The organism is Lentzea albidocapillata (assembly GCF_000719115.1).
GTDB classification, from domain to species: Bacteria; Actinomycetota; Actinomycetes; order Mycobacteriales; family Pseudonocardiaceae; genus Lentzea; species Lentzea albidocapillata.
The window spans coordinates 1-222,669 of record NZ_JOEA01000011.1; the positions used below are offsets into that span (position 1 = coordinate 1).

The following is a 222,669-nucleotide window of genomic DNA, read 5'->3' on the forward strand; positions in this document are numbered from 1 at the left end:
GCGACCGGGCGGGTGGTCGCCTTGCGGGCGGCGAGCTTGCGGTTGCGTGCTTCCCCTGGGGGCGCTGCCCCCAGACCCCCGGCAATCTGATCAGGGGGTCCACGCCATCAGCGGGTTGATGGCACGCCTGTTGCGTTGGGCGGCTGCCTGTTGCGTAGCTGGGTGCGTTGACCCCACCGCCTGGCCCGCTCGGTAAGGACGGCTCGCCTTCGGCTTGGCGTGCGATCCGGACTCCAGCGGCTGGCTTGACCCTGGGTGTGATGCATCAGCCACTGAATTAGTTGGCCTAGCTAACTATCTCCAGATATAGTTGTATGTCATCAACTAATTACTGGAGGTGTGCCGGTTTGAGTCGGCCCTCGTCGCATCGGGAGATCCTCGAAGCACTGTCCGGGATCTGGGTGGCGTTGCTGGTCGCCATCCTCAGTTCCACCATCGTTTCGAACGCTCTTCCGACGATCCTCGCCGAGCTCAAGGGCACGCAGACGCAGTACACGTGGGTGATCACCGCGATGTTGCTCGCCTCGACGGCCAGTACGCCGTTGTGGGGGAAGCTTGCTGATCTTTTTGACAAGAAGAAGTTGTTGCAGGCGGCGATCGTGTTGTTCGTCGTCGGCTCTGTGCTGTGCGGGTTCAGTCAGAACATGGAGCAGCTCATCTCGTTCCGGGTCGTGCAGGGGCTCGGCATGGGTGGTGTGCAGGCGTTGGGGCAGGTTGTCGTCGGTGCGTTGCTCAGTCCGCGCGAGCGTGGGCGGTACAGCGGGTACACCGGGATGGTGATCTCCGCCGGGACCGTGGGTGGGCCCTTGGTCGGTGGGTTCCTCGTCGACTGGCCTGGGTGGCGGTGGTGTTTCTTCGTCTGCGTGCCGTTGGCGCTGGTGGCGTTGGCCGTGTTGCACAAGACGTTGCATCTGCCGGTCAAGAAGCAGCGGGTGAAGATCGACTACCTCGGTGCCACGCTGATCACCGGTGGGGTGAGCCTGGTGCTGATGTGGGTGTCGTTCGCGGGTAAGGACTTCGCCTGGGTCAGCCGGGAGAGCGCGCTGTTCGTCGGTGGGGCGTTGCTGGCGATCGTGGGGGCCTACTTCGTGGAGCGGCGGGCCAGTTCGCCTGTCATTCCGTTGCACCTGTTCAAGAATCGGACCGTGGTGCTGGCGATGCTCGGCGGCGTCGCGGTGGGTACGGCGATGTTCGGGGCCTCGGTGTTCATGGGGCAGTACTTCCAGATCGCGCGTGGGTTCTCGCCCACCAAGGCCGGGCTGTTGACGGTGCCGTTGGTGCTTGGGCTGAGCATCTCGTCCACGGTCAGCGGGCAGTTGATCGCCAAGAGCGGCAGGTGGAAGAGCTATCTGGTGTGGGGGTCGTTCTCGCTGGTCATCGGGCTGGCGTTGCTCGGGACGATCGACCACCGGACCAACCTCGTGCTGATGGGGGCCTACCTGGCGCTGGTCGGCGTCGGGGTGGGGCTGACCATGCAGAACCTCGTGCTGGCCGTGCAGAACGGGGTCGGGATGGCCGATCTCGGGGCGGCCAGTTCCACTGCCACGTTCCTGCGGTCGCTGGGCGGGACGGCCGGCGTCTCGGTGCTCGGGGCGGTGCTGGCTGCCTCCGTGAGCACCAAGACGCTCGACCCCGGCTCCCTCTCCCCCGTGGTGCGGGACTCCTATGGCGACGCGATGGGTCAGTTGTTCCTGATCGCCGCTGGGCTCGCGGTGTTCACGGTCATCGCTGTCCTGCTGATCAAGGAGCAGCCGTTGCGGGACTCGGTGGACGACGACGAGGTGGTCACTGAAACCGGTTCACCTGTGGATACTGACCAGCGGATTGTGGACAACTCGACGCTCGCTGTGGACAAGCAGTTGGTACTTTCGAGTGACAGCGATCAGGAGGTCGCGGCACGTTCGGCTGTGCTGCGTTCCACGCAGAACTCGTTGCCTTCCGGGTCGCGCATCGTGACCCAGCCGGTGCCGTCCGGCCTGCGCTGATCGTCGAAGATCGTTGCGCCGATGCCGACGAGGCGCTCCACCTCCTCGTCGCGGGTGCCGTCGGTCGGCTGCAGGTCGATGTGCAGGCGGTTCTTGAGTTCCTTGCCCTCGGGGACGTTGATGAAGAGGTAGCGGATTCCGCCGGGCAGGTGGATCAGGCACTCCGGGTCGCCGGGGTTGTCCTCCGGGTCCAGCGGCAGGCCCAGGACCTGGCCCCACCACGAGGCGATCTCGTAGGAGTCGCGGGCGTCGACGGTGACGTTGTGGATGATTGAGGTCATGGCGCTGATCTTCGCCCAACCCGCGCGAACGGCGGCCTGAATTTCGGGACGGACGTGTGATCTGGACCGAGTTCAAGGTTGAGCGGAACACGCTCAACTTTTCTGACGTTGTGCGGGATGATGGTCCATGCTTGAGGCTGACCACGAGGTGGAGGAATGGACGCTTTCAACCCGACGACCAAGACGCAGCAGGCTGTTTCCGCGGCGGTGCAGGCCGCGACGCTGAACGGGAACCCGGACGTGGGTTCCGTGCACCTGCTCAGTGCACTGCTGGCGCAGACGGACGGGTTGACCGCGCCGTTGCTGTCGGCGGTGGGTGCCGACCCGGCGCAGGTGCGCAAGGAGCTGGAGCAGCTCTCCCGCTCGTTGCCCAGCGCGTCCGGTTCCACCGTGTCCGCTCCGCAGTTCTCGCGTGACGCCGTGCGGGTGATCGGCAAGGCGCAGGAGCTCGCCACCGAGATGGGTGACGAGTACGTCTCGACCGAGCACCTGCTCGTCGGGCTGGCGCAGCACGGTGGCCAGGTGGCCGACCTGCTGCGGCGGCACGGTGCGACGCCCGACGCGCTGACCGAGGCCTTCGCGAAGGTGCGCGGGTCGGCGCGGGTGACGTCCGCTGATCCCGAGGGCACCTACAAGGCGCTGGAGAAGTACGGCGTCGACCTGACCGAACGTGCGCGCAAGGGCGAGCTCGACCCCGTGATCGGCCGTGACGCCGAGATCCGCCGGGTCGTGCAGGTGCTGTCGCGGCGCACCAAGAACAACCCAGTGCTGATCGGCGAGCCCGGCGTCGGCAAGACGGCGATCGTCGAGGGCCTGGCGCAGCGCGTCGTGGCCGGTGACGTGCCGGAGTCGTTGCGCGGCAAGAGGGTCGTTGCTCTCGACCTCGGCTCGATGGTCGCAGGCGCCAAGTACCGCGGTGAGTTCGAGGAGCGGCTCAAGGCCGTGCTGAAGGAGATCACCGACTCGGCCGGGCAGGTCATCACGTTCATCGACGAGCTGCACACCATCGTCGGTGCCGGCGCGACCGGTGAGTCGGCGATGGACGCCGGCAACATGATCAAGCCGATGCTCGCCCGCGGTGAGCTGCGCATGGTCGGTGCCACGACCCTGGACGAGTACCGCCAGCACATCGAGAAGGACGCCGCCCTGGAACGCCGCTTCCAGCAGGTGCTGGTCGGCGAACCGTCGGTCGAGGACACGGTCGGCATCCTGCGCGGCCTCAAGGAGCGTTACGAGGTGCACCACGGCGTGCGCATCACGGACGCCGCCCTCGTCGCCGCCTCGACGCTGTCCGACCGCTACATCACCGCGCGTTTCCTGCCGGACAAGGCCATCGACCTCGTCGACGAGGCCGCGTCCCGGCTGCGCATGGAGATCGACTCGCGGCCGGTCGAGATCGACACCGTCGAACGTGCCGTGCGGCGCCTCGAGATCGAGGAGATGGCGCTGGCCAAGGAGTCCGACCCGGCGTCGATCGAACGGCTGCACGCCCTGCGCGCCGAGCTCGCGGAGAAGCGCGAGGCACTGTCGGCGCTCACGGCCAGGTGGCAGAACGAGAAGAATTCCATCGACCGCGTGCGCGGCCTGAAGGAGCAGCTGGAGTCGTTGCGCGGCGAGTCCGAACGGGCCGAGCGCGACGGCGACCTCGGTCGTGCCGCCGAACTCCGCTACGGCCGGATTCCCCAGCTGGAGAAGGAACTCTCCGTCGCTGCGGAGTCCACACAGGACGCCGCGATGCTGAAGGAGGAGGTCGGCCCCGACGACGTCGCGGACGTGGTGGCGGCGTGGACCGGCATCCCGGCCGGCCGCCTGCTGGAGGGCGAGACCGCCAAGCTGCTGCGGATGGAGGACGAACTCGCCCGCCGGGTCGTCGGCCAGGCCGAGGCCGTGCGCGTCGTGTCGGACGCGGTGCGCAGGACGCGTGCCGGTGTTGCCGACCCGGACCGCCCGACCGGCTCGTTCCTGTTCCTCGGCCCCACCGGCGTCGGCAAGACCGAGCTCGCGAAGGCGCTGGCGGCGTTCCTGTTCGACGACGAGCGGGCGATGATCCGCATCGACATGAGCGAGTACTCCGAGAAGCACTCGGTGGCCCGCCTGGTCGGTGCGCCCCCCGGCTACGTCGGCTACGACCAGGGCGGCCAGCTCACCGAGTCGGTCCGCCGCCGCCCGTACTCGGTCGTGCTGCTCGACGAGGTCGAGAAGGCGCACCCGGACGTGTTCGACGTGCTGCTGCAGGTCCTGGACGACGGCCGCCTGACCGACGGTCAGGGCCGCACGGTCGACTTCCGCAACACGATCCTGGTGCTCACCTCGAACCTGGGCTCGCAGACCATCGTGAACCCGTCGCTGACCGAGCTGGAACGCAAGGACGCCGTGATGGCCGTGGTGCAACGGCACTTCAAGCCGGAGTTCCTGAACCGGCTGGACGACGTCGTCGTGTTCCACGCGCTCGCCACCGAGGAACTGACGTCCATTGTGGACATCCAGATCACTCGCCTGGCGGACCGGCTCGCCGCTCGTCGCTTGACGCTGGAGGTCACGGCGTCGGCACGCGACTGGCTGGCCCTGAACGGCTTCGACGCGATCTACGGGGCCCGGCCGCTGCGGCGGCTGGTGCAGTCGGCGATCGGTGACCAGCTCGCGAAGGAGTTGCTGGCCGGCGAGGTGCGGGACGGCGACACGGTGCGGGTCGACGTGCTGGACGACAACTCAGGGCTGATCGTGGGCCGCGAGGTCTGAGCTCGCCTCGTGGGTGGTTTCCGTCGTTATCGGGGCGGAAACCACCCACGACCTGTTTGACCAGGCGTTCGTGTGCTCGCGTGCGTCCAATCGGCACACACAGGTCACGACGCGCGGAAGTGATCTTCGTTCCTCGCCTCCGACCCACTAGGCTCTGGCTGTGGGCATACCGGCGTGGGTCTGGTTCACCGTCGCCGCGGTGGCGGGCGTGGCGGGGTTCGCCCTGCTCGCGACCGACCGGGCGCAACGAACCGCGCGTAATCGTGAACGGCGCCGTTGGGCTGCTCTGAGGGGCTGGCAGTTCGAGGAGACAGACCACGTGCTGCCGACCCGGTGGGAAGCCGGGGCCATCGCGTACTACGGCACGGGTCTCGCCCGTGACGTCGTCGCCGGCTCCACCTTCACCGCGGACGGCCGCAGGCAGGTCTACGTGCTCGATCACGAGACAGGCGGCAAGGTCAACTCGGTGCTGGTCGGCGTGCGCTGCCGCAGAGCGCTGTCGGTGGTGATCGAGCTGTGGCTGTCGACTGTGCCGTTCCAGCGCGACGACGACAAGAAGCCGATGCCCGACATGCTCGGGCCGGTGGGGTCGCGGTACGCGTTCGTCACGGACGTGCCGGCGGCTCGCAAGATCATCACACCGGACCTGATCGACGCCGCCGAGGAGATCGGGGGCGACGTCACGGTCGTCTGGATGGAGAACGACTGGGTGCTGGCCGCCGCGCCGCCGAACTCGTCGCCCGCGCGCCTCGAACGGCTGCTGCGCGACGTCGGTGAGCTCGCGGACGTCATCGACCCGTTCGACCCGGACCCGTCCGAGCGTGAGGAGCCGGTGGCCGAAGAGGACGAGGGTGGCGAGGTCTACCGCCCGTCCTTCGGCCGCAAGCAGCCCTGACGAAACCTCCGCCGAAGCCGCTGCCGAACATTCGGCAGCGGCTTTTTTGTTGCCCTCGTACGCGTGGGTCATGTGACGTTGGGTGATCAACAGGTTTATGTACCGCTTGTCGTGCCGCCTCAACCAGCACTGTTCCGGATCGCATCCAAAGTGATGTGAGCTACATCACACTTCGCTCCGTGTAAAACATCGGCGCGCGATTCAGATACTCCGTGCAGCAAGTCCGTCGTGTCCCCGAACCCCCGGAGGGAAGCACGATGTACGGAGGAAAGATTGTTCCGCCCGTAGCCGTGGCCGGTACGGCGTCCGTCGTGACGCTGGCCAACACGGGTGCGTCTGTTGGGTGGTTGCTGTTCGGCGGGGTGGCGATGGTCGTTTCCGGCCTCGCCCTGCGCCTGTTCGTGCTCCGTCGTCCGGCGAAGCCCGAAGCGTGATCATCGGCGGCCTTCGGCCCCGGCGACTTTCCGACTACCGTTCGGTGGCATGCCAACCGCACTGGTGACCGGATCGACCGTCGGGATCGGGGCCGCCTTCGCCCGCAGGCTCGCGGCTGAGGGATACGACCTCGTGCTGGTCGCGCGTACCGCGTCCGCACTCGAAGAACTCGCGAAGCAGCTGCACGAACGCCACGGCGTGAACGTGGACGTCCTGCCGGCCGACCTCAGCGACCACGACGACCGGCTGAAGGTCGAGCAGCGGCTGGCCGAGCAGCCCGTCGACCTGCTGGTCAACAACGCGGGCTTCGCGAACACCGGCGAGTTCTTCGCCGCGGACGTCGACAAGCTCCAGGCCCAGCTCGACGTCAACGTCGCCACGGTGCTGCGGCTGTCCAGGGCCGCCATCCCGGCGATGATCGCGCGCGGCAAGGGCGACGTGATCAACGTGTCCAGCGTCGCCAGCTTCCTGCCCGGCCGCGGCACCAGCTACAGCGCCGACAAGGCGTGGGTGACGACGTTCTCCGAGGGCATGTCGCTCGCGGCGGAGGGCACCGGCGTGCGGATCATGGCGCTGGCCCCCGGTTTCGTGCGGACCGAGTTCCACCAGCGGGCGAAGATCGACATGTCGAAGACGCCGAGCTGGCTCTACGTCGACGCCGACAAGCTCGTCCACGAGGCGCTGCGCGACCTGCGCCGGGGCAAGCCGCTGTCGATCCCCGGCCTGCAGTACAAGGCGATCGTGACCATCTCGAGGCTGCTGCCGCGGCCCCTCGTGCGCAGGATGGCGTCGCGGTTCGCGGGCGGCCGCGGTCGCACGTGATCGGAACCGTTCGGCCTAACGGTGCGTCGGAGCCGTCGTGAGCGAACAGTTCCATGTCGAGCCGGACGAGCTGCGCGGGTACAGCGAGCTGCTGGACCGCAACGCCCAGCACTTCCTGACCATCAAAGACCACGCCATCTCCAAGGGCGGTGACACCAGCGGGTTCACCGGCCTGCTGACCTTGCTGCATCCCGTCGTGACCGGCGTCGCGCGCCTCTACGGCGAGACGCTGGACTTCGCGAACAAGACGATGCTCAAGGACGCCGACGCGCTGCGGAAGACGGCCGACTCCTACGAGAAGGTCGATCTTCACGGCGTCCAGCTGATGAAGCAGGCCGGGGGTGGCCGATGACCACGGCATATGCGGACGTGCAGGACCCTTCGGCCGCGCTGAACGCCGCTGCGGAGAACCGTCCTGGCCGGCAGACCACCAAGGAGCTGATCGAGGCCGCCGGGTGGAAGCTGCAGGGCGTCAACTGGATCTACGAGAAGGTCACCGGCGAGAACCTGATCGAGTCGCTGATCAGCCCGCTGGTCGGCGACTTCGAGAAGATCGACGCCAACGCCAACGCGTGGGACCAGGTCGCCAAGGCGCTGGACGCCGTCCGGCACAACGTCGGTGACGGCGTCGGTCAGCTCAACCCGCACTGGAACGGCGGCGCCGCGCAGGCGTTCGAACGCCGCATGGACACCATGTGGGTCATCGCGATCGAGGCGGACTCCCAGGTCGCCCGGATCATCGGCAACAAGTTCCAGTCCATGGCGTCCGCGTGCCGGTCGGCCACGAAGATCGCCCTGTTCCTGCTCGACAAGCTCTGCACCATGCTGCTCGAGGCCGCGATGACCGCGGTGATCCCGGTCGTCGGCTGGGGCCGCGCGGTATGGATGGTCTACGACGCGATCCAGATCGTGGACGCGATCCGCAAGATCATCCAGTCGATCATGACGCTGATCGAGGGCGTCCAGGGCATGGTCGACGGCATCGTGGCGATGGGCACGGCGCTGATGAAGCTCAAGGACGTCAGGGACGTGAACGACGCGCTGGACGTCGTCGACGGCGTGCAGGACGGCAAGCAGAAGTACGACAACGGCGTGGCCGCCGCCAAGTCCGGCGCGATCGGCGTCGGCCTCGGTGCGTACGGCCTCGGCAAGGCCGGTTCCGCCGCCTCGGGCCGTTCCGGTTCCGCCCCTGCTCCCGCTCCGGCACCCACCGGCGGTGGTCAGCAGTGACGTTCCCCTACGACCAGGCACGGCTGCAGGCGCTGTTCTCCGAGGTGGACTCGCGGGTCGACGACCTGGGCAAGGTCGCGACGGCCGCCTCCCAGGTGCAGCGCCGGTCGCGCGGACTCTCCGAACAGGACCTCGCCGCGATCGAACGGTTCGCGAAGTCGCCGGGCGCGCCGAAGGAGCTCAAGGACCTCCAGCGGCGCGTCGACGCCGGCGAGATGTCGTGGGCCGACGTCGCCGCGGGCCGCGCGGTGAACGACCCCGGCGTGCAGCAGGCGCTCGCGGTCGGTGTTCCCGACCTCCAGCGCGCCTACCGCGCGATCGAGGAGGGCCAGGACATCGACGACATCATCGCCTCGGGTACTCCTGCTCCTCCGCCGCCGGACGACGAGGACGACGGTCCAAGCCACTTCCGCAAGGACGCCTGGTAGTCAGGCGGGCCAGTCCACACCGCCACTGCTGGTGTGGCGGGTCCCGGTGCCGCGAACGACGTCGAAGGCGACCGCGCAGGCGGTCGCCAGTGACCGCAGCGGCTCGGTGACCTGCGGGTTGATCTGGACGCGGTCCCGGCGGACGCGCTTGCCGTGACGCTTGGCACGCGCACCGGTCTCGATCCGCGCGATGTCGCCGAAGAAGCAGAGCTGCTGACCGTTCGCGTCGTGCAGCGACTGCTGCCACGCGCCGTGCGTCTTGATGGTCCCGATCAACTGGCCCTGAGGTGTGCTGACGTGCACGCCCGGCCGCCGGCCGAACCCCTTGCCGATGTGCATGATCGGCTGGCCGTGTGGCGCGACCACGTCGAGGTCGAACGTCGTCCAGCCGGAGAACCCGGTGTGCCGCAGCGGTCGTTGCAGGCCGGGGCCGGTGCGTTCGCTGACCACCGCGACCGGTGCGTCCTGCTCGTCGAACACCTCCACCCGGTAGTGCGGCCGGAACAACAGGCTCATCGCGGTCCACGGCTGTTCGACGTAGAGGGTGCTCACGGTGATGCAGCGTACGAGGCGTCAAGCGCGCGGGTGTGCGAAGCTTGCGACCCGTGCGAACTGAAGTGGTCTTGGACGCGAACGCTAAGTCAGAACTCGCTCGTCTCGTGAGCGAATTGGCCGTGGTGCACGGCAAGGTGACTCTCTCCAGCGGCAAGGAAGCCGACTACTACGTAGACCTGAGGCGGGCGACGCTGCATCACGCGGCGGCCCCGTTGATCGGCAGGCTGCTGCGGCAGCTCACGTCGGACTGGGACTTCGTCGCGGTCGGCGGCTTGACCCTCGGCGCGGATCCCGTCGCCTACGCGATGATGCATTCCGCTGGCGCCGACGGCGACGTGCTCGACGCGTTCGTCGTGCGCAAGGCGAACAAGGCGCATGGCTTGCAGCGCCAGATCGAGGGCATCGACGTGCGCGGGCAGCGGGTGCTCGCGGTCGAGGACACCTCCACCACAGGTGGTTCGGTGCTCACGGCCGTCAACGCGCTGCGCGAGCACGGTGCCGACGTGATCGGCGTCGCCACGGTCGTCGACCGCGGCACGGGCGCCAAGGAGGCCATCGAGGCCGAGGGCCTGCAGTACCGCTACCTGCTCGACCTGAACGACCTCGGGCTCGCCTGAGGTTTTATCGAGAGCGCTTCGAGCCACCCCGTCCTAGTAGTGCTTTGTTAGGTGGGATGTTCGGGTGGCTGTCGTGTGTGATCTTCTTGCGGGGTGACTCCGGAGGAGATGGCTCGGGTTCGGCCGGTGATCGAGGACTTCGCCGCGTCGATGTTCGGCGGGTTCGCGCGGCGTGATCAGCGGGCGAAGGGCGAGCTGTATCTGCGTGGGTTGATGCTGGATGGCAAGCGCAAGTCGATGCAGCCGATGGCGGCGCGGCTCGGGGTCGATCACCAGCAGTTGCAGCAGTTCGTGTCCACCTCGACGTGGGATCACTTCGAGGTGCGGCGACGCTTGGCGGTCTGGGCCGCCGGGTTCGTCGACCCGGACGCGCTGGTGATCGATGACACCGGGTTTCCCAAGGACGGCAAGGATTCTCCTGGTGTGGCACGCATGTATTGCGGTGCGCTGGGCAAGACCGGGAACTGCCAGGTCGGGGTGAGCGTGCACGCGGTCACCGACTGGGCCTCGGCCGCGATCGACTGGCGGCTGTTCCTGCCGGAATCGTGGGACGACGAGAAAACCGCCGACGAGCAGACCGCCGCGGAGATCCGGACGCGCCGGGCCCGCAGCCAGGTCCCGGACGAGGTGCGGCATCGGGAGAAGTGGCGCCTCGCGCTGGACATGCTCGACGAGGTCACCGGCGAATGGGGCCAGTCCAAGCGGCCGGTGGTGGCCGACGCCGGCTATGGCGATGCCACCGAGTTCCGGCTCGGCCTGACCGAACGCGGCCTGACCTATGTGCTGGCCGTCAGCCCGGCCGCGACCGCCCATCCCGCGCAGGCGGTACCGACGACCGCGGCCTGGGTCGGCAACGGCCGCCCACCCGGACCGCGCTACCAGGACAAACCTGTGGATCTCAAGACTCTGGCCATGAACGCCGGACGGTCAGCGGGCAAGTTCGTGGTCTGGCGCCACGGAACCAAGAAGACGCCAGGCAATCCCGCCGCGAGCATGCGGTCACGGTTCCTCGCCTTGCGGGTCCGGCCCGCCAACCGCAACATCCCCCGCGCCGCGGACGGGAGCCTGCCCGAGTGCTGGTTGCTGGCCGAGTGGCCGCCTGGCGCGGCCGAGCCCACCGACTACTGGCTCTCCACCCTGCCCGCGGACATCCGGCTGCGGGACCTGGTGCGGCTGGCCAAGATCCGCTGGCGCATCGAGCACGACTACCGCGAGCTCAAAGACGGCCTCGGCCTGGACCACTTCGAAGGCCGTTCCTGGCTTGGCTGGCACCGCCACGTCACCCTCGCCGCCGTCGCCCAAGCCATCTGCACCCAGCTCCGCCGCACCCCAAAAGCCCCTGCGCAGGCCTGACGCTCTACGCGGTCCTGCGCGAGCTCCAAGCCTTACTCGCGGTCTGGACAGGCGCCTGCCACACCTGCCGACAACCCGTCCAGACCCCAACACCCGACACAACAACACCCCAGGTCAGCAACACCTAACAAAGCACTACTAGTGGCGCGACCCGGAACGTCGGCGAGGTAATCCACGCTCAGCAGGGCACCTCGCGGCGCCGCCCCCACGCCCCCGTACAACCAGTACGAGAACGTCCGAAGCGGTCATGCTGCTGCACTTCGCCGTGCTGGCGTTCCTACTCGTGGGCGGGTTCCTCGCATGGCGGTGGCGCTGGGTGATCTACCCGCACCTCGCGATGGGGATGTGGGCCGTGCTGAGCCTCTCGACCCCGATCACCTGCCCGATCACCGTGTGGGAGAACCACTTCCGCGGGCTCGCGGGCATGCCGCTGCTCGAGACGGGGTTCATCGACCACTACATCGACGGCGTCTGGTACCCGGAGAGCGCGTCGATGCTGGTCCAGCTGGTGCTGGGGTCGATCGTGATCATCTCGTGGGTCGGCTTCTATGCTGGTCACCGTGCTGCTCGAAGGCTTTCACGCTGTTAAGCACGCGTTGCGCTTCGGCGCCGGCGTGCACCCGTTGATCACGACGGACCTCGCCGCCGCGATCAGCCTCGCCGAGACGCACGCACCTGATCTGCGCGAGCGGTTCGAGGCCGCCACCGAGGTCGACCAGAACCAATTCAAGCTCAGGGTCGGCCGTACGCACCCGACGGGCGTGGCCGGGTTCGCGGAGAAGCCGGACCTGCCGTTCGACCGGGGCGCTCCGGTCGTCCTGCTCGACAACCCGCGCAACCTCGGCAACTTCGGTGCCGCCATCCGGGTGGCCGCCGGCCTCGGCGCGGGCGGCGTGATCTCCATCGGTGACGTCGATCCGTGGCACCCCAACGTGCTGCGCGGATCCGCCGGGCTGCACTTCGCGCTGCCGGTCGCCAAGGTCGAGAGCCTCGACTTCGCCGGTGAGCTGATCGCGTTCGACGCGGACGGTGACCTGCTGAAAGGGCCGATCCCGGACGACGCCGTGCTGGCGTTCGGCTCGGAACGCCACGGGCTCTCGGCAGAGGTCCGGGAGAAGGCCGCGAGGATCGTCCGGCTGCCCATGCGCGAGAAGGTCAGCAGTTACAACCTCACAACTTCTGTGGCCATGGGCCTCTACCACTGGGTGATTCATCGAGCTTCTTGACCGGTCAAGCACGCACGATGACCAGGTGGTGATCGCGAAACTGCTGGCGGCACGCGCGGGTGTCGCGGAGCGCGCGGTGTACTCCAGGCACCTTCGGCGGGTCTGGGGTGTGCCGGGCACGCTTCTCGGGGCGCGGGCGTGGCCCCCGCTCTTCAAGGACAAGATCCACATCAGCTTCAACTACTGGTGGCAGGCGCACCTGCTGGACAACATGATCGACGGCTACCTGCGCTCGCCCAACGAGCTGCGCAAGATGGCGATCGCGAAGGTCGTGCGAGGCATCAGGGTGCGCAACATCCTCGGCTGGACCAACGACTTCTACGACGACATCGCGTGGCTCGGCCTCGCCCTGCAGCGCGCCCAGCACGAGGTCGGCATCGCGAAGCCCAAGGCGCTCGACGCGATCGCCGAACGGCTGCGGGAGGCTTGGACCGACCACGCCGGCGGCGGCATCTGGTGGAAGCGCAACGACGACTTCAAGAACGTTCCCGCGAACGGCCCGGCCGCGATCTTCCTGGCGCGCCAGAACGAACGTGCCGACCTCGCGCGCGCACGGTCCATCGTGGACTGGGTCGAGGAGCACCTCGTCGATCCGGGGAACGGCCTCGCGTGGGACGGCCTGCACGTCCACCCCAACGGCGAGATCCGCGAGTACGAGAAGAACATCTACACGTACTGCCAAGGAGTTCTCATCGGCGCGTGCGTCGAGCTCGCCCAGCACGGCCAGCAGGACAAGTGGCTCGACAAGGCCGCACGCACGATCACTGCCGTGCACGACGACCTCGCCACCAACGGCGTGATCCGGGGCCAGGGCGACGGCGACGGCGGCCTGTTCGCGGGCATCCTCGTCCGCTACCTGGCCCAGGCCGCGCTGATCATTCCCGACCTCGATCCCGACCGGCACGAGACCGCGGACCTGGCCAGGGAACTCGTCGTCCAGTCGGCGGAAGCGGCGTGGAACAACCGGGTGATGGCGGTGAGCGGGCCGTTGTTCGGTCCGGAGTGGACTGTCCCGGCAGTGGAGAAGGAAGGCCGCGACCTGTCCGTCCAGCTCGGTGGCTGGATGTGCCTGGAAGCGGCCGCCCTGCTCGAACGGCGCGGTCTGGACGTCGCTACGGCTTGAGCCAGCCCAGCAACGCCTTGGCGTCCTCGCGGAACTGCTCCGGCGAGTCGTCCAGCACGAACTCCAGCAGCGCGTTGCGCTCGATGCCGTCGCGCGCGAGCTCGGTCAGCACCGGCTTCCACAGGTCACGGCGTTCGGCGAGCGGGAACCGTTCTTTGAAACCACCGGGACCCCACGAGAAGACGTGCGCCGTCACCGGTTCCAGCGTCCGCACCTCGTGCATGGCCGAGAACACGTCCTGCCCGCCGCGCGGCTGCCAGTACGACACCACGCCGTCGACCTCGTCCAGCAACCGCACGGTCGAGTCGAGGGTGTCCGTCAGCGTGTTCCGGTGGTACTCCAGCGCGATCTTCGTACCCATCGCCTCGGCGTGTTCGACGGCGTGTTGCAACGCCTCGATCACCGGCGCCCGGTCAGGACACTCCTCCGAGCCGGACGTACCCGCCCAGACCCGCACGAACGGCGCGTCCAGTTCTGCCGCGGTCTCCAGGATCGGCGCCAGGTCGGCCCGGTCCGAGACGCCCGCGCGGTAGTACGACCCGTACGCGGCCACCTTCAGGCCGGTGTCCAGCGCCCGCCGCGCCGCCGCGAAGTCGCCGGGCGGCACGTGCACGTCGCCGCCCCACTCGACGGCCTGCAGCCCGCACTCCGTCGCCAGCGCGCCGATCTCGGAGACCGTGAGCTGCCGGAACGTCACCGAGACCAGTCCGGGGATCAGCATCCGCAGGACTGCCTGTGCCTGAGGGAGGGCGCGAGCCGGATGGTCTCCGGCGGCCTCTGCGGGTCGGCGATGCGGGAGAGCAACAGTTTCACCGCGGTCCGTCCGATCTCCTCGACCGGCTGGGCCAGCGTGGTGAGAGGCGGTTCGATCAGGGTGGCCCACTCGACCTCGTCGTAGGCGACGACGGCCAGATCGGTGCCGAGTTTCAGGCCGCGGGCCCGTGCCTCGTGCAGCATGCCGACCGTGACGAGGTGGTCCGCCGCGACGACGGCCGTGGCCGGGTCGTCCTGGTCGAGCAGCGGCGCGAGCCAGCCGCTCTGCGAGACCAGCGCCTCGTCCCACTTCAGGCCCGCGCGGCCGAGGCCGAGGCGGTAGCCGAGGATGCGTTCCTCGGTCGTCGCCACGCCCACCTGGCCGCAGACGATGCCGATCCGGCGGTGCCCGAGCTCCGCGAGGTGCTTGACCAGACCAGACGTGGCCTGCACGTTCTCCGGCCCGACCTGGTCGATGTCCTTGGCCACGGTCAGCCGGTCTACCAGCACCGTGGGGATGTTCAGTTTCTTGAGCTCCGGCAGCACGAGGCTTCCCCCGGCGCCGGCCGATGGTGTGAGCAGCAGCCCGTCGACTCTTCGCGAGCGCAGCATTCTGACCGCGGTCTGCTCGGATTCGGGGGTGTCCCTCGTGTCGATCAGCACGAGCGAATAGCCGTTGCGAGTCGCCTCGGACTCGATGGCGGCGATCAGCTCGGCGAAATACGGGTGCGAGACCAGTGACACGGCCAGGCCGAGCGACTTCGTGCCGCCCATGACCAGCGATCGCGCGATGGCGTCGCCCGTGTAGCCGGTCTCGTCGATCGCCTTCTGGACGCGCTCGCGCGTGTCCCCGGCGACCGGCCTCGTCTCGTTGATCACGTGTGACACCGTGGTGATGGAGACCCCCGCGAGAGCCGCGACATCCCGCATGGTGACCATGACCTGGGACCCTACCCGTTTGGAGGAAGCCCAGATGGCAGCCGTGCTGTGTGTCGGGCTCACAACTCTCGACGTGACCCAGCGGGTGGACGAGTTCCCGGATCCCGGGCAGAAGATCCGCTCGCTCGGCGCCGTGCTGTCGCCCGGAGGTCCGGCCGCCAACGCGGCCCGTGCGGTCGCGGCACTGGGCGGGAGGGCCGCGTTGCTCACCTCACTGGGTGCCGACGCATTGGGTGAATTCGTCAGGGCCTCCTTGGACCCGGTCCAAGTGATCGCTGTGCCGGGCACGACGCCCGTGAGCATGGTCGTCGTCAGAGACGCTGATGGGGAGCGCACGGTCGTTTCCCGCAACGCGTCGGTGCCGGTGACAGCGCCGGATTTGACCGATCTTCTCGCCGCCGCGGACGTGGTGCTCTTGGACGGACACCATGAAGGCCTGGCGATTCCCGTCGCGAGGCGGGCGAAAGCCGCGGGATTGCCTGTGGTGCTGGACGCCGGGAGCTGGAAACCTGTCCTCGATCACCTGTTGCCGCTGGTGGACGTGGCCGCCTGCTCTGCCGGGTTCGAGCGGTCCGAGGCCGAGGTGCACTCCTACGGGGTGCCGCTGGTCATTCGCACGCACGGTGCGAAGCCGGTCACCTGGTCGCGGAACGGCTCGGCCGGAGAGCTGCCCGTCCCCGCGGTGGCGGTGAACGACACGAACGGTGCCGGCGACGTCTGGCACGGCGCGTACGCCTACGCGCTGGCGTCAGGCGCGGACCCGGTGGGTGCCATCGGCTTCGCGTCGGAGGCGGCCGCCGTTCGCGTCGGTGCGGTCGGGGACTGGGTTGAGGAGCTGGCGCGGTGGCAGGACAGCAGGTCAGGTTCGACGAGCTGCTAGAACGGGCTCGGGTACTCACCGATCAGGGTGAGCGCAAGATTCTCGGGATCGGCGGCGCACCCGGTTCCGGCAAGTCGACACTCGCGCGGAGGCTCGTCGAGGCGCTCGACGGCCAGGCCGTCCTCGTCGAGATGGACGGCTTCCACCTCGCGCAGAGCGAGCTCGAACGGCTGCGGCTGGTCGAACGCAAGGGCGCGCCCGACACGTTCGACATCCCCGGCTACGTGGACCTGCTCGGCCGGATCAAGGCCTGCGGCCCGGACATGATCTACGCGCCGGAGTTCCGCCGCGAGATCGAGGAACCGATCGCCTGCGCGGTGCCGGTGCACCCGGACGTCCCGCTGGTCGTCACCGAGGGCAACTACCTGCTGCTCAACTACGACAAGTGGAAGCGCGTCCGGATCATCCTGGACGAGGCGTGGTTCCTGTTCATCGACGAGGACGTGCGCGTGCAGCGCCTGATCGACCGCCACCTGCGGTACGGGCGCACCTTGTCGGAGGCGGAGGAACGGGTGCTGCACGGCACGGACCACGTCAACGCGCTGATGGTGAACTCGTCCAAGGGAGCAGCGGACCTGCTGATCACCGAGGTGCTCTAGTCACCCGCGAACTGCCGCGAGCATCTGGTCGTAGAGCGCGTACGGATCAGCGTCGCCGCCGCGGCGAACCCACAGCTCGGACGCGGCGTCCACGCACGCGAAAACCGTGGCGATGACGGCCACGGCGCGCGGATCAGGTTCTTCGGTGGACTCGATGGCCATCCGTCGCTCGATGACGGGCACCAGCGAGCGCTGCCACTTCAAGCGTTTTTCGAGGTAGCGGGCATGAAGCGGGGAACTGGTGAAGATCAGCGTGTTGATCTCCAGCACGCGTCGCGGGGAACAGCCCGCCGAGGCGATGGCGACGAACCCCGCCTTGAGCGCGTCCCAGGACGTCACCTCGGGCGGCTGGGCCTCGACGCTGGCGCGGAGCAGTTCGCCCAGGTTGTCCTGGTCACCGCAGACGATGTCCTCCTTGCTGCCGAAGTAGCGGAAGAGGGACCGCGGGGAGACTCCGGCCCTGGAGGCGATCTCGGCCATCGTCGTGGCCTCGTACCCCTTCTCGGCGAACAGGGCGAGGGCGGTGTCGACGATCTCCGCCACGACCGCCTGACGCGACCTGTCCCACAACGTCGCGGACTTCGGCTCCACTGACCGTCAGCCCGACTGGGGGTGGCTGATGTGCGCCAGGTCGTCGCTCGTCTCGTCGATCGGCTTCGCCATCTCCTGGCGGTAGCGCCAGATGCCCCAGCCGGTGCCGCCGAGGAAGAACCCGATGCTGACGACGATCGCCGCCGTCTCGAGCCACGGCAACTGCTGGAGGATGCCCGCGCCGTAGTAGCCGGCCAGCACCAGCGTCGGCACCCACGCGATGGCACCGATGGTCGTGGCCAGCGTGAACCGCCTGAGGTCCATCCGCGCGGCACCGGCGATCATGGGTGCCAGCGTGCGGATCCACGGGATCCAGCGGGCGAGGACGATGGCCCAGAACCCGCGGCGGTCGAGGAAGTCGCCCGCGCGTTTCAGGTTCTGCCGGTTCAGCACCTTGCCGCCCTTGCGGGCGAGCACGCGCGTGCCGGTACCTCGGCCGATGAAGTACCCGACCTGGTTGCCGACGACGGCGATGATCAGAGCCGCGAGGGACAGCAGCCATGCCGACAACTCACTGTTGTGCGTCGCCAGCACCACACCGGCCGCGAACAGCAGTGAGTCACCGGGCAGGAAGAGCCCGAAGATGAATGCGCACTCGACGAAGATGAAGCTCAGCACGATGATCCAGACGGCCACCGGACCCGCGGTCTCCAGCGAGGCGAAAGCATGCGCCACGGTGAGCCAGCCTACGTCGTGCTGCGCCGGCGGCGCGGCGACATCGGGTCGACGGGTCGGCGAAATCTGGATTGAGCACGCTGGGTCACTGCGTGAACTCCCTTCTCCTGGAATCACCTTCGAGTGAACCAGTCGAATCGGGCTAGCGTGGCGGTTCGGCAGATTGCCCGTGAATTCGCGGTCAGACGGATGTCTCGTGGTGCCGCCCCCGCATCCTCGTACTGGATGTACGGGGGTGCGGGGGCGGTGCCGCGAGGCGTCCTGCTGAGCGTGAATTCACCGCCAATGTGCCGAGCCGCCCCGCTAGCGTGGAGATATGGAGAGCTTGCTCGCTGAACTCCGCGCCGCAGTGGGTGACTCAGGCGTCCTGACCGATGCCGACGTCACCGCGAGCTACCAGCGCGACATGATGCCGCTGGCACCGCACGGCAGTCCGCTGGCGGTGGTGTTCCCGCTGAACACCGAGCAGGTCCAGGCGGTGGTGAGGGCCTGCGCGAGCCACCGGGTCCCGATCGTCCCGCGTGGCGCGGGCAGCGGTCTCTCCGGCGCCGCGAACGCCATCGAGGGCTGCGTCGTCCTGGTCACGACCAAGATGGACGCGATCGTCGAGATCGACGCCGACAACCGCCTCGCCGTCGTCGAGCCGGGCGTGGTCAACCTCGACCTGCGCGGCGCCGTGGAGAAGCACGGCCTGTTCTACCCGCCGGACCCGAGCAGCTACGACTGGTGCACGATCGGCGGCAACCTCTCCACCAACGCCGGCGGCCTGTGCTGCGTGAAGTACGGCGTGACCACCGACTCGGTGCTCGGCCTGGAGGTCGTGCTGGCCGACGGCGAGGTGTTGCGCACGGGCCGCCGCACGGTCAAGGGCGTGGCGGGCTACGACCTCACCAAGCTCTTCATCGGTTCCGAGGGCACGCTCGGCGTGATCACCAAGGCCACCCTGGCGCTGAAGCCCCTCCCGCAGGCCCCTGCCACGCTGGTCGCCGCGTTCAGCAGCACCGCCACGGCGGGTGCCGCGGTCAGCCGGATCGTCCGCGAGGGCCTGGTGCCGTCGCTGATGGAGATCATGGACCGCACCTCGATCGAGGCCGTCGAGCAGTACCTGAAGACCGAACTGGGCGCCGGGCCGGGCTGTGCGGCGTTGCTGATCTGCCAGTCCGACGCGGGCGGCGAGCAGGCGCGTCACGAACTGCGGAAGATCGAGGAGATCTGCCTGGAGGCCGATCTCGTCTACGCGACCCACGACGTCAACGAGGGCCGCGACCTGCTGACCGCGCGCCGGGCCGTGCTGACCGCGCTGGAGATCTACGGCTCGTGGCTGACGGACGACGTGTGCGTGCCCCGCACCCGCATCGCCGAACTCATCCAGGGCTGCGAGGACATCTCGAAGGAGGTGGGCCTCAAGATCGCCGTCGTCGGCCACGCCGGCGACGGCAACATGCACCCGACGATCGTCTACGACCCCACCGACGCCGACCAGTTCGCCCGCGCCCAGAAGGCGTTCGACGACATCCTCGCGGTCGGGCTCGCGCTGGGCGGCACGGTGACCGGCGAACACGGCATCGGCAAGATCAAGCGCGAGTGGCTGGCGAAGGAGATCGGGCCGGTCGGCCTCCGGGTCCACCGCGAGATCAAACGCGCGCTGGACCCGGAGAACCTGTTCAACCCCGGCTCGATGTTCTAGTGCCGGTCACGGCACTAGTCAGCAGCACGTCCGCTGAACAGTGGGAAACGGCTCCTGAGCTGCCTTTTCCACATCGGCGAGCATCTGCCGCCGAACGTCGGGACCGAGCACCCGGCCCCGCGTCAGCACGGTGTGGATCCGCTGCGTGTTGCGGATGTCGGACAGCGGATTGCCGTCCAGCACAACGAGGTTCGCGGCCTCGCCGGGCTTGACCGCGGCGCCGCGCGTGCCCGCCTTCAACGCCGCCTTGGGCGACAGGCCCGCCTCGACCAGCAGCTCCAGTTCGTCGTGCACCGAGAAGCCGGAGAACGAGTACGGGTTGCCCGCGTCCGTGCCGAGTAGGATCTCGACGCCGTGTGCGTGCATCTCGGCGACCTGTTCCTGGCGGCGCCGGAAGAACTCGGCCTGCTGCCGGATCTCCTGCGGTGTCACCGGAACCCACCGCGTCAGGCTGTCGCGCCACAGGTCCCGGTAGAACGCCGGCATGTACTTCATCCGCGGATCGTTCGCGAACCGGTCCGCGGGGCTCGCATACACCCGCATCGCGACCATCGTCGGGCACAACGCGGAGTTGTTGCGCTGCAACCGCTTCGCCAGCTGCAGTGCCTTGCTCCGGCTGTGCGAGAGGGTTGCCTGCCGTTCGAACTCCAGCACCTGCCTGAACCACGCGAACGGGTCCGCCGGGTCGAGCGGCAGGTCCGCGATCGCCTGGCGCAGCTGGGTTTCCCGCGTGCTGGTGGCGAGCGGCAGGCCGTACATGTGCTCGAACGTGCGCTGTCCCAGGTCACTCGCGTCGCCCAGCGGCACGTGGTTCGAGCAGTGCCCGGCGAACGTGATGGCCTGCCGGGAACACTCGTCGGCGATGGCCGCGAGCGTCGGGCGATCCAGGTACGAGTAGACCTTCACGAAGTCCGCACCCTTCGCGTCCCGCACGGCCTGCCGGCCCTCGTCGGGCGTGCTGACGATCACCGCGCCGGGCAGCGCCGAGTGCGGTCCGTCGATGATCATGCTGCCGACGACCAGCCGGGGCCCGAACACCTCGCCGCGCTCGATCCGGTCGCGCAGTTCGTAGATGGGCGGGAAGCCCCACATCTCACGGATGCCCGTCACGCCGTTGACCAGGCACAGCGGCAACGTGATCCGATCCATGAACGCGCCGTGCACGTGCATGTCCCACAGGCCGGGGATGACGAACTTGCCGGCGAGATCGAGCACCGTGGAACCGCGCGGCAACGGCAGGTCGCACGAGCCGACGGCGAGAATCCTGTTGTCCGCCAGCACGATGGTCGCGTCGGGCCGGACGCCGGACGAGTCGATGAGCGTCACGCCGCGCACCGCGGTGACGCCGACCGAAGCTTGAGCCCGGCCCGGCAGCAGGCCCGCACCCGCTGCCGCACCGAGTCCGGCCAGCCATCCCAGCACTTCACGTCGAGTGGTGTCAGTCATGCCGTTCAACCAACACCTTGACGTAGCGTGAGACTCAAATCCTTTCGAGCACCGCGCGTCGGTCTAACGCGACATGGCCTTCAGCAGCGAGTGCTGGGCGTCGTCGTGCCCGAGCTCCCACATGAACGTGCCGAGCAGGCCGCGAGAGCGAGCGAAGTCCGCGCGGATCCCGATCGACCGCGGGTTCTCGTACGACACGAACTTCTTTTCCGCCGCGTTGTACAGCCACGGCGACAGCGCGACCGGGTGCCAGTACTCCTTCCAGCCCGGGGTCGCCTTCAGCTTCAGGGCCTCCTCGTAGCCGTCGACCCAGAACGCGCTGTCGTAGGCCTGGTAGAGGCCGTGCTGCGAGCCTTCCGTCTTCACGTTGAAGCCACGGCCGTAGAACGGGGTGCCCAGCACCATCTTGCGCGGCGAGACGCCGTGCCGTTCGTAGTAGTTGATGGCGCCGACGACGTTGTTCCACTTGCGGTCGGCGGCGGGCATCGGGTCGTTGGCGACTTCACGGAACCCGGCGTTGAACGTGGCCACGGGCGAGAAACCGGTGCCCAGGTCGTAGGTCATGACGTTGATGAAGTCCATGATCCGCGACAGCTCGCGCAGCTCGAACGACTTCGCCGGGTCGTACGGGCCGTCGGTCTGCAGCCGGCCGGCGGGCAGCGCGGCGGTGACGAGCTTCTTCGTGCCCAGCGCCTTGCGGAAGTCGCGCGTCAGCAGCGTCATGTTGCGCTTGTCCTCGGGACGGTCCGTGATCTCGGCCGGGCCGCCGTAGACCGGGAACTCCCAGTCGATGTCGATGCCGTCGAACGTGCCGTCGCGGAAGAACAGGTCCACACAGGACTGGACGAGCGTCCTGCGCGAGCCGGCGGTCAGTGCGGCGTCGGAGAAGCCGCCCGCGCCCCAGCCGCCCAGCGAGATCAGCGCCTTCAGCGACGGCTTGCGCTTCTTCAGGTCGCGGATGTCCGTGAAGTCCTTGGCCGCGGTCTGCGCCGGCATCGTGCACTTGCCGTTCTCGATCACGGAGAACGCGTAGAACAGGTGCGTGATCGGCGTGTTCGAGGGGATGGCCGAGATCGGCTTCGAGCCGCTGTACCAGTTGCCGTAGTAGGCGCCGACGATCTTGTGCGCACGACCGGCCTCGGCAGGGGCGACCACGCCGAGTGAGACGGAAAGTGTGGCGAGGGCGACCGCTAATCCCTTGCGCAACAACGGCATCGTCAGCCTCCACGCTAGTGGTTTAGACCAAATCAACCTAGGGGGTGATGCCCGTTCCGGGCAAGCGAAAGGCCCGCCTGTCGGAACAGGCGGGCCTCGCTGTGTCCGGTTCTCCGGCGTGTCAGCGCTCCGTGCGGGGGATGATCTGCGTCGAGTCGTCCTGCAGATGTGCCTGCATGACCTGGGTGATGTCGTCCGCCTCTTCCTGCACGAGCGACTTCTTCTCCTTGCGCGCCTTGATCACCTCGATGATGATCGGCACGATCGACAGGAAGACGATGGCGAGCAGCGTGATCTCGAGGTTCTCCTTGATGAAGGAGACCTGGCCGAGGAAGTAGCCCAGGATCGTCAGACCCGCGGCCCAAGCCACGCCGCCGATCGCGGAGTACGTGAAGTACTTCTTCGGGTCCATCTTGCCGACGCCGGCCATGGCTGTGATGAACGTGCGGACGATCGGCACGAACCTGGCCATGACGATGGCGCGAGCGCCGTACTTGTCGAAGAACTCCTGCGTCTTGTCGACGTACTCCTTCTTGAAGATCTTCGACTCAGGCTTGCTGAACAGCGCGGGACCGGCCTTCTGGCCGATGTAGTAGCCGACGACGTTGCCGACGAACGCGCACACCGTCAGCAGCACGCAGACGAGCCAGAGCGGGGTGTCGATGGTGCCTGCCGCGACGAAGAGACCCGCCGTGAACAGCAGCGAGTCGCCGGGCAGGAAGAAACCGACGAGGAGCCCGCACTCCGCGAAGATGATGAGGCACAACCCGATGAGCATGTACGGGCCGAGCCCGTTCAGCAGAACGGTGGGGTCCAGCCAGTCAGGGCCCAATGCAATCGTCACGGCGACAACGGTACAGGTCAGCTCAGGGTGATCACTGCGGCCACCGCGCCCGCAGCCAGGCCCAACAACAACGCGAGACCCAGGATCCACCACACCGGCATAGGCGAGGGGGGTTCGTCGGCGATTGGGACATGCGCGACAAATCCGGCATTCGTGCTGGTCGCCTGCGCTCGCAACGCGTCGGTCACCAGTCGTTCCGGATCGTCCGCCATGCACCTATTCCTTGACCCACTCGCCCCTGACCATCACGTCCCTCGGCTTCAATTCTGCATCCAGGACGACGATGTCCGCCGCACAACCCGCCTGAAGTTTGCCGGTGTCGAGGCCGAGGAGTTCGGCGCCACGGGTCGACGTCGCGTAGACGGCCTCCATGAGCGTCAGCCCGCAGGAGTTCACGGCGTTGCGGAACGCCACGTCCATGGTGAGCGTGCTGCCGGCCAGCGCGGCGCCGCCTGCCAACGTTGGCACCCCGTCGACGACGCGCACTTCGAGCCCGCCGACGTCGTACACGCCGTCGCCGACACCGGCGGCCGCGATGGCGTCGGTGATCAGGATCGTGCGATTGCGGCCCGCGTGCCGTGCGGCGAGGCGGACCGCGGTCGGGTGCAGGTGCACCAGGTCGCAGATGAGCTCGACGGTCACGCGGTCGTCGTCCAGTAGCGCGCCGATCGGGCCGGGCTCGCGGTGGTGCAGCGGGCGCATGCCGTTGAACAGGTGCGTCGCCACGGAGGCGCCGGCGTCGACGGCGGGCCTGACCTGCGCCTCGGTCGCGTCGGTGTGGCCGATGGCGGCGAGGACGTTGTTGTCCACGAGCTGGCGCACGGCCTGGACCGCGCCCTCCAGTTCGGGTGCGATGGTGATCATGCGGACGGTGCCCTTGCCCGCGTCGAGCAGCTTCGTCACCGAGGTCTGTTCCGGCGGGCACAGGATCGCCGGGTCGTGCGCGCCGCAGCGTGCGGCGGACAGGAACGGGCCCTCCAGGTGGATGCCCGCGACCACACCCTCCTGGGTCAGCTCGGCCAGCGCGGACACCTGGTCGGCGAGTTCCGGCACCGGACGCGAGACCAACGAGGCCAGCAACGTCGTGGTGCCGTGCCTGCGGTGCGCCGACGCGGCCTTGCGGACCTTCGCCGGATCGCTGTTGGTGAACGCGTCACCGCCACCACCGTGGCAGTGGATGTCCACGAATCCGGGCACGATCGTGCAACCACTGACGTCGGTCACCGGGCCCTCGGGTGCCACACCCTCACCGACCGCGGCGATCCTGCCGTCGCGAACGCTCACCCACCCGTTCTCGAGCACTCCACCAGGCGTGACGACCCGACCCCCGGTCAGAATCACGTCGACCGGTCCACCCCACGTGCTCATCACGCCTCCAGCGTGTCGATGGCCAGCAGCGCCGCGCCGAGGAATCCCGCCTCGTCGCCGAGCGCCGCGAGCCGAAGCTCCGGTCGGCGCTGGAAGGCGATCAGCCCGTCCAGCCTTTCCCGCAAGGGATCCACCAGCAGGTCTCCTGCCAGTGCGAGCCCACCGCCGAGCACAACGGCCTCCGGGCCGAGCAGCGTCGCCAGCACCAGGATCCCCCTGGCGAGCGCATCTACGGCCTCGTGCCACACGGCGACGGCGTCCTGCTCCCCGTCCCTCACCCTGAGTGCGACCTCAGCGGCGCCCTTGACGGGGGTGCCGGTACGTGCGGTGTACCGGCGGGCGATCGCCGCGGAGGACGCCATCGTCTCCACGCAGCCGATCTGGCCACAGGCGCAGGGCACGCCGTGGCCGACGTTCACATGGCCGATCTCACCGGCGAAGCCCTCGCCGCTGTAGATCCTGCCGTCCAGCAGCAGCGCGCCGGCGATCCCGGTGCCGATCGGCATGATCACCGCGTTGCGCAGGTCCTTGGCGGCGCCCATGCGGCATTCGGCCAGGCCCGCCGCGCGCACGTCGTGGCCGAACGCGACGGGGACGCCGAGCCGTTCGGTCATGACCGCGCTGAACGGGAACTGGCTCCACGGCAGGTTCGTCGTGTAGACGCCGACGCCGTTGGCCTCGTCCACGATGCCCGGCGCCACGATCCCCACGGCGTCGATCTCGTGCTCGGAAGCGTTGCTGAGCTCGTCGACGAGTTCGGCGATGACGTCGAGGAGGGGCGCCAGCTCACCGGGAGTCGCCCGGCGCGCGTGCTTCTCTGCCGCCACCGACTCGGAGGTGCCGGAGACGAGCGCCGCCTTGGTTTCGGTGCCACCGATGTCAACGGCGACCACGTGTCTGCGTGCCACGGGAACTGATCCTGCGGCATGGGAGGCCTATTGGTCTATACCAAGTACCGATTTGGGCGCGTGGTCTTACTGACTGAAACCGCCCGCATCGGGCAAAACGGCCTCAGCCGGCTAAACGGTGAAGTTTGTTGCCTGGTCGGCTCAGCCCGCCATGATCTTCTGCAGGGCGTCCAGCGCACGGGAAGCCGTCGACTTCACGGTGCCCTTCGAGATGCCCGTGGCCTCGGCGATCTCCGCCTCGGACAGGTCGCCGTAGTAGCGCAGCACGAGGACCTCGCGCTGGCGCGGCGGAAGCTGCTGCAACGCCTTGACCACGGCCTGGTGCTCCGCGGTGAGCATCGCGAGCGACTCGGCCGACCGTGCGTTCGCCACGTGCGGCGGCGTGTAGTCGCGGGCCGTCTTGCGCCGGCGCAGCACGCTGCGGGAGCCGTTGACCACGGCCGTGCGGAGGTAGCCGACGGCCGCCTGGGAGTCGCGCAGACCCTTCCAGTTGCGGTGCAGGCCGGTGAAGGCCTCCTGGACCACGTCCTCGGCCGTCGACGGCTCGTCGACGAGCAGCAGCGCGAGCCGGACGAGGCGCATGCGGTGCTGCTTGTACAGGTCTTCGAGCGTGAGGGGCCCTGTGGGAGGTCCTGCGACGCCGTCCTTGATTCGCAGGTTGGTCAGGGTGTCCTGCACGGTGCGCGGAGTTTCTTCGCCAACCACAAGGTAGGACGGTACCGGTCAGCTTCACTACGGTGGTGGCATGGCCCGCTTTGCAGTCGAATTGGTGTTCGGTCCCGATCGCGAGAAGCGCCTCGCGGTGCGCCCCGAGCACCGCGAGTACATCGCCTCCCTCGCCGAGAAGGGCGTGATCCTCGCGTCAGGTCCGTATGCGGACGACGCCGGCGCGTTGATCATCTACGAGGCGGCGGACGAAGCCTCGGTGAAGGAGATCATCGCCGCCGACCCCTACACGACCGCGAACGTCGCGCAGTGGACCATCCGCGAGTGGAACCCGCTGATGGGACCCTGGATCACCGGCTAGCGGCCTGCCCGCCCGGCCCGACCAGGCCCGACGTGTCGCTCGCGGCCATCTGCCGGTCGGCGTCGGCCACCTCCTCGACCGCCTGGCGGTCCACGACCACCGGCGTGAACGCGCGGAAGAACTTCAGCACGCCGACCCAGCCGGGGACGTGGACCGCCTTCGCCCGCTTCTCGATGCCCCTGACCACGGCCCTGCCGACGTTGCGGACGGGGTACTTCTTGCCCGCGACGCCCGGCATGCCCTGGCGCAGCTTGCCGAAGACCGGGTGCTCGTCGGCGCTGTTGACCATGTCCGTGGAGATCCACGAGAAGTACGCGGTGCCGACGCCCACGCCCAGGTGCCTGACCTCGGCCCGGAGGCTGTCCGCAAACGCTTCGCAGCCCGCCTTCGCCGCCGAGTAGGCCGCGTTGCCGGGGATGTGGACGATCGCCGCGAGCGACGAGACGACCAGGCAGTAGCCGCGGCTCTTGATCAGGTGTGGCAGCGCCGTGCGGACCGTGCGCCACACACCGAGCAGGTTGACCTCGATGACCCGTTCGAACGCCTTCGGGTCCATCGAGCGCACGAACCCGGTGGCCGCGATGCCCGCGTTCGCCACCACGACGTCGATGCCGCCGAAGTGGGCCGCGACCTCGTTCATGACGCGGTCGAGCACGTCCCAGTCCGTGACATCGGCTTCCCACGCCTTGCCGCCGGTCTCCCGTGCGACCTCTTCGAGCTGGGCTTTCTCCAGTCCGACGAGCGCGAGACGAGCCCCGCGCGAGGCCAGTTGCCTCGCCACCTCGGCGCCGATGCCCCTGGCCGCGCCGGTGATCAGTACCACCTTGCCCGTGACGTCCATGCTCGTCACGGTAACGCAACCTACTCCCGGTAAGCTACTGGCAAGTTAAATTGCGCTGAGGCGGTCCACCTCGGCCTGCGTGAGCTCCAGGGTCAGCAGCGGCAGCAGGTCGCTGAGCTGCTCCAACGTCCGGGCGGACGCGATCGGCGCGGCCACCGTCGGCTGCTGGGCGAGCCACGCCAGAGCGACCGACGCGACCGTGGTCTCGTGCGTCTCGGCCAGTTCGTCGAGCACTTCGAGCACCTGCAGACCGTGCTCGTCCAGGTACTTCGAGGCCGCGCCCGCCCGTGCGCTCTGCACCTCGACGCCCGGCCGGTACTTGCCGGTGAGGAAGCCCCTGGCGAGCGACCAGTACGGCAGGGTCGCCAGGTCGTGCACCGCGGCGGTGTCCTGCAGGTCGCCCTCGAACTTGTCGCGGCTGACCAGGTTGTACTCGGGCTGCAGCGCCACGAACTTCGCGAAGCCCTCGCGTTCCTGGATCTCCAGCGCCAGCGCCAGCCGTTCGGCGGAGAAGTTGGACGCCGCGACGTAGCGGACCTTGCCGTCGCGGACGAGCTGGTCGTAGGCGGCCAGCGTCTCCTCCAGCGGCGTGTTCGGGTCGTCGAGGTGGTTGTAGTAGAGGTCGATGTGGTCGACGCCGAGCCGCTTCAACGAGCGTTCGGCGGCGGTCAGCACGGTGTCGCGCTTCTGGTTGCCGAACCCGGCGAGCATGCCGACCTTCGTGGCCACCACGACCTGGTCGCGGTCGTTCCGCGCCAGCCACCGGCCGATGATCGTCTCCGACTCGCCGCCGGAGTTGCCCTCGGCCCAGGCCGAGTACACGTCGGCGGTGTCGAGGAAGTTCCCGCCCGCCGCGGTGTAGGCGTCGAGCACCGCGAACGACTCGTCCTCGTCCGCGGTCCAGCCGAACACGTTGCCGCCCAGGCAGAGGCGGGACACGTTCAGGTCAGTGGTGCTCAAGATCGGCATACTGCGAAGGTAGTCCGCCACGAAGATTGGGGTTCGGATGCTGGGAACGTTCGGGGTCTGGGGTTCGCACTACGAGTGGGCCGGGAAGATCGGCGAGGTCGCGGAGCTCGAAGCGCTCGGCTACGGGACGTTCTGGCTCGGCGCCTCACCGGACATCGCCCTGGTGGAGCAGGCGCTGAACGCCACGACGTCGATGACCATCGCCACCGGCATCACCAACGTCTGGCAGACCGAGCCGGAGGCGATCTCCGCCGAGTTCCACCGGCTCGCGAGCGACAGGTTCCTGCTCGGCGTCGGCGCGGGCCACCGGCAGCTCGACCAGGCCTACGAGAAGCCCTACGACAAGCTCGTGTCCTACCTCGACCGGCTCGACGTGCCGGCCGACCGGCTGGTGCTCGCCGCCCTGGGCCCGAAGGTGCTGAAGCTCGCCGCCGACCGGACCGCGGGTGCCCATCCGTACCTGGTGCCGGTCGAGCACACCGCCGAGGCGCGCAAGGCGCTCGGCGACAAGCTCCTCGCGCCCGAGGTGACCGTGGTCGTGGAGGAGGACCCGGTGGCCGCCCGGGCCATCGCGCGTGAGCAACTGGCGGTCTACTTCACGCTCACCAACTACGTGAACAACTGGCGCCGGTACGGGTTCACCGAGGAGGACGTCCAGGGGTCGGACCGCCTGCTGGACGCCCTGGTGGCGCACGGCAGCCCGGACCAGGTGGCCGCGAAGCTGCAGGCACACGTCGACGCGGGTGCCGACCACGTGGCCGTCCAGTCGCTGAACGGCCACTACGCGGAACTGGCCGGCGCCCTCGGGCTCAGGCGCTGATCTCGACGCCCTTCCAGAACGCCACGTGGCCCTTGATCTGCTTCGCCGCTTCCATCGGCTCGGGGTAGTACCAGGCCGCGTTGGTGTTCTCGGCGCCGTCGACCTGCAACGAGTAGTAGTTCGCGTCGCCCTTCCACGGGCAGTGCGAGGTGTGGTCGGTCGGCTTCAGCACCGCCGGGTCGACGGACTCCAGCGGGAAGTAGTGGTTGCCTTCGACCACGACGGTGTCGTCGCTCGAAGCGATGATCTTGCCGTTCCACTGAGCGGTTGCCATGTCTTCCAGTGTCCCCTTACCGGCGGGTAGCGCAGACCGGCTGGTCAACTGGTACTTGATCGATCACTCTGTGAGGACGGCCACTGCACCGGCCCCGTGACACACCCTCGTAGGATGCGAGCTGACACCCGTTCAGGGCGCCTGAGGAGGACCACCGATGCCCATCGCAACTCCCGAGGTCTACGCGGAGATGCTGGACCGGGCCAAGGCGAACGAGTTCGCCTACCCCGCCATCAACGTCACGTCGTCGGAGACGCTCAACGCGGCTCTGCGCGGCTTCGCCGAGGCTGAGAGCGACGGCATCATCCAGGTCTCGACCGGCGGTGCCGAGTTCGCCTCGGGCACCAAGGTCAAGGACATGGTGACCGGCGCCGTGGCGCTCGCGGAGTTCGCGCACGTCGTCGCCGCGAAGTACCCGGTCAACATCGCGCTGCACACCGACCACTGCCCGAAGGACAAGCTCGACGGGTACGTGCGTCCGCTGATCGCGATCAGCCAGGAGCGGGTGGACAAGGGCGGCAACCCGCTCTTCCAGTCGCACATGTGGGACGGCTCGGCCGTCGCGCTGGACGAGAACCTCCAGATCGCGAGCGAGCTGCTCGACCTCTCCGCCAAGGCGAAGCTCGTCCTCGAGATCGAGGTCGGCGTCGTCGGTGGCGAGGAGGACGGCGTCGACAACGAGATCAACGACAAGCTCTACACGACGGCCGAGGACTACCTGAAGACCGTCGAGGCGCTCGGCGCCGGTGAGAAGGGTCGCTACCTGCTCGCCGCGACGTTCGGCAACGTGCACGGCGTCTACAAGCCGGGCAACGTGAAGCTGCGCCCGGAGATCCTCAAGCAGGGCCAGGACGTCGTGGCGGAGAAGCTCGGCCTCGCGGCCGGCTCGAAGCCGTTCGACCTGGTCTTCCACGGCGGCTCCGGCTCGCTGCTCGAGGAGATCCACGAGGCCGTGTCGTACGGCGTCATCAAGATGAACATCGACACGGACACGCAGTACGCGTTCACCCGTCCGATCGCGGCGCACATGTTCGCGAACTACGACGGTGTGCTGAAGATCGACGGCGAGGTCGGCAACAAGAAGGCCTACGACCCGCGCAGCTACCTCAAGGCCGCTGAGCAGGCCATGGCCGCCCGCATCGCCTCGGCGTGCGAGCACCTCAAGTCGTCGGGCCGCATGATCGCGGGCTGACACCGGTTGTGAGAAGGGCCCCGGCTCGTGCCGGGGCCCTTTTGCTTTCAGCGGAACGCTTCGACGTTGCGTGCGGCCCAGTCGGCGAACGACCGCGGAGCGCGGCCGAGAACCGCCTGGACGTCCGGGCTCACGCGCAGTTCATGCGGGGTCGGCGAGCTGAGGATGTCCAGGGTGTCGTCGGCGAGCTCGCCGGGCATCAGCTGTTCCATGCCGGCCTTGGCCTCGGCGCGGGTGAGCTCGTGGAACCGCACAGGCTCGCCGAGTGCCCCCGCGATGGCCGCGGTCTGCTCCCGGGGCGTGATCACCTCCGGGCCGGTCAGTTCGTAGACCGCGCCGTTGTGCCGGTCGTCCGTGAGGCAGGCGGCCGCGACCTCCGCGATGTCGGCAGGGTCCAGGATCGGTACCCCGGTGTCGCCGAACGGTGCGGCGACCATCCGGTTCGCGCGGACGGACTCGGCCCACCACAGGGCGTTGGACGCGAAACCGCCCGGCTGCAGGATCGACCAGTCGAGGCCGGAGTTCCGGACCACGTCCTCCAGCTCGCGCATCGCGACCCGTGTCGTGCCGAACGGCCTGGTCACCACACCCAGCGTGGAGAGCAGGACGATTCGGCGGACTCCGTTCGCCTTCGCCTGGACGATGATGTCGGCCGGACTGGCGTCGGCGGCGTGCAGATCGCCGGACAGCAGCAGGAACAACGCCTTCGCGCCGTCCAGCGCGGGTTCGAGGCTTCGGGCGTCGGCCAGGTCGGCTTGGACGTGCCGCACCCCGTCCGGCACCTCGGCGGCGTTCCGCGACACCGCCGTCACCTGCTCACCCGACTCGGCCAGCGCCCGCGTCAACGGCCTGCCGATGTTCCCGGTAGCGCCGGTCACCACGATCATTTTGCAGCTCCTTCGTCGATGTGGGCACGACGCTAGGAACTGGGCTTACGTTTTGTAAGGACGTACCTGTAGGTAAGCTCCGGACATGACGGTCGGAACTCAGTTCACGCGGTCCGGGGCGACGGAGCGGTATGAGGTGTTTCACACCGACTGCCCCGCGCGGGAGATGGTCGGCCACGTCACCAGCAGGTGGGGCATCTGGGTGCTGATCTCCCTGCAGACCAACGACCTCAGGTTCTTCGAGCTGCGCGAGAGCATCCGCGGCGTCAGCGAGAAGATGCTGTCCCAGACCCTGCGCGGGCTCGTCGAGGACGGCCTGATCTGGCGCAGGGTCGAGCCGACGACCCCGCCCCAGGTCACCTACGGGTTGACCGAGTTCGGGCGGGACGTCGGCGAGCCGCTGGCCGACCTCTTCGGCCGGATCACCAGCCGGCTGTCAGCGGAGCTGGCCGATCTTCAGCCTTGACGCGATCAGCTGTGTCTTCGGTCGGTGGACCACCATGTCCCCGACCGTCCACAACACCGCCAGCAGCACGGCCGTGACCGCCGCCGACGAGAACGAGATGGGCGGCCCCCACAGGTACTCCTGCTGGAACCAGATTCCGACGTACCCGACCGTCGTGACGGCCGCCGACCCGAGCACGGCGGCGGCCGGCGTCGGCATCTCCACCGCGTGCGCCGCATCGATGGCGAGCGCGACGAGGATCAGGAACAGCGGCACCGCGGACTTCGGGAAGTCGATGCCCGCGAGCAACGGCCAGATCAGGCACCGGTACGCGACGTACCCGGCCGCGACCGCCGTGGCGGCCCACCGCCGTCCGATCGTCCGGCGGGCGACGACCAGCACGATCGCCGCGGCGACCAGCCCCCACACCGGGTACACCCAGTCCGCGATGGGCAGCGCGAAGTGCACGACCGCCTCCCGCCCGACCGGCACGCCGAGCTGGTCGGCGGCGAACTGCAGGAGGATCGGCTCGGCCTCGGCCTTACCGCTGTCGTAGGCCTGCAACGCGCGCACGCCGTACTCCTGGTGCTGGTTGGGGAACCAGACGTTCTCCAGGAAGAAGAACCACAGCGCCACGAGCCCGAACGTCCGTGCGTTGCCCTCGGGGAAGTACTTCATCCACCCGCGGATCGCGCCGGCGAGCATCACCGCCGTGCCCAGGTAGAGCAGCGCGTGCGACCCGCTCCAACTCGTGATGTCGAGCCCGTTGACGCGGTGGTTGATGATGTCGATCGGCAGGGCCACGAGGAAGATCCCGCACCCGACTTGCATCAACCGGATCGTCAGCTTGTCGCCGCCGTACCCGGTGAACGTGTGGAACAACGTCAGCCCGACCACGATGACCGTGCCGACCGTGTTGATCAGGTGCGGCGGCGCGAGATCGTCGCGCAGCCACTTGAAGTGCCACGAGACGTCCCACGACGACCCGATCAACTTGAGCAGGAGACCGACGAGCCACAGCTGGTAGAGCTGCTTCGTGAGCGCCGCCGGTGTCTGTCTGCCGGGCGCGCCCCGCTCCCAGTACTGGTCACGGAACTGCCTAACCCCCTGAATCATCCGCACATCATGAGCTTTGCTCGGGTGTCCAGGTAGGCGGAACGCCCCTGGTTTTACCCTGATGTTTCCAATTCGTGCGCACGATGGAGTGAACGAAGTTGAACTTCGGTGGGCGGGCTCGGCAAGGTGCACGGCCATGAGCTCTGACGCGACCGATCGTTACAAGGCGACCACGAAGCAGCGGATCATCGCCGGAGTGCTCGTCACCGTGCTGATGCTGGCTGTTGTGGCCACCGTCCTGAGGATGTTCGTCTAGCTGGCACGATGGGCCGCATGGTTGAGAACCTCCTCGGGCCCGAGCCGACTCGTCTTCCCGAACGCTCTGAGGCGCAGGCTGCCGCTGATGGCGGTACTGATCCCGGCAAGATCGTTCGGGCCTATCCGGACTTTTCTGAGGCTTGGGCCTTGTTGGCTGAGCGGGCTTTGCATGCTGGGGACCCTGTTGCTGCTTATGCGTATGCCCGGACTGGGTATCACCGGGGGCTTGATCAGTTGCGGCGGGCTGGGTGGAAGGGGTTTGGGCCTGTGCCTTGGTCGCACCGGCCCAATCAGGGGTTTTTGAGGGCGCTTGCTGCGTTGGCGTTGGCTGCTCGGGAGATTGGGGAGGATGAGGAGTGGGACCGTTGTTCCAAGTTCCTTGCTGACTCGGATCCTGAGGCGCCGGCTGCGCTTGGGCTGGTCTGACGCTCTGTCCGTAGTGTTCCCCGGCTTGCGGGCGGCCTGGTCGCCTTGCGTGCTTCCCCTGGGGGCGCTGCCCCCAGACCCCCGGCAAGTCTGATCAGGGGGTTCACGCCGTGCGTAGGTAGATGGCACGCCTGTTGCGTTGGGCGGCTGCCTGTTGCGTAGCTGGGTGCGTTGGCGGTGGGGTCCCATCACGAGCCGAGCCAAGAGCGGGCCACATGCGTGAAGGGGTGTCAACTCGACGAAAAGCGTGTCGAGTTGACACCCCTTCACGCATGCAGCAAGTGCTATGGCGCGACTCGGCGGGTGGTGAGTGGTGGGCGCGGTTCGGGAAGCGGTTGGGCGTGGGGTTGGGCGGTGGCGTGGGGCCGCGTTGCCGATCGTCCAGTGTGCTCTGTCCGCTGGCCTTGCCTGGATGGTTGCGACGCTGGTCATCGGGCACGCGCATCCGTTTTTTGCGCCGATTGCCGCTGTTGTTTGTCTTGGGGTTTCGCTGGGGCAGCGGTTGCGGCGGGTTGGTGAGCTCGTCGTTGGTGTTTCGGTTGGGGTTGGGGTTGGGGACGCGCTGATCAGCTGGATCGGTAGTGGGCCCTGGCAGATTGCGCTCGTTGTGGCGCTGGCGATGTCTGCCGCCGTGTTGCTGGACGGCGGGTCTGTCATTGCGTTGCAGGCTGGGAGCAGTGCGGTGCTTGTCGCCACGTTGTTGCCGCCCAGTGCTGGTGGTGGGTTCGACCGGATGATCGACGCGTTGACCGGTGGGCTTGTCGGGTTGGCGGTGGCTGCGCTCATTCCGGCCAATCCCGTCACGGTGGCGCAGCGGCAGTTGAAGGTGCTCACGAACACCCTTAGTGGGGCGTTGCGGGACCTTGCTGGTGCGCTTGACGAGAAGGATTCGGTCAAGGCTGCTGGGGTGTTGGCCGAGTTGCGGACCAGTCAGACGACCATTGACGACTACAAAACGGCGTTGCTGACCGGTAGTGAGATCGCGAAGATCGCGCCGATTCGGTGGCGGGCCAAGGACGAGCTCAAGCGGTATCAGACTGCTGCCGGGCCGGTGGACTACGCGATTCGGAACACTCGGGTGCTGGCTCGGCGGAGCATGGCGGCGTTGAAGGCCGACGAGCGGATTCCGGACGGGGTGCCGGACGTGCTCAAGGACTACGCGGACGCCGTGGACTGTCTGAAGGGCGAGTTGGAGAAGAACAAGGAGCCGAAGCTGACTCGGGAGGCCGTGCGGGACGCCGCGCGGGTGCTTACCGCGCGGCGTCTCGGCGGGGACGGGTTCTCGTCCAAGGTCGTGCTGGCGCAGATCCGCAGTGTCGCGGTGGACCTGCTGCAGGCCACGGGGCTGAGCCGGAGTGAGGCGATGGAGGCGTTGCCGCCTCTCAGCCCTCCGGCCGATGCAAAAGCCCGTGCAGAAGAGAGTGCACCTGTTCGTGATCGCGAGGATCCGTCAGAACGCACGCACCGCCCGTGATCGCGTACCACTCTTCCGCGCCTTCGTAACGGACCTGTGCGCGTAGTTTTCCGTCCTCGGAAAGTTCCGTGCACAGTTCCAGGTCGCCTGTCACGACGCCGACCTCATCGGTCATCACGCCGCCGGGGCCCGCTACGAAAAGCGAGGAGAGTGGCGTCATCAGCACCTTCCGAGCATGCCCGTCAGTTCCGTCTTCTCCGCCGAGTTCACGCTGAGGCTCCAGCGGTACTTGGTGTGTACCCACATCTTCGCGTAGGTGCACCAGTACGTCGTCAGCGGCGGCTTCCATGTTGCCGGGGTCTGGTCGCCCTTGGCCTGGTTCACGTTGTCCGTCACCGCTATCAGCTGCGGGCCCGACATGTCGTTGGCGAACGACTGGCGTTTCGCGGTCGTCCACGATGCCGCTCCTGACCTCCAGGCCGCCGCCAGAGGCACGATGTGGTCGATGTCCACGTCGGAGGCCGCGGACCACGTCGCGCCGTCGTAGGGCGAGAACCACCTGCCCGACGTGGCGGCGCAACTGGAGTCGGTCACCACGTTGGTGCCGTCCCGCTTCAGAACGGCCTCACGAGTGTTGCAGGTGCCGGACTGGGTTACCCAGTGAGGGAACTTGTCGCGTGAATAGCCCGTCATCGGGCCGTCCGCGCGAACCGTGAGACCGGCCAATTCGGACTTGGCGGTGGCGGCGGTGGGGATGTTCGGCGGTGTCGCGAGTGCAGGGGAAACAAAACCAAAGGTGAGAGCTGCTGCGGCAACTAAAACACCGATGGTTCGGTTAACTTTTGACATCGTCCCGACCTTCCTAGTTGGAAAGTGATCGGGACCTACCCTCAGTCACATTATGAAATTAGGCAATGCCTTCGAGTGACACTCAAGTGAATGACAGGCGCACGGCTAGAGGCCTCGTACGAGCCTCAGGTCCTCGGTGTGGCGGTACCAGGTCCACTTGTCGACCGGGCGTGGGTGCTTGTGGCCGTCCAGGACCGCCGTCGTGGGGAGGCAGCCGAGCTGGAACGCGCGTGGGCGGCTCACCCGGACCTTGGAGCCGATGAGGCGCTTGTTGACGATCCGGATCTGCAGACCCAGGCCGCCGTCCGGGTCCGGTGTGCACTCGATCCGCGAGGCCTGGCCGCGCAGCACGTTGTCCGCGTCGCTGTAACCAACGCCACGAACGGGTGCCAACACGCCGAGACCCATCAGCACTCCGCCGACGTCGTCGCGGACGAACGGAACGGGATCTACGTCACCGTTGAGGGCGATGTCGAGGGCCCGCGCGGGGTCGGTCGAGAGCCCCCAGAGTGCGGCCACGGACGAATCGGCGAGGGGTACGTAACCCAGTGCCACCGAACCCAGCTTTTCCTTGCGCAGCAACCGCAGTGCCACCGCCGCGAGGTCCGCGTCGGTGCCCGCCACGACCAGCCGGTCGGCGTCCAGATGTGGATCTACGTGGTCCTTGCCGGGCCTCTCCGGGACGGCGTGGACGTCGTCACGTTGAGCGATCATTGGCAACTGCGCGTTTCCGCAGGCCAACACGATTCCGCGCACGGTCATCTCCTGGTCTACCCTCACTTACCGGCATTCGCTCGAACCAGTCCAAGTGCTTGGAGTTTCACATGCCGGCCGTCGTGCTGATCGGTGCCCAGTGGGGCGATGAGGGCAAGGGCAAGGCCACCGACATCCTCGGTGAGCGTGTCCAGTGGATCGTTCGTTACCAGGGCGGCAACAACGCGGGTCACACCGTCGTCCTCCCGGACGGCCAGAAGTTCGCCCTGCACCTCATCCCGTCCGGCATCCTCACGCCCGGCGTGAAGAACGTGATCGGCAACGGTGTCGTGGTCGACCCCGGCGTGCTGCTCACGGAGCTCGCGGGCCTGGAGGAGAAGGGCGTCGACACCAGCGGTCTGCTGATCTCGTCGGACGCGCACTTGATCATGCCGTACCACGTGGCCATCGACAAGGTGACCGAGCGCTACCTGGGCAAGGCGAAGATCGGTACGACCGGGCGCGGCATCGGCCCGGCCTACCAGGACAAGCTGGCCCGCGTCGGCGTCCGCGTGCAGGACCTGCTGGACGAGAAGATCCTCCGGCAGAAGGTCGAGGCCGCCCTGGACTTCAAGAACCAGGTGCTGGTCAAGGTCTACAACCGCAAGGCGCTCGACCCCGAGCAGGTCGTCGACCAGGTGCTGGAGCACGGTCAGCACTTCGTGCACCGCATCGCCGACACCCGCCTGCTGCTCAACCAGGCGCTCGACCGTGACGAGATCGTCGTGCTGGAGGGCTCACAGGGCACCCTGCTCGACGTCGACCACGGCACCTACCCGTTCGTCACGTCGTCGAACCCGACCTCGGGTGGCGCGACCGTCGGTTCCGGTGTCGGCCCGACCCGCATCAGCACCGTGATCGGCATCCTGAAGGCCTACACGACCCGCGTCGGCTCCGGTCCGTTCCCGACCGAGCTCAACGACGACCAGGGCGAGTACCTGCGCAAGCAGGGCGGCGAGTTCGGTGTCACCACCGGACGTTCGCGGCGCACCGGCTGGTTCGACGCCGTGATCGCCCGCTACGCGAGCCGCGTCAACGGCATCACCGACTACTTCCTCACCAAGCTCGACGTGCTGTCCGGCCTCGAGAAGGTGCCGGTCTGCGTCGCGTACGAAGTGGACGGTCGCCGGGTCGACGAGATGCCGATGACGCAGACCGACGTGCACCACGCCGTCCCGGTCTACGAGGAGCTGCCGGGCTGGTTCGAGGACATCTCGCACTGCCGCTCGTTCGACGAGCTGCCGGCGAACGCCAAGTCCTACGTCGAGTACCTGGAGAGCATCATCGGAGCCCGCGTCTCGGCGATCGGTGTCGGCCCCGGCCGCGACCAGACGATCGTGCGCCACGACGTGCTCAGCTGACAGCTCGCTCCCGGGCCTCGGCCAGCGCGGTCTGCGTGACCTCCAGCTGGTCGAGGCCCTTCAGGAACTCCCTCGTCATCGAACCGTCGGCCGCCGCCGCGACTCCCAGGACCGCGATTGCGGCCGCCCAGATCGCCCGTGAGCGGACGCGACCGCACCACCGAGTGCCGCACCAGTGCCGCGGTACCGACCAGCAGCACCAGCACGATCACGTGCCGTCGCGTGGCGATCGGCCACAGCGCCGGGTGGAACAGCAGCGTCAGCGACGCGAATTTGATCGCTGCGACTGCGGCTGTCACTCGGCCGTTGGCAGGAAATATGTCCGTGCGGGGAACATCTCGATGTACGACGCGTTTTCACGATTTGGGCGTCGTTGACTCATCTCCTGGGCTCGCCTGTACTTCCTGCCCATGACCTTGTCCATAGCGGGAGTGGCCGCGCGGCCGAAAACCGCAACGCCTGTGCAGGCGCGGAAATTCACCCTGCCGCTGCGTTGGATCAGCCCTGTCGCGCTGGTCCTGCTGTGGCAACTGGCCAGTTCAACGGGTGTGCTGTCACCCGACAAACTCGCTTCTCCTCTCACGGTCGCCGAATCCGCCGGTGAGCTGATCGCGGACGGCCAATTGGGCGAAGCGTTCGCGGTGTCCATCACGCGCGTTCTGTTCGGGTTTCTCATCGGCGGCTTTGCCGGAGTTGTTCTGGGGCTGGCATCCGGTCTTTCCCGCTGGGGCGAGACATTGCTGGATCCGCCCGTGCAGATGTTGCGGACGTTGCCGCACCTGGGCCTGATCCCGTTGTTCATCCTCTGGTTCGGCATCGGCGAGGAACCCAAACTCGCGCTCGTGGCGGCCGGGGTGGCGTTCCCGCTCTACCTCAACCTGCACGCGGGCATCCGGCAGACCGATCCCGGTCTGGTCGAGGCCGCTCGGGTGCTCGGCTACAGCCGGTTCGAACGGATCGTGCACGTCGTGCTGCCGTCCGCCGTGCCGCAAACCCTGGTGGGGCTGCGGATCGCGTTCGGCACCGCCTGGCTGTCGCTGATCGTCGCCGAGCAGATCAACGCCGACGCCGGCCTCGGCTTCCTGATCAACAACGCCCGTGAGTTCCTCCGCACCGACGTCGTGGTCGTCGGCCTCGTGGTCTACGCGCTGCTCGGCCTGACGACGGACGCCCTGGTGCGGTTGCTGGAAAGGAGGATCCTGCGATGGCAAAAGCGGTAAGCGTTCGTGGTCTGCACAAGGCTTTCGGTGCGCGAACGGTGCTGAACGGCATCGACCTGGAGGTCGAGCCCGGCGAGTTCGTGGCACTGCTCGGCCGCAGCGGGTGCGGCAAGTCGACGTTGCTGCGCATCCTCGCAGGCCTGGACCGTGAGGTCGGCGGCGAAGCGGAAGTCCCCGGCACGGTGTCGATCGCGTTCCAGCAGCCGCGCTTGCTGCCGTGGCGCAGGGTCTGGCGCAACATCTCGCTGGGTCTGCACAAGCCGGACGGCCGCGCGATCGCCCTGAAGGCGCTGGAAGAAGTGCGGCTGACCGATCACGCCGACGCGTGGCCGCTGACGTTGTCCGGCGGTGAGGCGCAACGGGTCTCGCTCGCGCGGGCGTTGGTGCGCGAACCGGACGTGCTGCTGCTCGACGAACCGTTTGGCGCGCTGGACGCGCTGACCAGGCTCGCCATGCACCACCTGGTGGAAGACCTGTGGACCAGGCACAAGCCCGCCGTGCTGCTCGTGACGCACGACGTCGACGAGGCGTTGCTGCTCGCCGACCGGATCCTCGTGCTCGACGAGGGCCGGATCGTCGCGACCCACCACGTCGACCTGCCCCGCCCGCGCCGCCGGGCATCCGTTGTGGAGCAACGCACCCGCGTACTCGCTGACCTGGGAGTGGATGTTGAAGAAGCTGCGTGACAGAAGCCTGTTCGGTCTGCTGGCCGCGATCCTCCTCACCACCGGGTGCTCGACGGGGATGCAGTCCGCGGACACTCCCGCCGCGGACGTCGTCCTCAAGGTCGGTGACCAGAAGGGCGGGGCGAAGGCGCTGCTCACGGCCGCCGGTCTGCTCGACGACTTCCCCTACAAGCTCGAATGGTCGACCTTCACCTCGGGCCCGCCGCTACTCGAAGCCGCGTCCGCCGGAGCCATCGACATCGGGGGTGTGGGCAACACACCCCCGATCTTCGCAGCGGCTGCCAACGCCAGGATCGCCGCGATCGGCGCGTCCAAGGGTCAGGTCGAGGCTGACGCGATCCTCGTGCCGGAGAACTCGCCTCTGCGGAAGGTCACGGACCTGAAGGGCAGGAACATCGCGGTCGCGAAGGGCAGCTCGGCGCACGGCCAGGTGCTGCTCACGTTGCGCGCCAACGGGTTGACGACCAAGGACGTCACCCTGAACTTCCTGCAGCCCTCCGACGCGTACGGAGCTTTCGCGCAGGGCAAGGTCGATGCGTGGGCGGTCTGGGACCCGTACACCGCGCAGGCCCAGCAGGAGGCCAAGGCCCGCGTGCTGACCACCGGTGAAGGCAGGTCGAACGGGTACGGCTTCCAGGTCGCCGGCAAGAAGGCCTTGGACGACAAGGGGAAGAACCCGGCGCTCAAGGAGTACCTGATCCGCTACTACAAGGCCCAGAAGTGGGCCGACACGCACCGCGAGGAGTGGGCGAAGGCCTGGTCGGCCGAGACGGGCCTGAAGTACGAGGTCGCCCTGGCGGCCGTGAACCGCAACGGCGACCTGCCGGTGAAGATCGACGACACCCTGATCAAGTCGCAGCAGGAGCTCACGGACGCGTTCACCGACGAGAAGACCCTGCCCGGCAAGGTCGACTTCGCGAAGTTCGTGGACACGAGGTTCCAGGGAGATCTGGCATGAGCATCACGCTGCACTGGTTCCTGCCGACGTCCGGTGACGGCCGCACGGTCGTGGAGCACTTCCACGCCAACCGCGCGCCCGCTGCCGGGGCACGTCGTGAGCCGGACATCGACTACCTGGCGCAGATCGCGCGCACGGCCGAGCAGGTCGGGTTCACCGGCGTGCTGACGCCGACCGGCACGTGGTGCGAGGACGCCTGGCTGACCACGTCCGCGCTGATCGCGCAGACCACGAAGCTGAAGTTCCTGGTGGCGTTCCGGCCCGGCGTGCTGTCCCCGACGCTCGCCGCCCAGATGGCCTCGACGTACCAGCGGATCTCGCGCGGCCGGTTGCTGCTCAACGTGGTCACCGGCGGCGATTCCGTGGAGCAGCGGCGGTTCGGCGACTGGCTCGACAAGGACCAGCGGTACGCGCGCACCGACGAGTTCCTCCAGGTCGTGCGCGGGATCTGGACCGGCAAGCCGTACACGTTCCAGGGCGAGCACTACCAGGTGCGGGACGCGACGGTGCTGGCCGCGCCGGACCCGGTGCCGCCGATCTACTTCGGCGGCTCGTCCGACGCCGCCCTGCCGGTGGCGGCCGCCCGCGCCGACGTCTACCTGACCTGGGGCGAGCGGCCGGAGGACGTGGCGGCGAAGATCGCGCGGGTGCGGGCGCTGACCGATCGCCCGATCCGGTTCGGCATCCGGCTGCACACGATCAGCAGGGACACGTCGGCGGAGGCATGGGCGTCGGCCGCGAAGCTCCTCGACGCGCTGGACCCGGCTGCGGTCGCGAAGGCGCAGGAGCAGCTGGGAGCGTCGGAATCCGTTGGCCAGCAACGGATGCTGGCACTGCACGGCGGCGACCTCAGTCGAGGCGTACGCGGGCTGGAGATCTACCCGAACCTGTGGGCCGGCGTCGGACTCGTGCGTGGTGGCGCGGGAACGGCGTTGGTGGGCTCGCACTCCGAGGTCGCGGATCTCATCGAGGAGTACCACTCCATCGGGATCGACGAGTTCGTGCTGTCCGGCTACCCGCACCTGGAAGAGGCCTACTGGTTCGGCGAGGGCGTGCGGCCCCTGCTGAAGCAACGAGGGTTGCTCGACGGGGACCGCACGCTCGCACTGGCTACCGCTTGACCTTGGCCTCCACGGCCGTGTCGGGGTTGTCCGCGAACACGCCGTCGATGCCCTGCTTGAAGAACAGGTCGTACTCCTCGAAGGCCCGGCCGTACGCGGCCGGGTCGGTCGAGGACCGGAAGTCCGCCGGCAGGAACGAGTTCTCGTTGCGGAACGTCCAGGAGTGCACGATCAGACCGACCTTGTGGGCGTCCTTCACGACGGTCGTCGGCGCCTTGAGGAAGCCGTTGGCGTCACGCGGGATGATGATGTCCTTGGTGAGGCCGACACCGTCCGCGTAGGAACGGACCTCGCGCAGGCCCGCCGGGGTGACCAGATCGGCGTAGGTGCGCTTGTCACCGGCCACGACGAAGTCGTACGGCGCGCCGGAACCGTTGACCAGCTGCACGATCGGCACGCGCAGCGACCTGTTGAGCTCCTTGAGGTTCGCGACCTCGAACGACTGCACGTAGACCTTGGCGCCGCGGCGGTTCAGGCCGTTGCGGTTGAGGATGTCGACGAGCTTCGGCTCCAGCGCGAGACCGATCGACTGGAAGTACGTCGGGTGCTTGGTCTCCGGGTAGATGCCGATCTCGCGGCGCAGCTCGCGGGACAGGCGCTTGGACAGGTCGATGACCTCCTGCAGCGTCGGCACCTCGAAGCGGCCGTCGTAGAGCGTGTTGCGCGGGCGGATCGCCGGGATGCGTTCCTTGGCGCGCAACGTCTTCAGCTCGGCGAGCGTGAAGTCCTCGGTGAACCAGCCGGTGACGGCGACACCGTCGATGGTCTTGGTCTTCTTGCGGTCGGCGAACTGCGGCTTGGCCGAGACGTCGGTCGTGCCGCCGATCTCGTTCTCGTGCCGGGCGACCAGCTTGCCGTCCTTGGTGGGCACCAGGTCCGGCTCGATGAAGTCGGCACCCATGCGTGCCGCGAGCTCGTAGGCCGCGAGGGTGTGTTCGGGCCGGTACGCCGACGCGCCGCGGTGCCCGATGACGATCGGACCCTTGTCGTCATGTGCCGAGGCGGAGGGCAGGGACGCCACCACCGCACCCGCGAACACGAGGACTACGGCGGCTAGACCTCTCCGATACATCGTTCGACCTCCCGTTGTGTTGAGAGCGCACTCAAGCATCGCAACACGAAAAGCAGGTGAACGGTTACTCACGGGACAGTGCGGCTTCCTCCAGGTCCAGTTCGCGCAGCACCCGGAAGAGCACCTCGTCGTCGATCTCGCCCTTGTCCCTGGCCCTGACGAACTCGTCACGTTCGGCGCTCAGCATCACCCGGCGCAGCCTTCGGTACGCGGCCGCCGGGCTTTCCTCCTCCTGCCGCCCGAGGCGTTCCCACGCGGCGTTGCCCCGGTGCTCGGCGAGTGATCGGAGCTGGTCGCGGACGTGGTCAGGGACGCCCTCGATCTCCTGGTCGAGCCTCGTCACCGCGGCCTGCGCGGCCCGGTGCTGCACCTGCGCCTCGGCCAGCGCGTCGGTGCGGGCGTCGTCGCCCTCGAAGCCGATCTTGTTGATCAGCCACGGCAACGTCGTGCCCTGCAGCAGCAGCGTCGCGACCGTGACCGTGAACGCGCAGAACAGGATGACGTCACGTCCCGGAACATCGGTCGGGATCGCGGCCGCCGCCGCCAGCGTCACCACGCCCCGCATGCCGGCCCACGCGATCACCGTCACCTGGCCCAGGTGCGGCACGCCCTCACGTTCCCTGATGCGTTTGTTCAAGAACACCGGCAGGTAGGAGGCCGGGTACATCCACACGAACCGGGCAAGGATCGTGGCCAGCAGCACCGCACCCGCGCCGAGCAGCAGGCCCGCGCCGAGTTCGACGTTTCTGATGATCGACGACACCTGCAGCCCGATGAGCGCGAACACGAACGACTCCATCAGCGCGTCCACCGAACGCCACACCGCCCCGTCCTGCAGGCGGGTCCGGTAGCTGCCGCGCGGGGCGTTGTGCCCGATGTAGAGGCCGGCGACGACGACCGCGAGCACGCCGGAGACGTGGAAGCCCTCTTCCGCGAGCAGGTAGGCACCGAACGGCACGAGCAGGCCGAGCGCGCTCTCCAGCACACCCTCGCAGAGCCGTTTGCGCAGGAAGCGGACGACGACGCCGACGACCAGGCCGATCGCGATGCCGCCGATCGTCACCTTCACGAACATCCACACCCCGTCGAGCGGGTGCATCGCCGCGCCCGCCGTGGCCGCCACCGCGACCTTGAACGCCGTCAGCGCCGTCGCGTCGTTGATCAGGCTCTCGCCGACCAGCAACGTCATCGCGCGGCGCTGCAACCCGAGCTTGCGGCCGATCGCGACGGCCGCCACGGCGTCCGGCGGCGCCACGACCGCGCCCAGCACGAGCGCGGCGGCGAACGGCAGGTCCGGGAAGACCAGCTTCGCCGTCACGCCCACCACGAACGTCGTGAACAGGACGAGCCCCACCGCGAGGAACCCGATCGGCCGCAGGTTCGCGCGGATGTTGAGGTACGAGCTGTCCAGCGCCGCGCTGTAGAGCAGCGGCGGCAGCACCACCAGCAGGATCAGGTGCGGATCGAGCTCGAACTCCGGCACGCCGGGGATGAACGAGACGATCAGGCCGACGGCCACGAGGACCAGCGGCGCCGACCAGTTCAACCGGCGTGCGACGGCCGTGACGATCAACGCCCCGAGGAGCAGCAGCAGAAGCTCAGGCCCGAACATGCCGCTCATTCTGCGTAATGATGGGAGCCATGACCTGTTCGCACGTAGGAGCGCTGCCCCGGTCGGTGGCGCCGGAGTCGGCCGAGGGCTGTGTCGACTGCCTCGCTCTGGGTGAGCACAACTGGGCCCACCTGCGGATGTGCCTGTCCTGCGGACACGTGGCGTGCTGCGACTCGAGTCCCCACAGGCACGCGACCGCGCACTTCGGAGCGTCCCAGCATCCGGTCATGCGCTCGTTCGAGCCGGGCGAGGACTGGCGCTGGTGCTATGTGGACAGTGCCATCGTCTGAAGTCTTTGCACTCCCTTTGGATTGATCGTCTGCCGCTGTGATCGCCCCCACAGTACGGTCGGTCCGTGGCCAACCCGGACCTCGCCCGCATCGTCGCGGAGCACGACGAGGAGATGCCGTCGCGTTCGCTCTCACCCAGGTGGGAGCAGGCGCTGTGGATCGCCGGCCTGCTGATCGCCCTCCTGGTGCTCAAGCAGGTCTTCTTCCCGTTCGCCAAGGGAAGTCAGTACTACCTGATCATGTTCCTGGCGGTGACGCTGCCGCTGGTGTTCCTCGCGTACGGCCGCGGGCACACGCCGCCCTGGTGGGACTGGGTGCTGGCCGCGCTGGCGTTCGTGGTCGGCGCCTATCCGCTGTTCGGGGGCTTCGACGAGTTCCTGAACAGGCAGGGCCAGCTCTCGACGCTCGACGTCATCGCGGGCGCGGTGCTGCTGGTGCTGATCCTGGAGGCGTGCCGGCGCACGACCGGCTGGGTGCTTCCGGTGGTGTGCCTCGCGTTCATCGCCTACGCCTACTACGGCGGGTTCCTGCCGCCGGCGTGGGCGATCTCGCACTCCGGCGTCGACTTCCCGCAGATCATCAACGGCTTCTTCAACGACGCCAGCGGGTTCTACGGCACGCCGCTGGACGTCGCGGCGACCTACATCGTGCTGTTCACGATCTACGGCGCCGTGCTGAACGCTTCCGGCGCGGGCAAGTTCTTCGTGGACATCAGCTTCGCCGCTTTCCGCAAGTCGCGGACCGCTCCCGGACGCACGGCGGCGACCGCGGGCTTCCTGCTGGGCACCGTGTCAGGTTCCGGTACGGCGACCACGGTGTCGTTGGGTGCCGTGACGTGGCCGATGCTGCAGAAGGCCGGCTACCCCAAGGAGAACGCGGGCGGGCTGCTCGCGGCGTCCGGAATCGGCGCGATCCTGTCGCCGCCCACGCTGGGCGCGGCGGCGTTCATCATCGCCGAGTACCTGCAGGTCTCGTACCTGGAGGTACTGATCTGGGCGATCATCCCGACGCTGCTCTACTACCTGGGCATCGCGCTGGCCGTCGAGGCCGACGCGCGGCGGTTCGGTGCCCGGCCGGTCGACGTGGACGCGCCCCGCTTCTGGGACGTGCTCAAGCTCGGCTGGTACCACTTCCTGTCGCTCGGGATCATCATCGTGTTCCTCGCGCTGGACATCCCGGTCTACAAGGCCGTCGTGTACGCGACGGGAGTGGCCGCGCTGTTCGCGTTGATCAACCACCGGCGTGACTGGTTGCGGTTGATCGCGGACGCGTTGTCCATCGGCGTGCGCTCGGCGTTCCCGGTGATCGCGGTGTGTGCAGCGGCCGGTGTCGTGACCTCGACGATCACCAAGACCGGGCTGGGGCAAGCGCTTGCGGGGTCGTTGGTGGACCTCGCTTCGCTGTTGACCTCCGAGCCCGTCGTGGTGCTGATGCTCACGGCGGTGCTCGCGGCCGTGGCGGTGTCGGTGCTCGGACTGGCCGTGCCGGTGACGGCGTCGTTCATCATCTCGTGGGTCGTCATCGGACCGGCGTTGATCACCCTGGGCGTCGAGCCGGCCGAGACCGCGATGTTCATCTTCTACTACGCGGTGCTGTCCGAAGTGACACCGCCGACCGCGCTCGCTGCCGTGGCTGCCGCGGCGCTGACCGGCGGCGACGTGATGAAGACGATGTGGCAGACGTGGAAGTACACGCTGCCCGCGTTCCTCGTGCCGCTGGCGTTCGTGCTGACCGACGCCGGCGCCGCTCTGCTGCTGCGCGGGCCGTTGCTGGACTCGGTGTGGGCGTTCGGAGCGTCCGCGCTGGGGGTGGCCGCACTCGCCGTGCTGACGGGCGGCTGGCTGTTCGGTCCCGCGCGCTGGCCGGAACGGATTCTGTGCGTGCCGGCCGCGTTGTTCCTGCTCTATCTGCAGCCGTTGACGATCGCCATCGGGGCCGGATTCCTCGTGGTGGCCGTGGCGGTACACCTGGTGACCCGTGGGAGGGTTCGTGATGCTGCGTAAGTACGCGATCGGTGCGATCGCTTTGGCGCTCGTGGTTTCCGGGTGTGGCGGCAAACGCACACCCACCACGCCGGATGCTTCGGGTGGCGGTGCGTCCTGCGAGGCGTCCGACGGCCGGATCACGATCGCGACCGGCAACTCCGGTGGCGTGTACTTCGTGGTCGGCGGCGGTCTCGCGAAGCTGATCTCCGACAACTCGAAGCTCAAGGCGTCGTCCGCCGAGACCGGCGCGTCGGTGCAGAACATCCAGCAGCTCGTCGCCGGCACCTACGACATCGCGTTCTCGCTGGCCGACACCGCCGCGGACGCCGTCAACGGCACCGGGGCGTTCAACGGCAAGAAGGAGAAGATCGCGGCGCTGACGCGGATCTACCCGAACTACACGCAGGTGCTCGTCCGGGCCGATTCCGGGATCAACTCGATCGCGGACATGAAGGGCAAGCGGATCTCGACCGGCTCGCCGAAGTCCGGCACCGAGGTGATCGCCGGACGGCTGCTGAAGTCCGCGGGTCTCAACATCGACTCGGACGTCCAGGCGCAGCGGCTCGACCTGACCAAGACCGCGGACGGCATGAAGGACGGCAGCATCGACGGCCTGATCTGGTCGGGCGGGTTGCCGACGCCGCAGATCACGGACATCACGACGTCCCTCAGGGACAAGGTGAAGTTCATCGATCTCGCCCCGCTGCTGCCGGAGATGAAGAAGATCAGCCCGGTGTACGACACCGCGCCGATCCCGGCGGCGACCTACGGGGTGGCCGAGGTTTCCACGATCGTGGTGCCGAACCTGCTGCTCGTCCGTGAGGACTTCGCGGCCAACAACGCGTGCGCCGTCACCAAGCTGATCTTCGACAAGAAGGCTGACCTGGAGAAGGTGCATCCGGCCGTGAAGGACATCTCGAAGGACAAGGCCGCGGCCTCCGACCCCGTCCCGCTGCACCCTGGGGCGAAGCAGGCGCTCGGCTGAACTACGCTGGGCCCTCGTGCGCGTCCTGGTCATCGGGTCTGGAGCCCGTGAGCATGCCCTTGTCCTCGCGTTGTCGCGCGACCCGCAGCTGACTGCTTTGGCGTGCGCGCCGGGCAACGCAGGCATAGGCGGGCACGCCGAGATCTACGGCGTCGACGTCGCCGATGCCTCGGCCGTCGCCGGCCTCGCGAAGGAGTGGAAGGCCGATCTAGTCGTCATCGGCCCCGAACAACCTCTTGTGGTCGGGGCCGCTGACGCGGTCCGCGCTCTCGGAATCCCGTGCTTCGGTCCTTCGAAGGCCGCCGCCCGGATCGAGGGTTCGAAGGCGTTCGCGAAGGACGTCATGAACGCGGCGGGGGTCCCGACCGCGCACAGCGAGGTCGTGGACAACCCGGCCCGGCTGGACGCCGCTCTCGGGCGTTTCGGGCCGACGTGGGTCGTGAAGGACGACGGTCTCGCCGCCGGCAAGGGCGTCGTCGTCACCGCAGACCTGGCCGCGGCCCGTGCGCACGCCATGACGTTGCTCGACGGCGGCCACCCGGTGCTGCTGGAGTCGTTCCTGGACGGTCCGGAGGTGTCGCTGTTCTGCGTCACCGACGGCGAGACCGTGGTGCCGCTGATCCCGGCGCAGGACTTCAAGCGCGTGGGCGACGGCGACGCCGGCCCGAACACCGGCGGCATGGGTGCCTACGCGCCCCTGCCGTGGGCGCCGGAGGGCCTGGTGTCCGAGATCGTGTCGCGGTGCGTACAGCCCGTGGTCGACGAGCTGCGCGCTCGGGAGACGCCGTTCGTCGGCCTGCTCTACGCGGGCCTGGCGCTGACGTCGTCCGGCGTGCAGGTGATCGAGTTCAACTGCCGCTTCGGCGACCCGGAGACGCAGTCGGTGCTCGCGCTGCTGAAGTCGCCGATCTCGGCCCTGTTCCTGGCGGCGGCCGAAGGTTCGCTGGCTTCGTTGCCCGCTCTGGAGTGGGAGAACGGCTACGCCGTGACCGTCGTGGTTGCGGCCGAGGGCTACCCGAACCGCCCGCGCACCGGCGACGTGATCACCGGCTCCGAGGCCGACGGCGTCCTGCACGCCGGCACGCGCCGCCGTGAGGACGGCGCCGTGGTCTCCGCAGGCGGCCGCGTCCTGTCCGTGGTGGGCACCGGCAAGTCGCTGGCGAAGGCCCGCGAGCGCGCCTACAAGCGCATCGCGGACATCCACCTCACCGGCTCGCACCACCGTTCCGACATCGCGTCGAAGGCCATCGACGGGAAGATCACCCTGCCGTGAGCCTTCTCGGCTGTGTGCTGGGCGGGGCCGTGGGAGATGGCCTGGGCGCGCCGATCGAGTTCTCGTCGATCGACACGATCCGCCACCTCCACGGCCCGTCGGGTGTCGTCGACCTGCCGTCGCTGGAGATCACCGACGACACCCAGATGGTGCTCTTCACCCTCGAAGGCCTCCTGCTGGCCCGGCAACACGGCGTCGACCCGAGGCTGACCGTGCGGGCCGCCTACGGGCGCTGGCTGCACACGCAGGGCGGCCCACCGGTCGCCTCCGACGGCTGGCTGATGGCGGACCAGCGCCTGCACTCAAGGCGGGCGCCGGGCCACACGTGCATCACCGCGTTGAAGCACAACGAGAAGAACAACTCGAAGGGCTGCGGCGGAGTGATGCGCGCCGCCCCCGTCGCAGTCTGGTCACCAGACGTCCGCGAGGTCTTCTCGCTGGCCGCGGACACCGCCCGCATGACCCACCACCACCCGAGCGGCTACCTGTCCGCAGGCGCTTTGGCAGTGATCGTCCAAGCCCTGCTGGCAGGATCGGACCTGGTCTCGGCGGTAGCCGTGGCACGCGCCGAACTAGTCCGCTGGGAAGGCCACGAGGAACAGACCTCGTTGCTGGACAAGGTGATGAGCCTGGGCCCGTTGACCCCGGAGGAGATCGAGTCCGAACTCGGCGGCGGCTGGGTAGGCGAAGAAGCCCTGGCCATAGGCCTGCACGCCGCCCTCGTCGGTACGGACTTCGCCGACGCCGTCCGAATCGCCGTGAACCACTCGGGCGACAGCGACTCGACGGGCTCGATCTGCGGCAACATCCTCGGCGCCCGCGACGGCGTAGACGTGATCCCCGACGCGTGGCTCGCCGTTCTGGAACTACGAGACGAGATGGAACGCCTCGTCCTCAGCTGGTGACAGGAATCCACAACTCGGCCGTGGCCTGATCACCGTTGATCTGCGTGCGCAACATCGACGGCCCCTCAACACTCTCGTAGCTGTTGGACGGGAACCACTGCGTGTAGACGTCCCGCCACATGTACTGAATCGTCTCGGGATACGGCCCACTAGCCGTGAACACCGCCCACGTGTTCTTCGGCACCTCAAGGGTTTCCATGTCCTCCGGCGCCTCCTGGCTCGTCATCACCCCCTGGAAGTAGTCGAGCATGTCGCCTTCCTCGACCCCTTCCTGGTTGAAGGTGAGCGCCAACATCCCAGCGGGTTCCCCGTCACTGAGCTGTTTCATCCGGTCGAGCGTCGGCATCCCGATACCCTTCACGAACTCGACGATCGCGGGGTTCATCCCCAAGTGCACCAACGGCACCCGCGTCCCCCGTCCGACGACCCGGAACGCGTCCTTCTCGACAACCCGGTACTCCATGCTCGTACTCCCCTCCACAACCAGCCTGAACGTGAGAATCTGCTGCGACTGCAACGCTTTCTTGCTGGCCCGAGCCTCCTGAGGCCCGATCTTGTGCATGGCCTTGAAGGCCCGCGCAAAGGCCTCGTTGGACCCATAGCCCCACTTGACGGCGATGTCGAGCAACGACGTCTGTCCACTGAGGACCTCGTTCGCCGCCTTGGTGAGCCGCCTGCGTCGGACGTACTCGCTGAGCGGAATCCCCGCCAGCGCACTGAACATCCGGCGCAGGTGGTACTCACTGGTACCTGCGATGCGTGCGAGCACCTTGACGTCGACCTCGCCTTCGAGGTCGTCCTCGATGCGGGCCATGGCCTCGTTGAGTCGTTCCAGCACGTGTACAACGCTATTGGTCGTCCCGGGTTCTCACCCGACTAGCTGTGCCCTATTCGATCGCTTCGAGCGGGTGGCGGAAGGTGCCGCTCTTCGTTCGCCTGTTGATCTTGAAACGGATCGTGGCTGCGGAACAGTTGGCTCAGTTCGGACTGACTGAGGGCGAGCGCGGCGTATCCCCGGTAGACCCGTGGAACGGTGTTCCCGATTGCCGGTACCTGCTCGTGAACACCTACGTGTCGAAGCTGATCCAGGTCTCCGAGTTCCCGGCCGTGCGGTACTACGAGAAGCGCGGAAGTGGCGAGGGCTGTTGCGTCGCTCCGGCGCATGCGCGAGCAGGCCAGGATCGGCCGCGAGGAGGCAGGCCTGAACGACAGCACGGAGCACTTTGGCGGGGCCACCAGGAGCTCAGAGTGGACTACCCATGAGGAGTGGGCGGTGTTCGTCGCCGGCGCCAAGGACGGTGACTATGACCTCTGAACGCCCAGGGGAACCATCTCCGGGTGGTCTTCGTCCAATCACAGGTGCGTCTTACGTGGGCGTTGGTAGCCTGCGAAGTGGGACCGAACCGTTACCGAACGTACGGGGGTAGGACGTCGTGACACAGGAGAACGCGGGGGCGGATGCCGTTCTCGGTGCCGCTGCGGGGTTGGCCGGCGGCGTGATGGCCGGTGCGGTCAGCGCCTTCAAGGCTGCATCGTCGGTGATGGACAGAATCTCGGAGAGCGTGGCGGGTGGAGGGACCCAGAAGTTCCACGTCGAGAAGGACACCGTCATGCAGGCGGGCAAGGTCGTCCATGATCAGATGCTGATCCTCAACGAGGCGTATGCCCGCACCGCGTACAAGCTGCGCATCGTCACGACAGACGGAAAAGTCACGTCCGATGTCGTCACCGCTTGGAACGATCGGCTGGTGTTCAGCGACGACTCGTACGCCAACCGGATTCAGGCCTACATGAAGGTTCTCGAAGGCCTTTCCGACCAGCTGAAGGCCTCGGCTCAGCAGTACGGCTTCACTGACGAAGAGATCAAGACGACGTTCAGGCCGATAGCGTGAAGATGCGTACTTCCAAGCTGGCTGCCATGGTGGCATTCGTGGCGGCTCTGTCGGCCTGCACCAGTTCCGGCGAAAAGGGAAATCCCACCCCCGCGCCGTCGACGAGCGGTTCGTCCGGGAATGACTCTGCGAGCAAGCTGCCTGAGCGTCCGGAGAGCCTCCCGGTGAGCGCAGTGGACCCCTGCAAGCTGTTGACTGCTGACCAGATGAAACAGATCGACACGCTCGCAAGCAGGCCGGAAAGTCTTGAACTGGTTGACGGTGCGAACTCGCCCAGCTGTCATTACTCCCCAGGTGGTCGTTTCACCTACACGGTTGGCGTGGTGACGCACAAGGGTGTTGATTACTGGCTCCTGGGTGGGGGAAATATCACGACCACTGTGACCAAGGTCGCTGATTTCGGTGCGGTGAAGATCGAACTGTCAGGTGGTAGCGGCTTTGACTGTTCCATTGCGGTCGACGTCGCAGACGGCCAGCAGTTGATGATCAGCTACATCCCGACAACGACGGGTGAGAAGGACCAGTCCGTGCTCTGCGGAAAGGCCGAGAAGGCTGCTGGTCTCGCGCTTGCGACGCTCAAGACATTGAAGTGAGGGGGAGCCATGTCGGGTTATCGGCAGCTCACTGACTGGAACTTCGACGGTTGGTCCAACCAAGATCTCGCGGACGAGGTCCAGAAGCTCTCGGGCACCACGGTCGCTTCGAAGTTCGGCGAAGCCTCCGCAGCGCTGCGCGAGTTGGCCAACACCCTGGAGTCGGTGGACAAGACGATCCGGGACCAGCTCAAGACACTCAAGATCGAGTGGGGCGGCGCGGCTGGCGAGAAGAGCCACGAGAAGACGGATGTTGTCGCCGCTGGGCTCGACGACAGCACCCAGGCGTCGAGCGAGAGCTCTCACGCGATGACGCAGCAGGGTGAGAGCACCAGTCAGGCTCGTCACAGCACGCCCCCGTCGCAGGACCTGCGCGGGGACACCGAGAAGAACTTCGGTGACAAGGTCGGAGGCTTCTTCGGCGTCGAAACCGACCACGCGAAAGAGGTCGAGGCGACCAACAAGGCTCGCCAGCAGGCCATCGACAGCCTGAACGGCTACGTCTCCGGCAGCCAGAACTCCCTCGACGGCTTCCGCGCGCCCAACACGCCGCCGGACATCGTCGTGGCCAGTGGTGCTGTCGCCACGCCCGTCGGACCGCAGGTCGGCGTGCCCACGGGCGGCCCTCCCGGCGTCACCGGTGGCCCCGCCTTCACCGGCTCGCCCGGCAGCCCCGGCACGCCCGGCGTTCCAGGCGCCCCCATCCCGAGCACGCCCGGCAACGTCACCGGCGTCATGCCCGGCACCGGCACGCCCAACCCGCTCGCCGCAGGCCCCGGCCTGCCCAAGCCGTTCGGCACTCCCTCGATCGGCATCGCCGCCGCGACAGCCGCGGCCGCCGGTCTCGCCGGCGGCACGGCCAACGCGCGTGGAGCGCAGGTCGTCGGTGGCGGACGCGGTCCGAGCCAGGCTCCCAAGACGCCGATCGCGCCCACCGGACCGAAGGGTGCGCCCAGCACGATCGGCGGCACCAAGGCCGGTGGTGGCGGGGCTGGAGCCGGCGCCGGTGGTGCTGGTGCCGGCGGAACCGGCGCGGCCGGCAAGGGGCCCGGTGGCGCCATGACGCCCGGTGGTGCCAGTGGCGTCGGGCCCGAGGCCGGACGCGGAGGTGCTGCGGCCGCCGGTAAGGGTGGTGTGGCCGGTAAGGGTGCCGGTTCGCTCATGTCGCCTGCTGCCAGTGCTGCCAGGGGTGAGGGCGAGGAGGACGGCGAGCACGTGCGCAAGTACGGCGTCGACTCCGACGAGATGTTCGGTGATGACCGCATGGTGGTTCAGTCCGTCATCGGCGAAGACCCGAAGGACAAGTAGATCCCTTGAGCTCACCAGGTTCTGTGGTTCTGTCCACAGTGGAGTTCGCCGTGGTCTGGGAGGCGCAACGCCTCCCGGCCGCGCACGTCGCGCTCGACACGCGGATTCCCTCCATCACTCACACCGAGAAGTCCGAGGTGGTGAAGCGGGCCTGGGAGTCGCTGGAGGCGCGCGGTCTCGCCCGCAACGGGCGGGTCGTGCCCGAGCTCGCCGACGGGTTCGCGTTGCTGGCGAACCACCAGGTGTCGATCGACCTGTGGATCTGGGCCGACCGGCAGATCAGTGGACTCGCGGCGGCGATCGGGGACGAGGCGATCCTGGCGGTGCAGGATCGCGACGAGATGTGGTTGATCGAGGCCCGCGGTACGGCGCTCGCCGAGGCCGCGGTGTCGGTCGCCGGGGAGATGCCTGCCGGCTTCGGGCGGTCGACCAGCATGCCCTACGACGAGCTGGTGGCCGCCGCCAAGAACGTCGGGCTCGACGCGCAGGCGATGATCACCTCGCTGGAGCGGCGGGGAATGCGGCTCGGTGACGCGCAGGAGCTCGCCGGCATGCTCGACGGCATGTCCACGCGCGGGCAGTTCGGTGTGCAGCGCAACGGACGGCGTGCGGACCGTGTCGTTTCGTTCCACGACACGCACAACGGTCGGTATCTGCGTCAGCTCAAGCCGAGCAGTGACGGCCGCAAGTGGTGCACCATCACGCCGGTCGACAATCATCGGCTCGCCGGGGTGATCTGGGAGCTTTTGCAGGAAGTCTGATCACGGAACCCTCGTACGTGCCCGCCCGTCGAACTCGACGGGCGGGCATCGTCGTCTCGAAAGAGCGAATCGGCGCACTGGCCGGCGCGATTCGTTCTAAAGTCGGTGAGCAGACGTTGAGGGGGTAGGGCGCGCATGGCTGCGACGAAGTTCAACACTGAAGCCATGGAACAGTGCCGAACGACCGTGAGCAGTCAGGCCGGACAATTCGGCGCGATCGGTGACGGCCTTTCCGGTCAGTACGGCAATCCGGACATTTTCGGAAAACTCGGCTCGTCCGGTGCGATCTCCGCTGCGGTGTCCGCAATGGACCAGGTAGGCACTCAGGAGTTCGAGGCGGCCGAAAAGGTGCTGCGCAAGGCCGAGGGTGCGCTGGACGCGATCCAGACCAGCGTCGCGGACGTCGAGGAAGCCAACAAGAACTCCTTGAAGGCGGTCTGACATGAGCGCGATGGACGAGGTCGCGGCGCTGCCCGGCGGCGCGGAACTGGCCGCACTCGCGGACAAGATCGAGACCGCGCAACCCCAGGCCGTGCGCGACATCGCGAACCGCTGGAAGCAGGCCGCGGGCAAGTGCGGCGACCATACGAACGTCCTGCAGCGGTCCGTCACGCAGCTCGACGGCGCCTGGGAAGGCAAGTCCGCCGACGGTTTCGTCGCCTACATGGTCAACGTCACGAAGTGCGGCACCTCGATGGCCGAAGCGCTGAACAACGCCGCGACCGACCTGGAGGTGGCCGCGAACGCGCTGGAAACCGCGAAGACCTCGATGAGCCGCATCTGCGAGAACCTCCTGAGCCGCGCCCGCCAAACGCGCCGGCAACTCCACAACCATTCGCAAGAGGACGTCGACAGCGTGATCCGCGGCTACTGCGCCGAGGCCGCCGGCGACGCCCGGCCGGTTGTCTCCCAAGCAGAAACCGCGGTGAACGCCGCCGCCGGCACCCTGAAGTCCCGCCCCGGCGCACTGACCCCGAAGTTCTCGTCGCTGGAGGACCCGAACACCCAGTCCTTCACCCCGGCCCCCGGCAAGCCCGTCGACTGGGCCCCGACCCCACCGCCGGACGACTCGACCAAGGCTTCGTCCACATCGGACCCGAAACCCGCGCCCGCGACGCCGTCGAACAACGGTGGCGGCGGTGGAGGTGGCGGAGGTGGCGGCGCCTCCGGTGGTGGAGGAGGCGGCGGAGGTGAGGGCGGCCTCGGCTCCAGCGGCGGCCCGCCCTCCGGCAGCCCGCCTCCCGGCAACGTCGAGGAGTGGATCCGCGAGGCCATCAAGATCCTCCAGGCCAACGGCATTCCGGTCACCGAAGAGAACATCGACGAGATCTGGAAGATCATCGAGAAGGAGTCGAGCGGCAACCCGCACGCGATCAACCTCTGGGATTCCAACGCCCAGGCGGGAACGCCCTCCAAGGGCCTGATGCAGTGCATCGACTCGACGTTCAACGCGCACAAGCTGCCCGGCCACGGCGACATCTGGAATCCGGTGGACAACATCATCGCCGGCGTTCGCTACACGTTCTCGCGCTACGGCGGCTTCGAAGGCCACCCAGGCCTGAAGGCGATGTCGCAGGGCGGCGGTTACCAAGGGTATTAGCCCGCTCGATCGAGTGAGCTTTGTCCGGAATCCGGCACTTCTTCGTCAGGTATCTCGTGACGCAGATATGCCGGATTTCAGTTATCCACACCCACACGGGTAGTCAATGTCCTGAAACACTGTTATCTGCGCCCGCATATTGCGGAAGCGCGGGGGTTGCGACCGAAGGTGCTGCGCCGAGGGGCGTTGAAACCGGAGGTGAGTCGCGAACCAGCCAGGGGTGAGCGAACGGACAGAGGTGAGGTGCAGAACGGACAGGGGTGAGGCGAGGTAGTGGGCAGTTAGCCTGACGGCATGCTGACCGTGGCTGCCCGCGCCGACGTCCCACCCTTCCACGTCATGGACGTGCTGTCCGCCGCCGCGCGGAGGCAACGGACGCACGGTGACGTGATCTCCCTGGCCGCCGGCCAGCCGTCGAGCCCCGCGCCGCGCCAGGTGCGGGAGGCCGCCGCGCGGGCTCTGGACGAGCACGCGCTGGGCTACACCGAGCAGCTCGGGATTCCGGAGCTGCGCAAGGCCATCGCCGGGCACTACAAGCGGCAGTACGACCTCGACGTGTCGGCGGACGACGTGGTGGTGACCACGGGGTCGTCCGGGGCCTTCACGCTCGCGTTCCTGGCGGCCTTCGACGCGGGCGACCGGGTGGCCCTGGCACGGCCGGGTTACCCGGCTTACCGCAACATCCTCAAGGCGTTGGGGTGCGAGGTCGTCGAGTTGCCGTGCGGGCCGGAGACGCGGTTCCAGCCGACGGTCGAGATGCTCGATCCCGGGCTCAAGGGCGTGATCGTGGCCAGCCCGGCCAACCCGACCGGGACCGTGGCCGACGTCGAGCCGATTGCGGCGTGGTGCGCGGCCAACGGGGTTCAGCTGATCAGCGACGAGATCTATCACGGGATCAGCTATGGCGAGCCTTTGAAGTGTGCCTGGGAAACCAGCAGGGACGCGATCGTCGTCAACTCGTTCTCCAAGGCGTTCGCGATGACCGGGTGGCGGCTCGGGTGGATGTTGCTGCCGGAGCGGTTGCGCCGGGCCGTGGACTGCCTGACGGGCAACTTCACGTTGTGCCCGCCCGCGCTCGCGCAGTACGCGGCGGTCGAGGCCTTCCACGAGGACTCGTACGCGGAGACGGCCGAGCACCTCAAGCGGTACAGGGTGAACCGCGACCTGCTGGTCGAAGGGCTCACGGACCTCGGCATCGACAAGCTCGCGCCGGCCGACGGGGCGTTCTACGTGTACGCGGACGTGCGGCATCTGACGGACGACTCGATGGGGTTCTGCAAGAAGCTGCTCGACGAGACCGGGGTCGCGATCGTGCCCGGGATCGACTTCGACCCCGTGGACGGGCATCACTTCGTGCGGATGTCGTTCGCGGGCGCCACGCAGGACATCGAGGAAGCCCTGCGCCGGTTGAAGGCCTGGCTCTGATCCAGGAAAATCATGAGCTGACCCGACGAGCCCGAACCAAGAGCAACAAATCCGGGCGGCCGGACGTTCACAGGAGGAGGAACGGGAGGTCCTATGTGGGCGATCATCGGGTGGCTGGTGGCGATCTGGATCGTGCTGGCCGTCGTCGGGGCCGTGGTGAAAGGCCTTTTCTGGCTCGCTGTGATTGGGGGACTACTCCTCGCAGGCACGGCGGCTTACGGTGCGATCAAATCCAGGCGATGACACTGGATTAATGCGAACGGACCACTCACCATGAGGCGGTGTTGTTAGCCAACGAGGCGCGCCTCGAGCGGTGGGAACGAAAGGTCGAGTGGCCGTTGACGGCACTCGCCGTGGTGTTCCTGGCCGCCTACGCGTGGCAGGTTTTCGATGATCACGGGGCGATGCACTTCGTCCTGGAGATCGTGTTGTGGCTGGTCTGGGCTGTGTTCGCGGCCGATTTCGCCACCAGGATGACGCTGGCGCAGAACAAGTTGAAGTTCCTGAGAACACATATTTTTGATCTTGCGGCAGTGGTCCTGCCGATGGTTCGGCAGCTCAGGGTGCTCCGGCTCATCACGGTCATCACGTTGTTGAACAAGAAGTTCGAGCACAAGATCAGGCAACGCGTCAGCATTTACGTCGCGGGCGTGACGGTGATCGTCGTGTTCTGTGCGAGCCTCGCGGTGCTGGACGCGGAAAGGCACGCGGAGAACGCCAGCATCACCACGTTCGGCGACGCGCTGTGGTGGACGATGACCACCATGTCGACGGTCGGGTACGGCGACCGCTACCCCGTCACGGGTGAGGGGCGGCTCGTCGCCGGGTTGTTGATGGTGGGTGGCATCGCGTTGCTCGGTGTCATCACCGGCACGATCGCCAGCTGGCTCGTGGAGAAACTGCGCGGCGTCGAGGAAGCCGAGCTCGAGACCGCGCAGGAACTCCGGAACCTACGGGCGGAGATCGCCGAGCTCCGCAAGGAGCTCGGCACGCGCAGCGGAGGCTGACGTCCACAGTCGCGCGTCCCAGCCCGCGGCCAGTGCACCCTCCACATTGGACGCGCGGTCGTCGAAGAAGATCACGTCCGATGAACCGATCACGGACGACGTGTGCTTCCAGATCGCCGCGTCCGGCTTCGCACAGCCGAGGTCACCCGAGAAGATCAGGTGCCGGAAGTGCTTGGCCCACGGCACCTTCTCGGCCAGCCGTCCGAACGTCGAGGGCGCGTTCGACAGCAACGCCAGCGGCACGCCGAGAGACGCCAGGTCCTCGATCAGCACGACGGTCTCCACCACCGGGTCGTCGAGCCAGCCCGCGTTGTCCATGGCGGTCAGTTCGCGGACCAGAGCGTCGTCGAGGCTCAGTCCGAGCGAGGAAGCGATCCGCGCCCAGTAGTCGGCGTCCGATCCGCCGCGGTCGTAGGCGTCACGGTCCCAGTATGCGGTCTCGAAAACCTCCAGCGTCACCCCGAGCTTCGCCGCCATGGCGGGCCGCGCCGGGTTCCGCTGGCTGATGACCTCGCCGAAGTCGAACACGATCCAGCGCATCTCAGATGTCCTCTCGCAGGCGGCGAAGCACCTCGGCGATGTCGGACGAGTCCACGTCGCCGTGCGTCACGAACCGAACCTTGCCCGACATGGGACTGGCGAAGACCCCGACGTCACGCAAGGACAACAGCGTCTTCTCCAGGTCGGGCACCGACGCCAGCACGATGTTCGTGGCGGGCTCGTCCACCTCCCAGCCCAGCGCCCTCAACCCGGAAGCCAATCCATTGGCATTGGAATGATCGGCTTCCAGGTGGTCGATCCGGTCGAGAGCCACTAGACCCGCGGCCGCGAGCACTCCGCCCTGCCGCACTCCGCCACCCAGCATCTTCCGGACGCGACGAGCCTCCACGACGAACGACGCGGAGCCGGCCACCACCGATCCGACCGGCGCGCCGAGCCCCTTCGACAGGCACACCTGAACGGTGTCGGCCCCGGCCGTCAGCGAGGTCAGCGGCACCCCGAGAGCGACGGACGCGTTCCACAGCCGCGCGCCGTCGAGGTGCACCGCCAGCCCGATCGAGCGAGCGGCGGCGACCAGAGCAGCGTGCTCGTCGACGGAAGTCACCGTGCCGCCAGCAGCGTTGTGCGTGTTCTCCAGACACAACAACGTGGTGCGCAGCCCGTAGTACGGAGACTCACCACCACCGGCGGCAACCACCGTCTCGGGAGTCAGCGAAGCAAGCGCGTGCGGCATCCCACCGGCCAGCCATGCGGCGGTGCCGAGTTCGGCGTCCAGCACGTGCGCGCCCAGCGGAGCCAGGAACCGGTCACCGCGCCGCAGATGCAGGAACAGGGCGATGAGGTTGCCCATGGAACCGGAGGGAACCCAGAGCGCGGCCTCGACACCGAGCAACCCGGCGACCCGCTCCTCCAGAGCGGCCATGGTCGGGTCGTGGTCCAGCACGTCGTCGCCGACTTCGGCTGCCGCCATCGCGCGGCGCATGGCCTCGTCGGGCTGGGTGACGGTGTCCGAGCGCAGGTCAATGGGGGTCACAGCCTCGATCAGATCACATCAGGTGAACGACCGAGGGGGTGATGTAGCTCTCGCCGGTGGTTCGTGCAACCGTTGGTGCCTCAGTTTCCGTCCAGTCAGTGCAACTCGAGGAACGAGCGGAGAGCAGTCCGCGTGGATCAGCGCGACGAGCAGGAGTTCGCGGAGTACTTCGTGGCTCGCCGTGAGGCTGTGCGCCGAACGGCATACCTGCTGTGCGGCGACTGGCACCGCGCTGACGACTTTGCGCAGACGGCCTTCGTGGCGGTGCACAGGAGGTGGCGGAAGATCCGGGACAAGCAGGCCCTCGACGCCTACGTCCGACGTACCGTCGTGCGCGCGGTGATCGACGAGTCACGCCGTCCGTGGCGGCGCGAGAAGTTCACCGACGAGATGCCGGAGTCGCCGACGACGGACAACGAGATCGGTGAAACCGTCGCGACGCGCGAAGCGTTGCTCAAGGGTCTGCGCAGAGTTCCGCCCAGGCAACGGGCGGTGCTCGTGCTGAGGTTCCTCGAGGGCCTCGACGTCACGGCCACGGCCGAGGCGCTGAAGTGCTCGGAAGGAACTGTGAAGAGTCAGACCGCCCGGGGCCTCACCGCACTGCGGGAAGCTCTGGGTGACGCCATCGACGACCTGCGACCGGCGTCGTGACCAGCGAGAGGAGGACGTAGATGGACGAGAAGAAGCTCGCGGACCTGTTCCGCGACGCCGCACACGACGCACCACCGGCGTCCTTCGACGCGGGCGACGTCCGTCAGGCCTCGCGCCGCGCCACGCTGCGCCGGCGCAACTCGATCGCCGCCGGCACCACCCTGGTCGTCGTGCTCGGGTTCGGTGGGGTTTTCGCCGCCAACGGCTGGGTAGGCCAGGACACGAGTAATTCGAACACCGCGGGTTCTGGGCAGAAGCAGGACAACGCGGCAGAATCCCCGATGACTCTTCAAGAGGCGCAACCGCCCACGAACTTCTCCGGTGAAGGCAAGTCCACGCAGGGGGACGGGTCGCTGCCGGGAAGCACTGGTCTTTCGGCCAGTGAAAGCGCAGTGCAGGGCTGTGCAGGTGTGGACCGAGAGCTCGCCGACGCCCTCGCCGTCGAGCTTTCGGTTCCACCGGACGGCGCGCTGCCGCCGGCGCAGACCTGCTCGCCCGACTCCCGCTCGGCCGCGTTCAAGATCGACGGGCTGACGATCACCGCGATCGTCACGCCGCAGTCGTTCGAGGCGCCCGCCGGGGCGGAGAAGGCGAAGACCGCCAAGGGGCAGGACCTCTACGTGTTCACCCAGGGCGACGGCGAGCTGAAAGGGCAGGCCAAGCGTTTCGCGGACGCACTGGCCCCGAAGTTCTGATCGTTCGCCCAGTACCCTGGCTCGACTATGACGGCAGCAACTCCCAAGGGTGAGCGCAGGCGGCAGGCGCTCGTGGAGGCCGCGTCCGGCCTGTTCTCGGAGGGCGGCTTCGACGCGGTCAGGCACCGCGCGGTCGCCGAACGCGCAGGTCTGCCGCTCGCGTCGACCACGTACTACTTCGACTCGCTGGACGAGCTGATCACCGCGGCCGTCGAGTTCCACGGCCGCAGCGAGCTCGCGAGCTTCCGGCAACGGCTCTCGTCGATCCCGGAACAGATGACCGACGACATGCTCGTCGAGTTCATGCTCGACCTGCTCGTCGGCGAGGACGCGACCGACATGGAGGCCGTGCTGCTGCGCTACGAACGCCTCGTCGCGACCGGCCGCCGCCCGTACCTGCGGCCGTTGATGCGCGTGCTGTCGACCGAACTGCGCGGGCTCGTCGCCGACGTCGTCGCCCGCTCGGGCCGCGAGGTCGGCGGCGACCGGGTCGAGGAGCTGATCGCCCTGGTCGACGGTTCGGTGGTCAACTCGTTCATCGAGCTCAAGTCGGATCCGCGTGGCGTGGCGGCCAGGATGCTCCGTTCGGCTCTTTCGCGTCACGCGTGATGCAACCCCGCGTTCCTCCGATGCGTTCCCCTGGTTGAGGACGCGAGAGGGGAACGCATGCGCAAGGCCGACGAACAGGGCTTTCGCGAATTCGCGGCAGCCAATGCCGCGTCTTTGCGACGTACTGCGTACCTCTTCTGTGGCGACTGGCACACAGCGGAAGACCTGATGCAGTCGAGCCTCATGAAGATGTACCTGGCGTGGAAGCGCATCAAGGACCTGGACAACCTGATCGCCTACGCCCGCAAGGTGCTGCTGCGCACCTGGCTGGACGAGAAGCGCAGGCCGTGGCGCCGAGCCGAGCAGCGCGACGGGGAACTGCCCGACGCCGCGGACGCCACCGTGGACCCGGACACGACCAGCGCCAAGCTGTGGGCACGTGAGCTGGTGCACACCGCGCTGCTGCAGGTGCCGCCGCGTCAACGGGCGGTGCTCGTGCTGCGTTATTTCGAAGACCTGCCGGTCGCCGAGGTGGCCGTGGCCATGGGGTGCACCGAGGGAACGGTCAAGAGCCAGACGGCGCGTGGTCTCGCGACGCTGCGCACCATCGTGGAGAAGCTCGACAGCAGTTCGGGGAGGGTCGCGTCGTGAGTGAGCAGGAGATCCGCGAGGGAATGCTGCTGGCCGTCTGGGACGAGCCGCCGCTCGACTTCGACCCCGACACCCTGATCAGGCGGGTCGAGCAGAAAAAAAGTCGTCGACGAGCGCTGGTCGCTGTGGGCGTGGCTACGGCGGTGATCGCCGTGGCGTCGTTCTCGCTGCCCGGCCTGCTGCCGCGCGACCGGGACACCCAGCTCGGCGCCGACACCCGGACGAGCTCGGCGCCGCAGGTGCCGGCCGAGTCGTCCGAGAAGAGGGCCCAGCGCGTCGGTGACAAGCTGGTGGAGCGACTCGGGGTCCAGATGACGAACTTCAAGGAGCTCTACGCGTCGTTCAACCCCGGCCGGACCCCTGCCTACCCGCCGTACCAGACGGCGGCGCCGCGGTGGCGGGACGGCGAACGGGACTATTCCGGCTACCTGTACCTGAGCGATCAGATCGGACCGACCGCGCTGCGCGTGACGGTCTACACCGGCTCGTTCTCCAAGGACAACTTCTGCTCCGGTGCGACCCTGTGCCAGGACGTCAAGGCGCCGGACGGGTCCGTCGTCCACGCGACCGAGTTCCTCCACGGGACCACGCAGGTCCAGCAGGCGGGCGTCGCGCGCAAGTTCGACAGCGGGCTCGTGGTGGAGATCACCGCCTACGCGTTCAACCCGTCGAACGGCAACGGGCAGCGGGAGACGGTACCGGTGGGCGTGGGAGTGCTCACACAGCTGGTCACGGACCCGGGCGTCGCCTGGGAGTGAGTCCCGTGTGCACTAATCTGAGGGCGTGACGAAGCCCCGCATCGCCAACGTCCTCGCAGGTCGGTACGCCTCCACGTCGCTAGCGACGCTCTGGTCGGCCGAGCACAAGATCGTGCTGGAGCGCCAGTTGTGGCTCGCGGTCCTGCGGGCCCAGGCCGCTGCGGGCATCGACGTGCCGGCCACGGCGGTCGCGGACTACGAGCGCGTGCTGGAGCAGGTCGACCTGGAGTCGATCGCGGCGCGCGAGCGCGTCACCCGGCACGACGTGAAGGCGCGCATCGAGGAGTTCAACGCGCTCGCGGGCCACGAGCAGGTCCACAAGGGGATGACCTCGCGCGACCTGACCGAGAACGTCGAGCAGCTGCAGGTGCTGCGGTCGCTGGAGCTGATCCGGTCCAAGGTCGCCGCCGTCCTCGGCCGGCTCGCGCGCCTCGCGGCCGAGCACTCCGACCTCGTGATGGCAGGCCGTTCGCACAACGTGGCCGCGCAGGCCACGACGCTGGGCAAGCGCTTCGCGACGGGTGCGGACGAGCTGCTGGTGGCGTTCTCCCGCCTCGACGAACTGATCGCGCGCTACCCGTTGCGCGGCATCAAGGGCCCGGTCGGCACGGCCCAGGACATGCTCGACCTGCTCGGCACGCCCGAGAAGCTGCAGGAGCTGGAGCAGACGGTCGCGGGCCACCTCGGCTTCGAGCGCGTGCTCACGAGCGTCGGCCAGGTCTACCCGCGCTCCCTCGACTTCGACGTCGTCTCGACGCTCGTGCAGCTCGCCGCGGCACCGTCGTCGGTGGCGAAGACGATCAGGCTCATGGCGGGCCACGAGCTGGTCACCGAGGGCTTCAAGCCCGGCCAGGTCGGGTCCAGCGCCATGCCGCACAAGATGAACACCCGCTCGTGCGAGCGCGTGAACGGCTTCGCGGTGATCCTGCGCGGCTACCTGTCGATGGTCGGCGAGCTCGCGGGCGACCAGTGGAACGAGGGCGACGTGTCGTGCTCGGTGGTCCGCCGGGTCGCGCTGCCGGACGCGTTCTTCGCGTTCGACGGGCTGCTGGAGACGTTCCTGACGGTGCTCGACGAGTTCGGCGCCTACCCGGCCGTCGTCGCCCGTGAACTGGACCGCTACCTGCCGTTCCTCGGCACCACGAAGGTGCTGATGGCGGCCGTGCGCGCGGGTGTCGGTCGCGAGACCGCGCACGAGGCCATCAAGGAGAACGCGGTGGCCGTCGCGCTGGCGATGCGCGAGCAGGGCCTGGCGCAGAACGACCTGCTGGACCGGCTCGCCGCGGACTCCCGGTTGCCGCTCGACCGCGCCGCTCTGGACGCGCTGCTGGCCGACCGCCTGTCGTTCACCGGGGTGGCGTCGGCGCAGGTCGCGTCCATCGTGGAGCAGGTCGCGGCGGTCGTCGACAAGTACCCGGTCTACGAGCCGGAGCCGATCCTGTGATCGTGTCCGATCTGGTCGTCTACCCCGTCAAGGGATGCGGCGGGTACTCCGTCGCGTCCTCGGCTGTGGAGCCGACGGGGTTGCGCGGCGACCGGATGATGATGCTGGTCGACGACGACGGCGTGTTCCTGTCGCAGCGCAAGGTGCCGGAGATGGCCGCGCTGCGTCCGTCCCTCGTGGACTCGGCGTTGTCGATCGGCGGCGAATCCTTCCCGGTCGTCGTCGACGGGCCGCGGGTACCGGTGGTCGTGCACGTCTGGCACGGCACCGGAATCGACCAAGGCGACGCGGCCGCCGCGTACTTCTCCGACGCGCTCGGGAAGTCGGTGCGGCTCGTGCGGACGCCGCCGGACATCCACCGGGAGACGACGGGCGAGACCACCGGCGTCATCGGATACGCCGACGGCAACGCGTTGCTGGTGCTTTCGCTGTCCTCATTGGACGGCCTGAACGAGCGCGTCCTGGAACGCGGCGGGGAGCCGGTGCCGATGAACCGCTTCCGCCCCAACGTGGTCGTGTCCGGCTGGCCGGAACCGCACACGGAGGACCGGGTGCGGCGAGCGGCGATCGGCGACGTGGAACTGGCCTACGCCAAGGACTGCGTGCGTTGTGCGGTACCGATGGTGGACCAGGAGACCGGGGTGAAGAACGGCCCCGAGCCGATTCGTTCGCTGGCGACCTACCGTCGCAGTCCCGACGGTGGCGTCACGTTCGGGATGAAGGCACAGGTCGTCCGCACCGGCGTGATCAACGTGGGCGACAAGGTCGACGTGCTGGAGTGGCGGGACTAGGCCTTCTGCCAGCGCAGCCGGTCGCCGCGCTGGGGATCCTTGCGGCAGACCAGCTTCTCGCCGAGCAGGCCGATGCCGTTCGCGCCTTCGGGATCGCATCGCGCGCCCTCGTTGACCAGGAGTCCCTGCTGCGGGGGCTCGGTGGTCGTCGGCTGCTGCGTGGGCGGAGGCTGCTGGGCCGGTGGCGGCTTCGGCTGCGTGGTCCTCGTGGTGGTGGTGGTGGTGGTCGTCGCCTCGGAGGACGACCCCTTCACCGTGATGTCGGCGACGTCCGGAGTCGGCACGATGGTCACCGACTGGGGTGTGCTCGCGTTGAGCGAACCTCCTGAGGCAGGAGACGAAATGGGGCTGGAGTCGAAGCTCCACCCGGCCACGCCCAGCACGATGAGCAGCGCCAAGCTTGCCAAAGCCGGGATCCACAGGGCCTTTCTAGGGAGCACGGGTGCACCTTAAGCGTCTTTGGCCTTGATCTGTAGTGGTGACGGGGTGTACGTCGGTTTCAGGACAGGGCCACGTAGGCTGACCAGCGTGCCTACGCTCGCTGACTACCAGCACGTCGCCCGCGGCAAGGTTCGCGATCTGTACGACGTGGACGACGAGCTGCTGCTGTTCGTCGCGTCGGACCGCATCTCGGCGTACGACCACATCCTGAGCTCGGAGATCCCCGACAAGGGGCGCGTGCTCACCGCGATGAGCGTCTTCTGGTTCGAGCGGCTCACCCCGAACCACCTGGTCGCGTACGACGACCCACGCATCCCCGCTGAGGTCCGCGGCCGTGCGTTGCTGGTGCGCAAGCTGCAGATGGTCGACGTCGAGTGCGTGGCGCGCGGGTACCTGACGGGCTCCGGCATGGCCGACTACACCGCGACCGGTGCGGTGTGCGGGATCGAACTGCCGGCCGGGCTGGTCGAGGCGTCCGAGCTGGAGCCGCCGATCTTCACGCCCGCGTCGAAGGCCGAGATCGGTGCGCACGACGAGAACGTGTCGTTCGACGTCATCGCCGAGAAGCACGGCATCGAGCTGGCGACGAAGCTGCGCGACCGCACGATCGAGCTGTACAGCGAGGCGCGCGCGTACGCGTTGACGCGTGGACTGATCCTGGCGGACACGAAGTTCGAGTTCGGGCTGGACGCCTCGGGTGAGCTGATCCTCGCGGACGAGGTGTTCACGCCGGACTCGTCGCGCTACTGGCCGGCCGAGGGCTACGAGCCCGGCCGCGTGCAGCCGTCGTTCGACAAGCAGTTCGTGCGTGACTGGCTGACGTCCTCCGCGTCCGGCTGGGACCGCAAGAGCGATGTTCCGCCGCCCGCGCTGCCTGCCGACGTCGTCGAGGCGACCCGTCAGCGGTACGTCGAGGCGTACGAGCGGCTCACTGGCCGGTCCTTCGCTGACTGGCTTGCGTGAGTTAGCGCCGCTTTCACGCGGATGTCACCACGGCATGGGGCACTCATACCGTGCACTCACAGCTCGTGGTCTCCCTGTCCGGCATCGGTCCGCAGACACTCGACCGATGCGCTGATCTCGCCGCGGCCCTTGATCCGCGGCAGGTGCCGTTGTCGCTGCTCGTAGCACCACGCGAGCTCGGCAAGGCGCAGGAATGGGTGCGGCACCGCACCTCACTCGGCGATGCCGTCGTGCTGCACGGTCTCGGTCAACGGCGGCTACCGGCCTATGAAGCCGGGTTGTTGTTGATGGGCGCGCGTCTGCAGATGGACGCCATCGGGCTCAACGTCGACACATTCGCGCCACGGCGTTGCGTGGCGTCGCCCGGCACGTTGATCGCGCTGGCCAAGCACAGGTTCCACCGCTGCGCCGACGCACACGCCGTGCGCGAGGTCGGCAGCGGGCTCGCGACCCTGGGCCGCCTGCACGCGCTGACCGAACGCACCAGCTTCGGTGAGCTGCGGTCGTTGGCGCTGGTCTACGCGGCGGCCAGGTCGGCGCGCCGCGGCGGGCTGACCCGGATCACCGTCGACGCCCGTGACCTGCACCGTCCGGGTGCGCGGCAGGCCGTGCTCGACGCCGTGGACATCGCACTCGCCCACGACGCCGCGCCGACCACCTACGTCAGACTGCCGTCTCCTCGCCTGGCACCAGCAGCCTGACCTCGGTGCCCTCCGGCTTCAGCATCTCGAAGAACCGGACGGCCATCTGCGGGCTCGCGAGCGTCTTCTCGTGGATCGGCACGGCGACCCGCGGCTTCACGGCGCGCATGAAGTCGACGGCCTCACCGGTTCGCAGCCACGGTGCACCCGCGGGCAGTCCGAGCACGTCGATGTCCTCGTCCGGTACGAACAGCGAGTCGCCGGGGTGGTAGAACGCGCCGTCGCCGACCACGTAGGCGGCGTTCGGCACGATCGGGATGTCCTCGTGGATCACCGCGTGCTGCCCGCCGACGACCCGGACGGTCGTGTCGCCGATCTTGAAGGTGTCTCCCGGCCGGGCGACGGTCGCGTTCTCGACGCTGGGCGCCGTGCCCTCGTCGACGATGAGCTGCGCCCGCGGGTTGGCCTTGAGCAGCGCGGGCAGCCTCTCCGCGTCGATGTGGTCGAAGTGCTGGTGCGTGACCAGCACCGCGTCCAGGTCCTCCAGGTCCTCGAACCCCGAGGAGAACGTGCCGGGATCGATCAGGATTCGCGTCGACCCCGACTCCAGCAGCACGCAGGCATGACTGAAATGGACAAGTTTCACGGAATCCTCCATTACCGACGATTGGCGGGCTGACACGGTCAGGTGACGTCGGAAGTATCAAAAGGCATGAGGAAAACCCTGCAACTCCTCACGGCACTGGCTCTCGCCCTGCCGATGACGACCATCGTCCCTGCTACCACCACCTCTACACCCGCCGAGGCTTCGTCGCCGCAGACGCAGCAGATCGGAACCGAGGAATCGGTCTCGGTCCGCGTGGGTGGCGCGAATCGTTCGACGGTGATCGAACGACCGGGGTCCGGCTACGTGAAGCTGCATTTCACGGACCTGCGGATCCTCCCCGGTGACGTGCTCACGGTGTCGAGCCCTGACGGCACCGAGAAGTACACGCACACGAGAGACCTGAAGGCCTCGCTGACCGCCACGCTCGACGCGTCGGGCTTCTGGGCCATGTCGATCACGGGCGACCGTGCTGTGGTTTCGGTGACGAACCCGCTGTCGCGCGTCCGGATCGACAAGCTCACGCGTGGCTACACCGAGGCCGAGATGTCCTCGCAGCCGTCCGTGCAGAGCATCTGCGGCACGAACGACTACCGGGACGCGGTCTGCTACCAGTCCAGCAACCCGACCGAGTGGGGCAAGACCAAGTCCGTGGCGAAGCTGCTGCGCAACGGCAGTTCGCTGTGCACGGCGTGGCGGGTCGGCCCCAACAACCGCATGCTGACCAACGAACACTGCTTCACCAGCACCAGTGGCATCGAGGTGTGGTTCAACTACCAGTGCCCGACCTGCGGTGGCACCGCTTCGGCCGCCGTCACCAAGGTGCTGGCGGCCCAGGTCCTGAAGTACAGCGCCGCGCTCGACTACACCCTCTTCACCGTGAACAACTTCGCGGCCATCAGCTCGTTCGGTTACCTCGAACTGGACGCGCGCGTTCCGGCCGTGGGTGAGGAGATGTACATCGTCGGCCACCCGGCCGGGAAGCTGAAGAAGTTGTCGTTGCGCGACAACAACAACGGCGGCGGCTACTGCGTCGTGCGCGCGGTACGGGTGAACGGCAGCTCGTCGCAGTCCGACATCAGCTACATGTGCGACACCGAAGGCGGCTCGTCCGGCTCACCCGTGCTGTCGAGGCGCACGCACAAGGTGATCGGGCTCCACCACTTCGGCGGCTGCCCGAACCAGGGCGTGCGCATCGACCTCGTCGCCGCGCAGATCAACTCACTGCTGTAAGGATTTCCTGCTCTTCCTGAGCTGAGAGCCCGGCCTTGCGGGGCCGGTCCAACCCGAGGCCGCGCTCGTACTCCAGCGAGTCGAGCGCGGTCTCGGCCAGCGGCCTGACGCGCAGCCCGTTCGCCAGCGCGTTGCTGACGTCGCGGCCGACCATCTTGGCCCACTCCTGCGGCAGCCACAGCGGAAGCGACCGCGGCCCGCCCCACGGGTTGATCCCCAGTTCCTTGAGCACGCTCTCCTTGACGGGCACGAGCTGCGTCCCAGGCGGCGCCGTCGCCCCGGCGATCTCACCGATGGCCATCTGGAACGGCATGACCGGCCCCGTCGAGTCGTACGTGCCCGTCACCCGCTCCTCGGCCGCGAACACGATCCACTGCGCCAGGTCCCGCGCGTCGATGTGCTGGAACCCCAGGTCAGGGCTGTCCGGCACGACCACGCGCCCGCCCTGCGCCATCCGCGCGGGCCAGTACCCGAACCTGTCGCTCGGGTCGTCCGGCCCGGTGATGAGCCCGGCCCTGACGATGAACTCGCGGCTCGCCACGGCCTCGCGGACCGCGTTCTCACTGGCCACCTTGACGCTGCCGTACCGCTCGGCCGTGAACTCCTCGGCCGGATCGTCCTCCAGCGGCGGCAGCAGTTCGTCGCTGCCCGTCGAGTGGTCCGCGTAGACCGAGATGCTGGACACGAACGTCCAGTGCGGCGTCGTCGCCCCGAACGCCTCCAGCGCGTCCCGCACCCAGTTCACCGAGTACTTCGACACGTCGATCACCGCGTCGAACTGCTCGCCGGCCAGCGTGTCGAACGCGCCGGGTTTGTTCCTGTCGACCGGGATCAGGCGCGCGCCTTCCGGCACACCACCCGAGGCGCCGCGGGCCGCGCACACCACTTCGTGGCCCCGCCGGACCGCCTCCGCCGTGATGGCCTTGCTGAGGAACACGGTTCCGCCGAGCACGAGGATCTTCATGATCTCCAGCATCCGTCCGATCGGGCCGCGGTGCCACCGGTCTCGCTTTCGGCGAAATAGCTTGTTGGAATAGGTCCAATAACTGATCGTTCGGACCCGATCGGTTGGAGTTGCTGAACTGTTGTTCGCAACTTGCCGATGGACGTTCCGTGAGTGTGCACGCCTTCGTCGACGAGTCTCGGCGCAACGACACGTACCTGCTGGCGGTGGCTCTGGTGTCGCCAGGCCAGCTGACCAAACTGCGCAAGATGTTGATGAGGCTGCGCATGCCGAACCAACGCGAGTTGCACTTCAAGAAGGAGACCCCTGCTCGACGCAAACAGATCCTGTCCACTTTGGCGCCTGCCGTGGTTCACGTGGACATCTACCTCGCCTGCTGCCGCAAGGGAGAAGAGCGGGCAAGGCAGACCTGCGTTGCCCGGCTGACTGACGATGTCCTGAAAGTCGGCGTCACGCGGTTGGTGTTCGACAGCCGCGAGGTTCGCGACGACCACGATCTGTTGACCATCCGAACGACTCTCGGCAAGTCCTCGTGGGGCACGGGCTTGTTCTACGAGCACCTGCCCAGCGAGAACGATCCGTTGTTGTGGATCCCTGACATCGTCGCCTGGTGCTACGGCGCTGGCGGCGACTGGTTGCGCCGGGTCCAGCCGTTGATGGGCAACGTCATCGACACGAGGTTGCCCTAGAAAGCGCGAAGCACGGCGGCCGACCGTCCGGACGGGCACCGTGCTCACTTCTCCGGCTTACGGGCCGAAGCTGACACCAGATTACCAAACGGTCCCGCCGAAGCAAGCGCGTTCACCCGAAGGTGGACCGGTGACGATGTGCCCCCGAACACGTGTCGGGAGGATGAACGCACAGGTCAGATAGGCTCTCGGGGTACCGCCAGCCCCTCAAAACACGGGAGCAGTCTGTCGTGGCCCGAGTCGTCGTCGACGTCATGCCGAAGCCCGAAATTCTCGACCCCCAAGGCCAGGCGGTGGCGAACGCGCTGCCCCGTCTCGGCTTCGACGGCGTCACCGCCGTCCGTCAGGGCAAGCACTTCGAGCTGGAGGTCGCCGACGACGTCGACGACGCCACGCTCGCCAAGATCGCCGAGACCTTCCTCGCGAACCCCGTGATCGAGGACTGGACCGTGCGCAGGGTCGAGGCATGAGGGTCGGGGTCATCACCTTCCCCGGCACCCTCGATGACGTCGACGCGCAGCGGGCGGTGAAATACGCCGATGGGGAAGCTGTGCCGTTGTGGCACGGGGATCACGACCTCAAGGGCGTTGACGCGGTCATCGTGCCCGGCGGGTTCTCGTACGGCGACTATCTGCGGTGCGGCGCCATTGCGCGGTTCGCGCCCGTCATGCAGGAAGTGATCGAGGCCGCGAACAACGGGATGCCGGTTCTCGGCATCTGCAACGGCTTCCAGATCCTCGCCGAGGCGCATCTGCTGCCCGGCGCGCTCACCCGGAACCACAAGCTGCACTTCGTGTGCCGCGACCAGTGGCTGAAGGTCGAGAACACCAGCACCGCCTGGACGACCCGTTACGACGAGAACGCCGAGATCCTCGTGCCGTTGAAGTCGGGCGAGGGCGGCTACCAGGCCGACGAGGACACCCTCAAGGAACTGGAAGACAACGGCAGGGTCGTCTTCCGGTACGTCGGCGACAACCCCAACGGCAGCCGCAACAACATCGCGGGCATCACCAACGCCAGGGGCAACGTCGTCGGCCTCATGCCGCACCCCGAGCACGCCATCGACGCGCTCACCGGCCCCACGGACGACGGACTGGGCATGTTCCTGTCCCTGCTCGACACGGTGGTGAAGGCATGATCGACACCGTCAAGAACGCCGAGGCGACGCCTGATCAGGAGCAGCCCTACCGGGAACTGGGCCTCAAGGACGACGAGTACGCGCGCATCAAGGAGATCCTCCAGCGCAGGCCAACCGACGCCGAGCTGGCGATGTACTCGGTCATGTGGAGCGAGCACTGCTCCTACAAGTCGTCCAAGGTGCACCTGAAGTACTTCGGCGACACCACGACCGACGAGATGCGCAGCAAGATGCTCGCGGGCATCGGCGAGAACGCCGGCGTCGTCGACGTCGGTGACGGCTGGGCCGTGACGTTCAAGGTCGAGAGCCACAACCACCCGTCGTACGTCGAGCCCTACCAGGGCGCCGCGACGGGCGTCGGCGGCATCGTGCGCGACATCCTCGCGATGGGCGCGCGGCCGCTCGCCGTCATGGACCCGCTGCGGTTCGGCAGGCCCGACGCCGAGGACACGAAGCGCGTCCTGCCCGGCATCGTCGCGGGCGTCGGCGGCTACGGGAACTGCCTCGGCCTGCCGAACATCGGCGGCGAGGTCGTGTTCGACGAGTCCTACCAGGGCAACCCGCTGGTCAACGCCCTGTGCGTCGGCGCGATGCGGGTCGAGGACCTGCACCTCGCGCACGCGAGCGGCACCGGCAACAAGGTCATCCTCTACGGCGCGCGCACCGGCCTCGACGGCATCGGCGGCGTGAGCGTCCTGGCGAGCGAGACGTTCGACGACACCGCCGGCAAGCGCAAGAAGCTGCCGAGCGTGCAGGTCGGCGACCCGTTCACCGAGAAGGTGCTGATCGAGTGCTCGCTCGAGCTCTTCGAGAAGGGCATCGTCGCCGGCATCCAGGACCTCGGCGGCGCGGGCCTGTCCTGCGCGACGTCCGAGCTGGCGTCCGCGGGCGACGGCGGCATGCATGTCCGGCTCGACCGCGTGCCGTTGCGGGCCACCGGCATGACCCCGGCCGAGATCCTCTCCAGCGAGTCCCAGGAACGCATGTGCGCGGTGGTCGAACCGGCCAACGTCGCGGCGTTCATGGAGGTCTGCGCGAAGTGGGACGTCATCGCCACCGAGATCGGTGAGGTGACGGAAGGCGACCGCCTGGTCATCACCTACCACGACGAGGTCGTCGTCGACGTGCCTCCGCGCACGGTCGCGCACGAGGGCCCGGTCTACCACCGGCCGATCCAGCGCCCCGCAGACCAGGACGCACTGCAGGCGAACACGCCGGACAGCCTTCCGCGGCCGGCCGGGGACGAGCTGCTCGCGTTGGTCAAGACGATGGCGGCCAGCCCCAACCTGGCCTCCAAGAAGTGGGTCACGCAGCAGTACGACCGCTACGTCCGCGGCGGCACGGTCCTCGCGCAGCCGAGCGACAGCGGCATGATCCGCATCGACGAGGAGACGGGCCGCGGCGTGGCCCTCTCCACGGACTGCAACGGCCGCTACACGAAACTTGACCCGTACGAGGGCGCGAAGCTGGCGCTGGCCGAGGCCTACCGCAACGTCGCGGCCACGGGCGCCACCCCGGTCGCCGTCACGAACTGCCTCAACTTCGGCTCGCCGGAGGACCCGGCGGTCATGTGGCAGTTCGAGCAGGCCGTGAAGGGCCTCGCGGACGGCTGCGCCGAGCTCGGCATCCCGGTGACCGGCGGCAACGTCAGCTTCTACAACCAGACCGGCTCCACGGCGATCCTGCCGACGCCGGTCGTGGGCGTGCTGGGCGTCATCGACGACGTGCGGCGCCGCATCCCGACCGGGATCGGGGCCGAGGCCGGCGAGACGCTGCTGCTGCTCGGCGAGACGCACGACGAGTTCGGCGGGTCGGAGTGGGCGCACCACGTCCACGGCCACCTGGGCGGACTGCCGCCGAAGGCCGACCTCAAGCGGGAGAAGCTGCTCGGCGAGATCCTCGTCGCCGGCTCGCGTGACGGCATGGTCTCCGCCGCGCACGACCTCTCCGAGGGTGGCCTGGCGCAGGCCCTGGTCGAGACGTGCCTGATCGGCGAGGTGGGCGCGCGGGTCTTCCTCGAGGGCGACCTGTTCACCGCGCTGTTCAGCGAGTCCGCCGGCCGCGTGCTGGTCGCCGTGCCGCGCACCGAGGAACAGCGTTTCGTCGACATGTGCACCGCCCGCCGCCTGCCGTGGCGCAAGGTCGGCGTCGTCGACCCGGAGTCGAACGCCCTGGAGGTCCAGGGCCTCGGCGAACTCCCGCTGGACGAACTCCGTGAAGCCTGGGAGGGCACCCTCCCGGCGTTGTTCGGCTGAGCATGAAGGGCCCCGTCGCCGACGGGGCCCTTCTCAGCTCGCCGCGATCCGCTGCAGCTGCTCGAACCTGCCGTTGAACAGGTTCTGGTCACCGGGGAAGAGCCCGGCCGCCTGCCACTGCCAGATCGTGTGGAAGTCGAACCCGGCCGGCAACGCGCCGAGCCTCGAGCTGTAGTGCGCGATCCACAGCGGGTTGTTGTCGCCGAACTTCACCGAGCCGCCGACGCACTTGTTCCACCAGTTCGTGGACGTGTAGATCGCCGGATAACGCTTGGTGCGCGCGTAGACCGTGTCGCTGAACTCCTTGACCCACGCCGTCATCGCGGTCTGGTTCATGTTGTAGCAAGTGTCGCCGTACGGGTTGTACTCCATGTCGAGCGCGGGCGGCAGCGTCTTGCCGTCGGGCGACCATCCGCCGCCGTTCTCGACGAAGAAGTTCGCCTGCTGCACGCCGTTGGCGCGGTCCGGCAGTGCGAAGTGGTACGCCCCGCGGATCATGCCGATGTTCAGGGAACCGTTGTACTGCTGGGTGAACTTCGGGTTCCGGTAGTGGACGCCCTCGGTCGCCTTGACGTAGGTGAACCGGGCACCTTTGTCCCAGGCGGACTTCCAGTCGACATCGCCCTGGTGGCTGCTCACGTCCATGCCGGGAACCTTGCCCTCGGTGGGCGGTGACTCCGAATCCGCACGAAGGTCGCCCGTGCCTTCGTGTTTGAGGATCTGGGAACCCGCGGTGTGGTCCGCGGAGCCCTCGGGCAAGGGCGCCGCGGACGCGGGTGCCGGCGTCATGCCGGCGACGATCGCCACGATGCTGATCAAGGTCCGCATGGACTAGATCGTGCGACCATTTGTCCCAATTTGCTACCTGGGTCACCCGTCCAGGCGGGACAGTTCCTCGGCGGACAACTCCAGGTGGGTGGCGGAGGCCGAATCACGGATGCTCGCCGGTCGAGAAGCACCCGGAATGGGGACTACCACTTCGGACTTCGCGAGCATCCACGCGAGACAGACCTGGTGGGCACTCACACCGTGGGCGTCGCCGACCTCCTTGAACGGACCGCTCAGCGCGCCCGCCTTGCCGATCCCGCCGAACGGGCTCCACGGCAGGAACGCGATGCCGAGCTTCGCGCACAGCTCCAGCTCGGGTTCGCTCGACCGGAACACCGGCGAGAACTGGTTCTGCACGGCCGCGAGCCGTCCGCCGAGGATGTCGTTGGCGAGCACGATCTCATCCGGGTCGAAGTTCGAGACACCGGCGTAGCGGATCTTGCCGCTGTCCAGCAGCTCCTTCAGCGCGCCGACCGACTCCGCGATCGGCGTCTTCGGGTCCGGCCGGTGGAACTGGTACAGGAAGATCTGGTCCACGCCGAGCCGTTGCAACGACCCGTCGACCGCGCGACGCAGGTACTCCGGCCGTCCGTCGAGCTCCCAGCCGCCGCCCGGCACGCGCGTGTGCCCGCCCTTGGTCGCCACGAACACCTCTTCGGAACGGCCGCGCAGCCCTTCGGCGATGAGCGACTCGTTGTGCCCGAAGTCGGTGTCGTCGAGCGAGTAGGCGTCGGCGGTGTCGATGAACGTCACGCCCGCGTCCAGTGCGGCGTGGATGGTCTCGATCGCCTGCGCGCGCTCCGGCCTCCCCTGCACGGAGATGGGCATGCCGCCCAGGCCGATGGCGCTGACTTCCACTTCTCCGATACGACGCTTCTGCATGCACTCCACTCTGGACCCTGGCGATTAAGCTGTCCAACGCAGAGAACTGATCTCATTGAGCACTGCGGGTGATGAATCGTGGAACTCAGACAGCTCGAACACTTCCTCGCGGTCGCCGAGGAGTGCCACTTCACGCGGGCCGCGCACCGGCTGCACATCGCCCAGTCGGGTCTCTCGGCATCGATCCGCGCGCTGGAGGTCGAGCTGGGCGCGCCGTTGTTCCTGCGCACCACCCGCCAGGTCGAGCTGACCCAGGCCGGACGGGCGCTGCTGCCCGAGGCGCGCAGGGCGTTGAGCAGCATCTCCTCCGCCAGGGACGCGGTCGCCGCCGTCCAGGGGCTGCTGCGCGGCACGTTGTCCGTCGGCAGCCTGCAGTGCCTGCACGTCGTGCACCTGCCCGCGGTGCTGGCGCGGTTCCACGAGCTGCACCCCGGCGTGGAGATCAGGATGCGCCAGTCCGGCAACGCCGAACTGGTCGAGGAGGTGCGCGCGGGCAGGCTCGACCTCGCGTTCGTCACCCGTCAGCACAAGATGGCGGACGACCTACGGGTGTCCACTTTGTCCAGTGAACCGCTCGTGCTCGCCTGCGCGCCGGAAAGTCCGTTCGCCACCAGGGACTCCGTCGAACTCGCCGAGCTGGCGGGTCAGTCGTTCGTCGACTTCAACGCCGACTGGGGCACGCGCGACGAGGTCGACCGCACGCTGGCCGCCGCCGGGGTCGAGCGGCACGTCGCCGTCGAGGTCAACGACGTGCACTCACTTCTTGACTTCGTCGGGTTCGGTCTCGGGGTTGCGCTCGTTCCCCAGTCCTTCGCGGGAAAATCGGACCTTGTCCAGTTCCTCGGGCTTCGCGGCGACGTAGACGTCCCCTTCGCGGAAACGGTCGTCGTCACCGGGCACACCGTCGGCGCGGCCGCCGGGGAGTTGCTGGACATGGTCTTCGAGGCGCGGGCGGGCCGGCTCCGGGTCGCCGGATAGCGCCCAGCCCGCGTGCGTGGTCCGCATCGCCGTGCCGGGCAGCACCTCCAGCTTGCCCGTCTGCTTCGGCGGCGGTGGGTCGGTGAGCGCGAGGAACGTGCCGACCGTCGTGGTGCGGAAGTCGACCTCGCCCTTGAACGTGGCCTCGGTGAACGCGAGGCCGCCGCCGAACTTCGTCTCCGTGATGGTCAGCCGCCCGTGGAAGGTGGCACCGGAGAAGAGGGTGGGCTTGCGGATGTCCATGCGTGGCAACGTGGTGATGCCGTAGAACTGGGCCCGGCGCGCGGTGAACCTGTTGACCCGCCTGCCGTCCAGCTGGAAGTACTCCAGGGCGGCACCGGTCAGGTCGAGGTCGTAGTGGATCTTCTTCTTGTCACCCCACGAGAGCAGGTCGCGGATCAGCCGCTGCGCGGTGCGCCGGACCTGCTGCTCCCGCTGGTCCTCTGGCTGCGCTTTGACGAAGACCGTGTCCGGGTCGGCGCCGTTCTCGTCCCAGGACAGGTGGTGGAACGGCCGGCGCAGGTACGCGCACAGGACGTCGAGGACGGTCTGCGTGTAGCGCGGCGTGGAGTTCGCCAGCCACACCAGCGAATGCATCGCGCCCACCCGCACCTGGTCGGCCTCGTTGCCGAGCATCTCGACCGAGCGCGCGAACCGTTCGTCGGCGACCTTCTCGCTCTCCAGGGTGTGCTTGCGGTCGTTGAGCCACAACGCGTACAGCGCGACGACCGCACCGCCCGCGACACCGGCGGTCTTCACGATCTCGACCGCCGGCGCCTTGAACACCGCGAGGAGGACAGCCGTCGCCGCGGTGACCATGGCGGCCGAGATGACTGCGAAAAGCCACTGCACGTCAGTTCCTCCACGCTTCGGGAAGATCGGCTTCCGCTGCGAACGTACAGCCGTCCGCCTTCACGTCGGCCCACTCGGAGTTCGCGAACTTGGTCTCGCCGCCGAACTTCGTCTCCGTGAAGACGGCTAGCCCACGCGCCTTGACCCTGCTGAACCACGCCTTGCGGCGGAAGTCGTTGTGGTGCATGTACAACCGGCCGGTCACGTCGGCGTCGGTGAGATAGACGTCGCCGTGGACCACCATGTGGTGGAAGGCGTTGGACTCGTTGAGGTGCGCGACCCGCATGATCAGGTCGCCGACCTGCCGGTACGACAGGTCCATGTACTCGAGGTGGGCCTTGGTGAGGTTGAGGTCGTAGAGGACCGGGTCCTTCTCCTCCAGGCGCGGCAGGAGGTCCTCGATCAGCCGCTGCGAGGTGAGCCGGACCTCCAGCTCGATCTCCTCGGGATCGTTCTTCGTCTTCCGGTACGGCTGGCGCAGGTACGCGCAGAGGATGTCGAGCACGGTCTGCGCGTACTCGGTCCTGGACTTCGCGAGGCCGGCCAGCGCGTGCATCGCGCCCACCCGCACCTGTGCGGTCTCGTGACCCAGCAGCTCGACGGCGCGCGCGAACCGTTCGTCGGCCACGCGGGACCTGTCGTGGTCGATGCGCTGGCTCTCGAGCTCCTGGCGCGCCTCCTCCACCTTGCGGCGCCGGTCGTTCAGCCACAACGCGTAGAGGGCGATGATCGCACCGCCCGCGAGACCGCCGGTCTTGATCGCCTCGTGCTTGGGCGCGCGGGGGTCCACGAGCAGCAACGTGCCGCCGACCAGCAGAAACACGCCGATGGACGCGAGAATGGTCGACAGCAGCAAACTTTTCCTCACGAGGTCGGCATTCTGCCAAGGACCGAGGGCATGATGGGCTGGAACGGTCCGAACGCGGGTGGGGTGAGCGAGTGGAGCGGCCGAACTGGGCGCCGGGGGACATCGACCTGGAGCGGCCCAGCGTCGCGAGGGTGTACGACTACTGGCTCGGCGGCGCGCACAACTTCGCCGCGGACAGGGCCGTCGCCCAGAAGACCCTGGAGACCATGCCCGAGTTACGCGGAGTGGTCCTCAACCACCGCGCGTTCCTGCGCAGGGCCGTCCGCTACCTGCTCAGCCACGGCGTCCGGCAGTTCCTCGACCTCGGCTCCGGCATCCCGACCGTCGGCAACGTGCACGAGATCGCGCAGGCCGCCGACCCCGAGGCACGCGTCGTGTACGTGGACATCGACCCGGTCGCCGTCGCGCACAGCCGGTCGTTGCTGGGTGGCAACGGTCACGTGAGCGTGCTGCACGCCGACATCCGCGACTGGGAGGGTGTGCTGGCCTCCGACGAGGTGGACAAGCAGCTCGACTTCGACGAGCCGGTCGCCGTGCTGATGATCGCGCTGTTGCACTTCGTGCCGGACGAGGAAGACCCGTGGGGCGTCGTCGGCGGCTATCGCGACCGCCTGTCGTCCGGCAGTTTCCTCGCCATCTCGCACGCCGGCTACGAGGCGGACGAGGAGACGGAGGCGTCCCGGCAGGCCCGCAAGATCTACGACCGCGACGTCACGCGGATGAGGTTTCGCGACCCGACCGAGATCAGCCGCTTCTTCGGCGGGTTCGCGCTGGTCGAGCCGGGTGTCGTCCGGGTGCCCGCCTGGCGTCCCGAGTCGCCGTCCGACGTGGAGGAGTCCGGGAAGCGTTTTCCCGGGTTCGGTGCGATAGGCCGGAAGGCGTAGAGATGACTCCGGACGGCGACCAGCCGTATGCTGCGCGTTCGTGGCGTTAGGGCCGAGAAGATGACCGATCGGGTTGACCAGCGGGTGCGTGAGGATCGCTCTCCTTTGAGCCCGGCCGTACTGGCCGGTGCGGAGGCGTTCGCGCGTAGCTGGGCCACGGCCGTCATCGGGTCGAGTTACGTGCCGATGACCAGGGCCGAGGTCGCCCAGCACCTCCAGGACCTCACCGAGACGCTGGTCGAGGCGCTGTTCGCGAGCCCGTTCCGCACGGCACCCGGCTACGAGATCGGCTCACGGCTGGTCGACGCGCACTTCACCGGCACCGACACGCTCGGCCGCACGATCCAGCTGCTCGGCGACGACCTGCCGGCCGAGCTCGGCTTCTCCGGCGACGCCAGGCTGACGTCCCGCCTGTCGGCCCTGCAGGGCGCGCTGGCCGCCGGGTACGCCCGCGCGCTGCGCGAACGCACGCTCGCCGAGCAGGAGGCGATCAGGGCGGCCGTGCTGGACGCCCGCGACCAGGCCGAGTCCATGCTGCGGGCCTCGGAGGCCCGGTTCCGCGCCATGTTCACCGAGGCCGCGATCGGCATCGGCATCGCGGCCATCGACGGCCGGATCCTCGACGTCAACCAGGCCCTGCAGGACATGCTCGGGTTCAGCGTCGAGGAGATGCGCCAGTACAACGTGCGCGACCTCATGCACCCCGAGGACGCGGGCAGCGTGTGGCGGCTCTACGACCAGCTCATCGCGGGCGAGTGCGACCACTACCGGGCCGAGAAGCGGTTCCATCGGGCCGACGGCGAGCAGGTGTGGACGCACCTGACGCTGTCGCTGGTCCGCGACGACCACGGCGAGCCGCAGTACCAGGTCGCGATGATCGAGGACGTCACCGACCGGCACCTGCTGCAGAACCGGCTGCGCTACCAGGCGTTGCACGACCCGCTCACCGGGCTGCCGAACCGCGCGCTGTTCCTCGAACGCCTCGGGCGCGTGTTCAACAACCGCGCCAAGCACGTGCGGGCCGGCCTCTGCTACCTGGACCTGGACGGCTTCAAGGTCATCAACGACTCGCTGGGCCACGACATAGGGGATCAGCTGCTGGTCGAGGTCGGCCGCCGGCTCGACCACTCGGTGTCCGGCGAGGGCAAGCTGGTCGCGCGCATGGGCGGCGACGAGTTCGTGATCCTGGTCGAGGGCTCGTCCGGCGAGCAGGACATCGTGGACGTCGCGGACCGGGTGCTGACCGAGCTGGAGGCGCCGATCCGCATCGCGGGCCACGAGCTGTCCGTGTCGGCGTCGATCGGCATCGTCGAACGGCAGCTGTCCGGCACGACGTCCGCGGACCTGATGCGCGACGCGGACATCACGCTGTACTGGGCCAAAGCGGACGGCAAGGCGCGCTGGGCGTTGTACGACCCGGAGCGCAACGCCCGCGAGGTCGCCCGGTTCACGCTGTCCGCGACGATGCCGCGCGCGTTGGAACGCGGCGAGTTCTACGTCGAGTACCAGCCGCTGGTGCGCCTGGAGGACTCGACGGTCACCGGCGTCGAGGCGCTGGTGCGCTGGCAGCACCCGGAGTTCGGGCGGCTCGCGCCGGACCGGTTCATCGAACTGGCCGAGGAGACCGGCCTGATCGTCCCCTTGGGACGGTGGGTGCTGCGCAAGGCTTGTGAGGAAGCACGGCGCTGGCTGGTGGAGTTCGGTGACGCGGCGCCGTTCGTGTCGGTGAACCTGGCCGTACGGCAGTCCCGCGACCCCGAGTTGGTGCGTGACGTCAAGCAGATCCTGGACGAGTGCGCGCTGCCGCCGCACCACCTGCAGCTGGAGCTCACCGAGTCGGCGATCATGGGTACCGCCGACGAGCCGCTGGAAGCGCTGCGGGCGTTGTGCGACATGGGTGTGCGCATCGCGATCGACGACTTCGGCACCGGCTACTCGAACCTGGCCTACCTCAAGCACCTGCCCGTGCACGAGCTGAAGATCGCCGGCTCGTTCATGGAGGGGCTGCGGGCCGAGAACGAGGAAGACCCGGTCGACGCGCAGATCGTCGCGACTTTGGTGCAACTCGCGCACGCGTTGTCGTTGGGTGTCACGGCGGAGGGTGTGGAGACGCCTGCTCAGGCCGCCCGGTTGCTGCGGCTGGGCTGTGACACGGGGCAGGGGTGGTTCTTTGCGCGGCCGGGTCCGCCGGAGAACATCGACAGCCTGTTGCGTGGTGATCTCTAGCGCTCGCTGCGGGCCGTCCCGTGGAACGACCCGCGTCGTCGCGAACCGCTACAACAGCTAGCGCCTGCTCACGTTGTGCCCGGAAAGCTGGACGACCGGTTGAGCGCCGCCCAGGTCGGACGTCCGGTACTCACCCCGGATCGTCTGGCTCTCACCGGGGAACAGCGTGATGTAGTTGTCGCTCCAGTCGACCGGCAGCACCTCGGCGCCGCCCTGCCCCTTGCGCAGCGACGCCCGCATGAAGAACGCCACGGAAGTCCCGGTGTTCTTCACGGTCACGCTCGTGGACTGCCTGCCGTTAGTGCCCGGCGCCGTCGTGGAGGTCACCGACACCTGACCTGCCCTCAACGAGCTCAACGACTTCAGGTCCGTGTACTGGGCCTGCGGCGTGTACCACCAGTCACCGGCGTTGTAGTTCAGCGTGTCCGCCTTGGTGGACAACCAGTAGACGTTGCGGTCGATCTCCTTGCCCGTGGAGTCCTTCAGCAGCAGCCGCACGAAGTACGCCGGCGAGAGGCCCGACGGCTGCGGCAGGGTGCCGACCCGCACGGAACCGTTGGCCCTGGCCGGAACCGGACGCGTCTCGTTCGCCTTCTGCGTGCCGTCGGAGTTGAAGACCGTCACCTGCAGGCTCATGCCCTGCTTGGCTTCCAGGCCCATGTTCACCACGGCGAGCGACTTGTCGTCGTAGGAGTACTGCGCGTGCAACGCCTTGTTGGCCGTCTTGGCACCGAAGTACGAGCCGGCTGTCGCGAGGTTGTAGTTGTAGAGGTGCCAGTAGAGCTTGGGCCACGGGTCGTTCTGCATCCAGTAGATGAGGCCCTGCGCCTGGTTCGCGCCGGCGTCGGAGAAGTCGCGGCCGAACGCCTCGAACTGCGCGCGGTTCGTCTCGTACTGCTGTAGCTGTGCCTTCCTGACGAAGTCGTCCACGGTGGACGGCTTGCCGTAGCGGTTGTCGAGCGCGGTGCCCCAGAAGCCGATCTTGCTGAAGTTGGCCGACGGCGACAGGTGGTACTGCGGCGCGTTGTAGTTCGTCAGCTTGTTGATCTCGGCCTGGCTCATGAACTTCCTGAGCTCGTCCATCTCCGGGATCGCGAGGCCGGGACCGATCTCCGACGCGAAGCCCGCGCTGCCGCCCTTCTGGTTGTTGTACCAATAGACCGGAGGCTCCCACCAGTACGGGCCGTCCATCTTCATGCCCGAGTCACCGAGCTGCGGAGAGCTGCGGCGCGCGGCCGCGGTGACGATCGGCGTCTGCCAGTCGGCACGCTTCAGGGCGTCCAGGTAGATCTTCTCCACGTCGGCGACCGGGGCCTCGTCCGAGCCGATCAGGAACGTGAACACGCTGGGGTGGTTGCGGATCCGCTTGGCCTCGCCCTCGGCGGACGCGCCGGCGACCCTCTTGTCCTCCGCGGTGAACCCGCCGGTGTTCTGCCACTTCGAGCAGCACTCCCAGCCGGTCATCAGCAGGATGCCCATGCGGTCGGCCATGTCGTAGATCTCGTCGTTCTCGGGCTTGCCCTCGAGGCGAATCGTGTTGAGGCCCATGGACTTCGTCAGCATCATCTCGTCGGCGATCTTCCGCACGTCGGTGCGCAGGAAGAGGTCCGACGCCCAGCCGCCACCGCGGATCAGGATCGGCTTGCCGTTGATCTGGTACTGGAGGTTGCCGCTGATCATCTTCGAGGTGACCTCGCGGATGCCGAACGTCGTCTTCTGCTCGTCCGACCTGGCGCCGCCCACGGTCGCCGTGGCCGTCGCGTCGTACAGCGGTTGCGCGCCCATCTGGTACGGCCACCAGACCTGCGGGTCGGTGACGTTGAGCGTGAACGTGACGGTCCTGGTCTCGTTCGCGGCCAGGCTGACGATCTGGCTGTAGTTCTGGCCCGCGGCGCTGCCGGCGACGGTCGTGGTGACCGCGCTGCCGGTGTTGTTGCGCGCGTCGACCTTCACCGTGACCGTGGCGGTGTTCAGGTTCGGCAACGGCAGGTCGGACAGGACGTGCAGGCCGCGCACCGAGACCGCGCCGCTCTGCGCGATGTCGACGTCGCGGAACAGGCCCTGGTTGCGATCGGGCGGAAGCTGCGCCCAGTCGATGAAGTGGATCACCAGGTCCTTGGCGGGGTCGGACGGCGACGCCTTGATGGCGAGCGCGTTGTCGCCCTTGCGCAGCAGGCTGGTGACGTTGAACTCGAACGTCGGGTAGGCGCCGATGACGGTGTCCGTGCCGGCGACCTTCGTGCCGTTCAGCCACACCTCACCGCGGGAGATCACGCCGCCGTTGAGCTTGAGGAACGTGTTCACGCCCGGCTGTGGGTCGGCCTGGAAGACCTTGCGGTACCACCACGGCACCTTGAAGTCGGCGGGGTTGGCCCTCTTCAGGTTGTCCGAGTAGTTGACGTCCCCGTACCTGCCGTTCGCGATCAGGCCGGCCATCACCGTCGACCGCGCGGGCACGGTCAGCCACCCGGCGTCCGAGTAGCCGGTCCCGGAGATGACGCTGCCGGCCTGCGTGGCGGTGGCACTGGTCTGCATGCGCCAGTCGGGGATGGTGGAGGTCTGTCCGGGGGCGGCGGCCACGGTGAGCGCCGTTCCCGTGCCGGGCACGGGGCCCGCGTTGGCTGAGGTGCCTGGCACGAGCAAGGCCAGACCCACCGCCGCCACGACCAGGGCCGGTAGTGGTCGGTTGCGCAGCATGTCGCTCCTCGACGCATCGGGGCGGCGGCGCTTCGGGGTATCGTAAAGAAGGTTTCCTTTTGGTTGGGGTGACCGGCAATGCGCCCAACGGGTGACGCGGGACACCTCGTTCGCCACCCTGCGTGCCCGGTGATCCGATACGTTGGCCGCCATGCGTCGACTTGCCATCCCGTTCTTGCTGGCAGTGGTCCTGGCCGGGTGTTCAACGACCGAGCCGGGCAAGCCCTCCGCGAGTGATCAGACGGGCTCCGCTCCGACGACCGGAACTTCTACCGGTACCGCCCCCGTGAACAGGCCCAAGGCCGTCGACCTCAAGACGCTCGACCCGTGCACGCTGGTCACGCCCGAGGTGAAGACGGCCCTCGGCGTCCGTCTCGCGACGCCGGGCACCCCGGACCCCGAGTACGGCGCGGGCAGCAAGGCCTGCGGCAACAACTACGAGGACCGCACCTACTCCTCCGCCATCCACACGCTGCTCAACGGCGGAGTGGATCGGCTCAAGAGGACCGTTGGTGAGGCGGAGCTCACTCCGTTGCAGGTAGCCGGCTACCCGGCCTATCTGGATCAGCGCGAGACGAAGAACATCGGGCCCGCCTGCGACATCTACATCGATGCGCATGACGGACAGTTGTTGCTGGTCAGCGCCTTCGCTTTCGCGGAGCCCAAGGCCACGGCGGACGGAGCGTGCGCTCAGGCGACGAAGCTCGCGAACGCCGTCGGGCCTGTTCTGGCCACCAAGTGACAGTTGAGTAGAACTACTGGCCTTATACCGGGAACCGCTCACCCGCGTAATGCATCAGAGCTAAAGTCGTCCCAAATGCACACATGGCCCTGACTCTTCGGGGGCCGTACTGAGGAGGGTGTGCCGTGTTTCTCGCGGATGGTGGAGGTGGCGTTTCGTCGCCCCCCGAGTTCGGTCAGCGCAAGCTGAAGGTGGACCCGTCGGCCATTCCCCAGGCGAGGGCGGCGTTCGAGAAGGCGCTCGACGAGTTCGACGCCAGGATCAAGCCCCAGGTACACAGCCTGCCCACGAAGCCTTGGGCGGCCGACCCGGTCAGCAGCGAGACGTCGAAGGCGTTCAACGAACAGACGGCCGACAAGGCGCTGACCGCGCTGACCGTCTACCGCGCGCAGCTGTCCGGCGTGATCGACCAGCTCAAGATGATCGAAGAGCAGTACCGCATGACCGAGGGCGACAACGTCGCCATGTGGGGCAAGAACCTGCGAGACCAGGGCTGAGAGGGGGACTGACCGATGACTGACCACCGCTACCAGGGGTACGCGCACCCCGAGCTGTACAACATGATCAACTCCGGTCCCGGCGTCTCCGCCTCCATCCCGGTCGAACAGGGCTGGAAGCAGATCGCCGCGACGCTCGCCCAGATCGACGCCGACCTGCACACCGGTCTGACCAAGATGGGTGCGGACTGGGAGTCCGACGCCGCCGACGCCGCCCAGGGCGCGCTGTCGCCGCTGGCCCAGTGGGCCGGTTTCGCCGAGTCCGGCGCGACGACCATGGAGAGCTCCGCCCGCCTGCAGGGCGAGTACATCGCCGAGGCGCGCAAGAAGATGCCCGAGGTCGTCCCGGTCACGACCGAGAAGCCCGGCTTCCTCGACTACGCCGGTGGCGCGCTGACCGGTCCGCTCGGCATGGCGCACGTCATCGGCCAGCAGCAGGACCACGAACGGCAGGAAGCCGCGGCGGACAACGCCGCCGCCCAGGCCGTCAAGGTCATGGAGGACTACCAGTCGGACAGCCGCTGGAACTCCTCGACGCTCGGTGAGTTCCCGACGCCGCCGCAGGTCGTGATCGACACGCCGCCTCCCGGCGACACGGGTACCGGCAGCACGCGCGTCGGCTACACGTCGACCGGCTCTGGCGCGCCGACCGGCCACAACACGACCACCCCGTCGTGGACCGCCACGCCGACGCCGACCCCGCAGCCGCAGGTCTCGACCGGCTGGACGCCGCCGCCCACCGACACCACGCACACGTCGTGGACGCAGCCTCCGACGACGCCGCCTCCCACCTACACCCCGCCTCCCACGAGCCTGCCGCAGCCGACGCCGACCCCCACGCCGACGCCGGTCGTCCCCGGTGGCCCGGTGTTCACCCGGCCCGGCACGGGCGGTCCCGGCGGCCCCGGCACCCCCGGTGGCGGTCGCGGTGGTCAGCCCGGTTCCGGTTCCGGATCCGGCAAGCCGTTCGGGCCGATGTCCGGCTCGCTCGGCTCGTCCGGCCAGCAGAGCGGCGCGATGAAGCCCGGCGGGATGCCCGGTGGCATGTCCGGCATGGGCTCCGGTCCCGACGCGCTGCGTGGCGGTGCCGCGGGCACTGGCGCCGGTGCGGGCAAGGCCGGTGCGGCCGGTGCCGCTGCCGGTGGCGGCGCGCCCGGCCAGCGGGGCGAGGGCGAGGACGACATCGAGCACAAGGCGGCCGACTACCTGGTCGAGACCGACGATGTGTTCGGTGACGACCGCATGGTTGCGCCACCGGTCATCGGTGGCCTGCCAGAGTGAGTCTGTTCGGCGCTCCGGCGGAGAGGGAACCGATCACTCTCTCCGCCGAGGAGTTCGACGTGCTGTGGGAACGCATGAACGTCGGCCCCATGCCGCTCATTCTGAAAGTTCCCACGCCAGGTAAGACACGCGACGAGCGCATCCAGCTCGAGAACCGCGTCTACCAGCAGTTGGACCACCGGCGCCTGGGCAACTCGCGCGGGCTCTCGTCCGAACTGGACGGGCTCCTGCGCATGTTCGTGAAGCCCGAGCGGGAGGCGGACGGCCGCCTCTGGCTCGGGCACAGCCTGCGCGTCCTCGCCGTGGCGAACGGCGACTGGGGCGCGGTGGCGACGTTGCGGGACGACCAGCTGACGTTCCAGCCGTGGGCGGGCTCCGGGCTCGCCTCGGCGGTGCTGTCGGTGCTGCCCGCGCACCCCGCCGGTACGGGTCTCTCGGTGACGCTGCCGAGCGAGGACATCGAGAAGGCGATCGGGCGGACGGACGGTTCGCCGAAGTCGATGGAGGCCGAGTTCCGCGGCATCGGGCTGCGCGAGGCCGACGCGAAGGCGCTGGTGAAGATGTTCACCGGGCTCGTGCACACCGGAAACTTCGGCGCAGCCGCCCGCGACAAGTACGGCAAGCGCTGGCGTCCCGAGCGCGTGGTGGCGTTCTTCGACACCGAAGAGGGCCGCTACCTGCAGCAACGCCGTGCGTCGAACGGCCAGCCGCCGTGGAGCACGTTCACGCCGACCGACGCGCGCCGGATGATGCACCAGGTCGACGAGCTGATCTCCGAGGCGGTCCGTTCCGCGGGAGTCTGATCTCTGGTTTGATCTGACCACCGCCGCCGTGGCCAAGACCCCTTGGAGACGGCGAAATGAGCATCGACAGAAGGCTGTTCCTGCTGGCTACAGGGGCTGCACTGGTCGGGACGTCGACGATGACGGGGACTGCCACCGCGCAGTCCTCCGCCTCGTTGTGGCAAGAGTTCGTTGCCAACCCGTACAACCACCCGCAGATCCCCAACATCGCCTACGCCGGCTACCGCACGGGCGAGAAGCCCGCCCGCCGTCCCGTGCTCGCGAACGTTCTCTTCTTCGGCGCCAGGCGTGATGGCTCGGCCGACGCTTCCGCCGCCATCAACAAGGCCATCGAGTTCGTCGGCAGGCTGGGTGGCGGCACCGTGTACGTGCCGCCGGGCCGCTACTGGATCGACGACATCATCCGCATCGGCTACGACAACGTGGTGCTGCGCGGGGCGGGCAGCGAGAAGACGACCTTCTACGCGGCTCGGTCGCTGGAGGAGATCGTCGGCATCAACCGCAGCCGCTACGGCTCGGAGAACTCGGCGTGGAGCTGGTCCGGCGGCCTGGTGTGGGTCTGCCACCGCGACCGCTACCAGCCCCTGGTGGACGCGATCAAGGCTCGCAACTGGCCGTTCGAGGGCTGGACCGGCAACGAGCTGGAAGCCGGTGAGACGCTCACCACCGTCACCGGTGCCGCGGCGCGCGGCTCGTTCGTGGTGACCGTCGAGAATGGACGAAAGCTGCGGGCCGGCCAACGCGTGTTGCTGAGGCTGGACGACTCCGAGTACTCGCTGCCCAAGCACATGTGCGGTGACGTTCCCGGCACGGCCACCTACCGGTGGGACGACAAGAGCAAGCTCCTGTCGTACTTCCCGTTCCTGTGGCCGGTGCGGGTGGAGTGGGTGCGCGGCAACAGGGTGAAGCTCGCGCAGCCGTTGCCGTTGGAGATCCGCCCGGAGTGGAAGGCCCGCCTGACCACGATGGCGCCGGTCGTCACCGGCGCGGGCGTCGAGGGCATCAAGATCGAGATGTTCAAGGTGCCGACGCCGAAGCACCTGCAGGACAAGGGTTACAACGGTCTCGCGTTCCAGTGCGCGTGGGACTGCTGGGCCGACGACGTGCACGTCCAGGACGTCGACAACGGCTTCCTCCTGGTGTCCTCCAAGGGAATCTCGCTGCTGAACACGCGCGTGTCCGGCCGCGGGCACCATCACGCGTACGCGGTGCGCGAGCAGTCCCACGACAATCTGACCGACGGCTTCGTGATCGAGGCGCCGTCCGAACCTTCGCAGGCGGGCGCGGGCAACCACGGCCTGAACGTCGAAGGCCTGTCCTGCGGCAACGTCTGGACCCGCGGCCGCATGGACCACGACGTCTTCGACACCCACCGCGGCCTGCCGTTCGCCAACGTCCGTACCGAGATCACCATCAACAACGTCGGCGCGCACGGCGGCAGCGCGAACGCGGGCCCGTTGTACGGCGCCCGTTTCGCGCACTGGAACGTCACCGTCACCAACCAGCGCGCCGGCAACGTCCGCATCGACCAGGTGGCGCCCTGCAGCGCCACCGTGGCGATCTCCGAGGTCCGCGACTTCGGCCAGATCGACAAGCCGGACTTCACCGGCGGGCTGAACTCCCGCCTGGAGCTCTACGGCACGACCGACGTGACCCCGCGCAACCTGTATGACGCGCAACGGAAGTTGCGTCGTTCATGAGCTAGCCATCTGGATCGGCAACGACCACGCCACGTCGTTGAGGTCGGTGGGGAGCACGAGACTCTCCACCGACCTCCCGATCCGCCGCGTCCAGCCCTGTTCGGTGAGTTCCAGCCGGTACGACGAGTGCTCGCTCGGCGTCGTGTCGGAAAGCAACAGGTGCTGACCATAGGTGCGCCCCGCCGTCGCCAAGGTCTGCAGGAGCTCGCTGAACTCCGGCCGTTCCTCCAGGAGCCCGTGCACACCGTCGATGCAGATCAGGAGCTCGGGTAGCGCAAGTCCTGCCGCGCGGTAGTCCCAGATGGTGCGGTGACGGCTTTCCGCCAGCGTTCTGGTGCGCAGTTCGTGGTCTTCGAGCAGGTCCACGATGCCGTGCCGTACGTGCGGTGCGCCGTCCAGACCAGCGAACACACCGTTGCCGTGGAAGTCGATGAGGACGACCTGGAGTTCGTCCGGTGAGTGCCGCAGCATCTGGCCGAGGACCAGAGCACGGATGCCTTCCGCTCGTCGTCCCTCCGGCGCGACCACGTCGCCGTGCGGTCCCATCCCGTCCTGCAGGTGCTTGGACTTCAGGTCGATCTCGACCGGCTGCCCGTACTCGTCCACGCCGACCGCGACCCGGTACTGCAGCTTGACCGGCCGTGGCTTCCACACGTGCTTGTTCGGCATCTCGTGCAGGCTGAAGAAGTCCGGCACCGGCTCTTCCCGGAGCATCAAGCGTGGCAACGACTTCGCCACCTCGTCGAGGTTCGCGGGTGCCTCGCAGTCGTCGATCCGCAGGTCCGCCACCTCGTGCGGGCTGTCGAGCAACAGCTGCACGCCCGACTTCCCGACGTCCTGCGCGATGGTCAGCAGCGCCGCACCGAGCTCGGTCGCTTCGAGTTCGGCGAAACCGTTGACGCAGACGAGGAGTTGCGGCAGCACCTGGTCGAAGCCGCGGTGGTCGAAGACCGTCCAGGTGTTGCCGACGACCTCGAGCCGGCGTTCCGACTCGGCCAGGAGTTCCTCCGCGATCCGCGCGGGATCCCTTGCCGCGTCACGGTGATGCGCCAGCACGTGCGGAGCCTGATCGAGCCCGGCGAACACGTCCGTGTCGTGCGCGTCGATGAAGACCGCCTGGAACAGCTTGGGTGAGTGCGTGGTCAGCAAGCCCAGCACCAGACTCCGGAACGCCTCCGGTGCGGTGATACTCAGGTGGGATCCCGTCCGCCACTTCCCGTCGGCGAAGTGCGTGAGTTCCGCGACCACCGGCCTGCCGCTCTCGCTGACACCGACCGGGACCTTCCACCACCGCCCCTTCCACGCGAGCGCCTTGGTGAACCGACCCAACCCGTGCAGCGAGAGGAAGTCCAGCACCTCGACCCGCAACGGCAGCCGCTCCGGCAACTCGTCCACGGCCCGCGCGGTGATGATCACCCGCACGTTCCACGCCGCCGCCGCGATCCACCGGACGGAGTCGGCGAGCCCCGGATCGCTGTCACTGCAGTACTTCCAGTCGTCGACCAGCAGCGTCGCACCGGGCTCGGCGCCTCGCTCGAACCACGCCAGCAGGTTCTGCCGCCGCCGTTCGTCACCGGGCTCGAAACTCCGCGCGACCCCGGCTGCCTCGCCGCGTCCGATGCGGTAGATCCCTTGTATGGCGGCGATTCGGCGCGTGACGAGGTCGGGCGGCCCGATGAGGGCGAGGTGGTTCACGGGAGCGCGATCTGTGCGTGGAGGCGGTGGGGCAGGGAGAGGCCGAAGCCGGGCCGGTCCGGCACGCGGGCGGCCTCGACGGGGTCGACGAGCGAGGTCGCCGGGTCGTCCAGGCGGAACTCGACGGCGAACGCCAGGCTGTTCCTGATGAACGGCGGCACCTGGTCCCAGGCACGCGCGGTCACCACGATGTGGCGTTGCGGATCGAGCGGCTCGCCGGGGCCGTCGAGGAGTTGGTAGCGGCCCGGATCACCGAGCACACCGGCGAGGGTGCGCAGCGTCGTGCTCTTGCCGGTGCCCGGTTTCCCGACGATGGCGCCGTGGCGGAGTTCCTCGGTGAACGTCGGAACCAGCACGTCACGCCGTTGTTCGAACGGCTTGTCCACCAGGCCGATGGCGCCGGGCGGGAGCATTCCCAGCGTGAGGTCCGCGTGGCTCCTGTGCAGTGGCGGCAGCGTGAGGGCATGGGCGGGCGGCGCGGAGCCGATCAGCATGGGCGGCAGCAGTTCCGCCCACTCCTCCAGGTCGTGCGGCGGCACCGCGGAGGGCCATTCGGGGATCTGGAACGGCAACGAGGCCGGGAACGCGTCACCGGAGTAGAGCAGATGGACGCCCACACCGCGGCCTGCTCGGGTGAGCGACTCCAGGACGTCCTGGAAGCCGGGGTACCGCTCGATCAGCACCTCGGCGCTGTCGATGCAGATCAGCAGTGCCGGCAACGGTTCGTGGCCCATGAGCTGCAGCCGCCGGTCGAACTCGCCGGCGAGCCCCGTCTGGAACCGCTCGAACAACTCGTCGTCGCTTTCGCCGCTGAGCGCGAACGACACATGGGGCGCCGTGTCCAGACCGTCGAAGACGCCGATGTTCTTCATGTCGAACAAGCCGAGGTTCAGGTCCTTCGACGAGTGCGTGACCATGAGGCCCAGCAACGCGGCGAGGAGCCTCTGCTCGCGAACAGCCGCAGGGCCGAGGTAGGTGCCGTTCGGCCCGTCGACGCCGATGTCCAGGTACACCGGCCATCCGCGGGCGTCCCCGCCGACGGCGGCCTTGAGGTCGTGGCGCTGGTGCTTGTTGCTCAGGTCGGCCTCGATCTCGTGCAGGCCGAGGAAGTCCGTGGCCTCACCGTGCAGGTGCCGCCGCAGCCGGTCCGGCACGTCCGCCCAGTTCCGCGCCGTCAGGACGACCTGCACTCCCCGGGCAGGTCCGAAGGCGGCGATCCACTCGACGCTGCCGACCAGTTCCGGGTCGTACCCGGCGCACAGCGACCAGTCGTCCACCAGCAGCACCGCACCGGACGGCGCGCCGCGCTCGAACCAGTCCAGCAGGCTCCGGCAGCCCGGCTGGTCGGAGGGGTCGAAGGTGGCCGAGACGGGCAACGGGTCCGCGCCCCGCCCGATCCGGTAGGTCGAGATGTTCGGTGCCGCCGCCAGCGCCGCCGTCAGCCGCTCCCTGGTCGCCTGCCCGGGACCGACGACGGCGAAGTTCCTGATCACAGCCCCCAGGTATACCAACAGCCCGGGGAGCGCCGCTGCCCCTTCGCTAATGTGGGCGACGTGCCAGCCAAAGCCGTCGACCCAGCCGAGATGCGAGCCGCCGTGCAGGCCGTGCTCCCGTGGCTGCGAGGTGAGGCTGACCAGCCAGAACGTCCCGCGCTCGCCGCCGCCGTCCGGCTGAGCCTGCGCACCCTCGAACAGATCGCGCCCGGCCGCAGCGTCGAGGTGCGCGTTCCCCCGTTCGCGGCCGTGCAGTGCGTCGAAGGGCCGCGCCACACCCGCGGCACGCCCCCGAACGTCGTCGAGACCGACCCGCGCACGTGGCTGGAACTGGCCACCGGCACGCTCGCCTGGACCGACGCGCTGGACGGCGCCCGAGTCACCGCGTCGGGGACCCGGGCCGACCTCTCATCCCTGCTGCCGGTCGTGAAGTTCTAGAACCACGACCCGATCGTCTTCACCGCGCCACCGACACCGTCGACGACGTCGCGCCCGAGCTCCACCGCGTTGCCCACCGTGTCGACCACGACGTCGCCGGCATCGCTCGCGACCTCGCCGACGGTGTCCACCGCGTGCCCGGCCGCGTCACCCCAACGGCCGTTCGAGATGTCGTCCACGACCTGACCACCACCGCGCCAGACGTCCTCGCCCATGTCGACGACCTCCTTGCCGGTGTTGACCCCCCAGTCGATGACCGGCCCGACACCGGGAAGGTCCGAACCGGGCACCTCACGTGGCGTGGGCGCGTCCTGCCAGCGCTGCTCGGTGACGCTCCCGCCGTCGCCGTTGGCGATCTTGGCGAGATTGTTGAGCGATTCGGAGTCCTTGTCGTAGTAGGACGAGTGGGCGTGCCCGATCCACGACTCGCCAGACGTGCCGAACGTCTTCGCGCCGAAGGAGGAGTCATAAGGACCGGTCGACGACCCGTCCTTGGTGAACCAGTCGCCACTCGTGGCCTGGATGACCGGATCGTGTTCGGTCCCACCGACGTAGACGTGCCCGCCACCGGCCGACAGCTGGTCCGCGTTGGACGCGCCAACGCCTGGCGAGCCAACGAACACGATGTCGTCCGCTTTCAGTCCGTTGTCCATCGCGGAATAGCCGACAACCGTGCTGCCGTAGCTGTGGCCGATCACCGTGACGTGGGCGTTCGGGTTGGCGGTGCGGTAGCCCTCGACGTCCTTCGCGAGGATCTGACCACCCTCGATCGCCTGCGCGGGGTCGTTCACCTGACCGGGCAGGAACTCCGGCGCGTCGTAGCCGAGCCACTGGATCGCGGCACCGTCCGGACCCATCTTCGCGCTGAGGTTCGAGGCCTGGTCCAAGCCGAAGCTGCTGAGCGTGGACGTGGTCCCCGGCACGCACACCGCGACGTTCTTCGCGGTGTCCGGGTTGCCGAACGCGACAGCGATCGCGCCCTCCTTGGCACCGGCGCCGTCCGGGCTCCACGCGAGGATGTACGCCTGCTTGCCGGTCTCCGCGCTCATCCTTTCGGCTTTGTCCAACGCGCCGACCGCATCGTCCGCGTTCTTCGCACGGCGCGCTGCCTCGTCGTACTGCGACATCAGCTGCGAGCCCTGGGCGTCGTTGCGCAGCGCGCGCTGGCCCTCGGACGAGTTCGGGTCGACGCCGAGCTCGCGGGCACGGTCGGCGAGCTGCTGCTTGAGCTGGTCCTTCTCCGCGTTGAACCGCGCCGCGTCCTCCGGGATCCGCTTGCGGTTCGCGTAGTCCAGCACGTCGGCGGGAAGCCCGCGGAGTTGGCCGAGTTCCTGGTACTTGGTGTTCTTGAGCGCTTCCTGCTGGTCCTTGCTCAGCGACTTCCACCAGTCCGCGACGGCCTTCGGGTCGCTGCCGGGTGGCGGCACCGGCGGCAGCGCACCACCCGCACCTCCGCGTTGGGCGGCGCGGTCCCAGCCGCAGTCTGTGCGCGCGGACTCCTCGAAGCCCGGTGGGATCTTGGTCAGCGCGCTCGCGTAGGAGCGCAGAACGTTGTTGTAGCCCGACTTCACCTTGTCCAGGTGCTCGTTGACCTGGTTGGCGAGCTGGCGGGTCTGTTCCGCGTCCATGCTCGGCGGACGGCCACGCCACACGCCGATCGCCTGGTCTGCGGCGCTGCGCATCTGGCCGTAGGCGCGCGAAGCGGCCTGCACGATGTCAACGCCCGCGCCGAGTCGTTCGGCAGCAGCCTTGGCGGCGGTGGCGGACAGCTGGGCGCGGGCGGTGAACTTCGTGGCGGCGTCGCCGGTCCAGCTGCTGATGGCGGTCTTGCCGCCGTTCGCGACGGACTCCCCTGCACGACCGACCGCGCTGACCGCACCGGTGATCGGGTCGGCGGCCGCAGCGATCCGGCCGGCATCGCCTGACGCGAGCCTGCCGTACAGGCTCTCGGGATCCGTGTAGCTCACTTGCCGCCCCCAAAACCCTGGAGAATCTTCTGCAAGGCCGACGTGTGATCGTCTTCAGTGCGCTGATAGGCATCAGCGTTCGACACGAGGCCCTCTGCCGCGTCGGTGATCCAGGCCGAGCCGCGCTGGAGGTCCTGAGAGTGCGTGCCGACGAACTTCGACAGCGCGTCCGCGAACTCCGCGGCGGCGTCGACCTCCCCGAACGCGCCCGCGTCGAGCTGGAGCATCGAGATCATCTCCGCTGCCTCGCGTACCGCGTCGGAGCCGTTGCCGAACTCCTTGGACGCGTTGCGCAGCACCTCTGGCTCAACGCCGAACATCGCCACCCCCTGTTGGTCACCGATCAATGCGACGCACGTACATGATGGCCGGTTCCCCACTCGCCGGTGGACGGTTTCGGCCATGATGTCGTTCATGGTGCAGACAGGGTGGACGGCCCAGCGATGGACCGCTGTGTTCATCGAGCAGGCCGAGATGTTCCGCAAGGCAGTGGCAGACGCGGACCCGGCCGCCGAGGTGCCGACGCGCCCCGGCTGGACCGTCCAGGACCTGGTGATCCACCTCGCGCGCTTCCTGGAGACCTCCACCGAGTACCTGCGAACCGGCAGCCGCACCGCGATGCGGCCGTCGCCCCCGCCGGCCGGGCTGTCGCCGCTGCAGTACCTCGACCTGCAGCTGTCTGCAGCCGCGGAGATCCTGACGGCCGTGCCGGGAAACCGCCCCGTGTGGACGTTCTCGCCGGCCGCGCCCGACCTGGCCTGGGTGTGGCACCGCCGGATCGCGCACGAGACGGTGTTGCGCCGGTTCGACGCGCAGACAGTCGTCCGCCAGGTCGTGGCCACGGACGCAGACCTCTGCGCCGACGGCATCGACGAGGTGCTGAGCACGATCGTCGCGGCCAATCTCGACGGCGACGTGCCGAGCACCGTGACCGGCACCGCATTGGTGCGTCCCACAGACGTGCCGGAATCGTGGCTGATCTCCCTGACAGCGGGTGAGGTGCCCGAACTCCGGGCCGCGGCCCCAGGTGAAGAGGGCGACGCGCAGGTGACTGGTGAGGCCGAGGTCGTCTACTTCTGGCTCTGGAACCGCATGAACTTCAAGGAGATGACCGGCGACCAGGGCGTGCTGGACGTCCTCCAGGTCGGACGGGGGCACTGATGCGCAAGCTCGCTGCGGTGGTGCTCGGTTGCCTGTTGCTCGCCGGATGTGCGGCGTCCTGGCAACAGGAACTTCGATACAAGATCGTCTCATCGCACAACACCAGCTCGTCCGAGTTCTTCGATCTCGAACTGGTGGGAGAGGTGCCCAAGGGTTCACTGAAACCCGAGGAGCTGAAGAGCACGCCACTGCTCACGACCCAGGCCGAAGGCGCTCAAGTCGGCGACGAGGTGCTTTGCTCCGTTGAACAGGAGAAAGGCAACGCGTTCGGGAACTCGAACGTCGTGACGCACATCAGGAAGTGCAGGAAAGCTTGATGCGCAAGGTCATCGCGGTGTTTTCCGGTTGTCTCGCGTTGACGGCTTGTGGCGACGGTAGGTTCGAGGGCGACGTCAGGTTCAAGGTCACCGAGGCCGACTCCTTGAGCTATGAACTCGTCCTGGCGCAGGAGCAGCCCGTTGACATGGTCAGCGACTGGTACTCGGGACGTGTCAACGTCGATGACTTCGTCGAGCCCGTCTCGGTCGGCGACGAGGTGATCTGCCACATCGTGCAGCAACGGGTCCAGGAGAAGGGCATCGCGACCCGCATGACGGCCTCAAACTGCCGGAAGGCCTGATGCGCAAGATCATCGCGGTGCTCGCGGCCTGCCTGGTGCTGGCCGGCTGCGGCCTCGGCCGCTGGGAAGGCGAGATCCGCTTCAAGGTCACCAGCATCAACACCTGCTACGACGGCTACAGCGACGTCATCTGCGCCACCCGCATCTACCTCGACCTGGTGGGCGACCTGCCCGGCGGAGCACCCGGCAAGAGTTCCTTCAAGGGTGCCTTCGCGGAGCCGGACGACTTCGCGGACGAGTCGAAGGTGCGCGACGAGGTGGCGGTGGGCGACGAGATCATCTGCGTGGGCCAGGAACAGTCCGAGGGCTTCGAGTACCTCAACGGCATCCCGCTGCAGCTCTCGAAGTGCCGGATGGCATGAGTTTCATCACCTCACCAGGGGTCTGGAGGGGGTAGTTGGCCCCCTGCTCCACATACACTCGGGTTGCAGCCAGCCCCATTCGTGAGGGAGCCAATTCGGTGGTCGACGACCATTCCCAGTCCGAACAGGACCCCCGTGAGGAGTGCGGCGTCTTCGGCGTCTGGGCTCCGGGTGAAGACGTCTCCAAGATGACCTACTACGGGCTCTACGCCCTGCAGCACCGCGGCCAGGAGGCCGCGGGCATCTCGGTCGGAGACGGGGCGCAGGTCGTCGTCTTCAAGGACCTCGGGCTCGTCAGCCAGGTGTTCGACGAGCAGGTCCTGCAGAGCCTCAAGGGCCACGTGGCCGTCGGGCACTGCCGTTACTCCACCACCGGGTCCACGACCTGGGAGAACGCGCAGCCCACGTTCCGCACCACCGCCGCCGGTTCGGGGCTGAGCCTCGGTCACAACGGCAACCTGGTGAACACCGCCGAGCTGCTGGAGAAGGCCAAGAGCCTCGGCATCGTCGAGCGCAACGGCGCCACCACCGACTCGGACATCCTCTGCGGCCTGCTCGCCCACGCGGCGGCCGACAAGGGGATCGAGCAGGCCGCGCTGGAGCTGCTGCCGACGGTCAAGGGTGCGTACTGCCTCACGTTCTCCGACGAGTCCACCCTCTACGCCGCGCGTGACCCGCACGGTGTCCGCCCGCTGGTCCTGGGCCGGTTGGAACGCGGCTGGGTCGTGGCGAGCGAGACCGCGGCGCTCGACATCGTCGGCGCGAGCTTCGTGCGCGAGGTCGAGCCCGGTGAGCTGATCGCGATCGACGGCGACGGGCTGCGGTCCACCCGCTTCGCGACCCCCGAGCCCAAGGGCTGCATCTTCGAGTACGTCTACCTGGCGCGGCCGGACACGACGATCTCCGGGCGCGGCGTCCACGCGACGCGCGTCGAGATCGGCCGCCGCCTCGCCAAGGAGCACCCGGTCGAGGCCGACCTGGTGATCCCGGTGCCGGAGTCCGGCACGCCCGCCGCCATCGGCTACGCGCAGGCCAGCGGCATCCCGTACGGGTCGGGCCTGGTCAAGAACGCCTACGTCGGCCGGACGTTCATCCAGCCGTCGCAGACCATCCGCCAACTCGGCATCCGGCTGAAGCTGAACCCGCTGCGCGACGTCATCCGCGGCAAGCGCCTGGTCGTCGTGGACGACTCGATCGTGCGCGGCAACACCCAGCGCGCGCTCGTGCGCATGCTGCGTGAGGCCGGTGCACTCGAAGTGCACGTGCGGATCGCGTCGCCGCCCGTGAAGTGGCCGTGCTTCTACGGCATCGACTTCGCCTCGCGGGCGGAGCTCGTCGCGAACGGCCTGGACAACGACGGCATCCGCCGCTCGGTCGGCGCCGACTCGCTCGGCTACGTGTCGCTGGATCAGCTCGTCGCGGCCACGGAACAGCCCAAGTCGCGGCTGTGCTCGGCGTGCTTCGACGGCGAGTACCCGATCGAACTGCCGCAGGACGCGCTCATCGGCAAGCACCTGCTCGAGGGGCTCAAGGGCGTGTCGGGCTCAGCCGCTCCCGTTCTGGCGAGCGGCTATGGTGCCGAAGACGCCTTGCGTCGTCCCTGAGCTCCCAGATCCAAGTGGAAGAAGTTGACGTGACCGACAGCGCCAAGGCCACCTACGCCGCCGCCGGAGTCAGTATCGCCGCAGGTGACGAGGCGGTGGAGAAGCTGAAGCCGTGGGCGGCCAAGGCGCACCGGCCCGAGGTGCTCGGTGGCATCGGTGGCTTCGCAGGCCTGTTCCAGCTGAAGCTCGACCGCTGGAAGGAGCCGATCCTCGCGTCCTCCACGGACGGCGTCGGCACCAAGATCGCGATCGCGCAGGCGCTCGACAAGCACGACACCATCGGCATCGACCTGGTCGCCATGATCGTGGACGACCTGGTCGTGTGCGGCGCCGAACCGTTGTTCGTGCAGGACTACATCGCGGTCGGCAAGGTCGTCCCGGACAGGATCGCGTCGCTGGTCAAGGGCATCGCCGAAGGCTGTGTCCAGGCCGGTTGCGCGCTGCTCGGCGGCGAGACCGCGGAGCACCCCGGCCTGATGGGCGACGACGACTACGACATCTCCGGCACCGGCGTCGGCGTGGTCGAGCACTCCAAGCTGCTCGGCCCCGACCGCGTCCGCGACGGCGACGTCGTGATCGCGATGGGCTCGTCCGGCCTGCACTCCAACGGCTACTCGCTCGCCCGGCACGTGCTGCTGGAGATCGCGCGGATGCCGCTGGAGGGTCATGTCGAGGAGTTCGGCCGCACCCTCGGCGAGGAGATGCTGGAGCCGACCAAGATCTACGCCAAGGACTGCCTGGCGCTGATCGCCGAGACCGAGGTCCGCGGCTTCTCGCACGTCACCGGTGGTGGCCTGGCCGCGAACCTGGCCCGGGTGCTGCCGGAAGGCCTGCACGCGACGCTCGACCGAGGCACCTGGACGCCCGCGCCGGTGTTCCAGCTCATCGCCCAGCGCGGCCGCGTGGAGCGCGAGGAGATGGAGAAGGCGTTCAACATGGGCGTCGGCATGGTCGCCGTCGTCGCACCCGAGGACGTCGACCGCGCGCTGGCCGTGCTCACCGCCCGCCACGTGCCGGCGTGGGTGCTCGGCGAGATCACCAAGGCCGAGCAGGGCGGCGCCGTCCTCGTCGGCGACCACCCGCGGTTCTGAGGCAACCTCCTGAGCCGGTCGCCGCGTACTAAGCGGCGACCGAGGAGGGGGCACTTGGACCGCGACCGCGAGTTCGGGGAGTTCGTCGACGCCCGTGCCCTGGTCATGCGCCGCACGGCCTATCTGCTGTGCGGCGACTGGCACCGCGCGGAGGACATCGTCCAGACCGCGCTGATCAAGATGTACGTGGCCTGGTCGCGCGTGCGCAAGGACAGCGTCGACGCCTACGCCCGCAAGGTGCTCGTGCGCACCGCCATCGACGAGACCCGGCGCGGGTTCTTCCAGCGCGAACGCATCGTCGACGCCGTGCCGGAGAGCGCCGTCACGGACGCGGCCTCCGACCTCGACCTGCGCAGGGCGCTCGGCGCGTTGCCACCGGGGCAGCGCGCCGTCGTCGTGCTGCGGTACTGGGAGGACCTGAGCATCACCGAGACCGCCCGCATCCTCGGCAGGACGGAGGGCACGGTGAAGAGTCAGGCCGCCAAGGGCCTCGCCGCGTTGCGCGACCTGCTGGAGAACGAGCCGGTGTCGCGGATCTACGCCTCGGAGGTGATCCGCAAGGGCAGGACCCAGCTGGTGCGCAGGCGCACGGCGATCGCGGGGGCCATGGCGATCGTGGTGCTGGCGGGGTTCGGCACGACCGCCTACCTGGCGTCGCCGCAGAAGGCCACCGGCAATCAGGTGAGCGAGGCGGCCCCCGTTCTGGACCAGAACATCCGGCTCACCCAGATCTTGCGCAACGCGAACGTCCTCCCGGAGGGCGTGACCGCCGAGGACGTTGGCGAGGCCAAAGCGCTGACCTTCTACTCGAAGGACGGCACCCGGTACGCCGTGGCGAGGCTGACCGACGCGCTCGGCTCGGGCGGGCTCACGATCACCCTCTCCCGTGCGGCCGGCCAGGAGCACTCCTGCGACCAGGTGCACGGCAACGACTGCCGGGTCGAGTACGTGAACGGCATCAGGGTGCTGACCTACTTCGACCGCAGCGAGAGCGACGGTGCCACGGCCTGGGTGGCGTCGGCGACCCGGCCCGACGGCACGGCCGTTCTCATCCAGAGCGACCCGTTCGGTGTCTTCCGCGGCGACCCCTACCGGCCCGACACCAGCGCACCGGTCAATCGGCCGGCGCCGGTCCTCGGGCGGGACGCCCTGATAAAGATCGCGACATTGCCGGGCCTGACCTTCTAACCTGGAGGCATGAACGACGTGACCGTGACGAGGACGCTGGTGCTGCCGGCGTCCGAGCTGCGCGAACGTTTTTCCAGGTCAGGTGGGCCGGGCGGGCAGGGAGTGAACACGGCGGACAGCCGCGTGGAGCTCTCGTTCGACCTGGCTTCCTCGCCGTCGATCCCCGATCACCTCAAGCGCCGGATGCTCGACCGGCTGGAGGGCAGGCTGGTCGACGGCGTGCTCACGATCGCCGCGTCCGAGCACCGCGCGCAGCTGCAGAACCGGGCCGCCGCCCGCGAACGTCTCGCGGCGATCCTGCGTGCGGCCGCCGCGCCACCGCCTCCGGTGCGCAGGGCGACCAAGCCCACCAGGGGATCGCAGGAACGCCGCATCGCCTCGAAGAAGCGTCGCGCGGACACGAAGCGCGGCCGCGGCCGGTCAGGCTCCTGGGACTAGCGCGTAGATCCGTTCGGGACGGCCGGTTCCGCCGTACCGCAACCGGACCTCGGCTCGTCCCATCGACACGAAGTGCTCCAGGTACCGGCGCGCGCTGACCCTCGCGACTCCGGTGGACAAAGCGCACTCCGACGCCGACAGCCCTTCCGGGTGCGAGCGCAGCGCGTTCTCCACGAGCCGCGCGGTCTCCGGTGTCAACCCCTTGGGCAGCAACGGTTTCGAGGTGGGCCGTGCCCCGAACACCTGGTCCACGTCCGCCTGCCCGGCCGAGTCCAGCCGGTGCAGCTTGTCCCGCAACGACGCGAAGTGCGCGAGCTGGTCGCGCAGGGCCGAGTAGTCGAACGGCTTGATCAGGTAATGCAGCACCCCACCGCGCATCGCACTGCGTACGGTCTCGACGTCGGTCGCCGCCGTGATCACGATGACGTCTACATCTTCATTGGCGCGCAACGACTTCAGCACCTCCAGACCGTTCACGTCCGGCAGATAGATGTCGAGCAGCACGAGGTCGGGCTTCAACTCCCGCACCAACCTCAGCGCGTCCCCGCCGGTGTGCGCGACCCCGACGACCTCGAACCCGCCGGTGCGCGCGACGTAGCCGCTGTGCACCTTGGCCACCATGAAGTCGTCGTCGACGACCAGCACCCGGATCACCAGGGCAGCCTTGCCGTGAAGACCGAACCGGACACGCTCACCGAACCGCCGCGCCGCAGGCACGCCCGCCTGATCAGCGCGAGCCCGATGCCGCGTTCGCCGTGCGATGCCGCCTTCGTCGTGAACCCGTGCCGGAACACCTCGTCCGCGAGTTCCGGCGCCACGCCGGGACCGGAGTCGCGCACCACGACCTGGACCTCTTCGTCCAACTGCGTCACACCTACCTCGATCCACTTTCCCGCGCCGTTCGTATCCAGCGAACTCAGCGCGTCCAACGCGTTGTCGACGAGATTTCCCAGCACCATCACCAGATCCGCTGACAGCGCCTCGTCGACCCTGCCCAGCACGCTGTCCGGGCCCATCCGCAGCGCCGTGCCGCGTTCGGCCGCGAGCGACGCCTTCGCGATCAGCAGCGCGGCCACGGCAGGGTCGCCGATCGACGAGCCGACCTCGGCCCGCCACTGGTCCTGCGCCGAGCTGATCTGGTGAATGTAGTTGGTGACCTCGTCGTACTCCTTCAAGGCGATCAGCCCGGCGATGGTGTGCAGGCGGTTCGCGAACTCGTGTGCCTGCGCCCGCAGCGTGTCCGTCGCGTGCTGTGAAGCGTCGAGTTCGTGTTGCAGCGCAAGGAGTTCCGTGCGATCTCGCAACGTCACGACGGCTCCGTTGCCGCCCTCGATCGGCATGCGGTTCAACGTCAGCACGACACCCTGGCGCAGCACCAGCTGGTCGACGCCGGTCGCCCGGCCGGTCAGCACGTCGCGCAGCCGGTCGTTGAGCTGCAGCTCCTCGACCGAACGCCCGACCGCGTCCTCCGGCAACACCAGCAGGTCGCTCGCGTGGTCGTTGACCAGCGTGATCCGGTGCTGCCCGTCGAGGCCGACGACGCCCTCGCGGATGCCGTGCAGCAACGCCTCGCGGTTCTCGACCAGCGCGGTGATCTCGTGCGGCTCCAGCCCGAGCGTCTGGTTCTTCACCCGGCGGGCCAGCAGCAACGACCCGGTGACGCCGATGATCAGCGCGATCGCGAGGTAGCGCAGCACGTCGACGGGCTGTTCCAGCGCACCGGCGAAGATGCCGGGATCCTCCGCGCCGGCGATCACCATGCCGTTGACCTGGCGGCTCGTCGGGTCGAACACCGGTACGTGCGCCTCGATGGAGTCGCTGGCCGTTCCGGTCCAGGACCTGCCCTCCAGTGCGGTGGTGCGGGTGTCCAAAGTGGTCCCGATCTGGGCCGGGTCCGGCGACGCGATCACGAGCCGCTTCTCGTTGAGGATCAGCACGTAGGAGGCGCCGGACAGGCTGCGCGCGGTCTCGGCGGGCGCGGACAGCAGGCGCCAGTTGCCCATCTGCTCCTGGACCAGTGAGTTCGCGGCGACCGTCTCGGCGACGGACAGCATCCGGCGTTCCTCGTTGGAGCGAAAGTTGCTGCCCGTCTGGACGACTGTCAGCGCGCCCACCGCGCCCAGTAGCAACGTGACGACTACGAGTTGCCATGCGAGGAGCTGACTGGCCAGGGAACGGCGGCGACGCATGAGACCTCCCATGACCAGAAAGACCGAAAGAAACCTTAGAAGCGCAAGAGCGACATCAAGGTTTACACCAGAGCAACATGTCCAACCACGCGGACGAGAGGCGGGGATCACAGTGTCGGTGAAGGTGTGGGTGGCGGTGGCGACGGCGTTGCTCGCCGTCCTGCTCGTGCCACCGCTGCTGACGCCGGGTGCGGACAGCGGCGATGGCAGTCAGGTGCGGGCACTGCGGGTGCTGGTGCCGAACGCGCCGGGCGGCGGTTACGACATCACGGCGCGCACGGCGGCGAAGGCCATGGAGGACGCTGACCTGCTGCGCAACGCCGAGGTGTTCAACCTCCCCGGCGCCGGCGGCACGGTCGGACTCGGCCGCACGGTCGGTGAGCGCGGCAACGGCAAGCTGATCATGTCGATGGGCCTGGGCGTCGTGGGCGCGGTGTACACGAACAAGTCACCGAACTCGCTGCTCGACACCACCCCGATCGCGAAGCTGATCGAGGAGCCGGACATCGTCGTGGTCGCGAAGGACTCGCCGTACACGTCGATGCAACAACTCATCGACGCCTGGAAGGCCAACCCCGGCACCGTGACCGTCGGCGGCGGCTCTGCTCCCGGCGGTCCCGACCACCTGGCGCCGATGCTGATCGCCAAGGCCGTGGGCCTGCCTCCCAAGACCGTCAACTACATCCCGTTCGACGGCGGTGGCGAGCTGCTCGCGTCGGTGCTCGGCGGCAAGGTCGCGTTCGGCGTCTCCGGCGTCGGCGAGTACCGCGACCAGATCCAGGCCGGCACGCTGCGGGTGCTCGCGGTGACGAGCAAGGACCGCATCGAGGGCATCGACGCGCCGACGTTGCAGCAGTCCGGTGTGGACGTCGAGTTCACCAACTGGCGCGGCATCGTCGCACCTCCCGGCATCTCGCCGACCGACAGGGCGAAGCTGGTCGAGGTGTTCCAGAACCTCCAGAAGACGCCGCAGTGGAAGGAAGCGCTGCAGCGCAACGGCTGGACGGACGCCTTCGCGCCGGGAGACGAGTTCAGGACCTTCCTGGAAAACGAGAACAAGCGGGTGGCAACGGTGCTCAAGGACTTGGGGCTGGCATGACGACCGTGACGAAACCGGAGCGCAGGAGCTGGCTCCGCGACCACTCCGAGCTGGGCATCTGCGCCCTGCTGGTCGTGCTCGGCGTGCTGGTGCTCACCGACGCGCTGCGCATCCCCACCGACTTCGCCCAGCGCGGCCCGGTCGGTCCCAAGGCCGTGCCGATCCTGGTCGGCTCGCTGCTGCTGCTCGTCGCCGCGCTGCTGGCCCGCGACGTGCTGCGCGGCGGCAAGGGCGAGGCGGAGGCCGGCGAGGACGTCGACCTGTCCGCACCTGCCGACTGGCGCACGGTTCTGCTGCTGTGCGGGGCTTTCCTCGCGAACGCCGTGCTGATCGGCGTGGTCGGGTTCCCGATCTCCGGCGCGATCCTGTTCTGGGGCGCGGCCTACGCCCTGGGCAGCCGCAACCTGGTGCGCGACCCGTTGCTCGCGGCCGGTCTGTCGATCTTCACCTTCGTGGTGTTCAACAACCTGCTCGGCGTCCCCCTGCCCGGTGGCCCGTTGATGGAGGTGTTCTAGGTGGAACAACTGCTCGACGGCTTCGCGACCGCGCTGACGCCGACACACCTGCTGCTCGCCGCGATCGGCGTGCTCCTGGGCACCGCGATCGGTGTCCTGCCGGGCATCGGCCCGGCCATGGCGGTGGCCCTGCTGCTGCCCGTGACCTACGGCATGGAGCCGACCGGCGCGTTCATCATGTTCGCGGGCATCTACTACGGCGGCATGTTCGGCGGTTCGACCACGTCGATCCTGCTGAACACACCGGGTGAGAGCGCCGCGGTCGTGGCCGCCTTCGAAGGCAATCCCATGGCCCGCAGGGGACGTGGTGCGCAAGCGCTTGCCGCCGCTGCCATCGGCCACTTCACCGGCGGCATCATCGGCACGATCCTGATCGTCCTGCTGGCACCGTTCGTCGCCAAGCACGCCGTCGACATCGGCGCGCCCGACCTGTTCGCCGTGATGGTGCTGGCGTTCATCGCCGTCACCTCGGTGCTCGGCGCGTCCCGCATCCGCGGGTTCGCCTCGTTGCTCATCGGCCTGACGCTCGGCCTGGTCGGCCTCGACGAGATGACCGGCCAGCAGCGCCTCACGTTCGGCTCGCTGCACCTCGCCGACGGCATCGACATCGTCGTGGTCGCGGTGGCGCTGTTCGCGGTCGGCGAGGCCCTGTGGGTCGCCGCCCACCTGCGCCGCAAGCCGTTCGAGCCGATCCCGGTCGGCCGTCCGTGGCTGTCGAAGGCGGATCTCAAGCGCACCTGGAAGCCGTGGCTGCGCGGCCCGCTGATCGGGTTCCCGTTCGGCGCGATCCCGGCCGGTGGTGCGGAGATCCCGACGTTCCTGTCGTACGTGACGGAGAAGCGGCTCTCCAAGCACAAGGACGAGTTCGGCAAGGGCGCCATCGAGGGCGTGGCGGGCCCGGAGTCCACGGCCTCCGCCTCCGCGGCAGGCACCCTGGTCACGATGCTGACGCTGGGCCTGCCGACCACGGCGGTCGCGGCCGTCATGCTCGCGGCGTTCCAGCAGTACGGCATCCAGCCCGGCCCGTTGCTGTTCCAGCGCGAGTCCGGCCTGGTGTGGGCGCTGATCGCGTCGCTGTTCATCGGCCTGACGCTGCTGCTGGTGCTGAACCTGCCGCTGGCGCCGCTGTGGGCGAAGCTGCTGCGCATCCCGCGGCCGTACCTCTACGCGGGCATCCTGTTCTTCGCCTCGGTCGGTGCCTACGCGGTCAACGCGGACATCTTCGACCTGCTGCTGATGTTCGTGATCGGCCTGCTGGGCTTCGGGATGCGCCGCTACGGCCTGCCGGTGCTGCCCGCGATCATCGGCGTGATCCTCGGTCCGGCCGCGGAACAGCAGATGCGCCGCTCGTTGCAGCTCTCGGACGGCTCGCTGACCGGTCTGGTCAACAGCCCGATGGCGATCATCGTCTACGTGGTCATCGTCCTGATCCTGTTCTTCCCGCTGCTCAAGCGTTTCCTGCCGAAGCCGCCCGCCGCGGCGGAACCGGAACGCGAGAAGGTCGACGCCTGATCGCACGCGAAAGCCCCCGCTCTCCCGGCGGGGGCTTTCGCGTTTCCCGGCTCAGCCGTGCGTCGGGAAGCCCAGATTCACGCCGTGCTGCTGCGGCCACCGGGCCGTGACGGCCTTGGCCCGCGTGTAGAACTTCACGCCCTCGGCGCCGTGCACGTGCGTGTCACCGAACAGCGAGTCCTTCCAGCCGCCGAACGAGTAGTAGGCCATCGGCACGGGGATCGGCACGTTGATGCCGACCATGCCGACGTGCACGCGCCGCTGGTACTCGCGGGCGGCGAGGCCGTCACCCGTGTAGATCGCCGTGCCGTTGCCGTACGGGTTGGCGTTCACCAGCTCCAGGGCGTCCTCGAACGTGTCGGCGCGCACGACCGTCAGCACCGGTCCGAAGATCTCGTCGGTGTAGATGGTCATGTCGCGGGTGACGTGGTCGAACAGCGTCGGGGCCAGCCAGAAGCCGTTCTCCGCACCCTCCGGCGCGTACCCGCGGCCGTCCACGACCAGCGACGCACCGGCGGACTCGCCGGCGTCCACATAGGACCTGACACGGTCCCGGTGCACACCGGTGACCAGCGGCCCCATCTGGGCTGAAGGATCAGTGCCCGGCAGCACGGACGGGTGCAGGTCACGGGTCCGCGAGGCGATCTTCTCGACGAGCGCGTCGCCCGTCTCACCCACGGCCACCACCACAGAGATGGCCATGCAGCGCTCGCCGGCGGAGCCGTAACCGGCGGAGACGGCGGCGTCGGCGGCCACGTCGAGGTCGGCGTCGGGCAGCACGACCATGTGGTTCTTGGCGCCGCCCAGGGCCTGCACGCGCTTGCCGGCCGCCGTGCCGCGCGAGTAGACGTGCCGCGCGATCGGGGTCGAGCCGACGAACGACGCGGCGGAGACGTCCGGGTGGTCCAGCAGCGCGTTGACCGCGAAGGCGTCGCCCTGCAGCACGTTCAGAACGCCGTCGGGCAACCCGGCCTGTCCGAACAGCTCGGCCAGCCTGATGGACGCCGACGGGTCGCGTTCGGAAGGCTTGAGCACGAAGGTGTTGCCGGTCGCGATGGCGATGGGGAACATCCACATCGGCACCATCACGGGGAAGTTGAACGGCGTGATGCCCGCGACGACGCCGAGGGGCTGCCGCAACGAGTACGCGTCGACACCGCGCGAGACCTGCTCGGAGTGCTCGCCCTTCAGCAGTTGCGGGATGCCGCACGCGAACTCGACGACCTCAATGCCGCGCTGCACCTCGCCGGCCGCGTCCGAGAGCACCTTGCCGTGCTCGGACGTGATGATCGCGGCGAGCTCGTCGCGGTGGGTGTGCAGCAGGTGGCGGTACTCGAAGAGGATCCGCGACCGCGTCGACAGCGACGACTCGGACCAGGACTGCGCCGCCTTCAGCGAGGACGAGACCGCGAGGTCGACATCGGCCTGCTCGGCCAGCACGACCTGCGCCGCGACCTCACCGGTGGCGGGATTGAAGACGTCGGACGTGCGGGACGACACCCCGGTGGTGCGGGCGCCGTCGATCCAGTGCGGGATGGTGCTCAACGCAAGCCTCCGTATTTATCGGTCGCTGGTGGGGCGGTCGTGTTCCGAACGACAAGAGAGGGATTGAGGAGATGGCGCACGGGTTCGGTGCGCTCTTCCCGAACGCGCTGCAGAAGCGCGTCGGCGGCCAACCGGCCGAACTCGGCACGGGGCTGGTCGATCGTGGTCAACGAGACGTGGCGCAAAGCCGCCAGCGAAGTGTTGTCGTACCCCACGACCGAAACGTCCTGAGGCACACGCAGTCCCGCGTCCTCCAACGCCGAGATCGCGCCGACGGCGTTGAAGTCGTTGCAGGACAGGATCGCCGTAGGCAGTGCATCGTCAGTGAGCAGCCGGCGAATCGCCCGCGCACCGGCCGCGTCCGTGTACTCGGACGACACGACCTGCGGCACGAGACAGTGGGCTTCCATCGCGGCGACGTACCCACGCCGCCGAGGCCCGGCCTGAGTGCCTTCGCCGCCGTCCAAATGCGCAATGCGCTTGTGCCCCAACGAAACCAGGTGGTCGACCGCAAGTCGTGCCCCCGTCTCCCCGTCGTCGTTCACGGTATCCACAGTGGACACCCGCGACGACCGGGCCACGAGCACGACCGGAAGTTGTTCGGCGGCTTTGCCGATCGCGGTCGCCGGCACGACGGGCGACAACAGGATCAGTCCGGCGGGGCGGAAGGACAGCAGCGATTCCAGGGCCCGGCGCTCACGGGCGGGAGAGCGGCCGCCGGTGTTGATGATGATGTCGAACCCCTGGTCGCGCGCCACCTCGTCGATGCCGTCCACGACCTCCGCGAAGAACGCGTTGTGCAGGTCGGACACCATCACGCCGAGAACGGTCGACGTGCGTGAGGCCAGCGATCGCGCCATGGCGTGCGGTGAGTACCCCAACTCCTCCGCGGCTTTCAACACTGCGCTGCGTCGCATCTCGCTCACCTTGGGTGAACCGCGCATCACCAGGGACACCAGCGCACGGGACACACCCGCACGCAGAGCGACGTCCTCCATCGTCGGCCTGACCACTTCGCAACCACCTCCCCTCTTGACACCTTGTGGCCGAAGTTACAGGGTTAGAGCGCTCCAACCAATAGAGCGCTCTAACACATCTCGGCCAAGAACAGGGGAAACCTGCGATGCGGATCGGAGTAGCGGGTGTCGGCAGGATCGGCACCATGCATGCGACCAACCTCGCCGCACTGGATCGAGTCGACGAGGTGCTCCTCTTCGACCCGGTGCCTGGCAGGGCATCGCAGGCGTCGGCGGAACTCGCCGGGACCAAGGCGGTCGACGACCTCGGCACGCTGCTGGACAACGTCGACGGCGTGCTGCTGGCCACCCCGACGAACACACATCCCGAGATGCTCCGCGCGGCCATCGCGAAGGGCGTCCCCACGTTGTGCGAGAAGCCGATCGCGAGCGACGTCGCCGAGATGGCCGCGCTGATCGCGGACGTCGAGAAGTCCGGCGTCGAGGTGCTCGTGGGCTTCCAGCGCCGGTTCGACCCGGCCATCTACGAGCTCAACCGCCGCATCCGCGCGGGCGAGGTCGGCGACGTCTACCTGGTCAGGGCGGTCGGCAACGACGCGAACCCGCCGGACTTCTCCTACCTGCCCGCCTCCGGTGGCATCTTCCGCGACCTGCTGATCCACGACCTCGACTGCGTGCCGTGGCTGGTCGGTCAGCCGGTCGTCGAGGTCTACGCGAGCGGTTCCGTGCTGGTGCACCAGGCGTTCGCGGACGCCGACGACGTGGACAACGCCGTCGTGATGCTGAAGTTCGAGGGCGGCGCGCACGCCACGCTGGCCGGCGGACGGCACGACCCGGTCGGCTACGACCACCGCATCGAGGTGCTCGGCAGCAAGGACTCCCTGGTCGCGGGCGTCGACCCGCGCACCCCGCTGAACTCGCTGGAGCCCGGCGGCCACGTCGCCGGACCGGACGCCTACCCCGGCTTCCCCGAGCGCTTCCACCGCGCGTACGTCAACGAGATGAACCTGTTCACGCAGGTCATCAAGGGCGAGGTCGCGAACCCGTCGCCGGCGCGAGAGAGTTTGATCAGTCTCCGTCTGGCTGAAGCATGTGAGCAGTCGCGTCGCAGTGGCGCACCGGTGCGGATCGAGGGGAACTAGGCATGGCGAAGATCGCTGGGGCACCGATCTCCTGGGGCGTGTGCGAGGTTCCGGGCTGGGGCAACGTCCTGCCCTCGGACACGGTTCTCGCCGAAATGCACTCCCTGGGCCTCGCCGCCACGGAACTCGGCCCGCCCGACTACCTCCCGGCCGACCCTGAACAGCTCAAGACCCTGCTCGCCGGCCACGAACTGACGCTGGTCGGCGGCTTCCTCGCGGTCACCCTGCACACCGACGTCAAGTCCACTCTGGACGAAGCGGACCGCGTCGCCGCGATCCTGAAGGCAGGGGGCGCCGAGGTTCTGGTGCTCGCCGCCGCGACCGGACTCGACGGCTACGACGAGACACCGAAGCTCACCGACGACGAGTGGAACACCCTCGTCGCCACCTGCGCGAAGATCCGTGAGATCGCCGCCGGGCACGGCCTCGAAACCGTGCTGCACCCGCACGTGGGCACCCACGTCGAGCGGGAGGCGGAGGTCGACAGGTTCCTCGCGGACTCCGATCTCCAGCTCTGCCTGGACACCGGCCACCTCCTCATCGGTGGCACGGACCCGGTCGAGCTGGCGCGCCGCTACCCGGACCGGATCGGTCACGTGCACCTCAAGGACGTGCGTGACGAGATCGCGGCGAAGGTGCGCAGCGGCGAGCTCAGTTACACCGATGCCGTGGAACAGGGCATCTACGTGCCGCTCGGGGACGGCGACGTGGACGTGGAAGCGCTGGTGAAGCTCGTTCAAGAGGCGGGCTACACCGGTTGGTTCGTGCTTGAGCAGGACACCCGGCTCAAGGACGGAAGTCCAGTGGACACGCCACTAAGGGACACCGCGCGCAGCCTTGCGCACCTCAGCAAGATCCTCTGAAGGGACTGGAGACGATGAAGTCTCGTCTGGTCATCCGTGCGGGCGTTGCCCTCGCCGGTGTTGCTCTACTCGCCGCCTGTAGCGGTCCCACGGGAACCAACACCCAGAACACGCAGAACAACAGCGCACCGGCCACCGGAGACCTGAAGGTCGCCGTCATCACGCACGGCACCGCGGGCGACGCGTTCTGGAGCGTCGTGAAGGTCGGCGCCGAGGACGCGGGCAAGCAGCTCGGCGTCGGCGTCACCTACAACTCCGACGGCGACCCCGGCGGCCAGGCCAAGCTGATCGACAACGCCGTGTCGCAGAAGGTCGGCGGCATCGTGGTGTCGATGGCGAACCCGGACGCGCTCAAGACGTCCATCGACAACGCCGTGAAGGCCGGCATCCCGGTCATCACGATCAACTCCGGCAGCGCGAAGAGCGCGGAGTTCGGTGCCATGGCCCACGTCGGCCAGGAGGAGTCGATCGCCGGTGAGGAAGCCGGCAAGAAGCTCAAGGCCGCCGGCAAGACCAAGCTCCTCTGCGTGATCCACGAGGCCGGCAACACGGGCCTCAACCAGCGCTGCGACGGTGCCCGCACCGGCTTCGGCGGCGCGGTGGAGAACCTGCAGGTCGACATCTCCAACCCGACCGACATCGAGGCCCGCATCAAGGCCAAGCTGCAGTCCGACACGGCCGTAGACGGCGTGCTGGCGCTGAACCCGCAGGTCGCCGTGAACGCGGCCTCCGCGATCAAGGGCGCGGGCTCGAAGGCACAGGTCGCGACGTTCGACCTGAACGCCGACGTGGTCAGCTCGATCAAGGCGGGCGAGGTGCTGTTCGCCGTCGACCAGCAGCAGTACCAGCAGGGCTACCTGCCGATCGTGATGCTGAAGCTCTTCAAGGACAACGCCAACACCCTCGGTGGCGGCAAGCCCGTCCTCACCGGTCCCGGCTTCGTCGACAAGTCCAATGTGGACAAGGTCGCGGAGTACGCCAAGAACGGCAAGAGGTAAGGAGGAGGCGGGGAGATGACCGTGACGGCCACAGCTCCATCGGCTGCCGACGAACGGCTGGGCAAGCCCAGGGCGATGGATCAGCTGATCAAACGCCCGGAGATCGGCGCCATGCTCGGCGCACTGCTGGTGTTCCTGTTCTTCTCCGTGGTCACCGAGCAGTTCCTGAGCGTGGGTGGTGCTGCCACCTGGCTGGACGACGCCTCCATGCTCGGCATCATGGCGGTCGCGGTGGCGATGCTCATGATCGGTGGCGAGTTCGACCTGTCCGCCGGTGTCATGACCGCGTCCACCGCGCTCGTCACGGCTCTCCTCGCCACCCAGCTGGGACTCAACGTCTGGCTGGCGTTGCTGGTGTCGCTCGCCTTCGCACTGGCGGTGGGCGCGCTGAACGGCTGGCTCGTGATGCGCACGGGCCTGCCGAGCTTCATCGTGACGCTGGGCAGCTTCCTCGCGTTGCAGGGCCTCAACCTCGGCGTCACGCGCCTGGTGACGGGCAGTGTGCAGGTGTCGGGCATGCGCGAGGCCGCCGGGTACGAGTCGGCGGGGTTCCTGTTCGCCTCGACGTTCCAGATCGGCGGCGTCAGCTTCTACGTGTCGATCATCTGGTGGGTCCTGTTCACCGTCGTCGCGTCGACCCTGTTGATGCGCACCAAGTTCGGCAACTGGATCTTCGCGATCGGTGGTGCCGCGCAGAGTTCGCGCGCGGTCGGTGTGCCGGTCGTGCGGTCGAAGATCCTGCTGTTCATGACGACGGCGTTCGCCGCGTGGCTCGTGGGCTCGATCAACATCCTGCGGTACGCGAGCGTGCAGGCGAACCAGGGCATCGGCCTCGAGTTCCAGTACATCATCGCGGCGGTGATCGGTGGCTGTCTGCTCACCGGTGGCTTCGGTTCCGCGGTGGGTGCGGCGATCGGCGCGCTGATCTTCGGCATGGCCCGGCAGGGCATCGTCTACGCGGGCTGGAACAGCGACTGGTTCCAGCTGTTCCTCGGCGTGATGCTGCTGGCCGCCGTGCTGGTGAACAACATGCTGCGCCGCCGAGCGGAAAGGGTCCGGCGATGACGTCACTCATCGAGACCGAGAACATCGGCAAGACCTACGGCAGCGTCATCGCGCTCAGCGATGTGTCCACTGTGGTCAACGCGGGTGAGGTCACCTGCGTGCTCGGCGACAACGGCGCCGGCAAGTCGACCCTGATCAAGATCCTGGCCGGTGTCCATCAGCACGACCAGGGCTCGTTCAAGGTCGAAGGCGAGGAGATCCGCTTCTCGTCGCCCCGCGAGGCCCTGGACCACGGCATCGCGACCGTGTACCAGGACCTCGCGGTGGTGCCGCTGATGTCGGTGTGGCGCAACTTCTTCCTCGGCTCGGAGCCGACGACGAAGTTTGGCTTCCTGGACCGCAGGAAGGGCAAGGAGATCACCAGGAAGGCGTTGTCCGACATGGGCATCGACCTGCGGGACGTGGAGCAGCCGGTCGGCACGCTGTCCGGTGGCGAACGGCAGTGCGTCGCCATCGCCCGCGCGGTGCACTTCGGCGCCAAGGTGCTGATCCTGGACGAGCCGACGGCCGCGCTGGGCGTGAAGCAGGCCGGAGTGGTGCTGAAGTACGTGGCCCAGGCGCGTGATCGCGGCCTCGGCGTCGTGCTGATCACCCACAACCCGCACCACGCCTACCCGGTCGGCAACCGGTTCCTGCTGCTCAAGCGCGGCCGTGCGCTGGGCAGCTACGAGAAGTCCGAGATCGACATCGGTGAGCTGACCCGGCAGATGGCCGGCGGCGCCGAACTGGAGGCGCTGGAGCACGAGCTGCGGGGTGTCGAGGCGTGACGTCGCTGGAAGTGCTGACCGTCGGCCGGGTCGGGGTCGACCTCTACCCGGAGCAGTCCGGGGTGCCGCTGGCCCAGGTCAGCACCTTCGCCAAGTCGCTCGGCGGGACCGCGACCAACGTCGCGGTCGCCGCCGCGCGGCTCGGCCGTCGCACCGGCGTGCTGACGAAGGTCGGCCCGGACGGGTTCGGCACCTACGTTCGTGAGGCGCTGGAAGGCTTCGGGGTGTCGTCGAAGTACGTCGGCACCTCGCCCGACCTCCTGACCCCGGTGGTGTTCTGCGAGCTCAACCCGCCCGCGGACCCGCCGCTGCTGTTCTACCGGCTGCCGATCGCGCCGGATCTGACGCTGGGCGAGGACGACGTGCCGTGGCCGCTCGTGCGCGAGGTCCCGCTGTTGTGGGTGACGGGCACGGGCGTTTCCGCCGAGCCTGCCCGCGGTTCGCAGCGGATGATGCTGGCGAACCGGGCCCGCAGCGGGCACACCGTGCTGGACCTGGACTACCGGCCGATGTTCTGGCCGGACGTCGAGACCGCGCGCGCCGAGATCAGCTGGATGCTCGACCACGTGACGGTCGCCGTGGGCAACCGGACCGAGTGCGAGATCGCGGTCGGCACGTCCGACCCGGACGAGGCCGCTGATCGGCTGCTGGCGCGCGGAATCTCGTTGGCACTGGTCAAAAAGGGCGCCGAGGGGGTTCTCGTGGCCACGCCCGAAGGTCGTTGGACGGTCGAGCCGAACCCGGTCGAGGTGGTGTGCGGGCTCGGCGCCGGTGACGCGTTCGGTGGGTCCCTGGTGCACGGCCTGCTGTCCGGCTGGGACCCGGTGAAGATCGCCCGCTACGCCAACGCGGCGGGCGCGATCGTGGCGTCCCGGCTGGCGTGCGCCGACGCGATGCCCGACCAGAAAGAGATCGAGGAACTGTTGTGATCACCGACGGCCAGTGGCGCGAACTGTTGTGGCGGCGGGCCGAGGATCCTGGCGCGATCCGACGGGCCTACCAGTCGCGCAAGCGACGGAACTCGTTGCTGAACGGCAAGTCCACGTTGTTCCTCGTCGCGGCGGACCACCCTGCGCGTGGTGCGCTCGGCGTCGGCGGCGATCCGATGGCGATGGCGGACCGGCGCTCGCTGCTGGCCCGATTGCTGACAGCGTTGGCGAATCCCGACGTCGACGGTGTGCTCGGCACGCCGGACGTGATCGAGGACCTCCTTCTGCTGGACGGCCTGAACGAGCGCGTGGTCATCGGCTCGATGAACCGTGGTGGCCTCGCCGGCGCGGACTGGGAGATCGACGACAGGTTCACCGCCTACGACGCGTCGTCCATCGCGAAGTTCGGGCTCGACGGCGGCAAGATGCTGCTGCGCCTGGTCGACTCGGACCCCGGCACGATCCCGACGCTGGAAGGCTGCGCGCGAGCCGTCACGGAACTCGCCGAGCACGGCCTGATGGCGATGGTCGAACCGTTGCCGTACAAGCGCGATCACAACGACAAACTGGTGCTGCAGAAGGATTCCGCCGCTCTCTCCCGCGCCTCGGCCGTGGCTGCCGGCCTGGGGTCGACCTCCGCGTACACCTGGCTGAAGCTGCCCGCGCCGGACCAACCGGAGATCGTGCTGGACACCACCGCGTTGCCCGCCCTGGTGCTCGGCGGTATGCCGTCCGCGAACCCCCAGGACGACCTCGCGTCATGGGGCCGATCACTGGGCCACCCGACCGTGCGCGGCCTGGTCATCGGCCGGGCGTTGCTCTACCCGCCGGACGGCGATGTCGCCGCCGCCGTCGCCGCTGCCGCCGAAATCCTCCGTACCGCGAAGGGGGCCACGGAATGACCTGGCACCGTCCACACGGGACTCTCTCGACCGACTCCGACGTCATCGCGCTGACCCCGGAGGACGCGGGCTGGGCTTACACCGGCCTGCGCGTGCTGCGGATCGAGGCCGGCGGGTCGCGGACCGTCGAGACCGGCGAGTTCGAGGCGTTCGTGCTGCCACTGGCCGGATCCCTGTCGGTAGAGGTGGGCGACTCCAGGTTCGAACTGCAGGGCCGCGATTCCGTCTTCACCCGCGTCACGGACTTCGCCTACGTCCCGCGAGACGAGACGGTCCGTCTCGTCTCGGTGGAGGGCTGTGAGGTCGCACTGCCGACGGCGCGTTGCGAGAAGAAGCTGGCGCCCAAGTACGGCCCGGCGGACGGCGTTCCCGTCGAGGTGCGCGGCTCCGGCAACGCGACCCGCCAGGTCACGAACTTCGGCGTGCCGGGCGTGTGGGACCACGCGGACAAGCTCAACGCGTGCGAGCTGATCACCCCGGACGGCAACTGGTCCTCGTACCCGCCGCACAAGCACGACGAGTCCGAGCCGTGCGAAGTGAACAACGAGGAGATCTACTACTTCCGCATCGCCGACCGCGACGGCGTGACACCGTCTCGCACCGGCTTCGGTTTCCACCGCACGTACACCGACGACGGCACGGTCGACGAGGACGTGACCGTGCGGGACGGCGACGTCTTCCTGATCCCGCGCGGCTACCACGGCCCGTGCGTCGCGGCGCCGGGATATCCCATGTACTACCTGAACATCCTGGCCGGTCCGGGTTCCGAGCGCTCGATGGCGTTCTGCGACGACCCGGCCCACACCTGGATCCGCGACAGCTGGGCGACGCAGGAACTCGATCCCCGTTGCCCGGTCACGACTGCTGAGGGGCGCGTCAAGTGAAGCTCACGACCGCGCAGGCGCTGGTCCGCTGGATGCTGGCCCAGCGGACCGAACTCTTCGACGGCACCGTCGCGCCGCTGTTCCCCGGCGTGTTCGCGATCTTCGGCCACGGCAACGTCCTCGGTCTCGGCAACGCCCTGGAGGAGGTCCGCGACCGCATCCCGGTGTGGCGCGGCCACAACGAGCAGGGCATGGCACTGGCCGCCGTCGGCATCGGCAAGGCCACCCACCGCCGCCAGGTGGGCGTCGCCACGTCGTCGATCGGTCCCGGCGCCCTGAACATGGTCACCGCGGCCGGCGTGGCCCACGCCAACCGCCTGCCCCTGCTGCTCCTGCCGGGCGACACCTTCACCGGCCGCGCCCCGGACCCCGTTCTCCAGCAGGTCGAGCACTTCCACGACCCGACCGCGACGGTCAACGACGCGTTCCGCGCGGTCAGCCGCTACTTCGACCGGATCACCCGCCCCGAACAGCTGCTCTCCACGTTGCCGCAGGTGGCACGCGTCCTGACCGACCCAGCCGACTGCGGCCCGGTGACGCTGGCGCTGCCGCAGGACGTCCAGGCCGAGTCGTACGACTTCCCCGACGCGCTGTTCGCCCCCGTGGTCCACCGCCCGCTGCGCCAGCGCCCGGACCTGTTCGCCCTGGCCGAAGCCGCGTCCGCAATCCGCGGCGCTTCCCGTCCCCTGCTCGTCGTGGGCGGCGGCGTCCGCTACTCGGGCGCGGCAGGCCGGGCCCTGCGCTTCGCCGAACAGCACAACATCCCGGTCGTCGAAACGACGGCGGGCCGAACGCTGATCCCGCACGACCACCCGCTGCACGCCGGCCCGCTGGGCATCACCGGCTCGACGTCGGCCAACGTCCTGGCCGGCGAGGCGGACCTGGTCATCGCCGTGGGCACCCGCCTGCAGGACTTCACCACCGCGTCCTGGACCGTCTTCTCCCCGGACGCCCGCCTGCTCTCCCTGAACGCGGCCCGCTTCGACGCCGTGAAGCACGGCTCGTTCGCCCTGGTCGCCGACGCCGACGAGGGCCTGCGCGAACTGACCGACGTCCTGGCCTCCTGGCAGGCCCCGGCGGACTGGGCCGGTCGTGCCCAGACCGAACGCGCGAAGTGGGACGCCCACATCACCTCGCTGCGCACGCCGTCGACCGCTCTTCCGACGTACGCCCAGGTGGTCGGCGTCGTGAACGACGTCAGCGAGCCCACCGACTACGTCATGACGGCGTCCGGCGGCCTCCCCGGCGAGCTGATCGGCGGCTGGCGAGCCACCGGTGAGTCCACAATGGACGTCGAGTACGGCTTCTCCTGCATGGGCTACGAACTGGCCGGCGCCTGGGGAGCCGCGATCGCGCACACCCAGGGCGTCGTCACCACGCTGCTCGGCGACGGCTCGTACCTGATGCTGAACTCCGAACTCTTCTCGGCGGCCTTCGCCGGCCACGGCTTCGTGGCCGTCGTCTGCGACAACGACGGCTACGCCGTGATCCACCGCCTGCAGACGGGTCAGGGTGGCGCGGGCTTCAACAACCTCTACGCCGACTGCACGACCGGCCACCCCGAACCCCCGCGCACCGACTTCGCCGCCCACGCCTCGGCGATGGGCTGCGCGGTCTTCCCCGTCGACTCGCTGGCCGGCCTCGAAGGCGCCTACCGCAAGGCCCGGGAGGTCGCGGTTGCCGAGAAACGCCCGGCCGTCGTCGTGATCCGCACGCACCCGTCGTCGTGGACCGAGGCCGGGGCCTGGTGGGAGGTCGGTGTGCCGGAGGTCTCACACCGGTCCGAAATCGCCCAGGCCCGCGAGGAAGTGCTGGAAGGCAAGGCCAAGCAGGTCCGTTATCTGAGCTGAACTCCAACAGCGGATACCGCCGGACAGCCGCTATCACGAGGATGACTCTCCGTGAGCAAGCGGATGTTCAGGCTCGGCGCGGTCGCCCTGGTAGTGCTCGGTGTCGCCCTGCTGGTGCCGCAGACCGCTCCACGATCGACGTCACTGCTGCTGTTGGGCGGGGTGCTGGTCCTCGCGGGCGGTGCGCTGGGCTGGCATCAGGTCAGGGATGGCCAGGTCATCGACCGGTACCGCCGCGCCGTGGAACACCTCGGCAGCGACCAGGCCGAAGTCAGGCTCGGCGGGCTGCACGCGCTGGCACAGATCGCGAAGGACTCGGCGCGGAGCCGGCAGCTCGTGGACGACACCATCGGGGACTTCCTGCGCGAGCGATCTCCCTGGACGGACGCGCCGGACCCGGTCGTCAGGAGCCCGGTGCCGGACGTCGAGACAGCTCTGGCGATCCTCATCCGGCGGCCTGGTGCGGCGATCGACCTGTCCCACGTCGATCTGTGCGGCGCCGACCTGGGGAAGCAGGAGCTCGCGGGAGCGGTGATCCGCCGGGCCAACCTCGCCGGCGCACGGCTGCTCGGAACCTGCCTGGACGACTGCGTCCTCGATGGCACGGACCTCCGCGACGCGGACCTGCGGGGAGCCTCCCTGCGCAAGGCCTCCCTGCGGGTCGCCTGCCTCGAAGGCGCCGACCTCCGTGCCGCCGACCTCACGGACGCGGACCTGCGTGGCGCCGACATGCGCGCCGTCAACCTGGACAAGGCCGTCCTGACCGGGGCTCGCGTCAACCGCGGGACGCTGTGGCCTCCGGACTTCACCCCAGCCCGTGTCTCTGCGTCGCTGTTCAGTGACTGAGATGCCTCACATCCGGGAACAACACGCCGACCCGCGCCCCTTGAACGATTCGTAGCCCAACGAACGTTCGAGGGAGCTTTTCGTGAGCCTGTTGTTCTCCCCGCTGACCCTGCGCTCGGTCACGCTGCCCAACCGCATCGCGGTCAGCCCGATGTGCCAGTACTCGGTGACGAAGGAAGACGGCGTGCCGACCGATTGGCACCTCGTCCACCTCGGCTCCCGCGCTGTCGGTGGCGCCGGCCTCGTCATGGCCGAGGCGACGGCGGTCGAGCCGCGCGGCCGGATCTCGCCGCAGGACACCGGCATCTGGAACGACGAGCAGGTCGAGGCCTGGAAGCCCATCACGAGGTTCATCAAGGACCACGGCTCGGTGCCGGCCATCCAGCTCGCGCACGCCGGGCGCAAGGCGATCGGTGACTGGGTGCCGGTGGCGCCCACGACCGAGCCGTTCCCCGGCGGCAACCAGCCGGAGAAGCTGACGAACACCACGCAGATCGTCAAGGCGTTCGTCGACGGGGCGCTGCGGGCGATCGAGGCCGGTTTCGAGGTCCTGGAGGTCCACGCGGCCCACGGCTACCTGCTGCACGAGTTCTACTCGCCGCTCACGAACGAGGGCAGCATCGAAGAACGCATCGCCCTGCCCGTCGAGGTCACCGCCGCCGTGAGGGCAGCGGTCGGCCCGGAGGTGCCCGTGATCGTGAGGATCAGCGGCACCGACTGGGTCGACAACGGCTGGACTGCCGACGACAGCGTTGTGCTGGCACAGGCGCTCAAGGCCGCGGGTGCGGACCTGATCGACGTGTCCAGCGGTGGCAACACCGCGCAGGCGGACATCCCGATCGGGCCCGGCTACCAGGTGCCGCTCGCCGAAGCTGTGCGACGCAAGGCAGACGTGCCCACGGGTGCAGTCGGCCTGATCACCGAGGCGACTCAGGCCGAACAGATCCTGACGGACGGTTCCGCCGACCTGGTCCTGCTCGCGCGTGAACTGCTCCGCGACCCGTACTGGCCGCTGCATGCGGCACAGCAGCTGGGTGTGGAGATCCACGCGCCGAAGCAGTACGCCAGGGCGTTCTGAAAGAGCCCTCAGAGTTCAAGGGCTGGGCGCCGGGGTGACCGGCCGCCCAACCCTTGAACTCCGAAGGCTGAATTCAGCGACGGTAATCGTCGTAATCGTCGTACGGGTCGTCGTGTGGCTCATCGCCACCACTACTCCCGTTCGGCGACCTTTCATCAGTCGACAGCTCGCGCTGCAACGCAGCGAAGTCGGTCTCATGAGAGCTGTATTTGAGCTCCCTGGCGACCTTCGTCTGCTTGGCCTTAGCTCGGCCGCGCCCCATGGCTCGACCCCCTCGCACAGGGACGGGGGCGGCCGGGGGAACGGCGGCCCCACTCGTCTCGACAACTGATTCCTGGTAACTACCGTACCGTGCCGATGGGGTTCCTCGCGACGCGGTAGGCGTGACACGTACCGCCAAATCTCGCGGCCCCCCTCGCGTGGAAGGATGCACACGTGCCAAGACCGTTCGTCGCCTACCTAAGGGTGTACGAACCGTTATCGGTGTTGGACGCAAAGCTAGCTTCCAAGGTCGCAAAAGCCCTGGAAGCGGGCCCTGTCCCCCGGTCGGAGGTAGGAGACCGGGAACGAGAGCTGTGGTTGCGATCACAGTTGGGACAAAAGCTCCTCCCGGGCGAGTCGTCCGACGTGATGACGATCAGTCCGGCCGAGGTTCCGACCTCCGAAGCCGCCCGTGTCGGCCCGGGCCCACTCGTCTGTCCGCTCGACCTCAGGGCCCGTTCCGCCGCCGCTCTGGTGGGCTTCCTGGCCTCCGCGCCGCCGATCCTGCAGGACGAGGCCCTCAGCCTCTCGTCGGAAACGGTCCGGTCGCGCGCGTCCGCTGTGATGGCCGAACTCTCCGCAGGCGCGGTCCACGTGATTTCCACGACCTGGACGATCCCGCTGCCGTGGTTCGTCCTCGTCGACCCCGCCCAGCGCCGCGTGGTGCTGGCCAGCGCCCAGGACGACCCGGAGCGCCAGGTGTCGTGGCGCGTGGCCATGGCCGACGCCAGGCGGCGGATCGCGCGGGCGCTCAAGGTCGTGAAGCGTTCGCTGGGCGACGACGGGCCGGCCAAGGTCCTCGCCGATACGGGCCGCTGGCTCGAGCACTTCCACCCGCACTCGGCCGTCGAGCTCGACTACGGCGGCCTCGTTCAGCTGCTGGGTGACAAAGACCTGCTCGAAGACACCTCGGCGGCCGACGTGAACGCCATCGTGGACGCCCTCGAAGCGGACGACGCCGAGGAGGTCGCGCTGCGCTACGAGACGCTGCGTGAGTTCTGGGGCGAACTGGCCCGCAGGGAACGCCACGGCTGAAGCAGCACCCGCGCGGCCACGGCGGCCACCGCCGCCAGCAGCATCGCCGCAGGCCACGCCACGTGCACCGCGACGAAGCTCGCGACGAACGGGGTCACCGCCGCGCTCAGGTAGTTCGCCGAGTTCTGCATGGCGATCGCGGTGGCGCTGCGGCCCTCCGGCGCGAGCTCACCGGCCTCGGTGACCGCCAGCCCGTTCCAGCACAGCGCGCACAGCGAGGTCGGCACCAGTACCGCGATCAGCAACGGCAATGGCGCCTGGTCCAGTGCCGCGACCAGCACGAATCCGCTCGCGGTGAGCACGGAGACGATCTTCAGCGGCCCGATCCGGCTGCGCGCCCGGTCCGACCAGACGCCGACCGCCAGCCGTCCGGCCCCGCCGAGCAACTGCGCCACGGCGAAGACGGCCGCTGCCGCCGTCACGCTCATGCCGCGGTGCCCGTGCAGGAGCGGCACCAGCAGGGCCGTGGCGGTGAACTGGGGCACCACGAGCAGCCCACTGGCGAGCGAGAGCCGCAGCAACCGGGGGTCCCTGAGCACCAGGCCGTGATCAGTGCCCGCCCGGATCGCGCCGGGCGGTTCCCGGACCAGCAGGGCCACCGCCAGCGCCACGAACGCCGTCACACCGGCGAGCACGACGAACGCCGTGGGGATCCCGGCCGAGATCGCGATCCCGGGCAGGACGGCTGCGGTGAGGGCCGCGCCGAGCGGGGTCGCCGTCTGCCGGACGCCCATGGCGAGGCCGCGCGACTCCCGGCTGAACCACGACATCACCGCACGGCCGCTGGCCGCGTTGACGCTCGCCCCGAACAGTCCGGTGCCGAGCAAGGCGAGACCGGCGATCCAGGCGTTGCCCAGCGCCACGGCGAGAAGGCAGCTTGCGGCACCTACGCCGCCGATGGTCATCACGAGCCGTTCGCCGCGTCGGTCCGCGACGACTCCCCATGGCACGAGAGCGATCATCGTGCCGAGGTTGACCGCACCGAGAAGCAGCCCGACCTGGGGCAACGTGAGGGAGAAGTGCTGCTGGAGCTGCGGGCTGATCGCGGGCAGGCCGAGGAAGACGGCCGCGTTCGTGCCCTGCGCCAAAGCCCCGACAGACAGCACGACCCAGCGATACCCCATGAGGGCACGCTAGGTCTGCTGCTCAGAAAGTGGAACGTTCGTCTTATCTCTTGGGACGGTGGTGGTGTCCGCGCTCGGCAGCCAGCAGCTCGTCCACCGACGCACTCCCGCGCTGGTAGCGCGAAGCGATCTCGGCGTTGAGCATGTCCACGACCACCTGCACCTCGCGCCGCCGCACCGACACGGACGCCTCTTCCGAGATGAGCGTCTCCAGCACGTCGCCGAGGCGATCGTCGGTCAACGAACTCACGTCGGAGAGGTCCACGTCGGAGATGAGCGCCTCGACGTGCCGATGGTGTGCATCAGCACGTGACGGCTCATGGGTCTGATACCGGCCGAGACCGGTCGCGGGACCCACGGCGTTCGTGGAGAGGATGGTGGCAAGCTGCTCGACCACGGCCGAGCCGCCCGAGCTGCGGCGCTCTTGTTCCGCACGCACGATGTCGATCCGCGCGTGCAACAACCGCCGCAGGTAGGACAGATCTGTCTCTTCCTGCGCAGCCTCGTCGCGGAGTTCGCGCACCTCGACGAGCGGGCGCTGCTCGACGCCCTCCGTGTAGTCGGGGGCGAGCACCCTGTCGATTCGGCGGCGCCCGCCAGGACGCACCTCGATCACGTGTCCATCCTGCGGTAGATCCTCCTCACCCGCCAACACATCCCATGCACCAAACTTGTCTCAAATGTGCACACCCAGCAGCTTTCGCGCCTCATCCGGGGTCAAAGCGGGTCGCTGGGCGATCTTGGAGAGACCTGCGGCACGTGCCACGAGCTGTGCGTTGTCCCGCACCGGCACCCCCCGCGAGTAGCTGATGGTGTCTTCCATACCCACTCGGAGATGGCCACCCGCACCCAAAGCGGTGAACATCACGGGCAGGGTCGTCCGGCCGATGCCGGTGGCGGAGAACGTCGCTCCGTCCGGCAGAGCGTTGACGGCCGCGACCAGCGTCGCCGCGTCGCCGGGCATCCCGCCGGGCACGCCCATCACGAAGTCGACGTGCACATGCCCGCCCGCGGGCAGACCGTGCTGGTCCAGCAGGCGCTTCAACGACGCGAGCTGCCCGATGTCGAAGATCTCGTACTCCGGGACGATCGAGCGCTCCTGCATGCCCTTGTGCAGGGAGACGATGAACTCCCAGCGGTTCATGAACACGTCGTCACCGAAGTTGACCGTGCCCATCGTGCAGGACGCCGAGTCCGGCATCGCCTCGAGCACGCGCAGCCGGTCCGACTCGGGGTCGCGCACCGACCCGCCCGTCGAGAGCTGCACGACGAGGCTGGTCTCGGAGCGCAGCGCTTCGACGGTGGCCTTCAACCGGCCGAGGTCCAGCGACGGCTTCGCGTCCTCGCCACGGATGTGGACGTGGATCATCGCCGCGCCGACCTGCTCGCAGCTCTGCGCCGTCTTGACCAGCTCTTCCAGGGTGACCGGAAGCTGCGGGACGTCGGCTTTCGCGTGCTCCGCTCCGGTAGGAGCGACAGTGATCAGCGTGCCCAGGGACATGTACCGGGACTTTAGGGGCTCATCCCCTCAAGTTGCGAACAGCTTCCCGGCCCAGACCGGGCGTGTCCGCAGGCACCGAGTCCGGGTCGATCCGTGCCGGAACCTCCCGTTCGGGAGCGCCTGCGATGAGCTCGGCCTCGACCGGCACAGACCGCTTGACCAGCGCCAACGCGATCGCGCCGAGTTCGTGGTGCAGGGCCACGGTGCCCACCCGGCCGACCACTCGCCCGTCCAGCGTCACCGGGTCACCGGTCTCCGGCTGGGCGTCGGCAGAACCATCCAGGTGGAGTAGGAGCATCCGCCTGGGCGGGCGTCCCACGTTGTGGACCTTCGCGACCGTCTCCTGGCCCCGGTAGCACCCCTTGTTCAGGTGCACGGCCGGGTCGATCAGGCCGACCTCGTGCGGGATCGTGCGTTCGTCGGTGTCGATGCCCTGCCGGGCGCGCAGCGACTCGACCCGCAGCGCCTCGAACGCGTAGCTGCCCGCCGGGCGCGCCCCCGCGTCGGTGATCCGCTGCCACCAGCCGGCGAGCTCGGCGCGCGGGACCAGCAGGTCGACCGCGTCCCGGCCCGGCCACGACGCCCTGCGCACGAAGCCCTCGCCGAGCGCGGCGACGTCCGACGGCATCGGGATGCCGAGCTTCTCCAGCAGCGTGGGGGTCTCCGGCCCGGTGATCGTCAGCAGCGCGAACTCCGCCGTGGCGTCGCGCGGCTCCACCTTGGACCAGAAGACCATCCTCTTCAGGTACGTCAGCAGGTCGTCGACCTTCTCGACGTCGAGGAACACCGTGCCGCCGACGTTCGCGACGACCATGTGGTGCTCCAGGCGGCCCTGGGCGTCGAGGATCAGCGCCTCGGTCGCCGTGCCCTCACCGAGCTGCTCGAAGTGCTGGCTCGTGAGCTGGTGCAGCCACTTGAGCCTGTCCTCGCCAGGGATCGCGATGACACCGCGGTTCGAACGGTCGACCACGACCACCGAACGGGCGGCGGAGCGCTGTTCGGCGAACGGGTCGCCGTAGTGCCAGGCGACGCCGGCATCCGTCGAATCGTCGGGCGGCGGGACGGCTCCTGGGAGGGTCACTCGATCTCCTGCTCCTGCTTCAAACAGTCGCGGCATGTGCCGGACAGGGCGAGATGGCTTGCATCAAGTTCGAACCCGTCGCGCTCCCGCAATGTTCCGACCAACGGGTCGAGAAGCTCACACGGGATTTCCTGGATCGAACCGCACACGTGGCACACGAGGTGTACGTGCTGGTGATCTTCGACCGAGTAGCTCGGCGCACCGTGGCCAAGGTGCGTGTGCCGAACCAGTCCGAGCCGGTCGAGAAGATCGAGCGTGCGGTAGATGGTGGTGATGTTGACCGTCGGCGCCGTCTCCTGGACGCGCTGACAGATCTGCTCGGGTGTCGCGTGTTCCAGCGACCTGACCGCGTCCAGCACGAGCTGACGCTGCGGCGTCATCCTCATACCGCGGTCGTGCAGCGTTTTGCGCAGGCCTCTTGCGGTCTCCACACCACCGATGTTAGTAGGCTCGCTCCATGCGCGTGCTGGCACTGCTCGACGGAACCCTCGCTGACCCCGACTCGCCGCAGATCCGCGTCGAGGACCTCGGACTCATGCGCGGCGATGGCGTGTTCGAAACGATCCTCGTGGTCGACGGGAAGCCCCGCGAACTCACGCCCCACCTCGACCGGCTCGACCGGTCCGCGGCCATGCTCGACATGCAGCCTCCTCCGCGTGCGGAGTTCGAGCGCGCGGTCGATCTCGTCATCGGCAACTGGACCGGCGGCCAGGAGTTCGCCCTCAAGCTCGTCTACACCCGCGGCGTCGAGGGCGGCGACGGCACGCCCACCGGGTTCGCGCTCGGCATGGAGATCGGCGCGAAGGTGCTCAAGCAGCGCGTCGAGGGCCTGTCGGCGGTGACCCTGGACCGCGGCATCGACGCGAACCTCGCCGACCGCGCGCCGTGGCTGCTGCTGGGCGCGAAGTCGCTGTCGTACGCGATCAACATGGCCGCGCTGCGCGAGGCCGAGCGCCGCGGTGCCGCCGAGGTCGTCTTCACGACGTCCGACGGTTCGGTGCTCGAAGGCCCGACCTCGACGCTGATCCTCGTGCGCGGCAAGACCCTGGTCACGCCGCCGTCGAAGCTCGGCATTCTGCCCGGCACCACGCAGTACGCGTTGTTCCGCGCCGCCGAGCGCGCCGGCTGGACCGTGCTCGTGGAGCCGATCCAGACCGGCGAGCTCTACGACGCCGAGGGCGTGTTCCTCGCGTCCAGCGTCCGCAAGATCACGCGGGTGACCGTGCTGGACGGCAAGCAGCTGCCCGACTCGTCGGCCCTGCTGACCGAGCTGCAGGGCCTGTACGAGTCGGAATACTGATTTTCTAGCGGAGTCCGGCGTCGACCGCGGCCATCAACGGGCCGCGGTCACCCGACATCTCCCAGAACATCGCGCCCAGCAGGTTCTTCGACTTCAGCCACGCGGTCTTCTTCTGGATCGACCACACGTCGTCGAAGGTCCACCACTGATTGCCGGTGTAGCAGGACGTCGCCACGGCGACCTCGTCGTGGAAGACGGTGCAGTTCGGCACGGACGCGACGAGGTTGGCGTACCCGCGCGTGCCCGACTCCTCCGGGAACTGGCCGGGAGCCGCACCTCCCGCGGTCTGCCACTCGCCGTTCTTGCCGCCGTTGACCACGTTCTGCCAGCCGCGGCCGTAGAACGCGAGTCCGAGCGTGATCTTGCGTGACGGCACTCCCGCGTCGAGGTAGGCCTGGACGGTGCTCTCGACGCTGAACTTGGTCGTGTACGGGTCGTCCGGGTCCGGGTAGAGGTTGCCCTGGTGGCCGGTCCGGTTGGGCTCCCACGAGTTGTCGCTGCCGGAGCCGTGGAAGTCGTAGCCCTGGACGTTGAAGATGTCCATCGACTGCGCGACCCGCCCGAGCTCCCAGCCCGCCTCGATCTTGGCGGGGTCGGCCGGGGTGAACGCGGTGAGCTGGTAGCGCTTGCCCGTGGTGGTGCTGTACGCGTCCATCTGCCGGCGGAACTCCTCGATCAACAGCGTGTTGTTGACCTTGTCCTGCGGGCCGAAGTGGTTGCCCGCGTGGCCTTCCGCGCCCGGCCACTCCCAGTCGAGGTCGAAGCCGTCGAAGATGTTCGCTGCGGTGCCGGGGCCGCCGGCGCCGTTGTACACGGGCAGGTTGCCCTTGAGGTAGACGTCGATGCACGACGCCACGAACTTCTTGCGCGCCGCGTCCGTCGCCGCGACGTCCGAGAAGTACTTGGAGTACGTCCAGCCGCCGAGCGAGATCAGCACCTTGAGGTTCGGGTGCTTCGCCTTGAGCTTCTTGAGCTGGTTGTAGTTGCCGCGCAACGGTTCCCAGCCGCTGTCCGCGACACCGTCGACGGACTGGGCGGCGCTCATCGGCCTGCTGTAGTCGGCTTCCGCGTCACCCGCGCCGTCGCCCTGGTTCGGGTCCTGCGGGTTCGGGCTCGTGCCCTTCGTGACGCCGTGCAGGCACGTCAGGTTGACGGGATCGATGTTGCCGAACGCGTAGTTGACGTGGGTCATCTTCGCGGCGTCCATGTCCTTCACGAAGTACTGGCGTCCGTAGATGCCCCACTGCACGAAGTACCCGACACGGGCGTATCCGCCGACGATGTCACCAGTGCGCTCGTTCAGCGCGTTGCTCGCGGCGGAGACGTTGTCGTAGAGGTCTCGTGCTTTGACGGTGAAGGTGTAGTTCGTGGACGGCGACAGGCCGCTGACGACCGCTGTGGTGCCGGAGACCGTCGTCTTCACGGTCGTGCCCACGTAGACGTCGTAGTTCGCGGCCCCGCTGTTGTCCGTGGAGGCGTTCCACGCCAGCGTGACGCTGCCGGCGTCCTTCGCCGTCGACCGCAGGTTGCCCGGCGCGGTCGGGGGCGTGGTGTCGTTGGCGGGGTTGTTGGTGGTGACGCTCAGCGCGGTGCTTTGGGCGCTTTGAGTTCCCTTGGTGTCCTTGGCCCGCACCGTGAAGGAGTACGCGGTGTTCGGGCTCAGGCCGGTGATGATCGTCGACGTGGTGGTGGAGCTACCGGCGAGGCTTGAACCGTTGTAGACGTCGTAGCCGGCGATCGGCAGCGAGCCGGGCGTGGAGGCGTTCCACTGCAGGCTCACCGTCCGCGTGGTCTTCGTCGGTGACGCGAGACCTGTTGGCGTGCTTGGCGGAGTGTCCGCGCTGCCGTCGCAGTTGGCGTTGTTGATCCGGCACGTCACCGGGTCGACGTTCTGGCTGATCGAGAACGCCGGACTGTACGGCTCGGTGGATCCCCCGGCCGCCACCGTCTTGTTGTAGTGCGCAGGGGTGACGGTGACCTGGTTGCCGTTCTGGGAGATCGTGCCGTTCTGGCCGTTGCTCACCGTCACACCGCTGGGCAGCGTGAAGGAGATCGACCAGTCGGAGACGGCCGCGGCGGAGTGGTTGCGAACGACGAACTTCGCCGCGCCACCGGCCACCGAGTACTCGGCGGTCAGCCCGGTCGGCGCCGGCGGCGGGGTGCCGGTGCCGTCACACGCCATGTTGTTGATCGTGCAGGCGGTCGGGTCGGCCGCAGCGCTCAGCGTGAACACGGGGCTGTACGGCTCGGTGTTGCGCCCCGGCGGGAGGTTGTTGATGTAGAAGGCAGGAGTGAGCGTCACTCTCGTGCCGTTCTGGGTGATCGTCGCGTTCTGCGGGGCGCTGGCCGTGACACCGGCCGGCAGGTCGAACTTGACCGACCACCCGTTGAGCGCGGTCGTGCTCGCGTTGGCGACGACGAACTTGGCACTCGTGCCGGTGCGGGAGAAGGTCGCGGTGATGTCAGTGGCGGCCTGTGCAGGGACCGCCAAAGCTAATACCGCGAGGAGAACTGCTAGCAGGGCAGGGATCCGGCGCATGCGGAACTCCAGATTGGTAGAGATTCCGCGGCGGCTGCCAGTTACGGTATTTGGTCTGGACCACTCCGTCAACGGCGTGGCCGCTCAGTCGATCGGGCGGAACCTGACCTCGGTACCCGGCCGCGCCTGCCCGAGAAAACGCAGGTAATCGTTGTCCACCACGCCGATAACAGGGTAACCACCCGTCGTCGGATGATCATTCAGGAAGACCACGGGCTGCCCGTCCGGCGGCACCTGCACCGCGCCGGTGATCATCCCCTCGCTGGGAATCTCCCCGTCACGACGATTCAGCTTGGTTCCGTTGAGCCGCGCACCCACTCGGTTGCTGCGGTCCGACACCGTCCAGGATCCCTGCCGCAGCTGGGTTTCCGCGTCGTCGAACCAGTCGTCCCGCGGCCCGAGCCGAATCGGGATGACCAACGTTTGCAGCGCATGGTGTGGCGGCACCACATCGGCACCTTCGGGAGGGTTCGGCGTCCCAAGATGCAGGACGTCGTTGGCCCGCAACGGTTCTGGACCGATTCCGGAGAGCAGGTCGGTCGAGCGGCTGCCGAGTTCCTCGTCGACCTCGATGCCGCCGGACAGCGCGAGGTAGTTGCGCAGACCGGTCTGCGGCGTACCGATCTCCAGGACCTCGTCCTGCTTCAGGTGGACCGGGTGGTGCGAGTCGGTGAGCCTGCCGTCGATTCGGACCTCGGTGGGCGGCCCGGTGACGGCGACCGTGCAGCTCGCGTTGGCCTTGAGCGCGAGACCGCCGAGCAGGAGCTCCAGTCCGGCCGTGTTTTCGGGGTTGCCGACGAGGCGGTTGGCGAGCTTGAGCGAGTCCTGGTCCAGCGCACCCGACGGAGGCACGCCCAGGTGCGCGTTGCCGGGCCTGCCGAGGTCCTCGACCAACGCCTGCGGACCGGTCCTGATGATCGTGACGCTGCGCTTCATGCGACCACGAACCTGACCTGGTCACCCGGCTGCAGCAGCGCGGGGGTCTCGGCCTTGGCGTCGAACAGCGTTGTCTCGGTGCGGCCGATCAGCCGCCAGCCGCCCGGTGTCGGCCTGGGGTAGGCGGCGGTGAACTCGCCCGCGATGCCGACCGAGCCTTGCGGGACCTTGGTCCGCGGCGAGTCGAGCCTGGGTTGCTGGAGTGCTTCCGGGAGGCCGGTCAGGTAGCCGAAGCCTGGGGCGAAGCCGCAGAACGCGACTTCGTAGGTGGCGGTTGTGTGGAGTCGCACTACCTCGTCCGGGGTGGTGCCGGCTGTTTCGGCGACGAGGGCGAGGTCCGGGCCGTCGTAGATGACGGGGATGGTGATCTCGCGTGAGTGTTTTGCGGGAGTCTTGGTCAGGTCGATGGTTTTCAGCGTTTCCCTGACCTGGGTCAGCGCGCCCTTGACCAGGACTGTTCGTGCGGCTGGGACCAGCTCCTCGATGCCGTCGAGGTTTTCGAGGGCTGCTCGGACGGCCGTTACCTCGCTCAGTGAGTCGACCTCGATGAGGAGCGCGTCGGTTCCGCAGCGCCGCAGCAGCATGGATCCATGTTACGGGGAATCGTGGGATTGTTGAACAATCCGACACGCGAATTGTTCAACAATCCAGCGGTCCGATCCGGGCCTGCGGTCCGGTGGGCCACGATCCCGCAGGCGCCGCGGTCCGGCGATCCGCTCCGGCAGGCCCGCGATCCGGCAAGGCTTCGGCCGGTATCCGGCAGGCGCGATCAGGGCGGGGCGCGATCCGCAGGCCGCGATCCGGCGGCCCAGGTGCCAGGGAATGTCCAGTGCTGTTGTTGGATCGTTGAACGATCCGACAAGGCGCTCGCTGGATTGTTCAACGATCCTGCGATGCTCACGTGGGATTGTTCAACGATCCAACGTCCAACGATCCGGGCTAAGCCGACGATCCGAGCTAAGCCGACGACCTGAGCTAGCCGACGACGCGCTTCAGGTGCGCCGACGCGTGCGGCTGCATGTCCTGGCCCATCATGGCGCGCTCCTCGACATACGCGAGGTCGCCGTTCACCACGCCGTACAGGCGCTGCGAAGCCTTGACGTCCTTGGCCGTGGCGGAGCGGATGACCGCGTCCGTCTCGAACTCCCAGGAAGTCTGCGTGCGCACCTTGCCGTAGTACAGCTCGACGATGCCCGTGTTGTGCGTCAGCAGGAACTCGATCGTGTCGTCTTCCTGCGGGCGCCAGAAGCCCTGTTCTCTCGCCGCCGGGCGGATGACCTCGCCCGCCTCGTTCAACAGCCACGACCTCGCCTCGTAGACGAGGAACGGCCGGCCGTCGTGGGCGAACGTGATCTGCTGGCCGAAGCGGAACGGGCCGTCGATCGTCGGGTAGACGATCTCGCCCTCGCCTCGCCACACGCCCACCAGCGGGAGGACGCTCAGGAGAGCGTCGTTCAGGTTCGCGCCCTCGCGCAGGTTCGCCGTGTCGCCCGGGACGGGCATGTCGTCGAACTGGGGAAGGTTGCGCGCCCTCGTGGCGGCTGCTCGTTCCTCGGCCAGGCGGATGGCCTCGTCGCCGCTGGTCATCGCTGGTCGGAGTAGAGGCGGTAGACGACGTAGCCGGCGAACCACATTACGGCGATCGTCACTAGCACCAGGAGTCCGGTGAAGATGTGTTCCACGGTGGAGAGGATATCTCGCTGGTGGTGACGTGCTGGGTTGTGGTGGTGGAGGACACCGGGGGCTGCGCCCTTGCCCCGCCTTTGGGCGTGCGCGTCGGTTGGGTGGGTCGTCCCCCGGTTTCGTTGGCGGGCGGCGGTTTCGTGTTCGTGGGTGGTCACCGTGCTGGGGGATGTTCCGGCTGATTCCTGGGGCTCCGCCCCAGACCCCGCCAATCTGATCCAAAGCCGGGGGTCCACGCCGTGCGCGGGTTGATGGCACGCCTGTTGCGTTGGGCGGAGGCGCGTTGCGTAGATGGTTGCGTTGGTGGGGTGGCTTCGTCACGAGCCGAGCCAAGAGCGGGCCATGCAGCAAGAGCTATGGCACGACTCGTGACGAAGCCACCCCACCCAGAACGCACGGTAAGGACTGCTCGCCTGCGGCATCGCGGGTGAGATGCGTGCTCATGAGCGTGCGCTCGGACTGCTTGCCTGCGGCTTCGCGGGAGGGCGCCCCGAGGCGCGTGGACGTGCCGGGATGCCGAAGGCCCGGCGGTGTGACACCGCCGGGCCTTCGGTTGTACCAACCGGGTCTGGTGACCTGTGGGTCTAGGCGACCGCGATCTGCACCGCGTGCACGCCGGGGCCCGAGGCCGACACGTCGGCCTGGCCGTTGCCGGTGCGGTGCAGGGCGCGGACGGTCCAGCTGCCCGGTGCCGCGAAGAAGCGGAAGTCGCCCTCCGGGGAGGTGACCACCTCTGCCGTGAACTCGCCTGTCGAGTCGAGCAGGCGGACGAAGGCGCCGCCTACCGGGGTGCCCTCTGAGACGACCTTGCCTTCGAGCACGGTTTCGGTGGTGCCCGCTTCGATCGTGCCGCCCTGAGTGGGGGCGCCGCAGCCGTTGGACATGATGATCAGGCCTCCTTGCCGGAACCGAGTTCGATCGGCACGCCGATGAGCGAGCCGTACTCCGTCCAAGAACCGTCGTAGTTCTTGACGTCTTCGTGGCCGAGCAGCTCGCGCAGGGCGAACCAGGTGTGCGAGGAGCGCTCGCCGATGCGGCAGTACGCGATGGTCTTGCGGCTGCCGTCGAAGCCCGCCTCGGCGTAGAGCTCGCGGAGGTCGTCGTCGGACTTGAAGGTGCCGTCCTCGTTGGCCGCCTTGGACCACGGGACGTTCACGGCGGACGGGATGTGGCCGCCGCGCTGGGCCTGCTCCTGCGGGAGGTGGGCCGGGGCGAGGAGCTTGCCGGAGAACTCGTCGGGGGAGCGCACGTCGACGAGGTTCTTGTTGCCGATGGAGTCGACGACCTCGTCGCGGAAGGCGCGGATCGACAGGTCCTGCTCCTGGGCCTGGTAGGAGGTCGCCTCGCGGGTGACCTCGTCCTTGTCCAGGGGGCGGCCGTCGAGTTCCCACTTCTTGCGGCCGCCGTCGAGGAGCTTGACGTTGGTGTGGCCGTAGAGCTTGAAGTACCAGTACGCGTAGGCCGCGAACCAGTTGTTGTTGCCGCCGTAGAGGACGACGGTGTCGTCGTTGGAGATGCCCTTGGCCGAGAGCAGCTTCTCGAAGCCCTCGCGGTCGACGAAGTCGCGGCGGACCGGGTCCTGGAGGTCGTTCTTCCAGTCGATCTTCACGGCTCCGGGGATGTGTCCGCCGTCGTACGCGGTGGTGTCCTCGTCGACCTCCGCGAACACGACGCCGGGCGCCTGGAGGTTCTCTTCGGACCAGGCGGCCGAGACCAGCACGTTCTCACGGCTCATGGGAAGTTGCTCCTGTAGTAGTGCGTGTCGTTATTGCGGTCGAGCGAGGGCGGGTACGTACCTGCGCAGCACGAGGTACATCTCGCACCCGAGGCACAGGCCCAGCGCCGCGTTGAGCAGTGCTGCCACCAGTGCGAGACCGGTTGCCACCATGCCGAGCGTGGTGAAGCCGGTGGCGTAACCGAGGGTGCCGATCAGTGCGAAGACGAAGCCGACACCTTGCGCGAACCGCAGCGGGGCGGCTTCCTCGCGTTCGGTGGTCGGGGTCAGGCGTGGCTGGATCGCGTAGCGGTAGACGTGACCCCACGGGTTCAGCTTCAGCGAGATGAACGCGCACATCGCGAAGAGCACCGTCTGGGCGGCGAGGAGCCGCCACCAGCCGGTGAGCAACACGATCGCGAGGATGACGGTGGTCATCCAGGCGGAGAAGCGCGGTCCGCGCGGGTCTACAGGGGAGTCCTTGGGCACGACGACCTCCGGGCATGCGGACGAGGGGATTCAGTCCGTCAGAGGTAGCTGATGGGCGTCAAGCAGCCCGGTTCAGCTCGTCGTGCGACACAGGCTGCTGCGCGTGCGGCACAGGTCAACCGCGCGTCGCTTCGTGAGCAGCAAGGTCATGCCAGCGAGGGTAGCCCTCAATCCCTCGGGGCGGGAGGTATGTCCATCTGGTGGAACAACGCAGGTTCACCCGACTGGATTAGGGCAAATGCGGTCGCAGCGCCGCCAGCAACGAGTCGCGTTTCGGCACGCCGCCGACTCGCAACACCTCGGTGCCGTCCGACGTCAGGGCGAGCGTCGTGGGGGTGCGCATGACGCCGAGCCTGGTGGTGACGTCCGGGAGGTTCGTGACGTCGAGCTCGGCGTGGGTGAGGCCGTCCGTGCGGTCGGCGAGGTCGCGGAGGACCACCTTCGCGTGCCGGCACGGCGCGCAGAACGTGGTGGAGAGCTGGACCAGCGTCACCCCCGGCGCGAGCAGGTCGCGCACGGGGGCGGGCAGGTCGATCGAGTCCTTAGAACGGGAGATGCGGCCCTCGCGGACCTTGAGCAGCACACCGATCGCGCCGGCCACGGCCAGCGCGCCCAGCAGCGCCCACACACCAGTCATCGTTGGACCAACGGTACATCCGCGACCTCGCCGGACAGCTTGAACGAACCGCTCTCCACCTCGACGGCGGTAGGCGTCGCACCGAACGGCAGCGTGCCCGGGTCGATCTTGATCGCGAGCGCCTGACGCAGCTGCGGGATGATCTGCTTCAGCGAGGCGTCGTCCAGCACGATGTCGTCGATGTTGATCTGGATGGCACCGCTGACCAGTGCGATCTGGCCGTACGCGGTGAGCGTGATGACCTTGCCGGCGACGTTGGTCTGGCCGGAGAGCTTCACCGCGGCGGTCGTCTTGGGCACCAGCGGGTCGGCCGGGGTCTGCGTGGCGACGCGGTTGTCCGGCTCGATCGAGAGCTTGTCGAACGGCGTCACCTGGTTCGCCAGCCGGTTCAGGTCCATCGCCTTGATCCGGACGCTGCCCTTGACGGTGTCGATGGTCGCCTTGGAGACGTTGCCCGCGAGCAGGTCCGCGAGTTCGACGCGGGTGTGCAGCAGGTCCGCCTCGACGTCGAGGTCGCGCAGGTCGACGCCCTGCTGCTCGTTGCGGATCGGCACGCCGTACGCGCGGATCTCGACGTGCCGGTAGTCGCCGCGCAACGCCTGCACGGTGAACGGGAACCCGTTGATGCGCACCGACGGGTCCTCGTTGAGCTGCAGTTTCTCCCGCATCCGCTGGGCGATCTGGTACTCACCGGCCGCGGCCAGCGCGAAGTCGGCGGCGACGAGCAGCACGCCCAGCACGATGACCGTGATGATGAGGAACTTCCCGCGACGGGACTTCTTCTTTCGCGGCCGTGCCGGGGTCTGCGCAGTCATTCCTCGTCCTCGACGTTAACGGCGATCCATGCCGCCATCCGGTCTACCAGGTCTGGAGTCGCGGCCGATTCCGCGTGCCGCATGCCGGGTTCGATCCACAACTCGGCATGTCCGGAGGACGCGCGGTGCAGCGACCTGGCGTGGTCCACGGAGAAATAGTGGTCCAGGTCACCGTGCACGATCAGCAGTGGGGTCGGTGTGATGCGTCCGACCACCTCGAGCGGACTCTCCGGCGCTTGTACCCAGCTGCCGCCGAGCCGAACCCCGAGCGCCCGTGCCGCGAGCTTGCCGTGCGGTTGTTCCAGCAGCCAGTGGACCCGGCGCATGGGAGCGGTCTCGCGTGACCACCACCGGGCGGGCCCGCTCACCGAGACCACCGCGTCCGGCCTGGTCTCCCCCAGCACCGCGTGCCGCAGGACGATCGAGGCACCCATCGAGAACCCGACGGTCGCGATCTTCGAGTACCCGAGTTCGCGCGCCTTGAGGACGGCGGCCTCGATGTCGTGGATCTCCTCCGCGCCCACCGCGGAGCGTCCTTCGGAGCGTCCGTGCCCGCGGAAGTCGAACGCGACGACGCCGGCGTTCCTGGACAGTCGGGCAAGCACACGGGAGACGTACGGCCTGCGCACGTTGTTCGTGAACCCGTGTCCCACAACGAAAGCGACGTCACTTTCACTCTTGTAGTGGACGCCGTGCAGGCGCACTCCGTCGTGTGACACGGATGTAACAGGCGTGACGCTTGTGGAAACAAGTGTGAGCACGGCTTCTTGACCTGGGACTTTCTCGGGGTGCACCGGTATTGTCTCCGTCATCCGCAGGCAACGGGGCCCGGTCACCGTACGCCGCTGGTCTGGTCCAGGTGACCGTCCACGGCCGATTTGGAGGGCGCCGCGATGAGTATCGACGTGCTTCTGCTGACGACAGACCCGGACCCGGAGGCGGTGCTTCCGGCGCTGGCTCTGCTTCCCCACGCCGTGCGCCCCTTGCGCCCCGAGGTCTCCGCGCTTCTCGAGGCCGGTCCTCACGACATCGTGCTGATCGACGCCCGCACCGACCTGGTCGGCGCGCGCTCGCTGTGCCGTCTGCTCGACTCGTCCGGTGTGGACGTGCCCGTGGTGGCCGTCGTCACCGAGGGCGGTCTGGTCGCGGTCAACTCCGACTGGTCCGTCGACGAGATCCTGCTGCCGAACTCCGGCCCCGCCGAGGTCGACGCCCGCCTGCGCCTGGTCCGCTCCCGCCGGGGCACGACCGCGCCCGGTGGCGACGGCGCGATCCAGCTCGGCGACCTCGTGATCGACGAGGCCACCTACACCGCGCGCCTCAAGGGCCGTCCGCTCGACCTCACCTACAAGGAGTTCGAGCTGCTCAAGTACCTCGCGCAGCACGCGGGCCGGGTCTTCACCCGCGCCCAGCTGCTGCAGGAGGTCTGGGGCTACGACTTCTTCGGCGGCACCCGCACGGTCGACGTCCACGTGCGACGGCTGCGCGCCAAGCTCGGCCCCGAGCACGAGGCGCTCATCGGCACGGTCCGCAACGTGGGCTACAAGTTCGTCCGCCCGCCGCGTCCCGGCTCGCCGCGCCGTCCGGCCGAGATGGCCGAGGTGGAGATCGACGACTCCGCTCGTGTCCTGGATGAGCGTTTGATCGCGCGGTAGGTTCGCCTGTGTGGCGCAACTGAGCTGGTTCGAGGAGCTGACGGCCGACCAGGCCGCCGAGGTGACGGGTCTGCTGGAGGCGGCCCAGGGCACCGATGGCGTGGCCCCGGTCGGCGAGGCCGTGCGACTGCGGATGCGCCCCGGCGCGACCGGCAGCAGGCACCTCCTCGCGCATCTGAACGGCGAGCTCGCCGGGTACGCACACGTCGACCTGATCGGTGACTCCGGTGGCAACAAGGTCGCCGAGTTCGCCGTGCACCCGAAGCACCGCCATCAGGGCGTGGGAGAGGCGCTGGTGAAAGCGCTCCCGCAGGAGTCACTGCGGATCTGGGCGCACGGCGGCCACCCGGACGCCGAGAAGCTCGCGGAGAAGCTCGGTTTCCGCAAGGTGCGCGAACTGCTGCGGATGCGGCTGCGCGTCGAGAACGACCTGCCGGAGCCCAAGCTCCCCGAGGGCATCACGATCCGGCCGTTCGTCCCGGGCAAGGACGAGGCCGCGGTCGTCTACGTGAACCACCGCGCGTTCGACTGGCACCCAGAGCAGGGCGCGATGTCCATCGAGGACGTTCGCGCCAAGGAAGACGAACCCTGGTTCGATCCCGAGGGCTTCCTGCTCGCGTTCGACGCCGACGGCAGGCTGGCCGGCTTCCACTGGACGAAGGTGCACACGCCCGAGCTGGGTGAGGTCTACGTCGTGGGCGTCGACCCGGACCGCCAGGGCGGTGGCCTGGGCAGGGCGCTCACCCTCGCCGGGCTGCGTCACCTGCGCGAACAGCGCGTCAAGGAAGTCATGCTCTACGTCGAGTCGGACAACTCCGCGGCGGTCCGCGTGTACACGAAACTCGGCTTCACCCTTTGGGACGCCGATGTCCAGTACGCCCGGTAGTCAACGTAGCGTCACAAAACGCATACGCGCTGGTCACGCCTTCACTCTTTTGGTGGTGTGGCCCGTCACTTCCCGTTCGGTGTTCACCTCCCGTTCACCCTGACTAGGCGGGTTGTCCATTCTGGCTACCTACCTTCCGTAGCGAGCGGCGGCGTCCGTCGCGAACCGCTAATGCTTTCCGCAAGGTGGAGGACCAAGGTGAAGATCCAGCGGCACGGTGCCGTTCTCGGCCTCGTCGCGGCCAGCGCGCTGCTGCTCAGTGCGTGTGGCAGTGACAACAACGCGCCGACGGGTGGCACGAACACCTCGTCGAACGCTGCGTCTGTCCCGGTCGAGTGCGGTGGCAAGACCAAGCTCAACGCTGAGGGCTCCTCTGCGCAGAAGAACGCGGTCGACGCGTTCGTGCAGGCCTACCAGGCCGCCTGCCCCGGTGTGGACCTCGCGTACAACCCCTCGGGCTCCGGCGCGGGCGTGAAGAACTTCAACGCCGGCCAGGTCGACTTCGGTGGTTCGGACTCCGCGCTGAAGGAAGGCGCCGAGACCACGGCCGCCGCCAAGCGTTGCCAGGAGAACCCGGCCTGGAACCTGCCGCTGGTCTTCGGCCCCGTCGCGGTCGGCTACAAGGTCTCCGGGGTGGACAGCCTCGTGCTGGACCCCAAGACCACCGCCGCGATCTTCTCCGGCACGGTCAAGAAGTGGAACGACCCGGCCATCAAGGCGCTGAACGGCTCCGCGTCCCTGCCGGACAAGGACATCACGGTGATCTACCGCTCGGACGAGTCGGGCACCACGGACAACTTCCAGCAGTACCTGGAGGTCGCCGGCGGCTGGACCAAGGGTGACGGCAAGCAGTTCAAGGGTGGTGTCGGCGAGGGCAAGGAGAAGTCCGCCGGTGTCGCTCAGGCCGTCGGCTCCATCGACGGTGCCATCACCTACGTCGAGTGGTCCTTCGCCCAGGACAACAAGCTCTCGATGGCCAAGATCGACTCCGGTGCCGGCCCTGTCGAGCTGACCGCCGAGTCGGCCGGCAAGGCCATCGACGGTGCGAAGATCAAGGGCGAGGGCAACAACCTGGTGCTCGACCTCGACTCGATCTACGGTTCCAAGGCTGCCGGTTCGTACCCGCTGCTGCTCGCGACCTACGAGATCGTGTGCTCGAAGGGCTACGACGCCGACACCGCGAAGGCCGTCAAGGCGTTCCTCACGGTGGCCGCGACCACGGGTCAGGCTCAGCTCGCCGACGCGGGTTACGTGCCGCTGCCCAAGGCGTTCCAGGAGAAGCTCCTGACCGCCGTGAAGGCGATCGCCTGAGGTTGATGCGAGACTTCGGCCAACGCTGACGCGATGAACGATCCCGTCGTGGCCAAGCGCCCCGCCGGTTCCGGTGCAGCCGGAGCCGAGCGGGGCGCAGCGGCTGCTCCCCACGCCTCGGAGGCTCCGATTCCCCCGACACCGGAAGCTCCAGAAACCACCAAGGCACCCCACGTCCGGCCGGGTGACCGCATCTTCCGCGGCCTGGCGACGGGGTCCGGTGTCTTCATCGTCACGCTCATCGCTGCGATCGGCCTGTTCCTCATCGTGCAGGCGATCCCGTCGCTCGGGCTGGACAACGTCAACTTCCTGACCAGCCGCGAGTGGAACACCTCGGACCCGACGAACCTGCGGTTCGGCATCCTGGACCTGCTGCTGGTCACGATCGTCATCTCGGTCCTGGCGCTGTTGATCGCCATGCCGATCGCGCTGGGCATCGCGCTGTTCCTCACGCAGTACGCGCCGCGCAGGCTCGCCAGGCCGTTCGCCTACGTCATCGACCTGCTCGCCGCCGTGCCGTCGATCGTCTTCGGTCTCTGGGGACTGTTCGTGCTCGGTCCCGTGCTGTTCCCGTTCTCCGAGTGGCTGATCGCGAACCTCGGCTGGATCCCGATCTTCGCCAAGGGCAACGTGAACGTGCAGCTCGGCGGCACCGTCTTCACCGCGGGCATCGTCGTCGCGGTGATGATCCTGCCGATCATCACGGCCGTCAGCCGCGAGGTCTTCGAGCGCACGCCCACGATGCACGTCGAGGGCGCCATCGCGCTCGGCGCGACCAAGTGGGAGGTCGTGCGCACGACCGTCCTGCCGTTCGGCAAGGCCGGTTACGTCAGCGCGTCGATGCTCGGTCTCGGCCGCGCACTCGGCGAGACCATCGCGGTCATGATCATCCTGAGCACGGCGACGTCCGCGTTCGGCTGGTCGCTCTTCGACGGTGGCGCCACCTTCGCCTCGAAGATCGCCCTGGCCGCGCCGGAGTTCAACGACCCGCGCTCGGCCGGTGCCTACATCGCGGCCGGTCTGGTGCTGTTCGTGCTGACCTTCGTCGTGAACGCCATCGCGCGCTCGATCGTCGCCGGCCACAAGGAGTACGAGTGAGCACGAACCTCGCTGACCCGACGCGCCTCGCGACGCCGCCGACGTTCCAGGCGGTCAGCGTGTCCCGCCGGATCAAGAACGGCTTCGCCACCGCACTCGTGTGGGGCGCGTTCCTGATCGCCGTCATCCCGCTGGTGTGGGTGCTCTACACCGTCATCCAGCGCGGCTTCCCGGTCATCCTCGACGGGGACTGGTGGCAGAAGTCGCTGTCCGGCCTGCTCGCCCGCCAGGAGGGCGGCGGCGCGTACCACGCGATCTACGGCACCCTGATCCAGGGCCTGTTGTGCGCCGTCATCTCCGTGCCCATCGGCATCATGATCGCGATCTACCTCGTCGAGTACGGCGGCCGGTCGAAGCTGTCGAAGGCCACGACCTTCATGGTCGACATCCTCACCGGTGTCCCCTCGATCGTCGCGGCGCTGTTCGTCTACACGGTGTGGATCACCTACGCGGGCTTCGGCCGCAGCGCGTTCGCCGTGTCGCTCGCCCTGGTGCTGCTGATGGTCCCGGTCGTCGTGCGCACGACCGAGGAGATGCTCAAGATCGTTCCGGACGAGCTGCGCGAGGCCTCCTACGCGCTGGGCATCCCGAAGTGGAAGACGATCGTCAAGATCGTCATCCCCACGGCGCTGTCCGGCATCCTGACCGGCATCATGCTGGCCCTCGCCCGCGTCATGGGCGAGACCGCGCCGGTGCTGGTGCTCGCGGCGTACGCCCCGTTCATCAACTACAACCTCTTCGACGGTCCGATGGCCTCGCTGCCGTTGATGATGGTGAACGAGCGCAACAACCCGACGCAGGCGGGCTTCGAGCGCCTGTGGGGCGCGGCGATCACGCTCGTGCTGATCATCACCCTGTTCAACCTGCTGGCGACCGTGATTTCGCGGACGCTGGCGCCGAAGACGAAGTGAGCGGGCGGACATGGCCAAGCGACTCGACATCAAGGACCTGAACCTCTTCTACGGCAAGTTCCACGCCGTGGAGAACGTCTCGCTCGCGGTGCCGCCGAAGAACGTCACCGCGTTCATCGGCCCCTCCGGTTGCGGCAAGTCGACCGTGCTGCGGTCGCTCAACCGCATGCACGAGGTCGCCCCCGGCGCTCGTGTCGAAGGCAAGGTGCTGCTCGACGGCGAGGACATCTACACGTCCACAGTGGACCCGGTCGAGGTGCGCCGCACCATCGGCATGGTGTTCCAGCGCCCCAACCCGTTCCCCACGATGTCCATCCGCGACAACGTGGTGGCCGGGCTGCGGCTCGCGGGCATGAAGGACAGGAAGAAGCTCGACGAGGTCGCCGAGCGCTCGCTGCGCGGCGCCAACCTCTGGAACGAGGTCAAGGACCGGCTCGACAAGCCGGGCGGCGGCCTCTCCGGTGGTCAGCAGCAGCGTCTGTGCATCGCGCGTGCCATCGCGGTGCAGCCCGACGTGCTGCTCATGGACGAGCCCTGCTCGGCCCTGGACCCGATCTCCACGCTGGCGATCGAGGACCTGATCACCGAGCTGAAGAAGGAGTACACGATCGTCATCGTGACTCACAACATGCAGCAGGCGGCGCGCGTGTCCGACCAGACCGCGTTCTTCAACCTGCTGGGTGTCGGTCAGCCCGGACAGCTGATCGAGGTGGACGACACGGAGAAGATCTTCTCCAACCCCAGCCAGAAGGCGACCGAGGACTACATCTCCGGCCGGTTCGGCTAAATTCGCGGGTTGCACTAAGTTGCTGCGGGTGAGCCCGCAGAGCAAGAGCCGCAAGAAGAAGCAAGGCAAGGCGCCCGGCCGCAGGCCCGAGCAGCAGTCCCCGTACGGGGCGCTGCTCGAGTCGGCGGCCGCGGTGCGTTCCGAGTCCTGGTTGCTCGCGGACGCCTGGGCGAGCGAGCTCTACGCGACGCTCTGGCTCGCCGGATCCGGCACCGCGCCGTTGATCGAGGCGCTGCAGGCGATGGACGACCCCGCGGCGCTCACCGCGTTGCGCGCGCTGGCCGGCGTGGGCTCGGAGGAGAACCGGGCCGCCTCGTACGCCGCGGCGGAAACCGTTGCGGCACGCGGCATCGCCGAGCCGGACTGGTATGTCGCCGGCACCGTCCCCGACTTCCGGGACGCCTTCCTCGTCACGAACCTGCTGGGCGACGTCGAGGTCATCGCGATCACCCAGGAACGCGCCGGCGTCGGCGAGACGGTGCTGTTCATGCGCCAGCCGGTGCTCGGCGCCACCGCGATCGAGCTGTTCTCGACGCCGGACGAGGGCACCGTCGCGTTGCTGGAGGACATGATCGCCTCCACGCCCGACGCGTTCCGTGACGAGATCACCCCCTTGAGCGCCACCGGCGTCTACGACCGCGTGTGGCCGGACATCGAGCAGTTCTGGGAGGACGGCCCGGACGAGGAGGCCGAGGAGGGCCTCATGGGCGAGGAGGACGTGCGGCACCCGGTGCAGCTCATCGCTCTCGCCGACGCCCGCGTGAGTGCGTTGGTGCCCAAGGAGTACGAGATCCCCGCCGTCGGTCCGGAAAGGACGGAGGAGGTCGTCGGAGCGTTCCTGGCTTCGGAGCACGGGATCGCCGACGTCGAGGCCGCGCGGGCGTTCGCGCGGATCGTCGTTTCCGCGGCGGTGGAACAGAACCGGGATCCCGTCGTCTACGGGCCGGCGTCACTGACCGCCGTGCTGATCCTCAACGTGGCCGCGAAGCTGCACGTGTCCGACGCGGACCTGGCGCTGCTGCCCGAGATCGTGCGTGCTTGGGCGTACTTCACCGTGGACGCACGGGATCTGCCGCGCGACGAGGCGCGGGCGGTGTGGGACGAAGAACTGCCCACCGTGCTCGCCGAGTTCTCGGAGGCCTACGCCGATCCGGAGCTGGTGGCAGAGCGCGATGGGCAGTTTCGCTGATTTCTGAAGGGGAAGCGCGGCGCTTAGAGGTTGTCGTCGCCACCGTAGCCGGGCATCCGGCCGGTGACGACGAAGACCGTGCGCTTGGCGACCGACACCGCGTGGTCGCCGAAGCGCTCGTAGAAGCGGCCGAGCAGCGTCACGTCGACCGCGGCGGGGACGCCGTGCTGCCACTCCTTGTCCATGATCACGGTGAACAGGTGGCGGTGGATGTCGTCCATCGCGTCGTCCTCGTCCTCGAGGCTGCGCGCACGGTCGACGTCCTTCTCCCGGATGATCGACGCGGCCTCGTTCGCGAGCTTGACCGCGATCCGGCCCATCTCGGTGAAGTACGGCTGCACGTCCTCCGGCAGCGCCGACGCCGGGTGCCGGCGACGCGCGGCCTTGGCCACGTGCAACGCCAGGTCGCCCATGCGCTCGACGCTCTCGGCGGCGTGGATCACCGCGAGAACGGTACGCAGGTCGGTCGCGACCGGTGCCTGCAGTGCGAGCAGCGCGTACGACTGCTCCTCGATGCTGGAGCGGACGTCGTCGACCTTCTGGTCACCGCTGATGACCTGCTCCGCCAGGCCGAGATCTGCCTGCAGCAGGGCTGCGGTCGCGTTCTGCATCGCCTCGGCGACCATGCCGGTCATGTCGGCCAGTTGGTCGGCGAGCTGTTCGAGCTGGTCATGGTAGGCCTCGCGCATGGCGCTCAGCCTACGTCCCGACCGTCGCGGCAGCGACATGCCAGGATGAACCCGAGGTGAACCCCAGGCGAATCACTTCGCCGCGCAGGGGTCCTGTGCGGCGTTCACAATGGACAGATCGGTGCCGGGCTGACCTTGCGTTTGTCCCTGCGGAGTGCCTTGCGGGCTCCCCGCCTTCGGTGCCTGGACCTTGTCGTCGAAGCCCTTGCCGATCACCAACTGGATCGCTCCACCCATCTCGGGCGATTCGACCAACTCCGCGCCGGGCACCGCGGCCTTGAGCGTCGCGGCCTTGTTCTCGTTGCCCTTGGCGAACTTGATGATCGTCTTCGGTGCCTGCTCCGGCGCGTTGTCCCGCTTGACGACCTTGAAACCCTCTCGCACCAACGCGTTTGCCGTCCTGGCGACGGCGCCGTCGTTCGCCGAGTCGCCGTTGAGCACCTGGATGCTGACCTCCTTGGGGTCCACCAGGGTGCCGGGCTGCTGGGCGGGAGCGTTGGCGTCGCCGGGCTTGGGGTCGGCCACCTTCTCCTGCGGCAACGGCGTTCCGTCGATGATCGTCTGGAACAGCGCCTTGACGTCGTCGTCCTTGAGCCGCTCGATGTTGTCGTCCGGGTTGTTGATCAGCTTGTTGTCGTCGGTCCAGTGCGGCATCGTCACGAACGACACGCGGCCGGCGTCGAGGCTCTGCAGGGAGTTCGCGAGTTCCAGCAGCGAGGCGACGTCGATGTTGTCGCCGACCGTGGACTTCGTGAGCGCGTTGATGAAGTTGTTGAGCTTGCTCGGGCTCAGCAGCACCTCGTTCGACAACGCGCCGCGCAGCATCGACGAGAGGAACTGCTGCTGCCGCTTGATGCGGTCGAAGTCCGTGCCGCCGTCGCCGGCGACCGTGCGGGCGCGCACGTACTGCAGTGCCTGGTCGCCCTGCAGGGTGTGCTTGCCCGGCTTGTCGATGATGACGCCGAGCTTCTCGTCGACGATCTTCGTGGGCGTGCAGATCTCCACGCCACCGATGGCCGTCGACATCTCGCGGAAGCCGACGAAGTCGATGCTGATGAAGTGGTTGATGTTGAGGCCGGTCAGCTGGGTCATCAGGTTCGCGACGCACTCGGGTCCACCGTCGTTGTAGACGGAGTTCGCCATGACGCCCTTCTCCGGCGCCAGCGGGCCCGCGTACTGCGCGTTGTCCGGGTTGTAACTGCGGCAGGCGGGACGGTCGACCCGCACGTCACGCGGCAGCGACACGATGACCATGCGCTTACGGTCCTTGGGGATGTGCGCGAGCATGATCACGTCCGACCGCGCGCCACCCTCCTGCGCCTGCGAGCCGACGTTGTCGCCAGGCTTGGCGCCCGCCCTGGTGTCCGAGCCGACCAGCAGGAAGTTCTCGTCACCGAGCTGCTTCTCCGCCTGTTGCACGGCCTGCGAGTTGCCGCCCAGCGCATCGATCTTCGGGATCCTGGAGTCGGCCCACTGCATCGCGGCCCAGCCGATGCCCGTCGACGCGAACACCACGGCCGCGGCGGCGATCGCCCCGATCCTGGCGGTGCGCATCAACTTGCGCTGCTGCGGCGTGCGGCCGGTGGGACGCTTCTCGCCGTCCTCGTCCTCGGGGACGACGGGTTCGGCGAACTGGGTCGCCTCGTCGACGAGGTCTCCCTCTTCGCCGTCCTTGACCCACGGCATGAGCTTGGCGCGCCGCTCCTTGCGCTGGCGCTCCTGCTCGAGCAGTTCGTCGTGCACCGCGGAGAACCGCGCGAGAGTGTGGTCGACCTCGCGACGTTTCTTCACGTCGTCGCCGATGGCCTCCATCTCGGTGGTGAGGCACAACGGGTCCATCTCTTCGCGCTTCTCGACCTTGGCCACACCCGCCGCGGGGGCGATCTGGGTGGCCTCGGGACCCGGCGCGTCGGCAACGGGTTCGCCGAGCCGGTTGGCGAGGCTGCCGGGAACCGGGCGCGGACCACTCGACTCTGCCCGTGGGGGCATCGGCCGGGGACCGCTCGACTCCGCGCGCGACGGCATCGGCTGCCTGCCCGTCATGTCCCCGTTCGGGGGCATGGGGCGGCGGCCGGTGCTGTCCGGCCCCTCACCCGGGGCGGGAGGACGCGGAACGCCGGTGGAAGGCGGTGCGTCGCCCGGCAGGAAGCGGCGAGGTGCGCCGGCCGCGGGGCCTTCCGGCGTCCCTCCCGGAGCGGGAGGACGCTGGAGGCCGTTGGGCTGCGGGATCTCACCGGGAGCCGGCGGACGCGGGAGGCCGTTGGACGACGGCGCGTCACCCGGCAGGAGCCTGCGCGGCGGTGCTCCGCCTGCGTCGGGTGCCGGTCGGCGGACAGCGCCGCCGGCCAGACCCGCCTCAGGCGCACCACCGGGCGCGGGACGCCGCGGGATGCCGTTCGAGGAAGGCGCGTCGCCGGGAGGCATCCGCCGCGGGTCGCCGGGAGCCGGCGGCCTGGGCATGCCGTTCGAGGTGACGTCGGGCGCCGGTGGGCGCGGGATGCCGTTGGACGACGGGGCGTCGCCAGGGGCGAGCCGGCGCGCCGGAGGCATTTCGCCTGGTGCGGGGCGCCGGACGGGACCGCCTGGCTGCTCGCCGGGCACCGGGCGGCGCTGCATGCCCGTCGCGTCGGGCCTCGGTCGCTGCCCGGTCTGGGCTGGACCCTGGGCCGGGTTCTGGGCAGGCCTCGGCCGCTGTCCGGTCTGCTCACCAGGCACGGGACGCGGACGCGCGCCGGGCTGCTGGACACCGTTCGGCTCGGCGGGGACACCGGGCCCGCGCCGCCTGCCGGTCTGGTCGCCGGTGAAGTTCTGCGGGGCGGCCTGCGGGCGCGCGCCCGTCTGCTCACCAGGCCGATGAGCTGCGGGCGGCTGCTGCCGCGGTGCCTGAGGAGGTTGCTGCGGGTGGGCCGGGGGATCAGGCAGTGCACGCCTGCCCGCGGCCGCGGGTGGTTCCGGCAGGGCGCGCCTGCCTGTCGTGGGTTCGTCGGGCGAGCCTGGCGGGACGGGCCGGGGGATGTTCGTCCTGCTGTGCTGCTCGATGAGGTCCGAGACGCTCAGGCCCCCAGAGCCTTCCATCGAGCGACGTCTACGGCCGGTCGGCTGGTCGTGCTGGGGATCCTGATCACCACGGGAAGAGGGGCCGCCACGTCGGGGGTCGTCGGGCACCCAATCTCCCTTCTGGGTCAGAAGCAAAGCGGTTCGTCATTACGAAGTGACGACGACCGGGACACAAGGGTTGCATCACCGGGCGTGTCAGTTGCGCCCGCGATACTACGGATGTACCCGACTTCTGACGACCACTCCGGGTGATACAGCTGCGATCCATACGCGATTACGCGCAGTCCGCTTGCCCTGAACGGGTGAGCCAGCTCACTCAGTAGTAACCGAGAACACGTGTCTCGGTGATCGCACGCCTGCCCGAGGCAGCACCCGCGAGTCGAACCCGTCCGTCGGCACGGTACGCCACCGCGTTGCGTCCGGACTGCTTGGCCGTGTACAGGAGACTGTCGGCCCGCAGCAGTTGCTGCTCGGCGCCGACCGCCGGACGTTCCGGCGCCTCGTCCGCGGCCGGTTCGTAGGCGAGGCCCGCGCTGACGGTCACGCGCAGCCCCGGTGCGACGTCCTGCCACGCGTGACGCTCGACACGTTCGCGGGCCGCCTCGGCGATCTCCACGGCGGTAGCGGCGTCCACGCGGGGCAGCACGAGCACGAACTCCTCGCCGCCGTAGCGGGCGCAGAAAGCGCCCTCCGGCAGGCCCTGCTGCAGCAGTTCGACCACTCGCTGCAGCACCCGGTCACCCAGAAGGTGGCCGAAGGTGTCGTTGACCTGCTTGAACCAGTCCAGGTCGATCAACGCGATGGCAAGCCCGTGCCGGCACGCTCCGTGTTCGGTCAGCAGGTCCATCAGCCGTTGGTCGAGGTAACGGCGGTTGTAGGAGTCGGTGAGGCTGTCGCGCAGGCTCTGCTCGCGCGCCTCGGCGTGCTCCCGGCGCAGCAGTTCGACCTCGCGGCGCAGCTGCTCCGGAACGTGCGGCTCCTCGACCTGATCAGCATGGACGAGGTCGAGCGCGGAACGCAGGTGCCGGTACGCCTGGCGCCACTGACCGCGGGAGGCGAGCAACGTCGCGATGGACTCGTGTAGCGCCACCAGGCCAGGACCCTGCTTGTCGACTGGGGCGTCGGCCTGCTGGGTCTCTGCGGTCTCGGGTCGCAGTGCGGTCATCGCGGTCACCTCCTTACCTGCCAGGTGTCGTCCCCTAAGAGGCGGCGCTTGAGCTAGAAGGACGTGTGGAGGTGGGATTTCCCCCTTCCGGTTGACCGTCAGCTGCTCCGATCCAGTGAGCTTGGAAGATCAACAACCCGTTCAGCCACCGAGGCAGGGCGCGAACCCGTACACCTCGTCGTCCAGGAGCACCACGTGCATCGACCCGATCTGGCTGCCGATCGCCTGATCTTCCTTGCGCAACGTGATCGTCACGGCGACGACGTAGACGTCACCCCGTGGGTGAGCCTTCTCGCCAGGGGGTGCCCAGTCGGCGTCCATGCGAAGCGTCGTCCACGTCGGCTCGACCTTGATCGTCGCGCCGCGCAGGTCGCACGTCTTCTGCCGGAAGTCCGGGTGCTGCGTGTCCTTCAGCAGCTTCGCCTGCTGGGCCGCGCCCTCCTCACCCGCCTTGTTGACGCGGGCGTAGTAGTCCTTGAACTTGGCGCGGCCGTCGTCGCTGAGCTGCACGGGCCGTGCCGTGCCCGCGATCGGTCCACCGCAGCCCGCCAGCAGCGCGAGCGCGACCAAGAGGACCGCGACGCGTTCAGCCACCGGAGTGCATCAGGTCGGCACCGGACGGCACCGTGGCGTCCTCGGGGTCGTCCAGCCAGCCCTCGGGCAGCACGACCTTCGCCGACGACCCCTGCCTGCCGCGCGGCCCCTCGGCGTTCTCGGGGAACGGCACCGCCTTGTCGAGCGTGCCGATGAGGTCGTCCAGCTCCTGCAGGCTCGACACCATCGCGAACGCCCGGCGCGTGTCGCCGCCGACCGGGAAGCCGTGCCAGTACCAGGCCATGTGCTTGCGCAGGTCGCGCAGACCCTTGTGCTCGCCGTCGTGGGCCGCGAGCAGCCGGGCGTGGCGGCTCAGCACCTCGGCGACCTCACCGAGGTTCGGGCCCTCGGGGATCGGCTCGCCGCGGAACGCCGCCTGCAGGTCGCGGAAGAGCCACGGCCGGCCGAGGCAGCCACGCCCGACGACCACGCCGTCGCAGCCGGTCTCAGCGACCATGTCGAGCGCGTCCTGGGCGCTGAAGATGTCGCCGTTGCCCAGCACCGGAATGCTCGTGACGGCCTCTTTGAGCCGTGCGATGGCCGACCAGTCCGCCTTGCCGGAGTACCGCTGCGACGCCGTGCGCGCGTGCAGTGCCACGGCCTGTGCGCCCTCGTCCTGCGCAATGCGACCGGCGTCGAGATACGTCAGGTGGTCGTCGTCGATGCCGATGCGGAACTTGACGGTGACCGGCATGTCCCCGGCGTTGCGGACCGCGGCCCGCACGATCTGCCGGAACAGCTCGCGCTTGTACGGCAGCGCGGCGCCACCGCCCTTGCGCGTCACCTTGGGCACCGGGCAGCCGAAGTTCATGTCCATGTGGTCGGCGAGGTTCTCGTCCACGATCATCTTCGTGGCCTCGCCGACGTTGCGCGGGTCGACGCCGTAGAGCTGCATCGACCGGGGGCTCTCGCCCTCGTCGAACGTGATCATGTGCATGGTCATCGCGTCGCGCTCGACCAGCGCCCGCGCGGTGATCATCTCGCAGACGTAGAGCCCGGCCCCGTACTGACGGCACAGCTGCCGGAACGCCACGTTGGTGATGCCGGCCATGGGGGCCAGCACAACGGGCGGGTCGACGGCGAACGGGCCGATCTTCAGCGTGGAGGGAACGGACACGCCCCTCAGGTTACGGCACTGACCTGCCGCGATCTTCACCGAGAGTGACCGCGAGCCCGCGTCCGCCGCCGCCGAGCACCACTGCGATCGTCCCCATGCTGACCAGCATGGCAGCGGATTCCTTGCGGCATCTGGGGTCTTCACCGACTGCGAACACCCCCGGTGCCCCGATCGGGTGTCAGGGGCTTCTGCAAACATGCAGTCGGAGGTGGCGTACCTGTGGGGGCGGTTGAACTGATCAGGTCCGGGTTCGAGCGGTTCTTCGTCGACGGGCCGGTGGGCAAGTCGACCGGCGGCGGTGAACAGCAGGTCATCAGCGTGCGGCAGGTGGGTGAGCTGGCCCTGCCGACGGGCCGGCTCGTGGCGGCCGACCCGTTCGTCGTGTGGCCGGACGACGCGGAGGCGTTCACCGACGTGGTCGAGCCGGGCAACTACCCGGTGTCGGTCTCGCTGGTGTCGTACATCGATGGCGACGGCCTGCCCGACGAGCGGCAGGGTTACCGCGTCGCGGCCGCCAAAGTGACGGTGAAGGACGAGACCGCGTACTCGTGGCGGCCGGCCGTGACGCCGGGCGAGCACGTGCCCATGCTCCCGGTGATGCCGGAGTTCGGGTACGACGTCAAGTCGAGCACCGGCGCGTTCTTCGACCTCGCCGCGGCTTCGGCGCTGGACCGGCTGGCCAGTGACGACGAGGCGGGCAACTGCGACCTGATCGACGCGCTCGGCGAGGTGGGCGGCGGCCGTGGCCCGGCCAACGTGACCGACGCCAGGTCCGGGTTGAACGTCGTGGCGTTCTCGACGGGCTGGGGTGACGGCGTCTACCCGACGTGGGTCGGCCGGAACACCGCGGGCGACCCGGTCGCGTTCGTGACTGACTTTTTCGTGATTACCCGAGCCTAGTTGCCTGGTGCCAACGGCCTAGCCACGCCATTTCGGCGTTTCAACAGGTCAGAGGTGGGTACGCGGGGAGGGTGAGCGAAGCAGAGGAGTCGGATCAGCGCAGACTCGCCCGCAACCTCAACGAGCTCCTCCAGGAGCTCCGCGTGGCCCAGGCCGGCGTGCAGATCCTGTTCGGCTTCCTGCTCTCCATCGCGTTCACCGAGAAGTACGCCTCCGTCAGCGGCTACATCCGCATCACCCACCTCGTCACCGTGCTGTGCGCCGGCGTGGCCGTCGCCTTCCTCACCGCGCCCGCCGCGTGGCACCGCGTCATGTTCCGCCAGGGCCGCCGCGAGGAGGTGGTCCGCTCGGGCAACGCGTTCGCCCTGACCGGCCTGGCCTTCCTGGCGCTGGCGATGACCGGCACCGTCCTGCTGCTCGCCGAGGTGATCCTGGGCGGCTGGCCGGCGGTGGTGGTCGGCGCGCTGGCGTTCATCGTCTTCGCCGGCCTCTGGTTCGCGCTGCCGCTCGCCTCAGCCCATGGTGCTCAGGACGGCGAGAGCTCCTAGTCCTACCGCCACCAGCAGCGCGATCAGCACGTTCTTCCTCGTGGGTCGAGACTGCTCTCGAAGCGCCTGAATCCCCAACGGCACCAACGCAACGCACAGACCGACCGTGCCGACGATGGACAACACCTCGGTGCCCTTGAGGACCCCGAGCGGCAGCAACCCCATGGTCGCCAGCGCCACCGCCCGGACCCTGCCGAGCACGCCGCCGTGGTACGTCCCGATCGCCAGCACGAACCAGCCGAACATGATCGTGAAGGACAGGAAGCTGAACAGGTGCAGGTCTCCGTACCCGCGCGCCACCAGTTCCGTCGCTCCCTCGACCCCCAGATGCCTCGTGGCGCTGAACGCCGCCTGGTCGACCCCGGCGTGGAACGTCCGCTCGAAGAGCCCGATCGTCACCAGCACCCCGCCCCAGGCAGCCCATCTGGGACTTCGGGCTCCGATCCGGTGCGCCAGGTACGCCACCGCCGCCCACATCACGACGTTGCCCGCCAGAAAAGCGGTGTAGGCCGCCTGCATCAACCCCGGATGCTCGGCCACCGCCCGCAACTGGTCGGGGAAGAAGAAGTTGAACGGCGACCGCAACAGCGTGCCTGCCAGCAACAGCACCGGCCCGACGATCAGCGCCGCGCCACCAACCCACCCGTTCGGAAACCTCATGGTCGTAGACGCTGTCACCGTCGTGACGACTTCTGATCGGCCCACGGTCCGACTTACCTCTCGGCCCGTGGTCCTAGACCCCTAGGTGGCACCCTGCTTTCTCCCTGATTCCCGGAACCGTTTCCCCGCAACGGGTCCTGTGCTCCCTACCGTCAGCACATGAGAGCCGCCGTGCACACGAGCTTCGGCCCGCCGGACGTCGTCCAAGTGGTGGAGAAGCCACTGCCCACCCTGCGTCCCGGCGATGTCCTGATCAAGGTCCACGCCACGACCGTGACCTCGGCCGAGTGCGCGATGCGCCGCGGAGAACCGTTGTGGGGCCGCGTGATCCTCGGCCTGCGCCGACCGCGTGCGGCGCTGCGCACCCTGGGCCTGGAGGTGGCCGGCGTGGTGGATTCGGTGGGTTCCGCGGTGACGGGTTTCCAGGCGGGCGACGAGGTCTTCGGCTTCACCGGCTTCGCGGTGGGCGCTCACGCCGACTACGTCCGCCTCCCCGCCACCGGCTCACTTGTTTTGAAGCCTCCGAGCCTGACCTTCGTCGAAGCCGCCGCTGCGGTGGACGGCGCCACCACGGCCCTGTTCTTCCTGCGCGACAAGGCAAAGGTCCGGCCTGGTGACCGGGTCCTGGTCAACGGAGCGTCCGGCAGCATCGGCACCTACGCCGTCCAACTGGCCAAACACCTGGGCGCCACCGTCACCGCCGTCTGCGGCCCGTCGAACGTCGAGCTGGTGAAGTCGCTGGGCGCCGACGAGGTGATCGACTACACCGCGCACGACTTCACCGCCGATCTGGACAGTTACGACGTCGTCTTCGACACGGTGACCAAGTCGTCGTACCGCGCGTCTCGACGTTCTCTGCGCGCCGGCGGCAAATACCTTCCGACCACCGGCCTCGCGAACAACTTCTGGGCCCTGTGGACGGCACTGCGCGGCGGCAAGCGCGTCGTCGTCGGCATGTCCGTCAACAAGCGCGCGACCTTGCCCGTGATCAGCTCTCTGCTGGACGAAGGCAAGCTGCGCGTGATCGTCGACCGCACCTATCCACTGGCTCGGATAGCCGACGCGCACCGCTACGTCGACGCAGGTCACAAGCGTGGCAACGTCGTGGTCACCGTGGCGGAGTGATCCGGTAGGCCGCTGACCCGTTGTGCAGGAATCGCGCCCGCCCGTGAGCACGGCCACCTGGGCGCCCGGCACGTCGTACTTCGCGATCAGCTCGCCCAACCCCATGCGGAAAAGTTACGGACGACCATGTCGATTTGAGGTCTGGCCGTTCGACGCACAGGCAGATGGACCGGAAAACCCGGATGAGACTGACGCCGCGATGAGAGAGACTCGGACGTACCGATGAGTTCCTTCGACGCTGCAGGTCTTCTCCGGTGTCACGAAGAACCTGATGCCAGCTACCGAGTGAGGGCCTGACATGCCTGCTGTGACCCAAGACCGACCTACCGCACAAGCGGGCAAAACACCGCTGGTGGTGCGTCTGCTGGTGCTGGCGACGTTCGTCGTGATCCTCAACGAAACGCTGATGATCAACGCGATTCCGCGCCTGATGGAGTCGCTGCAAGTGACTGAGCAGGCCGCCCAGTGGGTCTCCACCGCGTTCATGCTCACCATGGCCGCCGTGATTCCCGTCACCGGCTGGTTCCTGCAGCGAGTCACCACCCGCCAGGGCTACGCGATCGCGATGGGCGTCTTCCTGGCCGGCACCGCCCTCTCCGCCGTGGCGCCGACGTTCACCATCCTGCTGTTGGGCCGCATCGTGCAGGCCGCAGGCACGGCCGTGATGATGCCGCTGCTGATGACCACGCTGATGACCGTCGTCCCCGAACAGGACCGAGGCCGCGTCATGGGCAACGTGACCCTGGCGATCTCGGTGGCCCCGGCCCTCGGCCCGGCCATCTCCGGCCTGATCCTGCAACTGGGCTCCTGGCGCCTGCTCTTCGTCGCAGTCCTGCCGATCGCCGGCGCCGTGACCTACTTCGGCCTCCGCCACCTGGACAACATCGGCGAGCCCCAGGTCAGCACCCTCGACTGGGCATCAGCCGCGATGGCCACCCTCGGCTTCGGCGGCCTCGTCTACGGCCTGAGCCTCTTCGGCGAAGGCGAGTCCAACCTCGGCCCGAGCATCGGCATCGTCATCGCAGGTGCGGCCCTCATCGCGTTCTTCGTCCTCCGCCAGCTCAAGCTGCAGCGAACCGGCGCCCCGCTGATGGACCTCCGCACCCTCACCCACCGCACCTTCGCGCTGTCGCTGGCCCTCATGTGCATCGCGTTCCTGACGATGATGGGCTCGATGATCCTGCTGCCGCTCTACCTGCAGAACCTGCGAGGCCTCACCCCGTTGCAGACGGGCCTGCTCCTCATGCCCGGCGGCCTGGCCATGGGCCTCCTCGGCCCGAAGGTGGGACGCATCTACGACCGCCTCGGCAGCCGCCCGCTGGTCATCCCGGGCTCGATCGGCATCGTGCTCTCCCTGGCAGGCTTCACGCAGATCTCGATGACCATGCCGTACTGGCAGGTCCTGGTCCTGCACGCCCTCCTGATGGTGAGCCTGGCAGCAACCTTCACCCCGATCTTCACCCTCGGCATGGGCGCCCTCCCGCCGAACATGTACCCGCACGGCAGCTCGATCCTCGGCACCCTCCAGCAGGTGGCAGCAGCCCTGGGCACCGCCCTGGTCGTCACCGTCATGTCGGCCCGCGCCACCAGCTTGGTCGCCGAGGGAGCCGCCGCGGGGGCGGCGCAGTTGAGCGGCATGAGGCTGGCCTTCGTGATCGCGACGGTTTTGGCTGTGGCGACGATCGTCGTTGCGTTCCTGTTGCCTAGTCGCACGACCACGTCCGGCGACGTCGTCGCTCACTGACTGGACGGTTCCTACGGCCTCGACGCGTTGGAATCGTTCAGTCGAGCCCTGGACTTCGTTCGGTGGCAAGGCCACTGGACAGTGGGACGGCACTCTTGAGATGCGAAACCCCCAGGCTTGTGACCTGGGGGTTTTGTGGGCCGCCAGGGACTCGAACCCTGAACCCGAAGAGTAAGAGCCTTCGCTTGGCGTTGTTCGCGGATCTTCCTCGACAGTGCTCACTACCTGCGCGGATGCAGTCTTGATCTGAGCACTGTGGACAGTCACATCTCGACGTTTGCCGTTGTTTTGTGAGGGTTAAGTGTGGGTTGATCTTGGTCTTTCTGGACCCGCCCACACCCCTCCCATCATCCCGACACGGAGCTTCGAACGCGGGCGGTGGTGCAGGGTCAACGTACTCATTCCAGCCTCGGTGCGGCGTCGCTGGCCGCTGTCATGGTCACTGAGGCGGAGAGATCTTCCGTCCGATACTCGTCAGCGAGACGGAAGAACAGGTCGAGCGGGGCTTCCTTGCCGGCGTTCTCAGTGATGGCATGAGCCCAGCCGCATGCCATCCCCCAGCCGAACCGGGCGTAGAGCCAATCGCTGAAGGGACCACCGGGGTTCAAGAGGAACGACTCGGTGATGCCATGAACTTCGAGCGCTATGCCATAGCCCAGGAGCATGGTTTCCAGCTCGCGAAGCTGGCGTCCGCGGACCCACATGCTCGGCCTCAACCGGACCTGATCGAGGATGCTCCAGGCGTCCGTGCACTCGGCTAGCGGCACGGGTCTCGGGCGGTCGCTTGGTGGCATGGCCGGATTCTACGAAGCGATAGCACCGTTGAGCGGTGGCAAGGCGGCGCAGCCGTCGCGGCAGTCGAGCGCCATGCACCGCCGGCCTGGGCGACCATGCTGGCGCTCGTAGGGAGCCGGGGACGAATCAGGCTCGGATCGGGCGGGCCGTCAGCTGAGTGTCTGAGTTCCGGCGCGTAGCGCCGCCCGGCCGACCGGCGCAGCGAAGCGGATGCCGGGAGTGCCGGGATGGATGCTGGTGCAGCGCCTACCGCACGCGCCGCCAGCGGCGGCGCCTTGATCCCATAGAGCCAGATTCGGCAGCTGTGCGGGCGGCTTAAGTTGTATCGGTGTCAGCGTGCTTCACGAAATCAGTCGAGGTCGACGGCTACTGTTAGCACAGACCTTGGGCCTGCTGGTTCTCGTGAAGGAGGCACGTTGCGAATTACGCGTATGTCAGTCGAGGAAGGCTTCCTCGACGGCCTCGATATCACCTTCTCGCCTGGACTCAACGTCATCATCGGCGCGCGAGGTGTTGGCAAAACGAGTGTCCTCGAACTGATCCGATACGCACTCCGCCTTCCGCACATTGATGAGCGTCGTGCTGCTGACGCACGACGTCATGCCGAATCTGTACTCGGTGGTGGCCGTGTCACCGTGACCTATTCTATAGGTCAAGAGTTCTATTCTTCCTCGCGCTCTATGGCAGACCCTCCAGTCGATCTGGGTGTGGCGATATCTCTAACTCCGATGAGTCTAGGTCAAAACGAGCTGGAGGGAATCGGACTTGATCAACGTAGTCGTTTGAGGCTGTTGGACGGGCAAGCTGGTCTAAGTGACGCGACGTATTCCGAAGAAATAAGGACCCTAAGGTCGAGTGTTGCTTCGATGAGCGAGCAGCTCACAGAGCTGACTAGCCAGCGGGAGAGGCTTAGGCAGCAGGAGCTATCTCGCCACGCGTTGGTAAAACAGCTCGACGAGGCACGTGCTGCTGAGGCGAGGCTGATGAGTGATGGAGGTGCCGAGCTGTCAAAGCTGCGAAAGAGCCTGCTCATCGAACAGGATCGGATTGCTACCGAGCGGCATCGGTTGAATGACCTCACGTTTACCTATGAAGCATTGACAGGAATTGACAACGAAATAGGACGGGTTGTCCGAGCTATTGCGGCAGTGCGAGCTGAGATGAAGGAGCGAGAGGTTCCAGCTACGCACGTCGGCTACCTGGATATACTCGCACGTTTTCAGAATGATGCGACGCGTCAACTGGCCGCTTCAGTTGAAGAGATCAGTGAAAGAATGGTGATGCATCAGCGGGCCATCACCGAGATCAATGATCGTGCGCGACCTCTAAGGCAAGAGTTTGATCGGATCCAGCAAGGCGCGGGCGCCGCGGCACAGCTTACAGCACAATTGCAACAACAGCTGAATACTCTTGATGTAGCACTTGGTCGTCTGCGAAAGCTTGAGCGAAGGATTGAAGACCTTCGTCATGAGCGAGCGGAAACGCTCGGGCGGATTGACTCCCTGCGCGAGAGGATCTGGCTAGAGCGCAGTAAGGCCGCTAGTCGGCTTTCCAAGCTGTTCGCGCCGCGGATTAGAGTGGCCCTCGAACACTATGGAGATCGAAACGAGTACGTGGCACTTCTCGCGGATGCTCTTCGCGAGAGTGGGTTGCAGCATAATAAGACCGCAGATCATCTGTCCGAGCGCCTCAGTCCGCAAGAGCTTATCAATGCGATCGAACGGCGAGACGTAGCGCGCTTGACGTCAGTTGGTCAGCTGACAAGCACTAGGGCCGATAAACTAATTACTCACATGCTAGGAAGCTCGAAGCTTGGGTCCGTCATTACGGCAGAGGTAGACGACACCGTAGACTTCGAGCTGCTTGTCGGCGGTGAATACCGTTCCACTGAACAACTATCCACTGGACAACGTTGCTCGGTTGTTCTGCCTATATTGTTGGCAGATTCCGATCGAACCTTGCTGCTAGATCAGCCGGAAGACCATCTCGATAATGCATACTTGGTGGCCAACACTGTTGAACGCCTACGTTCACGTTCGAAAATCGCGCAGACGATCGTGGTTACGCACAATGCGAACATTCCCGTACTTGGCGATGCGGAGATGGTTATCGCATTGGAAAGCGACGGGCGTAGAGGTTACGTGAAGGAGAGCGGACCTCTGGCAGAGTCGGAAGTGATCGAAGCTATCACAAATCTTATGGAAGGTGGGCGAGATGCTTTTAGTAAGCGAGCCGCCTTCTACGGGAGGCTGTAAGTAATGGACCACTCCGATGCCCTGAGAGCCTTGTCGAGCGATGCACCATCTGAACGGTTGGAAGCAGCTAGGTACCTTCAATTCTGGGCAGTCCCGACTGATATAGCTATTTTGCGCACCCGCCTTCAGGTCGAGCCTGTCGGGTGGGTTCGGCGCGCTATCGAGGATGCCCTCTTGCGGCTGGGCGATACAGCAGCACACAAGGTCGATCTACAGGACTACATCGATGAGAGCGGTGACAATCCGGACGAAGCAGCAAAGGCCCGAGTTCGAATAACTCAGACTGTTGTACACGAACTCTCTCCCATTGTTTCGGCTATCGACTATTTTATTCGTGCCGAATGGCCTCAGTTTGAGGAGAGTAAGACAAAGCGTCATGTTGAGAGGCTGATCAGGTTTATCAGCGCCATTGATACCCTGGGTGGAATATCAAGTTCCGCGACGATGCGTGACACTAATCTTGCGGTTGTTATCTCGAACTGTGTCGAAGCTCAGCAGATTGCTTTCGGTATCCATATTGAGATCGACGGGCCTTCGTCTGTCGATGCGTATACGGATCCGGATTTGGTGGAGCTTATCGTCAGTAACGGGTTGAAAAACGCATGCGAATCCGCATGTCAAATTGCCAACGGAGAACCCGCTGTATCCGTTCTTTACGGTGGGAGCGACCGGGAATTCTGGGTGAACGTTGTAGATAATGGTGCAGGGATCCCCATGGGTAGTAGTGGAAGACTATTTAAGATTGGATCGACAACAAAAGAGGGCCACCTAGGCATGGGGTTGGCCCTGTGTGTCGAAGCCGCTGAAAGCATTACTGCTAAGATTAGGCTTTCAAGCGGTGATCGCGGTACGAAGTTCGAGGTCACCTTACCTATTGGCGGAGGCGAGCGTGCGGGTTCTTCTGGTAGAGGATAGTGCGGCAATAATTGAGGTTCTTCAACACTATTCGAACCGTAGGAACTTTGGACTTGTCTCGGCCACTAGTGTCAAGTCGGCGCTTGAAATTATTGACGATCCTGATCAAGATTTTGACGTCGCTCTGTGTGACTTGAAGATTCCGTCCCAAGACGGAGCGATTGACCTTTCTATTGAGAATGGCCTTGAAGTTGTGAGGCGCATCTCTGAAATTTGTCCCGGCGTCCCTGTTGTCGTACTTTCCGCGTTCGGGACTCTGGACGTCGCTCGAACAATGTTGTTGCAAGCACGTCAGCAAGACATATTTGGGACTGGAGTGGCTTTGCCGATGCTCCAGTATGAACAGAAGTCTTCCGGAACCATTGCTGCGTTGTCGTACCTGGGTGAAACGCAGGTCCAGATCGATGAGATCGGTGAGATTGAGGTAGAGAATGGCGAATCACTCACCGAACGGCAGCGCCGCGCACTGCGCATTTTCGCGCGCCGGCGAGGTGGTCGGATTGTCGAGTATCGTCCGCTATCTGGCGGCTTCTCCGGTGCCCGCACAGGCCTAATTGAGGTGCGAGATTCGACAGGCGCGGAGGTTGCGCGCGTGGTGAGTAAGATTACACGCTTTGATCGAGCGCTAGAGGAAAAGGATCGTTATCGGCAGTGTATCGCGGGCAGGCTGGGTGCAGGCTCTTACGCGGATCTAAATGATGAAGTGCTTGCGGGTTGCGGTCGCGATGCCGGTCTATTTTACAGTCTCGCCGATACCTACAAGATGGACCTTTTTAAGAAGGTCTTGTCAGACGATGAGATAGCGGCAGCGGCCGTTAGGCGGGTCCGAGAAGATTTGTCGTCATGGGTGTCCGGTGTTCCTCAGACGTCGAAAACCTGGCTCGAAATTCGGCGCGAGCTGATCAACGATGCCAAATATGCCGTTGTAGCGGAGAAGCATCCCATTGTAGACGTTCCTGACGGCCGAACGTTGCAGACGGTATGGGCAACGCAACACGGTGATTTGCATGGAGCTAACGTCTTGGTTGACGACAGCGGAAGGCCCGTGCTGATTGATTTCGGACGCGCTGGTCAAGCCCCAAGTGTGCTTGATCCACTCACCCTAGAACTGTCAGTACTGTTTCATGCTGATTCCCCGCTCCGTGCGGATGCGTGGCCAACTATAGAGCAGCTGGATAGCTGGTACGACTTGGATGTCTATCTAGACGGATGTCCGTACCCGAGCTATGTGAGGGCGTGTCGAGAATGGAGCGTGGCCGCGCGTGCTGGCTCCCGTGATTTCTATGCCACTCTCAATGCCTATTGTTTGCGGAATCTTCAATATGATGACGTCAATGTAGAGCGCGCGCTGCAGTTGCAGGCGTTGGCTGCCAACAAGCTTAACAACTCATAGTCAGACTGCAGGGTGGCCTGGTGAACGCGGAACTTGATTACGCTTACAGGTTGGCTGAAGCGACTCTATGCCGAGAAGTTCCGGTGCGTTGGGCCCATTCGGTGAGTGTCATGAAGCGAGCCATGCAAGCTGGCCCAATGTTCGATGCGGCAGAACTTGATCTTCTTTGCTCTGCGTCGATCCTCCACGATATTGGATACGCATCTGCGGCGCGTGTCACGGGTTTTCATGCCTTGGACGGTGCGCGATTTCTTGAGAAGAATTCGACTCCTGTTCGAGTGTGCGCGCTTGTCGCTCATCATTCATGTGCCTATATGGAGGCGGAGCTTCGAGGCCAGTCTGCTCAGCTTGCGAAGTGGGTGGACGAGAAGACTGCACTTCGGGACGCACTGTGGTGGGCTGACATGACTACGACGCCAAATGGTGGCGTAACGAACGTTCGTGGTCGTATCGCGGAGATCCAAGAGCGTTACGGCCCAGAGCACCTTGTGACCTTCTTTATCCGCCAGGCCATGCCTGAACTCGTCGCCGCAGTCGAGCGTACTGAGGAGCGATTGCGTGCCGTAGGGGTCGACTACACAGCGAAGTAGGACCTCGATCGTTCTTCGAACCCATGCTTGATGCGAAGACGGATTGACGGGTGGACGCTCAAGTCATCGAGGTCTTCTCGGCTGATCCAGTGAACCTCACTTGACTCATTGCTAGTCCGCAATTTCCCGCTGATAGGCAGGGCCCGGAAGCAGATGGAGAACTGCTGTCGTACCTCGCCGTCGGTGTAGGCGATGACGTGATCTGGGTCGGAGTACACACCGATGATGTCGGTGGGTTCGATGTCGATCCCGGTCTCTTCCTTGACCTCGCGGATGACGGCACGGCCGATGGTTTCGCCGACGTCCTGCGCTCCTCCAGGGATCGAATAGAGATCATTGTCGGTGCGTCGGATCATCAGCAGCCGGCCGTGCTCGTCCTGTACGAACGCGCTCACGGCCACGACGATGTTGGTCGCCTTCGGAGCGGTCGGGTCGTGGTAATGGTCAGTGCGTGCCACTGTGCGGCTCCTCAGAACGTGGTGCGCTTGGCGGAAGCCCAGACGGTCTCCAGGCTCTCGGAGTAGGTCTCGAACAAGTCCCCGGCGGACAGTCGTCGCAGGTGTAGCGCTGGCGCATGGGCGCCGGGGAACCCGTAGACGTGGGTGTTGACGATCATCTCGTCGTCGAAGCGGAAGACCGAGTTGTAGAGCGTCGTCTTGTGCAGCCGGATCTCAATGTTGGGCACGTCGACCAGCGGCCGGACGAACGCCAGCGCGTTGCGGATGCGCGCGGCCACAGTGCCCTTACCTAGTTGCTCCTCCTCGGACCGCCGGGATGCCTCGCGGCCGGCCGGATCGCCGAACAGAAGCCGGACCTTCGCGCCGTTCTCGGCCTTCGCGCGCAGCTCCTTCGCGAACATCGGCCGCTCCACGAGGAACAGAGCCGCGAGTGACAGGACCTCGATGTGCTCCGTGGCGTCGCTGAGTAGCCGGTCCCACAAGTCCGCGGGGATGTTGTTGCGGTGCGGGTAGACCTTCACGACCTCGGACTCGGCGATCTCGGCCTTGCGGTCCGCGGCTACCGCGTCGGGCCAGAGGTAGTGCTCGGTCTCGCGGACCATCGATGCGATGGCGTTGCGGTGGCGCGGGTACGGAATGCGTCCCCTGGTGATCCAGCGTTCGACGGTCTTGGGGTCGACGCCGGTCGCGCGGGCCACATGGTCGAGGCTCAAGCCGTTGCGTAGCAACGCTTCGCGTAGGCGGTCGTTGGCCATCTGCCCTCCCGAGGGATGACTAGGGACGACTTCAACGTAACAGAGACGTCCTCAGAAATCCCGCTGTGCGGTGCTTGCGTCCTCGTGTTTCGCCGAAAGTCGTAGGTGTCGAGAACGGCTGACAGCAGGTCAGGCGGCACAGACGACAGGAGCAAGACGATGGCGATCACAGGTGGGAGCAGGCTCCCGGCGGGTCATGACTTCGTGTTCCCGAGGGGCGCGCTCGTCATGGGCGTGGAACCGGTGCTGAAGTTCCAGTCCGCCGATGAGCGGGCGAAGGGCCTGCCGGTGGAGCAGGAGAAGGACAAGGAGACCGGTCTCCTTGTGTGGTCGGTCCTGGTGATCGACCAGGCGGCCGAGCGCAAGACGGACGCGGTGGTCACGGTGAAGATCTCCGCGCCTCACCAGCCGGTGCCGCCGGACGCCATCCCCGGTACGGACGTGCGGCCGGTGGTCTTCGAGGGGCTGACGGTCACGCCGTGGATCGATGACAAAGGCTGCCGTGCCACGCACGCCGGTGAGCGTCACCGGTGCCGCGCGAAGCTGGGCTACAGCCTGCGGGCCTCAGGCATGAAGCCGGCTGTCAGCAAGCCTGCCGCCAAGGCCGCGTAATGCCGGACATGGTGCGGGTCCACGTGACCGCCGATCTCCCGATGCGTCCCCTCGCGATGCCGTTCGCTGACCGAGTCGAGCTGCGGTTCGGCAAGGCGTTTCCCGTGGTGCTGGTGGTCGACCGTGATGCGGTGCCTCGGCTGCGGGAGGTCCTGGACGAGGGATGGAAGGCGCTCCAGGCGTCGGCTGCTCGGCAGGAAGGTGGGCAGTGATGGGCTTCAACGCCACCTGTACGCCCGGGCGTGACGCGGCTGCGGCGATGGTTCGAGTGACGCCGCAGGTTCCGGCGCTGGTCATCTACCTGGACCCGGTCAACATCGCGATCCAGCTCCCGCCGTTTCCTGGCGGGTCGGACGTGCTGATGCGGTTCTGTCGGGAGCTGTCGCGTGAGGCGTCCAAGCTGGCCGATCACCTCGGCAGTCACGAAGGGCGGCACGCCCTTGCGGAGGGAGATCCTGATGTCCGCGGTTAAGGCGATGCATTGGGGCTTGGCCGAGCAGGTCAGGACGCTGAGCGAGGCACATGACGTGCTGAGCAAGCTGCTCCCCGATCCGAAGTCCAAGCCCGACGTGCTGAAGGACTATTACCTGCGCTCGGCCGCTATCTACGCGCGCGTCGCGGAGACCGACCGGAGTCACCACCACGAGGCCATGTACTGGGCGACTCGTGAGCGTGAGAAGGGCGAGGCGATCCAGCTCCGCAAGAGCTAAGCAAGTCCTGTTTGGACAGAACACGTGACTCTGCTGGGTCACGTGGCGATGCCGCACGTCTTGTTGCGGCGCAAAGAGAACATGAGACGCAGGAGCGGAACCCGGCTACCAACCTCGCCGCTCCTGCGTTGTCCACCCAATTCGGGAGTGAACAACGATGAGCGTAGAGCCTGAGCGCATTCGTGCGCTAGACGGGGCCACAAAGCAACTGCTGTGGGATCGGATGATCTCCAGCAAGCAGACCGTTTCTAGCTACGTCGTCATGCTCGACGGCGGCTCGTTGGAGACGATGGAACTCACGGCCGCACAGGCTGAGGGCTTCGAGTGTTTGACCTGCAAGGCGCAGCACACCGCCGATGCGGGAGCGTTCCAGCCTGTTGGGCGCATCCCGAGCGTTGGCAGCGTCTTTCAGTGCGTCGCGTGCTCGGGCGGCGCGCGATGAGGGGCAACCGTTGGGTCGATCCCGCGCCGTTTGAGGGTGCCCGTCCGCAGGTTCCTTGGTGGGTATGGCTTCCTGGTTGGGTCAAGCTCGTACTCGCGCCACTCGCGCTGGTGTGGCTGACGGTCCGTCTGGCTGTGAAGCTCACCGTGCTGGCCATCCACTATCCGGTTGTGGTGACGCTTGGCCTCGGCGGCTATGTCGCCTATCGGCAGTTCGGACTGTCACCGCTGGTCTTGGCTCTGTTGTCGCTCGTATGCGCCCTGACCGTTTGGTATGGCCTCGATGGTGCGTCGTTCCTGCGGCACGGCTGGTACCGGCTGCTGACTGAGTGGAGGCGGCTGACTGTCTACGTGCCGCAATGGCGCACCGTGATGCGGCTCGCCGAGCTTGCGAAGGAAGTCCGCGGGAAGGAGTACCTCCCGAAGCTGCGCCGGGTCCGGTCCGAGGGTTGGCGGGACAAGGTTCGCGTGCGGATGATCCCGGCCCAGTCGCCAGAGCAGTGGGAAGCACGTCGGGACAACCTGGCGCACTCGTTCAACGCCCGGTCTTGCCGGGTCAGGGTGCTCAAGCCGCGCGTGCTTGAGCTCGACTTCATCCACGCTGACCCGCTGTCGCGTCCCGTGGTCGTGCCGCAACTCGCCGACGCCGGAGAAGTTGACCTCAAGCGTGTGGTCGTCGGCCGTACCGAGACCGGGAAGCCCTGGCGGCTGAAGCTCCTCGGCTCGCAGGTGCTCGTGGTCGGCGTACCTGGCGCGGGTAAGGGCTCGGTGCTCTGGTCGATCGTCTGGCAGCTCGCCCCGGCCATCAAAGCCGACATGGTCCGACTCGTCGGCATCGACCCGAAGGGCGGCATGGAGCTGGGCCAGTGCCCGGACGCGTTCGAGAAGGTCATCTACGACAACGGGCCAGAAGCTGTTGCCCTGCTTGAAGAAATCGCCGCAGAGGTCAAGGAGCGTGCCTCGCGTTACCGGGGCATTCGGCGGCTCTGGGCTCGCAACACTGGTGAGCCGTTCACGGTCCTGATCGTGGATGAGCTGGCGGATCTGATCGCTTACCAGCCGGACAGGAACCTCCGTGAACGCGCCACCCGTGCTGTTCAAACGATCACCTCGCAGGGGCGTGCGCCTGGGTATGCCGTTGTCGGCCTGGTCCAGGACCCGCGCAAGGAAGTGGTCGCCTTCCGGCACCTGTTCACCACTCGCGTGGCACTGCGCCTCGATGAGCCGATCCAGGTCGACATGGTCCTGGGCGACGGCGTCCGGCAACGCGGCGCGGCTGCCCACGAGATCAGCGAGAACACGCCTGGTGTCGCCTCGCTCAAGGAGGACGGGCAGCGCGAACCCGAGCGGGCCCGGGCCTTCCATGTCACTGATGCGGACCTGGTCGAGCTGGCTGTCTACCTCGCTCCGGCCACGGTTCACGAGTTCCCCGAGCGGTCCGAGGGGAGTGCTGCGGCATGACCGAGTACCTGAATCGCTCAGAGCGGATGAAGCAGCCGGCCGCGCTCGACGTCGCTCGGGCCGTCGCAGAAGAGCACGGCGTGTGCGTCCGTCCGTTGGCCAAGGAACGGATCGATCTCGACACCGGACGCGTGGACATCGTGCCTGTGCCGTGCGGCTCGACGGTCGCGAGTGTCTGCCCGACCTGCGCCGAGAAGAACCGGCGTCTGCGGATGGCGCAGTGCCGCGAGGGATGGCACCTGACCGACGAACCGGACTTCACTCCGAACGCCCCGAGCAATGATCAGCGGGAGCTGACTGAGTACCGGGCTGACCTGGTCAAGGCCTTCCGCTTGGCCCTCGATGAGGGCGATGAGGTCGGCGCGGAGGAAGTGCGGGAGGAGGTCGCGGAGGTCGACGCAGAACTTCGGCAACTCGGAGTCCGCGGCTCCCTCCCTTCTCTGGAAGTCCCGCTCAAGGCTGCGCGGAAGCGGTCGACCAGGCGGCGGCAGGACGCGCCCAACCTGCCTCGGCGGCCCGTCAGTAAGCGCACGGTCGGCAAGGTCTTCGGCGGCAAGTACCAGCCCTCGACGTTCCTCACGCTGACGCTCGACAGCTACGGCAAGGTCCGCAGTGACGGCACGCCTGTTGATCCCTCCCGGTACGACTACCGCCGTGCTGCGCGGGACGCTGTGCACTTCGCGGCGCTGCTGGACCGGTTCGTGCAGAACCTTCGGCGCTGCGTCGGCTGGGAGGTTCAGTACTTCTCCGCCGTCGAACCACAGCGGCGGTTGGCTCCGCACTGGCACGCGGCGGTCCGAGGAAGCATCTCCCGTGCAGAATTGCGGGCGGTCGCTGAGGCCACCTATCACCAGGTTTGGTGGCCTGCCCATGACGAGATCAAGTACAGCGGCGACAACCTGCCGGTGTGGGACGTCCGGGCCAAGGGCTTCGTTGATCCGCATACGCGAAGGGCCCTGCCTATCTGGGAAGAAGCCCTCGATGAGGTCGAGCGACCGGCACACGTCGCGCGGTTCGGGGTTCAGGTGCACTCCAAGGGCATCCTCGGCGGCACCCAAGAAGCCGGCCGTCACATCGGCTACCTGACGAAGTACCTCACCAAGAGCATCAATGAGTGCTTTGAGGCGCAGACAGCCCGACAGGACGACCACGCTGAACGCCTCTGCGCTGAGCTCGCGGTCACGCCCTGCTCGCCGCAATGCGGGCTGTGGCTGCTCTACGGCGTCCAGCCTCGTGGGGCTCGGCTGTCGACGGTGCCGGGCAAGTGCAAGGGGAAGGCGCACAAGCGGACCACGCTCGGGGTCGCTGGTCGTCGCGTTCTGGTGTCGCGGAAGTGGTCCGGGAAGTCCCTCGCGGACCACAAGCACGATCGCAAGGCGTTCGTTCGGCAACTGCTGGCCAATGTCGGGATCAAGCCCGATGACCAGCCTCAACGCCTCGTCTGGAACAACGTCCAGCCCGGTGACCCGAACGTGCCACCACGGGCGCACCTGCTGTTGAGCGCCGTCGCAGAGCGCCGCAGGTGGAAGGCCGAATACACAGCTGCGCTGCTGGCATCTGCCGGACCTCCGGGGAGTTCGGCAACTCCGCAAGCTGCTTGATCTAGGGGGAGAACATCATGGAAGCACACCAGTTTGAACCACTGTGGACAGTAAATGACGTCGCTATCTACCTGAACGTCCCGGTTCACACGCTCTACGGCTGGAGGACCAAGAACTACGGGCCGCCCGCTCGGCGCATCGGCAAGCACCTGCGGTACCTGCCGTCCGAGGTGCGGAGCTGGTTCGAGCACCTGCTTGAGGAGGCGGCCTGATGGGACGTCCGCCTTTGGACATCGGCACGTATGGCGTGATTCGTTGCTATGAAACGGATTCAGGCTGGCGTGCGACCGTGAAGTATCGCGACTACGACGGCAAGACGCGGCCTGTCGAGCGGTGGGGGAAGACCAAGAGCGCCGCAGAGCGGAGCCTCAAGAAGGCACTCGCCGAGCGGAAGGGACCGTCCGGCAGTTCGCTGACGCGCGAGAGCCGGTTCAAGGAGGCCTTGGATCAGTGGTTCGCGAAGTTTCAGGCGCTTGCTGACGCTGGGAAGCGGTCGCCCAGCAGCGTCGACACGTACCGAAGCATCATGGATCGGCACGTGTTGCCTGGCCTTGGTGAGGTGCGGATTCATGAGATGTCGGTGGCGCGGCTCGATGCATTCCTGAGTGCGCTGTGGCGGTCGGTCAGCGTGGACACGGCGAAGACGGCTCGCTCGGTGATCTCGGGGGCTCTGCGGATTGCTGTCCGAGATAAGGCGCTGGACACGAACCCGGTTAGGGAGGTGGAACCGCTGGAGGCTGGGCGTAAGAAGAGTCCGCGGGCGCTCACGCTGGAAGAACGGGTCCTCTGGCTGGAGATGCTCGAGTCCGATCCGAAGGCTGTGAAGCGGGACCTTCCCGATCTGTCGCGCTTCATGATGGCCACGGGCGTCCGCATCGGTGAGGCGTTGGCCGTCTACTGGGAGGACGTCGACTTCGAGGCCGGCACGGTCGCCGTGAACTACACGGTCATCCGGGTCAAGGGCGTTGGACTGATCCGGAAGTCGACCAAGACGGAGGCCGGTGAGCGCACCCTTCTGCTGCCGCAATGGGCGCTCGACATCCTGCGGCGGAGGCACAAGGCCACCAGCTTCCCGAACGGGCCGGTCTTCCCTGACGCCCTCGGCGGGCTCCGTGACCCGTCCAACACCCGGAAGGATCTCCGGGCGGCTCGCGGCGGGGATGAGTTCGCCTGGGTGACCTCGCATGTCTTCCGGAAGACGGCGGCGACCATCCTCGATGAGTCGGGGCTCTCGGCGAGGCAGGTCGCGGACCAGCTCGGCACGCTCGGCCGTCGATGACGCAGGACACCTACATGGCTCGGAAGACGGTCGACCGGCGCGCCGCAGACGCCTTGGAACGAGCGCTCGGAGAACCCAAGAAAGCCTCGCCGGAGGAGCGAGATGTAGGTTGACCAGGAGTTTTGTATGGGCTGAGTGAGGGCGGGCGAAGGTATGGATCAGGTGTTTGCTAGTCGTCGAGCACGTTGACACTGGTTACACCAGGTGACATGCAGTGACCTGACGTACTTTGTCAGACCTGGGCGTTACCGTTGCATCGTGCCGCCAGCCAACGATCGCCGCATCCTTCACTTCACGGACGTCGCCAACGTTCCGAAGATCATTGCTGCGGGCGGCATCTGGCCAGACAACGTGATGACAAACCAGTCCTATGCCTTCAGGGACTGTGCATCCGCCGACATCAAGGAGGCGCGGCGTACGAAACCTGTGCCGATGCCACCATACGGCTGTGTAGGCGACTACGTTCCGTTCTACTACGCGCCGCGGTCTCCGATGATGAGCGCTATCAGCAAGGGTGGCGTGCCCGGCTACAGCGACTCCCGTCAGCTTGTTTATTTCGCTTCAACAGTCGGCGCAGTTTGCGCGGCGGGCCTTGGATGGGTCTGCACCGATGGTAATGCCAGAACAGGACTGACTCGATTCTTTGGGACTCTGGAAGAGTTGGAGTCGAAGATTGATTGGTCGATAATGGAGGAGCGGTACTGGGCTAACACCGCAGACGACGGCGACAGGAAGCGTCGACGAATGGCGGAGTTCCTTGTGCATGGCTTCTTTCCGATCGGTCTTGTTACGGGTATTGCGACCCATAATCAAGGTATTATGGACTCCATCGAAGGTTTCTTACCTCCGCATATCTTCACTGCAGTTAAGCCCGAACTCTACATCTGAAAGGGGGCGACGTGATCGAGGAAGCGCACGGAAATCTTTTGGCGGCTGACGTTGAGGCTCTTGTGAATACGGTGAACACTGTGGGGGTGATGGGCAAGGGTATTGCACTTCAGTTCAAGCGCGCGTTCCCGGATAACTACTCAGAGTACGAGCGGGCCTGTAAGCGAGATGAAGTTGAGCTGGGGAAGATGTTCGTGCACGAAACTGGTGCAATGAACAACCCGAAGTTCATCGTCAACTTTCCTACTAAGAAGCATTGGAAGTCGAGTTCGAAGCTCCGGGATGTCGCTTCTGGACTTACTGCGCTTCGGGATGTGATTCGAGAGTTGAATATCCGCTCGATCGCTATCCCGCCGCTAGGCTGTGGAAACGGCGGGTTGGACTGGCGGGAAGTTTATCCGCTGATACGTGAGATCCTGAAGGATCTTCAGGATGTTCGGATCTTGATCTATCCGCCTGAGGGTGCACCTGCGGCTGCGGACATGCCGGTTCGCACTAAGCGCCCTCAGATGACGAGGACGCGCGCTGCGCTTCTTCTTGCCTTCGAGCGTTATATTCAGCGAAGTGTTTCCACGGGGCTTTCTGACACACGTGAAATGTCTATCGTTGAAGCGCAAAAGGCGGCCTACTTCCTGCAGGTGGCTGGATGGGGAATCAAGTTCGACTTCGTTCCAAGTCATTTCGGACCCTTTGCGCAGACGGTGAACCAGTTTATAAGCCATTCGGAAGGGCACTTCATATACGGTTTTGGTGACGGAAGTTCGGGAAGCAAGGCGACTCTAACGCTGGACGAACGTGCTGTTGCTGAAGCGCATGAACTGCTTGGTGACGACGAGAAGTTCCGGGATGTGCTCAACCGGTTCTCGCAGATAGTCGATGGATTTGAGTTCCCGTACGGCGTTGAGCTGCTCTCGACTGTGCACTTCGTGGTTGAAGGAAGGGCTACCCCTCCGACTATCGAAGAAGTTGTAGCGGAGATTCAAAGTTGGTCAACGCGAAAGGGGCGGATATTCAAGCATGAGCAAGCGTCCTTGGCCTATGAACATCTCGTGAGTGCAAAAGTTGTAGAGCCTGTTTCTGCTGGTTAGCTCGGCGCTTTAGTGTTCGGGTGTTGAGCTGATCCTGAATTTGACCAAGGTGGTTGGTGAGCGCAGGCTGCTCTTGCTCGATGGGTGCTCGACTGCGCGGAGTCGGCTCAAGGCCACCAGCCCTCCAACGAATCGATCTTCCCTGACATGCTTCAACGGGCTACGTGCTCAGTCCGACACTCGTGAGCACCGTTGGAACAGCTCGTGGTGGGCCTGTGGTGGTCTCACGTCTGCTGGAGCACCGATGGCCGCCACATCCTCGTTGAAGCGGGCCTTGTGCCGATGGCCGCAGACCAGTTCGATCACGCGCGGCTGTCCATGGCGCAGCGCATCTACATGGGGCTGTAAGACGGCCAACGGCGTGCTGCTGAAGCCCTGGGATGGCACTCGGCGAGTCCAAGACAGACCTTGCCGGAGCACGGCGAAGTTGAGTGACCAGCAGTTTTGTGTGGGTTAAGTGCGGGGCGACCTGAGCAAAGCGAAACCCCCAGGCCTGTGACCTGGGGGTTTGGTGGGCCGCCAGGGACTCGAACCCTGAACCCGAAGATTAAAAGTCTCCTGCTCTGCCAATTGAGCTAGCAGCCCTCGCCGGGACAGCCTACCGATCTCCACCTCCGCATGTCCTCCGGGTTCCCAACCTCTCAGCGACTCTGAGCGGGCCAAGTTCGTGGGTGGGCTCGGTGAGGACGAGTTCAAGGTCATCGACGTGGCCGCCGGGATTGCTGACGGGCGCGACCGCGACGAGGTCGTCCTCACCGACGAGGAGATCAGGCTCTTGGCGACGTCTCGCGGCCCGTGCTCAACTACCCTGCGCCGCTGCCGCAGAGCGACGTCCGCTACTAGGTAGAGCCTGCTCCACCCCGAGAACGGAAGCGTGCATGACTGCGCGGACACCACCCTGATTGGGAATCTGTCCTCACCACGGCAAGGGGAGGCACAGAGTGAAGAAGACGCTGGTAGGAGTGCTGGCAACGGCCATGCTGTTCACCGGGACGGCGATGGCCGCGCCGGCGAGCGACGTGCAGAAGCAGCTTGACGGGCTCACCAAGCAGCACGAGTTCCCGGCGGCGTTGGCGACGATCACCGACGGCAACGGCAGGGCGAGCGCCTACACCTCGGGCACGTCCGAGCTGAACAAGCGGACGCCTGTGCCCAGGAACGGGCAGGTGCGTGCCGGGTCCAACACCAAGGCTTTCGTCGCGACGGTGGTCATGCAGCTCGTCGGTGAGGGCAAGGTCGAGCTCGACAAGCCGATCAACCACTACCTGCCGGGCGCGATCAAGGACGACCGGATCACGGTGCGGCAGTTGCTCAACCACACCAGCGGGCTCGCGAATTACACGCAGTACCTGGGGGTGGGCAATTTCGAGGAGTTGCGGCACCGCTACTTCGAGCCGCGTGAGTTGCTCGACATTGGCAACGCGCACCCCGTCACCAACCAGCCGGGCGAGAAGTTCAAGTACAGCAACACGAACTACGTGCTGCTCGGCCTGTTGATCCAGAAGGTCACCGGTCGTCCGGTCGCGGAGAACGTCGACCAGCGCATCGTGCGGAAGCTGAACCTGAATGACACCTACTGGCCCGGCGTGGGTGAGCAGGGCATCCGCGGCAAGCACGCGCACGGGTACGCCAAGACCGGCAACGGCATTGAGGACGTCACCGAGATGGACCCCTCCTGGGGCTGGGCGGCAGGCCAGATCATCTCCACCACCAAGGACCTCAACACCTTCTACCGCGGTCTGCTGAAGGGCGACCTGGTGAAGAAGGCTCAGCTGGACGAGATGAAGAAGACCGTCGACACCGCGGGCGAGATGTGGCCGGGCGTGGAGTACGGACTCGGCATCGCCAGTGTGCCGTTGTCCTGTGGTGGCCGGTCGTGGGGTCACGGTGGCGACATCCACGGTTACGAGACGCGGGGCGGGGTCACCGATTCCGGCAGGGCGTTCTCCGTTGCTGTCACGGCATTGCCCGGCACGTTCCAGGACACGCCGGAAGAAGCCGGTAAGGCGCACGAGGCAGTTCTGGCCACTGTGGACGCTGCTCTGTGTGGTGCCAAGTGATCGCGGTTGCTGCGCTTACGGCGCTGACTCTCCTTGTCCCCCAACAGCTCGACCAGATCGTCAAGGACGGCACGCCCGGCGTGGAGGCCCATGTCAACGGGCACAACCACGCTAGGGGCAACGCGCCGGTCAACGGGCAGGTTCGCATCGGCAGCATCACCAAGTCGTTCGTGGCGGTGGCGACGCTCCAACTCGTGGCCGGGAACGGGGTCGAGCTCGACAAGCCCGTCAACCGGTACGTGCCGCACATCAAGGACAGCCGCATCACCGTGCGGCAGGTCCTGCAGCACACCAGCGGGTTGCCGGACTACGTCATGCAGGTCGGCGTTCCGAAGATCGCCGACGTTCGCGACAGGTACTTCGCGCCGCACGACCTGCTGGACGTCGCGCTGAGTCAGACGGTGAGGTTCCAGCCGGGCGAGAGGTACGAGTACAGCAACACGAACTACGTCGTCGCCGGGCTGTTGATCCAGAAGGTCACCGGACGGCCGGTCGGCGAGGCGATCCAGAAGGTCATCACCAAGGCCGGGCTCAGGGACACGTACTGGCCTGACCAGGGCGAGCAACGCATCCGCGGCAGGCACGCCCAGGCCTACGCGCTGAGCGACCTGCTCGACCCGAAGTCGAAAGTGGTCAATGCGACCGAACTCGACACGTCCGCCGCGTGGGCGTCCGGTGCGATGGTGTCCACGCCCGCCGACGTCGCCAAGTTCTACAAGACGCTGCTGCAGGGCGGTCTCCTTGCGAAGCCGCAGCTCGACGAGATGCGCAGGACCGTCGCGGTTGACGAGAAGAGCGCCTACGGGCTCGGCTTGGAGAGCACCAAGCTCAGCTGCGGCGGAGTCTGGTGGGGGCACGGCGGGTCGATCCACGGCTGGGCGTCGCTCGGCGGTGCGACCGACGGCGGCAGGAACGCGGCGATCACGCTCACCGCGCTTCCCGGCACGTTCGGGGACGACCCGGCGAAGAAATTCCAGCAGGTGTTCGACGTGATGGACACCGCGCTCTGCAAGAAGAAGTGACGTCAGCGGGCGTACCGGAGCACCCAGAGCATGTCCTGCTCGGTCACCGGTCCGTCCGCGACGCACGCCATCAGCCAGTCCGTCAGCGCCTCCGGATCGATGCCCGCCCCGATCAGCACCAGCTGCGTCGGGGCGTCGTCGACCGGCGTGAACGAGACGTACGCGCCGACGGTGTGGAGCATGAACGTGCCGAGAGGGAACCGCACGAAACCCTTGGCGCGGAACAACCCGTCCGGCCGCGCGCTCAGGAAGTCCATGAACAGCTTGGGATGCAACGGATCCGCGGACTCGAAGGACACGCTGTCGTACAGGGCGTGCGCGTGCGTGGAGTGGTCGTCCAGGTCGTCGAACGACAGCTGTCGCGGGCCCAGGTCCGGCGGCCGGACCTCGAACAGCAGCGCCGGGTCGATCCGGCCAAAGGAAACTGGAAGCACCGGAGCAGAGGAAGGTAGCGTCGGCAACGTCGAGACCCGGTCGACCTTGTTCAGCACCACCAGATCCGCCAGCGCGAGATCGCGGGAGAGATCCGGCACGGCGTCCAGTTCCACCGCGTCGGCCACGTAGATCAGCCCGCCGTACGAGACCCCCGGCGCCTGCAGCACCATCCGCACCATCGCCGCCGGCTCGGCCAGGCCGGACGCCTCGATCACGATGACGTCCAGGTCCGCCGCGGCCAGGCGGGTCAGCATCCCGTCCAGCTCCGTGCCGTCGACCGCGCAGCACAGGCAGCCGTTCGACAGCGACACCATCGAGTCGACCTGGGCCGAGACGGCGAACGCGTCGATGTTGATCTGCCCGAAGTCGTTCACCACGACGCCGATCCGCGTGCCGCCGGACGTGCGCAGCAGGTGGTTGAGCAGGGTGGTCTTGCCGGAACCGAGGAAGCCGGCGAGCACGACTACGGGGATCACGACGTTCCAGGCTAGCCGGTGAACTCCGCGTTCCTCTCCAGCACCCCGATCGCGGTCATCTCTCCTGCGGGACGTAACCCGCGCCGGTGCCGAGGGTGAACCGGCCGCTTCTGAGCAGGTCCAGCGACGCCACCTGCTCCGCGAGCACCAGCGGGTTGCGCTGGGGCAGGATCACGATTCCGGTGGCGAGTTCCAGCGAGGACGTGACCGCCGCCACATAGCTCAGGTGGGCCAGCGGGTCGTCCGGCCCTGCCGTGTCACCGATGTAGAGCCCCTGCGCACCGATGTCCATGATCGAGAAAACCATCGATTTCCATCGATCATTCTCGAAAGTGCAACGGATCGGGCACTTCGCACATCAGAATGACGAGAAGGGGGGCGATGATGACCGAGTTCCTGGCTGCCGCGCTGGCGTTTCCGACTGTGGTGTTCAGCTTCCTGTTGCTGATAGTGCTGGCTTACTGGCTCACAGTGGCGTTGGTGGGCCTGGACTTCGACGCCCCGGTGATGCCGATCTCCATCTCGATGTTCGTCGTGATCACGTGGTTCACCGCGCTGGTCGGCACGGTGCTGACGCCTGAGGGCTCGCTCCGGTACGCCATCCTCGCCGGTTCGCTGCTCGTCGGCGCACTCGTCACGAAGATCCTTCTCATCCCGGTCAAGAACTGGACGAAACCGGAGAAACCGGCGTCCCGCAACGACTTCGTGGGCCGTACCGCGATCGTCAGGACGTCCAAGGTCACCGAGCGGTACGGGCAGGCCGAGGTGACCGCCGACGACGGCGGCACGGCGGTCGTGCAGGTGCGAGCGGCGCAGAGCACCGAACTGACAGCGGGCCAGACCGCGCTGATCTTCGACTACGACGCAGAAGGCGAGTTCTTCTGGGTCGTGGACATCACCACAGGGAGCTGACATGGGTGCGATCTCTACGGGGCTGATCGTGATGATCGCCGTGATCGCGGTTGTGCTGATCTTGGCGCTGATCACGCTGAGCAGGCTGTTCAAGAAGTGCGAGCAGGGCAAGGCGCTGATCGTCTCGAAGATGCGCAAGGTCGACGTGACGTTCACGGGAACCGTTGTCCTGCCCGTGCTGCACAGGTGCGAGACGATGGACATCTCGGTGAAGACCATCGAGATCCGCAGGGCCGGCAACGAGGGCCTGATCTGCAAGGACAACATCCGCGCGGACATCCGCATCACGTTCTTCGTGCGGGTCAACAAGACCGTCGAGGACGTCATCAAGGTCGCGCAGGCGATCGGCACCGAGCGGGCGAGCCACGAGCAGACGCTGCAGGAGCTGTTCAACGCCAAGTTCTCCGAGGCGCTCAAGACCGTCGGCAAGCAGCTCGACTTCGTCGACCTCTACACCCATCGCGACGAGTTCCGCGACCGGATCGTGCAGGTCATCGGCACCGACCTCAACGGCTACAGCCTCGAGGACGCGGCCATCGACTACCTGGAGCAGACGCCGCTCAAGCAGCTCGACCCGGCGAACATCCTGGACGCGCAGGGCATCCGCAAGATCACCGAGCTGACCGCGATCGAGCACGTCAAGACCAACGAGTTCACCCGCAACGAGGAGAAGGAGATCACGCGCCAGAACGTCAGCGCGCGTGAGGCGATCCTCGAGCTCGAACGGCGCCAGGCCGACGCGGAGATCAAGCAGAAGCGCGCGATCGAGACCGCCCGCGCGCAGCAGGAGGCGGAGACGCAGAAGGTGCAGGCCGAGGAACGCCTCAAGGCCAACACCGCCTTCATCCGCACCGAGGAACAGCTCGGCATCCAGACCGAGAACAAGGCCCGCGAGATCGCCGTCGCCGAGAAGAACCGCGAGCGCGTGATCGCCGTCGAGACCGAGCGCATCGAGAAGGACCGGCTGCTGGAGGTCATCGCCCGCGAACGCGAGACCTCGCTGCGCATGATCGAGAAGGACAAGGAGCTCGAGCACGAGCGCCGCGCGATCGCCGACCTGGTGCGCGAGCGGGTCGCCGTCGAGAAGACGGTGGCCGAGCAGGAGGAGAACATCAAGCGCCTGCGTGCGGTCGAGGAAGCCGAGCGCGACCGCCAGCAGATCATCATCAGGGCCGAGGCCTCGGCCCAGGAATCGCTGGTCAAGGACATCAAGGCCGCCGAGGCCGCGGAACAGTCCGCACAGCACAAGGCCCGCGAGGAGGTCGTGCTCGCCGAGGCGCGCAACAAGGCCGCCGAGCTGGACACCCGTTCCAAGATCCGTCTCGCGGAGGGCACCCAGGCAGAAGCCGCGGCCAAGGGCCTGGCGGACGCACTGGTCAAGGAACGCGACGCCGCCGCGTCCGAGGCGTTCGGCCGCGCCGAGGCCGTGGTCGACCGCGAGAAGGCCCTGGCCGACGCCGAGGGCATCAAGGAACGCCTCAAGGGCGAAGCGGAAGGCCTGTCGCACAAGGCAGAGGCGATGGCCTCGCTCGACACCGCGACCCGCGAGCACGAGGAGTACCGGCTGCGCCTCGAAGCCGAGAAGGAGATCCGCCTCAAGGGCATCGACGTGCAGCGCCAGATCGCCGAGGCCCAGGCCATGGTCCTCGCGGCCGGCCTGGAGAAGGCCGACATCGACATCATCGGTGGCGACACGATGTTCTTCGACAGGATCGCCAGCTCGATCACCGCAGGCAAGCAGGTCGACGGCTTCGTCGGCAACTCGGACGTGGTGCAGGCGCTGGGGTCCAAGTGGATGGACGGGTCGGCGAACTTCCCGGAGGACCTGACCAAGATCCTCAGTTCGTTCACCACCGGTGACGCGCAGAACATCGCCGCGGCGATCGCGCTGACCCAGATGGCCAAGAACAACGGCCAGAACGCATGACACAACTCGACGCGGGCACTTATGAGGTGCTGCGGGCCCGACTGGCCGAACAGGCGGTCGGGCTCGCCCGCAACACCGAGGCGCTGAACGACCGGCGCGTCGAGACGTTCGGCAGCACAGCCCTCGAACTCGTCGCCACCGAACGCATCCGCACCGAGAACAACTGCGTGCCGCGCGACATCGTCGCGCTGGGCGACGTGATGCTGTTCGGCTACAACGTGTTCATGGGTCTCAAGCCCGAGACCAAGGTCGACGACGTCTTCGCGGTGCACGGCAGGGACTTCGCCACGGTCGAGGCGGAGTTCCTGCAGGACCCGAGATTCCGCAACGACTTCGCCGAGCTGTACCGGTACTACCGCGAAACGCGGCTGCTCCAGCTGCGCACGGTCGAGTCACGGCTGCTCGCGGTGTTCCAGACCGGCGCGCGGATCGAAGACCTCCGCGTGCTGCGCTGGGACATCAAGGTCGACGGCACGGTCACGTACGTCGACAACCGCGGCGACCGCGACCACGTCTTCCCGCCCTCGCACGACTTCACGTGGGTCGAGACGACCCGCGAGCAGCACGTGCTGGGCCGGCACCCGCACATCGCGATCGACGACGAGGTCTTCGTCGAGGCGGTCGGCGGCACGCTGACCGTCAAGATCGAGAACAACACCGAGTCCGGCCAGGGCGTCTACGAAGAGCCCGTCGACGAACCGTTGCAGAGCCTCGCGGACGCCGACGTGCACTACGCCCGCGTCGGCCCGCTGATCCTGCTGCGCGTCCTGCCGTACAAGGAAACGGTGTGGCGGCACCTCGTCTTCAACACCCGTACCAAGGTGGTGACGCGGCTCGACGGCATCGGCCAGGCCTGCCAGCGCCTGCCGGAGGACCAGGGGATCATCTTCCCCGGCGGCTACTACCTGGTCACGGGCGCGGACAAGACGTTCGACATCGACACCGACGAGCTGGAGTTCGAGCGGGTCGTCCGGTCGGCGAACGGCGAGGACGTGCTGTTCGTCTTCCACGCCCGCCGCGAGGGCCGCAGCCTCCTGTTGCCCTACAACGTGATCCGCAAGGAGGTCGCGACCCCCATCACGTGCCACGGCTACTCGCTCTTCGCCGACGGCACGCTGGTGGTGTTCCGCGAGACCAGCTCAGAGGCCGTGCGCGTGCACCCGATGCAGGTGTGGCGCACGCCGTTCGTCGTCGACGAGGTGCTGCCCGACCAGGCGGGCCCGCTCGCCCGCATCGGCAACGCCGAACTCGTCCGCGGCATCTCGGACTGCCTGTCCATCACCAGGATGAGCGCCGAGATGACCCCGAGCGTGCCGGTGTTCGAGGGCCTGATCGCCCTGTGCACCAGGGTGATCGACGCCGTTCACTGGCTCGATGAACTAGGGCTCAAGCAGGACGTCCAGGCCGTGCGCGCCACGGCCGAGCAGGTACTGGACGAGTTCGAGGCCGTCCGCACGCTCACCGAGCACGCCGCCCGGCAGCTCCACGAGGCCGCGGAGAAGCTGGCGAGCCTGATCAGGCTCGCGAGGTCGGCCGCGCCGCGCAGCGCCGACGAATGGGTGCGGCTGCTGGCCGACCTGCGCTCCGCCCAGGGCCGGCTGATCACCCTCAAGGACCTGAAGTACGTCGACGTCGAAGAGATCGACCGGCGCGAAGCCGAACTGGTCGAGGAGCTCGGTGCGTCCGCGCGCAGAGCCGTCGCGTTCCTCAGTGGCGAGGGCGCGTTCGCCCAGTACCACGAGGAGATCGACCAGATCGCGGCCGTGGAGCTGAAGACCGCCACCGAGGCGAAGCCGTTGCGCGAACGGCTCGCGCAGCAGCAGGCCGGGCTGGAGGTGCTGACCGAGGTCGTCAGCACCCTCGACGCCGCCGATACCACGACCCGCACGCAGATCCTGGCGAGCATCGGCGAGGTGCTCGCCGCCGTCAACCGCGCCCGCGCCACTGTGGACGGTCGCCGCGCCCAGCTCGCGAACGCCGAGGGCCGCGCCGAGTTCGCCGCGGAGTTCGCGTTGCTCGGCCAGGCCATCACCGGCGCGCTGTCGGTCGCGGACACCCCGCAACGATGTGACGACCAGCTCGGCAGACTGTTGCTACAGCTGGAGAACCTGGAGTCGCGGTTCGGCGAGTTCGACGACTTCCTCGCTCAGGTCGGCGCCAAGCGCACGGACGTCTACGAGGCCTTCTCCGCCCGCAAGCAGACGCTGCTCGACGAACGCGCCCGCAGGGCCGACCGGCTCGTGCAGTCCGCGGAACGGGTGCTCGGCACGATCCGCCGCCGCGTCGGGAAGCTGACCTCGACCGACGAGATCAACACGTACTTCGCCGGCGACCCGATGGTCGCCAAGGTCCGCGCGGTCGGCGAGCAGCTCAGGGAACTCGGCGACGCCAGGGCCGACGAGCTCGACGCGAGTCTGCGCGATGCCCGGCAAGAGGGAGGCCGGGCACTACGCGACCGGGCCGATCTGTACGACGGCGCGTCGATCGTGCTCGGCCGTCATCGCTTCCCGGTGACGACCGAGCCGATGAACCTCACCCTCGTGCCGCGCGACGGCAGGCTGTTCTACGCGGTCACCGGCACGGACTACCGCAGCGAGATCACCGATCCCGCGTTCGAGGCCACCAGGCCGTTCTGGGACCAGCTGCTCGTCTCGGAGACGCAGCACGTCTACCGCTCCGAGCACCTCGCCGGGAGCCTGCTCGCCGAGGGCCGCACCGACGTCACGAACGCCGCCGCGGAACGCTACGACGAGGGCTACGAGAAGGGCGTCCACGACCACGACGCCGAGAAGATCCTCGCTGTCCTGCAACGACTTCACGCCGGCGCCGGACTGCTCAGGTATCCGCCGCGGACCCGCGCCGAGGCACAGGTCTTCTGGTCCGAGCAGCCCGAGGACCAACGCGCGGTGTGGTCGCGCAAGGCCGAGTCGCTGGCCCGCGCTCGCATGATCTTCGGTGGCACGCACGGGATTCCCGAGCTGTGCAAGCAGTTCGGGCTCGAGGACCTCACCGCCGAGTACCTGTTCGAGGAACTCGCCTGCGAGCCCAGGGGATTCGTCACCAGCAAGGCCGCCCGCGCGGTGATCGACAGGTTCCGCGCCGTGGTCACCGAGGAACTCCGCGACCGCGACCTGATCGAGGCGTGGCTCAGTGCGTTCCTGAAGGACGAGGAGTGCCCGGAGTTCCCCGAGGTCGTGGCGATCCTGCTCACCGACCTGCCGCGCTACGACTCCAGCGCGGCGCTGGCCGAGACCGTCACGGGCCTGCTCGGCACGCACCCCCGCGTGCGGGACCAGTCGATGGACCTGCGCCTCGACGAGGCCCTCACCAGGCTCAGGGCTTTCACCACCGAACAGGTACCGGCGTTCCGCGCCTACCAACGCCGGCGCGACGAGCTGCTGGCCGGGGAACGCCGCAGGCTCAGGCTCGACGACTACCAGCCGGCGGTGCTGAACACGTTCGTGCGCAACAGGTTGCTGAACGAGGTCTACCTGCCGTTGATCGGTGACAACCTCAGCAAGCAGCTCAACGACGGCACTGGCCTGCTGATGCTGATCTCCCCGCCCGGCTACGGCAAGACGACGCTGATGGAGTACGTCGCGAACCGCCTGGGCATGGTGTTCGTCAAGGTCAACGGGCCGGCGCTGGGCACCGGCGTCACCTCGCTCGACCCGGAGGAGGCACCGAACGCCACCGCGCGCCAGGAGGTCGAGCGGATCAACTTCGCGTTCGCCCTGGGCAGCAACGTCCTGCTGCACCTCGACGACATCCAGCACACCTCACCGGAGCTGCTGCAGAAGTTCATCTCGCTGTGCGACGCCCAACGCCGCGTCGAGGGCGTCTGGGACGGCGAGCCGCGTACGTTCGACCTGCGGGGCAAGCGCTTCGCCGTGTCGATGGCCGGCAACCCGTACACCGAGACCGGCCGGGCGTTCCGGGTGCCCGACATGCTCGCGAACCGCGCGGACGTGTGGAACCTGGGCGACGTGCTGTCCGGTCGCGATGCCCTGTTCGCGTTGAGCTACCTGGAGAACGCGTCCGGCTCGAACCCGGTCCTGGGCGGTGTCGACGTGGAACCGTTGGTGCGCCTGGCGAACGGCGAGAGCGTCCGGCACGAGTACGAGACCGTCGAACTCGAACGCATGCTGTCCGTCGTCCGGAAGCTGCAACGGATCCAGCAGGTCGTGCTCAAGGTCAACCAGGCGTACATCGCGTCGGCGGCGGACCCGTCCGAACGGCCGTTCCTGTTGCAGGGCAGCTATCGCAACATGAACAGGATGGCCGCGCGGATCGTGCCGGCGATGAACGACGACGAGGTCGAGGCGTTGATCGACGACCACTACCTCGGTGAGGCGCAGCTGCTCGGCGCGCTGGCGGAAGCGAACCTCGCGAAACTCAGGGAGCTCAAGGCCTAGTCGTCGTCACAGCTCAGCTCGAACCGGCCGTCCTCCGGCCCGCGCAGGTCGACCGGTTCGAGCTGGTGCTCCTCCAAGAAGTCGCAGATCTCCTTGGTGTCGAGCGGCCACCGCAGGCAGTGCTTGAAGTCGTCGCCGAAGAGCTTCGAGTCGCACTGCAGCAGGTCGTGCAGGTTGGGCAGTGGTTTGCCCGGAGATGGCGAAGGCGACGGTCTGTGCTTCGGCTGCGGAGGCCGGGCGGCGTCACCGGGCGGGGGCGGCGGTGGTGGTGGAGGCTGCGGCCGCTCGACCCCGACGGCGGAGACGGTGGTGGTGGCGGTCGCGGTGACGACCTCGGGCGGCGGGGGCGACGGTGCGACCAGGCGAATGTCGACGGGCTTGTCCAGGGGTGCCGAGAACAGAGCCGCGATCAGGGCAGCGCCCATCAACGCGACCGCGGCTGCGAAATAGCCGCGGTGTCTGACACCAGTCATCGCTTCCGCTCCCCAGGTTCCGCCTGCCCGGTAGCCGCCGTCCCCGTGGAATCGTTGCGCCCGCTAACGGTGTTACAGGTTCAGCCCGTCTTGTCCGGCCCGGCGGAGCTCAGCGAGATCCGCAGGATCACGCGCTGCTCGCGCTGCATTGCCGCCCGGTAGTCGTTCCAGTCGGAGTGCTCGCCGGAGATCGTGCGGTAGTACTGGACCAGCAGGTCCATGGCCTCGGGCAACGGCACGACCGTCGCGGTTCCGTTGAGCTGGATCCAGCGGCCGAAGAAGCTGTCGGGCAGCACGCACAGCGAGACGTGCGGATCGCGCTCCACCTGCTTCGTCTTGTACGCGGTGGCTCGCGTGGAAACGAGCACATCGCCGTTGTCGTCGAGCGCGACGAGCACCGGCGACATGGCCGGCGTGCCGTCGGACTTCAGTGCGCAGAACACCGCGCGGTGCTGACTGCGGAGCACTTCCCGTGCCTGGTCCAGGTCCATGGTCTTCATCCTGGCGAGGCGGGACGATGTCCGCATGTCTGACCCGAACTCCGTGAGCTGGCAGCTGCACGCGGACCCGACGATGTGGATCGCCGGGATCGCGAGCCTCTACCTGCAGGCACTGCACCCCAAGGCGGTCGCGGGTGTCGTCCAGAACTCGAACTTCCAGGCCGATCCGCTCGGCAGGCTCAAGCGCACGGCGGATTTCGTCGGCCTCGGCGTCTACGGCACCGACGAGGAGATCGCCACCGCCGCGGCACGGGTGCGAGCCACGCACCGGAGCCTGCGCGGTGTCGTCGACGGCAGGACGTTCCGCGTGGACGAGCCCGAGCTGTTGCTCTGGGTTCATTGCTCGGAGGTTTCCTGCTTCGAAACAGTGCTCGACCGTGCGGGGTACGGACTGTCCGACCGGCAGAAGGACCTCTACTACGCCGAGCAGCGATCCGCAGCCGCTTTGGTCGGATTGCACCCGGATGAAGTACCGGGTTCCAGGCGTGAAATGGCTGAGTACTTCGACCGGATGCGTCCCGTTCTGCGCCGAACGACCGATTCTGATGTGATCTACGACTTCTTGCATGGTCCGCCGGTGCAAGGTTTGCTCCGCCACGGACTGCCCGTGTACCGGGTTCTCGTGGGCCACCTGGCCTATTCGGTACTACCCGGCTGGGCTCTCGAACTACACGGCCGTGAGCCGTACGCGCATGCCGACCGATGGCTGCGAATGATGCGCCGAGCTGCGCTTTTGGTGCCCGGCAAGATCAGGAGACTCGCTCCGCCCGGCCATCTGAAGCGAGCGATCGAACGTCACGGCCGACATGTGACACCCAGCAAAGCGAGGCTTCCGTAGTTGTCATACATCACAGTCGATCACCGCCGCAGGTCCGTAGCATTGCGCACGAATCCACAACACCCCCGGAAGGCCTGTCGTGATCCGTCGTGCCGTGCTCCTGACTGCCGTAGCGGTGTTCGCCACCGCCTGTGGGAGCGGTGACACCAGCACAGTCATCGGACGTGCTGACTCCGGGAAGCTGACCATCGGCATCCGTTACGACCAGCCGGGCCTGAGCGAGCGGCGCCTCGACGGCCGGTACGTCGGCTTCGACGTGGACGTCGCCAAGTACGTGGCGAACGAGCTCGGGGTGGAGGAAGGCGGCATCACCTTCAAGGAGGCGCGTGGCGCCGCCCGCGAGTCGATGCTCGAGAACGGCGAGGCCGACCTGATCATCGCCTCGTACTCGATCACCGATGCCCGCAAGGAGAAGGTCGCCTTCGCCGGCCCGTACTTCGAGACGGGCCAGGGGATGCTGGTGCGCTATACCGAGAACTCCATCCAGGGCCCTGAGACCATGAACGGCCGCAAACTGTGCTCGGTCAAGGGTTCGACCTCCGCGCAGAAGGTGAAGTCGGACTTCGCCCAGCAGGTGCAGATCATCGAGTACGGCCAGTACTCCGACTGTGTGATCGCTCTCATGGCGGGCAACGTCGATGCCGTCACGACCGACGAGGTCATCCTCGCCGGGTTCGCCGCGGAGAACCCCGAACTGCTCAAGCTCGTCGGCAAGACCTTCTCCAAGGAGCGTTATGGCATCGGCGTGCCGAAGGGTGACGCCGAGTCGCGCGACGCCGTGAACAAGGCAATCGAGAAGATGATTTCGAGCGGTGAGTGGAAGCGGGCCCTCGAACGCAACGTCGGTCCGTCGGGTTACGAGATCCCGCAGCCACCCCAGATCACCGAAAAGTCCTAGGACGTAGCGGCCGACTTCGACGTCCAGGTGGCCCAGTCGAACGCCCAGTCGTAGTAGTCGCCGTCCGACGCCTGCAACGGCTGGGACGAACCGACGACCTCGACCGGGTCACCCAGCATCGTCAGGTCGTAGAAGATCTTCGCGTTGGCGCCGGACAGGTTCGCGCACCCGTGGGAGACGTTCTCCTTGCCCTGCTTCGGGATCGTGTTGTTGTTCTCGTGCACGAACTCGCCGTTCTGCGAGATCAGCACGGCCCACGTGACCGGGATGTCCTTGTAGCCGAAGACCGCGTTGGTCATCGTCCGCGCGGCCTGCTTCTGCTGCACCACGTGGATGCCGCCGCGGGTCTCGGCGCGCTTGTCGTTCTCCATCCCGTACGACGCCGGGAAGTTGTGCAGCAGCACGCCGTCGCGGTAGATCTCGAACCGCTTGGTCTGGGTGTTCGCCTTGGCGACCAGCGCCCGGTCCGCGATCTTGAACTGCACGTGCAGGTCGGAGGCTCCGTACGCGCCGCCCCCGAACGGCACGCCGTAGACACCGACGTCGACCGAGACCTCGGTGTTCGGCTTCCAATACTCACGCGGCCGCCAGTGCGCTTCTTGGTCCGACAGCCACGCCCAAGCGCCCTCGGTCGGGACGGAAGTCGTGACGGTCATGGACTTCTGCACGGCGGCCTTGTCCGCGACCGGCGCGCTGAAGGTCACCTTGACCGGCTGCGCGATGCCGTATGTCTGGTGGTCGCCGACGTTCAGCTTCGCGCCGGTGAGCCGCTGCGGCTTGATGGTGCGGAACGACCCGGTGACCGGGACGTCGGTCCCGTCCTCACCCTTGGCCGAACCGGACCAGGTGTACGCCTTGTCGTAGCCCAGGTCCTCGGTCGCGACCCAGCGACCGGCGGAGAGCTCCCCCTTCACCACCCGGCCGTCGGCGCCCGTTAGTACGACGGCGGTCAGCGCGCCACCGATCATTCCGACCTCGAATGGTCCGGCCGGGCTGATCCCCTCACCCGATGACGGGGTCACCGTCAGTACTGCCTTCGCCTTCTGCTCCGCGGCCGGTGCAGTGGCTTGCGAACCGGCCTCGGGCGCACCGTCGGGCGCGGCACTGCAGGCGGTCAATCCCAGTAGTAGAGCCAAAACCAGTGGCCGGAACACGGTCCCCCCAAGATCCCCTCGTCCAACGAACATGAGGACGCGCGGCGGTGGAACACGTTGCTCGGCAAATTGCGATCACCCACCCGGACCAGCGGCTTTCCTCCTATTGAGGCACCCAACCGGCCGGTAATGATCTGTAGTGCTATGACCAATCACACGTTAGGCTGACCCGCGCAGGCCGTGGTTTCTGTGTTCGTGCTTCACACGCTCGCGGAACGACACGCGGGCGTGCGGTGCGCTCTCAGCGAGTTTGCCGACCGCCCCCGGGACGGCCGGGGTTGCACGGTGCAGCCCCAAGCTTTCCTGCGATGGAGGCAGGTACATGGCACAGGGCACTGTCAAGTGGTTCAACTCCGAAAAGGGCTTTGGTTTCATCGCCCAGGACAACGGCGGCGCTGACGTCTTCGTCCACTACTCGGAGATCCAGGGTCAGGGTTTCCGCACCCTGGAGGAGAACCAGCGAGTGGAGTTCGAGGTCGGCCAGGGCACCAAGGGTCCGCAGGCCCAGAACGTCCGCGCGGTCTGAGGTTTGTAATACGCCGCAATTGAAGTCGTACGTGAGAAGGACCCTCGACCGGGCTCGGTCGAGGGTCCTTCTTCGTGGTCGTTCTCGACTAGTGGCCGCGCTGGCGCGCTTCCCACTCCAGGCGCTGCATGACCCACTCCGTGGCGAGAGCCTGCGGGGAGGTCTGGCGCTCGGCGGCGAGCTCCTTGAGCTGCTCGTTCGCCATGAGTTGCAGCCTCAGCTGGTACACCTGCGCGCTGCCGAAGCCCGAGGCGGTGGTCTCGTTGTCCGCGTCCGGGGCCAGGGCGGCCAAGTAGGAGGTCAGCTCTTCGTCGTGCGACGTCTCCGGTTGCTGCGGTTCGTCCGCAGGGCGGTGACGGCCGGACTTGGAGCGTCCGAGGGATCCGATAGGCACCGGGACACGATAACGGCTCGGTCACGGAACCCAAACCCCTGTGAGCCGGGTCACCCCAAGGTGTAAATGGGTCTACTCAGAGTGGATCTCCGGCGAGTACCTGCCGAGCGGACCGATGGAGCTGCGGAGGCCCCCGCGCCAGGGGGAGGAACGCGGGGGCCGGAGGGGATCTCCACAGGCGCTGACCGGGGGTGTGTCAGCTTTTGGATTGTTGCACGCGCACGCGCTCGTTGGGGAGTGTTCGCAACCAGATTCTTATGCCGCCGATGAACGGAAACCCCGTAGTCGCAAGCTGTTGGTAACAACGAACACGCTGCTGAAGGCCATTGCGGCGCCCGCGATCATGGGGTTCAGCAGACCGAGGGCCGCGAGTGGAAGTCCAGCGACGTTGTAGGCGAACGCCCAGAAAAGGTTCCCCTTGATCGTGCCCAAAGTCTTGCGGGACAACCGAATCGCGTCCGCCGCCACGCGCAGGTCGCCGCGCACCAGGGTCAGGTCGCTCGCCTCGATCGCCACGTCGGTGCCGGTTCCCATGGCCAGCCCCAGATCCGCGGCCGCGAGGGCCGGCGCGTCGTTCACGCCGTCGCCGACCATGGCCACAACTCGGCCCTGTGCCTGGAGATTCCGGACCGCTTCGACTTTGCCGGAGGGCAGGACGTCGGCGATGACCTCGTCGATACCCACTTCGGCCGCGACTTCGGCGGCCACGGAGGCGTTGTCGCCGGTCAGCAACACCGGCCGCAAACCGAGTTCCTTCAGTTCCTGAATCGCTTGTGCGGACGTGGGTTTGACGACGTCCGACACGACGATGGCGCCGACAACCTTGTCATCAAAGGAAACCGCGACAACAGTCCGAGTTGTGTGGGCAACCAGGGCCTCAGTCAGTTCCTGTGAAAGGACAACGTTCCGCAGTCGGCCGACGACGACGCGTCGACCTTCGACCGTCCCGCTGACGCCCACGCCGTCCGTGGAAACGAAATCCGACACCGGCGGCACGTCGTCGACTTCGCGGACCATCGCCGCGCCGATCGGGTGTTCGGACGCGTTCTCGACGGCCGCCGCGAACCGCAGCACCTCGTCCCGGTCCGCACCTGCCGCGGGGATCACGTCGACCAGCGTCAGGCGCCCGGTCGTCACGGTGCCGGTCTTGTCCAGCACGACGGTGTCCACCCGCCGCGTCGACTCGAGCACCTCGGGACCCTTCACCAGGATGCCGAGCTGCGCGCCGCGGCCGGTGCCCACGAGCAACGCCGTCGGCGTCGCGAGGCCCAGGGCGCAGGGGCACGCGATCACGAGGACCGCCACCGCCGTCGTCACCGCGAACTCCAGCGGCCGCCCGGCGAGCAGCCACGCGCCGAACGACGCCAGCGCGATCAGCACGACGACCGGGACGAAGACGGCGGACACCCGGTCCGCGAGCCGCTGCACCTCGGCCTTGCCGGTCTGAGCCTGCTCGACCAGCCTGGCCATCCGCGCGAGCTGCGTGTCCGCGCCGACGGACGAGGCCTCGACGACCAGCCTGCCACCCGCGTTGACGGTCCCGCCGACGACCGAATCGCCCTCGCCGACCTCGACCGGCACCGATTCGCCGGTGACCATCGAGCGGTCCACAGCCGAACTGCCGTCGACCACTACGCCATCGGTGGCGATGCGCTCACCCGGACGGACCACGAAGCGTTCGCCGACCCGCAGCCGGCCGATCGGCACGCGGGTCTCGACGCCGTCGCGCAGCACCGCCACGTCCTTGGCGCCGAGCGCGAGCAACGACCGCAGGGCCGCACCCGCGCTGCGCTTCGAACGGGCCTCCAGCCAGCGTCCGAGCAGCAGGAACACGGTCACGCCGACCGCGACCTCCAGGTAGATGTCGCCGGAGGTGGTGGGACGCGGCAGCAGGCTGAACTCGTGCCGCATGCCGATGACGCCGGCCTCGCCGAACACCAGCGCGTAGAGCGACCAGAGGTACGAGACCGTGACGCCCATCGACACGAGGGTGTCCATGGTGCTGGCGCCGTGCCGTGCGTTGACGAAGGCCGCACGGTGGAACGGCCAGCCGCACACCCACACGACCACGCTCGCCAGCGCCAGCGACACCCACTGCCAGGTCGGGAACTGCCACGCCGGGACCATCGAGAACGCGATCACCGGCACGCCGAGCACTGCGGCAAGGGTGACCCTCAACCGCAGCTCGCCGGCCTCGTCCACGTCGGGAGCCTCGGGCCGGGGCTCCTCCGCGTCGTAGCCCGCCGCGCGCACGGTCGACACGAGGTCGTCCACCCGCAGGTTGTCCGGGAACTGGACGCTGGCCTTCTCGGTCGCGTAGTTCACGGTGGCGGAGACGCCATCGAGCCTGTTCAGCTTGCGTTCGACGCGGTTCGCACAGGAAGCGCACGTCATGCCGCTGATGCTGAGCTCGACGTGACGAGGCTCGGTCGTGGTCATGCGACCTGGTACCCGGCCTCGGTGACGGCGGCGACGACCTCGGCGCGGTCGAGCTCGCGGTCGCTCGTCACGGTGACCGCGCCGGTCTCCAGGACGACGTCGACACCGGTGACGCCGGAGACCTCGGTCAGCTCCTCGGTGACGGAGCTGACGCAGTGGCCGCAGGTCATGCCGGTGACGGTGTAGGTGGCGCTGACGGACATCGGAGCCCTTTCTCTCTTCGGAGCTCCGAGTTTATACCCCCCTAGGGTAAGGGCTCTACTGAGGACTGTCGGGTTTGGGCTGGTCCAGGTTCTGGATGTCGCTCTCGATCTTGTTGACCAGGTCGTCGAGGCCCTCGAGCATCTTGTCCAGCTCGGCCATCCGCGAGCCGAACGCGGACTCGATGTCGGCGTCGATCGTGTTCAGGTCGATGCCGCTGAGTGCCTTGAAGATCGCCTCCTGGTCGGCCGGGGGCGGGGGCTGGGACGCGTTTTGGCCCTCTGCATCGGGGGAAGGCTCCGGCGTGGGGTCGGTCATCGGTCCATCATCCACTGGCCAGTTCCCCACCGGTACGGACGGCATCAGTACAGAAAGTAACGCTGGGTGCCGACGGAATCACTCTGCGGGGGGCTGCGGCCGTTGTCCCAGGTCGCTTAGCCTCGCGCCAACCTCAAGTCGGGGAGGGTGCTCATGAGCGGGTCACTGGAAGTGCGGAAGTTCCTGTTCACACAGGACGACAGCGTGTCGCGGCAGGGCGGGCCGAACGTGCCGGCCCAGCGCAACGGAGAAGCCTCGCGGATCTCCGACGATCAGGTTCATCGGGCCAGGCTCGCGGTCGCCAGGAGCGCGACGGGTGCCGAGGACTGCCGGATGCTGCTGGACATGCTGGGCCTGTCACCGGGCGAGGACGGCGGGTCGCCCCACGCACAACGGTGAACGTCGTGCGAACGCGAAGGCGGCCCTGACTCCAGGCGCGCACCCCCCGGAGCGCGTCTGCAGAACAGGGCCGCATCCCGAAACATACCCACGGGTCTCTTTAGCGGCAACGGCTAACCTTCACCCATGCCCCAGCAGGACCGGGCGTACGCGACACGCGAGGCGATACTCCACGCCGCGGCGGAGGAGTTCGACCGGCTCGGCTACGAGCGCACGTCGCTGACCGCCGTGCTCGCGCGTGCCGGACTGACCAAGGGCGCGTTCTACTTCCACTTCCCCTCGAAGGAAGCGGTCGCCGATGCCCTGATCGAGCGGCAGAGCGAACTGTGGGCGCAGGTGAGGGAGTCGTGGCGGCTGCGCGGCGTCGACCCCCTGAGTGCCCTGCACGGCATGTTCGCCGAGTCGGCCGACCGGATGGCGTCCGACGTGGTGCTGCGCGCCGGCGTGCGGCTCAACGCCGATCGCGAGGTCGGTTATCCGGGCGTCCCGAGCACGCATGTCATGTGGGAGAAGCTCGTCGCCGCGTACGTGATCGAGGCGGCCGGGCGCGGGGACCTGCGGGCCGGCGTCGATCCGGAGGCCGTCGCGCGGACGTTGTGCGGCGCGGCTCTCGGTTCGCGGTTGATCTCTTCCGCGACGACGGCGTGCACGGACTTCCCCCAGCGGATCCGCGAAGTGCTGGACCACGTGCTGCCCAGCGTCGCGTCTTCCGAGTGGAAGTTGTCTGGATCACAAACCGCTTCTGAACCGCCGTGACGGGCCGGAACGGCCCTGAACAGGCATTTGTTGATCTGGATGAGCCGGCCCGGAACGGGGTTTCAGCAGGTCAGCGCATAAGTGGGACCCCCGTTTTGGAGGTGCGCGGACCTATGGCATATGCTTACGATGCTTCCAGAGACCAGCTAGTCCCCATCATCTAGCGGCCTAGGATCCCGCCCTTTCAAGGCGGTCGCACGGGTTCGAATCCCGTTGGGGGCACGCAGTAAAGTACGGTACGGTAAGACAGTACGAAGCAAGGCCCAGTGGCGCAGTTGGTTAGCGCGTCGCCCTGTCACGGCGAAGGTCGCGGGTTCGAGTCCCGTCTGGGTCGCTTTTCTGTAGTTGATTGCTACAGCTCATGGCCAGGTAGCTCAGTTGGTACGAGCGACCGCCTGAAAAGCGGTAGGTCGGCGGTTCGACCCCGCCCCTGGCCATACCTTCTTCGAAAGAAGCCCCGCAGAGTTTCTGCGGGGCTTCTTTCGTCATGCGCTGAAGCTGATTCGCGCGATCGCCTGGTCGTCGTGCGTTTTGTAGCGGGGCCAACGCCGGTGCTCCGAATCACCGCGTTCGGCTTCGCGGATTCGGTCGAGCACCTCACCGAGTGGCAATTGCTCCAGGTCCTCCCAGGCGAAGAGTCCGTACTCGGACACTCCACAGGAGACACCGTCCGTGAGAGCGATCACACTCCTGGTCTCGTCGCGGCGCCAGGTCGCCGTCAGGGCTTGGCGGCCCGCGACGGGATCGGCCTCCGCCACCCAGTAGCCGCCCGGTTCGTTCTTCCACCTGAGGATGTCCGGATCGGGCCGGAGGTCTTCGAGTCTGGTGTCCTCGAGCACTCGGGTGGACTGTCCGAACGCGACGACCGGGGTGTCGCACAGCACGAGCGCGTCGATCGTGTCGGCGTTCCAGCGGACCATCGACGCGGTCGCGGAGGGCGAGTCGCCGGGGACGAGGTCGTGTTCCGCCACGAGGTTCGTGATGGCTTGGGCGAGCAGGTCGGTCAACGGATCGGTGTCGTTGAGCAGCCGGGCCAGTTCGTCGGCGAGTTTCGAGGCGTACCAACCGCCGTTGCGATCAGGTGGCCTGGTTCGTGAGGTCACGCCGTCGAGCACGAGGACGGCGTTCGGCAGCACCCGGATCCGATCTTCGGTGACTCGGCCCGGAGCTCCCTGCTCGGCGGTCTCGATCTTCACGCCCTCACGGTACTTGTCAACTTCGGTTGACGGATGCCGGTTGTCAACGTACGTTGACATCATGACGGAAGCGACGGATCTCGCCACAGCGGCTGGGGATCGTGACCCGAAGGTCGGGTTGCGGGCCGTCAGCGCGTTGCGGCGACTGCTCGAACATCTGGAGGCCGCCCAGGTCCGCAGTGCGCGGGCGCAGGGCTGGTCGTGGCAGGACATCGCGGCGGAACTCGGGGTGTCCCGCCAGGCGGTCCACAAGAAGCACGGGGGTCGATGATGATCGCGGAACGGTTCACGAAGGAAGCCCGCGAGGCGGTCAAGACCGCGGTACGGGAGGCAGAGCAGAACCACGCCGCCGAGGTCGGCGTGGAACACCTGCTGCTGGCATTGCTCGACGCGCCGGCGCTCGCCGGGTTCGACCTGCCGCGCGACGAGCTGGAGACGGCGTTCCGGGACTACCGGCGCAAGGGCGGGCTGACCAAGGCCGACTCGGAAGCGTTGCGGGGCTTGGGAATCGACGTCGACGCGGTGATCGAGTCGGCGGAGCAGTCACTGGGAACCGGGGTGCTGCGGCCGGGGCCGCGCCGGCGGTGGTTCGGGATGCCGCTGGAACCGGCCTTCAAGAAGGCGCTGGAGAACTCGTTGCGCGAGTCGCGCGACCTCGGCCACAACTACCTCGGTGTGGCACACATCCTGCTGGCGTTGTTGCAGGGCAAGGGAATCGTGGCCGAGGTGCTGACGGAGCGGGGCGTCACGTACGAGGAGCTCCGCAAGCGGGCCGCGAGCGCTCGCGCCAGGTGAGCGCGGGCAGGAACAGCTGCGCGAGCGGGCCGATGCCGAGCGCGTAGAGGACCGTGCCGATGCCGACCGTGCCGCCGAGCAGCCAGCCGGCGCCGAGCACGATCAGTTCGAGCACGGTCCGCGTGAGCCGCAGGGAGATGCCCGTGCGGCGGCAGAACCCGGTGACCAGGCCGTCGCGCGGGCCCGGTCCGAGCCGGGAACCGACGTACGCGGCGAACGCGACGGCGTTCAGGACGATGCCCAGCGTCAGGAACGCGATTCTGGGCAGGAGTCCTTCCGGCGCGGGCAGGAGCCAGAGCGTCACGTCGACGCTGACGGCGATGACCACGACGTTCGCGATCGTGCCGATGCCGGGCTTCTGTCTGAGCGGGATCCACGCCAGCAGGACGAGCACGCCGGTGATCGCGGTGATCAGGCCGAAGCTCAGGCCGGTGATCTTCGTGAGCCCCTCGTGCAGCACGTCCCACGGGTTCAGGCCGAGGGTCGCGCGGATCTGCATCGCCATGCTCGCGCCGTAGAGCCACAGACCTGCGAAGAGCTGCGGGAGGCGACGGGCGGGTGAGATCCGGACGGAGACCTGGTGGAGTGCGGTCATGGAGGCCATGTGGCCATGTTGCGCTTCGATTGGCCTGGTAATCCATAGCCAATTCTGGATAATTGGCTTCATGCTCCCACCAGGTGGACGTATATCCGGTGCCAGGCTCGCCCGACTGCTGGGTGAATGGCGCCGTGGCGGGGCCCGGCAGTCCGTCGTTGATCTCGTCGCGGCACTGAAACTGCTGGTCGCGGACGGACGGCTGCCCGTCGGGACCCGGCTGCCGTCCGAGCGCGAGCTCACCGAGGCGCTGCCCGTGAGCCGCACCACCATCACCGCCGCACTGGACCAGCTGCGGGCCGAGGGGGTCGTGCAGTCGCGGCGCGGCGCCGGGTCGTGGATCAACGGGCCGGTCGGTGCCGGAGGCGGAATCACCGGTGCCGACGACACGCTGATCGACCTGTCCCGCGCCGCGCCGCGCGCGTTGCCGTCGGTGCGGCTGGCCATGGACGTCGCGCTGGGCCAGATGCCGGAGCACCTCGCGTCGCACGGGTACGACGAACGGGGGCTCCCGGTGCTGCGGCAGCGGATCGCCGACCGTTACGCGGCTCGGGGGCTGCCGACGTCGCCCGACCAGATCGTGGTGACGTCCGGAGCGCAGCACGCGTGGGCGTTGGTGCTGCGGCTCTTCGTCGGGCCCGGCGACCGGGTGCTGGTGGAGCAGCCGAGCTACCCCAACTCGCTGGAGGCGGTGCGGGCGTCGTTCGGCATCCCGGTGCCCGTGCCGATGCTGACCGACGGCTGGGACCTGGACGGGTTCGAGGCCGCCCTGCGGCAGGCCGGCCCCCGTTTGGCCTATCTGATTCCGGACTTCCAGAACCCGACCGGACTGCGGATGTCGTCCGAGTCGAGGGAAAAGCTTTCCGCCGTGCTGCGCAAAGCGCGTACTCCCCTGGTCGTCGACGAGACTTTGGTGGAACTTGCGCTGGACTCCGCCGAAGCGCCGTTGCCGATGGCCGCGTTCGGCGGAGATTCGGTGGTCACACTGGGATCCGCGAGCAAGTCGCACTGGGGCGGGCTGCGGATCGGGTGGATCAGGGCGTCCGCGGAGATCGTGCACCGGTTGCTGTCGACGCGGGCGGCGATCGACCTGGGTACCCCGGTGTTCGAGCAGCTCGTGCTGGCCGCGTTACTGGAGTCTCCGGAAAGCGTTCTGAGGCAACGGCGTGAGGAGGCCCTGGAGCAACGGGACGTGGCGGTCGCCGCGTTGCGGGAACATTGTCCACAATGGACGTTCGAGGTGCCGGCCGGCGGGCTGGGGGTGTGGTGCACGCTCGACGGCCCGGTGAGCACGCGCATCGCGGTGGTGGCGCAGAACCACGGCCTGCGGCTCGTCCCAGGTCCCCGGTTCGCGGTGCACGGCGGGTGTGAGCAGATGCTCCGAGTGCCGTACACGCAGTCACCCGAAGTGCTCCGAGAAGCCATAGCCCGTTTGGGTGTGGTGGCTGCATCTCTTGCAGGCACAGGGTTTCGGGCGGATGCCGACCTGTCGCTGCCGGTCGCGTGAAACACGTCGGCCCGGTCTCCCGCAGCGGGGGAGACCGGGCCGACGAACTTGCCAACGAGAGGCCTGCGGCGGGGGACGTCCCAGGGATTGACGTCCCCCGTCCGCAGGTTTCCCGTGCGGTCCGAGACTGCGGGGGCAGCGCGGCTCTCGGACCAGACCCGACCTGCCAGGGCGCGGTTGGCAGGTCAGGAAGACTGGGGGTTCCTTGCGTACAACGGGAAATAAGAGGAGGAGTTACTGGCGCGACGGAACGAGAGGGTCACAAATCGCGCAGAGGGCAGACTGGTCCTGTCGGACTCAGTCGGGTGACGTGCTGGGCAGGCCCGGAATGCTGCCGGGCTCAGTGCCGTCGCGACGCTCCCCGACCGACCACGTGGCGGGCGGGAAGAGCGAGTTGTGCGACGTCAGAACGGCGAGCACGCCGCGCGTGCCGCCGGAGTTGTCGGTGTGGCCGGACGACACGGAGGCCGTCGCGACCACGGGAGCCTGCTGCGGTGCGGGCAGCGGCATGTCCGGTCCGGGAGTCGACCAGGTGTAGTCGCTCGCCGGCGTGGGTTCGGTCTTCACGGGAGCGGGCACCGGAAGGTCAGGCAGGAGCGGCACGGCCTTCTTGGCCACCAGGACGGGCACGGGTGGCGCGGGAGGCGGCGGCGGGAGTGCGGCGGCGAGTCTCGCGGCTACCTTGGCGGCGCGGACCTTGGCCTTGGCCGCGATGACCTCGGGCGGCGCCTCGTTCGAGACCGTGCCCGAGCGCGAGTTGCTGTGCGAACCGCCGGTGAAGTCGAGGACCGGGCCCTCGTCGGGCTCTTCCTGGGCCTCTTCCTGGGGCTCTTCTTCCGGCTTCGTCAGGACCGGCGGCGGGACGAACTTCTCCTGCTGCTGCTGCTCGGCCACCGACGCGGTGAAGGCCTTCGCCCATTCGGCGGGATCCTCGAGCAGCTGCGGGACTTCGGCGGCGGCCTCGGTGGTGATCTCGACGGCCGGGGGTTCCTCGGGACTGGCGGACGCGGACGTGCCGCTCAGCAGCCAGGCGGCGGCGGTGAGCCCGCCGAGGGCAGCGGTCCGCAGCAGCAGTGCACCAACTCCACCAACTGCCACAGGATCACCACCCGTCCACCGTTTCGGGTCACCCTCAACGCACAGCGCGCCGTCGGAGGTCGACGTAGAGCTATGTCTAGCACCGGTGAGTGACTTTGCGAACCCACTCGGCGCGAAACACCCGGAAGGGCGGTCTCGTGCGGCTGTCCGTGTTGCCCTGATCAGGCATGAACACCGTCCGTGTCGTCATCGGATCGAGTGACATTGCGCGTCGGTCCCGTGTGGACCGTGTCGCGGCGGGGGATCGTGTCCGATGTGGACGCGCCCAAGCAGGTCAACAGCCTCTCTGAGCTGGTCGATCACGCCTCCGCCGAACTCGGTCCGGTGGTCGTGCACGATCCAGCCGGTCCAAACGAGTGCTTGCTCCGTTCGGGGGAACTGGTCGTGCTGCCAGTGGACGCACCCACTGTGCGCAAGCGTTTGCGAGGCGTCTACTCGCACGAGGAGATTGCTTCGGGTGCCATTCGCATGTACCTGAAAGCGTCCGAACGAGCGCGCGTCGTCGAGGTGGCCAAAGAGGTCGGTGCCACCCCGAACCACGTCCACTTCGCCTGTCCGATCATGATCGGCACCTCCCGGCCGGTGATCGGCGAGCGCCTCCCGGAACTGCTGGGCGAGGGCACGGTCGCGTTGCTCGACACCCCTCTCGACGCCCCGCACGGCGCGTTGGTCGCCGGTGTCCTCCGCCACCACGGCGCCTCGGTGCGCCCGTTCCCCGTCCTGGGCGCCTCGGGCTTCGGCGACGACCTCACCCTCGCCGCCGCGTTGCGCGCCACCCGCGACCTGCCGGTGGTGCTGGTCGCGTCCGGCACCTACTCGTTCGACGACCTGTGCCCGCCGGTCCTGGCCGGCTGCGGCGGCAACGTGGTGGCCGCGGCGGGCAACGGCGGTTCCGAACGTCCGTGGTGGCCTGCGGCCTTGCCCTCGGTGACGGCGGTGGGTGCTTCGGCCGCCTTCTCGGGTCGTGGGCCCTGGGTGGACGTGGTGGCGTCCGGGGTCGACGTGCCGGCCACGGTCGGCACCTCTCAGCTGCTCTGCACCGGCACGTCGTTCGCCGCCGCCCTGCACGCCGCCACCCTCGTGCCGGTGCCGTAACAGCTGAAGCCCAGGTGGGCGACGGCCCGCGCGGCTTCGGCGGGGTGGCCGATGAGGCGGTGGACCTCGGCCATGGCCGCGCCGACCCGCGCGTCCGGCACCGGCAGCACGCTCGCGATCACCGTCCTGGTGCCGGCGTCGAGGAACGCGCGGGCGAGGCCCGACTCGCATGCCGACAGGACGACCGTCTCGGGCGGGTGCGCGATCCTCGCGATGTCGTAGCCGTAGAGCGGGCCGTCCCGCAGGTCGAGGTGGGAGAACAGCGGGTTGTCCGGATGGACGTGTCCGTGCGCCGCGATGTGCACGATCCCGGCGCCGTCCAGTTGCGCCAAGGCTGATTCCACTGTGGACTCCACGATCGTGCCGCCGTGTTCCTGGTGCAGTGCGGGCACTTCGTCGTGGGACAGGCCGGGACCGGTGACCCAGAGCCGGTGACCGCCGCGGGCGGACGGCCTCCACCGGCTCAACGACGGAATGACGTGAACCCGTCGGCCGAGCGCCGCCCACGGCATCTCGTGGAGCACCCCGTCGGGGATGACGACGACCTCCTCCGCGTCCGGCAGCAGGTCGGTGGTGACGGTGCGCCCGGCTCGCAGTGCGAGCTTCGCGGTGCGGACGAGTTCGGAGGGGTCGGGAACCACGCGCATCCGAGCACGTCCGTCGACGAGCGTGACGGCCTTCATCTGTCCTTCATGGACGATGAAGCTGATCAGCGGCAGGCCCGTCGGCGCCGTGCTCGTGCTCGCGCTTCTCCTGGAGGAGAGGGTCAGCCTCCGGACGTTCCGCTCCAACGCCTCCAGCGGCAGTCCGAACGCCTTCGCCCGGCGTAGGTCGGTGAGGGCCTGGGCGAGCCCGGGATCGTTGGGAGGCAAGGGAACCGAGGTCCGGTGTTGCTCTGACCAGTGCAGCACTTCGCGAGCCGTCGTGGCGAGCCCGAGCGCGTGCCGGGTCAGTTCGCGTCGCGGCCAGTCGCCGTGGTGCTCGTCGAGCACATTCAAGCCCGCCCGGCACGCGGCCAGCGCACCTCGCCGATCGGACCGCCGGGCCTGAGCGAGCCACCCGAGCGCCCGTGTCTGGGCAGGCCCGCGAAACCGATGCGCCGCAACGGCATCGAGCTTCCCGGCCGCCAGCATGAACTCGGCGTCCGTGCCGCCGTGCCGGATCGCCGGAGCAGGATCGCCGTCGCGCAACGCACAGCGCGCGCTCAGCACCGCCAGCTCGGGCACGTGCCGATCGCACCGCCGCAGCAACTCCATCGCGGGCGCCAGCACCCGTCGTGCGTCCGCCGTCAACCCGGCCGCGAGCAGCGCCTCGGCCCTGTCCACGAGCGCCTCCGGCCGGCTCGCCGAGTCGAGACCGGCCTTCGCGGCCTCCTCGTACCTGCGCAGGGCGAGCGGCAGGTCGCCCGCGAGCATCGCGACGAATCCCCTGTTGTGCAGGCACATCGCCGCCCTGCCCGGCTCATCCAGCGCCCGCAGCAGCGTCTGCGCCGCCCTGAAGTCGGCCTCGGCGGACGTCAGCCTGGTCGCGTTGCAGCGGGCGATTCCGCGCCCGATCAGCGCGTTGGCCAGCCATCTCTCGTCGCCGTACCTGCGCAACTCCCGGACGACCGCGGTGAGTTCGGCGATCGCCAGCCGGGGCTCGGCGTCCTGGCAGAGGTGCAGCCCCCGCAGGCACCTGGCCCGAGCCAGCTCCTTGCCGCGCAACCGGGGTGTCGCGAGGTCGAGGTGCTGAAGGCTCCGCTTGCGGCGGCCCCGGTCCAGCTCGATCCACGCGAGCGTGAGGTGGAACCGCGCCTCGCCGCTGAGCCGCAGCCCACGCCGGGCGAACCGGGCGGCGACGTCGAGGTGGCCGAGTTCCACGTGGGCGACGCTGAGGTCGTGCAGGGCGTCGGCGCGCTGTGCCCTGGTGCCGCGGACCTCGGTCGTCGCGATGGTGGCCCGCGGGTCGGCGCTGGCGCTCACGCGACGAACCAGCCGGTCGTGAGACCCAGGCCGGGCACGGTCACGCACACCGGGCCTGGCTTGATGGTCGCGCGGAACCAGCCCTCGGGATCCGGTCGCAGTGCCTGGACGCCGGACGGCGAGTGGATCTCGACGGCGAGGCCGCTGTCGTCCAGCACGCCGGTGAGGTGGCCGGGGTCGAGCTGCAGATGCAGGCGGCCGGTGCCGAGGTGGAACACGAGCTGGCAGGACGGCCCACGGACCGGTTCGTCCACAGGGGCCATCGGTTCGAGGCCGGTCGGGCGCGGCGTGAGGGCGGGCGGCGGGGTGTCCGAGCTGAACAGACCGGCGATCTCGTCGAGCAGCGAGTCCCTCATCGCGCACCTCCTGAGTCGAGCAGGCTGTGGACAACTGGCTGGGGCGGGGCGTCGTTCACCGCAGGTCCCCCACCTTCCGTCGCAGGTCAGCGAGGCAACGGCTGCGCGTGGAACCAACGCTCCCCAGCTTCATCCCCAGGGCGTCGGCAACCTGTGCATAACTCAGTTCGGGGCTGTGGGCAGCGATCCTCAGCAGCCGCTGGCAGCGCTCGTTCAAGGTCATCAGCGCGGACCACAACCGGCGCTGCCGATCATGGGTGATGGCGACCTCGTCGGGGGACGGCAGGACGGACACCGGCTCCCAGAGGTCGTAGGAGACCTCACGGCCGCGCGTGCGCAGGACCGCTATCGACTGGCGCGTGGCGGTACGGACCAGCCAGGTCGCCAGGTGGTCCGGTTCTCTCAGGCGGGTGAGGTGTTCAGCCAGGCAGAGCCAGGTGCACTGGTACACGTCGGCGGCGTCGGTCTGACTCAGGCGGAACGATCTGGGCACCGACCAGACCAGGCGGGAGTAGCGGTCGACGAGGGCGTCCCAGCCGGAGAGACCGGAACGCCACGCGACGAGAACCTCAGTGTTCGAGTCCATGCCATTTGGAGTCGAACTCCGGGTCTGCGGCTCCGCAGCTCACCCGAAAGTGGGTTGTCCACAGTTGTGGAGGAACTCATCCACACCTGTGGACAACTACAGCTTGTGGAGGCGCTCCACGGCTTCGTCGATCACGGCGTCCTGCTTGCAGAACGCGAACCGGATCAGGTGCTTCCACTGGTCGGGCCGGTCCGTGAACACCTGCACCGGCACGGCCGCCACGCCGATCCGGGCGGGCAGGTCGCGGCACAGGGCCAGGCCGTCCGTGTAGCCCAACGGCCGGACGTCGGCGCAGATGAAGTAGGTGCCTTCGGACGAACGCACCTCGAAGCCGGCCGCGCGCAGACCCTCGGCCAGACGTGCGCGCTTGGACGCCAGCGAGTCCCGCAGCCCGGTGACCCAGTCCAGTTCGGCGGTCAGGGCGTGGGCGACGGCGGGCTGGAACGGTGCGCCGCCGACGAAGGTCATGAACTGCTTGGCCGCGCGGACCGCCGAGACCAGTTCGGCGGGGCCGCACACCCAGCCGATCTTCCAGCCAGTGCAGTTGAACGTCTTGCCGGCGCCGGAGATCGACAACGTCCGCGGCGCCATGCCCGGCAGCGAGGCCAGCGGGATGTGGACGAGTCCGTCGAACACCAGGTGCTCGTAGACCTCGTCGGTGATCGCGAGCAGGTCGTGCTCCACGCACAGGGAGGCGATCGCTTGGAGCTCCTCCAAGCGGAACACCGTGCCGGTCGGGTTGTGCGGCGTGTTGACCAGGACGGCCCGAGTCCGCGGCGTCACGGCCGCGCGCAGGGCGTCGACGTCCAGCGCCAGCCGGCCGGAGGCGTCCTCGCGCAGGCCGACGGTCACCCGCGTCGCGCCGGCCAGGGCCACGGAGGCGGCGTACGAGTCGTAGTAGGGCTCGATCAGGATCACCTCGTCGCCGGCCTCGACCAGCGCCAGCAACGAGGCCGCGATCGCCTCGGTGGCGCCGACCGTCACCAGGACCTCGGTGTCCGGGTCGTAGGAGAGCCCGTACCGGGCGCGGTGTGCGGCGACGGCGCGGCGCAGCACCGGCATGCCCGGGCCGGGCGGGTACTGGTTCACCCCCGACGCGATCGCCGACTGGGCGGCCTGCAGCATCGACGACGGACCATCGGTGTCAGGGAAGCCCTGACCGAGGTTGACGGCGTCGTGCCGCACGGCCAGCGCCGTCATCTCCGCGAAGATGGTCGACGTGAACGGCTGTAACCGGGGAACTAGCGCTGGTACCCGCACAACGCAGGATCTTCACGGACAATGGCGTCGTGGAGCAACTGACCGTCGCTGACCAGCAGAAGCGCACCGACCTGCGCAAGATGAAGCTTGTCGCGACGAGCTTCCTGATAGGCGCGACGATCATCTTCTTCGGCACGCACGCCTTCGAGGGCGCCTGGGTGGGCTACGTCCGGGCCGCCGCGGAGGCCGGCATGGTCGGCGCTCTCGCGGACTGGTTCGCCGTCACGGCCCTGTTCCGCAGGCCACTGGGGCTGCCGATCCCGCACACCGCGATCATCCCCGAGCGCAAGAACATGTTCGGCCAGACGCTCGGCGACTTCGTGGGTGTCAACTTCCTGAGCCCCGAGATCGTGCAGGACAAGCTCCGCAGGGCGGGCATCGCGGAACGCGCCGGCGCCTGGATCAAGCAGCCGGAGAACGCCGAGCGCATCACCAACGAGCTCGCGAACGTCATCAAGGGCGCGATCACGGTGCTCAAGGACGAGGAAGTCCAGGCCGTCCTCGAACACGCGATCGTCAAGCGGGTCACGGCACAGCCCTGGGGGCCGCCGCTCGGCAAGCTGCTCCAGCAGGTGCTGACCGACGGCGCGCACCACAAGCTCGTCGACCTCATGTGCGACCGCGCCTACGAGTGGGTGCGCGACAACTACGACAAGGTCAGCCTCATCGTCTCGGACCGCGCGCCCACCTGGTCGCCCAAGTTCGTCGACGCCATGCTCGGCGACAAGGTCTACACCGAGCTCGTCAACTTCGCCTGGGCGGTCAAGACCGACGTCAACCACCCGATGCGCCTCGCCGTCGACCAGTTCCTGATCGAGTTCTCCGGCGACATGCAGACCGACGAGATCACCATGCAGCGCGCCGAGCAGGTCAAGCACCAGGTGATCGGTCATCCGGACGTCCAGAAACTGATCAGCAGCGCTTGGGGCACGGCCAAGAAGATGCTGATCGACGCCGCCGAGGACCCGTCCAGCGAGCTCCGCAAGCGCGTCACGCAGGGCCTGATCACGCTCGGCACCAACCTCACGGACGACCTGGAGCTGCGCGCCAAGGTCGACGGCTGGCTGGAGCAGGCCGCCGGGTACGTCGTCGGCAACTACCGCGCCGAGATCACCACGCTGATCACGGACACGGTCGAGCGCTGGGACGCGGAGGAGACCTCGCGCAAGATCGAACTGCAGGTCGGCAGGGACCTGCAGTTCATCCGGATCAACGGCACCGTGGTCGGCGCGCTCGCCGGCCTGGTGATCTACACCGCGGCCAACGCGCTGTTCTGAGCTCTCGTCCGTTTTCGGAACGTCCGCGCCTTCTCGCGGTTCCCGCACACCTGCATCGAGCACCAGGTGCGCGAGCGGTTGCGCGAACGGTCGAAGAACGCACGCAGGCAATCGTCGGCCGGACAGATCTTGAAGCGTTCCCACGAGCCCAGCACCGCGAGGCGGGCCGAAGCGGCGAGCACGGCGCCGAGCGCGTCCGAGCTCGACAGCACCGGAACGCCGTCGGTGAGCTCGATGTGGACGACGCCCGCTGCCGTCTGAGGCCCTGACGACCCCTCGATGGACGACCGCAGTGCCGCACGAGCGGCACGCGCCTGCGCGATCTCACTGCTCCGCCCGAGGCCGCGCTCGGTCACCCATGCGCGCCAGGAGGCTTCACTGTCCAGTACGTGTCGAGTGTTCAGGAAGTCGAGCAGAAGCTCGACGTCGTGATCCCAGCCGACAGTCAGACCAGTCACCCCACCACTGTAGGCGCCACGGCGGTCGCCCGTCAGGGCATCGAGGAATACACCCGGTGTATACATCGTGTGTATAGTGCTCCTCATGTCGATCGGACACGCACTGTTGGGCCTGCTTGAAGGCGGTCCAAGGCACGGATACGACCTGAAGCGCGCCTATGACGAGCGCTTTGGTCACGACCGGCCGTTGCACTACGGACAGGTGTATTCGACCCTGTCGAGACTGCTGAAGAACGGCCTCGTGAGCGAGGCGGGCGTGGAGGCGGGCGACGGCCCGGAGCGCAAGCGGTACGCGATCACGGACGCCGGAGTCACTGATGTAGAGCGCTGGCTCGGTACGCCGGAGAAGCCCGAGCCGTACCTGCAGAACACGCTCTACGCGAAGGTCGTGCTGGCTCTGCTGTCCGGCCGCAGCGCGACCGAGGTGCTCGACACCCAAAGCTCCGCGCACCTCACCACGATGCGCGAACTGACCAGGCGCAAGGCGGACGGCGACCTCGCCGACCAGCTCATCTGCGACTTCGCCCTGTTCCACCTCGAAGCGGACCTGCGGTGGCTCGAACTGACCGCGGCCCGCCTGGACAAACTCGCCGAGGAGGTGGCCCGATGACGTCCCTGCTCACCGCTGAGGGCCTCTGCAAGTCGTTCGGGAAGACGAATGCGCTGGACGATGCCGGCATCTCGATCCGCGAGGGCGAGGTCGTCGCGATCATGGGCCCGTCCGGGTCCGGCAAGTCCACCCTGCTGCACTGCCTCGCGGGCATCCTGCCGCCGGACTCCGGCACGGTCACCTACCGCGGCCGCGACCTGACCGGGATGAACGACGGCGCCCGCAGCGAGCTGCGCCGCACCGAGTTCGGGTTCGTCTTCCAGTTCGGTCAGCTCGTGCCGGAGCTCACCTGCCTGGAGAACGTCGCGCTGCCGTTGCGCCTGAGCGGCATGAAGCGCAGGGACGCCGAGCGTGCGTCGAAGGAGTGGATGGCCCGGCTGGAGGTCGACACGGTCGCCGACCAGCGGCCCGGTGAGACCTCCGGTGGCCAGGGGCAACGGGTCGCGGTGGCCCGTGCGCTGGTCACGTCGCCGAAGGTGGTCTTCGCCGACGAACCGACCGGTGCCCTCGACTCGCTCAACGGCGAGCGGGTGATGCACCTGCTCACGACCGCGGCTAGGGAGACCGGTGCGGCCGTCGTGCTGGTCACGCACGAGCCGCGGGTGGCCGCGTACTCGGACCGCGAGGTCGTGGTTCGCGACGGCCGTTCACGGGACGTGGAGTTCGTCAGGTGAACCGCGTTCTCAGCGACCTCACCCTGGGCGTCCGGCTGGCTGTCGGGGGCAGCCGGAAGTCCTGGGTGAGGCTCCTGCTGCAAGGTGCCGGCATCGGGATGTGCGTGGCGGTGCTGTTGCTCGCCGCGTCGATCCCGACGGCGTTCGGCAACCGCGACCAGCGCGGAGACGCCCGCAACATCGTGGAGAAAGGCCCCGGGGCCGCGCCGCTGCTGCTGGAGACCGGGTCGGTCGCGTACCGGACCGACTACATCAGGGGCGGGTACGTACGTGCCATGGTGGCGGACGCGCCCAAGCCGCCCGGTATTGAGCGGCTGCCGGGGGACAACGAGATCATCGTGTCGCCGCGGCTCGCGGACCTGCTGGCGAGCCCCGAGGGCGAACTGCTGCGGCCGAGGTTCCCGCAGAAGGTCATCGGCACGTTCGCGCCGGAGGGCATGGACGGGCCGCAGGACCTCAGGTTCCTCGCGGGGGACTCGAAGATCCAGCGCAACGACGGCAACCAGGTCTACGCGTTCGGCCAGGAGTACTCCGGCGGTGGGTTGCCGACGATCCTGCTGATGCTCAGCATCGTCGGCGCGGTCGTGCTGCTGTTCCCCGTGCTGGTGTTCGTGAGCGTCGCGACCAGGCTGGCCGCCGCTCAGCGTGATCGCCGGCTGGCGGCGTTGCGACTGGTCGGGGCCGGCGCGACACGGGTGCGGCTGATCGCCTCCGGCGAGGCCCTGGCCGGTGCGGTGGTGGGGCTCGTCGTCGGGTTCGGGCTGCTGTTCGCGATCAGGCCGCTCGCCGACGACATCCCGTTCCCCGAGGCGGCGGTGTTCCCGAGCGACCTCACGCCGACGTTGCCATTGACGCTCGTCGTGGTGGCCGGCGTGCCGGTCCTGGCAGTGCTGACCTCGGTGTTCGCCATGCGCCGCACGATCGTCGAACCGCTCGGCGTGGTCCGCGAGCAGAAGCCGGTGCGGCGCAGGCTGTGGTGGCGGGTCGTGCCCGCCCTGGCCGGCGTTGCGCTGTTGGGGAGCCAGTTCGGCAAGTTCGGCGGGCAGGGGAAGCCGGAGGAGTGGCCGATCATCGTCGGTGTCGTCCTGCTGATGTTCGCCGTCCCGGCGTTGCTGCCGTGGCTGGTCGAACGGGCCGTTCACCGGATGGGCGGTGCCACGCCCGCGTTGCAGCTGGCCGTGCGCCGGTTGCAGCTCGACGCGGGTACGGCGGCACGGGTCGTCGGCGGGGTGGCGGTCGTGCTCGCGGGCACCGTGACGCTGCAGGTGATCCTCGCGGGCGTCGAGAACGACGTGAAGGCCGAGGACACGCGGTCGGCGAACACGAACTCCCTCAGCATCACGGTGAACGAGACCACCCCGCTTCCGGACCTGCCGGACGTGCTGGCCAGGACACCGGGCGTGGTCGGAGTGCAGAGCCTGCTGCGCACCTACGCGACGACACCCGACAACGACTACACCACCATCGCGGTCGGAACGTGCGCCGCGCTCAAGACGGTGGTGGACCTCGCGGACTGCACGGACGGCAAGGTCTACCTCGTGCCGACCGGCAACGGTCTCGGCGATCCCAAGACCGGTGACGTTCTCCGGTTCGAGGAGACCGGCGGCACCTGGACGGTGCCGGTGTTGGAGCGCAGGACCGGTAGCCGCCTTGGGATCTTCGCCACCCCGGCCGCAGCCGCGAACCTCGACCTGACCCACACCTACGCCGAGATCCAGGCCGAGATGGACCTGACGCGGCCGGACGTCGCGGAGCACGTGCGCAACGCCCTCGCGCCCTACTCGTGGCGGGTGCACACCGTCTTCCTCGGTCAGGACAACACGTCCGAGGTCGAGCTGGTGTTCGGCGTGATCCGCAAGTTTGGTAGGCTTGCCGACGGCACGTGACCCGTGCCACCCCAGCCACACATCGGCTGGAACCGCAAGTACCACGGGTACCGGTGGTCGACCGGGATCCCACTCCGTATGGGGTGAATGCCTGTGGAGGCGATGTAAGACGCCCAGGCATGCCTGGCGCTGTTGCCGATGAAACAGGAACCCTGCGCCGTGAGGCGTGCTCCACAAGGGGTGTCCGGCCGCAAGGACGGACGGGAATCCCGCTCCTTCAGAGGGGCGGGAGTAGTCAATGTTCTGACGTTGCCTTTCGCTGAGACGGCGACCAAAGCACTCGGCCTGCGGACCGAGTAGTCATCTCGTGCTCTGCCAGGCGGTCCTGCACCAGTCCGTGCCGGAACTGGTAGCAGGCTCCCGCCCGGCAGAGCACGCCGAGCTTGCGCGCGTCCTCCAGGAAGACCATCAGCTCCCAGGGCAGCTTTCCGCGCAGTGCCAGCCAGATCCGCGCGACGGTGAACCACCACCAGCGCAGGTGCAGCACGGCCAGTGCGAACCCGAGCATCAGCCCGGACGCGAGCCCCAGCCCGACCATGCCGGTCTGGGCGGGGCCGAACACCAGTGCCGCCGCCGACCCGAACACCACGGCCAGCACGAGAGATCCGGTCCAGACGGCGATCCGGTCGCGCGCCATCGTCCACTGAGGACTGGAAGCCTGCGACAGCTCGGCGGCGCTCGACAACGCGAACCGCAGCGCGATCGCGACGGCGAGCCCGAGCCCGACCACAAGCCCGGCGGAAAGTCCGTACAGGGCACCGAAAACCAGTCCGGCGGCGAGTCCGAGAACGCCCGGCACGAGCAGTAGACTGCGCCAGATCCCCAGGCGGGGCTTGGCTTTGCGTTCGTGTGATGCGGTCAGCGCGGCGGCGCCGACGCCGATGCCCGCGACCAGTCCGGTGATCGGGGCGAGCGACGGCGTGATCGAGTACGCCATCAGCCAGCCGACGCCGAATCCGCCGATCGCGCCCAGCACCAGGGCGCCGAGCACGGCGAGCCACGTGCTGCCGACCGACCGGCGCAGCTCCCACCAGGCCAGTTCGCGGATGCCGCGGTCGCGCATCTCGTGGGCCAGGAACTCGAGCCACTTGCGCGCCCGGTCCCGCGGCCAGACCTGCGTGGCCTTGGCGTGGTGCGCGAACGCCCTGTTGCCGAACGCCCGCGACACCAGTTCGTCGCAGAGGTGGTCGGAGATCGCCCGCGCGTCCGGGAAACGGCCGCGGTCGAGCAGTTCGGTCGGCTCCGCCTCGCTGTCGGCGTAGACCATGCTGGCGAGCCACATCGTGAGCGGCGTCGACAACGCGTCCGCGAGCCTGCCGTCCGGTTCCTCGCGCAGTTGGATGAACACCGGCTCCCAGCGCGCGGCGCCCCAGCTGTCGGCGCTCGCCCGCAGGTAGGCGGCGACCTCGTCCAGGTCGAGCGGGGCCAGTTCGACGACGTCCGCGCCGGGCAGCGGTCCGGCGAGGTCGACGGCCTGCGCGAACTCGTCCGTGCGGCAGGTCAGCACCAGCGGGCGCTTGGCGGGGAACGCCTTGGCGATCCGCTCCAGAGCGTCCGCGCGCTGGTGCGCGGGGATGTCGTCGAGACCGTCGAGCACAGGCAGGACCAGGTGCTGCTCGATCAGCAGGTCACCGGCGTAGCTGCCGTACAGCTCGGTGTTGCGCAACGCCGGATGGTCCTCGTACAGCCTGCGCGTGAGCCACGTGCGGATGTCCTCGACCGCCGGGTTCCACGTCGACAGGGGCAACAGCACCGGCACCATGCCGCCGTCGTAGCGGTCCAGCAGGCCGCACGTCAGCAGCATCGCGACGGTCGACTTGCCGGTGCCGGCCTCGCCGATGATCACCATGCGCCGGTTGATCTGCCGTTCGAGCGCGCCCACCACCGCGTCGCTGCGTCCGGGGGGCGCGTCCGGTTCGTCGCTCACGTCCAGTTCGGGCGCGATCCAGTGCAGGTCGAGCAGGTCGGGATCGGTGAGGCCGCGCGAACGGACCTCCTCGTTCCACTGCGACTGCAGACCCACGGCGAGCGCGCGGCACGCCGCGTCGAGGTGCTCGTCGGTGCTCAGCGCGGCGTTGTGCCTGCGCCGCACCCACGGGTCGAGTAAAGCCAGGAAACCCAGGAACGCCAGCGCGAGCACGATCAGCCACAGGTGCGGGTTGATGCCGTGGTCGGTCACGAACAGCCCGGCCGCGGTGAGGACCGCGGTCAGCACGCAACCGGTCAGCAACGCCTGCTGACGGAATCTGGACATGCGTCGCATCATGACGCACCGCATTCGCTCGGGGTCGATTCAGCGAGCCGTGTCGTGACGTTTGGTTGTTGATCACAGATGCCACCGGAGATCGCCCAGCGTCAGGTGCTGGCCGTCGGGCCCGATGGTGATCCCGAACTGGCTGCGGCGGGGTTTTCCCAGGTCGTGCCAGGTGACGAGCGCGTCCTCCGCGAGGTCCCACAGCCGGCGTGGGCCGCCCTGGTCGACGTGGGAACCGTGGTGGTGCACCCAGGACCCGTCCGAATGGGCCAACCAGCTGGGCCCCGCGACGACCTCCGGCAGTGAGATGCCCGCGAAGAACTCGAACGGACTGGCCGGGTCGAGCACGGTGTTGAACGGCAGCGTGGTGGTGCGCCGCTCGAACGCGCCTGCTCCGGCCGGCGCCGGTCTGCGGGCGTGGGCGCGCAACGGCATGAAGCGTCCGTCCTCGGTGAGCACACGCCCCTCGCCGGTGCCGTCGCCGTGGGAGACGATGCGGACGAGGCCGGCGCCGATCGGGCGGTGCAGCGTCGTGACCACCAGGCCGCCCGGCCTCGTCTGCTCCAGCCAGGCGAGTGGGATCGTCGCGACGGAGCAGGTGGCCAGCACGCGGTCGTACGGTGCGCGGCCCGGGTGACCGACCGCGCCGTCGCCCGTCACGCAGGTGGGGTGGAAACCGTTGCCGTGCAGGCGTTCGCGTGCTCGTCGCGAGATTTCCGGGTCGACGTCGATCGTGGTCACGTTGCCCGAACCCACGGCGTGGCACAGAAGAGCCGCGTTGTAGCCCGTGCCGGTGCCGACCTCGAGCACCGACTGTCCGGTGTGGACGTCCAGCGCCTCCAGCATGATCGCCATGATCGTGGGCATGCTGGACGAGCAGGTCGGTATGCCGCCGGTCGCCGTGTCATCGCCGTCGAACTGGGTAACCCACACCCGGTCGGCGTAGACGAGCTCCAGCCAGCCGGGGTTGCTCGCGGTGAGCGGTTCCCAGTCGCCGTTGTGCAGCTGGCGGTAGAAGCGAGGCAGGAACTCGTGCCGCGGGACGGCCTGGAAAGCCTTGTGCCACTTGGAATCGTGCAGCGCTCCAGTGCCGAGCAGGTGGTTCGCCAGCTCGGTGCGCAAGGCCCCGGCGTCGTCCATGTCACCTCCCACGGTATCCCTGTGGCGGAGCACACGCAGCGATTGCTAGCAGGGTGCTTGCAACTGCTAGCACTCGTCGCTAACGTGGTTGGTGGCACGAGGAACGGGAGCAGGAACAGTGGACAAGTCCATCGACAAGGCAGTCGCGGACCTCGGCCGCAACATCGGTGAGTACATCCGCGAGCAGCGCAACACCGCCAAGATCTCCTTGCGGGAGTTGGCGAAGCAGGCGGGTGTCTCCAACCCATACCTCAGCCAGATCGAGCGAGGACTGCGCAAGCCCAGCGCGGAGATCCTTCAACAGATCGCCAAGGGGCTGCGCATCTCGGCCGAGGTGCTCTACGTCGAGGCCGGGATCCTCCAGCAGCGCGAAGGCGGTGCGTTGGCGGACGCCATCGTCGCCGCGACCGATCTGACCGAGCGGCAGAAGCAGGTGCTGCTCGACGTCTACGAATCTTTCAGGCGGGAGAACACCGCCACCAACAAGGAGGACTGATCTCCATGCCGAAGCTCACCCAGGACGACGTTCGCAAGGCCGCCGAGCAGGGCGCCCACGCCGCACGCCAGGCGCTGCTCGCCGCGCTCGGTGCCGGTGACCTCGCCGCCAAGGCGGTCGTCGAGGCCCTGACCAAGGCCAAGGAGCGCGCCGACGAGGCCCGCACCCAGGCCAAGGACCTCCCGACCGAGCTGAACGACCTGCGCGACAAGCTGCAGCCGGCCGAGCTCAAGAAGCTCGTCGACGCCTACACCGCCTCCGCGGTGAACCTGTACTCCTACCTCGCCGACCAGGGCGAGCAGACGCTGGAGCAGATCAAGGCCCAGCCGCAGGTCAAGCAGGCCGTGGAGCAGGTCGAGCAGGCCGTCGAGGCCGCGCAGAAGCGTGCCGGATCCGCTGCCGCCGACGCCCGCGTGCTCGCGGACGACGTCCTCGGCAAGGTGACCCGCCGTACCCGCTCGGTCGGCGAGAAGGTCGCCCACGAGGTCGAGGACGCCGCCGAGAAGCTGGCGGAGGAGATCGTCGAGGTCGGTGGCGACGCCGCGCACGAGGTGCGCAGCACCACCCGCAAGACCGCGAACCGCACGGCGCCGCGCAAGCCGGCGACGACGACCCGCACCACGGGCACGACCGCGAAGAAGACGACCACGACGAACACCACCAAGTGAGTCGCTGAAAACCACCGGGAGGGGAGCAGTCCGCGAGGGCTGCTCCCCTCCCGGCGTACGTGCACGTAGTCTGGTTCCGTGTTCCAAATCCCGATCTTCAGCATCTGGTACCTCGACACCGTCGTGTACTTCGTGTTCGACCTCGGGTTCAGCATCATGGGGCTGTTCGCGTTCTTCCATGCGCTGACCCAGCGCGTCGACGCGTACACCGCGATCGAACGCATGACCAAGCCCGCCTGGCTCGGCATCACCGGTGGCGGCGCGGCGGCGTTGCTGCTGTTCGGCCCCGGCGGGGTCGGGTCGATCTTCTGGCTGGCCGGCCTCATCGCGGTGCTCGTGTACATGGTGGACGTGCGCCCGAAGCTGATCGAGGTGCAGCGCGGCCCGCGTTGGTGATCACCCACTCGTACGGCTCCGGCTCACCGGTGACCCTGGTCGCCCACGGGCTCGGCGCCACGCCCGGCGAGGCGAGGATCCCCGCCTCCGGGCTGCCCGGCACCCGCGTCGTGGTGACCCTGCCCTCGCACGGCGACGCCCCGGACGCGCCGGAGGGTTACTGGGACTACGGCCGGATCGCGGCCGATCTGGGCACCGTTCCCGCTGATCAGGCCGTTGGCGTGTCGTTGGGTGCTGGTGCGTTGGTGCGGCTGCTGTCCGTCGAACCCGATCGGTTCGCCCGCGTGGCCCTGCTGCTGCCCGCGGTGCTGGACCAGCGCCACGGGTCGTTCACGCTGCAGCAGCTGTCCGACCTGACCGTCGGGCCACCGATCTACGTGGCCGAGCGCCGGGCCGCGCTGGCGAGGCTGGCGGCCGCAGCCGAGCAGTTGCCCGGCCAGGTGGCCGTTCCCGACGCCTCCGTGCTGGCCGCGGTGTCCGCTCCCGTGCTGGTGATCGGCGCTGTCGGCGACCCGCTGCACCCCGAGGACGTGGCCAAGGCGACCGCCGCGGCGTTCCCGAACGGGGAGCTGTGGCTGATCGACTCACCCTCACCGATGATCACCCACCGGACCGAGGTCCGGCATCGATTGGTCTCCTTCTTCGCCGGGTAGCCGAAGTGCATGGCTGAACAGAAGAAGATCGCGTTCCTGGTGGCCGAAGAGGGCATCGAGCAGGTCGAGCTCACCGATCCGTGGGCGCACGTCGAGAAGGCCGGCGGAGTGCCGCGCCTGCTCGCGCCGAAGCTCGGTGAAGTACGTGGCTTCAACCACCTCACGCCCGCCGACGCGTTCCCCGTCGACACGACCTTCGCCGACGCGCTCGCGGACGACTACGACGGTGCCGTGATTCCCGGCGGCGTCGCGAACGCGGACTTCCTGCGCATGGAAAACGACGCGGTGGAGTTGGTCAAAGCCCTCGCCGCCGCCGGCAAGCCGATCGCGTCGATCTGCCACGGACCGTGGCTCCTGGTCGAGGCGGGCGTGGTGCGCGGCAAGATGCTGACCTCGTTCCCGAGCCTGCAGACCGACATCCGCAACGCGGGCGGTGACTGGGCCGACGAAGAGGTCCGGGTGTGCGACATGAACGGGTGGACGCTCGTGACGTCCCGCAACCCAGGCGACCTGCCGGCGTTCAACCGGGAGACGCTGAAGGCATTCGAACTGGGGTGATCACCGGGATCTGCAGCTCCCGGTGATCTTCTAGAGGCGCGTCACGGCGTAGTGCGCCATGGCGTCACGCAGCCACTCGGCCATGTTGTCGCCACCGACCTCGAAGTTGACCCGGAACTCGTCCGAGTCGACGTAGAGGTCGCCGAGACCCTGGTAGGACTCCCGGTTGGGCGTCCAGCTCAGGCAGATCCAGCGGTAGTGGCGGTCGACCAGCTCCTGCGTCTGAGGAGCGTCGATCGCCGTGCCCGCGGTGAACAGCGCACCGAGTTCCTCGGCGATCTCCCGCCACTGGGCCATGAACTGGTCCGCGTCGGAGCGCGTCCAGCCCTGCATCTTCTTGCGGCTCTCGGCGATGTGCTCCCGCGCACCCTCGCCGTAGCGCTCGACGAGCTCGGCCTCGTGCCGTTCCTGCTTCTTGGCGTCGAAGCCGTCGAACAGCTCTTCCATCTTCACTTCGTCCCCTCCTTCCAGTTCTTCGATCGTTCGCGCGACGGTGCTCGCGAGCCGGTCCAGCCGCTGTCGTTCGCCCTGCAGCCACCGGTGGTGGTTGCGCAGGACGGTCAGCTGGTCCGTGCCGTCGAGCATCTCCGCCACCACGTCGAGGCCCAGGCCCAGGTCGCGCAGCAGCAGGATCTGCTGCAGGCGGTGCACCTGTTCCTTCTCGTAGTAGCGGTAACCGTTGTCGCCGATCCAGGCCGGCGGCAGCAGCCCGATCGAGTCGTAGTGCCGCAGCGTCCTGGACGTCACCTTCGACATCCGGGCCACCTGGGCGATCGACCAGGCCATTCGGTTCCCCCTTCGCGCTCTGAAAATGAAGGTAAGGGTTGACGCAGCGTCAAAGTCAAAGGGGAGTTTGGCAGGATGGTCGAGGTGTGGACCATCGCTGGGTCGCTGGAACCCGTACCCGTGTTGTCTCGCCTTGACCTCGTGCCTGCACCGGTCGCGGCCGCCCTGAAGACGCTGGACGGCGCTGACCGTGTCGCTGTGGCGGAGATCGATCCGACTCTCGCCGACACCGCGGAGTTCTGCGCCCACTACGGTTCGCCGCTCGAAGCGTCGGCGAACTGCGTGGTCGTCGCGGGCAAGCGTGGTGACCAGGTCCGTTTTGCGGCCTGCATGGTGCTCGCGACCATGCGTGCGGACGTGAACGGTGTCATCCGTAAGCGGCTCGACGCGCGCAAGGCGTCGTTCGCGCCGATGGACGAGGCCGTGGCGTTGACCGGGATGGAGTACGGCGGCATCACGCCCATCGGCGTGCCCGCGGACTGGCCGATCCTCGTCTCGCCCGAGGTGGCCGCCGCCCCTGAACTGATCGTGGGCAGCGGCATTCGCGGCAGCAAGATCCTCATCCCCGGTGACGTGCTGATGAAGCTCACCGGGGCCGAGGTCCTGCCGGATCTGGCGCGCTAGGACTGGTACTTCGACAGGAGCTCGATCGCCTCGTCCACGTCGTCCGTGACGAGGATCCACTGCTCGGCCTCCCGGCCCTCCGCGAGCTTCATCACCAGCGGCGCGGCCGGGATCTCGTCGGTCCAGAAGGCCTTGCCCAGGAAGATCATGGGCGCGGCCGGGCCGACGCTGCCGTAGTAGTTCTGCGTGAAGTCCTGGAAGACCTCCTGGACCGTGCCCGCCTTACCCGGCGTGTAGACGATGCCGCCGGTCGCGACCGTCAGCAGGCCCTCCTCGCGCACCGAGTTCGCGAAGTACTTCGCGTGCAGCTCGCAGGCCGGGTTCGGCGGTTCGTGGCCGTAGAACCACGTCGGGATGCCGATCGTGCGCGGAGTGTCGAAGCTGCGGACCTCCGGGAACGCCGCGAGCCACCTGCCGATCGACTCGTCGTCGTGGCCGAACGTCGGAGCCTGCGCGATGGTGCGGAGGACGTCGGTGTTGACCTCGCCGAGCCGGACGCCGAGCGGCACGGCCTCCATCGCGCCCGGTCCGCCGCCGGTCAGCACGGTGAAGCCCGCGTTGCCCAGCGCGGCACCCAGCGCGACCGCGTTGCGGTAGCCGTCGGAGCCGCGGGCGAGCGCGTGGCCGCCCATGACCGCGACCGGCGAGCCCGTCAGCGTCTCGTCGAGAGCCTCGGTGATCGAGTGGTCGTGCAGGCGTTCGGCCAGCGCGTGCAACGGGTCCGGGTGGTGGCCCTGCTGCCTGCTGTGCTGGTAGATCACCGCGTCCGGGGTGTCGGCGTACGACTTGGGGTCGGCCGGGTCGAAGCCCGCGAACAGCTCCGCCGGCGTGTACAGCTTCGACCGGTAGACGTCGTAGGGCAGGTCCGGGATGACCGGGAAGACGAGCGCTCCCGCGGCCTCCGCCCTGCGCTGCATCGTCTCGTTGAGGGTGCAGCCGAGCAGCAGCGCCCCGTCGAACGGCACCCGCACGTCCTCGCGAGTGAGGTCCAGTCCGATGATGACGGCTCTGCGCAGGTCAGGGGCTGCCCGCAGCTGGTCGAGGTCGGTGATTTCGATCCGCACGGGAAAAAGCCTATGCCCCGGGCGAACCAACGTGCCGTGGAATCCGAATGAGTTTGTGGGAACCGAGGTCCGCTCGCCGTCCGAGACGAGCGGCCGCGGGCCGCGCTGCCCAGGAAAGGTTCCCCGCCATGGCCACCGAACTGCTGAGCGGATGCGCCGCCAGAGGCGCACGAGTCGTAGATCCCCACCGCGTCGAATACCTGGACTGCGGTGGGTACGGAGTCCCCCTGCTCGGCCACGCCCACCCGGCCGTCGTGCAGGCCGTCGTCGGCCAGGTGCGCCGGCCGTCGCTGCTGGACCGCCTGATGCTCGACCTGGTCACCCCCAACGGGCTCGACCACGTCCACACCTTCGCCTCGGCCTCCGAGGCAGCCCAGTTCGCCGTGGCCCTCGCACAGGCGAACGGCCGTCCCCGTGTGTTGACCACCGGCGACGTCCCGTACGGCGGCATCGACTCGTTGCGCGCCACCCTGGCCTCCGGGCCACCGGCGTGCGTGCTCGTCGAACCGGTCCGCGGCGCCACACTCCCCCCGACGGGCTACCTGAGCTCCGTGGCCGAGGTGTGCCGCGAGTCCGGCGCCCTGCTCGTCGTGGACGAGACGCGCTCCGGCCTGGGCCGCCTCGGCGCATGGTGGGGCGTAGACCTGGACGGCGTGACGCCGGACATCATGCTGGTCGGCGAGGGACTGTCCGGCGGCGTGCTCCCGATCGCCGCCGTGGTCGCCTCGGCCGAGGTCGAGGTGCCGTTGCTGCGCGGCTCCGAAGCCGTGTCACCGCTGGCCTCCGCCGCCGTGAACGCCTGCCTGCGCGTCACGGCCGCCGAGGGCCTGGTCGAACGCGCCAAGCTGCTCGGCGACGAACTGCTGTTCGGACTGCGCGCCGTCGTCGCCGGCAAGGCGCACGCAACCGGCCGAGGCCTGCTGCTCGGCGTCGAGCTGCCGGACCAACGGGCTGCCGACGTCTTCACCGGCGAGCTGCTGCGCTCGCGCGTGCTAGCGGACTTCCGGGGCCGGACGGTCTGCTTCACCCCGCCCGCCGTGATGTCGGCAGCGGACGCGGGATGGCTCATCGAGGCCGTGGGAAAGGCAGCCAACAAGATCTGACAGCAATGCCGGGGCGCCGTAAAGGCGCCCCGGCGCTCGCTTGGGCAACACCCTGCCTGTACTGCTTACTCGTTCAAAACACAGTGCTCGCTTGGGCAACGCCCCGCCTGTACTGCTTACTCGTTCAAAACACAGTTCAAAACACAGCCTTCTCTAAAAGATCACCGTCTGGTTGCCGTGCACCAGCACCCGATCCTCCAGGTGCCACCGCAACCCGCGCGCCAGCACCACCTTCTCGATGTCACGTCCCTTGCGCACCATGTCCGCCACCGAGTCGCCGTGGTCCACGCGCATCACGTCCTGCTCGATGATCGGACCGGCGTCCAGGTCGGCCGTGACGTAGTGGCACGTCGCGCCCACCAGCTTCACGCCGCGGCGGTGCGCCTGGTGGTACGGGCGGGCGCCGATGAACGACGGTAGGAAGCTGTGGTGGATGTTGATCGTGCGGCCGGTCCAGGCGGCGCAGATCTCCGGCGGCAGGATCTGCATGAAGCGGGCCAGCACCACGGCGTGCGGGTCGTGCTTCTCCACCAGCTGACGGAGCTGGGCGAACGCCGCCTGCTTGCCCATGGGGTCGTTGGCCGGGAACGGTATGTGGTGGAACGGGATGCCGTGCGCGCGCGTGATGTCGCCCAGCTCCGGGTGGTTGCCGATGACGGCGGACACCTCGACGTCCAGTTCGCCGGTCGCGACGCGGGCCAGCAGGTCGTACAGGCAGTGGCCTTCCTTCGACACCAGGATGACCACGCGCTTGCGTGCGCCCGTGTCGGTCACCGTCCAGGTCGACTGCGCGCCCAGCGAGGCGGCCACGTCGGCGAACTGGGAGCGCAGCTCGTCCACGCCGAACGGCAGGGAGTCCGCGCGGACCTCCTGGCGCGTGAAGAACCAGCCCGTCTCCGGGTCGGTGTGGTAGGCGGCCTCGACGATCCAGCCGCCGTTCTCCGCGAGGAACGACGAGATCCTCGCGATGATGCCGGTGCGGTCCGGACAGCCGAAGGTGATCACATAGCGACGTTCAGGCGAGGACACGCCGCAGAAGTATTCACGGCCTGGGCAGCGCCGCCAACAGCGACTCGTCTCCGGTCACGATCGCGTGACCCGGCCGGGCGTAGACGGCTCGGTAGATCGCGTCCGCGGTGCCCGCGAGGGTGGCGTCCTCGTCGAAGGCCGAGTCCTGCGGTGCGGTGACGACCAGCGGCTCGCCCTCTGTCAGCCTGACCTCCCAGGTGCGGCCTGCGTCGGCGGCGTGCACCAGGAGTCGGCCGGTGGCGGTGACCGGGTAGCCCAGCTCGATCCGGCGGGCCACCAGGACGGTGAGGTACTCGTCGACGCCGTCCGCGGCGAACTCCGGGTCGAACACCAGAGCCGGCAGTTCGTGCCCGGTCGCGAGCTCGGCATCCAGCCGGTGGATCGACGTCTCGTGCGCCTGCCTGCGCGCCCAGAAACCGGCGAGCTGCGGGCCGTGGAACGTCCACGCGGCACGGTCGGCCGGCACCTCGCGCAGCCGGTCCAGCAGCGTGGAAAGCCCTGCCTCCCACCAGGAGAGCGTCTCGTCGAAGCCCTCCGGCGACTTCGGCCACTTCGGACGGCCCTCTTCCGGTGCGGTCACGACGGCCTGCGCGGCCCACGTGTGCACCTCCGCCTGGTGCCGCACGAGGTCGAGCACCGTCCACTCCGGACACGAGGGCACGGCTGCCGAAGGCCCCGCCTTCACAGCGGCCGAACGCATCAACGAAGCTTGGTTCTCGATCTGCGCGACGAAGTCCACGAACCCACACTAGGGCGCGACGGCCGCCCATTCGAGCGTGATTTCGCCGAGCCGCCACCGGCGCCGGTCGTCCAGCACCGGCCAGCCGCGTTCGCGCAGCAGCCGCGCCGACTCCACCCACCGCGCCCGAGGCCCGAACGGCGCGAACGGCGCCGCGGTGGCCCAGCAGGCGTCCAGGTCGGTCAGCAACGCGTGCACGCGCTCGCCCGGCACGTTCTTGTGGATCAACGCCTTGGGCAGCCGCTCGGCGAGGTCGGACGGCACGTCGATGCCGGACGGCTTGCACGCCAGCGTGAACCGCAAGGGCCCGTCGGCGGACAGCGTCACCCAGGTGCACCGGCGCCCGATCTCGTCGCAGGTGCCCTCGACGATCAACCCGCCGGGAGCCATGCGCGACAGCATCGTGTCCCACGCCTCGAACGACTGCTCCTCGGTGTACTGGCGCAGCACGTTGAACGCGCGCAACAACACCGGTCGCGCCCCGGCCAGTTCGAAGCCGCCGCGCCGGAAGTCCAGCAACGGCGGTGAGGCCACGGCCTTGCCCGCGTCCACCCGGTCCTGGTCGATCTCCAGCCCGAGCACGCGCACGTCGGGACGGACGGTCCGCAGCCGCGCGGCCATCTCGACGGTGGTGATCGGCGTGGCCCCGTACCCGAGGTCGACCACGAGCGGATCGGCCGCGTCCAGCAGGAAGCCGGACAGCGTCCCGGTCATCCACCGGTCGACCCGGCGCAGGCGGTTCGGGTTGGTCGTGCCGCGGGTCGGAACGCCGAGCGCGCGGGCCCGGCCGGCGGCTAGCCGCGGTTTGCGAGCCATTGGGAGGTGAACTCGTTCTCCTTGTCGAGCAGGATCGCGACCTGCTCGGCGATCAGCTTCTCGATCTTGCCGCCGAGGAACGGGATGCTGACCTTGACCTCCCCCGAGAGGGTGAGCTTCGAGCCGGATCCGTTGTCCAGGACGGTGAACGAGCCCTCGAGGCGGCCGGGCACGCCGTTGACCGCCACCTCGACCGTGCCGGCGCCCGCCGCCCAGGCCTCCGTGCGCTGGATCACCAGGTCGCCACCGAGCGCAGCCTTGACCGCCGAGGGCACGTGCTCCGCGGGCACGCCCTGCTTGAGCTGGTACGACGTATTCTCGCCGGTGCTGGAGTACGTCACGAGCTGGGCGTCCTTGCCGCCGATCGCGGCCAGCCGATCCCGCAGATAGGTCTCGTCGACCATCGCGCCGTAGACCTTCTCCGCCGAATGGGGTGACGTGGTGTGGTGCTCGATGCGGCGTGCCATGTCGCGGAGGCTACCGTTGACGTCTGTGACCACCACGCAGTCCGTACCTCTGGCCGAGCGCACCACGCTCCGACTCGGTGGCCCGGCCGCGCGGTTCGTCCACGCCACGACCGCCGCTGAGCTGGTCGAAGCCGTGCGAACAGCCGACGCCGCCGCCGACGAGAAGGTCCTCGTGCTCGGTGGCGGCTCCAACCTCGTGATCTCCGACGGCGGCTTCGACGGCACGGTCGTGCACGTCGCCACCAAGGGTTTCCGGCTCGACCCGCTGGGCGGCGGCATCGTCCAGTTCACCGTCGAGGCGGGCGAGGAGTGGGACGCGGTCGTCGCCGAAGCGGTCGCGCAGGGCCTGGGCGGGCTCGAGTGCCTGTCCGGTATCCCCGGCCTCAACGGCGCCACGCCCGTGCAGAACGTCGGCGCGTACGGCGTCGAGATCTCCCAGGCGTTGCAGTCGGTGGATCTTCTCGACCGCCGCAGCGGCAAGGTGCACCAGGTGCCCGCCGCCAAGCTGGGCCTCGGCTACCGCACCAGCGTGCTCAAGGGCACGGACAACGCGGTCGTGCTGCGCACCAGGTTCTCGCTGACCGCCGGGGGCATGTCCGTGCCGATCCGTTACGGCGAGCTGGCGCGCGTTCTCGGTGTGGCGCAAGGTGATCGCGTACCGGCGGACGAGGCCCGCAAGGCCGTGCTGGAACTGCGGCGCGGCAAGGGCATGGTGCTCGACGCCACCGACCACGACACGTGGAGCGCGGGCTCGTTCTTCACCAACCCGATCATCGACGACTCGACGTTCAACGGCGTGCTGATCCGTATCGCCGAACGCCTGGGCGCGGACGTCGACGTGCCGAGCTACCCGGCGGGCCACGGCCAGAAGAAGCTCTCCGCCGCGTGGCTGATCGAACGCGCGGGGTTCCGCAAGGGCCACCAGGGTCCCGGCGGCCGGGTGTCGTTGTCCGGCAAGCACACGCTGGCGCTGACGAACCGTGGCGGCGCGTCGACCGAGGACCTGCTGGATCTCGCCCGTGAGGTGCGCGACGGCGTGCGGGCCGCGTTCGGTGTCGAGCTGCACCCGGAACCGGTCTTCGTAGGCGTTCAGCTTTAGGCCCGGAGTCCGTCCGGGTGACTCCGTGTGACGAACCGCTACCTGGCGTGTTTCATTGAGGTAGGGGTTGTGGAACGGGGGTTGCCATGAGCTACCTCGACGAGAGCGCGCGTGAGGTCGTCAGGCCGGTCAAGCGCATGGTCGAAGACGAGTTCCTGTCCCGGCCGGGAGTGATCGGCGTCGACATCGGCGAGAAGGTCACCCGCGGCCGTCCGACGGGCAGGGCCGCGATCGTGGTCTACGTGTGTGCCAAGGGACCTGAGCATCCGCAGCAGATCCCGGCGGAGGTCGGCGGCGTGCCGACCGACGTGGTCGCGGAGTCGATCGTGCTGCACCGGGCCAGGATCAGCCGCACCGAGGACGAGCAACCCGTTGCGGCGGAACGGCATCAGGTGCTGCGGGGTGGCATCGGCATCGGCCCGGCCAGATCGTTCAGGGTCGTGCCGCCTGAGGTCGAGCGTGCCGGCGAGTACGTGATCGCGGGCACGCTCGGCGCGTTCGTCGTCACGCGCGACGAGCCGGGGAAGGTGCTGGGGCTCACCACGTTCCACGTCGGCTGCGTCGACGACTCGTGGGCGGTGGGCGACGAGTTCCTGCATCCGTCCAGAGTGGACGGTGGGGTGCCCGGTGCCGACCGGATCGCCGTGCTGGACCGGGCGGCGCTCGCGGGCGCGGTGTCGGCGGCAGGGCTGCGGATGGGCGCCAGGCCGTTCCGTGCGGAGGTGCTCGGCGTCGGCGCGGTCATGGGCAGCGCCAGGGCGAAGATCGGCTCCACCGTGCGCAAACGCGGCCGCACCACCGGACTCACGTACGGCGTGATCGAGTCGACGGACTCGACGCTGCGGCTCGACTTCGGCGACGGGATCGGCGTGCGGACGTTGCGCGACCAGATCCGCGTGCACTCGTCCGAACCCTTCGGCGACCACGGTGACTCCGGCGCCGTGCTGGTCGACGCCGACAACTTCGTCGTGGGCCTGTACGTCGCCGGATCGGGCTCGGCAGGGTTCGCGAACCCCATCGAGCCCGTCCTGCGTCAGCTCGACGTGGACCTGCTCACTCCCGGTGTGCCCGAGTCGCGGAGGCCTGGGCCCGCGGCTTGAGCACGATGGTGTCGAGGTTCACGTGCGAGGGCCGGGTGACGGCGAACGCGACCACGTCCGCCACGTCGTCGGCGACCAGCGGCGTGATGCCCTGGTAGACCTTGGCCGCGCGCTCGGTGTCGCCACCGAACCGGTTCGCCGAGAAGTCCGTCTCGACCATGCCCGGCTGGATCTCGGTGATCCGCACCGGCTGACCGAGCAGCTCGCCGCGCAACGTGCGGTGCAGCGCCGACTGGGCGTGCTTGGCGCTCGTGTAGCCGGATCCGTTGTCGTAGGCCTCGTACGCCGCGATGGACGTCACGGACACGATGTGCCCGTCCCCGGACGCGATCAGCTTCGGGATGAACGCCTTGGTCACCAGCAGGGTGCCGAGGACGTTCGCCTCCCACATCCAGCGCCACTCGTCCGCGACCCCCTCGGCCACGGTCGAGAGCCCACGCGCACCGCCCGCGTTGTTCACGAGCACGTTCACTTCGGGTACCCGGTCCGCGAAGGCGGCGACGGAGGTCTCATCGGTGACGTCCAGCTCGATGGCCGTCCCGTCGATCTCCTTCGCGATAACGTGGAGAAGGTCCAGACGACGTGCGCCGAGCACGACGTGAAAGCCCTCGGCGGCGAGCCGCCGCGCGATGGCCTCGCCGATGCCCGCGCTGGCTCCGGTCACAACTGCGACAGGTCGATTCACGACTTCGATCGTAGGCTGTCGAGCCCGGTGTGACTGACATCACTCACACCGCGACGGGGTGCTGGACGTCCACCATGGTGGGAGGTCGAAACCGTGAAGAGAACACTTGTCGCGCTGGTCGCCGGACTGACGCTGCTGACCGGCTGCTCGAGTGTCGAGACGGGCACGCCGAAGGCGGACAGTTCGCTGCCGTCCGCGAAGGTGACCCTGTCCCCGGTCGACGGAACCAAGGACGTGCAGGTCACGACCCCGGTCCAGGTCACCGTGGTGGACGGCAAGATCGAGTCCGTCGCACTGAAGTCACCCGAGGGCGCCGACGTCAAGG

236 protein-coding genes, 4 tRNA genes and 1 pseudogene (1 of these 241 only partly in view) are annotated in these 222,669 nt (G+C 67.9%); 147 read left to right on the plus strand and 94 right to left on the minus strand.

Features of this window, described 5'->3' with window-relative positions; genetic code table 11:
- The first annotated feature begins 347 nt into the window (after positions 1-347).
- A complete protein-coding gene (locus IG04_RS0117475; protein ID WP_051770107.1) occupies positions 348-1,985 on the plus strand; it encodes an MDR family MFS transporter in 1,638 nt (545 codons plus the stop codon).
- Here IG04_RS0117475 and IG04_RS0117480 read toward each other — a convergent pair.
- Positions 1,883-2,266: a VOC family protein gene (locus IG04_RS0117480; RefSeq protein WP_030477723.1), complete on the minus strand. Its 384-nt coding sequence runs from the start codon at positions 2,264-2,266 to the stop codon at positions 1,883-1,885. The genes IG04_RS0117475 and IG04_RS0117480 overlap by 103 nt on opposite strands.
- A gap of 156 nt (positions 2,267-2,422) precedes the next feature.
- On the opposite strand from IG04_RS0117480, the gene clpB reads away from it, so the two are divergent.
- The 7 genes from clpB to IG04_RS0117515 all read left to right on the plus strand — a co-directional run bounded on the left by clpB (position 2,423) and on the right by IG04_RS0117515 (position 8,815).
- The gene (clpB, locus tag IG04_RS0117485; RefSeq protein WP_030477724.1) at positions 2,423-5,005 is read left to right on the plus strand and encodes an ATP-dependent chaperone ClpB; all 2,583 of its coding nucleotides are present in this window, start codon (positions 2,423-2,425) and stop codon (positions 5,003-5,005) included.
- A 160-nt stretch (positions 5,006-5,165) separates the two neighbouring features.
- Positions 5,166-5,900 (plus strand): type III secretion system chaperone family protein, encoded by a 735-nt coding sequence (locus IG04_RS0117490; protein ID WP_030477725.1) that lies wholly within the window; start codon positions 5,166-5,168, stop codon positions 5,898-5,900.
- 257 nt (positions 5,901-6,157) lie between these two features.
- Positions 6,158-6,334: an LPXTG cell wall anchor domain-containing protein gene (locus IG04_RS46530; protein ID WP_144065411.1), complete on the plus strand. Its 177-nt coding sequence runs from the start codon at positions 6,158-6,160 to the stop codon at positions 6,332-6,334.
- 49 nt (positions 6,335-6,383) lie between these two features.
- Positions 6,384-7,157, plus strand: coding sequence for an SDR family NAD(P)-dependent oxidoreductase (locus IG04_RS0117500; protein ID WP_030477726.1), 774 nt, complete (start codon positions 6,384-6,386; stop codon positions 7,155-7,157).
- A gap of 37 nt (positions 7,158-7,194) precedes the next feature.
- Complete coding sequence (locus IG04_RS0117505) at positions 7,195-7,509, plus strand: hypothetical protein (protein WP_030477727.1); 315 nt, start codon at positions 7,195-7,197, stop codon at positions 7,507-7,509.
- Complete coding sequence (locus tag IG04_RS0117510; RefSeq protein ID WP_030477728.1) at positions 7,506-8,387, plus strand: WXG100 family type VII secretion target; 882 nt, start codon at positions 7,506-7,508, stop codon at positions 8,385-8,387. The genes IG04_RS0117505 and IG04_RS0117510 overlap by 4 nt, the downstream gene beginning before the upstream one ends.
- Complete coding sequence (locus IG04_RS0117515) at positions 8,384-8,815, plus strand: hypothetical protein (protein WP_030477729.1); 432 nt, start codon at positions 8,384-8,386, stop codon at positions 8,813-8,815. Before IG04_RS0117510 ends, IG04_RS0117515 begins: the two co-directional genes overlap by 4 nt.
- Here the strand turns inward: IG04_RS0117515 and IG04_RS0117520 are convergent, their stop codons facing one another.
- Positions 8,816-9,367, minus strand: coding sequence for an LURP-one-related/scramblase family protein (locus IG04_RS0117520; RefSeq protein WP_051770109.1), 552 nt, complete (start codon positions 9,365-9,367; stop codon positions 8,816-8,818). It abuts the gene before it with no gap.
- Positions 9,368-9,432: 65 nt separating this feature from the next.
- Between IG04_RS0117520 and pyrE the strand changes: the two genes are divergently transcribed.
- From pyrE to IG04_RS0117545, 5 genes are all read left to right on the plus strand, one after another.
- A complete protein-coding gene (gene pyrE, locus IG04_RS0117525) occupies positions 9,433-9,987 on the plus strand; it encodes an orotate phosphoribosyltransferase (protein WP_030477731.1) in 555 nt (184 codons plus the stop codon).
- 93 nt (positions 9,988-10,080) lie between these two features.
- The gene (locus tag IG04_RS0117530) at positions 10,081-11,340 is read left to right on the plus strand and encodes an IS701 family transposase (RefSeq protein ID WP_420843973.1); all 1,260 of its coding nucleotides are present in this window, start codon (positions 10,081-10,083) and stop codon (positions 11,338-11,340) included.
- A 247-nt stretch (positions 11,341-11,587) separates the two neighbouring features.
- Positions 11,588-11,929, plus strand: a complete 342-nt coding sequence (locus IG04_RS0117535) for a DUF2784 domain-containing protein (RefSeq protein WP_030477733.1) — start codon at positions 11,588-11,590, stop codon at positions 11,927-11,929.
- Positions 11,889-12,566 carry a TrmH family RNA methyltransferase gene (locus tag IG04_RS0117540; protein ID WP_030477734.1) on the plus strand — a complete coding sequence of 226 codons (678 nt, stop codon included), beginning with the start codon at positions 11,889-11,891 and terminating at the stop codon, positions 12,564-12,566. The genes IG04_RS0117535 and IG04_RS0117540 overlap by 41 nt, the downstream gene beginning before the upstream one ends.
- 25 nt (positions 12,567-12,591) lie before the next feature.
- Entirely contained in the window at positions 12,592-13,689 is a 1,098-nt protein-coding gene (locus tag IG04_RS0117545) for a glycoside hydrolase family 76 protein (RefSeq protein WP_144065410.1), read from the plus strand.
- Here IG04_RS0117545 and IG04_RS0117550 read toward each other — a convergent pair.
- Both IG04_RS0117550 and IG04_RS0117555 read right to left on the minus strand, forming a co-directional pair.
- Positions 13,679-14,410, minus strand: a complete 732-nt coding sequence (locus IG04_RS0117550; protein ID WP_030477736.1) for a sugar phosphate isomerase/epimerase family protein — start codon at positions 14,408-14,410, stop codon at positions 13,679-13,681. The two genes, IG04_RS0117545 and IG04_RS0117550, sit on opposite strands and share 11 nt — an antisense overlap.
- A complete protein-coding gene (locus tag IG04_RS0117555; RefSeq protein ID WP_030477737.1) occupies positions 14,404-15,381 on the minus strand; it encodes a LacI family DNA-binding transcriptional regulator in 978 nt (325 codons plus the stop codon). Before IG04_RS0117555 ends, IG04_RS0117550 begins: the two co-directional genes overlap by 7 nt.
- Positions 15,382-15,415: 34 nt before the next feature.
- Between IG04_RS0117555 and IG04_RS0117560 the strand changes: the two genes are divergently transcribed.
- Both IG04_RS0117560 and IG04_RS0117565 read left to right on the plus strand, forming a co-directional pair.
- Entirely contained in the window at positions 15,416-16,261 is an 846-nt protein-coding gene (locus tag IG04_RS0117560; RefSeq protein WP_030477738.1) for a PfkB family carbohydrate kinase, read from the plus strand.
- A complete protein-coding gene (locus tag IG04_RS0117565) occupies positions 16,225-16,860 on the plus strand; it encodes a nucleoside/nucleotide kinase family protein (protein ID WP_030477739.1) in 636 nt (211 codons plus the stop codon). The genes IG04_RS0117560 and IG04_RS0117565 overlap by 37 nt, the downstream gene beginning before the upstream one ends.
- Here the strand turns inward: IG04_RS0117565 and IG04_RS0117570 are convergent, their stop codons facing one another.
- Positions 16,861-17,451 (minus strand): TetR/AcrR family transcriptional regulator, encoded by a 591-nt coding sequence (locus IG04_RS0117570; RefSeq protein WP_030477740.1) that lies wholly within the window; start codon positions 17,449-17,451, stop codon positions 16,861-16,863.
- A gap of 6 nt (positions 17,452-17,457) precedes the next feature.
- A complete protein-coding gene (locus IG04_RS0117575; RefSeq protein WP_030477741.1) occupies positions 17,458-18,126 on the minus strand; it encodes a DedA family protein in 669 nt (222 codons plus the stop codon).
- Between the two features lie 316 nt (positions 18,127-18,442).
- Between IG04_RS0117575 and IG04_RS0117580 the strand changes: the two genes are divergently transcribed.
- Positions 18,443-19,813: an FAD-binding oxidoreductase gene (locus IG04_RS0117580; protein WP_030477742.1), complete on the plus strand. Its 1,371-nt coding sequence runs from the start codon at positions 18,443-18,445 to the stop codon at positions 19,811-19,813.
- A gap of 18 nt (positions 19,814-19,831) precedes the next feature.
- Here the strand turns inward: IG04_RS0117580 and IG04_RS0117585 are convergent, their stop codons facing one another.
- From IG04_RS0117585 to IG04_RS0117610, 7 genes are all read right to left on the minus strand, one after another.
- Positions 19,832-21,259: an amidohydrolase family protein gene (locus IG04_RS0117585; protein WP_030477743.1), complete on the minus strand. Its 1,428-nt coding sequence runs from the start codon at positions 21,257-21,259 to the stop codon at positions 19,832-19,834.
- A 63-nt stretch (positions 21,260-21,322) separates the two neighbouring features.
- Complete coding sequence (locus tag IG04_RS0117590; protein WP_144065409.1) at positions 21,323-22,474, minus strand: glycoside hydrolase family 18 protein; 1,152 nt, start codon at positions 22,472-22,474, stop codon at positions 21,323-21,325.
- Between the two features lie 121 nt (positions 22,475-22,595).
- Positions 22,596-23,318: a DedA family protein gene (locus IG04_RS0117595; protein ID WP_245816306.1), complete on the minus strand. Its 723-nt coding sequence runs from the start codon at positions 23,316-23,318 to the stop codon at positions 22,596-22,598.
- Between the two features lie 17 nt (positions 23,319-23,335).
- Positions 23,336-23,530 carry a hypothetical protein gene (locus IG04_RS44745; protein WP_063758283.1) on the minus strand — a complete coding sequence of 65 codons (195 nt, stop codon included), beginning with the start codon at positions 23,528-23,530 and terminating at the stop codon, positions 23,336-23,338.
- 4 nt (positions 23,531-23,534) lie between these two features.
- A complete protein-coding gene (gene nagA, locus IG04_RS0117600) occupies positions 23,535-24,686 on the minus strand; it encodes an N-acetylglucosamine-6-phosphate deacetylase (RefSeq protein WP_030477746.1) in 1,152 nt (383 codons plus the stop codon).
- Entirely contained in the window at positions 24,686-25,594 is a 909-nt protein-coding gene (locus tag IG04_RS0117605; RefSeq protein ID WP_051770113.1) for an ROK family protein, read from the minus strand. The genes nagA and IG04_RS0117605 overlap by 1 nt, the downstream gene beginning before the upstream one ends.
- 141 nt (positions 25,595-25,735) lie before the next feature.
- Complete coding sequence (locus tag IG04_RS0117610) at positions 25,736-26,299, minus strand: SigE family RNA polymerase sigma factor (protein WP_030477748.1); 564 nt, start codon at positions 26,297-26,299, stop codon at positions 25,736-25,738.
- A 40-nt stretch (positions 26,300-26,339) separates the two neighbouring features.
- On the opposite strand from IG04_RS0117610, the gene IG04_RS0117615 reads away from it, so the two are divergent.
- Positions 26,340-26,621, plus strand: a complete 282-nt coding sequence (locus IG04_RS0117615) for a YciI family protein (RefSeq protein WP_030477749.1) — start codon at positions 26,340-26,342, stop codon at positions 26,619-26,621.
- On the opposite strand, the gene IG04_RS0117620 is transcribed toward IG04_RS0117615, so the two are convergent.
- Positions 26,611-27,462, minus strand: a complete 852-nt coding sequence (locus IG04_RS0117620; RefSeq protein ID WP_030477750.1) for an SDR family oxidoreductase — start codon at positions 27,460-27,462, stop codon at positions 26,611-26,613. The genes IG04_RS0117615 and IG04_RS0117620 overlap by 11 nt on opposite strands.
- A gap of 45 nt (positions 27,463-27,507) precedes the next feature.
- On the minus strand, positions 27,508-28,431 hold the full coding sequence (locus IG04_RS0117625) for an aldo/keto reductase (protein WP_030477751.1): 924 nt from the start codon (positions 28,429-28,431) through the stop codon (positions 27,508-27,510).
- A gap of 37 nt (positions 28,432-28,468) precedes the next feature.
- On the opposite strand from IG04_RS0117625, the gene IG04_RS0117630 reads away from it, so the two are divergent.
- Positions 28,469-29,251, plus strand: coding sequence for a TIGR03620 family F420-dependent LLM class oxidoreductase (locus IG04_RS0117630; protein WP_030477752.1), 783 nt, complete (start codon positions 28,469-28,471; stop codon positions 29,249-29,251).
- On the opposite strand, the gene IG04_RS0117635 is transcribed toward IG04_RS0117630, so the two are convergent.
- Complete coding sequence (locus tag IG04_RS0117635) at positions 29,241-29,525, minus strand: DUF427 domain-containing protein (RefSeq protein ID WP_030477753.1); 285 nt, start codon at positions 29,523-29,525, stop codon at positions 29,241-29,243. The two genes, IG04_RS0117630 and IG04_RS0117635, sit on opposite strands and share 11 nt — an antisense overlap.
- 157 nt (positions 29,526-29,682) lie before the next feature.
- Between IG04_RS0117635 and fbaA the strand changes: the two genes are divergently transcribed.
- Positions 29,683-30,717, plus strand: coding sequence for a class II fructose-bisphosphate aldolase (fbaA, locus tag IG04_RS0117640; protein ID WP_030477754.1), 1,035 nt, complete (start codon positions 29,683-29,685; stop codon positions 30,715-30,717).
- A 47-nt stretch (positions 30,718-30,764) separates the two neighbouring features.
- Here the strand turns inward: fbaA and IG04_RS0117645 are convergent, their stop codons facing one another.
- Positions 30,765-31,604, minus strand: a complete 840-nt coding sequence (locus tag IG04_RS0117645) for an SDR family oxidoreductase (protein ID WP_030477755.1) — start codon at positions 31,602-31,604, stop codon at positions 30,765-30,767.
- Positions 31,605-31,689: 85 nt separating this feature from the next.
- Between IG04_RS0117645 and IG04_RS0117650 the strand changes: the two genes are divergently transcribed.
- Positions 31,690-32,070: a winged helix-turn-helix transcriptional regulator gene (locus tag IG04_RS0117650; RefSeq protein WP_030477756.1), complete on the plus strand. Its 381-nt coding sequence runs from the start codon at positions 31,690-31,692 to the stop codon at positions 32,068-32,070.
- Here the strand turns inward: IG04_RS0117650 and IG04_RS0117655 are convergent.
- Positions 32,041-33,165, minus strand: coding sequence for a hypothetical protein (locus IG04_RS0117655; RefSeq protein WP_051770115.1), 1,125 nt, complete (start codon positions 33,163-33,165; stop codon positions 32,041-32,043). The two genes, IG04_RS0117650 and IG04_RS0117655, sit on opposite strands and share 30 nt — an antisense overlap.
- Before the next feature lie 273 nt (positions 33,166-33,438).
- On the opposite strand from IG04_RS0117655, the gene IG04_RS45320 reads away from it, so the two are divergent.
- Together IG04_RS45320 and IG04_RS0117665 are read left to right on the plus strand one after the other, a co-directional pair.
- Positions 33,439-33,849: a DUF3151 domain-containing protein gene (locus tag IG04_RS45320; RefSeq protein WP_084401580.1), complete on the plus strand. Its 411-nt coding sequence runs from the start codon at positions 33,439-33,441 to the stop codon at positions 33,847-33,849.
- A 313-nt stretch (positions 33,850-34,162) separates the two neighbouring features.
- Positions 34,163-35,323: an FUSC family protein gene (locus IG04_RS0117665; RefSeq protein ID WP_051770117.1), complete on the plus strand. Its 1,161-nt coding sequence runs from the start codon at positions 34,163-34,165 to the stop codon at positions 35,321-35,323.
- A gap of 159 nt (positions 35,324-35,482) precedes the next feature.
- On the opposite strand, the gene IG04_RS0117670 is transcribed toward IG04_RS0117665, so the two are convergent.
- Both IG04_RS0117670 and IG04_RS0117675 read right to left on the minus strand, forming a co-directional pair.
- Positions 35,483-36,112 (minus strand): HNH endonuclease family protein, encoded by a 630-nt coding sequence (locus IG04_RS0117670; protein ID WP_030477759.1) that lies wholly within the window; start codon positions 36,110-36,112, stop codon positions 35,483-35,485.
- 105 nt (positions 36,113-36,217) lie between these two features.
- A complete protein-coding gene (locus IG04_RS0117675; RefSeq protein WP_144065408.1) occupies positions 36,218-36,826 on the minus strand; it encodes a hypothetical protein in 609 nt (202 codons plus the stop codon).
- A 110-nt stretch (positions 36,827-36,936) separates the two neighbouring features.
- Here IG04_RS0117675 and IG04_RS0117680 point away from each other — a divergent pair, with 110 nt between their 5' ends.
- The 5 genes from IG04_RS0117680 to IG04_RS0117705 all read left to right on the plus strand — a co-directional run bounded on the left by IG04_RS0117680 (position 36,937) and on the right by IG04_RS0117705 (position 42,211).
- Entirely contained in the window at positions 36,937-38,226 is a 1,290-nt protein-coding gene (locus IG04_RS0117680; RefSeq protein WP_030477761.1) for an adenylosuccinate synthase, read from the plus strand.
- Between the two features lie 410 nt (positions 38,227-38,636).
- Positions 38,637-39,446, plus strand: coding sequence for an ABC transporter permease (locus IG04_RS0117690; RefSeq protein ID WP_030477762.1), 810 nt, complete (start codon positions 38,637-38,639; stop codon positions 39,444-39,446).
- Positions 39,431-40,132, plus strand: a complete 702-nt coding sequence (locus IG04_RS0117695) for an ABC transporter ATP-binding protein (protein WP_030477763.1) — start codon at positions 39,431-39,433, stop codon at positions 40,130-40,132. Before IG04_RS0117690 ends, IG04_RS0117695 begins: the two co-directional genes overlap by 16 nt.
- Positions 40,113-41,090 (plus strand): ABC transporter substrate-binding protein, encoded by a 978-nt coding sequence (locus tag IG04_RS0117700; protein WP_051770119.1) that lies wholly within the window; start codon positions 40,113-40,115, stop codon positions 41,088-41,090. The genes IG04_RS0117695 and IG04_RS0117700 overlap by 20 nt, the downstream gene beginning before the upstream one ends.
- Positions 41,087-42,211: an LLM class flavin-dependent oxidoreductase gene (locus IG04_RS0117705; protein WP_030477765.1), complete on the plus strand. Its 1,125-nt coding sequence runs from the start codon at positions 41,087-41,089 to the stop codon at positions 42,209-42,211. Before IG04_RS0117700 ends, IG04_RS0117705 begins: the two co-directional genes overlap by 4 nt.
- Here IG04_RS0117705 and IG04_RS0117710 read toward each other — a convergent pair.
- On the minus strand, positions 42,201-43,283 hold the full coding sequence (locus tag IG04_RS0117710) for a glycerophosphodiester phosphodiesterase (protein ID WP_036014998.1): 1,083 nt from the start codon (positions 43,281-43,283) through the stop codon (positions 42,201-42,203). The two genes, IG04_RS0117705 and IG04_RS0117710, sit on opposite strands and share 11 nt — an antisense overlap.
- A gap of 64 nt (positions 43,284-43,347) precedes the next feature.
- A complete protein-coding gene (locus IG04_RS0117715; protein WP_036015000.1) occupies positions 43,348-44,904 on the minus strand; it encodes a Na+/H+ antiporter in 1,557 nt (518 codons plus the stop codon).
- A 20-nt stretch (positions 44,905-44,924) separates the two neighbouring features.
- Between IG04_RS0117715 and IG04_RS0117720 the strand changes: the two genes are divergently transcribed.
- From IG04_RS0117720 to IG04_RS0117740, 5 genes are all read left to right on the plus strand, one after another.
- The gene (locus tag IG04_RS0117720; RefSeq protein WP_036015002.1) at positions 44,925-45,185 is read left to right on the plus strand and encodes a UBP-type zinc finger domain-containing protein; all 261 of its coding nucleotides are present in this window, start codon (positions 44,925-44,927) and stop codon (positions 45,183-45,185) included.
- A gap of 113 nt (positions 45,186-45,298) precedes the next feature.
- On the plus strand, positions 45,299-47,188 hold the full coding sequence (locus IG04_RS0117725) for a TRAP transporter permease (RefSeq protein ID WP_051770176.1): 1,890 nt from the start codon (positions 45,299-45,301) through the stop codon (positions 47,186-47,188).
- Positions 47,178-48,155: a TAXI family TRAP transporter solute-binding subunit gene (locus IG04_RS0117730; protein ID WP_030477770.1), complete on the plus strand. Its 978-nt coding sequence runs from the start codon at positions 47,178-47,180 to the stop codon at positions 48,153-48,155. The genes IG04_RS0117725 and IG04_RS0117730 overlap by 11 nt, the downstream gene beginning before the upstream one ends.
- Positions 48,156-48,171: 16 nt before the next feature.
- On the plus strand, positions 48,172-49,428 hold the full coding sequence (gene purD, locus IG04_RS0117735) for a phosphoribosylamine--glycine ligase (protein ID WP_030477771.1): 1,257 nt from the start codon (positions 48,172-48,174) through the stop codon (positions 49,426-49,428).
- A complete protein-coding gene (locus IG04_RS0117740; protein ID WP_030477772.1) occupies positions 49,425-50,333 on the plus strand; it encodes an ADP-ribosylglycohydrolase family protein in 909 nt (302 codons plus the stop codon). The genes purD and IG04_RS0117740 overlap by 4 nt, the downstream gene beginning before the upstream one ends.
- Here the strand turns inward: IG04_RS0117740 and IG04_RS0117745 are convergent.
- Entirely contained in the window at positions 50,323-51,171 is an 849-nt protein-coding gene (locus tag IG04_RS0117745) for an AraC family transcriptional regulator (RefSeq protein ID WP_030477773.1), read from the minus strand. The two genes, IG04_RS0117740 and IG04_RS0117745, sit on opposite strands and share 11 nt — an antisense overlap.
- Before the next feature lie 294 nt (positions 51,172-51,465).
- Here IG04_RS0117745 and IG04_RS46535 point away from each other — a divergent pair, with 294 nt between their 5' ends.
- From IG04_RS46535 to IG04_RS0117795, 10 genes are all read left to right on the plus strand, one after another.
- On the plus strand, positions 51,466-51,648 hold the full coding sequence (locus IG04_RS46535; RefSeq protein WP_084401513.1) for a hypothetical protein: 183 nt from the start codon (positions 51,466-51,468) through the stop codon (positions 51,646-51,648).
- A gap of 118 nt (positions 51,649-51,766) precedes the next feature.
- A complete protein-coding gene (locus tag IG04_RS0117755) occupies positions 51,767-52,225 on the plus strand; it encodes a hypothetical protein (protein WP_030477774.1) in 459 nt (152 codons plus the stop codon).
- A gap of 2 nt (positions 52,226-52,227) precedes the next feature.
- On the plus strand, positions 52,228-52,818 hold the full coding sequence (locus IG04_RS0117760; protein ID WP_245816332.1) for a DUF3558 domain-containing protein: 591 nt from the start codon (positions 52,228-52,230) through the stop codon (positions 52,816-52,818).
- 9 nt (positions 52,819-52,827) lie between these two features.
- On the plus strand, positions 52,828-54,126 hold the full coding sequence (locus IG04_RS0117765; RefSeq protein ID WP_030477776.1) for a hypothetical protein: 1,299 nt from the start codon (positions 52,828-52,830) through the stop codon (positions 54,124-54,126).
- A 5-nt stretch (positions 54,127-54,131) separates the two neighbouring features.
- Complete coding sequence (locus tag IG04_RS0117770; protein ID WP_030477777.1) at positions 54,132-54,887, plus strand: ESX secretion-associated protein EspG; 756 nt, start codon at positions 54,132-54,134, stop codon at positions 54,885-54,887.
- A gap of 135 nt (positions 54,888-55,022) precedes the next feature.
- Complete coding sequence (locus IG04_RS0117775; protein ID WP_030477778.1) at positions 55,023-55,328, plus strand: hypothetical protein; 306 nt, start codon at positions 55,023-55,025, stop codon at positions 55,326-55,328.
- Between the two features lies 1 nt (position 55,329).
- Positions 55,330-56,487: a transglycosylase SLT domain-containing protein gene (locus tag IG04_RS0117780; RefSeq protein WP_051770123.1), complete on the plus strand. Its 1,158-nt coding sequence runs from the start codon at positions 55,330-55,332 to the stop codon at positions 56,485-56,487.
- 294 nt (positions 56,488-56,781) lie between these two features.
- Positions 56,782-57,912 (plus strand): pyridoxal phosphate-dependent aminotransferase, encoded by a 1,131-nt coding sequence (locus IG04_RS0117785; protein WP_030477780.1) that lies wholly within the window; start codon positions 56,782-56,784, stop codon positions 57,910-57,912.
- Between the two features lie 93 nt (positions 57,913-58,005).
- The gene (locus IG04_RS47195; protein WP_030465871.1) at positions 58,006-58,155 is read left to right on the plus strand and encodes a hypothetical protein; all 150 of its coding nucleotides are present in this window, start codon (positions 58,006-58,008) and stop codon (positions 58,153-58,155) included.
- A 38-nt stretch (positions 58,156-58,193) separates the two neighbouring features.
- Positions 58,194-58,919, plus strand: a complete 726-nt coding sequence (locus IG04_RS0117795) for a potassium channel family protein (RefSeq protein WP_030477781.1) — start codon at positions 58,194-58,196, stop codon at positions 58,917-58,919.
- Here IG04_RS0117795 and IG04_RS0117800 read toward each other — a convergent pair.
- Positions 58,863-59,459 carry an HAD-IA family hydrolase gene (locus tag IG04_RS0117800; protein WP_030477782.1) on the minus strand — a complete coding sequence of 199 codons (597 nt, stop codon included), beginning with the start codon at positions 59,457-59,459 and terminating at the stop codon, positions 58,863-58,865. The genes IG04_RS0117795 and IG04_RS0117800 overlap by 57 nt on opposite strands.
- Before the next feature lies 1 nt (position 59,460).
- Positions 59,461-60,402, minus strand: a complete 942-nt coding sequence (locus IG04_RS0117805; protein ID WP_051770178.1) for a threonine aldolase family protein — start codon at positions 60,400-60,402, stop codon at positions 59,461-59,463.
- Positions 60,403-60,585: 183 nt separating this feature from the next.
- Here IG04_RS0117805 and IG04_RS0117810 point away from each other — a divergent pair, with 183 nt between their 5' ends.
- Genes IG04_RS0117810 through IG04_RS0117840 form a run of 7 tightly spaced genes read left to right on the plus strand, consistent with a single transcriptional unit; the run spans position 60,586 to position 65,992 of the window.
- Positions 60,586-61,104 (plus strand): SigE family RNA polymerase sigma factor, encoded by a 519-nt coding sequence (locus IG04_RS0117810; protein ID WP_030477784.1) that lies wholly within the window; start codon positions 60,586-60,588, stop codon positions 61,102-61,104.
- Between the two features lie 20 nt (positions 61,105-61,124).
- A complete protein-coding gene (locus tag IG04_RS44045) occupies positions 61,125-61,799 on the plus strand; it encodes a hypothetical protein (protein WP_051770125.1) in 675 nt (224 codons plus the stop codon).
- A gap of 27 nt (positions 61,800-61,826) precedes the next feature.
- A complete protein-coding gene (locus IG04_RS0117820; RefSeq protein ID WP_030477786.1) occupies positions 61,827-62,408 on the plus strand; it encodes a TetR/AcrR family transcriptional regulator in 582 nt (193 codons plus the stop codon).
- 57 nt (positions 62,409-62,465) lie between these two features.
- A complete protein-coding gene (locus IG04_RS0117825) occupies positions 62,466-62,999 on the plus strand; it encodes a SigE family RNA polymerase sigma factor (RefSeq protein WP_030477787.1) in 534 nt (177 codons plus the stop codon).
- Positions 62,996-63,757 (plus strand): hypothetical protein, encoded by a 762-nt coding sequence (locus tag IG04_RS0117830; protein WP_030477788.1) that lies wholly within the window; start codon positions 62,996-62,998, stop codon positions 63,755-63,757. The genes IG04_RS0117825 and IG04_RS0117830 overlap by 4 nt, the downstream gene beginning before the upstream one ends.
- A 25-nt stretch (positions 63,758-63,782) precedes the next feature.
- On the plus strand, positions 63,783-65,201 hold the full coding sequence (purB, locus tag IG04_RS0117835; RefSeq protein ID WP_030477789.1) for an adenylosuccinate lyase: 1,419 nt from the start codon (positions 63,783-63,785) through the stop codon (positions 65,199-65,201).
- A gap of 2 nt (positions 65,202-65,203) precedes the next feature.
- Positions 65,204-65,992, plus strand: coding sequence for an MOSC domain-containing protein (locus tag IG04_RS0117840; RefSeq protein WP_030477790.1), 789 nt, complete (start codon positions 65,204-65,206; stop codon positions 65,990-65,992).
- Here the strand turns inward: IG04_RS0117840 and IG04_RS0117845 are convergent.
- Positions 65,989-66,432: a hypothetical protein gene (locus IG04_RS0117845; protein WP_144065406.1), complete on the minus strand. Its 444-nt coding sequence runs from the start codon at positions 66,430-66,432 to the stop codon at positions 65,989-65,991. The two genes, IG04_RS0117840 and IG04_RS0117845, sit on opposite strands and share 4 nt — an antisense overlap.
- Positions 66,433-66,520: 88 nt before the next feature.
- Between IG04_RS0117845 and IG04_RS0117850 the strand changes: the two genes are divergently transcribed.
- Both IG04_RS0117850 and IG04_RS0117855 read left to right on the plus strand, forming a co-directional pair.
- Positions 66,521-67,396: a phosphoribosylaminoimidazolesuccinocarboxamide synthase gene (locus tag IG04_RS0117850; RefSeq protein WP_030477792.1), complete on the plus strand. Its 876-nt coding sequence runs from the start codon at positions 66,521-66,523 to the stop codon at positions 67,394-67,396.
- A gap of 50 nt (positions 67,397-67,446) precedes the next feature.
- Positions 67,447-68,097, plus strand: coding sequence for a polysaccharide deacetylase family protein (locus IG04_RS0117855; RefSeq protein ID WP_036015010.1), 651 nt, complete (start codon positions 67,447-67,449; stop codon positions 68,095-68,097).
- On the opposite strand, the gene IG04_RS0117860 is transcribed toward IG04_RS0117855, so the two are convergent.
- Positions 68,060-68,683: an MBL fold metallo-hydrolase gene (locus IG04_RS0117860; protein WP_030477794.1), complete on the minus strand. Its 624-nt coding sequence runs from the start codon at positions 68,681-68,683 to the stop codon at positions 68,060-68,062. The genes IG04_RS0117855 and IG04_RS0117860 overlap by 38 nt on opposite strands.
- A gap of 66 nt (positions 68,684-68,749) precedes the next feature.
- On the opposite strand from IG04_RS0117860, the gene IG04_RS0117865 reads away from it, so the two are divergent.
- Positions 68,750-69,874 carry a trypsin-like serine peptidase gene (locus IG04_RS0117865; RefSeq protein WP_030477795.1) on the plus strand — a complete coding sequence of 375 codons (1,125 nt, stop codon included), beginning with the start codon at positions 68,750-68,752 and terminating at the stop codon, positions 69,872-69,874.
- Here IG04_RS0117865 and IG04_RS0117870 read toward each other — a convergent pair.
- Entirely contained in the window at positions 69,858-70,838 is a 981-nt protein-coding gene (locus IG04_RS0117870) for an NAD-dependent epimerase/dehydratase family protein (protein ID WP_030477796.1), read from the minus strand. The genes IG04_RS0117865 and IG04_RS0117870 overlap by 17 nt on opposite strands.
- Positions 70,839-70,987: 149 nt before the next feature.
- Here IG04_RS0117870 and IG04_RS0117875 point away from each other — a divergent pair, with 149 nt between their 5' ends.
- From IG04_RS0117875 to purL, 4 genes are all read left to right on the plus strand, one after another.
- Positions 70,988-71,527 carry a hypothetical protein gene (locus IG04_RS0117875; RefSeq protein WP_030477797.1) on the plus strand — a complete coding sequence of 180 codons (540 nt, stop codon included), beginning with the start codon at positions 70,988-70,990 and terminating at the stop codon, positions 71,525-71,527.
- Between the two features lie 230 nt (positions 71,528-71,757).
- Positions 71,758-71,997: a phosphoribosylformylglycinamidine synthase subunit PurS gene (gene purS / locus IG04_RS0117880; RefSeq protein ID WP_030477798.1), complete on the plus strand. Its 240-nt coding sequence runs from the start codon at positions 71,758-71,760 to the stop codon at positions 71,995-71,997.
- On the plus strand, positions 71,994-72,665 hold the full coding sequence (gene purQ, locus IG04_RS0117885) for a phosphoribosylformylglycinamidine synthase subunit PurQ (protein ID WP_030477799.1): 672 nt from the start codon (positions 71,994-71,996) through the stop codon (positions 72,663-72,665). Before purS ends, purQ begins: the two co-directional genes overlap by 4 nt.
- Positions 72,662-74,920 carry a phosphoribosylformylglycinamidine synthase subunit PurL gene (gene purL / locus IG04_RS0117890; protein ID WP_030477800.1) on the plus strand — a complete coding sequence of 753 codons (2,259 nt, stop codon included), beginning with the start codon at positions 72,662-72,664 and terminating at the stop codon, positions 74,918-74,920. The genes purQ and purL overlap by 4 nt, the downstream gene beginning before the upstream one ends.
- Positions 74,921-74,953: 33 nt before the next feature.
- On the opposite strand, the gene IG04_RS0117895 is transcribed toward purL, so the two are convergent.
- Together IG04_RS0117895 and IG04_RS0117900 are read right to left on the minus strand one after the other, a co-directional pair.
- Complete coding sequence (locus IG04_RS0117895; protein WP_030477801.1) at positions 74,954-75,748, minus strand: lysozyme; 795 nt, start codon at positions 75,746-75,748, stop codon at positions 74,954-74,956.
- Positions 75,749-75,790: 42 nt separating this feature from the next.
- Positions 75,791-76,630 (minus strand): aldo/keto reductase, encoded by an 840-nt coding sequence (locus tag IG04_RS0117900; RefSeq protein ID WP_030477802.1) that lies wholly within the window; start codon positions 76,628-76,630, stop codon positions 75,791-75,793.
- Between the two features lie 78 nt (positions 76,631-76,708).
- Here IG04_RS0117900 and IG04_RS48625 point away from each other — a divergent pair, with 78 nt between their 5' ends.
- Positions 76,709-77,608, plus strand: a complete 900-nt coding sequence (locus IG04_RS48625; RefSeq protein WP_030477803.1) for a LysR family transcriptional regulator — start codon at positions 76,709-76,711, stop codon at positions 77,606-77,608.
- A gap of 117 nt (positions 77,609-77,725) precedes the next feature.
- On the opposite strand, the pseudogene IG04_RS48160 reads toward IG04_RS48625, so the two are convergent.
- Positions 77,726-78,427 (minus strand): annotated as a pseudogene (locus IG04_RS48160) (pentapeptide repeat-containing protein); the annotation flags it as partial.
- Between the two features lie 34 nt (positions 78,428-78,461).
- Entirely contained in the window at positions 78,462-79,328 is an 867-nt protein-coding gene (locus IG04_RS0117915) for a pentapeptide repeat-containing protein (protein ID WP_051770132.1), read from the minus strand.
- A gap of 71 nt (positions 79,329-79,399) precedes the next feature.
- Here IG04_RS0117915 and IG04_RS0117920 point away from each other — a divergent pair, with 71 nt between their 5' ends.
- Entirely contained in the window at positions 79,400-80,212 is an 813-nt protein-coding gene (locus tag IG04_RS0117920) for an SAM-dependent methyltransferase (RefSeq protein WP_030477806.1), read from the plus strand.
- Positions 80,213-80,272: 60 nt separating this feature from the next.
- Positions 80,273-82,438, plus strand: a complete 2,166-nt coding sequence (locus tag IG04_RS0117925; RefSeq protein WP_030477807.1) for a putative bifunctional diguanylate cyclase/phosphodiesterase — start codon at positions 80,273-80,275, stop codon at positions 82,436-82,438.
- Between the two features lie 57 nt (positions 82,439-82,495).
- On the opposite strand, the gene IG04_RS0117930 is transcribed toward IG04_RS0117925, so the two are convergent.
- Positions 82,496-85,135: a glycoside hydrolase family 2 protein gene (locus IG04_RS0117930; RefSeq protein ID WP_036015013.1), complete on the minus strand. Its 2,640-nt coding sequence runs from the start codon at positions 85,133-85,135 to the stop codon at positions 82,496-82,498.
- A 151-nt stretch (positions 85,136-85,286) separates the two neighbouring features.
- Between IG04_RS0117930 and IG04_RS0117935 the strand changes: the two genes are divergently transcribed.
- The 5 genes from IG04_RS0117935 (at position 85,287) to IG04_RS0117955 (ending at position 90,158) form a co-directional block, all read left to right on the plus strand.
- Entirely contained in the window at positions 85,287-85,877 is a 591-nt protein-coding gene (locus tag IG04_RS0117935) for a DUF3558 domain-containing protein (protein WP_084401507.1), read from the plus strand.
- A gap of 125 nt (positions 85,878-86,002) precedes the next feature.
- Positions 86,003-86,374 (plus strand): hypothetical protein, encoded by a 372-nt coding sequence (locus tag IG04_RS42670; protein WP_051770134.1) that lies wholly within the window; start codon positions 86,003-86,005, stop codon positions 86,372-86,374.
- Positions 86,375-86,389: 15 nt separating this feature from the next.
- A complete protein-coding gene (locus tag IG04_RS44065; RefSeq protein WP_051770135.1) occupies positions 86,390-87,655 on the plus strand; it encodes a PPE domain-containing protein in 1,266 nt (421 codons plus the stop codon).
- Positions 87,652-88,458 (plus strand): ESX secretion-associated protein EspG, encoded by an 807-nt coding sequence (locus IG04_RS0117950; RefSeq protein WP_030477812.1) that lies wholly within the window; start codon positions 87,652-87,654, stop codon positions 88,456-88,458. Before IG04_RS44065 ends, IG04_RS0117950 begins: the two co-directional genes overlap by 4 nt.
- A 56-nt stretch (positions 88,459-88,514) precedes the next feature.
- Complete coding sequence (locus tag IG04_RS0117955; protein WP_030477813.1) at positions 88,515-90,158, plus strand: glycosyl hydrolase family 28-related protein; 1,644 nt, start codon at positions 88,515-88,517, stop codon at positions 90,156-90,158.
- Here the strand turns inward: IG04_RS0117955 and IG04_RS0117960 are convergent.
- On the minus strand, positions 90,153-91,853 hold the full coding sequence (locus IG04_RS0117960; RefSeq protein ID WP_030477814.1) for an FtsK/SpoIIIE domain-containing protein: 1,701 nt from the start codon (positions 91,851-91,853) through the stop codon (positions 90,153-90,155). The two genes, IG04_RS0117955 and IG04_RS0117960, sit on opposite strands and share 6 nt — an antisense overlap.
- On the minus strand, positions 91,850-93,346 hold the full coding sequence (locus IG04_RS0117965) for a type VII secretion protein EccC (protein WP_030477815.1): 1,497 nt from the start codon (positions 93,344-93,346) through the stop codon (positions 91,850-91,852). Before IG04_RS0117965 ends, IG04_RS0117960 begins: the two co-directional genes overlap by 4 nt.
- Before the next feature lie 90 nt (positions 93,347-93,436).
- On the opposite strand from IG04_RS0117965, the gene IG04_RS0117970 reads away from it, so the two are divergent.
- The gene (locus IG04_RS0117970) at positions 93,437-93,784 is read left to right on the plus strand and encodes a sterol carrier family protein (protein WP_173849991.1); all 348 of its coding nucleotides are present in this window, start codon (positions 93,437-93,439) and stop codon (positions 93,782-93,784) included.
- Here IG04_RS0117970 and IG04_RS0117975 read toward each other — a convergent pair.
- Together IG04_RS0117975 and IG04_RS0117980 are read right to left on the minus strand one after the other, a co-directional pair.
- Entirely contained in the window at positions 93,781-95,751 is a 1,971-nt protein-coding gene (locus tag IG04_RS0117975) for an alpha/beta hydrolase (protein ID WP_030477817.1), read from the minus strand. The genes IG04_RS0117970 and IG04_RS0117975 overlap by 4 nt on opposite strands.
- Complete coding sequence (locus IG04_RS0117980; RefSeq protein WP_248782529.1) at positions 95,748-96,167, minus strand: type VII secretion target; 420 nt, start codon at positions 96,165-96,167, stop codon at positions 95,748-95,750. Before IG04_RS0117980 ends, IG04_RS0117975 begins: the two co-directional genes overlap by 4 nt.
- Here IG04_RS0117980 and IG04_RS0117985 point away from each other — a divergent pair.
- From IG04_RS0117985 to arfB, 8 genes are all read left to right on the plus strand, one after another.
- Complete coding sequence (locus IG04_RS0117985; protein WP_030477819.1) at positions 96,166-96,912, plus strand: maleylpyruvate isomerase N-terminal domain-containing protein; 747 nt, start codon at positions 96,166-96,168, stop codon at positions 96,910-96,912. The genes IG04_RS0117980 and IG04_RS0117985 overlap by 2 nt on opposite strands.
- Entirely contained in the window at positions 96,912-97,229 is a 318-nt protein-coding gene (locus IG04_RS0117990; RefSeq protein ID WP_030477820.1) for a hypothetical protein, read from the plus strand. The genes IG04_RS0117985 and IG04_RS0117990 overlap by 1 nt, the downstream gene beginning before the upstream one ends.
- Positions 97,229-97,531, plus strand: coding sequence for a hypothetical protein (locus IG04_RS0117995; protein ID WP_030477821.1), 303 nt, complete (start codon positions 97,229-97,231; stop codon positions 97,529-97,531). Before IG04_RS0117990 ends, IG04_RS0117995 begins: the two co-directional genes overlap by 1 nt.
- Positions 97,531-97,893, plus strand: coding sequence for a hypothetical protein (locus IG04_RS0118000; protein WP_030477822.1), 363 nt, complete (start codon positions 97,531-97,533; stop codon positions 97,891-97,893). Before IG04_RS0117995 ends, IG04_RS0118000 begins: the two co-directional genes overlap by 1 nt.
- Before the next feature lie 98 nt (positions 97,894-97,991).
- Complete coding sequence (gene purF / locus IG04_RS0118005; RefSeq protein WP_030477823.1) at positions 97,992-99,497, plus strand: amidophosphoribosyltransferase; 1,506 nt, start codon at positions 97,992-97,994, stop codon at positions 99,495-99,497.
- Positions 99,498-99,526: 29 nt separating this feature from the next.
- The gene (purM, locus tag IG04_RS0118010) at positions 99,527-100,588 is read left to right on the plus strand and encodes a phosphoribosylformylglycinamidine cyclo-ligase (protein ID WP_030477824.1); all 1,062 of its coding nucleotides are present in this window, start codon (positions 99,527-99,529) and stop codon (positions 100,586-100,588) included.
- A 54-nt stretch (positions 100,589-100,642) separates the two neighbouring features.
- Positions 100,643-101,776, plus strand: a complete 1,134-nt coding sequence (locus tag IG04_RS45345; RefSeq protein ID WP_084401505.1) for a SigE family RNA polymerase sigma factor — start codon at positions 100,643-100,645, stop codon at positions 101,774-101,776.
- A gap of 9 nt (positions 101,777-101,785) precedes the next feature.
- The gene (gene arfB, locus IG04_RS0118020; protein ID WP_030477826.1) at positions 101,786-102,214 is read left to right on the plus strand and encodes an alternative ribosome rescue aminoacyl-tRNA hydrolase ArfB; all 429 of its coding nucleotides are present in this window, start codon (positions 101,786-101,788) and stop codon (positions 102,212-102,214) included.
- Here the strand turns inward: arfB and IG04_RS0118025 are convergent.
- The gene (locus IG04_RS0118025; RefSeq protein ID WP_030477827.1) at positions 102,197-102,868 is read right to left on the minus strand and encodes a response regulator; all 672 of its coding nucleotides are present in this window, start codon (positions 102,866-102,868) and stop codon (positions 102,197-102,199) included. The genes arfB and IG04_RS0118025 overlap by 18 nt on opposite strands.
- The gene (locus IG04_RS0118030) at positions 102,865-104,403 is read right to left on the minus strand and encodes a sensor histidine kinase (protein WP_030477828.1); all 1,539 of its coding nucleotides are present in this window, start codon (positions 104,401-104,403) and stop codon (positions 102,865-102,867) included. Before IG04_RS0118030 ends, IG04_RS0118025 begins: the two co-directional genes overlap by 4 nt.
- 130 nt (positions 104,404-104,533) lie before the next feature.
- Here IG04_RS0118030 and IG04_RS0118035 point away from each other — a divergent pair, with 130 nt between their 5' ends.
- From IG04_RS0118035 to IG04_RS0118045, 3 genes are read left to right on the plus strand one after another with little or no spacing between them, the layout of a single operon-like run.
- A complete protein-coding gene (locus IG04_RS0118035; protein ID WP_248782531.1) occupies positions 104,534-105,502 on the plus strand; it encodes a Bug family tripartite tricarboxylate transporter substrate binding protein in 969 nt (322 codons plus the stop codon).
- Positions 105,499-106,017, plus strand: coding sequence for a tripartite tricarboxylate transporter TctB family protein (locus IG04_RS0118040; protein ID WP_030477830.1), 519 nt, complete (start codon positions 105,499-105,501; stop codon positions 106,015-106,017). Before IG04_RS0118035 ends, IG04_RS0118040 begins: the two co-directional genes overlap by 4 nt.
- The gene (locus IG04_RS0118045; protein ID WP_030477831.1) at positions 106,018-107,529 is read left to right on the plus strand and encodes a tripartite tricarboxylate transporter permease; all 1,512 of its coding nucleotides are present in this window, start codon (positions 106,018-106,020) and stop codon (positions 107,527-107,529) included. It abuts the gene before it with no gap.
- Positions 107,530-107,580: 51 nt separating this feature from the next.
- On the opposite strand, the gene IG04_RS0118050 is transcribed toward IG04_RS0118045, so the two are convergent.
- On the minus strand, positions 107,581-109,074 hold the full coding sequence (locus IG04_RS0118050) for a CoA-acylating methylmalonate-semialdehyde dehydrogenase (protein WP_144065404.1): 1,494 nt from the start codon (positions 109,072-109,074) through the stop codon (positions 107,581-107,583).
- On the minus strand, positions 109,071-110,087 hold the full coding sequence (locus IG04_RS0118055; RefSeq protein ID WP_030477833.1) for a LacI family DNA-binding transcriptional regulator: 1,017 nt from the start codon (positions 110,085-110,087) through the stop codon (positions 109,071-109,073). The genes IG04_RS0118050 and IG04_RS0118055 overlap by 4 nt, the downstream gene beginning before the upstream one ends.
- Before the next feature lie 110 nt (positions 110,088-110,197).
- Between IG04_RS0118055 and IG04_RS0118060 the strand changes: the two genes are divergently transcribed.
- The 11 genes from IG04_RS0118060 (at position 110,198) to IG04_RS0118110 (ending at position 121,375) form a co-directional block, all read left to right on the plus strand.
- Positions 110,198-111,193 (plus strand): Gfo/Idh/MocA family protein, encoded by a 996-nt coding sequence (locus tag IG04_RS0118060; protein WP_030477834.1) that lies wholly within the window; start codon positions 110,198-110,200, stop codon positions 111,191-111,193.
- 2 nt (positions 111,194-111,195) lie between these two features.
- Positions 111,196-112,056: a TIM barrel protein gene (locus IG04_RS0118065; RefSeq protein ID WP_030477835.1), complete on the plus strand. Its 861-nt coding sequence runs from the start codon at positions 111,196-111,198 to the stop codon at positions 112,054-112,056.
- A gap of 14 nt (positions 112,057-112,070) precedes the next feature.
- Positions 112,071-113,054: a sugar ABC transporter substrate-binding protein gene (locus IG04_RS0118070; RefSeq protein WP_030477836.1), complete on the plus strand. Its 984-nt coding sequence runs from the start codon at positions 112,071-112,073 to the stop codon at positions 113,052-113,054.
- A gap of 15 nt (positions 113,055-113,069) precedes the next feature.
- Positions 113,070-114,119, plus strand: coding sequence for an ABC transporter permease (locus IG04_RS0118075; protein ID WP_030477837.1), 1,050 nt, complete (start codon positions 113,070-113,072; stop codon positions 114,117-114,119).
- The gene (locus tag IG04_RS0118080; protein WP_030477838.1) at positions 114,116-114,886 is read left to right on the plus strand and encodes an ATP-binding cassette domain-containing protein; all 771 of its coding nucleotides are present in this window, start codon (positions 114,116-114,118) and stop codon (positions 114,884-114,886) included. The genes IG04_RS0118075 and IG04_RS0118080 overlap by 4 nt, the downstream gene beginning before the upstream one ends.
- Positions 114,883-115,815, plus strand: a complete 933-nt coding sequence (gene iolC / locus IG04_RS0118085; protein WP_030477839.1) for a 5-dehydro-2-deoxygluconokinase — start codon at positions 114,883-114,885, stop codon at positions 115,813-115,815. Before IG04_RS0118080 ends, iolC begins: the two co-directional genes overlap by 4 nt.
- Positions 115,812-116,717: a Cgl0159 family (beta/alpha)8-fold protein gene (locus IG04_RS0118090; RefSeq protein WP_030477840.1), complete on the plus strand. Its 906-nt coding sequence runs from the start codon at positions 115,812-115,814 to the stop codon at positions 116,715-116,717. Before iolC ends, IG04_RS0118090 begins: the two co-directional genes overlap by 4 nt.
- A complete protein-coding gene (gene iolB / locus IG04_RS0118095; RefSeq protein WP_030477841.1) occupies positions 116,714-117,601 on the plus strand; it encodes a 5-deoxy-glucuronate isomerase in 888 nt (295 codons plus the stop codon). The genes IG04_RS0118090 and iolB overlap by 4 nt, the downstream gene beginning before the upstream one ends.
- Positions 117,598-119,451, plus strand: a complete 1,854-nt coding sequence (gene iolD, locus IG04_RS0118100) for a 3D-(3,5/4)-trihydroxycyclohexane-1,2-dione acylhydrolase (decyclizing) (RefSeq protein ID WP_030477842.1) — start codon at positions 117,598-117,600, stop codon at positions 119,449-119,451. Before iolB ends, iolD begins: the two co-directional genes overlap by 4 nt.
- A 51-nt stretch (positions 119,452-119,502) precedes the next feature.
- Positions 119,503-120,297, plus strand: coding sequence for a pentapeptide repeat-containing protein (locus IG04_RS44070; protein WP_051770139.1), 795 nt, complete (start codon positions 119,503-119,505; stop codon positions 120,295-120,297).
- Between the two features lie 82 nt (positions 120,298-120,379).
- A complete protein-coding gene (locus IG04_RS0118110) occupies positions 120,380-121,375 on the plus strand; it encodes an NADH:flavin oxidoreductase/NADH oxidase (protein ID WP_030477844.1) in 996 nt (331 codons plus the stop codon).
- A gap of 73 nt (positions 121,376-121,448) precedes the next feature.
- On the opposite strand, the gene IG04_RS0118115 is transcribed toward IG04_RS0118110, so the two are convergent.
- Positions 121,449-121,637 carry a DUF3073 domain-containing protein gene (locus tag IG04_RS0118115; RefSeq protein ID WP_030477845.1) on the minus strand — a complete coding sequence of 63 codons (189 nt, stop codon included), beginning with the start codon at positions 121,635-121,637 and terminating at the stop codon, positions 121,449-121,451.
- A 173-nt stretch (positions 121,638-121,810) separates the two neighbouring features.
- Between IG04_RS0118115 and IG04_RS0118120 the strand changes: the two genes are divergently transcribed.
- Complete coding sequence (locus tag IG04_RS0118120) at positions 121,811-122,671, plus strand: DUF8083 family protein (protein ID WP_030477846.1); 861 nt, start codon at positions 121,811-121,813, stop codon at positions 122,669-122,671.
- Here the strand turns inward: IG04_RS0118120 and IG04_RS0118125 are convergent.
- From IG04_RS0118125 to IG04_RS0118145, 5 genes are read right to left on the minus strand one after another with little or no spacing between them, the layout of a single operon-like run.
- The gene (locus IG04_RS0118125) at positions 122,614-123,795 is read right to left on the minus strand and encodes an MFS transporter (RefSeq protein WP_051770141.1); all 1,182 of its coding nucleotides are present in this window, start codon (positions 123,793-123,795) and stop codon (positions 122,614-122,616) included. The genes IG04_RS0118120 and IG04_RS0118125 overlap by 58 nt on opposite strands.
- A gap of 43 nt (positions 123,796-123,838) precedes the next feature.
- A complete protein-coding gene (locus tag IG04_RS0118130) occupies positions 123,839-124,411 on the minus strand; it encodes an RsiG family protein (protein WP_030477848.1) in 573 nt (190 codons plus the stop codon).
- A 60-nt stretch (positions 124,412-124,471) separates the two neighbouring features.
- The gene (locus IG04_RS0118135) at positions 124,472-125,296 is read right to left on the minus strand and encodes a beta-keto acid cleavage family enzyme (RefSeq protein ID WP_030477849.1); all 825 of its coding nucleotides are present in this window, start codon (positions 125,294-125,296) and stop codon (positions 124,472-124,474) included.
- A 19-nt stretch (positions 125,297-125,315) separates the two neighbouring features.
- Positions 125,316-126,377 carry a CAF17-like 4Fe-4S cluster assembly/insertion protein YgfZ gene (gene ygfZ / locus IG04_RS0118140; protein WP_030477850.1) on the minus strand — a complete coding sequence of 354 codons (1,062 nt, stop codon included), beginning with the start codon at positions 126,375-126,377 and terminating at the stop codon, positions 125,316-125,318.
- Complete coding sequence (locus IG04_RS0118145) at positions 126,374-126,763, minus strand: Fur family transcriptional regulator (protein ID WP_051770146.1); 390 nt, start codon at positions 126,761-126,763, stop codon at positions 126,374-126,376. Before IG04_RS0118145 ends, ygfZ begins: the two co-directional genes overlap by 4 nt.
- Positions 126,764-126,834: 71 nt before the next feature.
- Here IG04_RS0118145 and IG04_RS0118150 point away from each other — a divergent pair, with 71 nt between their 5' ends.
- Positions 126,835-127,677 (plus strand): aminodeoxychorismate lyase, encoded by an 843-nt coding sequence (locus IG04_RS0118150; RefSeq protein ID WP_030477852.1) that lies wholly within the window; start codon positions 126,835-126,837, stop codon positions 127,675-127,677.
- 4 nt (positions 127,678-127,681) lie between these two features.
- Here IG04_RS0118150 and IG04_RS0118155 read toward each other — a convergent pair whose 3' ends face one another.
- The 11 genes from IG04_RS0118155 to IG04_RS0118205 all read right to left on the minus strand — a co-directional run bounded on the left by IG04_RS0118155 (position 127,682) and on the right by IG04_RS0118205 (position 137,209).
- A complete protein-coding gene (locus tag IG04_RS0118155; protein ID WP_420843971.1) occupies positions 127,682-130,168 on the minus strand; it encodes a glycosyl hydrolase family 18 protein in 2,487 nt (828 codons plus the stop codon).
- Positions 130,169-130,300: 132 nt separating this feature from the next.
- A complete protein-coding gene (locus tag IG04_RS0118160; protein ID WP_030477854.1) occupies positions 130,301-131,152 on the minus strand; it encodes a 5-oxoprolinase subunit C family protein in 852 nt (283 codons plus the stop codon).
- Positions 131,149-131,736, minus strand: a complete 588-nt coding sequence (pxpB, locus tag IG04_RS0118165; protein WP_030477855.1) for a 5-oxoprolinase subunit PxpB — start codon at positions 131,734-131,736, stop codon at positions 131,149-131,151. Before pxpB ends, IG04_RS0118160 begins: the two co-directional genes overlap by 4 nt.
- 391 nt (positions 131,737-132,127) lie before the next feature.
- Positions 132,128-132,739: a heme-binding beta-barrel domain-containing protein gene (locus tag IG04_RS0118170; protein WP_030477856.1), complete on the minus strand. Its 612-nt coding sequence runs from the start codon at positions 132,737-132,739 to the stop codon at positions 132,128-132,130.
- Between the two features lie 680 nt (positions 132,740-133,419).
- A complete protein-coding gene (locus IG04_RS0118180; protein WP_030477857.1) occupies positions 133,420-133,719 on the minus strand; it encodes a DUF1416 domain-containing protein in 300 nt (99 codons plus the stop codon).
- Between the two features lie 5 nt (positions 133,720-133,724).
- Positions 133,725-134,570: a sulfurtransferase gene (locus IG04_RS0118185; protein ID WP_030477858.1), complete on the minus strand. Its 846-nt coding sequence runs from the start codon at positions 134,568-134,570 to the stop codon at positions 133,725-133,727.
- A gap of 30 nt (positions 134,571-134,600) precedes the next feature.
- Positions 134,601-135,038: a DUF4395 domain-containing protein gene (locus tag IG04_RS0118190; protein WP_030477859.1), complete on the minus strand. Its 438-nt coding sequence runs from the start codon at positions 135,036-135,038 to the stop codon at positions 134,601-134,603.
- A 72-nt stretch (positions 135,039-135,110) separates the two neighbouring features.
- On the minus strand, positions 135,111-135,188 hold the full coding sequence (locus IG04_RS48970) for a putative leader peptide (protein WP_360045477.1): 78 nt from the start codon (positions 135,186-135,188) through the stop codon (positions 135,111-135,113).
- 79 nt (positions 135,189-135,267) lie between these two features.
- Positions 135,268-135,675, minus strand: a complete 408-nt coding sequence (locus tag IG04_RS0118195; RefSeq protein WP_030477860.1) for a thioredoxin family protein — start codon at positions 135,673-135,675, stop codon at positions 135,268-135,270.
- Positions 135,672-136,490 carry an LmeA family phospholipid-binding protein gene (locus IG04_RS0118200; RefSeq protein ID WP_030477861.1) on the minus strand — a complete coding sequence of 273 codons (819 nt, stop codon included), beginning with the start codon at positions 136,488-136,490 and terminating at the stop codon, positions 135,672-135,674. Before IG04_RS0118200 ends, IG04_RS0118195 begins: the two co-directional genes overlap by 4 nt.
- Positions 136,487-137,209 carry an alpha/beta hydrolase gene (locus IG04_RS0118205; RefSeq protein ID WP_245816303.1) on the minus strand — a complete coding sequence of 241 codons (723 nt, stop codon included), beginning with the start codon at positions 137,207-137,209 and terminating at the stop codon, positions 136,487-136,489. Before IG04_RS0118205 ends, IG04_RS0118200 begins: the two co-directional genes overlap by 4 nt.
- 174 nt (positions 137,210-137,383) lie before the next feature.
- Between IG04_RS0118205 and IG04_RS0118210 the strand changes: the two genes are divergently transcribed.
- The 7 genes from IG04_RS0118210 to IG04_RS0118240 all read left to right on the plus strand — a co-directional run bounded on the left by IG04_RS0118210 (position 137,384) and on the right by IG04_RS0118240 (position 144,327).
- Positions 137,384-138,145, plus strand: a complete 762-nt coding sequence (locus IG04_RS0118210) for a response regulator transcription factor (protein WP_030477863.1) — start codon at positions 137,384-137,386, stop codon at positions 138,143-138,145.
- A gap of 10 nt (positions 138,146-138,155) precedes the next feature.
- Entirely contained in the window at positions 138,156-139,031 is an 876-nt protein-coding gene (gene mshD / locus IG04_RS0118215; protein ID WP_030477864.1) for a mycothiol synthase, read from the plus strand.
- A 198-nt stretch (positions 139,032-139,229) separates the two neighbouring features.
- Positions 139,230-140,342 (plus strand): phosphate ABC transporter substrate-binding protein PstS, encoded by a 1,113-nt coding sequence (gene pstS / locus IG04_RS0118220; protein WP_030477865.1) that lies wholly within the window; start codon positions 139,230-139,232, stop codon positions 140,340-140,342.
- 33 nt (positions 140,343-140,375) lie between these two features.
- A complete protein-coding gene (gene pstC / locus IG04_RS0118225; protein WP_030477866.1) occupies positions 140,376-141,440 on the plus strand; it encodes a phosphate ABC transporter permease subunit PstC in 1,065 nt (354 codons plus the stop codon).
- The gene (pstA, locus tag IG04_RS0118230; RefSeq protein ID WP_030477867.1) at positions 141,437-142,351 is read left to right on the plus strand and encodes a phosphate ABC transporter permease PstA; all 915 of its coding nucleotides are present in this window, start codon (positions 141,437-141,439) and stop codon (positions 142,349-142,351) included. Before pstC ends, pstA begins: the two co-directional genes overlap by 4 nt.
- Before the next feature lie 10 nt (positions 142,352-142,361).
- Positions 142,362-143,138, plus strand: coding sequence for a phosphate ABC transporter ATP-binding protein PstB (gene pstB / locus IG04_RS0118235; RefSeq protein ID WP_030477868.1), 777 nt, complete (start codon positions 142,362-142,364; stop codon positions 143,136-143,138).
- 28 nt (positions 143,139-143,166) lie between these two features.
- Positions 143,167-144,327, plus strand: a complete 1,161-nt coding sequence (locus tag IG04_RS0118240) for a hypothetical protein (RefSeq protein WP_030477869.1) — start codon at positions 143,167-143,169, stop codon at positions 144,325-144,327.
- Positions 144,328-144,350: 23 nt separating this feature from the next.
- Here IG04_RS0118240 and phoU read toward each other — a convergent pair whose 3' ends face one another.
- The 5 genes from phoU to dusB all read right to left on the minus strand — a co-directional run bounded on the left by phoU (position 144,351) and on the right by dusB (position 150,949).
- Positions 144,351-145,016, minus strand: a complete 666-nt coding sequence (phoU, locus tag IG04_RS0118245) for a phosphate signaling complex protein PhoU (protein WP_030477870.1) — start codon at positions 145,014-145,016, stop codon at positions 144,351-144,353.
- Between the two features lie 72 nt (positions 145,017-145,088).
- Positions 145,089-148,091: an LCP family protein gene (locus IG04_RS48630; protein WP_144065402.1), complete on the minus strand. Its 3,003-nt coding sequence runs from the start codon at positions 148,089-148,091 to the stop codon at positions 145,089-145,091.
- 298 nt (positions 148,092-148,389) lie between these two features.
- On the minus strand, positions 148,390-149,238 hold the full coding sequence (locus tag IG04_RS0118260; RefSeq protein ID WP_030477872.1) for a GGDEF domain-containing protein: 849 nt from the start codon (positions 149,236-149,238) through the stop codon (positions 148,390-148,392).
- A gap of 141 nt (positions 149,239-149,379) precedes the next feature.
- A complete protein-coding gene (locus IG04_RS0118265; RefSeq protein ID WP_030477873.1) occupies positions 149,380-149,832 on the minus strand; it encodes a hypothetical protein in 453 nt (150 codons plus the stop codon).
- A complete protein-coding gene (gene dusB / locus IG04_RS0118270; RefSeq protein WP_245816301.1) occupies positions 149,825-150,949 on the minus strand; it encodes a tRNA dihydrouridine synthase DusB in 1,125 nt (374 codons plus the stop codon). Before dusB ends, IG04_RS0118265 begins: the two co-directional genes overlap by 8 nt.
- A 219-nt stretch (positions 150,950-151,168) precedes the next feature.
- On the opposite strand from dusB, the gene IG04_RS0118275 reads away from it, so the two are divergent.
- Positions 151,169-151,849 carry a DUF4241 domain-containing protein gene (locus IG04_RS0118275; RefSeq protein WP_051770153.1) on the plus strand — a complete coding sequence of 227 codons (681 nt, stop codon included), beginning with the start codon at positions 151,169-151,171 and terminating at the stop codon, positions 151,847-151,849.
- 71 nt (positions 151,850-151,920) lie between these two features.
- Positions 151,921-152,397 (plus strand): DUF6328 family protein, encoded by a 477-nt coding sequence (locus IG04_RS0118280; RefSeq protein ID WP_030477876.1) that lies wholly within the window; start codon positions 151,921-151,923, stop codon positions 152,395-152,397.
- On the opposite strand, the gene IG04_RS0118285 is transcribed toward IG04_RS0118280, so the two are convergent.
- The gene (locus IG04_RS0118285; protein WP_030477877.1) at positions 152,362-153,057 is read right to left on the minus strand and encodes a hypothetical protein; all 696 of its coding nucleotides are present in this window, start codon (positions 153,055-153,057) and stop codon (positions 152,362-152,364) included. The two genes, IG04_RS0118280 and IG04_RS0118285, sit on opposite strands and share 36 nt — an antisense overlap.
- Before the next feature lie 159 nt (positions 153,058-153,216).
- Between IG04_RS0118285 and IG04_RS0118290 the strand changes: the two genes are divergently transcribed.
- A complete protein-coding gene (locus IG04_RS0118290) occupies positions 153,217-154,182 on the plus strand; it encodes an NAD(P)-dependent alcohol dehydrogenase (RefSeq protein ID WP_030477878.1) in 966 nt (321 codons plus the stop codon).
- 352 nt (positions 154,183-154,534) lie between these two features.
- Complete coding sequence (locus IG04_RS0118295) at positions 154,535-155,926, plus strand: MDR family MFS transporter (RefSeq protein WP_245816299.1); 1,392 nt, start codon at positions 154,535-154,537, stop codon at positions 155,924-155,926.
- A gap of 398 nt (positions 155,927-156,324) precedes the next feature.
- Here the strand turns inward: IG04_RS0118295 and IG04_RS0118300 are convergent, their stop codons facing one another.
- Positions 156,325-156,720, minus strand: coding sequence for a hypothetical protein (locus IG04_RS0118300; protein ID WP_051770155.1), 396 nt, complete (start codon positions 156,718-156,720; stop codon positions 156,325-156,327).
- A gap of 432 nt (positions 156,721-157,152) precedes the next feature.
- On the opposite strand from IG04_RS0118300, the gene IG04_RS45350 reads away from it, so the two are divergent.
- From IG04_RS45350 to IG04_RS45365, 4 genes are read left to right on the plus strand one after another with little or no spacing between them, the layout of a single operon-like run.
- On the plus strand, positions 157,153-158,976 hold the full coding sequence (locus tag IG04_RS45350) for an AAA family ATPase (protein ID WP_084401492.1): 1,824 nt from the start codon (positions 157,153-157,155) through the stop codon (positions 158,974-158,976).
- Positions 158,977-158,979: 3 nt separating this feature from the next.
- Positions 158,980-159,891 carry a sensor histidine kinase gene (locus IG04_RS45355; protein WP_084401485.1) on the plus strand — a complete coding sequence of 304 codons (912 nt, stop codon included), beginning with the start codon at positions 158,980-158,982 and terminating at the stop codon, positions 159,889-159,891.
- Positions 159,866-161,284 (plus strand): response regulator, encoded by a 1,419-nt coding sequence (locus IG04_RS45360; protein WP_159460477.1) that lies wholly within the window; start codon positions 159,866-159,868, stop codon positions 161,282-161,284. The genes IG04_RS45355 and IG04_RS45360 overlap by 26 nt, the downstream gene beginning before the upstream one ends.
- Before the next feature lie 20 nt (positions 161,285-161,304).
- Positions 161,305-161,874 carry an HD domain-containing protein gene (locus tag IG04_RS45365; RefSeq protein ID WP_245816297.1) on the plus strand — a complete coding sequence of 190 codons (570 nt, stop codon included), beginning with the start codon at positions 161,305-161,307 and terminating at the stop codon, positions 161,872-161,874.
- Here the strand turns inward: IG04_RS45365 and IG04_RS0118315 are convergent.
- The gene (locus IG04_RS0118315; protein WP_030477882.1) at positions 161,859-162,332 is read right to left on the minus strand and encodes an NUDIX hydrolase; all 474 of its coding nucleotides are present in this window, start codon (positions 162,330-162,332) and stop codon (positions 161,859-161,861) included. The genes IG04_RS45365 and IG04_RS0118315 overlap by 16 nt on opposite strands.
- Positions 162,333-162,343: 11 nt before the next feature.
- Positions 162,344-163,087, minus strand: a complete 744-nt coding sequence (locus IG04_RS0118320) for a DUF5919 domain-containing protein (RefSeq protein WP_030471735.1) — start codon at positions 163,085-163,087, stop codon at positions 162,344-162,346.
- A gap of 159 nt (positions 163,088-163,246) precedes the next feature.
- Here IG04_RS0118320 and IG04_RS0118325 point away from each other — a divergent pair, with 159 nt between their 5' ends.
- The 12 genes from IG04_RS0118325 to IG04_RS46545 all read left to right on the plus strand — a co-directional run bounded on the left by IG04_RS0118325 (position 163,247) and on the right by IG04_RS46545 (position 171,515).
- Positions 163,247-163,699, plus strand: coding sequence for a hypothetical protein (locus IG04_RS0118325; RefSeq protein ID WP_030477883.1), 453 nt, complete (start codon positions 163,247-163,249; stop codon positions 163,697-163,699).
- A gap of 23 nt (positions 163,700-163,722) precedes the next feature.
- On the plus strand, positions 163,723-163,911 hold the full coding sequence (locus tag IG04_RS0118330) for a hypothetical protein (protein WP_229694045.1): 189 nt from the start codon (positions 163,723-163,725) through the stop codon (positions 163,909-163,911).
- Positions 163,911-164,171, plus strand: a complete 261-nt coding sequence (locus IG04_RS0118335; RefSeq protein ID WP_030477884.1) for a hypothetical protein — start codon at positions 163,911-163,913, stop codon at positions 164,169-164,171. Before IG04_RS0118330 ends, IG04_RS0118335 begins: the two co-directional genes overlap by 1 nt.
- Positions 164,158-164,409, plus strand: a complete 252-nt coding sequence (locus tag IG04_RS0118340) for an AMED_5909 family protein (protein ID WP_229694044.1) — start codon at positions 164,158-164,160, stop codon at positions 164,407-164,409. Before IG04_RS0118335 ends, IG04_RS0118340 begins: the two co-directional genes overlap by 14 nt.
- A gap of 223 nt (positions 164,410-164,632) precedes the next feature.
- Positions 164,633-164,851: a hypothetical protein gene (locus IG04_RS0118345; protein WP_157512944.1), complete on the plus strand. Its 219-nt coding sequence runs from the start codon at positions 164,633-164,635 to the stop codon at positions 164,849-164,851.
- A complete protein-coding gene (locus IG04_RS0118350; protein WP_338043543.1) occupies positions 164,821-166,311 on the plus strand; it encodes an FtsK/SpoIIIE domain-containing protein in 1,491 nt (496 codons plus the stop codon). The genes IG04_RS0118345 and IG04_RS0118350 overlap by 31 nt, the downstream gene beginning before the upstream one ends.
- Positions 166,308-167,912: a replication initiator gene (locus IG04_RS0118355; RefSeq protein ID WP_030477888.1), complete on the plus strand. Its 1,605-nt coding sequence runs from the start codon at positions 166,308-166,310 to the stop codon at positions 167,910-167,912. Before IG04_RS0118350 ends, IG04_RS0118355 begins: the two co-directional genes overlap by 4 nt.
- Positions 167,913-167,929: 17 nt before the next feature.
- Complete coding sequence (locus IG04_RS0118360; protein WP_030477889.1) at positions 167,930-168,124, plus strand: helix-turn-helix transcriptional regulator; 195 nt, start codon at positions 167,930-167,932, stop codon at positions 168,122-168,124.
- Between the two features lie 14 nt (positions 168,125-168,138).
- Positions 168,139-169,191 carry a tyrosine-type recombinase/integrase gene (locus IG04_RS42675; RefSeq protein ID WP_338043544.1) on the plus strand — a complete coding sequence of 351 codons (1,053 nt, stop codon included), beginning with the start codon at positions 168,139-168,141 and terminating at the stop codon, positions 169,189-169,191.
- A 258-nt stretch (positions 169,192-169,449) separates the two neighbouring features.
- Complete coding sequence (darT, locus tag IG04_RS45370) at positions 169,450-170,079, plus strand: type II toxin-antitoxin system toxin DNA ADP-ribosyl transferase DarT (protein ID WP_159460476.1); 630 nt, start codon at positions 169,450-169,452, stop codon at positions 170,077-170,079.
- Between the two features lie 11 nt (positions 170,080-170,090).
- Positions 170,091-171,167, plus strand: a complete 1,077-nt coding sequence (gene darG / locus IG04_RS45375) for a type II toxin-antitoxin system antitoxin DNA ADP-ribosyl glycohydrolase DarG (RefSeq protein WP_084401481.1) — start codon at positions 170,091-170,093, stop codon at positions 171,165-171,167.
- 192 nt (positions 171,168-171,359) lie between these two features.
- Positions 171,360-171,515 (plus strand): hypothetical protein, encoded by a 156-nt coding sequence (locus tag IG04_RS46545; protein WP_157512946.1) that lies wholly within the window; start codon positions 171,360-171,362, stop codon positions 171,513-171,515.
- A gap of 161 nt (positions 171,516-171,676) precedes the next feature.
- Here IG04_RS46545 and IG04_RS0118380 read toward each other — a convergent pair.
- Positions 171,677-171,752: transfer RNA gene (locus IG04_RS0118380), tRNA-Lys, on the minus strand.
- Between the two features lie 356 nt (positions 171,753-172,108).
- Here IG04_RS0118380 and IG04_RS0118390 point away from each other — a divergent pair.
- Together IG04_RS0118390 and IG04_RS0118395 are read left to right on the plus strand one after the other, a co-directional pair.
- Positions 172,109-173,227, plus strand: a complete 1,119-nt coding sequence (locus IG04_RS0118390; protein ID WP_030477891.1) for a serine hydrolase domain-containing protein — start codon at positions 172,109-172,111, stop codon at positions 173,225-173,227.
- Positions 173,224-174,249: a serine hydrolase domain-containing protein gene (locus tag IG04_RS0118395; RefSeq protein ID WP_051770157.1), complete on the plus strand. Its 1,026-nt coding sequence runs from the start codon at positions 173,224-173,226 to the stop codon at positions 174,247-174,249. Before IG04_RS0118390 ends, IG04_RS0118395 begins: the two co-directional genes overlap by 4 nt.
- Positions 174,250-174,251: 2 nt before the next feature.
- On the opposite strand, the gene IG04_RS0118400 is transcribed toward IG04_RS0118395, so the two are convergent.
- Positions 174,252-175,160 (minus strand): CobW family GTP-binding protein, encoded by a 909-nt coding sequence (locus IG04_RS0118400; protein ID WP_030477893.1) that lies wholly within the window; start codon positions 175,158-175,160, stop codon positions 174,252-174,254.
- 55 nt (positions 175,161-175,215) lie between these two features.
- Positions 175,216-175,467: an LLM class flavin-dependent oxidoreductase gene (locus tag IG04_RS0118405; protein ID WP_030477894.1), complete on the minus strand. Its 252-nt coding sequence runs from the start codon at positions 175,465-175,467 to the stop codon at positions 175,216-175,218.
- Positions 175,468-175,541: 74 nt separating this feature from the next.
- On the opposite strand from IG04_RS0118405, the gene IG04_RS0118410 reads away from it, so the two are divergent.
- Genes IG04_RS0118410 through IG04_RS0118420 form a run of 3 tightly spaced genes read left to right on the plus strand, consistent with a single transcriptional unit; the run spans position 175,542 to position 182,414 of the window.
- Entirely contained in the window at positions 175,542-176,072 is a 531-nt protein-coding gene (locus IG04_RS0118410) for a hypothetical protein (protein ID WP_248782530.1), read from the plus strand.
- Between the two features lies 1 nt (position 176,073).
- Positions 176,074-177,999, plus strand: a complete 1,926-nt coding sequence (locus IG04_RS0118415; protein WP_030477896.1) for a flotillin family protein — start codon at positions 176,074-176,076, stop codon at positions 177,997-177,999.
- Positions 177,996-182,414: a DNA repair ATPase gene (locus IG04_RS0118420; RefSeq protein WP_084401476.1), complete on the plus strand. Its 4,419-nt coding sequence runs from the start codon at positions 177,996-177,998 to the stop codon at positions 182,412-182,414. The genes IG04_RS0118415 and IG04_RS0118420 overlap by 4 nt, the downstream gene beginning before the upstream one ends.
- Here the strand turns inward: IG04_RS0118420 and IG04_RS0118425 are convergent.
- A complete protein-coding gene (locus IG04_RS0118425) occupies positions 182,411-182,887 on the minus strand; it encodes a hypothetical protein (protein ID WP_030477898.1) in 477 nt (158 codons plus the stop codon). The two genes, IG04_RS0118420 and IG04_RS0118425, sit on opposite strands and share 4 nt — an antisense overlap.
- An 80-nt stretch (positions 182,888-182,967) precedes the next feature.
- Complete coding sequence (locus IG04_RS0118430) at positions 182,968-183,378, minus strand: PPOX class F420-dependent oxidoreductase (protein WP_030477899.1); 411 nt, start codon at positions 183,376-183,378, stop codon at positions 182,968-182,970.
- A gap of 34 nt (positions 183,379-183,412) precedes the next feature.
- Between IG04_RS0118430 and IG04_RS0118435 the strand changes: the two genes are divergently transcribed.
- Together IG04_RS0118435 and IG04_RS0118440 are read left to right on the plus strand one after the other, a co-directional pair.
- Positions 183,413-184,225 carry an oxygenase MpaB family protein gene (locus IG04_RS0118435; RefSeq protein WP_030477900.1) on the plus strand — a complete coding sequence of 271 codons (813 nt, stop codon included), beginning with the start codon at positions 183,413-183,415 and terminating at the stop codon, positions 184,223-184,225.
- An 82-nt stretch (positions 184,226-184,307) separates the two neighbouring features.
- Positions 184,308-185,123 carry a glutamate ABC transporter substrate-binding protein gene (locus tag IG04_RS0118440; RefSeq protein ID WP_030477901.1) on the plus strand — a complete coding sequence of 272 codons (816 nt, stop codon included), beginning with the start codon at positions 184,308-184,310 and terminating at the stop codon, positions 185,121-185,123.
- On the opposite strand, the gene IG04_RS0118445 is transcribed toward IG04_RS0118440, so the two are convergent.
- Positions 185,120-186,241: a L,D-transpeptidase gene (locus IG04_RS0118445; RefSeq protein WP_211257782.1), complete on the minus strand. Its 1,122-nt coding sequence runs from the start codon at positions 186,239-186,241 to the stop codon at positions 185,120-185,122. The genes IG04_RS0118440 and IG04_RS0118445 overlap by 4 nt on opposite strands.
- Before the next feature lie 358 nt (positions 186,242-186,599).
- Between IG04_RS0118445 and IG04_RS0118450 the strand changes: the two genes are divergently transcribed.
- Positions 186,600-186,803, plus strand: coding sequence for a cold-shock protein (locus tag IG04_RS0118450; RefSeq protein ID WP_030477903.1), 204 nt, complete (start codon positions 186,600-186,602; stop codon positions 186,801-186,803).
- An 88-nt stretch (positions 186,804-186,891) separates the two neighbouring features.
- Here IG04_RS0118450 and IG04_RS0118455 read toward each other — a convergent pair whose 3' ends face one another.
- The 4 genes from IG04_RS0118455 to IG04_RS0118470 all read right to left on the minus strand — a co-directional run bounded on the left by IG04_RS0118455 (position 186,892) and on the right by IG04_RS0118470 (position 190,155).
- The gene (locus IG04_RS0118455; RefSeq protein WP_030477904.1) at positions 186,892-187,197 is read right to left on the minus strand and encodes a hypothetical protein; all 306 of its coding nucleotides are present in this window, start codon (positions 187,195-187,197) and stop codon (positions 186,892-186,894) included.
- 255 nt (positions 187,198-187,452) lie between these two features.
- A complete protein-coding gene (locus IG04_RS0118460) occupies positions 187,453-189,636 on the minus strand; it encodes a heavy metal translocating P-type ATPase (RefSeq protein ID WP_030477905.1) in 2,184 nt (727 codons plus the stop codon).
- Positions 189,633-189,839: a heavy-metal-associated domain-containing protein gene (locus IG04_RS0118465; protein WP_030477906.1), complete on the minus strand. Its 207-nt coding sequence runs from the start codon at positions 189,837-189,839 to the stop codon at positions 189,633-189,635. Before IG04_RS0118465 ends, IG04_RS0118460 begins: the two co-directional genes overlap by 4 nt.
- Before the next feature lie 55 nt (positions 189,840-189,894).
- The gene (locus IG04_RS0118470) at positions 189,895-190,155 is read right to left on the minus strand and encodes a hypothetical protein (RefSeq protein ID WP_030477907.1); all 261 of its coding nucleotides are present in this window, start codon (positions 190,153-190,155) and stop codon (positions 189,895-189,897) included.
- A 153-nt stretch (positions 190,156-190,308) separates the two neighbouring features.
- On the opposite strand from IG04_RS0118470, the gene IG04_RS0118475 reads away from it, so the two are divergent.
- From IG04_RS0118475 to IG04_RS0118495, 5 genes are all read left to right on the plus strand, one after another.
- Entirely contained in the window at positions 190,309-190,554 is a 246-nt protein-coding gene (locus IG04_RS0118475) for a hypothetical protein (protein ID WP_030477908.1), read from the plus strand.
- A 126-nt stretch (positions 190,555-190,680) separates the two neighbouring features.
- Positions 190,681-191,310, plus strand: a complete 630-nt coding sequence (locus tag IG04_RS42680) for a ScbR family autoregulator-binding transcription factor (protein WP_036015035.1) — start codon at positions 190,681-190,683, stop codon at positions 191,308-191,310.
- Between the two features lie 149 nt (positions 191,311-191,459).
- Positions 191,460-191,532, plus strand: a tRNA-Glu gene (locus IG04_RS0118485).
- Positions 191,533-191,570: 38 nt separating this feature from the next.
- A tRNA-Asp gene (locus tag IG04_RS0118490) sits at positions 191,571-191,644 on the plus strand.
- 29 nt (positions 191,645-191,673) lie between these two features.
- A tRNA-Phe gene (locus IG04_RS0118495) sits at positions 191,674-191,747 on the plus strand.
- Between the two features lie 48 nt (positions 191,748-191,795).
- Here IG04_RS0118495 and IG04_RS0118500 read toward each other — a convergent pair.
- Positions 191,796-192,506 carry a hypothetical protein gene (locus IG04_RS0118500; protein WP_051770186.1) on the minus strand — a complete coding sequence of 237 codons (711 nt, stop codon included), beginning with the start codon at positions 192,504-192,506 and terminating at the stop codon, positions 191,796-191,798.
- 61 nt (positions 192,507-192,567) lie between these two features.
- Between IG04_RS0118500 and IG04_RS0118505 the strand changes: the two genes are divergently transcribed.
- Together IG04_RS0118505 and IG04_RS0118510 are read left to right on the plus strand one after the other, a co-directional pair.
- A complete protein-coding gene (locus tag IG04_RS0118505; RefSeq protein WP_030473166.1) occupies positions 192,568-192,777 on the plus strand; it encodes a helix-turn-helix domain-containing protein in 210 nt (69 codons plus the stop codon).
- The gene (locus IG04_RS0118510) at positions 192,774-193,301 is read left to right on the plus strand and encodes a Clp protease N-terminal domain-containing protein (RefSeq protein WP_245816295.1); all 528 of its coding nucleotides are present in this window, start codon (positions 192,774-192,776) and stop codon (positions 193,299-193,301) included. The genes IG04_RS0118505 and IG04_RS0118510 overlap by 4 nt, the downstream gene beginning before the upstream one ends.
- Here IG04_RS0118510 and yczE read toward each other — a convergent pair.
- Positions 193,252-193,905 (minus strand): membrane protein YczE, encoded by a 654-nt coding sequence (gene yczE / locus IG04_RS0118515; RefSeq protein ID WP_036015039.1) that lies wholly within the window; start codon positions 193,903-193,905, stop codon positions 193,252-193,254. The two genes, IG04_RS0118510 and yczE, sit on opposite strands and share 50 nt — an antisense overlap.
- A gap of 61 nt (positions 193,906-193,966) precedes the next feature.
- Between yczE and yczR the strand changes: the two genes are divergently transcribed.
- Positions 193,967-195,403, plus strand: coding sequence for a MocR-like transcription factor YczR (yczR, locus tag IG04_RS0118520; protein WP_036015042.1), 1,437 nt, complete (start codon positions 193,967-193,969; stop codon positions 195,401-195,403).
- 297 nt (positions 195,404-195,700) lie between these two features.
- On the opposite strand, the gene IG04_RS0118525 is transcribed toward yczR, so the two are convergent.
- On the minus strand, positions 195,701-196,501 hold the full coding sequence (locus IG04_RS0118525; protein WP_030477914.1) for a hypothetical protein: 801 nt from the start codon (positions 196,499-196,501) through the stop codon (positions 195,701-195,703).
- 198 nt (positions 196,502-196,699) lie between these two features.
- Between IG04_RS0118525 and IG04_RS0118530 the strand changes: the two genes are divergently transcribed.
- A complete protein-coding gene (locus IG04_RS0118530; RefSeq protein WP_159460475.1) occupies positions 196,700-197,596 on the plus strand; it encodes a S8/S53 family peptidase in 897 nt (298 codons plus the stop codon).
- Here IG04_RS0118530 and IG04_RS0118535 read toward each other — a convergent pair.
- The 4 genes from IG04_RS0118535 to IG04_RS0118550 form a co-directional block, all read right to left on the minus strand.
- Positions 197,527-199,560, minus strand: coding sequence for a CHAT domain-containing protein (locus tag IG04_RS0118535; protein ID WP_030477916.1), 2,034 nt, complete (start codon positions 199,558-199,560; stop codon positions 197,527-197,529). The genes IG04_RS0118530 and IG04_RS0118535 overlap by 70 nt on opposite strands.
- Entirely contained in the window at positions 199,557-199,916 is a 360-nt protein-coding gene (locus tag IG04_RS0118540; protein WP_030477917.1) for a hypothetical protein, read from the minus strand. The genes IG04_RS0118535 and IG04_RS0118540 overlap by 4 nt, the downstream gene beginning before the upstream one ends.
- Positions 199,917-199,971: 55 nt before the next feature.
- Positions 199,972-200,502: an RNA polymerase sigma factor gene (locus IG04_RS0118545; RefSeq protein ID WP_030477918.1), complete on the minus strand. Its 531-nt coding sequence runs from the start codon at positions 200,500-200,502 to the stop codon at positions 199,972-199,974.
- Positions 200,503-200,598: 96 nt separating this feature from the next.
- On the minus strand, positions 200,599-201,762 hold the full coding sequence (locus IG04_RS0118550) for a pyridoxal phosphate-dependent aminotransferase (protein WP_030477919.1): 1,164 nt from the start codon (positions 201,760-201,762) through the stop codon (positions 200,599-200,601).
- Between the two features lie 80 nt (positions 201,763-201,842).
- Between IG04_RS0118550 and IG04_RS0118555 the strand changes: the two genes are divergently transcribed.
- On the plus strand, positions 201,843-203,039 hold the full coding sequence (locus IG04_RS0118555; RefSeq protein WP_084401570.1) for a DUF445 domain-containing protein: 1,197 nt from the start codon (positions 201,843-201,845) through the stop codon (positions 203,037-203,039).
- Here IG04_RS0118555 and IG04_RS0118560 read toward each other — a convergent pair.
- Entirely contained in the window at positions 203,012-203,497 is a 486-nt protein-coding gene (locus IG04_RS0118560) for a CGNR zinc finger domain-containing protein (protein ID WP_245816293.1), read from the minus strand. The two genes, IG04_RS0118555 and IG04_RS0118560, sit on opposite strands and share 28 nt — an antisense overlap.
- Before the next feature lie 85 nt (positions 203,498-203,582).
- Between IG04_RS0118560 and IG04_RS0118565 the strand changes: the two genes are divergently transcribed.
- Genes IG04_RS0118565 through IG04_RS0118575 form a run of 3 tightly spaced genes read left to right on the plus strand, consistent with a single transcriptional unit; the run spans position 203,583 to position 206,667 of the window.
- On the plus strand, positions 203,583-204,107 hold the full coding sequence (locus IG04_RS0118565; RefSeq protein WP_030477922.1) for a PadR family transcriptional regulator: 525 nt from the start codon (positions 203,583-203,585) through the stop codon (positions 204,105-204,107).
- The gene (locus tag IG04_RS0118570) at positions 204,104-204,781 is read left to right on the plus strand and encodes an ABC transporter ATP-binding protein (protein WP_030477923.1); all 678 of its coding nucleotides are present in this window, start codon (positions 204,104-204,106) and stop codon (positions 204,779-204,781) included. Before IG04_RS0118565 ends, IG04_RS0118570 begins: the two co-directional genes overlap by 4 nt.
- Positions 204,778-206,667 carry an FtsX-like permease family protein gene (locus IG04_RS0118575; RefSeq protein WP_051770162.1) on the plus strand — a complete coding sequence of 630 codons (1,890 nt, stop codon included), beginning with the start codon at positions 204,778-204,780 and terminating at the stop codon, positions 206,665-206,667. Before IG04_RS0118570 ends, IG04_RS0118575 begins: the two co-directional genes overlap by 4 nt.
- A 235-nt stretch (positions 206,668-206,902) precedes the next feature.
- Here IG04_RS0118575 and IG04_RS0118580 read toward each other — a convergent pair whose 3' ends face one another.
- Positions 206,903-208,921 (minus strand): NACHT domain-containing protein, encoded by a 2,019-nt coding sequence (locus IG04_RS0118580; protein ID WP_245816292.1) that lies wholly within the window; start codon positions 208,919-208,921, stop codon positions 206,903-206,905.
- 72 nt (positions 208,922-208,993) lie between these two features.
- Positions 208,994-210,061, minus strand: a complete 1,068-nt coding sequence (locus IG04_RS0118585; RefSeq protein WP_030477926.1) for a methyltransferase domain-containing protein — start codon at positions 210,059-210,061, stop codon at positions 208,994-208,996.
- A gap of 118 nt (positions 210,062-210,179) precedes the next feature.
- On the opposite strand from IG04_RS0118585, the gene IG04_RS0118590 reads away from it, so the two are divergent.
- From IG04_RS0118590 to IG04_RS0118610, 5 genes are all read left to right on the plus strand, one after another.
- Positions 210,180-210,557 (plus strand): helix-turn-helix domain-containing protein, encoded by a 378-nt coding sequence (locus tag IG04_RS0118590; protein WP_030477927.1) that lies wholly within the window; start codon positions 210,180-210,182, stop codon positions 210,555-210,557.
- A 5-nt stretch (positions 210,558-210,562) separates the two neighbouring features.
- On the plus strand, positions 210,563-211,225 hold the full coding sequence (locus IG04_RS0118595) for a F0F1 ATP synthase subunit B (RefSeq protein WP_030477928.1): 663 nt from the start codon (positions 210,563-210,565) through the stop codon (positions 211,223-211,225).
- Positions 211,226-211,327: 102 nt separating this feature from the next.
- Entirely contained in the window at positions 211,328-211,621 is a 294-nt protein-coding gene (locus tag IG04_RS0118600) for a DUF2516 family protein (RefSeq protein WP_276326683.1), read from the plus strand.
- Positions 211,618-212,274 (plus strand): alpha/beta fold hydrolase, encoded by a 657-nt coding sequence (locus tag IG04_RS0118605; protein WP_030477930.1) that lies wholly within the window; start codon positions 211,618-211,620, stop codon positions 212,272-212,274. The genes IG04_RS0118600 and IG04_RS0118605 overlap by 4 nt, the downstream gene beginning before the upstream one ends.
- A 9-nt stretch (positions 212,275-212,283) precedes the next feature.
- Positions 212,284-212,832, plus strand: a complete 549-nt coding sequence (locus IG04_RS0118610) for a type 1 glutamine amidotransferase domain-containing protein (RefSeq protein WP_030477931.1) — start codon at positions 212,284-212,286, stop codon at positions 212,830-212,832.
- A 30-nt stretch (positions 212,833-212,862) separates the two neighbouring features.
- On the opposite strand, the gene IG04_RS0118615 is transcribed toward IG04_RS0118610, so the two are convergent.
- Positions 212,863-213,618 (minus strand): MerR family transcriptional regulator, encoded by a 756-nt coding sequence (locus IG04_RS0118615; RefSeq protein WP_030477932.1) that lies wholly within the window; start codon positions 213,616-213,618, stop codon positions 212,863-212,865.
- A 75-nt stretch (positions 213,619-213,693) separates the two neighbouring features.
- Between IG04_RS0118615 and IG04_RS0118620 the strand changes: the two genes are divergently transcribed.
- Positions 213,694-214,242, plus strand: a complete 549-nt coding sequence (locus tag IG04_RS0118620; protein ID WP_030477933.1) for a YbaK/EbsC family protein — start codon at positions 213,694-213,696, stop codon at positions 214,240-214,242.
- Here the strand turns inward: IG04_RS0118620 and IG04_RS0118625 are convergent.
- Entirely contained in the window at positions 214,239-215,306 is a 1,068-nt protein-coding gene (locus IG04_RS0118625; protein WP_030477934.1) for an LOG family protein, read from the minus strand. The genes IG04_RS0118620 and IG04_RS0118625 overlap by 4 nt on opposite strands.
- 128 nt (positions 215,307-215,434) lie before the next feature.
- Here IG04_RS0118625 and IG04_RS0118630 point away from each other — a divergent pair, with 128 nt between their 5' ends.
- Complete coding sequence (locus IG04_RS0118630) at positions 215,435-216,409, plus strand: aminotransferase class III-fold pyridoxal phosphate-dependent enzyme (RefSeq protein ID WP_051770163.1); 975 nt, start codon at positions 215,435-215,437, stop codon at positions 216,407-216,409.
- 153 nt (positions 216,410-216,562) lie between these two features.
- On the opposite strand, the gene purU is transcribed toward IG04_RS0118630, so the two are convergent.
- Genes purU through IG04_RS0118650 form a run of 4 tightly spaced genes read right to left on the minus strand, consistent with a single transcriptional unit; the run spans position 216,563 to position 219,460 of the window.
- Positions 216,563-217,438: a formyltetrahydrofolate deformylase gene (purU, locus tag IG04_RS0118635; RefSeq protein ID WP_030477936.1), complete on the minus strand. Its 876-nt coding sequence runs from the start codon at positions 217,436-217,438 to the stop codon at positions 216,563-216,565.
- A 13-nt stretch (positions 217,439-217,451) separates the two neighbouring features.
- Positions 217,452-218,177, minus strand: a complete 726-nt coding sequence (locus IG04_RS0118640; protein ID WP_036015049.1) for a maleylpyruvate isomerase N-terminal domain-containing protein — start codon at positions 218,175-218,177, stop codon at positions 217,452-217,454.
- A 9-nt stretch (positions 218,178-218,186) separates the two neighbouring features.
- Positions 218,187-218,993 carry a hypothetical protein gene (locus IG04_RS0118645; RefSeq protein WP_030477938.1) on the minus strand — a complete coding sequence of 269 codons (807 nt, stop codon included), beginning with the start codon at positions 218,991-218,993 and terminating at the stop codon, positions 218,187-218,189.
- Positions 218,972-219,460 carry a DUF2505 domain-containing protein gene (locus tag IG04_RS0118650; RefSeq protein WP_030477939.1) on the minus strand — a complete coding sequence of 163 codons (489 nt, stop codon included), beginning with the start codon at positions 219,458-219,460 and terminating at the stop codon, positions 218,972-218,974. The genes IG04_RS0118645 and IG04_RS0118650 overlap by 22 nt, the downstream gene beginning before the upstream one ends.
- Here IG04_RS0118650 and IG04_RS0118655 point away from each other — a divergent pair.
- Positions 219,459-220,559, plus strand: a complete 1,101-nt coding sequence (locus tag IG04_RS0118655) for a UDP-N-acetylmuramate dehydrogenase (protein ID WP_051770164.1) — start codon at positions 219,459-219,461, stop codon at positions 220,557-220,559. The genes IG04_RS0118650 and IG04_RS0118655 overlap by 2 nt on opposite strands.
- Positions 220,560-220,645: 86 nt before the next feature.
- On the plus strand, positions 220,646-221,659 hold the full coding sequence (locus IG04_RS0118660) for a chymotrypsin family serine protease (protein ID WP_030477941.1): 1,014 nt from the start codon (positions 220,646-220,648) through the stop codon (positions 221,657-221,659).
- Here the strand turns inward: IG04_RS0118660 and IG04_RS0118665 are convergent.
- Positions 221,613-222,344, minus strand: a complete 732-nt coding sequence (locus IG04_RS0118665) for an SDR family NAD(P)-dependent oxidoreductase (protein ID WP_030477942.1) — start codon at positions 222,342-222,344, stop codon at positions 221,613-221,615. The genes IG04_RS0118660 and IG04_RS0118665 overlap by 47 nt on opposite strands.
- Positions 222,345-222,437: 93 nt before the next feature.
- Between IG04_RS0118665 and IG04_RS0118670 the strand changes: the two genes are divergently transcribed.
- Positions 222,438-222,669, plus strand: partial view of a L,D-transpeptidase gene (locus tag IG04_RS0118670; protein ID WP_030477943.1) — the 5' end (the start) only. Its footprint extends 908 nt past the window's final position; the window shows 232 of its 1,140 coding nt (coding positions 1-232); it begins with the start codon at positions 222,438-222,440; its stop codon lies off the right edge, out of view.

What these genes read in the sequence shown, in the direction of transcription:
- pstC (WP_030477866.1), top strand. Translation starts at nt 140,376, where the DNA reads ATGAACGATCCCGTCGTGGCCAAGCGCCCCGCCGGTTCCGGTGCAGCC.
- IG04_RS0118290 (WP_030477878.1), top strand. Translation starts at nt 153,217, where the DNA reads ATGAGAGCCGCCGTGCACACGAGCTTCGGCCCGCCGGACGTCGTCCAA.
- IG04_RS0117955 (WP_030477813.1), top strand. Translation starts at nt 88,515, where the DNA reads ATGAGCATCGACAGAAGGCTGTTCCTGCTGGCTACAGGGGCTGCACTG.
- IG04_RS0118435 (WP_030477900.1), top strand. Translation starts at nt 183,413, where the DNA reads ATGTCTGACCCGAACTCCGTGAGCTGGCAGCTGCACGCGGACCCGACG.
- IG04_RS0117630 (WP_030477752.1), top strand. Translation starts at nt 28,469, where the DNA reads ATGCTGGGAACGTTCGGGGTCTGGGGTTCGCACTACGAGTGGGCCGGG.
- IG04_RS0118610 (WP_030477931.1), top strand. Translation starts at nt 212,284, where the DNA reads ATGGCTGAACAGAAGAAGATCGCGTTCCTGGTGGCCGAAGAGGGCATC.
- IG04_RS0118555 (WP_084401570.1), top strand. Translation starts at nt 201,843, where the DNA reads ATGAAGCTTGTCGCGACGAGCTTCCTGATAGGCGCGACGATCATCTTC.
- IG04_RS0117650 (WP_030477756.1), top strand. Translation starts at nt 31,690, where the DNA reads ATGACGGTCGGAACTCAGTTCACGCGGTCCGGGGCGACGGAGCGGTAT.
- IG04_RS0117625 (WP_030477751.1), bottom strand. Translation starts at nt 28,431, where the DNA reads ATGCCGATCTTGAGCACCACTGACCTGAACGTGTCCCGCCTCTGCCTG.
- IG04_RS0118160 (WP_030477854.1), bottom strand. Translation starts at nt 131,152, where the DNA reads ATGAAGCGCAGCGTCACGATCATCAGGACCGGTCCGCAGGCGTTGGTC.
- IG04_RS0118080 (WP_030477838.1), top strand. Translation starts at nt 114,116, where the DNA reads ATGACGTCACTCATCGAGACCGAGAACATCGGCAAGACCTACGGCAGC.
- purQ (WP_030477799.1), top strand. Translation starts at nt 71,994, where the DNA reads ATGAGGGTCGGGGTCATCACCTTCCCCGGCACCCTCGATGACGTCGAC.
- IG04_RS0118425 (WP_030477898.1), bottom strand. Translation starts at nt 182,887, where the DNA reads ATGACTGGTGTCAGACACCGCGGCTATTTCGCAGCCGCGGTCGCGTTG.
- IG04_RS48630 (WP_144065402.1), bottom strand. Translation starts at nt 148,091, where the DNA reads ATGGAAGGCTCTGGGGGCCTGAGCGTCTCGGACCTCATCGAGCAGCAC.
- IG04_RS0118510 (WP_245816295.1), top strand. Translation starts at nt 192,774, where the DNA reads ATGATGATCGCGGAACGGTTCACGAAGGAAGCCCGCGAGGCGGTCAAG.
- IG04_RS0117805 (WP_051770178.1), bottom strand. Translation starts at nt 60,402, where the DNA reads ATGCGCCGCGCGATGGCGGCAGCCGAAGTCGGCGACGACGTGCTGGAC.
- IG04_RS0118650 (WP_030477939.1), bottom strand. Translation starts at nt 219,460, where the DNA reads ATGGCACGCCGCATCGAGCACCACACCACGTCACCCCATTCGGCGGAG.
- IG04_RS0117775 (WP_030477778.1), top strand. Translation starts at nt 55,023, where the DNA reads ATGGCTGCGACGAAGTTCAACACTGAAGCCATGGAACAGTGCCGAACG.
- IG04_RS0117785 (WP_030477780.1), top strand. Translation starts at nt 56,782, where the DNA reads ATGCTGACCGTGGCTGCCCGCGCCGACGTCCCACCCTTCCACGTCATG.
- IG04_RS0117580 (WP_030477742.1), top strand. Translation starts at nt 18,443, where the DNA reads ATGGAGAGCTTGCTCGCTGAACTCCGCGCCGCAGTGGGTGACTCAGGC.
- IG04_RS0118125 (WP_051770141.1), bottom strand. Translation starts at nt 123,795, where the DNA reads ATGGGGTATCGCTGGGTCGTGCTGTCTGTCGGGGCTTTGGCGCAGGGC.
- IG04_RS0117635 (WP_030477753.1), bottom strand. Translation starts at nt 29,525, where the DNA reads ATGGCAACCGCTCAGTGGAACGGCAAGATCATCGCTTCGAGCGACGAC.
- IG04_RS0118170 (WP_030477856.1), bottom strand. Translation starts at nt 132,739, where the DNA reads ATGACCAGCGGCGACGAGGCCATCCGCCTGGCCGAGGAACGAGCAGCC.
- IG04_RS0117680 (WP_030477761.1), top strand. Translation starts at nt 36,937, where the DNA reads ATGCCGGCCGTCGTGCTGATCGGTGCCCAGTGGGGCGATGAGGGCAAG.
- IG04_RS0118065 (WP_030477835.1), top strand. Translation starts at nt 111,196, where the DNA reads ATGGCGAAGATCGCTGGGGCACCGATCTCCTGGGGCGTGTGCGAGGTT.
- IG04_RS0117865 (WP_030477795.1), top strand. Translation starts at nt 68,750, where the DNA reads ATGAGGAAAACCCTGCAACTCCTCACGGCACTGGCTCTCGCCCTGCCG.
- IG04_RS0117760 (WP_245816332.1), top strand. Translation starts at nt 52,228, where the DNA reads ATGCGTACTTCCAAGCTGGCTGCCATGGTGGCATTCGTGGCGGCTCTG.
- IG04_RS0117935 (WP_084401507.1), top strand. Translation starts at nt 85,287, where the DNA reads ATGCGTCGACTTGCCATCCCGTTCTTGCTGGCAGTGGTCCTGGCCGGG.
- clpB (WP_030477724.1), top strand. Translation starts at nt 2,423, where the DNA reads ATGGACGCTTTCAACCCGACGACCAAGACGCAGCAGGCTGTTTCCGCG.
- IG04_RS0118145 (WP_051770146.1), bottom strand. Translation starts at nt 126,763, where the DNA reads ATGAGGATGACGCCGCAGCGTCAGCTCGTGCTGGACGCGGTCAGGTCG.
- iolB (WP_030477841.1), top strand. Translation starts at nt 116,714, where the DNA reads ATGACCTGGCACCGTCCACACGGGACTCTCTCGACCGACTCCGACGTC.
- IG04_RS0118210 (WP_030477863.1), top strand. Translation starts at nt 137,384, where the DNA reads ATGAGTATCGACGTGCTTCTGCTGACGACAGACCCGGACCCGGAGGCG.
- IG04_RS0117560 (WP_030477738.1), top strand. Translation starts at nt 15,416, where the DNA reads ATGGCAGCCGTGCTGTGTGTCGGGCTCACAACTCTCGACGTGACCCAG.
- IG04_RS0118115 (WP_030477845.1), bottom strand. Translation starts at nt 121,637, where the DNA reads ATGGGGCGCGGCCGAGCTAAGGCCAAGCAGACGAAGGTCGCCAGGGAG.
- yczE (WP_036015039.1), bottom strand. Translation starts at nt 193,905, where the DNA reads ATGGCCTCCATGACCGCACTCCACCAGGTCTCCGTCCGGATCTCACCC.
- IG04_RS0118420 (WP_084401476.1), top strand. Translation starts at nt 177,996, where the DNA reads ATGACACAACTCGACGCGGGCACTTATGAGGTGCTGCGGGCCCGACTG.
- IG04_RS0117690 (WP_030477762.1), top strand. Translation starts at nt 38,637, where the DNA reads ATGACCTTGTCCATAGCGGGAGTGGCCGCGCGGCCGAAAACCGCAACG.
- IG04_RS0117540 (WP_030477734.1), top strand. Translation starts at nt 11,889, where the DNA reads ATGCTGGTCACCGTGCTGCTCGAAGGCTTTCACGCTGTTAAGCACGCG.
- IG04_RS0118595 (WP_030477928.1), top strand. Translation starts at nt 210,563, where the DNA reads ATGCCGAAGCTCACCCAGGACGACGTTCGCAAGGCCGCCGAGCAGGGC.
- IG04_RS0118475 (WP_030477908.1), top strand. Translation starts at nt 190,309, where the DNA reads ATGAGCGGGTCACTGGAAGTGCGGAAGTTCCTGTTCACACAGGACGAC.
- IG04_RS0118300 (WP_051770155.1), bottom strand. Translation starts at nt 156,720, where the DNA reads ATGCCACCAAGCGACCGCCCGAGACCCGTGCCGCTAGCCGAGTGCACG.
- IG04_RS0118405 (WP_030477894.1), bottom strand. Translation starts at nt 175,467, where the DNA reads ATGGTTTTCTCGATCATGGACATCGGTGCGCAGGGGCTCTACATCGGT.
- purL (WP_030477800.1), top strand. Translation starts at nt 72,662, where the DNA reads ATGATCGACACCGTCAAGAACGCCGAGGCGACGCCTGATCAGGAGCAG.
- IG04_RS0117970 (WP_173849991.1), top strand. Translation starts at nt 93,437, where the DNA reads ATGCGAGCCGCCGTGCAGGCCGTGCTCCCGTGGCTGCGAGGTGAGGCT.
- nagA (WP_030477746.1), bottom strand. Translation starts at nt 24,686, where the DNA reads ATGAGCACGTGGGGTGGACCGGTCGACGTGATTCTGACCGGGGGTCGG.
- IG04_RS47195 (WP_030465871.1), top strand. Translation starts at nt 58,006, where the DNA reads ATGTGGGCGATCATCGGGTGGCTGGTGGCGATCTGGATCGTGCTGGCC.
- IG04_RS0118150 (WP_030477852.1), top strand. Translation starts at nt 126,835, where the DNA reads ATGCGCGTGCTGGCACTGCTCGACGGAACCCTCGCTGACCCCGACTCG.
- fbaA (WP_030477754.1), top strand. Translation starts at nt 29,683, where the DNA reads ATGCCCATCGCAACTCCCGAGGTCTACGCGGAGATGCTGGACCGGGCC.
- IG04_RS0117980 (WP_248782529.1), bottom strand. Translation starts at nt 96,167, where the DNA reads ATGAACGACATCATGGCCGAAACCGTCCACCGGCGAGTGGGGAACCGG.
- IG04_RS0118545 (WP_030477918.1), bottom strand. Translation starts at nt 200,502, where the DNA reads ATGGACTCGAACACTGAGGTTCTCGTCGCGTGGCGTTCCGGTCTCTCC.
- IG04_RS0118570 (WP_030477923.1), top strand. Translation starts at nt 204,104, where the DNA reads ATGACGTCCCTGCTCACCGCTGAGGGCCTCTGCAAGTCGTTCGGGAAG.
- IG04_RS0118470 (WP_030477907.1), bottom strand. Translation starts at nt 190,155, where the DNA reads ATGACCGACCCCACGCCGGAGCCTTCCCCCGATGCAGAGGGCCAAAAC.
- IG04_RS0117990 (WP_030477820.1), top strand. Translation starts at nt 96,912, where the DNA reads ATGCGCAAGCTCGCTGCGGTGGTGCTCGGTTGCCTGTTGCTCGCCGGA.
- IG04_RS0118135 (WP_030477849.1), bottom strand. Translation starts at nt 125,296, where the DNA reads ATGTCCCTGGGCACGCTGATCACTGTCGCTCCTACCGGAGCGGAGCAC.
- IG04_RS0117780 (WP_051770123.1), top strand. Translation starts at nt 55,330, where the DNA reads ATGAGCGCGATGGACGAGGTCGCGGCGCTGCCCGGCGGCGCGGAACTG.
- IG04_RS0117695 (WP_030477763.1), top strand. Translation starts at nt 39,431, where the DNA reads ATGGCAAAAGCGGTAAGCGTTCGTGGTCTGCACAAGGCTTTCGGTGCG.
- IG04_RS0118450 (WP_030477903.1), top strand. Translation starts at nt 186,600, where the DNA reads ATGGCACAGGGCACTGTCAAGTGGTTCAACTCCGAAAAGGGCTTTGGT.
- IG04_RS0117900 (WP_030477802.1), bottom strand. Translation starts at nt 76,630, where the DNA reads ATGCAGAAGCGTCGTATCGGAGAAGTGGAAGTCAGCGCCATCGGCCTG.
- IG04_RS48970 (WP_360045477.1), bottom strand. Translation starts at nt 135,188, where the DNA reads ATGACCTTGCTGCTCACGAAGCGACGCGCGGTTGACCTGTGCCGCACG.
- IG04_RS0118630 (WP_051770163.1), top strand. Translation starts at nt 215,435, where the DNA reads ATGGCCACCGAACTGCTGAGCGGATGCGCCGCCAGAGGCGCACGAGTC.
- IG04_RS0118585 (WP_030477926.1), bottom strand. Translation starts at nt 210,061, where the DNA reads ATGGACGACGCCGGGGCCTTGCGCACCGAGCTGGCGAACCACCTGCTC.
- IG04_RS0118415 (WP_030477896.1), top strand. Translation starts at nt 176,074, where the DNA reads ATGGGTGCGATCTCTACGGGGCTGATCGTGATGATCGCCGTGATCGCG.
- IG04_RS0118645 (WP_030477938.1), bottom strand. Translation starts at nt 218,993, where the DNA reads ATGGCTCGCAAACCGCGGCTAGCCGCCGGCCGGGCCCGCGCGCTCGGC.
- IG04_RS0117555 (WP_030477737.1), bottom strand. Translation starts at nt 15,381, where the DNA reads ATGGTCACCATGCGGGATGTCGCGGCTCTCGCGGGGGTCTCCATCACC.
- IG04_RS0118325 (WP_030477883.1), top strand. Translation starts at nt 163,247, where the DNA reads ATGGCGATCACAGGTGGGAGCAGGCTCCCGGCGGGTCATGACTTCGTG.
- IG04_RS0117895 (WP_030477801.1), bottom strand. Translation starts at nt 75,748, where the DNA reads ATGCGGACCTTGATCAGCATCGTGGCGATCGTCGCCGGCATGACGCCG.
- yczR (WP_036015042.1), top strand. Translation starts at nt 193,967, where the DNA reads ATGCTCCCACCAGGTGGACGTATATCCGGTGCCAGGCTCGCCCGACTG.
- IG04_RS0118070 (WP_030477836.1), top strand. Translation starts at nt 112,071, where the DNA reads ATGAAGTCTCGTCTGGTCATCCGTGCGGGCGTTGCCCTCGCCGGTGTT.
- IG04_RS0117675 (WP_144065408.1), bottom strand. Translation starts at nt 36,826, where the DNA reads ATGATCGCTCAACGTGACGACGTCCACGCCGTCCCGGAGAGGCCCGGC.
- IG04_RS0118285 (WP_030477877.1), bottom strand. Translation starts at nt 153,057, where the DNA reads ATGAGGTTTCCGAACGGGTGGGTTGGTGGCGCGGCGCTGATCGTCGGG.
- IG04_RS0118505 (WP_030473166.1), top strand. Translation starts at nt 192,568, where the DNA reads ATGACGGAAGCGACGGATCTCGCCACAGCGGCTGGGGATCGTGACCCG.
- IG04_RS0117510 (WP_030477728.1), top strand. Translation starts at nt 7,506, where the DNA reads ATGACCACGGCATATGCGGACGTGCAGGACCCTTCGGCCGCGCTGAAC.
- IG04_RS0118000 (WP_030477822.1), top strand. Translation starts at nt 97,531, where the DNA reads ATGCGCAAGATCATCGCGGTGCTCGCGGCCTGCCTGGTGCTGGCCGGC.
- IG04_RS0117825 (WP_030477787.1), top strand. Translation starts at nt 62,466, where the DNA reads ATGCGCAAGGCCGACGAACAGGGCTTTCGCGAATTCGCGGCAGCCAAT.
- IG04_RS0118335 (WP_030477884.1), top strand. Translation starts at nt 163,911, where the DNA reads ATGGGCTTCAACGCCACCTGTACGCCCGGGCGTGACGCGGCTGCGGCG.
- IG04_RS0118360 (WP_030477889.1), top strand. Translation starts at nt 167,930, where the DNA reads ATGGAAGCACACCAGTTTGAACCACTGTGGACAGTAAATGACGTCGCT.
- IG04_RS0117590 (WP_144065409.1), bottom strand. Translation starts at nt 22,474, where the DNA reads ATGCCGTTGTTGCGCAAGGGATTAGCGGTCGCCCTCGCCACACTTTCC.
- IG04_RS0118075 (WP_030477837.1), top strand. Translation starts at nt 113,070, where the DNA reads ATGACCGTGACGGCCACAGCTCCATCGGCTGCCGACGAACGGCTGGGC.
- IG04_RS44745 (WP_063758283.1), bottom strand. Translation starts at nt 23,530, where the DNA reads ATGGCGGACGATCCGGAACGACTGGTGACCGACGCGTTGCGAGCGCAG.
- IG04_RS0117715 (WP_036015000.1), bottom strand. Translation starts at nt 44,904, where the DNA reads ATGAGCGGCATGTTCGGGCCTGAGCTTCTGCTGCTGCTCCTCGGGGCG.
- IG04_RS0118410 (WP_248782530.1), top strand. Translation starts at nt 175,542, where the DNA reads ATGATGACCGAGTTCCTGGCTGCCGCGCTGGCGTTTCCGACTGTGGTG.
- IG04_RS44065 (WP_051770135.1), top strand. Translation starts at nt 86,390, where the DNA reads ATGACTGACCACCGCTACCAGGGGTACGCGCACCCCGAGCTGTACAAC.
- IG04_RS0117550 (WP_030477736.1), bottom strand. Translation starts at nt 14,410, where the DNA reads ATGCTGATCCCCGGACTGGTCTCGGTGACGTTCCGGCAGCTCACGGTC.
- IG04_RS0117655 (WP_051770115.1), bottom strand. Translation starts at nt 33,165, where the DNA reads ATGATTCAGGGGGTTAGGCAGTTCCGTGACCAGTACTGGGAGCGGGGC.
- IG04_RS0117820 (WP_030477786.1), top strand. Translation starts at nt 61,827, where the DNA reads ATGACGGCAGCAACTCCCAAGGGTGAGCGCAGGCGGCAGGCGCTCGTG.
- IG04_RS0118580 (WP_245816292.1), bottom strand. Translation starts at nt 208,921, where the DNA reads ATGTCCAGATTCCGTCAGCAGGCGTTGCTGACCGGTTGCGTGCTGACC.
- IG04_RS42680 (WP_036015035.1), top strand. Translation starts at nt 190,681, where the DNA reads ATGCCCCAGCAGGACCGGGCGTACGCGACACGCGAGGCGATACTCCAC.
- IG04_RS0117620 (WP_030477750.1), bottom strand. Translation starts at nt 27,462, where the DNA reads ATGGACGTCACGGGCAAGGTGGTACTGATCACCGGCGCGGCCAGGGGC.
- IG04_RS0117615 (WP_030477749.1), top strand. Translation starts at nt 26,340, where the DNA reads ATGGCCCGCTTTGCAGTCGAATTGGTGTTCGGTCCCGATCGCGAGAAG.
- IG04_RS0117480 (WP_030477723.1), bottom strand. Translation starts at nt 2,266, where the DNA reads ATGACCTCAATCATCCACAACGTCACCGTCGACGCCCGCGACTCCTAC.
- IG04_RS0118030 (WP_030477828.1), bottom strand. Translation starts at nt 104,403, where the DNA reads ATGCGTCGCCGCCGTTCCCTGGCCAGTCAGCTCCTCGCATGGCAACTC.
- arfB (WP_030477826.1), top strand. Translation starts at nt 101,786, where the DNA reads ATGAACGACGTGACCGTGACGAGGACGCTGGTGCTGCCGGCGTCCGAG.
- IG04_RS45320 (WP_084401580.1), top strand. Translation starts at nt 33,439, where the DNA reads ATGGTTGAGAACCTCCTCGGGCCCGAGCCGACTCGTCTTCCCGAACGC.
- IG04_RS0118540 (WP_030477917.1), bottom strand. Translation starts at nt 199,916, where the DNA reads ATGAGGGACTCGCTGCTCGACGAGATCGCCGGTCTGTTCAGCTCGGAC.
- IG04_RS0118355 (WP_030477888.1), top strand. Translation starts at nt 166,308, where the DNA reads ATGACCGAGTACCTGAATCGCTCAGAGCGGATGAAGCAGCCGGCCGCG.
- pxpB (WP_030477855.1), bottom strand. Translation starts at nt 131,736, where the DNA reads ATGCTGCTGCGGCGCTGCGGAACCGACGCGCTCCTCATCGAGGTCGAC.
- IG04_RS0117705 (WP_030477765.1), top strand. Translation starts at nt 41,087, where the DNA reads ATGAGCATCACGCTGCACTGGTTCCTGCCGACGTCCGGTGACGGCCGC.
- IG04_RS0118345 (WP_157512944.1), top strand. Translation starts at nt 164,633, where the DNA reads ATGATCTCCAGCAAGCAGACCGTTTCTAGCTACGTCGTCATGCTCGAC.
- IG04_RS0118320 (WP_030471735.1), bottom strand. Translation starts at nt 163,087, where the DNA reads ATGGCCAACGACCGCCTACGCGAAGCGTTGCTACGCAACGGCTTGAGC.
- IG04_RS0117765 (WP_030477776.1), top strand. Translation starts at nt 52,828, where the DNA reads ATGTCGGGTTATCGGCAGCTCACTGACTGGAACTTCGACGGTTGGTCC.
- IG04_RS0118195 (WP_030477860.1), bottom strand. Translation starts at nt 135,675, where the DNA reads ATGACTGGTGTGTGGGCGCTGCTGGGCGCGCTGGCCGTGGCCGGCGCG.
- IG04_RS0117700 (WP_051770119.1), top strand. Translation starts at nt 40,113, where the DNA reads ATGTTGAAGAAGCTGCGTGACAGAAGCCTGTTCGGTCTGCTGGCCGCG.
- IG04_RS0118565 (WP_030477922.1), top strand. Translation starts at nt 203,583, where the DNA reads ATGTCGATCGGACACGCACTGTTGGGCCTGCTTGAAGGCGGTCCAAGG.
- IG04_RS0117645 (WP_030477755.1), bottom strand. Translation starts at nt 31,604, where the DNA reads ATGATCGTGGTGACCGGCGCTACCGGGAACATCGGCAGGCCGTTGACG.
- IG04_RS45350 (WP_084401492.1), top strand. Translation starts at nt 157,153, where the DNA reads ATGTCAGTCGAGGAAGGCTTCCTCGACGGCCTCGATATCACCTTCTCG.
- IG04_RS0117725 (WP_051770176.1), top strand. Translation starts at nt 45,299, where the DNA reads ATGCCGTCGCGTTCGCTCTCACCCAGGTGGGAGCAGGCGCTGTGGATC.
- IG04_RS0117870 (WP_030477796.1), bottom strand. Translation starts at nt 70,838, where the DNA reads ATGAAGATCCTCGTGCTCGGCGGAACCGTGTTCCTCAGCAAGGCCATC.
- IG04_RS0118465 (WP_030477906.1), bottom strand. Translation starts at nt 189,839, where the DNA reads ATGTCCGTCAGCGCCACCTACACCGTCACCGGCATGACCTGCGGCCAC.
- IG04_RS0117730 (WP_030477770.1), top strand. Translation starts at nt 47,178, where the DNA reads ATGCTGCGTAAGTACGCGATCGGTGCGATCGCTTTGGCGCTCGTGGTT.
- IG04_RS0118180 (WP_030477857.1), bottom strand. Translation starts at nt 133,719, where the DNA reads ATGTCCAACGGCTGCGGCGCCCCCACTCAGGGCGGCACGATCGAAGCG.
- IG04_RS0117985 (WP_030477819.1), top strand. Translation starts at nt 96,166, where the DNA reads ATGGTGCAGACAGGGTGGACGGCCCAGCGATGGACCGCTGTGTTCATC.
- IG04_RS0118040 (WP_030477830.1), top strand. Translation starts at nt 105,499, where the DNA reads ATGACGACCGTGACGAAACCGGAGCGCAGGAGCTGGCTCCGCGACCAC.
- IG04_RS44045 (WP_051770125.1), top strand. Translation starts at nt 61,125, where the DNA reads ATGGACGAGAAGAAGCTCGCGGACCTGTTCCGCGACGCCGCACACGAC.
- IG04_RS0118200 (WP_030477861.1), bottom strand. Translation starts at nt 136,490, where the DNA reads ATGACTGCGCAGACCCCGGCACGGCCGCGAAAGAAGAAGTCCCGTCGC.
- IG04_RS45355 (WP_084401485.1), top strand. Translation starts at nt 158,980, where the DNA reads ATGGACCACTCCGATGCCCTGAGAGCCTTGTCGAGCGATGCACCATCT.
- IG04_RS0118460 (WP_030477905.1), bottom strand. Translation starts at nt 189,636, where the DNA reads ATGACCACGACCGAGCCTCGTCACGTCGAGCTCAGCATCAGCGGCATG.
- IG04_RS0117720 (WP_036015002.1), top strand. Translation starts at nt 44,925, where the DNA reads ATGACCTGTTCGCACGTAGGAGCGCTGCCCCGGTCGGTGGCGCCGGAG.
- IG04_RS0118260 (WP_030477872.1), bottom strand. Translation starts at nt 149,238, where the DNA reads ATGACCGCACTGCGACCCGAGACCGCAGAGACCCAGCAGGCCGACGCC.
- IG04_RS0117535 (WP_030477733.1), top strand. Translation starts at nt 11,588, where the DNA reads ATGCTGCTGCACTTCGCCGTGCTGGCGTTCCTACTCGTGGGCGGGTTC.
- IG04_RS0117995 (WP_030477821.1), top strand. Translation starts at nt 97,229, where the DNA reads ATGCGCAAGGTCATCGCGGTGTTTTCCGGTTGTCTCGCGTTGACGGCT.
- IG04_RS0118340 (WP_229694044.1), top strand. Translation starts at nt 164,158, where the DNA reads ATGTCCGCGGTTAAGGCGATGCATTGGGGCTTGGCCGAGCAGGTCAGG.
- pstB (WP_030477868.1), top strand. Translation starts at nt 142,362, where the DNA reads ATGGCCAAGCGACTCGACATCAAGGACCTGAACCTCTTCTACGGCAAG.
- IG04_RS0118660 (WP_030477941.1), top strand. Translation starts at nt 220,646, where the DNA reads ATGAGCTACCTCGACGAGAGCGCGCGTGAGGTCGTCAGGCCGGTCAAG.
- IG04_RS0118620 (WP_030477933.1), top strand. Translation starts at nt 213,694, where the DNA reads ATGGTCGAGGTGTGGACCATCGCTGGGTCGCTGGAACCCGTACCCGTG.
- IG04_RS0118060 (WP_030477834.1), top strand. Translation starts at nt 110,198, where the DNA reads ATGCGGATCGGAGTAGCGGGTGTCGGCAGGATCGGCACCATGCATGCG.
- IG04_RS0117670 (WP_030477759.1), bottom strand. Translation starts at nt 36,112, where the DNA reads ATGTCAAAAGTTAACCGAACCATCGGTGTTTTAGTTGCCGCAGCAGCT.
- IG04_RS0118655 (WP_051770164.1), top strand. Translation starts at nt 219,459, where the DNA reads ATGTCGCGGAGGCTACCGTTGACGTCTGTGACCACCACGCAGTCCGTA.
- IG04_RS0117925 (WP_030477807.1), top strand. Translation starts at nt 80,273, where the DNA reads ATGACCGATCGGGTTGACCAGCGGGTGCGTGAGGATCGCTCTCCTTTG.
- phoU (WP_030477870.1), bottom strand. Translation starts at nt 145,016, where the DNA reads ATGCGCGAGGCCTACCATGACCAGCTCGAACAGCTCGCCGACCAACTG.
- IG04_RS0117585 (WP_030477743.1), bottom strand. Translation starts at nt 21,259, where the DNA reads ATGACTGACACCACTCGACGTGAAGTGCTGGGATGGCTGGCCGGACTC.
- IG04_RS0118615 (WP_030477932.1), bottom strand. Translation starts at nt 213,618, where the DNA reads ATGGCCTGGTCGATCGCCCAGGTGGCCCGGATGTCGAAGGTGACGTCC.
- IG04_RS0118185 (WP_030477858.1), bottom strand. Translation starts at nt 134,570, where the DNA reads ATGAGCCGTGAGAACGTGCTGGTCTCGGCCGCCTGGTCCGAAGAGAAC.
- IG04_RS0117930 (WP_036015013.1), bottom strand. Translation starts at nt 85,135, where the DNA reads ATGCTGCGCAACCGACCACTACCGGCCCTGGTCGTGGCGGCGGTGGGT.
- IG04_RS0117710 (WP_036014998.1), bottom strand. Translation starts at nt 43,283, where the DNA reads ATGTATCGGAGAGGTCTAGCCGCCGTAGTCCTCGTGTTCGCGGGTGCG.
- IG04_RS0117500 (WP_030477726.1), top strand. Translation starts at nt 6,384, where the DNA reads ATGCCAACCGCACTGGTGACCGGATCGACCGTCGGGATCGGGGCCGCC.
- IG04_RS0117800 (WP_030477782.1), bottom strand. Translation starts at nt 59,459, where the DNA reads ATGCGCTGGATCGTGTTCGACTTCGGCGAGGTCATCAGCCAGCGGAAC.
- IG04_RS46530 (WP_144065411.1), top strand. Translation starts at nt 6,158, where the DNA reads ATGTACGGAGGAAAGATTGTTCCGCCCGTAGCCGTGGCCGGTACGGCG.
- IG04_RS0118430 (WP_030477899.1), bottom strand. Translation starts at nt 183,378, where the DNA reads ATGGACCTGGACCAGGCACGGGAAGTGCTCCGCAGTCAGCACCGCGCG.